General features: G+C 65.6%; 219 protein-coding genes, 2 tRNA genes, 1 other RNA gene, 1 pseudogene and 1 riboswitch. Of the genes and pseudogenes, 90 read left to right on the top strand and 133 right to left on the bottom strand.

Annotation, left to right across the window (positions count from 1 at the left end; all coding sequences use genetic code 11):
- Positions 1 to 331 precede the first annotated feature (331 nt).
- From KUW17_RS09855 to KUW17_RS09840, 4 genes are all read left to right on the top strand, one after another.
- Entirely contained in the window at positions 332 to 1,096 is a 765-nt protein-coding gene (locus KUW17_RS09855) for a hypothetical protein (RefSeq protein WP_222478497.1), read from the top strand.
- A gap of 27 nt (positions 1,097 to 1,123) precedes the next feature.
- Complete coding sequence (locus KUW17_RS09850) at positions 1,124 to 1,780, top strand: DNA-3-methyladenine glycosylase I (protein WP_222478495.1); 657 nt, start codon at positions 1,124 to 1,126, stop codon at positions 1,778 to 1,780.
- A gap of 13 nt (positions 1,781 to 1,793) precedes the next feature.
- Positions 1,794 to 2,474 carry a hypothetical protein gene (locus KUW17_RS09845; RefSeq protein ID WP_222478493.1) on the top strand — a complete coding sequence of 227 codons (681 nt, stop codon included), beginning with the start codon at positions 1,794 to 1,796 and terminating at the stop codon, positions 2,472 to 2,474.
- Positions 2,475 to 2,631: 157 nt separating this feature from the next.
- Positions 2,632 to 3,066: a DMT family transporter gene (locus KUW17_RS09840; RefSeq protein WP_222478492.1), complete on the top strand. Its 435-nt coding sequence runs from the start codon at positions 2,632 to 2,634 to the stop codon at positions 3,064 to 3,066.
- Positions 3,067 to 3,081: 15 nt separating this feature from the next.
- Here KUW17_RS09840 and KUW17_RS09835 read toward each other — a convergent pair whose 3' ends face one another.
- Positions 3,082 to 3,423: a zinc ribbon domain-containing protein YjdM gene (locus tag KUW17_RS09835; RefSeq protein ID WP_222478490.1), complete on the bottom strand. Its 342-nt coding sequence runs from the start codon at positions 3,421 to 3,423 to the stop codon at positions 3,082 to 3,084.
- Positions 3,424 to 3,527: 104 nt separating this feature from the next.
- On the opposite strand from KUW17_RS09835, the gene KUW17_RS09830 reads away from it, so the two are divergent.
- On the top strand, positions 3,528 to 4,349 hold the full coding sequence (locus KUW17_RS09830) for a class I SAM-dependent methyltransferase (RefSeq protein ID WP_222478488.1): 822 nt from the start codon (positions 3,528 to 3,530) through the stop codon (positions 4,347 to 4,349).
- Positions 4,350 to 4,358: 9 nt separating this feature from the next.
- Here KUW17_RS09830 and KUW17_RS09825 read toward each other — a convergent pair whose 3' ends face one another.
- The 4 genes from KUW17_RS09825 to KUW17_RS09810 all read right to left on the bottom strand — a co-directional run bounded on the left by KUW17_RS09825 (position 4,359) and on the right by KUW17_RS09810 (position 7,692).
- Positions 4,359 to 4,685: a polymer-forming cytoskeletal protein gene (locus tag KUW17_RS09825; RefSeq protein WP_222478486.1), complete on the bottom strand. Its 327-nt coding sequence runs from the start codon at positions 4,683 to 4,685 to the stop codon at positions 4,359 to 4,361.
- Between the two features lie 139 nt (positions 4,686 to 4,824).
- Positions 4,825 to 5,469, bottom strand: coding sequence for a hypothetical protein (locus tag KUW17_RS09820; protein ID WP_222478484.1), 645 nt, complete (start codon positions 5,467 to 5,469; stop codon positions 4,825 to 4,827).
- A gap of 260 nt (positions 5,470 to 5,729) precedes the next feature.
- Complete coding sequence (locus tag KUW17_RS09815) at positions 5,730 to 6,413, bottom strand: ABC transporter ATP-binding protein (RefSeq protein WP_222478482.1); 684 nt, start codon at positions 6,411 to 6,413, stop codon at positions 5,730 to 5,732.
- Positions 6,406 to 7,692 carry a lipoprotein-releasing ABC transporter permease subunit gene (locus tag KUW17_RS09810; RefSeq protein WP_222478480.1) on the bottom strand — a complete coding sequence of 429 codons (1,287 nt, stop codon included), beginning with the start codon at positions 7,690 to 7,692 and terminating at the stop codon, positions 6,406 to 6,408. Before KUW17_RS09810 ends, KUW17_RS09815 begins: the two co-directional genes overlap by 8 nt.
- 291 nt (positions 7,693 to 7,983) lie before the next feature.
- On the opposite strand from KUW17_RS09810, the gene KUW17_RS09805 reads away from it, so the two are divergent.
- A complete protein-coding gene (locus tag KUW17_RS09805) occupies positions 7,984 to 8,472 on the top strand; it encodes an HPP family protein (RefSeq protein WP_222478478.1) in 489 nt (162 codons plus the stop codon).
- A 14-nt stretch (positions 8,473 to 8,486) separates the two neighbouring features.
- Here KUW17_RS09805 and KUW17_RS09800 read toward each other — a convergent pair whose 3' ends face one another.
- The 3 genes from KUW17_RS09800 to KUW17_RS09790 all read right to left on the bottom strand — a co-directional run bounded on the left by KUW17_RS09800 (position 8,487) and on the right by KUW17_RS09790 (position 11,850).
- Positions 8,487 to 9,110: a GDSL-type esterase/lipase family protein gene (locus KUW17_RS09800; RefSeq protein WP_222478476.1), complete on the bottom strand. Its 624-nt coding sequence runs from the start codon at positions 9,108 to 9,110 to the stop codon at positions 8,487 to 8,489.
- A 110-nt stretch (positions 9,111 to 9,220) separates the two neighbouring features.
- Positions 9,221 to 10,576, bottom strand: coding sequence for a proline--tRNA ligase (proS, locus tag KUW17_RS09795; RefSeq protein WP_222478474.1), 1,356 nt, complete (start codon positions 10,574 to 10,576; stop codon positions 9,221 to 9,223).
- A 230-nt stretch (positions 10,577 to 10,806) separates the two neighbouring features.
- Positions 10,807 to 11,850 (bottom strand): Ldh family oxidoreductase, encoded by a 1,044-nt coding sequence (locus KUW17_RS09790; protein WP_222478472.1) that lies wholly within the window; start codon positions 11,848 to 11,850, stop codon positions 10,807 to 10,809.
- Positions 11,851 to 12,068: 218 nt separating this feature from the next.
- Here KUW17_RS09790 and KUW17_RS09785 point away from each other — a divergent pair, with 218 nt between their 5' ends.
- From KUW17_RS09785 to KUW17_RS09765, 5 genes are all read left to right on the top strand, one after another.
- Positions 12,069 to 13,433 (top strand): FAD-dependent oxidoreductase, encoded by a 1,365-nt coding sequence (locus KUW17_RS09785; RefSeq protein WP_222478470.1) that lies wholly within the window; start codon positions 12,069 to 12,071, stop codon positions 13,431 to 13,433.
- Entirely contained in the window at positions 13,430 to 14,407 is a 978-nt protein-coding gene (locus KUW17_RS09780; RefSeq protein ID WP_222478468.1) for an isopenicillin N synthase family dioxygenase, read from the top strand. The genes KUW17_RS09785 and KUW17_RS09780 overlap by 4 nt, the downstream gene beginning before the upstream one ends.
- Positions 14,408 to 14,720: 313 nt before the next feature.
- Complete coding sequence (locus KUW17_RS09775; protein WP_222478466.1) at positions 14,721 to 15,809, top strand: AI-2E family transporter; 1,089 nt, start codon at positions 14,721 to 14,723, stop codon at positions 15,807 to 15,809.
- 4 nt (positions 15,810 to 15,813) lie between these two features.
- Positions 15,814 to 16,521 (top strand): HdaA/DnaA family protein, encoded by a 708-nt coding sequence (locus KUW17_RS09770; protein WP_222478464.1) that lies wholly within the window; start codon positions 15,814 to 15,816, stop codon positions 16,519 to 16,521.
- Between the two features lie 52 nt (positions 16,522 to 16,573).
- On the top strand, positions 16,574 to 18,166 hold the full coding sequence (locus KUW17_RS09765; protein WP_222478462.1) for a Ppx/GppA family phosphatase: 1,593 nt from the start codon (positions 16,574 to 16,576) through the stop codon (positions 18,164 to 18,166).
- Between the two features lie 43 nt (positions 18,167 to 18,209).
- Here KUW17_RS09765 and KUW17_RS09760 read toward each other — a convergent pair whose 3' ends face one another.
- Positions 18,210 to 18,590, bottom strand: a complete 381-nt coding sequence (locus tag KUW17_RS09760) for a hypothetical protein (protein WP_222478460.1) — start codon at positions 18,588 to 18,590, stop codon at positions 18,210 to 18,212.
- A gap of 145 nt (positions 18,591 to 18,735) precedes the next feature.
- Here KUW17_RS09760 and KUW17_RS09755 point away from each other — a divergent pair, with 145 nt between their 5' ends.
- Entirely contained in the window at positions 18,736 to 19,866 is a 1,131-nt protein-coding gene (locus KUW17_RS09755; protein WP_222478459.1) for an exo-alpha-sialidase, read from the top strand.
- A gap of 73 nt (positions 19,867 to 19,939) precedes the next feature.
- Here KUW17_RS09755 and KUW17_RS09750 read toward each other — a convergent pair whose 3' ends face one another.
- From KUW17_RS09750 to KUW17_RS09720, 7 genes are all read right to left on the bottom strand, one after another.
- A complete protein-coding gene (locus KUW17_RS09750; protein WP_222478457.1) occupies positions 19,940 to 20,935 on the bottom strand; it encodes an endonuclease/exonuclease/phosphatase family protein in 996 nt (331 codons plus the stop codon).
- On the bottom strand, positions 20,916 to 21,614 hold the full coding sequence (locus KUW17_RS09745) for a molecular chaperone DjiA (RefSeq protein WP_222478455.1): 699 nt from the start codon (positions 21,612 to 21,614) through the stop codon (positions 20,916 to 20,918). Before KUW17_RS09745 ends, KUW17_RS09750 begins: the two co-directional genes overlap by 20 nt.
- Before the next feature lie 9 nt (positions 21,615 to 21,623).
- Positions 21,624 to 22,145 (bottom strand): GNAT family N-acetyltransferase, encoded by a 522-nt coding sequence (locus KUW17_RS09740; RefSeq protein WP_222478453.1) that lies wholly within the window; start codon positions 22,143 to 22,145, stop codon positions 21,624 to 21,626.
- Positions 22,142 to 22,750, bottom strand: a complete 609-nt coding sequence (locus tag KUW17_RS09735; protein ID WP_222478451.1) for a VOC family protein — start codon at positions 22,748 to 22,750, stop codon at positions 22,142 to 22,144. Before KUW17_RS09735 ends, KUW17_RS09740 begins: the two co-directional genes overlap by 4 nt.
- 83 nt (positions 22,751 to 22,833) lie before the next feature.
- Complete coding sequence (locus KUW17_RS09730; protein ID WP_222478449.1) at positions 22,834 to 23,322, bottom strand: MAPEG family protein; 489 nt, start codon at positions 23,320 to 23,322, stop codon at positions 22,834 to 22,836.
- Between the two features lie 291 nt (positions 23,323 to 23,613).
- Positions 23,614 to 25,743: a methylmalonyl-CoA mutase gene (gene scpA, locus KUW17_RS09725; RefSeq protein WP_222478447.1), complete on the bottom strand. Its 2,130-nt coding sequence runs from the start codon at positions 25,741 to 25,743 to the stop codon at positions 23,614 to 23,616.
- Positions 25,709 to 26,641: a hypothetical protein gene (locus tag KUW17_RS09720; RefSeq protein WP_222478445.1), complete on the bottom strand. Its 933-nt coding sequence runs from the start codon at positions 26,639 to 26,641 to the stop codon at positions 25,709 to 25,711. Before KUW17_RS09720 ends, scpA begins: the two co-directional genes overlap by 35 nt.
- A 177-nt stretch (positions 26,642 to 26,818) precedes the next feature.
- Between KUW17_RS09720 and KUW17_RS09715 the strand changes: the two genes are divergently transcribed.
- Positions 26,819 to 27,253: a DUF4174 domain-containing protein gene (locus KUW17_RS09715; protein ID WP_222478443.1), complete on the top strand. Its 435-nt coding sequence runs from the start codon at positions 26,819 to 26,821 to the stop codon at positions 27,251 to 27,253.
- A gap of 19 nt (positions 27,254 to 27,272) precedes the next feature.
- On the opposite strand, the gene KUW17_RS09710 is transcribed toward KUW17_RS09715, so the two are convergent.
- The 11 genes from KUW17_RS09710 to KUW17_RS09665 all read right to left on the bottom strand — a co-directional run bounded on the left by KUW17_RS09710 (position 27,273) and on the right by KUW17_RS09665 (position 38,619).
- Positions 27,273 to 27,776, bottom strand: a complete 504-nt coding sequence (locus KUW17_RS09710; RefSeq protein WP_222478441.1) for a hypothetical protein — start codon at positions 27,774 to 27,776, stop codon at positions 27,273 to 27,275.
- Between the two features lie 147 nt (positions 27,777 to 27,923).
- On the bottom strand, positions 27,924 to 29,969 hold the full coding sequence (locus KUW17_RS09705; protein WP_222478439.1) for an acetyl/propionyl/methylcrotonyl-CoA carboxylase subunit alpha: 2,046 nt from the start codon (positions 29,967 to 29,969) through the stop codon (positions 27,924 to 27,926).
- Positions 29,970 to 30,097: 128 nt separating this feature from the next.
- Positions 30,098 to 30,301, bottom strand: coding sequence for a hypothetical protein (locus KUW17_RS09700; RefSeq protein WP_222478437.1), 204 nt, complete (start codon positions 30,299 to 30,301; stop codon positions 30,098 to 30,100).
- A gap of 472 nt (positions 30,302 to 30,773) precedes the next feature.
- Positions 30,774 to 31,118 (bottom strand): hypothetical protein, encoded by a 345-nt coding sequence (locus KUW17_RS09695; protein ID WP_222478435.1) that lies wholly within the window; start codon positions 31,116 to 31,118, stop codon positions 30,774 to 30,776.
- 69 nt (positions 31,119 to 31,187) lie between these two features.
- Positions 31,188 to 31,322 carry a hypothetical protein gene (locus tag KUW17_RS23335; protein ID WP_260015408.1) on the bottom strand — a complete coding sequence of 45 codons (135 nt, stop codon included), beginning with the start codon at positions 31,320 to 31,322 and terminating at the stop codon, positions 31,188 to 31,190.
- 214 nt (positions 31,323 to 31,536) lie between these two features.
- Positions 31,537 to 32,031, bottom strand: a complete 495-nt coding sequence (locus tag KUW17_RS09690) for a DUF6497 family protein (RefSeq protein WP_222478433.1) — start codon at positions 32,029 to 32,031, stop codon at positions 31,537 to 31,539.
- Complete coding sequence (locus tag KUW17_RS09685; protein ID WP_222478431.1) at positions 32,028 to 32,468, bottom strand: hypothetical protein; 441 nt, start codon at positions 32,466 to 32,468, stop codon at positions 32,028 to 32,030. Before KUW17_RS09685 ends, KUW17_RS09690 begins: the two co-directional genes overlap by 4 nt.
- Positions 32,469 to 32,547: 79 nt before the next feature.
- Complete coding sequence (locus KUW17_RS09680; RefSeq protein WP_222478429.1) at positions 32,548 to 34,080, bottom strand: acyl-CoA carboxylase subunit beta; 1,533 nt, start codon at positions 34,078 to 34,080, stop codon at positions 32,548 to 32,550.
- A gap of 169 nt (positions 34,081 to 34,249) precedes the next feature.
- Positions 34,250 to 35,464 carry a hypothetical protein gene (locus KUW17_RS09675; protein WP_222478427.1) on the bottom strand — a complete coding sequence of 405 codons (1,215 nt, stop codon included), beginning with the start codon at positions 35,462 to 35,464 and terminating at the stop codon, positions 34,250 to 34,252.
- A gap of 9 nt (positions 35,465 to 35,473) precedes the next feature.
- Positions 35,474 to 35,854 (bottom strand): hypothetical protein, encoded by a 381-nt coding sequence (locus tag KUW17_RS09670; RefSeq protein ID WP_222478425.1) that lies wholly within the window; start codon positions 35,852 to 35,854, stop codon positions 35,474 to 35,476.
- Complete coding sequence (locus KUW17_RS09665) at positions 35,851 to 38,619, bottom strand: hypothetical protein (RefSeq protein ID WP_222478423.1); 2,769 nt, start codon at positions 38,617 to 38,619, stop codon at positions 35,851 to 35,853. The genes KUW17_RS09670 and KUW17_RS09665 overlap by 4 nt, the downstream gene beginning before the upstream one ends.
- 176 nt (positions 38,620 to 38,795) lie before the next feature.
- Between KUW17_RS09665 and KUW17_RS09660 the strand changes: the two genes are divergently transcribed.
- The 3 genes from KUW17_RS09660 to KUW17_RS09650 all read left to right on the top strand — a co-directional run bounded on the left by KUW17_RS09660 (position 38,796) and on the right by KUW17_RS09650 (position 42,574).
- Entirely contained in the window at positions 38,796 to 40,007 is a 1,212-nt protein-coding gene (locus KUW17_RS09660) for a multidrug effflux MFS transporter (protein WP_222478421.1), read from the top strand.
- 75 nt (positions 40,008 to 40,082) lie between these two features.
- Complete coding sequence (locus KUW17_RS09655; protein ID WP_222478419.1) at positions 40,083 to 41,471, top strand: short-chain fatty acyl-CoA regulator family protein; 1,389 nt, start codon at positions 40,083 to 40,085, stop codon at positions 41,469 to 41,471.
- Between the two features lie 80 nt (positions 41,472 to 41,551).
- Complete coding sequence (locus KUW17_RS09650; RefSeq protein ID WP_222478417.1) at positions 41,552 to 42,574, top strand: hypothetical protein; 1,023 nt, start codon at positions 41,552 to 41,554, stop codon at positions 42,572 to 42,574.
- A gap of 25 nt (positions 42,575 to 42,599) precedes the next feature.
- On the opposite strand, the gene KUW17_RS09645 is transcribed toward KUW17_RS09650, so the two are convergent.
- Complete coding sequence (locus KUW17_RS09645) at positions 42,600 to 42,860, bottom strand: hypothetical protein (RefSeq protein WP_222478415.1); 261 nt, start codon at positions 42,858 to 42,860, stop codon at positions 42,600 to 42,602.
- 562 nt (positions 42,861 to 43,422) lie between these two features.
- Here KUW17_RS09645 and KUW17_RS09640 point away from each other — a divergent pair.
- Complete coding sequence (locus KUW17_RS09640; RefSeq protein ID WP_222478413.1) at positions 43,423 to 43,902, top strand: DUF1579 domain-containing protein; 480 nt, start codon at positions 43,423 to 43,425, stop codon at positions 43,900 to 43,902.
- Between the two features lie 98 nt (positions 43,903 to 44,000).
- Here KUW17_RS09640 and KUW17_RS09635 read toward each other — a convergent pair whose 3' ends face one another.
- From KUW17_RS09635 to KUW17_RS09615, 5 genes are all read right to left on the bottom strand, one after another.
- The gene (locus tag KUW17_RS09635) at positions 44,001 to 44,240 is read right to left on the bottom strand and encodes a YdcH family protein (RefSeq protein ID WP_222478411.1); all 240 of its coding nucleotides are present in this window, start codon (positions 44,238 to 44,240) and stop codon (positions 44,001 to 44,003) included.
- Between the two features lie 164 nt (positions 44,241 to 44,404).
- Positions 44,405 to 46,060, bottom strand: coding sequence for a choline dehydrogenase (gene betA, locus KUW17_RS09630; protein WP_222478409.1), 1,656 nt, complete (start codon positions 46,058 to 46,060; stop codon positions 44,405 to 44,407).
- 107 nt (positions 46,061 to 46,167) lie between these two features.
- Positions 46,168 to 47,625: a betaine-aldehyde dehydrogenase gene (gene betB / locus KUW17_RS09625; RefSeq protein ID WP_222478407.1), complete on the bottom strand. Its 1,458-nt coding sequence runs from the start codon at positions 47,623 to 47,625 to the stop codon at positions 46,168 to 46,170.
- A 57-nt stretch (positions 47,626 to 47,682) separates the two neighbouring features.
- On the bottom strand, positions 47,683 to 49,191 hold the full coding sequence (gene betC / locus KUW17_RS09620) for a choline-sulfatase (protein ID WP_222478405.1): 1,509 nt from the start codon (positions 49,189 to 49,191) through the stop codon (positions 47,683 to 47,685).
- A 124-nt stretch (positions 49,192 to 49,315) separates the two neighbouring features.
- Complete coding sequence (locus KUW17_RS09615) at positions 49,316 to 50,524, bottom strand: BCCT family transporter (RefSeq protein WP_222478403.1); 1,209 nt, start codon at positions 50,522 to 50,524, stop codon at positions 49,316 to 49,318.
- 159 nt (positions 50,525 to 50,683) lie between these two features.
- On the opposite strand from KUW17_RS09615, the gene betI reads away from it, so the two are divergent.
- The gene (gene betI, locus KUW17_RS09610; protein ID WP_222478400.1) at positions 50,684 to 51,259 is read left to right on the top strand and encodes a choline-responsive transcriptional repressor BetI; all 576 of its coding nucleotides are present in this window, start codon (positions 50,684 to 50,686) and stop codon (positions 51,257 to 51,259) included.
- 25 nt (positions 51,260 to 51,284) lie between these two features.
- Here betI and KUW17_RS09605 read toward each other — a convergent pair whose 3' ends face one another.
- From KUW17_RS09605 to KUW17_RS09590, 4 genes are all read right to left on the bottom strand, one after another.
- Positions 51,285 to 52,325, bottom strand: coding sequence for a DUF1036 domain-containing protein (locus tag KUW17_RS09605; RefSeq protein WP_222478398.1), 1,041 nt, complete (start codon positions 52,323 to 52,325; stop codon positions 51,285 to 51,287).
- A 66-nt stretch (positions 52,326 to 52,391) separates the two neighbouring features.
- A complete protein-coding gene (locus KUW17_RS09600; protein ID WP_261397124.1) occupies positions 52,392 to 53,312 on the bottom strand; it encodes a DMT family transporter in 921 nt (306 codons plus the stop codon).
- A 50-nt stretch (positions 53,313 to 53,362) separates the two neighbouring features.
- A complete protein-coding gene (locus KUW17_RS09595) occupies positions 53,363 to 54,307 on the bottom strand; it encodes a pirin family protein (protein ID WP_222478396.1) in 945 nt (314 codons plus the stop codon).
- Between the two features lie 84 nt (positions 54,308 to 54,391).
- Positions 54,392 to 54,994: a LysE/ArgO family amino acid transporter gene (locus KUW17_RS09590; protein ID WP_222478394.1), complete on the bottom strand. Its 603-nt coding sequence runs from the start codon at positions 54,992 to 54,994 to the stop codon at positions 54,392 to 54,394.
- Between the two features lie 90 nt (positions 54,995 to 55,084).
- On the opposite strand from KUW17_RS09590, the gene KUW17_RS09585 reads away from it, so the two are divergent.
- Together KUW17_RS09585 and KUW17_RS09580 are read left to right on the top strand one after the other, a co-directional pair.
- On the top strand, positions 55,085 to 55,969 hold the full coding sequence (locus KUW17_RS09585; RefSeq protein ID WP_222478392.1) for a LysR family transcriptional regulator ArgP: 885 nt from the start codon (positions 55,085 to 55,087) through the stop codon (positions 55,967 to 55,969).
- Positions 55,970 to 55,996: 27 nt separating this feature from the next.
- A complete protein-coding gene (locus KUW17_RS09580; protein WP_222478390.1) occupies positions 55,997 to 56,860 on the top strand; it encodes a hypothetical protein in 864 nt (287 codons plus the stop codon).
- Positions 56,861 to 56,884: 24 nt separating this feature from the next.
- On the opposite strand, the gene KUW17_RS09575 is transcribed toward KUW17_RS09580, so the two are convergent.
- Positions 56,885 to 57,358: a GNAT family N-acetyltransferase gene (locus KUW17_RS09575; RefSeq protein ID WP_222478388.1), complete on the bottom strand. Its 474-nt coding sequence runs from the start codon at positions 57,356 to 57,358 to the stop codon at positions 56,885 to 56,887.
- Between the two features lie 88 nt (positions 57,359 to 57,446).
- Positions 57,447 to 58,187: a YebC/PmpR family DNA-binding transcriptional regulator gene (locus KUW17_RS09570; RefSeq protein ID WP_222478386.1), complete on the bottom strand. Its 741-nt coding sequence runs from the start codon at positions 58,185 to 58,187 to the stop codon at positions 57,447 to 57,449.
- Between the two features lie 121 nt (positions 58,188 to 58,308).
- Here KUW17_RS09570 and KUW17_RS09565 point away from each other — a divergent pair, with 121 nt between their 5' ends.
- The gene (locus KUW17_RS09565; protein ID WP_222478384.1) at positions 58,309 to 60,084 is read left to right on the top strand and encodes an SLC13 family permease; all 1,776 of its coding nucleotides are present in this window, start codon (positions 58,309 to 58,311) and stop codon (positions 60,082 to 60,084) included.
- Positions 60,085 to 60,370: 286 nt separating this feature from the next.
- On the opposite strand, the gene KUW17_RS09560 is transcribed toward KUW17_RS09565, so the two are convergent.
- The 3 genes from KUW17_RS09560 to KUW17_RS09550 all read right to left on the bottom strand — a co-directional run bounded on the left by KUW17_RS09560 (position 60,371) and on the right by KUW17_RS09550 (position 63,744).
- Positions 60,371 to 62,149, bottom strand: a complete 1,779-nt coding sequence (locus KUW17_RS09560) for an SLC13 family permease (RefSeq protein ID WP_222478382.1) — start codon at positions 62,147 to 62,149, stop codon at positions 60,371 to 60,373.
- Between the two features lie 210 nt (positions 62,150 to 62,359).
- The gene (locus tag KUW17_RS09555; protein ID WP_222478380.1) at positions 62,360 to 63,172 is read right to left on the bottom strand and encodes a TIGR00282 family metallophosphoesterase; all 813 of its coding nucleotides are present in this window, start codon (positions 63,170 to 63,172) and stop codon (positions 62,360 to 62,362) included.
- A 74-nt stretch (positions 63,173 to 63,246) separates the two neighbouring features.
- Complete coding sequence (locus tag KUW17_RS09550; protein WP_222478378.1) at positions 63,247 to 63,744, bottom strand: lactoylglutathione lyase family protein; 498 nt, start codon at positions 63,742 to 63,744, stop codon at positions 63,247 to 63,249.
- A gap of 109 nt (positions 63,745 to 63,853) precedes the next feature.
- On the opposite strand from KUW17_RS09550, the gene KUW17_RS09545 reads away from it, so the two are divergent.
- On the top strand, positions 63,854 to 64,741 hold the full coding sequence (locus KUW17_RS09545) for a LysR family transcriptional regulator (RefSeq protein WP_222478376.1): 888 nt from the start codon (positions 63,854 to 63,856) through the stop codon (positions 64,739 to 64,741).
- On the opposite strand, the gene KUW17_RS09540 is transcribed toward KUW17_RS09545, so the two are convergent.
- Entirely contained in the window at positions 64,738 to 65,295 is a 558-nt protein-coding gene (locus tag KUW17_RS09540) for a 5-formyltetrahydrofolate cyclo-ligase (RefSeq protein ID WP_222478374.1), read from the bottom strand. The two genes, KUW17_RS09545 and KUW17_RS09540, sit on opposite strands and share 4 nt — an antisense overlap.
- A gap of 9 nt (positions 65,296 to 65,304) precedes the next feature.
- A complete protein-coding gene (gene mgtE, locus KUW17_RS09535; protein ID WP_222478372.1) occupies positions 65,305 to 66,693 on the bottom strand; it encodes a magnesium transporter in 1,389 nt (462 codons plus the stop codon).
- A gap of 143 nt (positions 66,694 to 66,836) precedes the next feature.
- On the opposite strand from mgtE, the gene guaD reads away from it, so the two are divergent.
- Positions 66,837 to 68,132 carry a guanine deaminase gene (guaD, locus tag KUW17_RS09530; protein ID WP_222478370.1) on the top strand — a complete coding sequence of 432 codons (1,296 nt, stop codon included), beginning with the start codon at positions 66,837 to 66,839 and terminating at the stop codon, positions 68,130 to 68,132.
- Between the two features lie 10 nt (positions 68,133 to 68,142).
- Here the strand turns inward: guaD and KUW17_RS09525 are convergent, their stop codons facing one another.
- The 4 genes from KUW17_RS09525 to KUW17_RS09510 all read right to left on the bottom strand — a co-directional run bounded on the left by KUW17_RS09525 (position 68,143) and on the right by KUW17_RS09510 (position 71,303).
- On the bottom strand, positions 68,143 to 68,583 hold the full coding sequence (locus tag KUW17_RS09525; protein WP_222478368.1) for a CAP domain-containing protein: 441 nt from the start codon (positions 68,581 to 68,583) through the stop codon (positions 68,143 to 68,145).
- A gap of 4 nt (positions 68,584 to 68,587) precedes the next feature.
- Positions 68,588 to 69,925, bottom strand: coding sequence for an 8-oxoguanine deaminase (locus KUW17_RS09520; RefSeq protein ID WP_222478366.1), 1,338 nt, complete (start codon positions 69,923 to 69,925; stop codon positions 68,588 to 68,590).
- Between the two features lie 117 nt (positions 69,926 to 70,042).
- The gene (gene hisN / locus KUW17_RS09515) at positions 70,043 to 70,834 is read right to left on the bottom strand and encodes a histidinol-phosphatase (protein ID WP_222478364.1); all 792 of its coding nucleotides are present in this window, start codon (positions 70,832 to 70,834) and stop codon (positions 70,043 to 70,045) included.
- Positions 70,835 to 70,931: 97 nt separating this feature from the next.
- On the bottom strand, positions 70,932 to 71,303 hold the full coding sequence (locus KUW17_RS09510) for a helix-turn-helix domain-containing protein (RefSeq protein ID WP_222478362.1): 372 nt from the start codon (positions 71,301 to 71,303) through the stop codon (positions 70,932 to 70,934).
- A 351-nt stretch (positions 71,304 to 71,654) separates the two neighbouring features.
- On the opposite strand from KUW17_RS09510, the gene KUW17_RS09505 reads away from it, so the two are divergent.
- Entirely contained in the window at positions 71,655 to 72,620 is a 966-nt protein-coding gene (locus KUW17_RS09505; RefSeq protein ID WP_222478360.1) for an NADPH:quinone oxidoreductase family protein, read from the top strand.
- A gap of 178 nt (positions 72,621 to 72,798) precedes the next feature.
- Here the strand turns inward: KUW17_RS09505 and KUW17_RS09500 are convergent, their stop codons facing one another.
- Positions 72,799 to 73,680, bottom strand: a complete 882-nt coding sequence (locus KUW17_RS09500) for a LysR family transcriptional regulator (RefSeq protein WP_222478358.1) — start codon at positions 73,678 to 73,680, stop codon at positions 72,799 to 72,801.
- Positions 73,681 to 73,805: 125 nt separating this feature from the next.
- On the opposite strand from KUW17_RS09500, the gene KUW17_RS09495 reads away from it, so the two are divergent.
- The 3 genes from KUW17_RS09495 to KUW17_RS09485 all read left to right on the top strand — a co-directional run bounded on the left by KUW17_RS09495 (position 73,806) and on the right by KUW17_RS09485 (position 75,563).
- Complete coding sequence (locus KUW17_RS09495; protein WP_222478356.1) at positions 73,806 to 74,027, top strand: DUF1127 domain-containing protein; 222 nt, start codon at positions 73,806 to 73,808, stop codon at positions 74,025 to 74,027.
- Positions 74,028 to 74,225: 198 nt separating this feature from the next.
- Positions 74,226 to 75,002 carry a Bax inhibitor-1 family protein gene (locus KUW17_RS09490; RefSeq protein ID WP_222478355.1) on the top strand — a complete coding sequence of 259 codons (777 nt, stop codon included), beginning with the start codon at positions 74,226 to 74,228 and terminating at the stop codon, positions 75,000 to 75,002.
- Between the two features lie 87 nt (positions 75,003 to 75,089).
- Positions 75,090 to 75,563: a GNAT family N-acetyltransferase gene (locus KUW17_RS09485; RefSeq protein ID WP_222478354.1), complete on the top strand. Its 474-nt coding sequence runs from the start codon at positions 75,090 to 75,092 to the stop codon at positions 75,561 to 75,563.
- 2 nt (positions 75,564 to 75,565) lie between these two features.
- Here KUW17_RS09485 and KUW17_RS09480 read toward each other — a convergent pair whose 3' ends face one another.
- Together KUW17_RS09480 and rpmG are read right to left on the bottom strand one after the other, a co-directional pair.
- Positions 75,566 to 75,970 carry a hypothetical protein gene (locus tag KUW17_RS09480; RefSeq protein WP_222478353.1) on the bottom strand — a complete coding sequence of 135 codons (405 nt, stop codon included), beginning with the start codon at positions 75,968 to 75,970 and terminating at the stop codon, positions 75,566 to 75,568.
- A 224-nt stretch (positions 75,971 to 76,194) separates the two neighbouring features.
- A complete protein-coding gene (gene rpmG / locus KUW17_RS09475) occupies positions 76,195 to 76,362 on the bottom strand; it encodes a 50S ribosomal protein L33 (RefSeq protein WP_008554190.1) in 168 nt (55 codons plus the stop codon).
- Between the two features lie 221 nt (positions 76,363 to 76,583).
- Here rpmG and KUW17_RS23510 point away from each other — a divergent pair.
- A pseudogene (locus tag KUW17_RS23510) lies at positions 76,584 to 78,092 on the top strand (adenylate/guanylate cyclase domain-containing protein); the annotation flags it as partial.
- Between the two features lie 95 nt (positions 78,093 to 78,187).
- Here the strand turns inward: KUW17_RS23510 and rnpB are convergent.
- The 5 genes from rnpB to gatC form a co-directional block, all read right to left on the bottom strand.
- Positions 78,188 to 78,599, bottom strand: an RNA gene (gene rnpB, locus KUW17_RS09460) — RNase P RNA component class A.
- A gap of 185 nt (positions 78,600 to 78,784) precedes the next feature.
- A complete protein-coding gene (locus tag KUW17_RS09455; protein ID WP_222478352.1) occupies positions 78,785 to 79,459 on the bottom strand; it encodes an N-acetylmuramoyl-L-alanine amidase in 675 nt (224 codons plus the stop codon).
- Complete coding sequence (locus KUW17_RS09450; protein ID WP_222478350.1) at positions 79,459 to 80,244, bottom strand: hypothetical protein; 786 nt, start codon at positions 80,242 to 80,244, stop codon at positions 79,459 to 79,461. The genes KUW17_RS09455 and KUW17_RS09450 overlap by 1 nt, the downstream gene beginning before the upstream one ends.
- A 40-nt stretch (positions 80,245 to 80,284) precedes the next feature.
- Complete coding sequence (gene gatA, locus KUW17_RS09445; RefSeq protein WP_222478348.1) at positions 80,285 to 81,772, bottom strand: Asp-tRNA(Asn)/Glu-tRNA(Gln) amidotransferase subunit GatA; 1,488 nt, start codon at positions 81,770 to 81,772, stop codon at positions 80,285 to 80,287.
- Positions 81,773 to 81,777: 5 nt separating this feature from the next.
- Positions 81,778 to 82,065 (bottom strand): Asp-tRNA(Asn)/Glu-tRNA(Gln) amidotransferase subunit GatC, encoded by a 288-nt coding sequence (gatC, locus tag KUW17_RS09440; RefSeq protein WP_222478346.1) that lies wholly within the window; start codon positions 82,063 to 82,065, stop codon positions 81,778 to 81,780.
- Between the two features lie 186 nt (positions 82,066 to 82,251).
- On the opposite strand from gatC, the gene KUW17_RS09435 reads away from it, so the two are divergent.
- Positions 82,252 to 82,944, top strand: a complete 693-nt coding sequence (locus KUW17_RS09435; protein WP_222478344.1) for a metal-dependent hydrolase — start codon at positions 82,252 to 82,254, stop codon at positions 82,942 to 82,944.
- Positions 82,945 to 83,049: 105 nt separating this feature from the next.
- Here the strand turns inward: KUW17_RS09435 and KUW17_RS09430 are convergent, their stop codons facing one another.
- The 4 genes from KUW17_RS09430 to KUW17_RS09415 all read right to left on the bottom strand — a co-directional run bounded on the left by KUW17_RS09430 (position 83,050) and on the right by KUW17_RS09415 (position 85,113).
- Positions 83,050 to 83,673: a DNA-3-methyladenine glycosylase I gene (locus KUW17_RS09430; protein WP_222478342.1), complete on the bottom strand. Its 624-nt coding sequence runs from the start codon at positions 83,671 to 83,673 to the stop codon at positions 83,050 to 83,052.
- Complete coding sequence (locus tag KUW17_RS09425; RefSeq protein WP_222478339.1) at positions 83,670 to 83,963, bottom strand: YciI family protein; 294 nt, start codon at positions 83,961 to 83,963, stop codon at positions 83,670 to 83,672. The genes KUW17_RS09430 and KUW17_RS09425 overlap by 4 nt, the downstream gene beginning before the upstream one ends.
- A 21-nt stretch (positions 83,964 to 83,984) precedes the next feature.
- Positions 83,985 to 84,566, bottom strand: coding sequence for a TetR/AcrR family transcriptional regulator (locus KUW17_RS09420; RefSeq protein WP_222478337.1), 582 nt, complete (start codon positions 84,564 to 84,566; stop codon positions 83,985 to 83,987).
- Positions 84,567 to 84,663: 97 nt separating this feature from the next.
- Positions 84,664 to 85,113 (bottom strand): nucleoside deaminase, encoded by a 450-nt coding sequence (locus tag KUW17_RS09415; protein WP_222478335.1) that lies wholly within the window; start codon positions 85,111 to 85,113, stop codon positions 84,664 to 84,666.
- Positions 85,114 to 85,311: 198 nt separating this feature from the next.
- Here KUW17_RS09415 and KUW17_RS09410 point away from each other — a divergent pair, with 198 nt between their 5' ends.
- The 6 genes from KUW17_RS09410 to KUW17_RS09385 all read left to right on the top strand — a co-directional run bounded on the left by KUW17_RS09410 (position 85,312) and on the right by KUW17_RS09385 (position 91,953).
- Positions 85,312 to 86,322, top strand: coding sequence for a pseudouridine synthase (locus KUW17_RS09410; RefSeq protein ID WP_222478333.1), 1,011 nt, complete (start codon positions 85,312 to 85,314; stop codon positions 86,320 to 86,322).
- Positions 86,323 to 86,496: 174 nt separating this feature from the next.
- Positions 86,497 to 87,390, top strand: coding sequence for a 5-bromo-4-chloroindolyl phosphate hydrolysis family protein (locus KUW17_RS09405; protein ID WP_222478331.1), 894 nt, complete (start codon positions 86,497 to 86,499; stop codon positions 87,388 to 87,390).
- Positions 87,391 to 87,408: 18 nt separating this feature from the next.
- Positions 87,409 to 88,599: a toxic anion resistance protein gene (locus KUW17_RS09400; protein WP_222478330.1), complete on the top strand. Its 1,191-nt coding sequence runs from the start codon at positions 87,409 to 87,411 to the stop codon at positions 88,597 to 88,599.
- 23 nt (positions 88,600 to 88,622) lie between these two features.
- A complete protein-coding gene (locus KUW17_RS09395; protein ID WP_409996774.1) occupies positions 88,623 to 89,546 on the top strand; it encodes a DUF2927 domain-containing protein in 924 nt (307 codons plus the stop codon).
- A gap of 26 nt (positions 89,547 to 89,572) precedes the next feature.
- Positions 89,573 to 90,754: an SPFH domain-containing protein gene (locus KUW17_RS09390; RefSeq protein ID WP_222478328.1), complete on the top strand. Its 1,182-nt coding sequence runs from the start codon at positions 89,573 to 89,575 to the stop codon at positions 90,752 to 90,754.
- Between the two features lie 77 nt (positions 90,755 to 90,831).
- Entirely contained in the window at positions 90,832 to 91,953 is a 1,122-nt protein-coding gene (locus KUW17_RS09385; RefSeq protein WP_222478711.1) for a TFIIB-type zinc finger domain-containing protein, read from the top strand.
- Positions 91,954 to 92,051: 98 nt separating this feature from the next.
- Here KUW17_RS09385 and KUW17_RS09380 read toward each other — a convergent pair whose 3' ends face one another.
- Entirely contained in the window at positions 92,052 to 92,471 is a 420-nt protein-coding gene (locus KUW17_RS09380; protein ID WP_222478326.1) for an Hsp20/alpha crystallin family protein, read from the bottom strand.
- A gap of 197 nt (positions 92,472 to 92,668) precedes the next feature.
- On the opposite strand from KUW17_RS09380, the gene dtd reads away from it, so the two are divergent.
- From dtd to KUW17_RS09335, 9 genes are all read left to right on the top strand, one after another.
- Positions 92,669 to 93,115 (top strand): D-aminoacyl-tRNA deacylase, encoded by a 447-nt coding sequence (dtd, locus tag KUW17_RS09375; protein ID WP_222478324.1) that lies wholly within the window; start codon positions 92,669 to 92,671, stop codon positions 93,113 to 93,115.
- A gap of 427 nt (positions 93,116 to 93,542) precedes the next feature.
- Positions 93,543 to 95,126 (top strand): ABC transporter substrate-binding protein, encoded by a 1,584-nt coding sequence (locus tag KUW17_RS09370; protein WP_222478322.1) that lies wholly within the window; start codon positions 93,543 to 93,545, stop codon positions 95,124 to 95,126.
- 1 nt (position 95,127) lies between these two features.
- The gene (locus tag KUW17_RS09365) at positions 95,128 to 96,084 is read left to right on the top strand and encodes an ABC transporter permease (protein ID WP_222478320.1); all 957 of its coding nucleotides are present in this window, start codon (positions 95,128 to 95,130) and stop codon (positions 96,082 to 96,084) included.
- Positions 96,081 to 96,896, top strand: coding sequence for an ABC transporter permease (locus KUW17_RS09360; RefSeq protein WP_019295750.1), 816 nt, complete (start codon positions 96,081 to 96,083; stop codon positions 96,894 to 96,896). Before KUW17_RS09365 ends, KUW17_RS09360 begins: the two co-directional genes overlap by 4 nt.
- Complete coding sequence (locus KUW17_RS09355) at positions 96,893 to 98,530, top strand: ABC transporter ATP-binding protein (protein ID WP_222478317.1); 1,638 nt, start codon at positions 96,893 to 96,895, stop codon at positions 98,528 to 98,530. The genes KUW17_RS09360 and KUW17_RS09355 overlap by 4 nt, the downstream gene beginning before the upstream one ends.
- A gap of 215 nt (positions 98,531 to 98,745) precedes the next feature.
- Positions 98,746 to 99,387 (top strand): DUF1326 domain-containing protein, encoded by a 642-nt coding sequence (locus KUW17_RS09350; protein ID WP_222478315.1) that lies wholly within the window; start codon positions 98,746 to 98,748, stop codon positions 99,385 to 99,387.
- Positions 99,388 to 99,393: 6 nt separating this feature from the next.
- The gene (locus tag KUW17_RS09345; protein WP_222478313.1) at positions 99,394 to 100,218 is read left to right on the top strand and encodes a DUF2182 domain-containing protein; all 825 of its coding nucleotides are present in this window, start codon (positions 99,394 to 99,396) and stop codon (positions 100,216 to 100,218) included.
- Positions 100,219 to 100,362: 144 nt separating this feature from the next.
- Positions 100,363 to 101,199 (top strand): alkaline phosphatase family protein, encoded by an 837-nt coding sequence (locus tag KUW17_RS09340; RefSeq protein ID WP_222478311.1) that lies wholly within the window; start codon positions 100,363 to 100,365, stop codon positions 101,197 to 101,199.
- A gap of 66 nt (positions 101,200 to 101,265) precedes the next feature.
- Entirely contained in the window at positions 101,266 to 101,823 is a 558-nt protein-coding gene (locus tag KUW17_RS09335; RefSeq protein WP_222478309.1) for a DUF4453 domain-containing protein, read from the top strand.
- Positions 101,824 to 101,832: 9 nt separating this feature from the next.
- Here KUW17_RS09335 and KUW17_RS09330 read toward each other — a convergent pair whose 3' ends face one another.
- The 4 genes from KUW17_RS09330 to KUW17_RS09315 form a co-directional block, all read right to left on the bottom strand.
- Entirely contained in the window at positions 101,833 to 102,759 is a 927-nt protein-coding gene (locus tag KUW17_RS09330; protein WP_222478307.1) for an alpha/beta hydrolase, read from the bottom strand.
- A gap of 119 nt (positions 102,760 to 102,878) precedes the next feature.
- On the bottom strand, positions 102,879 to 104,768 hold the full coding sequence (locus tag KUW17_RS09325; protein ID WP_222478305.1) for an acyl-CoA synthetase: 1,890 nt from the start codon (positions 104,766 to 104,768) through the stop codon (positions 102,879 to 102,881).
- A 232-nt stretch (positions 104,769 to 105,000) separates the two neighbouring features.
- Positions 105,001 to 106,800: an ABC transporter transmembrane domain-containing protein gene (locus KUW17_RS09320; RefSeq protein WP_222478303.1), complete on the bottom strand. Its 1,800-nt coding sequence runs from the start codon at positions 106,798 to 106,800 to the stop codon at positions 105,001 to 105,003.
- Between the two features lie 165 nt (positions 106,801 to 106,965).
- Positions 106,966 to 107,039, bottom strand: a tRNA-Gly gene (locus KUW17_RS09315).
- A gap of 174 nt (positions 107,040 to 107,213) precedes the next feature.
- Here KUW17_RS09315 and KUW17_RS09310 point away from each other — a divergent pair.
- Both KUW17_RS09310 and KUW17_RS09305 read left to right on the top strand, forming a co-directional pair.
- Positions 107,214 to 107,927, top strand: a complete 714-nt coding sequence (locus KUW17_RS09310; RefSeq protein ID WP_222478301.1) for a CbiX/SirB N-terminal domain-containing protein — start codon at positions 107,214 to 107,216, stop codon at positions 107,925 to 107,927.
- 105 nt (positions 107,928 to 108,032) lie between these two features.
- A tRNA-Cys gene (locus tag KUW17_RS09305) sits at positions 108,033 to 108,106 on the top strand.
- A gap of 141 nt (positions 108,107 to 108,247) precedes the next feature.
- On the opposite strand, the gene KUW17_RS09300 is transcribed toward KUW17_RS09305, so the two are convergent.
- The 10 genes from KUW17_RS09300 to KUW17_RS23505 all read right to left on the bottom strand — a co-directional run bounded on the left by KUW17_RS09300 (position 108,248) and on the right by KUW17_RS23505 (position 121,380).
- Positions 108,248 to 109,861 (bottom strand): AMP-binding protein, encoded by a 1,614-nt coding sequence (locus tag KUW17_RS09300; protein WP_222478299.1) that lies wholly within the window; start codon positions 109,859 to 109,861, stop codon positions 108,248 to 108,250.
- A 1-nt stretch (position 109,862) separates the two neighbouring features.
- On the bottom strand, positions 109,863 to 111,023 hold the full coding sequence (locus KUW17_RS09295) for an acyl-CoA dehydrogenase family protein (RefSeq protein ID WP_222478297.1): 1,161 nt from the start codon (positions 111,021 to 111,023) through the stop codon (positions 109,863 to 109,865).
- Between the two features lie 91 nt (positions 111,024 to 111,114).
- On the bottom strand, positions 111,115 to 111,918 hold the full coding sequence (locus KUW17_RS09290) for an enoyl-CoA hydratase family protein (protein ID WP_222478295.1): 804 nt from the start codon (positions 111,916 to 111,918) through the stop codon (positions 111,115 to 111,117).
- A complete protein-coding gene (locus KUW17_RS09285; protein ID WP_222478293.1) occupies positions 111,918 to 112,370 on the bottom strand; it encodes a MarR family winged helix-turn-helix transcriptional regulator in 453 nt (150 codons plus the stop codon). Before KUW17_RS09285 ends, KUW17_RS09290 begins: the two co-directional genes overlap by 1 nt.
- A complete protein-coding gene (locus tag KUW17_RS09280) occupies positions 112,367 to 113,122 on the bottom strand; it encodes an SDR family NAD(P)-dependent oxidoreductase (protein WP_222478290.1) in 756 nt (251 codons plus the stop codon). The genes KUW17_RS09285 and KUW17_RS09280 overlap by 4 nt, the downstream gene beginning before the upstream one ends.
- Positions 113,119 to 115,413, bottom strand: coding sequence for a bifunctional salicylyl-CoA 5-hydroxylase/oxidoreductase (locus KUW17_RS09275; protein ID WP_222478288.1), 2,295 nt, complete (start codon positions 115,411 to 115,413; stop codon positions 113,119 to 113,121). Before KUW17_RS09275 ends, KUW17_RS09280 begins: the two co-directional genes overlap by 4 nt.
- Before the next feature lie 166 nt (positions 115,414 to 115,579).
- Positions 115,580 to 117,820 carry a phosphoenolpyruvate--protein phosphotransferase gene (ptsP, locus tag KUW17_RS09270; RefSeq protein WP_222478286.1) on the bottom strand — a complete coding sequence of 747 codons (2,241 nt, stop codon included), beginning with the start codon at positions 117,818 to 117,820 and terminating at the stop codon, positions 115,580 to 115,582.
- 271 nt (positions 117,821 to 118,091) lie between these two features.
- The gene (locus KUW17_RS09265) at positions 118,092 to 119,330 is read right to left on the bottom strand and encodes an aspartate kinase (protein ID WP_222478284.1); all 1,239 of its coding nucleotides are present in this window, start codon (positions 119,328 to 119,330) and stop codon (positions 118,092 to 118,094) included.
- A 209-nt stretch (positions 119,331 to 119,539) separates the two neighbouring features.
- A complete protein-coding gene (locus KUW17_RS09260) occupies positions 119,540 to 120,988 on the bottom strand; it encodes a TrkH family potassium uptake protein (protein WP_222478282.1) in 1,449 nt (482 codons plus the stop codon).
- Positions 120,989 to 121,035: 47 nt separating this feature from the next.
- Positions 121,036 to 121,380 (bottom strand): hypothetical protein, encoded by a 345-nt coding sequence (locus tag KUW17_RS23505; RefSeq protein WP_409996771.1) that lies wholly within the window; start codon positions 121,378 to 121,380, stop codon positions 121,036 to 121,038.
- Here KUW17_RS23505 and KUW17_RS23500 point away from each other — a divergent pair.
- A complete protein-coding gene (locus KUW17_RS23500) occupies positions 121,361 to 122,059 on the top strand; it encodes a pentapeptide repeat-containing protein (protein ID WP_409996770.1) in 699 nt (232 codons plus the stop codon). The two genes, KUW17_RS23505 and KUW17_RS23500, sit on opposite strands and share 20 nt — an antisense overlap.
- 360 nt (positions 122,060 to 122,419) lie before the next feature.
- Here the strand turns inward: KUW17_RS23500 and folE2 are convergent, their stop codons facing one another.
- Positions 122,420 to 123,523, bottom strand: a complete 1,104-nt coding sequence (folE2, locus tag KUW17_RS09250; RefSeq protein ID WP_222478277.1) for a GTP cyclohydrolase FolE2 — start codon at positions 123,521 to 123,523, stop codon at positions 122,420 to 122,422.
- A 110-nt stretch (positions 123,524 to 123,633) separates the two neighbouring features.
- Positions 123,634 to 124,488, bottom strand: coding sequence for a LysR substrate-binding domain-containing protein (locus tag KUW17_RS09245; RefSeq protein WP_222478275.1), 855 nt, complete (start codon positions 124,486 to 124,488; stop codon positions 123,634 to 123,636).
- A gap of 103 nt (positions 124,489 to 124,591) precedes the next feature.
- On the opposite strand from KUW17_RS09245, the gene KUW17_RS09240 reads away from it, so the two are divergent.
- Positions 124,592 to 125,380, top strand: a complete 789-nt coding sequence (locus KUW17_RS09240; protein ID WP_222478273.1) for a 2OG-Fe(II) oxygenase — start codon at positions 124,592 to 124,594, stop codon at positions 125,378 to 125,380.
- 118 nt (positions 125,381 to 125,498) lie between these two features.
- Here KUW17_RS09240 and metZ read toward each other — a convergent pair whose 3' ends face one another.
- Positions 125,499 to 126,689 (bottom strand): O-succinylhomoserine sulfhydrylase, encoded by a 1,191-nt coding sequence (metZ, locus tag KUW17_RS09235; protein ID WP_222478271.1) that lies wholly within the window; start codon positions 126,687 to 126,689, stop codon positions 125,499 to 125,501.
- A gap of 61 nt (positions 126,690 to 126,750) precedes the next feature.
- A riboswitch (SAM riboswitch) is annotated at positions 126,751 to 126,829 on the bottom strand.
- A gap of 135 nt (positions 126,830 to 126,964) precedes the next feature.
- Here metZ and KUW17_RS09230 point away from each other — a divergent pair.
- Positions 126,965 to 127,648: a glutathione S-transferase N-terminal domain-containing protein gene (locus tag KUW17_RS09230; RefSeq protein WP_222478269.1), complete on the top strand. Its 684-nt coding sequence runs from the start codon at positions 126,965 to 126,967 to the stop codon at positions 127,646 to 127,648.
- Between the two features lie 158 nt (positions 127,649 to 127,806).
- Here KUW17_RS09230 and KUW17_RS09225 read toward each other — a convergent pair whose 3' ends face one another.
- The 4 genes from KUW17_RS09225 to KUW17_RS09210 all read right to left on the bottom strand — a co-directional run bounded on the left by KUW17_RS09225 (position 127,807) and on the right by KUW17_RS09210 (position 131,402).
- Positions 127,807 to 128,418 carry an inner membrane-spanning protein YciB gene (locus KUW17_RS09225; RefSeq protein WP_222478267.1) on the bottom strand — a complete coding sequence of 204 codons (612 nt, stop codon included), beginning with the start codon at positions 128,416 to 128,418 and terminating at the stop codon, positions 127,807 to 127,809.
- Between the two features lie 30 nt (positions 128,419 to 128,448).
- The gene (locus KUW17_RS09220; protein ID WP_222478265.1) at positions 128,449 to 129,351 is read right to left on the bottom strand and encodes a DMT family transporter; all 903 of its coding nucleotides are present in this window, start codon (positions 129,349 to 129,351) and stop codon (positions 128,449 to 128,451) included.
- A gap of 123 nt (positions 129,352 to 129,474) precedes the next feature.
- Positions 129,475 to 130,683: a signal recognition particle-docking protein FtsY gene (gene ftsY, locus KUW17_RS09215; RefSeq protein ID WP_222478263.1), complete on the bottom strand. Its 1,209-nt coding sequence runs from the start codon at positions 130,681 to 130,683 to the stop codon at positions 129,475 to 129,477.
- Positions 130,684 to 130,760: 77 nt separating this feature from the next.
- Complete coding sequence (locus KUW17_RS09210; RefSeq protein ID WP_222478261.1) at positions 130,761 to 131,402, bottom strand: lysoplasmalogenase; 642 nt, start codon at positions 131,400 to 131,402, stop codon at positions 130,761 to 130,763.
- A gap of 132 nt (positions 131,403 to 131,534) precedes the next feature.
- On the opposite strand from KUW17_RS09210, the gene KUW17_RS09205 reads away from it, so the two are divergent.
- The gene (locus KUW17_RS09205; RefSeq protein WP_222478259.1) at positions 131,535 to 131,930 is read left to right on the top strand and encodes a hypothetical protein; all 396 of its coding nucleotides are present in this window, start codon (positions 131,535 to 131,537) and stop codon (positions 131,928 to 131,930) included.
- Positions 131,931 to 131,949: 19 nt separating this feature from the next.
- On the opposite strand, the gene xseA is transcribed toward KUW17_RS09205, so the two are convergent.
- Positions 131,950 to 133,458 carry an exodeoxyribonuclease VII large subunit gene (xseA, locus tag KUW17_RS09200; RefSeq protein WP_222478257.1) on the bottom strand — a complete coding sequence of 503 codons (1,509 nt, stop codon included), beginning with the start codon at positions 133,456 to 133,458 and terminating at the stop codon, positions 131,950 to 131,952.
- A 136-nt stretch (positions 133,459 to 133,594) separates the two neighbouring features.
- Between xseA and purD the strand changes: the two genes are divergently transcribed.
- Complete coding sequence (gene purD, locus KUW17_RS09195) at positions 133,595 to 134,860, top strand: phosphoribosylamine--glycine ligase (protein WP_222478255.1); 1,266 nt, start codon at positions 133,595 to 133,597, stop codon at positions 134,858 to 134,860.
- A gap of 122 nt (positions 134,861 to 134,982) precedes the next feature.
- Here purD and KUW17_RS09190 read toward each other — a convergent pair whose 3' ends face one another.
- Together KUW17_RS09190 and KUW17_RS09185 are read right to left on the bottom strand one after the other, a co-directional pair.
- Complete coding sequence (locus KUW17_RS09190; RefSeq protein ID WP_226429204.1) at positions 134,983 to 135,828, bottom strand: FG-GAP repeat domain-containing protein; 846 nt, start codon at positions 135,826 to 135,828, stop codon at positions 134,983 to 134,985.
- Positions 135,829 to 135,860: 32 nt separating this feature from the next.
- Complete coding sequence (locus KUW17_RS09185) at positions 135,861 to 136,184, bottom strand: 2Fe-2S iron-sulfur cluster-binding protein (RefSeq protein ID WP_058285880.1); 324 nt, start codon at positions 136,182 to 136,184, stop codon at positions 135,861 to 135,863.
- Positions 136,185 to 136,349: 165 nt separating this feature from the next.
- Between KUW17_RS09185 and KUW17_RS09180 the strand changes: the two genes are divergently transcribed.
- From KUW17_RS09180 to KUW17_RS09170, 3 genes are all read left to right on the top strand, one after another.
- On the top strand, positions 136,350 to 136,784 hold the full coding sequence (locus KUW17_RS09180) for an OB-fold nucleic acid binding domain-containing protein (protein WP_222478251.1): 435 nt from the start codon (positions 136,350 to 136,352) through the stop codon (positions 136,782 to 136,784).
- Positions 136,785 to 136,856: 72 nt separating this feature from the next.
- Positions 136,857 to 137,387, top strand: a complete 531-nt coding sequence (locus KUW17_RS09175) for a peptidoglycan-binding domain-containing protein (protein ID WP_222478249.1) — start codon at positions 136,857 to 136,859, stop codon at positions 137,385 to 137,387.
- Between the two features lie 89 nt (positions 137,388 to 137,476).
- A complete protein-coding gene (locus tag KUW17_RS09170) occupies positions 137,477 to 138,145 on the top strand; it encodes a Crp/Fnr family transcriptional regulator (protein ID WP_222478247.1) in 669 nt (222 codons plus the stop codon).
- A 303-nt stretch (positions 138,146 to 138,448) separates the two neighbouring features.
- Here KUW17_RS09170 and KUW17_RS09165 read toward each other — a convergent pair whose 3' ends face one another.
- The 6 genes from KUW17_RS09165 to rpiA form a co-directional block, all read right to left on the bottom strand.
- Entirely contained in the window at positions 138,449 to 139,936 is a 1,488-nt protein-coding gene (locus tag KUW17_RS09165) for a Do family serine endopeptidase (RefSeq protein ID WP_222478246.1), read from the bottom strand.
- A 243-nt stretch (positions 139,937 to 140,179) separates the two neighbouring features.
- Positions 140,180 to 140,374 (bottom strand): DUF2065 family protein, encoded by a 195-nt coding sequence (locus tag KUW17_RS09160; protein ID WP_222478244.1) that lies wholly within the window; start codon positions 140,372 to 140,374, stop codon positions 140,180 to 140,182.
- Complete coding sequence (gene hflC, locus KUW17_RS09155) at positions 140,374 to 141,255, bottom strand: protease modulator HflC (RefSeq protein ID WP_222478242.1); 882 nt, start codon at positions 141,253 to 141,255, stop codon at positions 140,374 to 140,376. Before hflC ends, KUW17_RS09160 begins: the two co-directional genes overlap by 1 nt.
- On the bottom strand, positions 141,255 to 142,394 hold the full coding sequence (hflK, locus tag KUW17_RS09150) for an FtsH protease activity modulator HflK (RefSeq protein WP_222478240.1): 1,140 nt from the start codon (positions 142,392 to 142,394) through the stop codon (positions 141,255 to 141,257). Before hflK ends, hflC begins: the two co-directional genes overlap by 1 nt.
- 81 nt (positions 142,395 to 142,475) lie before the next feature.
- Positions 142,476 to 143,831 (bottom strand): glutathione-disulfide reductase, encoded by a 1,356-nt coding sequence (gene gor, locus KUW17_RS09145; protein WP_222478238.1) that lies wholly within the window; start codon positions 143,829 to 143,831, stop codon positions 142,476 to 142,478.
- 219 nt (positions 143,832 to 144,050) lie between these two features.
- Positions 144,051 to 144,839 (bottom strand): ribose-5-phosphate isomerase RpiA, encoded by a 789-nt coding sequence (gene rpiA / locus KUW17_RS09140; protein WP_222478236.1) that lies wholly within the window; start codon positions 144,837 to 144,839, stop codon positions 144,051 to 144,053.
- A gap of 143 nt (positions 144,840 to 144,982) precedes the next feature.
- Here rpiA and KUW17_RS09135 point away from each other — a divergent pair, with 143 nt between their 5' ends.
- On the top strand, positions 144,983 to 145,759 hold the full coding sequence (locus KUW17_RS09135) for a methyltransferase domain-containing protein (protein WP_222478234.1): 777 nt from the start codon (positions 144,983 to 144,985) through the stop codon (positions 145,757 to 145,759).
- 163 nt (positions 145,760 to 145,922) lie between these two features.
- On the opposite strand, the gene KUW17_RS09130 is transcribed toward KUW17_RS09135, so the two are convergent.
- Positions 145,923 to 147,293 (bottom strand): metal-dependent hydrolase family protein, encoded by a 1,371-nt coding sequence (locus KUW17_RS09130; RefSeq protein WP_222478232.1) that lies wholly within the window; start codon positions 147,291 to 147,293, stop codon positions 145,923 to 145,925.
- A 287-nt stretch (positions 147,294 to 147,580) separates the two neighbouring features.
- Between KUW17_RS09130 and KUW17_RS09125 the strand changes: the two genes are divergently transcribed.
- The 3 genes from KUW17_RS09125 to KUW17_RS09115 all read left to right on the top strand — a co-directional run bounded on the left by KUW17_RS09125 (position 147,581) and on the right by KUW17_RS09115 (position 150,776).
- Positions 147,581 to 148,288: a glutathione S-transferase family protein gene (locus KUW17_RS09125; protein ID WP_222478230.1), complete on the top strand. Its 708-nt coding sequence runs from the start codon at positions 147,581 to 147,583 to the stop codon at positions 148,286 to 148,288.
- On the top strand, positions 148,288 to 149,661 hold the full coding sequence (locus KUW17_RS09120) for an L-serine ammonia-lyase (RefSeq protein ID WP_222478228.1): 1,374 nt from the start codon (positions 148,288 to 148,290) through the stop codon (positions 149,659 to 149,661). The genes KUW17_RS09125 and KUW17_RS09120 overlap by 1 nt, the downstream gene beginning before the upstream one ends.
- Positions 149,662 to 149,861: 200 nt before the next feature.
- Positions 149,862 to 150,776: a DMT family transporter gene (locus KUW17_RS09115; RefSeq protein ID WP_222478226.1), complete on the top strand. Its 915-nt coding sequence runs from the start codon at positions 149,862 to 149,864 to the stop codon at positions 150,774 to 150,776.
- A 27-nt stretch (positions 150,777 to 150,803) separates the two neighbouring features.
- Here KUW17_RS09115 and KUW17_RS09110 read toward each other — a convergent pair whose 3' ends face one another.
- Positions 150,804 to 151,469, bottom strand: a complete 666-nt coding sequence (locus KUW17_RS09110; protein ID WP_222478224.1) for a thiamine diphosphokinase — start codon at positions 151,467 to 151,469, stop codon at positions 150,804 to 150,806.
- 140 nt (positions 151,470 to 151,609) lie between these two features.
- Between KUW17_RS09110 and KUW17_RS09105 the strand changes: the two genes are divergently transcribed.
- The gene (locus KUW17_RS09105; RefSeq protein WP_222478222.1) at positions 151,610 to 153,901 is read left to right on the top strand and encodes a chemotaxis protein CheA; all 2,292 of its coding nucleotides are present in this window, start codon (positions 151,610 to 151,612) and stop codon (positions 153,899 to 153,901) included.
- Between the two features lie 169 nt (positions 153,902 to 154,070).
- Here KUW17_RS09105 and KUW17_RS09100 read toward each other — a convergent pair whose 3' ends face one another.
- The 5 genes from KUW17_RS09100 to nthA all read right to left on the bottom strand — a co-directional run bounded on the left by KUW17_RS09100 (position 154,071) and on the right by nthA (position 157,783).
- Positions 154,071 to 154,307, bottom strand: coding sequence for a DUF2842 domain-containing protein (locus KUW17_RS09100; RefSeq protein ID WP_222478220.1), 237 nt, complete (start codon positions 154,305 to 154,307; stop codon positions 154,071 to 154,073).
- Positions 154,307 to 155,620 carry an adenylosuccinate synthase gene (locus KUW17_RS09095; protein WP_222478218.1) on the bottom strand — a complete coding sequence of 438 codons (1,314 nt, stop codon included), beginning with the start codon at positions 155,618 to 155,620 and terminating at the stop codon, positions 154,307 to 154,309. The genes KUW17_RS09100 and KUW17_RS09095 overlap by 1 nt, the downstream gene beginning before the upstream one ends.
- 533 nt (positions 155,621 to 156,153) lie before the next feature.
- Entirely contained in the window at positions 156,154 to 156,486 is a 333-nt protein-coding gene (locus KUW17_RS09090; protein ID WP_222478215.1) for a nitrile hydratase accessory protein, read from the bottom strand.
- Entirely contained in the window at positions 156,483 to 157,160 is a 678-nt protein-coding gene (gene nthB, locus KUW17_RS09085) for a nitrile hydratase subunit beta (RefSeq protein WP_222478213.1), read from the bottom strand. The genes KUW17_RS09090 and nthB overlap by 4 nt, the downstream gene beginning before the upstream one ends.
- On the bottom strand, positions 157,157 to 157,783 hold the full coding sequence (gene nthA / locus KUW17_RS09080; RefSeq protein ID WP_222478211.1) for a nitrile hydratase subunit alpha: 627 nt from the start codon (positions 157,781 to 157,783) through the stop codon (positions 157,157 to 157,159). The genes nthB and nthA overlap by 4 nt, the downstream gene beginning before the upstream one ends.
- A 376-nt stretch (positions 157,784 to 158,159) precedes the next feature.
- Between nthA and secG the strand changes: the two genes are divergently transcribed.
- The 3 genes from secG (at position 158,160) to KUW17_RS09065 (ending at position 160,801) form a co-directional block, all read left to right on the top strand.
- Positions 158,160 to 158,528 carry a preprotein translocase subunit SecG gene (secG, locus tag KUW17_RS09075; RefSeq protein WP_222478209.1) on the top strand — a complete coding sequence of 123 codons (369 nt, stop codon included), beginning with the start codon at positions 158,160 to 158,162 and terminating at the stop codon, positions 158,526 to 158,528.
- Between the two features lie 172 nt (positions 158,529 to 158,700).
- Positions 158,701 to 160,344: a CTP synthase gene (locus KUW17_RS09070; RefSeq protein WP_222478207.1), complete on the top strand. Its 1,644-nt coding sequence runs from the start codon at positions 158,701 to 158,703 to the stop codon at positions 160,342 to 160,344.
- A gap of 22 nt (positions 160,345 to 160,366) precedes the next feature.
- Positions 160,367 to 160,801, top strand: coding sequence for a hypothetical protein (locus KUW17_RS09065; protein ID WP_222478204.1), 435 nt, complete (start codon positions 160,367 to 160,369; stop codon positions 160,799 to 160,801).
- Positions 160,802 to 160,977: 176 nt separating this feature from the next.
- Here the strand turns inward: KUW17_RS09065 and KUW17_RS09060 are convergent, their stop codons facing one another.
- Positions 160,978 to 161,358 carry a DUF983 domain-containing protein gene (locus KUW17_RS09060; protein ID WP_222478202.1) on the bottom strand — a complete coding sequence of 127 codons (381 nt, stop codon included), beginning with the start codon at positions 161,356 to 161,358 and terminating at the stop codon, positions 160,978 to 160,980.
- Positions 161,359 to 161,504: 146 nt separating this feature from the next.
- Here KUW17_RS09060 and KUW17_RS09055 point away from each other — a divergent pair, with 146 nt between their 5' ends.
- The 3 genes from KUW17_RS09055 to KUW17_RS09045 all read left to right on the top strand — a co-directional run bounded on the left by KUW17_RS09055 (position 161,505) and on the right by KUW17_RS09045 (position 164,234).
- A complete protein-coding gene (locus tag KUW17_RS09055; protein ID WP_222478200.1) occupies positions 161,505 to 162,875 on the top strand; it encodes a PLP-dependent aminotransferase family protein in 1,371 nt (456 codons plus the stop codon).
- A 43-nt stretch (positions 162,876 to 162,918) separates the two neighbouring features.
- Positions 162,919 to 163,251: a DnaJ family domain-containing protein gene (locus KUW17_RS09050; protein WP_222478198.1), complete on the top strand. Its 333-nt coding sequence runs from the start codon at positions 162,919 to 162,921 to the stop codon at positions 163,249 to 163,251.
- 80 nt (positions 163,252 to 163,331) lie between these two features.
- A complete protein-coding gene (locus KUW17_RS09045) occupies positions 163,332 to 164,234 on the top strand; it encodes a fructose bisphosphate aldolase (protein WP_222478196.1) in 903 nt (300 codons plus the stop codon).
- An 80-nt stretch (positions 164,235 to 164,314) separates the two neighbouring features.
- On the opposite strand, the gene KUW17_RS09040 is transcribed toward KUW17_RS09045, so the two are convergent.
- From KUW17_RS09040 to KUW17_RS09025, 4 genes are all read right to left on the bottom strand, one after another.
- On the bottom strand, positions 164,315 to 164,590 hold the full coding sequence (locus KUW17_RS09040) for a hypothetical protein (protein ID WP_226429226.1): 276 nt from the start codon (positions 164,588 to 164,590) through the stop codon (positions 164,315 to 164,317).
- Entirely contained in the window at positions 164,587 to 164,784 is a 198-nt protein-coding gene (locus KUW17_RS09035) for a hypothetical protein (protein WP_222478194.1), read from the bottom strand. Before KUW17_RS09035 ends, KUW17_RS09040 begins: the two co-directional genes overlap by 4 nt.
- 503 nt (positions 164,785 to 165,287) lie before the next feature.
- On the bottom strand, positions 165,288 to 166,073 hold the full coding sequence (locus KUW17_RS09030; RefSeq protein WP_222478192.1) for a crotonase/enoyl-CoA hydratase family protein: 786 nt from the start codon (positions 166,071 to 166,073) through the stop codon (positions 165,288 to 165,290).
- 77 nt (positions 166,074 to 166,150) lie between these two features.
- A complete protein-coding gene (locus KUW17_RS09025) occupies positions 166,151 to 167,215 on the bottom strand; it encodes an SMP-30/gluconolactonase/LRE family protein (RefSeq protein WP_222478190.1) in 1,065 nt (354 codons plus the stop codon).
- A gap of 94 nt (positions 167,216 to 167,309) precedes the next feature.
- Between KUW17_RS09025 and KUW17_RS09020 the strand changes: the two genes are divergently transcribed.
- Both KUW17_RS09020 and KUW17_RS09015 read left to right on the top strand, forming a co-directional pair.
- Entirely contained in the window at positions 167,310 to 168,419 is a 1,110-nt protein-coding gene (locus tag KUW17_RS09020) for a pyridoxal phosphate-dependent aminotransferase (protein ID WP_222478188.1), read from the top strand.
- 91 nt (positions 168,420 to 168,510) lie between these two features.
- Positions 168,511 to 168,705 carry a histidinol phosphate aminotransferase gene (locus KUW17_RS09015; protein ID WP_222478186.1) on the top strand — a complete coding sequence of 65 codons (195 nt, stop codon included), beginning with the start codon at positions 168,511 to 168,513 and terminating at the stop codon, positions 168,703 to 168,705.
- Between the two features lie 31 nt (positions 168,706 to 168,736).
- On the opposite strand, the gene KUW17_RS09010 is transcribed toward KUW17_RS09015, so the two are convergent.
- Positions 168,737 to 169,945, bottom strand: coding sequence for a pyridoxal-phosphate-dependent aminotransferase family protein (locus KUW17_RS09010; RefSeq protein ID WP_222478184.1), 1,209 nt, complete (start codon positions 169,943 to 169,945; stop codon positions 168,737 to 168,739).
- A gap of 168 nt (positions 169,946 to 170,113) precedes the next feature.
- Positions 170,114 to 170,794, bottom strand: a complete 681-nt coding sequence (locus KUW17_RS09005; protein WP_222478182.1) for a TIGR04283 family arsenosugar biosynthesis glycosyltransferase — start codon at positions 170,792 to 170,794, stop codon at positions 170,114 to 170,116.
- Positions 170,795 to 170,907: 113 nt separating this feature from the next.
- Here KUW17_RS09005 and KUW17_RS09000 point away from each other — a divergent pair, with 113 nt between their 5' ends.
- The 3 genes from KUW17_RS09000 to KUW17_RS08990 all read left to right on the top strand — a co-directional run bounded on the left by KUW17_RS09000 (position 170,908) and on the right by KUW17_RS08990 (position 173,048).
- Entirely contained in the window at positions 170,908 to 171,642 is a 735-nt protein-coding gene (locus tag KUW17_RS09000) for a YgfZ/GcvT domain-containing protein (RefSeq protein WP_222478180.1), read from the top strand.
- The gene (locus tag KUW17_RS08995) at positions 171,639 to 172,442 is read left to right on the top strand and encodes a fructosamine kinase family protein (RefSeq protein WP_222478178.1); all 804 of its coding nucleotides are present in this window, start codon (positions 171,639 to 171,641) and stop codon (positions 172,440 to 172,442) included. Before KUW17_RS09000 ends, KUW17_RS08995 begins: the two co-directional genes overlap by 4 nt.
- 69 nt (positions 172,443 to 172,511) lie before the next feature.
- Positions 172,512 to 173,048 (top strand): hypothetical protein, encoded by a 537-nt coding sequence (locus tag KUW17_RS08990; RefSeq protein WP_261397120.1) that lies wholly within the window; start codon positions 172,512 to 172,514, stop codon positions 173,046 to 173,048.
- A gap of 138 nt (positions 173,049 to 173,186) precedes the next feature.
- On the opposite strand, the gene efp is transcribed toward KUW17_RS08990, so the two are convergent.
- The gene (gene efp / locus KUW17_RS08985; RefSeq protein WP_174146538.1) at positions 173,187 to 173,750 is read right to left on the bottom strand and encodes an elongation factor P; all 564 of its coding nucleotides are present in this window, start codon (positions 173,748 to 173,750) and stop codon (positions 173,187 to 173,189) included.
- A gap of 219 nt (positions 173,751 to 173,969) precedes the next feature.
- Between efp and KUW17_RS08980 the strand changes: the two genes are divergently transcribed.
- Together KUW17_RS08980 and KUW17_RS08975 are read left to right on the top strand one after the other, a co-directional pair.
- Positions 173,970 to 174,287 (top strand): DUF6280 family protein, encoded by a 318-nt coding sequence (locus KUW17_RS08980; protein WP_008556013.1) that lies wholly within the window; start codon positions 173,970 to 173,972, stop codon positions 174,285 to 174,287.
- A gap of 192 nt (positions 174,288 to 174,479) precedes the next feature.
- Positions 174,480 to 175,934 (top strand): cobyric acid synthase, encoded by a 1,455-nt coding sequence (locus KUW17_RS08975; RefSeq protein WP_222478174.1) that lies wholly within the window; start codon positions 174,480 to 174,482, stop codon positions 175,932 to 175,934.
- 236 nt (positions 175,935 to 176,170) lie between these two features.
- Here KUW17_RS08975 and KUW17_RS08970 read toward each other — a convergent pair whose 3' ends face one another.
- The 5 genes from KUW17_RS08970 to KUW17_RS08950 form a co-directional block, all read right to left on the bottom strand.
- Positions 176,171 to 177,370, bottom strand: a complete 1,200-nt coding sequence (locus KUW17_RS08970) for a hypothetical protein (protein WP_222478172.1) — start codon at positions 177,368 to 177,370, stop codon at positions 176,171 to 176,173.
- Between the two features lie 75 nt (positions 177,371 to 177,445).
- On the bottom strand, positions 177,446 to 178,852 hold the full coding sequence (locus KUW17_RS08965) for a TolC family outer membrane protein (protein ID WP_222478170.1): 1,407 nt from the start codon (positions 178,850 to 178,852) through the stop codon (positions 177,446 to 177,448).
- 128 nt (positions 178,853 to 178,980) lie between these two features.
- Positions 178,981 to 179,634, bottom strand: coding sequence for a protein-L-isoaspartate O-methyltransferase family protein (locus KUW17_RS08960; RefSeq protein WP_222478167.1), 654 nt, complete (start codon positions 179,632 to 179,634; stop codon positions 178,981 to 178,983).
- Positions 179,635 to 179,853: 219 nt separating this feature from the next.
- A complete protein-coding gene (locus KUW17_RS08955; protein WP_222478165.1) occupies positions 179,854 to 180,168 on the bottom strand; it encodes a TraR/DksA family transcriptional regulator in 315 nt (104 codons plus the stop codon).
- Positions 180,169 to 180,323: 155 nt separating this feature from the next.
- A complete protein-coding gene (locus tag KUW17_RS08950; RefSeq protein WP_222478163.1) occupies positions 180,324 to 180,656 on the bottom strand; it encodes a TraR/DksA family transcriptional regulator in 333 nt (110 codons plus the stop codon).
- Between the two features lie 186 nt (positions 180,657 to 180,842).
- On the opposite strand from KUW17_RS08950, the gene KUW17_RS08945 reads away from it, so the two are divergent.
- Complete coding sequence (locus KUW17_RS08945; protein WP_222478161.1) at positions 180,843 to 180,980, top strand: entericidin A/B family lipoprotein; 138 nt, start codon at positions 180,843 to 180,845, stop codon at positions 180,978 to 180,980.
- Between the two features lie 81 nt (positions 180,981 to 181,061).
- Here the strand turns inward: KUW17_RS08945 and KUW17_RS08940 are convergent, their stop codons facing one another.
- The 4 genes from KUW17_RS08940 to lepA all read right to left on the bottom strand — a co-directional run bounded on the left by KUW17_RS08940 (position 181,062) and on the right by lepA (position 184,887).
- Positions 181,062 to 181,301, bottom strand: a complete 240-nt coding sequence (locus tag KUW17_RS08940) for a hypothetical protein (protein ID WP_222478159.1) — start codon at positions 181,299 to 181,301, stop codon at positions 181,062 to 181,064.
- A 110-nt stretch (positions 181,302 to 181,411) separates the two neighbouring features.
- Positions 181,412 to 181,729 carry a hypothetical protein gene (locus tag KUW17_RS08935; protein WP_222478157.1) on the bottom strand — a complete coding sequence of 106 codons (318 nt, stop codon included), beginning with the start codon at positions 181,727 to 181,729 and terminating at the stop codon, positions 181,412 to 181,414.
- A 199-nt stretch (positions 181,730 to 181,928) separates the two neighbouring features.
- On the bottom strand, positions 181,929 to 182,741 hold the full coding sequence (locus KUW17_RS08930; RefSeq protein ID WP_222478155.1) for a DUF3800 domain-containing protein: 813 nt from the start codon (positions 182,739 to 182,741) through the stop codon (positions 181,929 to 181,931).
- 346 nt (positions 182,742 to 183,087) lie between these two features.
- Positions 183,088 to 184,887, bottom strand: a complete 1,800-nt coding sequence (gene lepA / locus KUW17_RS08925) for a translation elongation factor 4 (RefSeq protein WP_222478153.1) — start codon at positions 184,885 to 184,887, stop codon at positions 183,088 to 183,090.
- Here lepA and KUW17_RS08920 point away from each other — a divergent pair.
- A complete protein-coding gene (locus KUW17_RS08920; RefSeq protein ID WP_222478151.1) occupies positions 184,834 to 186,216 on the top strand; it encodes a hypothetical protein in 1,383 nt (460 codons plus the stop codon). The genes lepA and KUW17_RS08920 overlap by 54 nt on opposite strands.
- A 155-nt stretch (positions 186,217 to 186,371) precedes the next feature.
- Here the strand turns inward: KUW17_RS08920 and KUW17_RS08915 are convergent, their stop codons facing one another.
- Positions 186,372 to 187,127 (bottom strand): hypothetical protein, encoded by a 756-nt coding sequence (locus KUW17_RS08915; RefSeq protein ID WP_222478148.1) that lies wholly within the window; start codon positions 187,125 to 187,127, stop codon positions 186,372 to 186,374.
- A gap of 211 nt (positions 187,128 to 187,338) precedes the next feature.
- Between KUW17_RS08915 and KUW17_RS08910 the strand changes: the two genes are divergently transcribed.
- From KUW17_RS08910 to KUW17_RS08900, 3 genes are all read left to right on the top strand, one after another.
- A complete protein-coding gene (locus KUW17_RS08910) occupies positions 187,339 to 187,521 on the top strand; it encodes a hypothetical protein (RefSeq protein WP_222478146.1) in 183 nt (60 codons plus the stop codon).
- 149 nt (positions 187,522 to 187,670) lie between these two features.
- Positions 187,671 to 187,982 (top strand): hypothetical protein, encoded by a 312-nt coding sequence (locus KUW17_RS08905; protein ID WP_222478145.1) that lies wholly within the window; start codon positions 187,671 to 187,673, stop codon positions 187,980 to 187,982.
- A 168-nt stretch (positions 187,983 to 188,150) separates the two neighbouring features.
- The gene (locus KUW17_RS08900) at positions 188,151 to 189,116 is read left to right on the top strand and encodes a LysR family transcriptional regulator (RefSeq protein ID WP_222478143.1); all 966 of its coding nucleotides are present in this window, start codon (positions 188,151 to 188,153) and stop codon (positions 189,114 to 189,116) included.
- Positions 189,117 to 189,131: 15 nt separating this feature from the next.
- On the opposite strand, the gene KUW17_RS08895 is transcribed toward KUW17_RS08900, so the two are convergent.
- Positions 189,132 to 189,569: a low molecular weight protein-tyrosine-phosphatase gene (locus KUW17_RS08895; RefSeq protein WP_222478141.1), complete on the bottom strand. Its 438-nt coding sequence runs from the start codon at positions 189,567 to 189,569 to the stop codon at positions 189,132 to 189,134.
- A gap of 50 nt (positions 189,570 to 189,619) precedes the next feature.
- On the opposite strand from KUW17_RS08895, the gene KUW17_RS08890 reads away from it, so the two are divergent.
- The gene (locus KUW17_RS08890; RefSeq protein WP_222478139.1) at positions 189,620 to 190,321 is read left to right on the top strand and encodes an NAD-dependent deacylase; all 702 of its coding nucleotides are present in this window, start codon (positions 189,620 to 189,622) and stop codon (positions 190,319 to 190,321) included.
- A gap of 95 nt (positions 190,322 to 190,416) precedes the next feature.
- Here KUW17_RS08890 and KUW17_RS08885 read toward each other — a convergent pair whose 3' ends face one another.
- The 5 genes from KUW17_RS08885 to meaB form a co-directional block, all read right to left on the bottom strand.
- Positions 190,417 to 190,905, bottom strand: coding sequence for a copper chaperone PCu(A)C (locus KUW17_RS08885; RefSeq protein ID WP_222478137.1), 489 nt, complete (start codon positions 190,903 to 190,905; stop codon positions 190,417 to 190,419).
- 56 nt (positions 190,906 to 190,961) lie between these two features.
- A complete protein-coding gene (locus KUW17_RS08880) occupies positions 190,962 to 191,309 on the bottom strand; it encodes a DUF2946 family protein (protein WP_261397118.1) in 348 nt (115 codons plus the stop codon).
- A 141-nt stretch (positions 191,310 to 191,450) separates the two neighbouring features.
- The gene (gene rpmB / locus KUW17_RS08875) at positions 191,451 to 191,741 is read right to left on the bottom strand and encodes a 50S ribosomal protein L28 (RefSeq protein WP_019296104.1); all 291 of its coding nucleotides are present in this window, start codon (positions 191,739 to 191,741) and stop codon (positions 191,451 to 191,453) included.
- A gap of 150 nt (positions 191,742 to 191,891) precedes the next feature.
- Positions 191,892 to 192,695, bottom strand: coding sequence for an alpha/beta hydrolase (locus KUW17_RS08870; RefSeq protein WP_222478132.1), 804 nt, complete (start codon positions 192,693 to 192,695; stop codon positions 191,892 to 191,894).
- Positions 192,696 to 192,704: 9 nt separating this feature from the next.
- Positions 192,705 to 193,682 carry a methylmalonyl Co-A mutase-associated GTPase MeaB gene (meaB, locus tag KUW17_RS08865; protein WP_222478130.1) on the bottom strand — a complete coding sequence of 326 codons (978 nt, stop codon included), beginning with the start codon at positions 193,680 to 193,682 and terminating at the stop codon, positions 192,705 to 192,707.
- A 331-nt stretch (positions 193,683 to 194,013) separates the two neighbouring features.
- Here meaB and hrpB point away from each other — a divergent pair, with 331 nt between their 5' ends.
- The 3 genes from hrpB (at position 194,014) to KUW17_RS08850 (ending at position 198,657) form a co-directional block, all read left to right on the top strand.
- Positions 194,014 to 196,461, top strand: coding sequence for an ATP-dependent helicase HrpB (gene hrpB, locus KUW17_RS08860; protein ID WP_222478128.1), 2,448 nt, complete (start codon positions 194,014 to 194,016; stop codon positions 196,459 to 196,461).
- Between the two features lie 165 nt (positions 196,462 to 196,626).
- Complete coding sequence (locus KUW17_RS08855; protein ID WP_222478127.1) at positions 196,627 to 197,085, top strand: NUDIX hydrolase; 459 nt, start codon at positions 196,627 to 196,629, stop codon at positions 197,083 to 197,085.
- A gap of 90 nt (positions 197,086 to 197,175) precedes the next feature.
- Positions 197,176 to 198,657: an inorganic phosphate transporter gene (locus KUW17_RS08850; protein ID WP_222478125.1), complete on the top strand. Its 1,482-nt coding sequence runs from the start codon at positions 197,176 to 197,178 to the stop codon at positions 198,655 to 198,657.
- 74 nt (positions 198,658 to 198,731) lie between these two features.
- On the opposite strand, the gene KUW17_RS08845 is transcribed toward KUW17_RS08850, so the two are convergent.
- The 4 genes from KUW17_RS08845 to KUW17_RS08830 form a co-directional block, all read right to left on the bottom strand.
- Positions 198,732 to 199,451, bottom strand: coding sequence for an SDR family NAD(P)-dependent oxidoreductase (locus KUW17_RS08845; protein ID WP_222478123.1), 720 nt, complete (start codon positions 199,449 to 199,451; stop codon positions 198,732 to 198,734).
- 111 nt (positions 199,452 to 199,562) lie between these two features.
- Positions 199,563 to 200,138 (bottom strand): isochorismatase family protein, encoded by a 576-nt coding sequence (locus tag KUW17_RS08840; RefSeq protein WP_222478121.1) that lies wholly within the window; start codon positions 200,136 to 200,138, stop codon positions 199,563 to 199,565.
- A gap of 215 nt (positions 200,139 to 200,353) precedes the next feature.
- Positions 200,354 to 201,280, bottom strand: a complete 927-nt coding sequence (gene argF / locus KUW17_RS08835; RefSeq protein WP_222478119.1) for an ornithine carbamoyltransferase — start codon at positions 201,278 to 201,280, stop codon at positions 200,354 to 200,356.
- A gap of 79 nt (positions 201,281 to 201,359) precedes the next feature.
- Positions 201,360 to 202,535 carry an aspartate aminotransferase family protein gene (locus KUW17_RS08830; RefSeq protein ID WP_222478116.1) on the bottom strand — a complete coding sequence of 392 codons (1,176 nt, stop codon included), beginning with the start codon at positions 202,533 to 202,535 and terminating at the stop codon, positions 201,360 to 201,362.
- A gap of 429 nt (positions 202,536 to 202,964) precedes the next feature.
- On the opposite strand from KUW17_RS08830, the gene KUW17_RS08825 reads away from it, so the two are divergent.
- The gene (locus KUW17_RS08825) at positions 202,965 to 203,876 is read left to right on the top strand and encodes a DMT family transporter (RefSeq protein ID WP_222478114.1); all 912 of its coding nucleotides are present in this window, start codon (positions 202,965 to 202,967) and stop codon (positions 203,874 to 203,876) included.
- A gap of 130 nt (positions 203,877 to 204,006) precedes the next feature.
- Entirely contained in the window at positions 204,007 to 205,245 is a 1,239-nt protein-coding gene (locus KUW17_RS08820; RefSeq protein ID WP_222478112.1) for an MFS transporter, read from the top strand.
- A gap of 18 nt (positions 205,246 to 205,263) precedes the next feature.
- Here the strand turns inward: KUW17_RS08820 and KUW17_RS08815 are convergent, their stop codons facing one another.
- Positions 205,264 to 206,076: an ABC transporter permease gene (locus KUW17_RS08815; RefSeq protein ID WP_222478110.1), complete on the bottom strand. Its 813-nt coding sequence runs from the start codon at positions 206,074 to 206,076 to the stop codon at positions 205,264 to 205,266.
- Between the two features lie 161 nt (positions 206,077 to 206,237).
- Here KUW17_RS08815 and KUW17_RS08810 point away from each other — a divergent pair, with 161 nt between their 5' ends.
- The gene (locus KUW17_RS08810; RefSeq protein ID WP_222478107.1) at positions 206,238 to 206,831 is read left to right on the top strand and encodes a GcrA family cell cycle regulator; all 594 of its coding nucleotides are present in this window, start codon (positions 206,238 to 206,240) and stop codon (positions 206,829 to 206,831) included.
- Positions 206,832 to 206,995: 164 nt separating this feature from the next.
- Complete coding sequence (locus KUW17_RS08805) at positions 206,996 to 207,391, top strand: cupin domain-containing protein (protein WP_222478105.1); 396 nt, start codon at positions 206,996 to 206,998, stop codon at positions 207,389 to 207,391.
- 86 nt (positions 207,392 to 207,477) lie between these two features.
- Here KUW17_RS08805 and KUW17_RS08800 read toward each other — a convergent pair whose 3' ends face one another.
- Positions 207,478 to 207,996 carry a YHS domain-containing (seleno)protein gene (locus KUW17_RS08800; protein WP_222478103.1) on the bottom strand — a complete coding sequence of 173 codons (519 nt, stop codon included), beginning with the start codon at positions 207,994 to 207,996 and terminating at the stop codon, positions 207,478 to 207,480.
- Between the two features lie 272 nt (positions 207,997 to 208,268).
- On the opposite strand from KUW17_RS08800, the gene yghU reads away from it, so the two are divergent.
- Positions 208,269 to 209,144, top strand: a complete 876-nt coding sequence (gene yghU, locus KUW17_RS08795) for a glutathione-dependent disulfide-bond oxidoreductase (RefSeq protein WP_222478101.1) — start codon at positions 208,269 to 208,271, stop codon at positions 209,142 to 209,144.
- A 65-nt stretch (positions 209,145 to 209,209) separates the two neighbouring features.
- Here yghU and KUW17_RS08790 read toward each other — a convergent pair whose 3' ends face one another.
- From KUW17_RS08790 to KUW17_RS08780, 3 genes are all read right to left on the bottom strand, one after another.
- The gene (locus tag KUW17_RS08790; RefSeq protein WP_222478099.1) at positions 209,210 to 209,623 is read right to left on the bottom strand and encodes an ester cyclase; all 414 of its coding nucleotides are present in this window, start codon (positions 209,621 to 209,623) and stop codon (positions 209,210 to 209,212) included.
- 93 nt (positions 209,624 to 209,716) lie between these two features.
- Positions 209,717 to 210,508 (bottom strand): SseB family protein, encoded by a 792-nt coding sequence (locus KUW17_RS08785; protein ID WP_222478097.1) that lies wholly within the window; start codon positions 210,506 to 210,508, stop codon positions 209,717 to 209,719.
- The gene (locus KUW17_RS08780; RefSeq protein ID WP_222478095.1) at positions 210,505 to 211,122 is read right to left on the bottom strand and encodes a uracil-DNA glycosylase family protein; all 618 of its coding nucleotides are present in this window, start codon (positions 211,120 to 211,122) and stop codon (positions 210,505 to 210,507) included. Before KUW17_RS08780 ends, KUW17_RS08785 begins: the two co-directional genes overlap by 4 nt.
- 239 nt (positions 211,123 to 211,361) lie before the next feature.
- Here KUW17_RS08780 and KUW17_RS08775 point away from each other — a divergent pair, with 239 nt between their 5' ends.
- The 4 genes from KUW17_RS08775 to KUW17_RS08760 are packed head-to-tail and all read left to right on the top strand — an operon-like array spanning position 211,362 to position 216,030.
- Positions 211,362 to 212,021: an ABC transporter ATP-binding protein gene (locus KUW17_RS08775; RefSeq protein WP_222478093.1), complete on the top strand. Its 660-nt coding sequence runs from the start codon at positions 211,362 to 211,364 to the stop codon at positions 212,019 to 212,021.
- Positions 211,999 to 213,663, top strand: a complete 1,665-nt coding sequence (locus KUW17_RS08770) for a capsule biosynthesis protein (RefSeq protein WP_222478091.1) — start codon at positions 211,999 to 212,001, stop codon at positions 213,661 to 213,663. The genes KUW17_RS08775 and KUW17_RS08770 overlap by 23 nt, the downstream gene beginning before the upstream one ends.
- A gap of 15 nt (positions 213,664 to 213,678) precedes the next feature.
- Positions 213,679 to 214,512 carry a 3-deoxy-8-phosphooctulonate synthase gene (kdsA, locus tag KUW17_RS08765; protein WP_222478089.1) on the top strand — a complete coding sequence of 278 codons (834 nt, stop codon included), beginning with the start codon at positions 213,679 to 213,681 and terminating at the stop codon, positions 214,510 to 214,512.
- A 21-nt stretch (positions 214,513 to 214,533) separates the two neighbouring features.
- Positions 214,534 to 216,030 carry a phosphomannomutase/phosphoglucomutase gene (locus KUW17_RS08760; protein WP_222478087.1) on the top strand — a complete coding sequence of 499 codons (1,497 nt, stop codon included), beginning with the start codon at positions 214,534 to 214,536 and terminating at the stop codon, positions 216,028 to 216,030.
- Positions 216,031 to 216,243: 213 nt separating this feature from the next.
- On the opposite strand, the gene KUW17_RS08755 is transcribed toward KUW17_RS08760, so the two are convergent.
- Both KUW17_RS08755 and KUW17_RS23325 read right to left on the bottom strand, forming a co-directional pair.
- Positions 216,244 to 218,208 carry an AsmA family protein gene (locus KUW17_RS08755; RefSeq protein WP_222478085.1) on the bottom strand — a complete coding sequence of 655 codons (1,965 nt, stop codon included), beginning with the start codon at positions 218,206 to 218,208 and terminating at the stop codon, positions 216,244 to 216,246.
- A 239-nt stretch (positions 218,209 to 218,447) separates the two neighbouring features.
- On the bottom strand, positions 218,448 to 219,887 hold the full coding sequence (locus tag KUW17_RS23325; RefSeq protein ID WP_261397117.1) for a pentapeptide repeat-containing protein: 1,440 nt from the start codon (positions 219,885 to 219,887) through the stop codon (positions 218,448 to 218,450).
- Positions 219,888 to 220,005: the final 118 nt, after the last annotated feature.

The raw sequence follows: 220,005 nt of genomic DNA, 5'->3' as shown, positions 1-220,005 counted from the left end.
AGATACGGGAACCCCCAAGACCACCTCTTCATCGGGTGCAGGGGTTCTCCGCACAACGGAAGCTTTCGAGCGGACATGGGGGCTTGCGATCCCCTGCCCGGCCCTCCGCCTCTGGCCCAACCGGGCCCTTGGCGGCGCCGCCACCTCTACCCCGGCCAGCACGACACGGCCACAATACATAACGGCCCACCCGGCCCATCACAGCCACCGGACGGAGACAGCCTCCCGCCCGGCCATTCCCGCGCGCCGGTGACAGCTTCGTGAGGGCTGTTGCCTGAAACCCCTGTCCCTTCCTATGGTTAGGCCATCACCCCCAGCCAGGAGACCGGGCATGGCCTTCATCGCGGACAACCAGCTGCCCCTGCTCCTGATGTTCTTCTTTGCAGGGCTGATCGGCACCGCCTTCCTGTTCCGCAAACCGGCGGGCCACCGCGCCTGGAAACTGGCGGACCTCGTCTGGGTGGTCCTCGGCGGCTTCGGCGCGCTGGTCGCTGTCATCTCCGGCATCTACGCCGCCGACTCCTCCAAGCTCGAACGCCAGATCGACATCGCCTATGCCGCCACCGCGGCCTTCGACCGCGACGCCGCCCGCTTCCGCCTGCGCTTCTGCGACCCGGCCTATGACGCCGACATCGCGGTCCTTTGCGAAAAGGTCGAATTCCTCTCCGCCTCCACCGCGGGCAACGCCGAACTGCCGCTGTTCATCGCGGTGACGGATGAGGTCGCGCCGCTGCAAGGCCTCAGCTTCCTATTCGACGGCGGCCGCGCCGGGATGGACGAGATGAAAGACATGGAGGCCCAGGCCAGCGCCTTCGACCCGGAGGCGTTTCTTGTGTTCACCGCGCTTGACGCCCCGACGCAGGCCGCCGTCGACACCATGCGCCGCAAGGTGCCCGCCATCGCCGGCGATTTCCTGATCATCGCCCGCGCCTATGACGACCTCATCGCCCATGTGTCCAAGCTCAAGGAGGAATGGGAGTACCTGCAGGACAACGCCCATATCCTGGTCTTGCAGATCATCGCCCTCTGCCTCGTCAGCTTCGCCGCTCCCTTCCGCCTCGGCAAATCCATTGTCGAGCTGCGCGCGCGCCGCTAACCTGAGGAGACGCCAACAGGACCCGCCATGCGCAGCTTCGACGAGATCTATGCCATTTCCGCAGACCGCCACGGCGGGCCGGAGGCGCTGGAGGAAAACCTCACCAGACCCGACCCGAAGGTGACCGAGCTGCCCGAGGACCGCTGGCTCGCCACCATGACCAAATGCATCTTCCAGGCGGGCTTCAACTGGAAAGTGATCGAGGCGAAATGGCAGGGTTTCGAGGAAGTCTTTCACGGCTTCGCCCCCGGCCCATGCGCCTTCATGCCGGAGGACGAATTCGACCGCATCCTCAGCGACACCCGCGTGGTCCGGAACGGGGCCAAGCTCGCCACCGTGCGCGCCAACGCCGCCTTCCTGATGGAGCTGCGCGACCAGGGCGGTGCGGGCAAGGTGCTGGGCGGCTGGCCCTCCACCGATTACATCGGGCTCTTGGAGATGCTCAAGAAACGCGGCAGCCGCCTCGGCGGCATGACCGGCCAATACGCCATGCGCTTTGCCGGCCGCGACAGTTTCATCCTGTCACAAGACGTCACCGCGCGCCTGATCGCCGAAGGGGTGATCGACAAACCCGCCACTTCAAAATCCGCGCTGAAAGCGGTGCAAGGCGCCTTCAACACCTGGATGGAGCAATCAGGCCGCTCGCTCACCGAAATCAGCCGCGTGCTGGCGATGAGCTGCTGAGGCGGGGCCGCGCATGATCCGCTGCCTGCTCCTCGCCCTGCTGTTTCTCGCCGCCTGCGGCCGCCCGCTGACGGAAACGGAGCGCGCCTATCTCTCCACCCTGCACGGAACCAGCCTCAATGCGGACAAGGTGCGCATCGTGAACGGCGCCCCCCTGGGGCCCGTCACCTTCCGCCGCAGCCCGCGCCCGCGCGTCACCTGCCGCGAGCGCATCCTGCCGCCGGTCACGGATGAGATCGTCACCTCCAAACCCGCCGCGGTGGCGCTGTTCAACCGGATCCTCTTTACCCGCGACTGGTATCTGGACAATTACCTGCCGGAATACCCGGACCGGCTGCACCTGGTGGAGGCGATGCTGCTGGCGCATGAGGCCACCCACGTCTGGCAATGGCAGAACCGCAAGCGCACCGGCTATTCGCCGCTGCGGGCGGCGGCGGAGCACGGCCCGGACCGCGACCCCTACCTGTTCGACCTGGAGGGCGAGCCGGACTTCGGCACCTACGGCTTTGAACAGCAGGGCGCCATCATCGAGGAATACGTCTGCTGCCGCGCGCTCGCCCCGCAGGCCGCGCGCACCAAGCGCCTGCACCGCATGCTGGCAGCCGCCATGCCGGTCCGCCCGCTGCCGCAATCGAGGGAAAGGGCCGTCTACCTGCCCTGGAAGGACGCGGAACTGAACGGCATCTGCGACTGACCCGCCGCCGTTTCCCGGTACGGAAAACGGGCATGGAAAACCGGTTTTTCATGGCCGGTATCCGCGCCGGATTCCGGTCCTGCGCCGCAACGTACCCCTTGTCTTGCCGCAGATTTTCCGGCCACAACTCTCCCAAGCAAATTTCAGGAGTCGCACCATGACCCAATATGCCCTCATCATGCTGGCCGCGGGCCTTGGCATTCCGGTGCTGGCCGCGCTGAACGCCGCGCTCGGCAAGCTGATCGGCTCCCCCGCCTCTGCCGCCGTGGTGCTGTTCCTGATCGCGCTGGTGGCCACCATCCTCTATGCTCTGATCGCCGGTCCCCAGGCCCTGGCCAAGATCCCCTCCGCGCCCAAGCACCTGTTCCTGGCGGGCGTCCTGGTGGCCTTCTACGTCTTGTCGATCACCTATGTGGCGCCGCATTTCGGCGTCGGCAACGCGGTGTTCTTCGTGCTGATAGGCCAGCTGATCTCAGCCGCCGCCATCGACCACTTCGGGTTGTTCGGCGCCCAGGTCAGCCCGCTGACCCTGACCCGCGCGGCCGGCATTTCGGTGATGGCGCTGGGGGTCTGGATCACCCAGATGGCCTGAGGAGCAGGCTGCGCCTTACCCGGAGACCTTCTTCACGAACTGCGACTTGAGGCCAATCGGGCCAACCCCCGGCACCTTGCAGTCGATGTCGTGATCGCCCTCCACCAGCCGGATGCCGCGGACCTTGGTGCCGACCTTGATGACCGAGGACGTGCCCTTCAGCTTCAGGTCCTTGATCACCGTCACCGTATCGCCGTCCTGCAGGACGTTGCCGACGCTGTCGCGCACTTCCTTGGCCTCGCCCCCGGCATCTCCCGCCGCCCATTCAAAAGCGCATTCGGGGCAGATCAGCAGGGCATCCACCTGATAGGTAAAGGCAGAGGAACATTCGGGGCACGGCGGCAATGTGTCAGTCATGCCCCGCCAATAGCCGGCATACCGCACCAAGGCCAGCGCCGGATGCTCCCGCTGCGCCCAGCCTGTGCTATACTCCCGGGCGGGGTCAGCGAAAGGCCAGCATCATGACGGGCGATATCCCCGAGCACTACAGCGGCGGCGGCAATCTGGCGGACCGGATTGCGCGGGACCTGCGCGCCAGGGGACTGGAGCCCTCGGACCTCACGCCCGCCGAGTTCGAACCCCTGGATGAATTCCACTTCCGCGGCCGCGCCGCAACGCTGGAGCTGGCCGCGCAAATGCGGCTGACCCCGCAGTCCAATGTGCTCGACATCGGCTCCGGCCTCGGCGGCGTGGCGCGGACCATTGCGGACACTGCGGGCTGCCATGTCACCGGCATCGACCTGACGGCGGAATTGTGCGCGGCTGCAGCGGAAATCTCGCGCTGGCTGGGCCTCGCGGACAAAACCGAATTCCAGCAGGGAGACGCCACCAGTTTGCCCTTTGCCGACGATGCCTTTGATGCCGCCATCACCGTGCATGTGGCCATGAATATCCCCGCCAAACACCGGATGTATTCTGAAGCGCGCCGGGTGCTGCGGCCCGGCGCGCTGTTTGCGGTCTATGACATCCTGCAGGGTGAAGGCGGCGAAATGATCTTTCCGGCGCCCTGGGCGGCGGAGCCATCGATCAGCCATCTCGCCACGCCGCAAGAGATGGAAACCCTGCTGCGCGAGGCTGGTTTCAAACTGCTGGACAGCATCGACTCCACCGCCGAAAGCCTGCGCTGGCTGGAGGAGCGCACCGCCGGCACAGGCCCGCCGCCGCCGGTGCCCATCACCACCCGCCTGCTGTTCGGAGAGGGCTACAAGCAGATGGTGCAAAACCAGCTGCGCGCCCTGCGCGAGCGCCGGATGCTGACCTGGAGCTTCCTCTGCGAGGCCTGAGGCCCGCGCCTACGCCCCGTTCGGCTTGCCGCTGACCTTGATATTGCCCTGCAGCTGGGCGCCGTTCTCCGTCGACATGGTCTGCGCCGACACATCCGCCTGCACCTGCGAGCTGGCCGCCAGCCGCAGGTCCTCGCACTGGATCTTGCCGCTGTAGGCGCCTTCCACCGTGACCGATTTCGCGCTCAGCGCGCCGTCCACGGTGCCGCCTTCCAGCACTGTCACCGCCTGCGCCGACACGTCGCCAATGACCCGGCCGCGGACCTCGACGCTGCCCTTGCTGGAGGTGATATTGCCTTCAACCGTCACATCTTTCTCGATTACCGAATTCACCACGTCTCAGCCCTTTCTGCGCATCCCCGGACAGCCTAACCCGCCCAGGCCAATTTGAATAGCTGATAGCAAACAGCCGCCCAAGGGCCAAAGCCGCGCCTGATCCGCCGGCAAGGTTCCGCCGCCCGGCTGCGCTTGCCGCCTACTCCACCTGCGGAAAAGGTGCCGGCAGCGGGGCGGCGCTGTATTGGAACAGCGAGCCCCAGAAACCGCCGGGGCTGGGCTGCCAGGGTGCCGTGTTCATGTCCAGCGGCGCGCAGGCAGAGGACCGCGTGGCCGGGTTCACCTTGGCGCGCTCGCAGCGCTCCGGCGTGGTGTGGCAGGCCGTCAGGTATTGCTGCGGCCCCTTCTGGCCGCTGTCCTCCTGGTAGCAGTAGCGGACCGCCTCCTCCTGCAGCTGGGCGCGGGCCTGTTCCACCAGCTGCTGGTTTCCGGCCACCGTCTTGCTCGCTGCCTCCAGCGCTGCCGCCGCGTCCTGCTGCACCAGTTCCGCATCGCGCTGCAGCTCCCCGGTCCCGCCCTCCGCCGCCTGCAGCGCTTGGGTCAGCCGGGCGTTCACCTTCTGCGCTTCCGCCAGCGCGGTCTGCAGCTCTGCCACGGTGGCATCGTATTCCACCAGCTTGGACTTCCACTTGAAGCCGGCAAAGCTGCCCTCCTCGAACCCGGCGCTGACCAGAATGGCGTTCAGTTTCTGCGGAAACAGCAGGAACACCGCAAACAGCGCAATCACCGACATGTCGCGCAACAGGACCACCAGATCCTTCAGGACCGAAACCGTCTTCTGCATCTGAACCCGCCGTCACTGGAACCACACAGGGGTTAGAGTGGACCGGGAGGTTCGCACAGGTCAAATGACCGGGTTTCCGCATGCCCGGAACAAGGCGCGCAGCGCCGCCGGGCAGAGCCCGTCCGCCCCCTCGGGCGGGCTCTTTGGCCACGGTACGGATCTATCAGAACTTCTACGGAACAGGCGGGATAAACTGCCATACAACCCAGTCAGCGCCGCCCACCCGCGGACGGGCCCTGCCCGGCCCTTTCAAAAGCCGCCTAAACCGGCACCAGCAGCCCGTTCTCCAGCTTCACCTGCCGGTCCATCCGCGCCGCCAGATCCAGGTTGTGGGTGGCAATCAGCGCCGACAACCCCGTGCCGCGCACCAGCTCCATCAGCGCTGCAAACACCTGGTCGGAGGTTGCGGGGTCGAGGTTCCCGGTCGGCTCATCCGCCAGCAGCACCCGCGGGGCATTGGCCAGCGCCCGGCAGAAAGCGACCCGCTGCTGCTCGCCGCCCGACAGCGCCGCCGGGCGGTGATCGGCGCGGCCCGCAAGGCCCACGGTGCCCAACAGCTGCGCCGCCCGCGCTACCGCCGCCTTTTGCCCCGCACCATTGGCCAGCTGCGGCAGCACGATGTTCTCCAGCGCGGTGAATTCCGGCAGCAGGTGGTGGAACTGGTAGACAAACCCAACCTCCTGACGGCGCACCCGGGTGCGGCGGCGGTCGCCCTTTCGGGTCACGTCCTCGCCCGCCACCCGCACTTCGCCTGCGTCCGGCGTATCCAGCAGCCCCGCGATATGCAGCAAGGTCGACTTGCCCGCGCCCGAGGGTGCCACCAGCGCCACCACTTCGCCTGCCCGCAGGCACAGATCCGCACCGCGCAGCACATCCACCTGCCCCGGCGTGCCGGTCAGGTAGGATTTGGTGATCCCCTTCAGCTCCAGCGTGATCTCACTCATAGCGCAGCGCCTCCACCGGGTTGAGGCGCGCCGCGCGGCGGGCCGGGAAAATGGTCACGAAGAACGACAGGCCCAAAGACAACGCGGTGGCCGAGACCACATCCGCCAGCCGCAGCTCGGCGGGCAGCGCATAGATGCCGCGGATCGACGGGTCCCAGACGCCGCCGCCCATAACGTAGTTCACGAAGGAGAAGATCGGGTCGATATAAAGCGCAAACAGGCAGCCCAGCACCACGCCGCAGATGGTGCCGATCACGCCGGTGAAGGCGCCGCAGATGAAGAACACCCGCATCACCGAGCCTTCGCTGAGGCCGATGGTGCGCAGGATGCCGATGTCGCGGCCCTTGTTCTTGACCAGCATAATGAGGCCGGAGACGATGTTCATCGCCGCGATCAAGACAAGGATCGACAGGATGATGAACATCACGTTGTCCTCGACCTCCAAGGCCCGCAGGAACCCGCCTGAGGCATCGCGCCAGGTCCAGACGCCCGCAACGCCACCCGCCGCGGTCAGGATCGGCAGCGCAATTTCCTCCACGTTTTCAGGGTCTTCCACCATCACCTCAATCTCATCCGCGACACCCTCGCGGTTGAAGAAGCTCTGGGCTTCGGCAAAGGGCAGATAGACCCGGGTACGGTCGATGTCATAGCGGCCCGCAGTGAAGACATAGACCACCTCATAGGCATTCACCCGCGGGCTGGTGCCAAAGGCGGTTTTCACACCGTTGGGAGAGATCAGCTTGATCTTGTCGCCGACGCTCACCCCCAGCTCCCGCGCCACGCCGGAGCCGATGGCGATCCCCTCCCCGAACCGCGCCAGGTCGCCCACGGCGTCCTCGCTCTGCGCGACGCCTGGGATGCCCTGAATGTCCTCGGCAGAGATCCCGAACACCTCAACGCCCGCATTGCGCTGGCGCAGGTTTGCCATCACCTGTCCCTTGACCAGCGGCGCGGCGCGGGTGACGCCCGGCACCGCGGCAACGGTCTCTGCCAGCGCCTCGTAGTCCTTGAGGCTGCGGTCCAGCACCCCGGCCTCATTCACCTCGCCATAGGAATAGACGGTGACATGGGCATTGGCGCCCAGAATGGTGCCGACAAATTCGGAGCGGAATCCGGAGCGCACTGCCAGCGTGGCAATCAGCGCAAACACCGCCAGAGTGATACCGATGAGGCTGATCCAGGTCATCACGCTGACCCCGCCCTCGGCCTTGCGGGCGCGTAAGTAGCGCCAGGCGATGATCCATTCGAAACGGGAAAACGGCGGTGGTGTCGTGGCCATATGGGGTCCTGCCCGGAAATTTTGCCTGCAAACTGTGCTGCCTAACGCCCGGGGTCAAGGTGCGGTTGCATATCTGCCCGATAATCCGCCTGCCGGGGCCGGAACCGGCTGCCGCACCGAACTCAAATCTTTTCGTCAAAAGATTTGCCAGGAGTTTTCTGAAAACTCTTGAGCGAGGCCCCGCCCGGCGTCACCGCAATGTGATCTGCCGCATATACCCGTTGCCTTGCATCTGCCCGCCGGCAAGGCTTTATCAGGCCGGTTCCGGCTTCAAACTCGGGTAAGGACGACATGGACAGGTATTTCAAACGCGCGCTGCCGCATCCTTCGCTGCGCACGGTGATCACCGCAGGCCTCGGCGCATTTCTGGCAATTGCGGCGCTGTCGCTGCTCACCACCCACGCCAATCTCCTGCTGCTGATGGCCCCCTTCGGCGCCAGCTGCGTGCTGTTGTTCTCGGTGCCCGCCAGCCCGCTGTCGCAGCCCGCGCATGTGGTCGGCGGCCATGTTCTGGCCACCGCCGTGGCATTGGCCCTGAACGCGCTGCTGCCGGACACCTGGTGGGCGCTGGCACTGGCGGTGGGCCTGTCGATTGCCCTGATGGCGGCGCTGCGGCTGACCCACCCGCCCGCAGGCGCCGATCCGCTGGTGGTCTTTGCCACCGATCCCGGCATCTCCTTCCTGCTGTTCCCGGTGCTGACCGGCGCCGTCGCGCTGGTGGCGATTGCCGCGCTGTTCCACCGTGTCTCCGGCCATGAATACCCGCTGAAACACGGCTGAGCGCGGCCGCGCAGTCAGAGCGCCAGCATCGCCGCCACCGGCGCCCGCAGCGCCGCGCCCAGGGCCCGCGAATCCGCACCCTCCAGGTGGTAGCCGTCGGCGTCGGAAGCCCGCGCCACTTGTGCTGCGTCAAAGAAGCCGCAGCCCAGCCGGTCCGCCAGCGGCTCGATCACTTCCGCCAGCGCCTCGGACTGCGCCACCATCTGGGGCGTGATATCGGGATCCTCGCACAGGCTCATGGGCGGCGGCGAGACCAGCAGCACCTGCGGCTCCGCCGCCTCCGGCAGCCGCCAGGGGTGGTGGCGGATAATCTCCACCAGCCGCTCCAGCCCGTCGCGGATCAGATAGCTGGGGTGGCCCTCGTAAATGTCATTGGTGCCCAGCATGATCACGGCCAGGTCCAGCGGCGCGTGGCTGTGCAGCAGCATGGGCAGCACCGCATCGCCGCGCATCTCGACACAGGCAGAGCGGCGCGCGTGCACCGTGGTGCGGCCGCGCAGGCCTTCGGCAAAAACAACGGCCTGCGCCAAGCCTGCGCCAAGCGCCACCGGCCAGCGGTCGCCATAGGGGTGCCGCCCGCTGGTGTGCGGGTCGCTGCCCCAGGTCAGGCTGTCGCCAAAAGCCAGAATCTGTTTCATGCCGTATCCTCCCGTTTCCGGCACCCTGCGGCGGACGGGGGATGCGGGCAAGAAAAAAGGGAGCCGCCCGGCCCCCTTTCCATGTTTTTCAAACCGTTGCGCGGCGAAGCTCAGAAGCCGCGCCCGGTCGGGTGCGCCTTGTAGACCTCGACCACCTTCTTCACCGCCTCTTCCGGGGACAGCTCCTCGCTCTCGCCGGTGCGGCGGGAGGTCAGTTCCACCACGCCGTTCTTCAGGCCGCGCGGGCCGACGGTGATGCGCCAGGGCAGACCGATCAGGTCCATGGTGGCGAACTTGCCGCCCGCGCGCTCGTTGCGGTCATCATAAAGCGGGTCCAGACCGGCGGCAGTCAGCGCCGCATAGAGCTGGTTGCAGGCGGCGTCCGCCTCGTCGTCGCCCTGCTTGAGGTTGACGATGCCGCAGTGGAACGGGGTCACGCCCTCGGGCCAGATGATGCCCTTGTCGTCATGGCTGGCCTCGATGATCGCACCCAGCAGGCGGCTGACGCCGATCCCGTGGGAACCCATGTGGACCGGCACGTTCTTGCCGTCGGGGCCTTGCACTGTGGCGCCCATCGCGTCGGAATACTTGGTGCCGAAATAGAAGATCTGGCCGACCTCGATGCCGCGCGCCACCCGGCGGCGCTCCTCGGGGATCTGGTTGAACAGGGCCTCGTCGTGGGTCTCATCGGTGCGGGCGTATTTGGAGGTGAACTCCTCCAGCACCGCCTGGCACTGCTCGACGCTGTCATAGTCGATCTCGCGGTCGCCGAAGGTCAGGTCGGTGACGGCGCTGTCATAGAACACCTCGGACTCGCCGGTCTCGGCCAGCACCAGGAATTCATGGGTGTCGTCGCCGCCGATCGGGCCAGAGTCGGCGCGCATCGGGATCGCCTGAAGCCCCATGCGCTCATAGGTGCGCAGGTAGCTGACCAGGTGGCGGTTGTAGGCGTGCAGCGCGTCTTCCTTGGTCAGGTCGAAGTTGTAGCCGTCCTTCATGTAGAATTCGCGGCCGCGCATCACGCCGAAACGCGGGCGGATCTCGTCGCGGAACTTCCACTGGATCTGGTACATGGTCAGCGGCAGGTCCTTGTAGCTGCTGACATGGGCGCGGAAGATGTCGGTGATCAGTTCTTCGGCGGTGGGGGTGAACAGCATGTCGCGGCCGTGCCGGTCCTGCACCCGCAGCATCTCCTGGCCATAGGCCTCATACCGGCCCGACTCGCGCCACAGGTCGGCGGACTGCATGGTCGGCATCTGCATCGGGATATGGCCCGCGCGGATCTGCTCGTCATGCACGATGCTTTCGATCTTCTTCAGAACCTTGAAGCCAAGCGGCAGCCAGGAATAGATCCCGGCGGCGGATTGCTTGATCATCCCGGCGCGCAGCATCAGCCGGTGGCTGACGATCTGGGCTTCCGAGGGGTTCTCTTTCAGAACCGGCAGAAAATAGCGGGACAGGCGCATCTTGGCTCCATCGGTGATGTGGGTTCGAGTTCCCGCCCGGTTTAGTGGGTGACGGGGGTGCGGGCAAGGGGATGATCCAATTGCGGTGTCCTGGATGGCAACGGTGCCAGGCTGTGCCCCTTGGGACGTGGCGCGCAGCGGCACGGCCCGCGCCTGACCTTCCCCCCGGGAAGGCGCATTCGCACCTTCCCAAGGTCAGTCCCGGGCCTCGTGGTGCAGAAGGTGCGCCCCTAAACCTCCACCCCCACCCCCTCTGCCAGCATCCGGATCTCCGCCCAGGTCGCTTCCGGCAGCAGGATCGGCTTTTCCGCATTCTCCGCCCGCGCATCCGCCTCGCGCTCGCCGGGGATTTCGACCCGGTCGAACCCGGGGCCCGGCGGGCAGTTGCGGAATTCATCCAGAATGCCCTCGGCGATCTCCTGCAGGCGGCTGGGCTCCTGGTACAGGCTGCAGTCCATCGCCAGCATCAGCCAATTGCATTCGGTGGTGACCGGCCCCAGCATCGCCTCGGCGATCATCTCGGCGGCCACCGACAGCGCATAGCCCTTGGCGCCGCCCGCGGTCAGGATGGCGCCGCCCTCGAAATAGGCCTCCGGGTCGGTGCTGGGGTTGCCGTCGCGGTCGATCAGCACGCCTTCCGGCAGCTTGGCGCCAGCGATCCGCGCGCCGTAAACCCAGCCCGCAGCCGCCGCCGAGGTGGCGAAATCAACGATCACCGGCCCGCGTTTGCCGCCGGGAATGCCGATGGCATAGGGGTTGGTGGACATCAGCGCCTTGCGCCCGCCGTAAGGCGCCACCAGCCGCCAGGCCTCGCGCCCGCCGCCGCCGATGATGATCGCCAGGCAGCCCTGTTCGGCGGCATATTCGGCAAAGGCCCCCAGCCGCCCGGTATGGCCGGCCTCAGTGACAGCAATCGCCGCGATGCCGGTCTCCTGCGCCCGCGCGACCACATCGCGGATTGCAATCGACATCGCCGGAATGCCGATGCCGCCGTTGCCGGTGACGCTCCAGGCGCCGCGGGCGTTCTGCTGCAGCTCCGGGCGCACCTCGGCGGCCAGGTAGCCGCTGTCGTAATACCCGGCATAAGGCAGGATCCGCCACACACCGTGGGATTCCACCCCCGACAGATCCGAATCGACCAGATGCGCCGCCACCTCTGACGCGATATCCACGGGGCAGCCCTTGGCAATCAGGATGGCCTCGGCAATGCGGAAGGCCTCAAGCTGCGGCACCGCCGCCCGCGGCGTGTCCTTGCTGTACTTGCTGCGTGCCATGCCGAATCATCCTCTCTGGCCTGTCCTGCCAAGTCAGAGTACGCCGCGCCCCCGGCCCGCCGCACCTGTTTGCGGCATGGCCTCCGGTTTCCTCCCTCTTCCCCTTCTCAATGCCGCTTTTCAGCCATCGTGGCGCAAAAGAACTTGAACCGCCGTTCAAGATTCGAAACTGTTACCGGAAACACCGCTCTCACACAGGGACAAGGGAGACGAGAGACGTGGCCAAGACCATTACTGAGCCGGCACGGGAAATTCCGGTCATTCATGAAACCGAGGTGCTGGTCGTGGGTTCCGGCCCCGGCGGGCTGGCGGCGGCGCTGGCAGCAGCACGGGCTGGCGTGGAGGTCACGCTGATGGACCGCTTCGGCTGCTTTGGCGGCAATATAACCACCGTGGGGGTCGAGGGCTTTGCCTGGTACCGGCACGAAGAAACGGTGGAGGCCGGCGGCATCGGCTGGGAGTTCGAAGAACGCGCCAAGGCGATGGGCGCGGCGGTGCCCGAAAGCCAGTCGCTCAGCTATGAGCTGGACAGCGAGGGCTTCAAGCTGGTGGCCGACAAGCTGGTCGAGGAAGCCGGCATCCACCCGATGCTGCACCGGGTGTTCGTGGCGCCGATCCGCGAGGGCAGCCGGATCACCGGGGTGATTGTCGAGAGCAAGGCGGGCCGCGAGGCCATTCTGGCGAAACGGGTGGTCGACGCCACCGGCGACGCCGATATCGCTCACATGATGGGTGCGCCCACCCTCAAGACCCCGGTGGAGCAGATGCAGGCGGCCAGCGTGATGTTCCACATCGCGGGCGTCGACAAGCAGAAGTTCATGGACGGCGTGAAGGCCGATCCGCAGACCTATGCCAACTGGTCGACCGGCGAATGGCAGGTGGAGACCTCCGGCAAGGAGGACGACATGTTCTCCCCCTTTCTGGCCAAGCCGTTCCGCCAGGCCATTCGCGACGGGGTGATCCCGGCGCATCTGAACACCATCGGCGGCACCTGGGGCGCGGTGCATGACAGTGGCGAGATGACCTATATGAACCTGGTGCATCTGGCAGGCATCGACGGCACCGATCCCGACAGCATGACCCGGGGCGAGATCGAGGGGCGCAAACAGGCGATGCACGCGATTGAGGCCCTGCGCGCCTATACCCCGGGCTGCGAGGGGGCACGCCTGCGGAACTTCGGCATGACCATCGGCATCCGCGACACCCGCAAGATCGACGCTTTTCACAACATCACCGAGGAGGAAACCCGCAACCAGGGCCGCTTTGAGGACACCATCGGCATCTACCCGGAGTTCATCGACGGCTACGGGGTGCTGATCCTGCCCACCACCGGGCGCTACATGCAGATCCCCTACCGCTCAATGCTGCCCAAGGGGGTTCAGGGCCTCTTGGTCACCGGCCGCGCCATCGGCGGTGACAAGATCGCCCATGCCGCCACCCGCAACATGGCCTGCTGCGCCGTGGCGGGACAAGGCGCGGGTGTCGCCGCGGCGCTGTCGGTGAAATCGGGCTGCGAGTTCGACGCGGTAGATATCTCCGCCGTGCAGGCTGAGCTGAAGCGCCAGGGGGTGCGGATCCATTGACACAAGCCATCCCCACCATCGACATCACGCCGCTGCGGGAGGATGGCCACCCGCAGCGGCAGGAATCCGTCGCAGCCATTCTGGCGGCGGCTGAGGACATCGGCTTTCTGTCGATCACCGGCACCGGCGTTCAGCCAGGAACGGTGGAGAGGGTGCGCAGCGTTGTGCGGGCGATCTTTGCCGTGTCCGAGAAATCCAAGTGGGATCAGGCGATTACGCGGAAGAATTACCGCGGCTATATCCCGATGGGGTTCTTCACCCCGAACGACGGATCGGGAACGGCGGACAAATACGAGGGCTACAAGCTGCACCATGAGGTAGCGGCGGATGACCCCATCCGCGCCGCCTGCCCGCTTTACGGCCCCAACCGCTGGCCTGTTGAGGTGCCTGAGGCGCGCGAGGTGATCCTCGGCTACTGGGCAGAACTGGACGGCGTCTTTCACCTGCTCTTGGGTGCGCTGGCAGAGGGGCTGGGGCTGGATCCGGCCGCGATTCAGGCGCCGTTCGAGAAACCGCTCACCAACATGAGCCTGCTGCACTATCCGCCGCAGGCGCCGGAGGAGGACGGCTTTGGCATTCACCCGCACAAGGACACCGACGCGCTGACCATCATCGCGCCGGACCCGGTCGGGGGCCTGGAGGTGCAGACGCGGGACGGCGGCTGGATCACCCCGGACTGCCCGCCCGGCGGCTTTGTCGTCAATATCGGCGACATGCTTGAGCTGTGGTCCGGCGGGCGGCTGGTCTCCACCCCGCACCGGGTGGTGAACAAGACCGGGCAGGAGCGCTACTCCTTCCCCTATTTCGCAGTGCCGCGCCATGACGTGGTAGTGGCGCCGCTGCTGCCGCCGGTTGAATGCTTTGACCGGCCTTCGGTGCATTGCGGCCACTGGTCCGCGGAGATCTGGCGCACCAACTGGCCGGATGAAGACGCCGGCGCGGACACGCCGGAGCTGGGGACCCTTCATAACTAGGTTCCGCACGGCCGAAAGGCCGGGCAGCGCCTGCCCCTCCCCCACGGGGAGGGCGCTTTCAGCACCCGCCCCGAGGATCGGGCGCTGCCCTCGGTACTTCGCTTTCCCTTCGGTTTCTGATCTGAACCAAAAAACCAAAGCGCGCGCTTACGGGTTGGTGCAGTTCCTATCCCCCACTTGCCCCCGGCCTTTTCCGCCTTATCCCCGCCTTGCCCACAGGGGAATCGCGCGCGCCCCTTGCAAGCCACTGCCCCATCAGGGAAGACTGGCGCCAAGATCCTGATGCAAACGGACCAAGGGCGGCACGCGGACCATGGCGCTACCAGCAAAACAGCAGCTGAAATACTGGGGCCTCGCAGCCATTGTCTTTGCGGTGGTGATGTGGGCGCTTGGCAATGTGCTGATGCCCTTCGTGCTGGGCGCCGCCATCGCCTATCTGATCGACCCGGTGGCCGACCGGCTGGAAGCCTGGGGCATGAGCCGCACAGGCGCCACCGCCACCATCACCGTGGGGGCGCTCTTGATCTTCCTGCTGCTGCTTGTTGTGGTGGTACCGACACTGATTTCGCAGATGATCGACCTCGCCCAGGTGCTGCCGCAGCTGGTGCGCGATGCCCGCACCTTTGCGACCGAGCATTTCCCCTCTGTCTTCGAGGAAAACAGCCGCATTCACCAGGCGGTGACCTCCTTTATGCAGACGCTGCAGTCCCGCGCGATGGAGGTGCTGCAATCAGTGCTGGGCGGCGCGGCGTCTTTCCTGAACATCGTCATCCTGCTGGTCATCGTGCCGGTGGTGGCGGTCTACCTGCTGCTCGACTGGGACCGCATGGTCGCCCGCATTGATGAGCTGCTGCCGCGCGACCACCAGCCGGTGATCCGCCGCCTGGCCGGTGAAATCGACGCGGTGCTTGCTTCCTTCATCCGCGGCATGGGCACCGTCTGCCTGATCCTCGGCACCTATTACGCGGTGGCGCTGATGCTGGTAGGGCTGAACTTCGGCCTGGCGGTCGGCTTCATCGCAGGCCTCGTCACCTTCATTCCCTACCTCGGCGCCCTGATCGGCGGCGCGCTGGCCATCGGCCTGGCGCTGTTCCAGTTCTGGGGCGACTGGGTGTCGATCGGGCTGGTGGCGGTAATTTTTGCCATCGGCCAAGTGGCAGAGGGCAACGTCCTGACCCCCAAGCTGGTGGGCGGCTCGGTTGGCTTGCACCCGGTCTGGCTGCTGCTGGCGCTGTCGGTGTTCGGCGCGCTGTTCGGCTTTGTCGGCATGCTGGTCGCGGTGCCGGTTGCGGCGGCGCTTGGGGTGATCGCGCGCTTCGTCACCGAGCAGTACCTGGACAGCCGCCTATACCAGGGCCAGAGCCATCCCAGTGCTGAAAAGCGGGACGCGGGGGCGGAGTGATCCCATGGCACAGCAGCTGAGCTTTGATCTCCCGGCGAAACCGGCGCTGGGGCGGGAGGATTTCTTTGTCGCGCCCTCCAACGCGATGGCAGTGGCGCTCTTGGACCCGCAGTTCGCCTGGCCCAGCGGCAAGCTGGTGCTGACCGGCCCCAAGGGCGCGGGCAAGACCCATCTGGCGCATGTCTGGGCCAGCCAGACCGGCGCCCGGATCATCGCCGCGGCCAAACTGACGGAACAGGCCGTGCCGGAGCTGGCGCAGGGCCCGGTGGCGGTTGAGGACGTGCCGCAGATCGCCGGCGACAGCGCGCGGCAGAACGCCCTCTTTCACCTGCACAACCTGGTGCTGGCAAACGGCCATCCGCTCGTGATGACCGGCCAGGGCGCGCCGAACCTCTGGGCGCTGTCGCTGCCCGACCTGCAAAGCCGGGTGCAGGCCGCCACCCATGCGGAGCTGCAGCCGCCCGACGACCAGCTCTTGGCGGTGGTGCTGGCCAAGCTGTTCAACGACCGCCAGATCACCCCCAAGCCGGATGTGATTCCCTATCTGGTGGCGCATATGGACCGCTCCTTTGCCGCCGCGGCGCAGATGGTGCGGCGGCTGGACCGCCTGTCGCTGGCGGAAAAACGCAGCCTGACCCGGCCTCTGGCGGTGCGGGCGCTGTCGGAAGTGCGCGAAGAGGCTGCGGAAAATGACGCATCCGCAAGCGGTTGACCCATGCCCGCCCATGCCCCATCCTGACCGCGGATCGCAAGACGGAGCCCTCATGAACCTGTCCCAGGACCCCGCCGCCGCTGCCACCGCCGCCGCAACTGATTGGGGCCCCTTCGGGCGTCCGATCTTTGATGACCCCAAGGCCCGGGCGCTGTCGCGGGTGGGGGTGGTCGATGTCGGCTCCAACTCGGTCCGGCTGGTGGTGTTCGACGGCGCCGCCCGCAGCCCGGCCTATTTCTACAACGAAAAGATCATGTGCGCGCTTGGCGCGGGCCTGTCGGAATCGGGCCGCCTGAACCCCGAGGGCCGCGCCCGCGCGCTGTCGGCGCTGCGCCGGTTCCAGCATCTGGCCAAGGGCATGGGGCTGCCGCCCCTGTCCGCGGTGGCCACCGCGGCGGTGCGCGATGCCGAGGACGGGCCGGAGTTCTGCGAGGAAGTTCTGCGCGAAACCGGCCTCAGGATCCACGTCATCGACGGCCGCGAGGAGGCGCGGCTGTCGGCGCAGGGTGTGCTCTTGGGCTGGCCCGGCGCCTACGGGCTGGTCTGCGACATCGGCGGCTCTTCGATGGAACTGGCGGAGATCCAGGAAAATTCCGTCGGCCGCCGGGTGACCTCGCCGCTGGGGCCGCTGAAGCTGCGCGACATCAAGGGCGGGCGCAAGGGCCGCAAGGACTACATCCGCGCGGTGATGGAGCAGCTGAAATCCGAGATGGGCACCCAGCGCGACCGCCTGTTCCTGGTCGGGGGCAGCTGGCGGGCGATTGCCCGCATCGACATGCACCGGCGCGGCTATCCGCTGAAGGTGCTGCATGAATACCGGATGAGCGCCAGCGACGTGCGTGAAACCGCCCGCTACATCGAGAAACGCGATCTCGACAAGCTGCGCGACGCCTGCGGCATCTCCTCCAGCCGGATGTCGCTGGTGCCCTATGCGATCGACGTGCTGACCCGGCTTATCCATACCTTCAAGCCCAAGGACATCGCGGTCTCCAGCTACGGCATCCGCGAGGGCCTCCTGTACGAGCAGATGCCGCAGCGGCTGCGCGCCCGCGACCCGCTGGTCGAGGCCTCCCGCTTTGCCGAGATGAAGGACGCCCGGGTGCCGGGCTTCGGCAAGACGCTCTATGATTTCGTGAGCCCGATCTTCAGCGGCGCCAAGCACAGCAAGCGGCGGCTGGTCAAGGCCGCCTGCCTGCTGCACGACGTCAGCTGGCGGGCGCATCCCGACTACCGCGCCGAGGTCTGTTTCGACAACGCCACCCGCGCCAACCTGGGCGGGCTCAAGCATTCCGAACGGGTGTTCCTGGGCCTGGCGCTGTTGCACCGCTACAGCAACAAGCGGCGCGGCAGCTCCTTCGAATATCTCTATGACCTCTTGGACGAAAAGGGCCAGCACGAGGCCGAGGTTCTGGGCAAGGCGATGCGCTTCGGCGCGATGCTGATGGTCACCAGCAACGGCGAGATCGGCTCATTGCGCTGGCAGCCGCGCAAGCGGGTGCTACATGTGGACCTGCCCGACGCGGCCCGGCCGCTGTATGGCGAGGTCGCAGAATCCCGGCTGAATTCGCTGGCCAAGGCGCTGGATGCAGAGATTGACCTGCGCTTCGTCAAACCCGCGCCGGAGGCAGAAGCCGAGGCAGGCTGAGCAAGCCCGGCCGGCCCGGGCCGGCGGACACCGCCGGGCAGCGTCAGATTTCGGTGACGCCTTCCTCTTCGCCCTTGTCTTTCTCTTCGGGCGCGTTGTCCTTGGGCTTCTTGCGGATGATGATGTCGCCGTTGGGCAGCACCTCGGGCAGCTCATAGGCGCTCCAGTCCTTCACCTCGCGGGCGATTTCGGCCAGCGCCGGGCCCATCTCAGCCAGGAAGGCGGCCATCGAAGGGCCGATTTCCTCCATCATGCCCTGCAGGTCTTCGAGCGCCGGCGCCATTTCCTGGCGCAGGCCCTCCCAGAACAGCTCCGCCCCGCGCTCCATCAGCGAGGGGCCGCTGTCCTCCTCCCCCGCTTCCTGGGCAGAAAGCGGCGCGGACATCAGGGCAATGAGGGCGGCGGGCAGAAGGATCTGTTTCATGAGGGATAATATAGGGGCGGTTTGATTGGGGTAACAGGGGGGCTGCGAAACCTTGCCCAACCGGCGGCACCGCGGCAAGCAGGGCTGCCCCCGCAGATGCGACATCGCTGCAGGGTTGTGGTATCCTTGCCCCTGGAGGGCAAGTATGACCGCATCTGCACGCATTCTTCTCGGCACGACAAAAGGCGCCTTTGTCCTGACCCCGGACGGCAAGGGCTGGTCCGTATCCGGCCCCCACTGCGACGGCTGGTGCATCAATCATGTGATAGGCGACCCGGACAGCGGCACGCTTTGGGCCGGCGGCGGCGGCGATTGGCCTGGTGCAGGGGTCTGGCGCTGCGAGGATGGAGAGACCTGGGAGCTGTCGAAGCTGTCAAATGGCCAGATCGACGAATGGGCCGCCGCCGACCCGGAAACGGCAGCATTTTTCAATTGGGAGCCGGCCGAGGTTCCCTTCGACGATCTCAAGGCGGTGTGGTCGCTGCACCGCGCACATGGGGTTTTGTATGCGGGCACCAATCCGGCCGCATTGCTGTCCAGCAAAGACGGCGGCAGGACCTGGGAGAGGAATACCGCGCTCGACAACCATCCGTCCCGCGAAAGCTGGAACCCCGGCGCCGCCGGGCTGGTTCTTCACACCATGCTGAGCGATCCGGCAGACGCCGGCAAGTTCTGGCTCGGCATCTCAGCGGCGGGGGTTTTTGCAACGGAGGACGGCGGCAACAGCTGGGAGCGCCGCAACCGCCTGTCCAATGACACGGTCTGCACGGAACACCGCCACCCCGCGGCCCCGCGGGACGGTGAAACCGGCCACTGCGTCCACAATATGCAGCGCGGCCCCGGCGATCTGCTGTATCAGCAAAATCACCATGGCACCTACCGCAGCACCGATGGCGGGCGCACCTGGAGCGATATCACGGCCGGGCTGCCGTCGACCTTTGGCTTCCCGGTTGCAATGCACCCCCGCGACCCGGATGTGATCTGGGTGCTGCCGCTGAACGGCGACGCGGCCGGCCGGTTTCCGCCCGACGCCTCGGCCGCCGTCTGGAAGTCCACCGATGGCGGGGAAACCTGGGCGGCCAGGCGCGATGGGCTGCCGCAGGGCGCCTGTTTCTTCACCGTGCTGCGCCAGTCCATGGCCACGGACGCAGCGGCGGGCGTCTATTTCGGAACCAATTCGGGTTCGGTCTTTGCCAGTGCCGACGAAGGCGAAAGCTGGACCGAAATCGCCCGCCACCTGCCAACAATCCTGTCCGTGGAGACCCTGGCCCTTTGACACCGCTTGGGCCGTCTGAGCAGCAAGCAAAGGCGCGGTGTTCAGGGGCAAGCGCGGTGCACTGCCCTCCCGCTCACTCCACCTCGATATCCACCGTCACCGGAAAATGGTCCGAGGCATCCAGCAGCGCCTGACGCATGTCCTCGTCCGCGAAGCATTCGCCGTCCTCGAACGGGTGCCAGATGCGCCATGCGGGGCGCATCGCCATCAGGCTTTGCGAGATCATCACATAGTCCAACAGCGCCCGGATAAACCGCTTGTCCTCGGCGTTGTAGAACCGCGAGGTGCTGGGCGGAATGTCCGGGCGCGGCTGCTGCAGGCCTTGCGCGTGGGGGTCGTTCAGCAGATCCCCCATCACGATCTCGACCGAGGACTGGCCGAACAGGCGTTCGTACTGGTCAAGGCCGGGGCCGTCGTTGAGGTCGCCCAGAACCATCACGTGCTCGCCTGCGGCCGCATGCTCCGCCACCCGGCGGTGCAGCCAGATCGCCTGCGCCATCTGCTTGCGGCGGTTGGCAATGGCCATGGCGGTTATCTCTGCGGCGGTTCTGGCCCCGTGCGGTGCCTTGGATTTCAGATGCGCGCCGATCATCCGCAGCGCGGTGCCGCCTCTGGTGGTCACCGCCAGCTCCAGCGGCGGCTTGGAGAATTCCACCTGGTCCAGCTGCTCATCCACGTCGAGGTCGATCTCGAACACCCCGTCGAACCGCGGCGCGGCGGCGCTGGAGCGGGCATCGTGGCGGGCGTTCAGCACATCCGGGTCGTAAAGCAGCGCGATTTCCTGATGGGTGTCGTTGGGATAGCCGCTGACCGCCTCGCGGGCGCGCAGGCCGGCCTCTGCCGCAAAGGCCTCCAGCGCGCGGGTGGTGCGCTGGGTGCGGCCGGTGTTGGGCGCCTCGATCACCATCACCGCATCGGCGTCGATGCGGCGCAGCACATGGGCGATGGCGCGTCCCTGGGTATAGCGGTCAACGCCGTGCACGCCGGACGGCTTGCCGTCCAGCATCAGCCTGTCGTTCTTGTCGAACAGATAGGCGAACCATTCGATATTATAGGTTGCGAACCGCATTTCCGCCGCATCCGCTGATCTCGTCCCAGGCGCGGTTGATGTCGATCATCCGCTTCTCCGCCAGCCGCACCGCCTCCTCCGGCACCCCGCGGGCGATCATCGCATCCGGGTGGGTGTCGCGCACCAGCTTGCGCCAGTGCTTGCGGATCTCCTCCCGCGGCATGTCCGGGGAGACCCCCAGCACCGTATAGGGATCCTTGGGCGCATCCGGCACGAAGCGGGCGCGCAGGGCCTGGAACTGCTGCGGGGTCTGGCCGAAGATGCGGCTCACCTCCTCCAGGAACTCGTTTTCGCCGGGGTGGTAGAAACCATCCGCCATGGCGATGTGAAACAGCCCCTCCATCAGGTCGCACAGCGTGGTCGGGTCGTTGGCAAACATCCGCTGGATGCGGCGGGCGTATTCCTGGTAGCCCGCGACATCGGTGCGCGCCATGTTGAAGACACGGGCAGCGCCGGCCTCGTCATCCTGGGCGATCTGGAACACCTCGCGGAAGGCGGTGACCTCATCGCGGGTGACCTGGCCGTCGGCCTTGGCCATCTTGGCGCCAAGGGCAATCACCGCGATGGCAAAGGCCACGGTGCGTTCGGGCGGCGCGCGCAGGCGGTCGAAAACCTCCGTCAGGCTTTCGCCTGCGGCAAGCGCGGCCAGCGCGTCGGATATGCGGGTCCAGAGCGACATGGGATCAGCCTATCCGGGATTGCCGGCACTGTCAGGGGCGGGAATACCGGGCGTCAGGATTTTCTGCATGAAAACAGTGTCGAGCCAGAGGCCGTTCTTGCAACCAAGCTCCGGCATCCGGGCGGTTTCCACGTAGCCCAAGGCGGCGTGAAAGGCGATTGCCGCGGGATTGGCGCTGCTGACGCTGGCGATCAGCACGTGGATCTGCGCCTCTTTCGCCTTCTCCTCCAATGCCTGCATCAGGCGGCGGCCTGCGCCCTGCCCTTGCGCCGCGGGCAGCAGGTGGATGGTGTGTTCTGCCGTAAAGCGGTAGCCGGGGCCGGAGCGGAACGGGAAGAAATGCGCATGGCCGAGAATCTCCCCGTCCTGATCTGCCACCAGGTACCGGCCCTTGCTGGCGGCGATCTGCCGGCGCACGTCCTGCGGCGTCTTTTCAATGGTGTTGAAGGTGGCTAGCGTGTCGCGGATCACCCAGTTGGCGATGGCGCAGACGGCCTCAGAGTCGGCCTCGGTTGCCGGGCGGATGATCATCTGAGCACCCTCGCCCCGTGCGGCGTGCCGAATTCCGCCATCATCGCGGGCGCGCCCTGCTCCACCTGAATGCGCGGGTCGCTGATGATGCGGTTCAGCGCGGCTTGCAGGCCTGCGGCTTCAGGGTGGCTGAGGGTCAGGCGGGTCAGGCGGCAGCGTGATTGCGGCAGCTTGGCGGCTGGCGGCTCGGCCTGCCACTGCAGAGCCGCGGGGAACAGGTTGTCATAGGGCAGCAGCCCGTCCGCGGGCACCGTCATCAGCCAGCGGAGATCCCCCCGCTGCATGGCGACATGGCGCTGCGCATGGGGCGGCAGCAGAGGCATCTCTGCCGCCAGGTCCTCGCTGCGCAGGATCCAGTTGCTGAGCCGCGCCGGGCCGGTGAAGCGGTCGAGGTTGAACCAGCGCGGCTGCTCTTGCGGCTGGGCGTCCGGGTCGACGGCAATGGCTTCCAGATAGAGGCCACCCTCCAGCCCGATCAGCCGGTTGTGGGTGCCATAGCGGGCATGGGAACCACCGGGGCCGAGGGTGATGCCGAGCGCGTCTTCGGTGTGGGCAATTGCCTCTTCCAGCGTTGCGCCAGCCACCGCGAGGTGATCAAGTATCATTTCCACCCTCCCCTTTTGGCGCAGAGACTAGCCGGACAGCGGCGGGGCGCAAGGCGGGATTTCAGGCGCGTGCAGTTGTTCATCTAGGCCCAGGCTGCCAGCGCCCAGATCCCGGCAATCACCGTCGGGTAAAACGTCCCGGCAAAACCCAGCCCCCGCAAGGGCGGCGACAGGTGGTAGCCGCCCCAAAACAACAGCCGCATGAGCGCGAAGGAAAGGCCGAGGGCGATGGCCACGGCGCCGCCCAGGGTGACGGCGGCAAACGGCCAGATGGCCAGCGCCAGCACCAGCTGCTCCACCGTGTTGGTGAGCACCCGCTGATCGGTTTCTGCCGCGGAGCCGGGCGCAAAAGGCTCTCCGTCGATGATGGCATCATCGAAGAACCGCCGCTGGGCCAGACGGCCGATCATCAGCGCCAGCACCAGCCCCGGCGCGAGGAAGGCGCCGGGCAAGGCGATGGGCGCCGGGATATAGGGCAGGCCCAGCCATTGCGGCAGGCCGATGATCAGCACGCCCCAAAGGGCGCCGAGGGTCATGCCGGTCAATATCTGGGGGCGTTTGGATCGCAGCATGGCGCCACTCAACCACCGCGTCACCGGTTTGCCAAGCCGTGCCGCGGCGGCCCCGGCGGAAAGCTGCGGCTGGCGGCATCACATTATTGGAAAACAGGCGCTCCCGCCCGGCGCTGCCTGTGCCTGCGGCACATCCGTGCCGGTTGGGCGCGGTATCACGCCTCCGCGCGATGCAGGCAGCCCGCCCGATCGGGGCGGGCTGCCGGACCCAAAGCCGCCAAGGGGCGGCCCGGAGGGCGGGCACCTGCGGGTGCGGGAGAACCTCCCCTGCCCCGCAGAAGCTGTGCTTGCTTAAGTGCGGGCTTCGCGGATCAGGCGCAGGATGTCCTGGGCCGCTTCCGGGATGTTGGTGCCGGGGCCGAAGATCGCCTTGACGCCCTTGGAGTACAGGAACTCGTAGTCTTGCTGCGGGATCACCCCGCCGCAGATCACGATGATGTCGCCTGCGCCTTCGGCTTTCAGCGCCTCGACCAGCTGCGGCGCCAGCGTCTTGTGGCCCGCGGCCTGGCTGGAGATGCCGATCACGTGGACGTCGTTGTCGATGGCGTCCTGGGCGGCCTCCTCCGGGGTCTGGAACAGCGGGCCCACGTCGACGTCGAAACCGATGTCGGCAAAGGCGGTTGCGATCACCTTGGCGCCGCGGTCGTGGCCGTCCTGGCCCATTTTCACCACCAGCAAACGCGGGCGGCGGCCTTCTTCCTCGGCGAATTCCTCGATCGATTTCTGGATCGCGGCAAAGCCCTCGTCGCCCTCATAGGCGGCGCCGTAAACGCCGGCCAGGGTTTTCACCTCGGCGCGGTGGCGGCCGAATTCCTTTTCCATCGCCATGGAGATCTCTCCGACTGAGGCCCGCGCGCGGGCGGCTTCGACAGCTGCTTCCAGCAGGTTGCCGCTGCCGTCCTTGGCGCGGCGGGTCAGTTCATCGAGCGCCGCCTGGCAGGCGGCCTCGTCGCGGGTCTCGCGCATCTTCTGCAGGCGGGCGATCTGGGCGTCGCGCACCGCGTGGTTGTCGACGTCGAGGATGTCGATCGGGTCTTCCTTGTCCTTGCGGTACTTGTTGACGCCGACGACCACCTCTTCGCCGCGGTCGATCATCGCCTGGCGGCGGGCAGCCGATTCCTCGATGCGCAGCTTGGGCATGCCGCTCTCGACGGCTTTGGTCATGCCGCCCATTTCCTCGACCTCTTCCATCAGCGCCCAGGCCTTCTCCACCAGCTCAGCCGTCAGGCTTTCGATGTAGTAGGAGCCGGCCAGCGGGTCGACCACATTGGTGACGCCGGTTTCCTCCTGCAGCACCAGCTGGGTGTTGCGGGCAATGCGGGCGGAGAAGTCGGTGGGCAGCGCGATGGCCTCGTCCAGCGCGTTGGTGTGCAGCGACTGGGTGCCGCCAAGCACCGCCGACATCGCCTCATAGGCGGTGCGGATCACGTTGTTGTAGGGATCCTGCTCCTGCAGCGAAACGCCGGAAGTCTGGCAGTGGGTGCGCAGCATCTTGGAGCGTTCGGACTTGGCGCCGAATTCGGTCATCACCCGGTGCCACAGGGTTCGGGCGGCGCGCAGCTTGGCGATTTCCATGAAGAAGTTCATGCCGATCGCAAAGAAGAACGACAGCCGCCCTGCGAATTTGTCCACGTCCATGCCGGCGTCCAAAGCGGCACGCACGTATTCGCGGCCATCGGCGATGGTGTAGGCCAGCTCCTGCACCAGGTTCGCGCCGGCCTCCTGCATGTGGTAGCCGGAGATCGAGATGGAGTTGAACTTGGGCATCTCGTTCGAGGTGTACTCGATGATATCCGAGATGATCCGCATCGAGGGTTTCGGCGGATAGATATAGGTGTTGCGGACCATGAACTCCTTGAGGATGTCGTTCTGGATGGTGCCCGCAAGGACCGACCGGTCGTGGCCCTGCTCCTCGCCCGCGACGATGAAGGAGGCCAGCACCGGGATCACCGCGCCGTTCATGGTCATCGAGACCGAGACCTTGTCGAGCGGGATGCCGTCGAACAGGATCTTCATGTCTTCGACGCTGTCGATGGCAACGCCGGCCTTGCCGACATCGCCGACCACGCGCGGGTGGTCGCTGTCATAGCCGCGGTGGGTGGCGAGGTCGAAGGCGACCGAGACGCCCTGCTGGCCCGCGGCCAGGTTGCGGCGGTAGAAGGCGTTGGATTCCTCCGCCGTGGAGAAGCCCGCGTACTGGCGGATGGTCCAGGGGCGGCCTGCGTACATGGTGGCCTTCACCCCGCGGGTGAAGGGGCCGAAACCGGGCAGCGTGCCCATGTGGGGCAGATCCCGGGTGTCGTCTTCGGTGTAGAGCGGCTTGACCTCGATGCCTTCCAGCGTCTGCCAGTTGAGGTCGTCGACCGCCCGTCCGCGCAGCTCTTTCTCAGCCAGAGCCCGCCATTCGTCTTTGTTTGTCATCAGGTCTTCCTCTTGTCAGTCCGATATCGGGCGGGTTCGTGCCCGCCGCCTGTTTATCCGGGTCATGCACCAGCGTTGCGAGGCCGTCCGCCCCGGCAGCCAGCCACATGATGTCGTCGGCATACGCCTCGCGCAGGGAGGCTGTTTGCGCGTCGTCGAAGGGGCGCCAGCGGCCGCTGCCCTGCGGCAGGTCTGCCGCCACAGCGGACGGCACGCTGGCGCGCAGGTCCTGCAGGCAGAGCGAGGCATTGAGGCGCACCCGGGCATGGGTGCGCGGCGCCTCGATGCCGGTCACGGCGGCCAGCGCCGCCTCGGGCCGGGAGCCGAAGGTTTCGAACGGCAGCACGTGCAGGCGCACGCCGGGCATCGCGCAGGCGATGTCGGTGATCACGTCGCGCCAGCTGCGCGGCGCCTGCGCCAGCCGGTCCAGCCCACCCGCGGACGGCAGCTTGTGGCCGCGCGCCACCGCATAGGCCAGCGCCGAGGTCCAGTAGCTGTCGAGGCTGCGGATCGAGAGCGCCGCATCCGTGACCGCGCCGCCGAAGGCCTGGAACATCCGCGCCATCCGCTCTCCCGCGCCGCTGTAGAGATCGCCGATGCGCAGGTTGGCGCGGACCGAGCCGAGCATGTTCTCCTCGCTGACCAGCAGCTGCTGGACGCCCCGTTCGCGGCAGGATGCCATCTGGATCTGCAGCCGCCCCTGGGCGCGCTGCACCAGATCGCGGCCGTTGGCCGGCGCCGGGCCCGGCTGGATGCCGTGGAACAGCCCGCCGCGGGTGCGGTGCGGCCCCCAGAAGCCGATGCCCTGGCGGGCCAGCGGCTGCGCGTTCTGGCGCATGTATTCCTGAAACGAAGTGGTGGCGCAGCGGTGCGCGCCGGTGTGAAGGATCACTTTCATCGTGCTTCGGGACCTCTGCTGGAGGGCCGCAGGCCGCAGCCCGGTCAAGGGGAATGGCACGATCATGGCCGGTAACCCCTCATTATCCCGTTAACGATAATGTTTTTTCGCCAAGCTGCGGATTTCACAGTCGCATTTGCCGCCTGCGCACATATATTCAACACAACAGGAGAGATCATGAGAGCAATCCTAAGCGTTGTTTTGGCAGGTTTCCTGCCGCTGGCGGCTGTTGCGGCGGATGGCAGTGCCCCTGAACTGATACAGCCCGGGTATGATGTGGAGCTGGACGAATTCCAGTGGACCCACCGCCCGGTGGTGGTGTTTGCCGACAGCCCCGAGGACCCGCGGTTCCATGAGCAGATGGAGCGGCTGATGGAGGGCATTGAGGCGCTGAAGGAGCGCGATGTGGTGGTGCTGACCGATACCGATCCGGCCGCCAAATCAGCCCTGCGCAAGAAGCTGCGGCCGCGCGGTTTCATGCTGGTGCTGGTGGGCAAAGACGGCGGCGTCAAGCTGCGCAAGCCGCACCCCTGGACGGTGCGCGAGCTGTCCCGCACCATCGACAAGTTCCCGGAACGGCTGCGCGAAGTGGAAGAGCGGCGCGGCGGCTGAGCCCGCCCGGCAGGTCCGGTCAGCCGTTGCCGCGGACGTAGATCAGCGCCATCGCCTGTTTGTCCAACACCACCATCGCGCCTGTTTCCGGCACGAAGACCAGGCTGGAGGCGGGATTGCGGATCGCCTGGTAGTAGACGGATTTGACCAGATCGGTCATGCAGCTGACGCCCGCCAGCCCCGAATTCAGAACCCCCAGCCCCTGCGGCAGATCGCGGGACATGATGTCCTCTGTCACCGCATTGGGGGACTTGCCGGAGACCGCGAACATCACCGGCTGGCCGGCCTCCAGCATCTTCATGCCGGTGTTGAGCGAGCGGGCGCGGTCCACCAGGGACGTGATGCGCGGGTTTTCCGCGGTGTGGAACACCGCTGCGGTGCAGCTCATCGAGCTTTGGAAGAAGAACGTCTCCCCCAGTTCCACCCAGGCGGAAAGCTGGGCGCGCAGCGCCTCTTCCTTGTCCAGCGCGCAGGCGGACAAAAGTGCCAGAGCGGACAAGAGACAGGCGAGAAGACGGGTCATGCGGCACCTTGGGATCGTCAAACGGCACCAGTGTCGCAGAAAAAACTGAAGATTTGGTGCACGGCACCATGCGGTGCGGGGCAGGCACGGCTGCGGAGGCGGGAAAACCCGCCTGCCCGCGTGCATATGTGCCTGCCCCAAGCTGCATTATTCGAATTCCATGATCACTTCATCAACCGCCAGGCTGTCGCCGGCGCTTGCGTTGATCTTGGACACCACGCCCTTCTTCTCGGCGCGCAGGATGTTTTCCATCTTCATCGCCTCGACGGTGCAGAGCGCCTGGCCCTCCTGGACTTCCTGCCCCACTTCGACATCGACCTTCACAATGAGGCCGGGCATCGGGCAGAGCAGCATCTTGGACGTGTCGGGCGCGACCTTTTCCGGCATCAGCGCGGCCAGTTCGGCCTGGCGCGGGGTGCGCACCTTGACCTGCAGGTCGGCGCCGCGGGAGCGGATGCGGAAGCCCTGGGTCACCTTGCCGGTCTTCAGCACCAGGGTCTCGCTGTTCACGTTCACGGTGGCCAGCTGGTCGCCCGGGGTCCAGTCGGAGGTGACGCGGTAGCTGCCGCCGCCCTCGAAGTTGACGGTTGCGCCTTCGCGGTCGGCGTCGATCACCACGGCGAAGGACTGACCCTGCAAGGTGACAACCCAGTCGGTGCCGACCTTGCGCTCGTGGTTGTCCATCCGGCCCGACACGCGGGTGCGGCGGATTTCGGCAACCCGGTGCATCGCGGCGCAGGCGGCAGCGATCTTGCGCAGGTCGTCGCTGTGCAGCTCGACGCCTTCGAAGCCGTCCGGGTACTCCTCAGCGATGAAGGCAGTGGTCATGTCGCCGGAGATGAACTTCGGGTGGTCCATCACCGCCGACAGGAACGGCAGGTTGTGGCCGATGCCCTCCACCTCGAAGCTGTCGAGGGCGGTCCGCATGGCGTCGATCGCATCCTCGCGGGTCGGCGCCCAGGTGCACAGCTTGGCGATCATCGGGTCGTAGTACATCGAGATCTCGCCGCCCTCATAGACGCCGGTGTCGTTGCGCACCGCGGTCTCGCCTGCGGGGGCGTCGCCCTGCCATTTGCCGTTCACCAGCATCGGGCCTGCGGCGGTTTCCGCCGGCGGGCGGTAGCGCGACAGGCGGCCGATCGAGGGCAGGAAGCCGCGGTAGGGATCTTCGGCATAGAGGCGGTTCTCGATGGCCCAGCCGGTGAGCTTCACATCCTCCTGGCGCAGCGGCAACTCCGCCCCGTCGGCGACGCGGATCATCTGCTCCACCAGGTCGACGCCGGTGATCAGCTCGGTGACCGGGTGCTCCACCTGCAGGCGGGTGTTCATTTCCAGGAAATAGAAGTTTTTGTCGCCGTCGACGATGAATTCCACGGTGCCGGCAGAGGAGTAACCCACCGCCTTGGCCAGTGCGACGGCCTGCTCGCCCATCGCCTTGCGGGTCTCCTCGTCGAGGAACGGCGACGGCGCCTCTTCCACGACTTTCTGGTTGCGGCGCTGGATCGAGCATTCGCGCTCGCCCAGGTAGATGCCGTTGCCGTGCTTGTCGCAGAGCACCTGGATTTCGATGTGGCGTGGCTGGGTGACGAATTTCTCGATGAAGATCCGGTCGTCGCCGAAGGAATTCGCAGCCTCGTTCTTGGAGGACTGGAAGCCTTCGCGGGCTTCTTCATCGTTCCAGGCGATCCGCATGCCCTTGCCGCCGCCGCCGGCGGAGGCCTTGATCATCACCGGATACCCGATCTCATTTGAGATCTTCACCGCCTCGTCGGCATCTGCAATCAGGCCCATGTAGCCGGGCACGGTGGAGACGCCTGCCTCCTGGGCGATTTTCTTGGAGGTGATCTTGTCGCCCATCGCCTCGATCGCGCCTTTCGGGGGGCCGACGAAGGCAACGCCTTCGGCCTCCAGCGCCTCGGCGAATTTCGAATTCTCGGACAGGAAGCCGTAGCCCGGGTGCACCGCCTGCGCGCCGGTTTGGCGGATTGCCTCCATCACCTTGTCGATGACGATATAGGACTGGTTGGCGGGCGGCGGGCCGATGTGGACTGCTTCGTCAGCCATCTGCACATGCAGAGCCTGCTTGTCGGCGTCGGAGTAGATGGCAACGGTCTTGATACCCATTTTCCGCGCGGTTTTGATCACGCGGCAGGCGATCTCGCCCCGGTTGGCGATCAGGATCTTATCAAACATAGGCAGTCCCTTGTTCCTTGGTATTCCGGAATGCAAAACGCCGCACCCGGGGGAAACCCGGGCACGGCGTTTGCGCGATATGATGTGCGGCCCCTGCGGACCGGAGGGTCAGAGCTGCGGCCGGGGCCTCAGCACTTGCGGGGATTTTGCTGGCAGTAGACCAGGTTTGCGGCCACGCCGACGGCTGCGCCGGTGACCAGGTTGGCATCAAGCACCGCGGCGCCGAGAGCGCCTGCGCCTGCACCGTAAACGACGCGCTCGCCGGTGGTGTCGCCGCAAGCCGCCGCGAAGCCGCAGAGCGAGAGCGCCGCGATGAGAGTTTTTGCCCGCATGTCCAGTATCCTTCTTCCGGGGACGCTTTTGTCCGGGCCGGAATTGCAGGCTTGCAAGCCCCGCGCAACGCTGCATGGAAACCGGCTGCCGGTTCGGCGGACGCTTGCCGCATCAGGGGGGGCATACGGCAAGCTTCCGCCGGTGCCTGAAAGGGGTAAAAGACGGGCAGGCCGCGGATGGGGTCGCGAACCTGCCCGTTCAGGCGAAGGGGCCGGAACAGATGCTCGGCACAGCAGCGTGGCTGCGCTGCTTGACCCACGATGCACTCTGCGGATGCCCCTGTAAGCCCGTGAAATCCAACGCCGCGGATTTGGGCAGATTCCTGCTGAACCGGAATGGCCGTGTGCAAGTTCACGCCGAAATTGCGGGTGGCCGCCAGCCGGGCCGCACAGCGGCGCCCCGGACGCCGGGCAAGGCCGCGCGCACAGACCCGCGCCGCCTGGACCCTGATATGCGTCCGGGGCCGCGCCATCAGTCAAACGCTTCCGGGAAAGAGGCGCGGGCAACCGCCTCGTCAATGACCAGCAGCGCCTCGTAGCTTTCGGGATCAAACGGATCCTCGGCCGGGACCACCTCGCGGCCGAACAGCCAGCTGAGGCGGCCTGCATCCAGGTTGCCGCGCTCAAACGGCTGGTCGCCAAAATGCTCCCACAGGGACTGCATGAACATCTGGTCGACACGCTTGTCGACGTTCTTGCGGTCGCGGAAGCGCTCGCGCCGGATCAGCGGCGTCACCCCCTTGGGGTTGGGGCGGCGGATGGTGAATTGGAAATCAGTGCCGGGCATACGGCCCGGGAACCCGCGGTGTTTCAGCATTTGGGTGCCTCCGGTCCGGCACCCCACGGGGCGGCGGGGGCCGGCCGCAGGGCCGGACCCCTGAAGTGATTAGTTGTACTTGCCGGTGAATACCGGCTCTTCGGAGACCGGCTCGACAACGACGAATTCTTCTTCCTGCTGGGCGCAGGCGGTGACGGCGGCCAGCAGGCCGGCCAGGGCGAGAAGCTTGATGCTCTTGGACATTTCTGTCTCCTGATAAAATGTGTGAAACCTGCGGCGGCTGCGCCGTCCGCGTGCCTCAACCTCAATGCGAAGGCAGCCTTGTGACTGCCCGCGCCAAGGATAGCCGGGTTTGCCGCCAAGTCACATGCAAATCGCTGCAATCGGCGGCGCTGTGGCTGCAATGCCGCAAGAATCCGCCGGTCCCGCTCATGGTCCGCAAGATATTGTGGATGCATCAGAAAGCCTCCCACATGCAGGCCGCGCCCTCGGGGCGGTAAGCTTCGAAATACTGCGTCGCAGCGGGGTCCTGGGCGCCAAAGGGCACCATCCGGTCGGAGAGCGAGATCACCACCCGCGCAGGCGCCAGCCCGTGCTCGGCCAGATAAGGCAGCGCGATGGCGCCGCAGAGGTGGTCCATGTCGGGGGCCGCCGTCTCATAGCTGACAGTGCCGGTTCCGCGGGCGATCTGCGGCGCCAGGAAGCGGAACCGCGCCCAGGTTTCCCCAGGCTGGCCGGGGGCGTCGTCCAGGAGCACCTCTGCCAGCGTCACGGTCTGGCCCGAGGGCACCGCAATCGCATCCGCCGCTGCGGCGGCCAGGGCACAGAAGGCAAAGGGGATGGCGGCCAGATATCCGCAGCCCCGGCCCCTGGCGAACCAGGCTCCTCCGGCCGGAGCTGCAGGCGCTGCGCAAGTGGCGCGCGCTGTCTGATATCGGCTGGCGCGGATCATGACGCTGATTCGGCCTCCATGTCAATTTTTGCCGCGAATCTATGCGAATCCTTCGCATCTGCACGGGAATCGCGCAGCGTGCGCGCCTGCCCCCGCGCGGCATGGCGGACCCAGCGGGCACGGCAGGCGGGATTTTCCAGAACTTCAGTGATTTGCGCAGCAGCATTGGCGGGCACCCGGCCCGTCACCTGGCCGCCCGCGCGCACCCGCAGCCCCTGCGCCTGCCCGTGACCCAGGGCAGTGATTTCAACAACCGGGGAGAAGCCGCGCAGGGACTGTAGCCGCCGCCACATGTCCTGACGGATCTGATGCGCCAGCCGCAGGGGATCACCCGCGGGCAGCACCGTTTCCGCCGCCACGTCGAAACGTGCAGGCACGCGGCGCGACAGCGTCAGGCTGCTGTCCGTGCGGGTGATATGCCAACAGCTGCGGGTCAAGCTCCCGGTTTCCTCTTCATCAGGCTAAAAATATCCTCGGGGGTGCGGGGGCAGACAGCCCCCCCGGCAACCTCCGCCGTTACAGCGGAATGTTGTCGTGTTTTTTCCACGGGTTCTTCAGCTGCTTGCCACGCAGGGAGGCAAAGGCGCGGCTGACCCGTTTGCGGGTGGACTGGGGCATGATCACCTCGTCGATGAAGCCGCGTTCGGCCGCCACGAAGGGGTTGGCGAAACGGTCCTCGTAGTCCGCCGTGTGGGCCGCGATCTTGTCCGCATCGCCAAGGTCGGCGCGGTGGATGATCTCGGTGGCACCCTTGGCGCCCATCACCGCGATCTCAGCCGTCGGCCAGGCGTAGTTGAAGTCGCCGCGCAGGTGTTTGGAGGCCATCACGTCATAGGCGCCGCCATAGGCCTTGCGGGTGATCACGGTGACCTTCGGCACGGTGGCTTCGCCGTAGGCGAACAGCAGCTTGGCGCCGTGCTTGATGACACCGCCGTATTCCTGGGAGGTGCCCGGCAGGAAGCCCGGCACGTCGACGAAGGTCAGGATCGGGATTTCGAAACAGTCGCAGAAGCGCACGAAACGGGCGGCCTTGCGGCTGGAGTCGATGTCGAGGCAGCCCGCGAGCACCATCGGCTGGTTGGCGACGACGCCGACGGTCTGGCCCTCAAGCCGGATGAAGCCGGTGATGATGTTCTTGGCGAAATCTTCCTGGATCTCGTAGAAGTCGCCCTCGTCTGCAACCTTGGTGATCAGCTCCTTCATGTCGTAGGGGCTGTTGGGGTTTTCCGGGATCAGGGTGTCCAGGCTTTCCTCGATCCGGCCGGGCTGGTCGAAGAACGGGCGCACCGGCGGTTTTTCGCGGTTGTTCAAGGGCAGGAAGTCGACCAGGCGGCGGACCTCTGCCAGCGCCTCGACGTCGTTTTCAAAGGCGCCGTCGGCGACGGAGGATTTGCGGGTGTGGGTGGAGGCGCCGCCCAGTTCCTCAGCCGTCACCACCTCGTTAGTCACGGTTTTCACGACGTCGGGGCCGGTCACGAACATGTAGGACGTGTCCTTGACCATGAAGATGAAGTCGGTCATCGCGGGCGAATAGACCGCGCCGCCGGCGCACGGCCCCATGATGACGGAGATCTGCGGGATCACGCCGGAGGCCATGATGTTGCGCTGGAAAATCTCTGCGTAGCCGGCCAGCGCATCGACGCCTTCCTGGATACGGGCACCGCCCGAGTCGTTGATGCCGATCACCGGCGCGCCGTTCTGCACCGCCATATCCATGATCTTGCAGATCTTCTGGGCGTGGGTGGCCGAGACCGAGCCGCCCAGCACGGTGAAGTCCTGGGAGAACACATAGACCTGGCGGCCGTTGATGGTGCCCCAGCCTGTAACCACGCCGTCACCGGCCGGGCGGTTGTTTTCCATGCCGAAATCGGTGCAGCGGTGGGAGATGAACATGTCAAACTCTTCGAAGCTGCCCTCGTCCAGCAGCAGCTCGATCCGTTCGCGGGCTGTCAGCTTGCCGCGCCCATGCTGTGCGTCGATGCGGCGCTGGCCGCCGCCCAGCCGCGCGTCCTCGCGGCGGTCTTCCAGCTCGGAAAGGATGTCTTTCATGGCTCATGTCCCCTGTAGATTTCACCGGGACCATATATTGCGCGGGCGCTGAGCCAAAGGTAATTTTCGCAAATTTGCAAACCGTTTGCATATGAGGTTAGCAAAGTTGTAAATCAGCAAAATCCAGGCATGGCGTCCGGCCCCTTTTTGCGGGGCCGGAGAGGCCGGGTCAGGCAGCCTTGGCGATCTCGGCCATCTGCCGCAGGGCGCTGGTCAGCGGCGCCTTCACCGGGGCGGAGATGCCAAAGGGGTTGTCCTCCACCAGGGCGATCACCGGGTCGTCCTTGAGGAACTTCAGATACGCGGCAATTTGCGCCAGCAGCGCCTGGGCTGCTGCCTTGCGGGCCTCGCCGGTGGCGGATTTCATCTCAAACAGGGCCTTCATCAGCGCGGTCTGGTTGCCGTCGGTGGCTCCGGCCAGCCCGGCATCGGCGATTTGCGCCAGCACCGGGTGGTTCTGCGACCGCAGCGCCGCCTGCAATTCGGAGATGCCGCCGTCCACCTGCTCCTTGGCGGCCTGCCAGATTTCCATCACGTCCGCCTGCGGCGCCTCCGTCTCCGTCCCTGCCGGGGCGTCGAGCGCCTTGATCAGCGCCTTCAGGCCCTCTGCGGCCTGCGGCAGCGCGCCGGACTTGAGGCTGGCCGCAACGGCGCGGGCCTGCTCGGCCAGCGGCGCCGCCTGTTCCGGCGGCAGCGCCTTGATCCTTGCCGCCTGCGCCGCCAGCAGCTTGGAGAGCTTGGCCGCCTGCTCCGCATCGGCCGAGGCGGGTTTGGGCTGGCTTTGCAGCTTGGCCAGCGCCGCCTCCAGCCGGGCGATGCGCGCGGCGCAGCCGTCGTGGTCGCCCTGCCCCAGCAGCTTGGCGCTAGCCTTGATTTCCGGCGCCAGCTTGCCCGCAAGCTCCGGGTTGCCCAGCGCCTTCACCGCCTCCGCAGCGGCGGCGATGCGCTGTTTCAGAGCGGCGGCGGCGCCATCCTCTGCCTGCGCAGGCGCGCTGGTTTCAAGCTCTTCCGCGTCGTCATCCGGCAGGCTGTCCTCGTCGATGATGCTGCCGTCGGGGCCGACCAGCACCGGCTTGAACTTGACCATGCCTTCGGCCTTGAACCGCTTCTTCAGCTGCTTGACGATACCCTTCACCGGCTTCTCCGGCTGCAGAAAGACCTCGTTCTCCTCCACCCGCAGGGTGCCGAAACAGGTTTTCTTGATGCCAGGCATCTTCTTTAGATCGCCGCGCAGCACCTTGCCGGGCTTGCGCAGGTCGACCATCAGGCCGCAGTTTTCCGGCTTGCCTGCAAGCCCGAAGGCAAAGGGCAGTTCGTTGCCGGACGCCTTGGACTTCTTCAGCAGTTTCAGGACGGCGTCGGCGTCAAAAGCCTGGTCAGGCATGGCATCCTCCTAGCTGGCGCCGGTGGCGGCGGCCCATTCCTCTGCGCTCATCTCGGCAAACTCCAGATCGGCCTCCTCCCCCGGTTCGGAGAGCGGCTGATCCGGCCAGATCATCCCGTAGGCGCGGCGGAACAGCGCCGCCAGTTCCGCGTCGTCGAACGGGTACTGCTGGCCTGCAAACTGGCTGATGCGGCCGCCCGGGCTGGCGATCAGCGAATCCAGCGCCAGGCGCAGCCAGTCCAGGTTGCCCTCCTTGTGGGCGCGTTTGTGCATGGCGCGGATGTCGGCGTCGAATTGCGCCAGATCCGCCATCGGATCGGGCGCGTTGACCGCCCGGCCCATGGTCAGGAGCCGCGTGTAGCCTTCAATCAGTTCCTTGCGTATCTTCATGGGATCATATTGTCCGGATTGCCACTGGTGTAGGTCTTGGTTTCATTGTCCCAGCCGTCGGCGACCGGGTATTGCTGCATCATCACCCAGCGCCCCGGGATCTTGGCCGGGGCGCCGCCGTGCCGGGTTTTGTATTTCTCGACGTAGTCGGCGTTGTCCTGGGCTTTTTCCCCGGCATGGTGCGTGCCGGGGTTGGGATGGTCCGTCGTCTCATCCGGCAGCTTCTCCGGCTCCCAGATGAAGTTCACATAGGCGCGGGTCAGGCCCTCGACCTCTTCGAAGGTTTCATAGGTCTTGTCCGGGACCGGCTCCTCATCCATGCGGACGTGTTTCTTGTGGCCGATATAGGCCTTGTCGATCGGGCGGCCGTGCTCGACGGTGAAATCGGCGTTTTCTTCCGGCCAGGTCAGCGGATCTCCGGAGACGTCCATCTCCTTTTCGCCGATATCGATGCCCTTGGCCAGCGCCGCCTGCGCCGCCAGTTCGCGGCCCGCCAGCCAGTCCTGCGGGCTGTGGAACTTGGATGAGGCTCCGGTATAGGAGCGCTCATCATCGGAGTGCGCATTGGGCGGCTTGCCGGTCTTGAGCCGGATGATCAGGTCCTCGTCGCTGACACCGGGGCCGTGGCGGTCGAGCGAGTGGCCAGCGTTGCTGTCAACTCCGTCCACCATTTCATAAGCTTCCGCCGCCTCGGCGCTGAGCTTTTCCAGCTCCTTGCGGACCTGGTCAAAGGCGGATTTGGCCTTGGCAAAATCCGGTATCTTTGCCTCGGCCTCTGCCGCTGAAACCTTGACTTCAAAGGCGTCCAGCTCATCCTGGGACGCGCCGGCCCGTTTCAGCGCCTTGAGGATGCCCTGCACCTGATAGCGGGCCGTCGCCATCGGCTTGGCCTCTGCCAGCAGCTTCTGATGCGCGTCCAGCATCAGGAAGGCGTCGCCGTATTCCCTGTCGTTGTCCGCCCGGTCCGTGGCGGTCTTCAGCGAGGCATCCAGCGCGGCCTCGGCCTCCGGCAGCTTGAGGTATGCCTTGGTGCGGCTGTGTTCCTTTTCGACCCTGGCGAGCTTGGCGCGGTAGTCGGCCATCGCCAGCACCATGTCCAGGTAATCGGTACCGTCCAGCACTGCCTGCAGATCCGCCGCTGCCTTGGCCGGATCGCCGCCGCGCGCAGTAGCCTCCGCCGCCTTAATTGCCGCGTCCAGCGGGCCGGTCAGCCCATCCGCACCGCCGGGCAGCGCCGCCAGCAGGTCCTGTGCGGCCTGCCGGGTGTCCAGATAGGCGGGCATCGCGCGCAGCAGCGCCAGAGCGCCCGGCACCGCGGCCACCGCCTCCGGGTATTTCTGCGCAGTCAGGGCATCCGCGACCGGGTTCTGGAAACCGTAGGCCGCGGCGGCCGGATAGCGCTGCAGGATCAGCGCCATCTCGCGACGCTCGTCCACCACCTTCTCCAGCTTGAACAGCTGGTCGAGCTTGGCGTGGTACTGCGGCGCGCCGGCGTCCTTGTCGAAGTTGTCCGCATCCGCCAGCGCCTTGTGCCTGTCCCAGGTGTCTTTCAGGTCGCTCAGCTCCGGGTCTGCCAGCACCTTGCTCAGCGCTTCGTACTTCTTCGCCAATGCCTTGACGATCTGCTTGGACAGGCTCTTGCGCATCAGCGCCTTGTTGGCCTTTTCCCAGGCCTTGAGATCCGCCATCGCGCCTGAGGGGTTGTTGGCGCCCTTGAACTCCTGCTTGGTATCCGCCGCCGCCAGCGCATCGCGGAATCCCTTGTCGGCCCGCAGAGAGCCGTCGAAGCTGCGCATGTAGCGGGCCAGCGCACCGCGGTCCTTGGAGCTGTAATCCATCAGCTCCTGCACCAGCGCCTCGGCCTCGGTGAACTTCTGCTCCTTGTAGGCCTTCTTCTTGGCGTTCTTCAGATGGTTGCGGTAGCTGCCGGCATCCGGCACCGCGCTGGCGAGGATGAATTCGCAGCGGTCATGGGCGGTTGCCATGTATTCCGCCAGTTTGGCGTCAAAGCTGAGCGCCTTGGCAAGGTCGCCCCCGTCGCCGAGGTTGGCCTTCCAGCCCTCCAGCGCCGCCTTTGCCGCGCCGAAGTCCCCCGCCTTGGAATGGCCTGCGGCGGTTTTCATCCGGGCGCTGCGGTCGGCCTCGGCGGCGTCCTTGGCGCCGCCGTTCATCGCTGCAATCAGCGCCAGGGTGCCGCGGGTCCAGCTGTCGAAGAACCGGCCGTAGGTATTGGCGTCCTCCGCCTTGGCGGCGGCATCCTTGGCCGCAGCTTCCACCGCCTCGAAGTCGCTGGCGGAGACCGCCGCTGCCATCGCTTTCTGCGCCGCCTTGATCAGCCCCTCCAGATGGGTGAAGGCGCCCTGATCGAGGCTGTCGCGCACCGCCTTGAACCTGTCCTCTGCTGCGGCAAGGGCTGCCTGCGCCTTGGCCCGGGCGGCGGCGACGCCCAGCTGCGAGGCGATCCGGGTTTCCAGCTCTTTGATATCATTGTCGATCTTGTCAAAGGCCTCTGCCGCGCCGGCGCTGAGGATTTCCTTCTTCAGCGCCTTGCGCCCGCCTGCCAGGCTGCGCCGCGCGCCGGAGCTGAGCGCGGCGGGGATGGCGATCTTGCCAAGCGCCGCAAGCGCGGCCGCGCGCCGCTGCTCCGCGGCCTCATCGCCGCCGCCGGGCAGGTCCGGCATGGCCCAGGCCTTGACCGTATAGAAGCGTTCGGCCCATTGCCGGACGGCCGGGTTGTTGGCAAGCGGGTCTGGGGTATTGGCCATTTGTCACCTCATCCGGGCTTGGGGCGGCCTTGAAAACGCACAAAAATCTATTGCCTGACCAACCATAGGAGACGCCTTGTTTTTCACGCAAGGAACTTTTGACGCGGCGTCACCCCTGTGCGCCGCCGCACAGAGGACTGATGGACAACGCGGGCCGACTGCTCTAACCGGATGGTATGTCCACATATGATACCCGGGCCGCCGGCCAGCGGACGCCTCCGCGCATTTTCACCCTGATCCTGCTGGCAGGCCTGTCGGCGCTTGGCATGAACCTGCACCTGCCGTCGCTGGCGGGGATGGCAGAGTATTATGCGGTCGACTACCGGGTGATGCAGCTGTCGGTGGCGCTGTATCTGGCCGGCAATGCGGTGGTGCAGATTTTTGTCGGCCCGATTTCCGACCAGATGGGGCGGCGGCCGGTGATCCTGGGCAGCATCGTGCTGTTCCTGCTGGCCACATTGGGCTGCATCTATGCGCCGACAGCGGAGCTGTTCCTGATGTTCCGGGTGGCGCAGACAGCGGTGGCCGCGACCATGGTGCTGAGCCGCGCCGCGGTGCGCGACATGTATGACACCAACGAGGCCGCCAGCATGATCGGCTATGTCACCATGGGCATGGCGGTGGTGCCGATGATCGGCCCGGCAATCGGCGGCTTCCTGGACCAGTGGATGGGCTGGACCGCCAACTTCTGGCTGCTGTTCCTGGTTGGCGCGGCGACGCTGCTGATCACTTTCACCGATTTCGGCGAGACCGCGCACAAGAGCGGCAAGACGCTGGTGGCGCAGTTCCGCGAGTACCCGGAGCTGCTGCGCTCGCCCCGGTTCTGGGGCTACTCGCTGTCCTCCGGCCTCTCCTCAGGGGCGTTTTTTGCCTACCTGGGCGGCGCGCCCTTTGTCGGCACCGAGGTCTACGGCCTCAGCACCGCGGAGCTGGGCGTCTGGTTCTCGGCGCCTGCGGTGGGGTATTTCGCCGGCAATTTCGTGTCGGGGCGGTATTCCACCCGGCTGGGGGTCAACCGCATGGTGCTGTGGGGCTGCGTGATCAATGGCGGCGGCGTGCTGCTGTCGCTGCTGGTCGCGGTGGCAGGCGCAGACAGCGTGTTCACCTTCTTCGGCCTCATGTGCTTTGTCGGCCTGGGCAACGGCATGGCGATCCCCAATGCCACCGCCGGCGCGATTTCGGTGCGGCCGCATCTGGCGGGCACCGCCTCGGGCCTCAGCGGCGCGATCATGATCGGCGCGGGTGCCGCGCTCAGCGCCTTTGCGGGGATGCTGCTAGTGCCGGGGTCAACCGCGGTGCCGCTGTTGGCGATCATGTTCGGAACCGCCCTGTGCGGGCTGATTGCGATCCTGCTGGTGGTGCTGCGGGAGCGTCAGATCGGCGCATAATCCCGGCCACAGGCTTGCGGGTACGGGTTTGCAATTATACCATTCGCAGAAAATGGATTTGCAAAGGCGCGCCCCATGGCCACCCAGAAACTTTACGCCGGCGCCAAGCTGCGCGAGATGCGGCAGCGGCTGGACCTGACGCAGAAGGATTTCGCCGCCAAGCTGGGCGTCTCCCTGCCCTATCTGAACCAGATGGAGAACAACAACCGCCCGGTGTCGACCACGGTGGTGCTGGCGCTGGCGCAGGAGTTCGGCATGGATGTGACCGAGCTGAGCGCGGGCGACAGCGAGCGGCTGGTCAGCGACATGCGCGAGGCGATGGCGGATCCGGTGTTTGCCGATGATGCGCCGCCCCTGGCGGACCTGCGCCTCACGGCGTCAAACGCCCCGGCGCTGGCGCGGGCCTTTCTGGCGCTGCACCGGGCCTACCGGCAGACCCATGAACGCCTGGCTTCCTTGGATGAAGCGCTGGGACGGGAGGATGCCCGCATTCAGGCGTCGCCTTGGGAGGAAGTGCGCGATTTCTTCCATTACTGCGACAACTACATCGACGCGGTGGACCACGCGGCGGAGCGCTTTGCCGCCACCAGCGACATCCGCGCCGCCGCCATCGCCGAGCTGGAGCGCGGCGGCATCAAGGTGCGCCAGACCGAGATGGAGGGGTTGCGCCATTACGACGCCGAGGCGCAGGTGCTGCATCTGTCGAACCGCTCCGCACCGCAGACGCAGCTGTTCCAGATGCTGCTGCAGGTGGCGCTTTTGCGGCAGAACACCCTGCTGGAGGCGACGCTGGACTTTGCAAAGTTCCAGAGCGAGGAGGCCCGCGCCATCGCCAAGATCGGCCTCGCCAACTATTTTGCGGGCGCGGCGCTGATGCCCTACGGGCGGTTCCTGGAGGCGGCGCAGGCCTGCCGCCATGACCTGGAGCTGCTGGCGATCCGCTTTGGCGCCTCGATCGAGCAGATCGCACACCGGCTCTCGACCCTGCAGCGGCCCGGCGCCAAGGGGGTGCCGTTCTTTTTCGTGCGGGTGGATCAGGCGGGCACCATCACCAAGCGGCACTCGGCCACGCGGCTGCAGTTTGCCCGTTTTGGCGGCGCCTGCCCCCTGTGGAACGTGCACCGGGCGTTCGAGACCCCGGGCCGGTTCCTGCGCCAGCTGGCGGAGACGCCGGACGGGGTGCGCTATATCTCGCTGGCCCGCGATGTGTCGAAGCCGGGCGGTTCCTTCGGCGCGCCAGTGCGCCGCTATGCCATTGCGCTGGGGTGCGAGGTGCGCCATGCCGATGCGCTGGTCTATGCCGACGGGCTGGATGTGAACCAAGACAGCGCTTATGAGCCGATCGGCATTTCCTGCCGGATCTGCGAGAGGAAGGATTGCCACCAGCGCTCGGTGCCGCCGCTGGAGCGGCGGCTGACCATCAACACCGACCAGCGCGGCGTGTTGCCCTATGAGGTTAACTGATGCACTGCACGACTGATTGCAGGAACGAGGTCTGACCAATGCCGCCGCGCAGCAGGAAACGTTTGATTATCCACGCCGGGATGCACAAGACCGGCACCACCTCCATTCAAGCTGCGCTCGCCGCCGGACAGTCTGAAGGTGCCCATGCCATGCGGCTTGGCCGTCCGAACCATTCGGCACCTTGCAGAATGCTGTTTGACGATCAACCGGAGCAGTACATTGCCTTCAAACAGCAGGGGCTGAGCGCAGCTGACCTGGCGGAAAAACGCAAGAAACTGGAAATGCGGGTCAGGCGCCAGCTGCGCAACCGGCCGGAGGATACCTTCATTCTGTCTGCGGAGTGGTTTTCCATAGCAGGCGAAGCGGCACTGACACGGATGCGCGACCGGTTCAGCCCGCATTTCAAGGAAACCGCTGTCTATGCCTATGTGCGCCCGCCTGCAGACTACCTCCGGAGCTCTCTGCAGCAAGACATCAAGACAGGCGCAGCGAAATTCGCACCCCGGTGGCCTGAATACCGGAACCGCTTTGAGACAATTGACCGCGTCTTCGGACCGGAAAACGTCCGGCTGCGCGTCTATGCGCCCAGCGGTTTCATCGGGGGAGACGTCGTGCAGGATTTCACGGACTGGGCCGGCCTAGCGCCGGTCACGGGTGCCCATGAAACCCGAAACATCAGCATGACGGCAACGGCCCTGGCTCTCATTTCCTGCTACCGCCGGAACAGCGATATCCGGCTTGGCACGCCCGCCCTTGTCCGAAGAGACCGCAGGATCGTCAATGCGCTGATGGAGCTGCCCGGCCCGCGGTTTGAACTATGCCCGGATCTGGCCGCCGGCATCATCTCTGCAAACGCTGATGATCTCGCCTGGGTTGAAGCGCGGATCGGCCAGAAGCTGGATTCTCCGCCACAGCAGCCCGCAGGCGACACCTGCCGGATCGGCAGCGATGCGGATCTGAAACTTGCCGCAGCAGCCTTTGCTCCCGTGCTGGAAGGCGGAAAGCCCGAGCACCGGGCAGATGATCCCGAGCAAGCAGACATTGCTGCATGGAAGAAACTCTCGGAATTCATTGCGAGAATTCCGGAAACCGGCGGCAGCTAGGCCAGACGAAAAGCAGGCAGAAAGTTCAACCGCGCAGACGGTCCAGCAGGCGGGCCACGAGTGCGCGTTCAGCCTTGACCGCCGCTTCCGGCGGATGTTTGGGCTGCTCTGCCGGGGCAGGCTGCCACTGCCGCACCCGGACAGGCGCGGGTACTTCCGCCTCTGTTCGGACCGCGGTATCCGCCCTGACCACGTTCCGGATCGCCGCAAGCATTTCCGCGTCAGAGGTTTCGTCGGGCACGCCCTCGATCTCCTGCCAGCGCCCCGGCTGATAGATCTGTCCCATTTGGTTGCTCCTTCGCAAAACACTCCGCTGCGGCGGTGTAAAAGCCGGACTCCGGCTGCAGGCTACAAATAGCGCCCTTGGTCACAATTTTGACGAACTTGCCTTAAATTAACCAAATTCCCCTCACTTCCAGGGTGATTTACTGGACATTAAAACGGCCGCACAGCCTTTGTTGCCGCATCAGGATCAATCCAGCCGCGAGTCGCAGTGACGTCCCGGCACAGGCAGGACCATCCGCCCGGAAGCAAATAGGGGCGACCTTGGCGCCCCTCTCCTAAACGGGTTCCTGCCGGCCTCCTCCCCTTTGACAGCCCCCGCACCCCGTCCTTCAGCGCGGCCCGCTGTTTGCCCATACCGGTCACGACTTGGCCGCTGGAAGGCACGACGTTGATTTTGGCCACAGCGGGCGGGACGCACCATGGCGGTAACGAACTGGAAAAACTGCTAAATGCACCTCGCGAAGTGCCATGCGCCAGGCAGCGGGGTTTCTTCCTTGACTTGGCGGCCGCCCACGAACAAAACAAGAACATGTTAATTTGACACGCCGCAAAAGGATACCTTCATGGAAGAGAAAAACAGCATATCCCGGGATTTCGATTTTGAGTTCGGCCGCTGGAACGTGCGTCACCGCAGGCTGAAAGAGCGGCTGGCAGGCTGCGATGATTGGGAAGAGTTCGAAGGCACCTCGGAAACCCGGGCGGTTCTTGGCGGCAATGGAAACGTAGAAGACAACTTTCTCAATTTCCCCGACGGAGCGTACCGCGCCATTGCGCTGCGGTCTTTTGATCCTGCCAGCCAGGCCTGGGCAATATGGTGGCTGTCGGCAAACGCCCCGCACCAATTGGACGTCCCTGTGGTTGGCCGGTTCGAGGACGGCACCGGATCTTTCTTTGCAGAGGACACTCTGCGCGGTGAACCCGTAACTGTCAGGTTCCTCTGGCTGAACACCGGAACTGAGACGCCCCGTTGGGAGCAAGCGATGTCCCGGGACGGCGGCAAGACCTGGGAGACAAATTGGACCATGGATTTCACGCGCGCTTAACGTGCGCGAGCGCCCCGCTGCTTGGAATGCGCAATGGGGCTATGCAAAAAAAAGGGGCACCATCGGTGCCCCCTGCATTTTCCTTCGGCCTGAAAAATTCACGCCTTCGACAGGATCCCCCAGATCTCGTCTTTCAGCGCGGCGCGCTGTTTGCGCATTTCGGTTTCGGCCTGGGCGCTGACGGGTTCCACGTTGGTTTCTGCCCGGTGCACGGCGCGGTTCACCGCGTGGTATTCATCCGACAGTTTGGCGAAATGCGCGTCGGACTGTTTCAGCTGGCTCATCAGCGCCGCTTTTTCCGGGAATTCCTCGGCCAGTTCATGGGGAGTGTTGGACACCTGCTCGCTCCTTCTTCCTAGGGTCGGTTGCAGGTTATTGCCTGCCCTGGCCGGCGACTTTGACGCGGATCAAAAGATGCGGGAAAGGCGCTGGTTTCCAGGCAAAAAGTAAGCCGCCCGCACAAAGGGGAGGTGGCGGGCGGCTTGCTGGCAACGCAACAGGATCAGCGTTGCGCTTCGCGCCAGTTCGGGTTGAACCACGGCTCTGCGTTGGAGGACGGCAGGCGGCGGCCCAGGATGTGGTCGGAGGCCTTCTCGCCGGTCATGATCGAGGGGCCGTTGAGGTTGCCGTTGGTGATCCGCGGGAAGATCGAGCTGTCGGCAACGCGCAGGCCGTCAACGCCGATCACCCGGCATTCCGGATCGACAACGGCCATCGGATCCTCCGCCGCGCCCATCTTGCAGGTGCCGCAGGGGTGATAGGCGCTTTCCACATGCTCGCGCAGGAAGCCGTCGATTTCGTCGTCGGTCTGCAGGTGGTCGCCGGGCTGGATCTCATGCTTGAGGAACGGCTTCATCGCGTCCTGGGCAAAGATCTCCCGCGTCAGGCGCACGCATTTGCGGAAGTCGATCCAGTCCTGCTCGGTCGACATGTAGTTGAACAGGATGTTCGGCGCGTCTTTGGGATCTTTCGACGCCAGGGTGACCTCGCCGCGCGAAGGCGAGCGCATCGGGCCGACGTGGGCCTGGAAGCCGTGCCCCTCTGCCGCCGCCTGGCCGTCATAGCGGACCGCGATCGGCAGGAAATGGTACTGGATATCCGGGTAGTCGACGCCCTTGTCGGAACGGATGAAGGCGGCGCTTTCGAACTGGTTCGAGGCGCCCAGGCCGGTCTTGGTGAACATCCACTGGGCCCCGACCAGGCCCTTGCCCAGCAGGTTCCAGTATTTGAACAGGGTGATCGGCTGCTTGCAGGCGAACTGGAAGTAGAATTCCAGGTGGTCCTGCAGGTTCTGGCCGACGCCGGGGCGGTCGGCGACCACCTCGATGCCGTGCTCGGCCAGGTGCTTGGCCGGGCCGATGCCGGACAGCATCAGCATCTTGGGGGAGTTCAGCGAGGAGGCCGCCAGGATCACCTCTGCATTGGCGCGGATCACCTCGACCTTGCCGCCGCGTTCGATCTCGACGCCCACGGCGCGGCCGTCCTCGATCACCACCTTGCGGGCGAAGGCGCGGATCAGGTCGCAGTTTTCACGCTTGAGCGCAGGCTTCAGATAGGCGTTGGCGGCGGACCAGCGGCGACCCTTGTAGACCGTCATCTCCATCGGGCCGAAGCCTTCCTGCTGCTCGCCGTTGTAGTCGGAGGTGACCGGATAGCCCGCCTGCTCGCCTGCCTTGACGAAGGCGTCATGCAGCGGGTTGTCGCGGGGGCCGCGGGTCACGTGCAGCGGGCCGTCTTTGCCGCGCCAGTCCGGGTCGCCGCCGTGGCCGCGGTCGTTCCAGGTTTCCATGCGTTTGAAGTACGGGAGCACGTCGGCATAAGACCAGCCGGCGGCGCCCGACTCGGCCCAGTGGTTGTAGTCGCCCGCGTGGCCGCGCACATAGACCATGCCGTTGATCGAGGAGGAGCCGCCGATCACCTTGCCGCGCGGGCAGACCAGTTCGCGGCCGCCCAGGTGCGGCTCGGGCTGGGATTTGTAGCCCCAGTCGTAAAGCGGCATGTTCATCGGGTAGCTGAGCGCGCCCGGCATCTGGATAAACGGCCCGGCATCGGTGCCGCCGTGTTCGATCACCAGGACCTTCTTGCCGGCCTCGCTGAGCCGGTAGGCCATGGCACAGCCGGCAGAGCCGGCCCCGACAATCACATAATCCGCGTTCATTTCCATTCTCCATCCGGCAGCCGGAAGATCTGGACTGCTGCCGTTTTCTTCAGATTGGGCGGGCGCGCGGGGCGCCCTGCCCGGCCGTTGCTTTCAGGCAGCGCCGATCAGAACGCCGCTTCGACGTCGCCCATGCGGACGTAGACCGACTTCACCTGGCTGAAGTGCTTGATCGCCTCTTTCGAGTTCTCGCGGCCAACACCAGACGCCTTCACGCCGCCGAACGGCGCCTCGACCGGCGCGTCGTTGTAGGAGTTGATGAAGCAGCTGCCGGCCTCGAGCTGGCCGATCACCCGGTGGGCGCGGCTGAAGTCGTTGGTGAAAACGCCGGCGGACAGACCGAACTCGGTGTCATTGGCGCGGGCGATCACCTCTTCCTCGGTGTCGAAGTCGAGAACGGACATCACCGGGCCGAAGATCTCCTCGCGGGCGATGGTCATGTCGTCGGTCACATCGGCAAAGACGGTCGGCTCAACGAAGAAGCCCGGCATGTCGGCGCGGTTGCCGCCGCAGACCAGGCGGGCGCCTTCCTCTTTGCCCTTTTCGATGTAGCCCATCACGATGTTCATCTGGTTCTCGGTGACCATCGGGCCGAAGCTGGTGGCCTCATCCATCGGGTCGCCCAGGATGGCGTTGCCGGTACGCTCCGCCAGGCGGGCCAGGAATTTCTCCTTGATGCCCTTCTGCACGAACACGCGGGTGCCATTGGAGCAGACCTGGCCGGAGGAGTAGAAGTTGCCGTTGATGGCGCCGCCGACGGCGTTTTCCACATCGGCGTCGTCAAAGATGATCAGCGGCGACTTGCCGCCCAGCTCCATGGTGACGTGCTTCATGCCTGCCGCGGCGGCGGCATAGACCTTCTTGCCGGTCGGCACCGAGCCGGTGAGCGAGACCTTGTCGACGCGCGGATCGGTGACCAGCGCGCCGCCGACCTCGCCCATGCCCTGGATGACGTTGTAGATGCCGGCCGGGGCGCCCGCCTCGTGCAGGATCTCGGCCACCTTCAGGGCGCAGAGCGGGGTGGTCTCGGAGGGTTTGAACACCATCGAGTTGCCGCAGGCCAGCGCCGGTGCGCCTTTCCAGCAGGCGATCTGGGTCGGGTAGTTCCAGGCGCCGATGCCCACACACAGGCCCAGCGCCTCGCGCACGGTGTAGACCCAGTCCTCGCCCATCGGGATGTGCTCGCCGGTCAGGGAGCCTGCCAGGCCGCCGAAATATTCCAGCGCGTCGGCGCCGGAGGTGGCGTCGGCCACCAGGGTTTCCTGCAGCGGCTTGCCGGTGTCGTAGGTTTCCAGAACGCTGAGTTCATGGTTGCGCTCGCGCATGATATCGGCGGCGCGGCGCAGGATGCGGCCGCGCTCGGTGCCGGTCATTTTGGCCCAGGCCTTTTGCGCTTCCTTGGCGGTGGACAGCGCCTGTTCGACGATTGCCGGGGTGGCGGCGTAGACGGTGGCAATCTGCTCACCCGTCGCGGCATAGATCACAGGAATCGGCGTGCCGGACGTGTCTTCGACGTATTCGCCGTTGATGAAATGGCTGGCCTTGGGCTGTGCGGGATGTGTCATGTTGTGTGTCTCCAGCGGGGGTCTTCAGCAGGGGGAGATGCTGAAAGGTTGCTAAGGTTATTCGCCGCGGGGAAAGCGTTTGCTTTCCTCGAGGTTGTCGAGATTCATGTGGTTGCGCATGTAGCGCTCGGAGGCCTTTTGCAGCGGCTGGTAATCCCAGGGGTAGTAGCCGCCCTGGCGCAGCGCCTCATAGACGACCCAGCGGCGGGCCTGGCTGGCGCGCACATCTGCATCGAAGGCCTCCAGATCCCAGCGCGCCTCCGACTTGGCGCGCAAAGACTCCAGCGTGCCGGCATGGGCCGGGTCCTCTGCCAGGTTGTTGAGCTCGTGCGGGTCGGCCTCCAGGTCGAACAGCTGATCGGGGTCCAGCGCGCAGCGGTTGTACTTCCACTTGCCGTAGCGCATGGAGACCAGCGGCGCGTAAGACGCCTCTGCCGCGTATTCCATCAGCACCGGCGCGCTGCGTTCGGTTCCGGTGGCCAGCGGCACCAGGTTCTGGCCGTCGGTCCAGGGCTCGATCTCGCCCATGTCGACACCGGCCAGCGCCCCCAGCGTCGGGGTCACGTCGATGGTGGAAACCGGTGTGTCGATGCGGCCCGCAGGCAGGTCCGGGGCGGAGATCATCAGCGGCACCCGGGCCGAGCCCTCGTAGAAGTTCATCTTGAACCAAAGGCCGCGCTCGCCCAGCATGTCGCCGTGGTCGGAGACAAACAGGATGATCGCCTCCTGCCGGGTGGTCTCCAGCACGTTCAGGATCTCGCCGATCTTGTCATCCAGATAGGAAATATTGGCGAAATAGGCGCGGCGGGAACGTTTGATGTCTTCTTCGGTGATGTCGAAGCTGCGCCAGTCGTTGGCGTCAAAGATCCGCTGCGCGTGCGGGTCGTGGTCCTCGTAGGCCTTGGCCGGGACTTCGGGCAGCAGGTGCTCGCAGTCCTCGTAGAGGTCCCAGTACTTGCGGCGCGCCACATAGGGGTCGTGCGGATGGGTGAAGGAGACGGTGACGCACCAGGGGCGGTCGTCCAGCCCCCGCGACAGCTCATAAAGCTTGGCGGTGGCGTTGTAGGCGACCTCGTCGTCGTATTCCATCTGGTTAGAGGTCTCTGCCACCCCTGCCCCGGTGACACTCCCCATGTTGTGGTACCACCAGTCGATGCGTTCGCCCGGCTTGCGGTAATCCGGGGTCCAGCCGAAATCGGCCGGGTAGATGTCGGTGGTCAGCCGGTCCTCGAACCCGTGCAGCTGGTCGGGGCCGACAAAGTGCATCTTGCCCGAGAGGCAGGTGTAGTAGCCCGCGCGGCGCAGGTGGTGGGCATATGTCGGGATGTCGCTGCGGAATTCGGCGGCGTTGTCATAGACGCCGGTGCGCGAGGGCAGTTGGCCGGACATGAAGGAGGCGCGGCCCGGGGCGCAGAGCGGCGACGCGGTATAGGCGTTCTTGAAGCGGGTCGAGCGGTCCGCCAGCTTTTTCAGGTTCGGAGCATGCAGCCACTCGGCAGGGCCGTCCGGGAAAAGCGTCCCATTCAACTGGTCAACCATCAGGATCAGGATATTCGGGGCACTCATCGCGGACCTCCCAGTATAAGGCGATGCTTTGCAAAGGCGCCTGGCAGGCCCGAAAGCGCTGCCAGGCAGTTAAAGGCTGGTCCCCTCATTCGGGGAAACTTGGGGGCCAGCCGGGAGACCGCCCTTAGTGGGCTGTCTTGATCTTTTCGAAGTCGAGCGTGTTTTCCTCGGGCGAGGCGTCGATGCTCATGACTTCGCTGCGCTTGAAGGCCACGATGTAGGCTAGGCAGGCCACGTAGATGGCGATCACGATGGTGCCGATCCACTGGATCTGCAGCCACTGGCTCTGGAAGGCCAGGGTCAGGCCGAAGAGCACAACCGCGTTGCCGAGCACGTAGGGAATGGTGCCGAAACGCTTGGCCGTCAGGTTCAGGTTGTCGGTGTAGAGGCGGATCAGCGAGTCAAAGGAGTTGACCACGAAGATGATGCCCACCGCGACCATGGAGACGTTGATCAGCAGCGTCGTTTCGATGCTGTTCAGGTGGTAATAGTACAGGACCGAGAACCACACACCCAGCGGGATCGACGGGAAGATCAGCAGCGCTGCCAGAACCTGCCAGGTGCGCAGGCCGCCGACAAAGCGGGAAGTGAACTGGCCGATCATGATCGACCATGCGAACCACCAGAACAGGTAGAACTCATGGTAGTCGGTCAGCGGCAGGATGAACTTGTGGATGTTGGCGAAATAGCCGCCGATGTTGCCTGCAGTGTCGGCAAAGGCGCCCAGGCCCATGCCTGCATAGGCCCACATGCCCAGGATCAGCGCCAGGAACAGCACGGTGGAGCCGACCGACAGGATACGCACGTATTTGATGTCGGTGGAGGAGAAGGCGGCAAACAGGATCACCAGGAAGGTGATGACATAGAAGGCCGGGATCACCGTCTCGCCGTCACCCATGAAGGTGGCGTAATACGGCAGGTAGATCAGGAACAGCGCGCCGGTAAAGGCGCAGGTGCCGATGATCACGATGTTGTTGATCCACTTCACCAGCGGGATTTCAAAGAACTTCACCCGCGGCTCAACCACGCAGAAATAGAAGGTCGTCAGGAAGTAGAAGCCCCAGATCAGGAAGCCCCAGAAGCCGAACTCCAGCGCCAGCGGGTTGGTGAAGGCATAGGCCGGTTCCGCCGCGGTGTCCGCATAAAGCGGGAAGTCCCAGGCCAGCGGGAACATGATCAGGCCCACGTCCAGACCGGAGGTGAACAGGATTGCGATGAAGGTGAAAAGGTGAACGGGGGTCACGCCGACGTTGCGGACGTTCCACCACTTGATCACGCAGAACGCCACCAGCGCAAAGGCCAGCAGAATCCCGAACGAGATGATTGAAGTCATATGTCCCTCCCATTTCCGGGCGGTGTCCGCCCTAAGACATGGGAGGAGTACATACCACAGCAGGCTGATGCGCCAAACAGTTTTTTAAACGGTCATTCAAGATTCGGAATCGCGCGAACAACAGTTGAAACGCCGGCCCAATTGCCGCACAACTTATTCATGAGCAGGAAACGCATCCGGGACATCCGCAACGAAGAGCTGATCGAAGCCACCATCGTTGCCGTGCACAAGCGCGGCTACGGCGTTGTAACCATGGCGGAAATCGCGCGGGAGGCCGGCGCCTCGGCAGCCTCGATCAACTATTATTTCGGCTCCAAGGAAGGGCTGATGGAAGCCACCATGCTGCATCTTCTGGGCAAGCTGCGCGCCGCGATGAGCGACGGCTACGCCACCGCGCGCACCCCGCGCGAGCGGCTTTATGCCGTGATGGATGCGAATTTTGCCGACGATCTGTTCACCGTTCCCCAGTGCAGCATCTGGATGCAGTTCTGGGCCAATGCCCCCTATTCGCCGCGTCTCAGCCGCCTGCACCGAATCAACCGGGCCCGGGTGCGCAGCCATTTTCTGGCCGAGCTTCGGGCGCTTTTGCCTGCCGAGCGGGTGGAAACCGCCCGCCAGGCGCTGCAGTGCTATATGGACGGGGTCTGGCTGCAGGCGGCGCAGTCGGAAGAAGCGCTGGACCCGGAGGACGCCCGCGCCGCAGCGCACCGGGTGGTGGACCTGGTGATCCCCTGACTTTTGCCGGCCCGCAGCTGCCCAGCTACGGCACCCTGCGGTAATCCAGCCGGGTGCCGCGCGGCAGGTAGACCAGTGTCATCCGCTCAGCGCCGAGGGACTGGATCAGGTAGCACATGCTGGTGCCGCGCTGGCTGTCCCAGGCCATCAGGTAGTCGCCAGCGCCCTGAAGATCGCGGCAGCTTTCCTGGATCGTGATAAATTCCGGCGTCATCTCGACGCCGCCGTAGCGGACCCGGCGCACCGCGCCGGAGATGGAAAACCTGTCCTTCGGATTGCGTTCCGACAGCCATTCCCCCTGCATCTGCTGCAGCATCTTGTCGAACCGGTTCGGCACCCGCGGCGTGACGCTGTGCAGCTCCAGCTCCCCGAAGGAGCCGAAGCGGGTGATCATCTCCCCGTCGATGGCCAGCGGGGCGCCGCGCAGCAGTCCCAGCAGATAGGTGAAAACCGGATCGGAGATCTGCACCCTGCCCTCGGCGCCGATTTCCATGCCGTTGCCGACAAACTTGCAGGTAACCGTTTCTGTTTCCCCCTGCTGCGTGCAGCCCTGAAAGACCACATCCACCGCATAGTTCGAGCGGTCGGCATGCTGTGCCCCATCGGCCGAGGCGTAGTGGATTTCCTGCAGCGGTGCAGCCGCTGCGCCGCTGCTTTCTGGATGCGAACGGCTGCTGAGCTGAACCGTCCGCTCCCGTGCTCCGGTGAGCGCCTTGGCAAAGCCCTGCCGGGATTGGTTCGGAACCTCGCAAGCACCGTCGTCCGCGATCCGGAACCGGCCCGGGGCGGTGCAGAACCGGACGCTGTCGTCGCGGAAACGGTAGCCGGCGCCTTCGGCGCGGAAATAGAAAAACTTGCTGTGATAGCCCTCCGGCACCGGTTCCGCGCAGTCGCCCGGCAGCAACGGCTGCCACCCCTGCGCCACCCAGCGGCCGCCGGTGTGCAGCGTCACGGCCAGCTGATGCAGAGCTTCCGTATCATTGCAGATACGGGTCCCGGCCTGCGCCGCCGTCGTTTCAAGGAGCGCTGCCAGAAGCAGGACAGGCAGCCAAAGGCAATTCTTCATTCACGGTCCCCGCGAGATTCCATGAAGGCGGGAGTTTAACCCGGGCGTGTAACATCCATAAGACGATCAAACGCCAGCCGCATTACCGGAAGATGAAAGACTTCTCCTTTTTACCCTGGCTTCACGCCAGGAAATGAAGCTGACCGCCGCCAGAATCAGGCCGCCGCCGGAGATCACCCAGATATCGGCAGGCTCGCCAAAGGCCAGCGCCCCAAGAAGGGTGGCCCAGACCAGCTGCAGGAAGGTGACCGGCTGGGTGACCGCCACGGGCGCCGCGGCGAAGGCCAGGGTCATGGTGTAGTGGCCCGCGGTGGCAAAGCAGGCAACGCCGAACAGGATTGCGGTTTCTGCCAGCGTCGGCGTGACCCAGGCCGCCAGGGCAAAGGGGGCCAGGCCGATGGTGACAAAGATCGACAGCATCCCCACAACAACCGCCGGGCTGTTGCTGCCGACGGTGAACTTGGCAATCAGGTAGGAGGCGCCGAAGGACACCGCGGTGAACAGCATGGCGACATGGCCGGGCGAGACTTCGCGGAAGCCGGGGCGCAGGATGATCAGCGCGCCGATCAGGGCAACGGCAATGGCGGTGATGCGGCGGAAGGCCAGCTTCTCCCCGAGGAACAGCGCCGCGCCCAGGGTGACATAGACCGGCGACAGGTAGTTCATCGCCGTGACCTCGGCCAGCGGGATCTGGGTCATCGCGTAAAACCAGAGGATCACACCCGCCGTATGCACAACGCCGCGGCCTGCAAACAGCGCCCAGAGCCGCGGGGTGAGATGCGCCCTGCGCAGCGCGCCTGCCATCGGGATCAGGAACACCAGCCCCAGAAGATACCGCAAGAAGGCGCTCTCGGCGGGCGGGATGCGGGTACCAAGCGATTTGACCAGCGCCGTCACCGCCACGAAGCAAAGACCGGTCACCACCATCCAGAACACCCCCTTCAAGGGGTTCTGCGCATACTGGACGGGGGCGGCGGATTGGCTCATGGGCAGACAGAACACCCGTTCGGGCGGCGGCGCAAGACTTCACATGTGAATTATTTCCGCCGTTCGGGCAGCGGGATGAATTCCTGGTCATCGCCGGGCGGCAGCTGGAAGCGGCCATGCTGCCAGTCCCCCGCGGCCCAGGATGCCTTGGCGGCCTCGATCCGGTCGCGGGAGGAAGCGACGAAGTTCCACCAGATGTAGCGCGGCCCGTTCAGCGTTTCGCCGCCCAGCGCCATCAGCCGGGCGCCCTCGGCACCCGCGGTCACGGTGATCTCATCGCCGGGGCGGAACACCATCATGCGGCCCGCTTCAAAGGTCTCACCCGCGATCTCCACCGAGCCTTGCGTGACATAAAGCCCGCGGTCCTCGTGGTCGGAAGGCAGCGGCAGCTTGGCGCCCGGGTGCAGCACCACATCGGCATAAAAGGTTTCGGAATAAAGGGTTGCGGGGGCTTTCTCACCCCAGGCGCTGCCAAGGATCAGGCGCACGGTCTTGCCCTCGCCCTCCAGCACCGGCAGCGCCTCCTTGCCGTGGTGCTCAAAGGCGGCTGGCACGTCCTCGTGGCTGTCCGGCAGCGCGATCCAGGTCTGGATGCCGAACAGGCTGCTTTTGCCCTGGCGGGTTGCGGCAGAGGTGCGCTCGGAGTGGGTGACGCCCTGGCCGGCCACCATCCAGTTCACCTCGCCCGGGTAGATCATCTGGTGGGTTCCGAGGGAGTCCCGGTGCTCGAACTCGCCCTGATAGAGGTAGGTGACCGTGCCGAGGCCGATATGGGGATGCGGACGCACGTCGATGCCCTGGCCGGTCAGGAATTCGGCAGGCCCGGCCTGATCGAAGAAGATGAACGGCCCGACCATCTGGCGGCGCGGCGCGGGCAGCGCGCGGCGGACCTCAAAGCCGCCGATGTCGCGGGCGCGCGGAATGATCACCGTCTCGATGGCGTCGAGGCTGCCCGCATCGGGGCATTGCGGTTCCAGTGCCGGATTCCAGCTCATCCTTCCCTCCTGTCTGCTGTCATGGGGGAAAGGTAGGGCATTTCTGCGCAGGCGTTAGCCCTGCCCCCGCACAGGCGCTGTTCGTCACATCAGGAGGAGCTTGGCGGCAATCGCCCACATGGTGAGTCCGACAAGGGCGTCGAGCACCTGCCAGGCGCGCGGGCGGGCAAAGACCGGGGCCAGCAGGCTGGCGCCATAGCCAAGCGAGAAGAAGAAGGTGAAGCTGGCAATCGCGGCCCCGGCGGCAAAGACCAGCGGCTGCGGGTACTGGGCGGAGATCGACCCCAAGAGCACCACCGTGTCCAGATAGACATGCGGGTTCAGCCAGGTGAGCGCCAGCACCGTGGCCAGCACCGGCATCAGCGCCCTGCCTGCTCCCTCCTGCGCGGCTTCCAGCGTTTCACCGCCCTGCCAGGCAGCACGCAGGGCGCGGGCGCCGTACCAGACCAGGAAGGCCGCGCCGCCCCAGCGCATCATCTGCTCGAACCAGGGCAGCGCTACCGCCAGGGAGCCAAAGCCGAAAACGCCCGCGGTGATCAGCACCGCATCGGAGCCGGCGCAGGTGAGGCAGATCCAGAACACATGCTGGCGCCGCAGCCCCTGGCGCAGGACAAAGGCGTTCTGGGCGCCAATGGCCATGATCAGGCTGAGGCCAAGGGCAAATCCGGCAATCAGGCTGGGGGGCATGTGTGTCTCCTCGTGTGCGTCTGAGGTTTGACTACCGCCCGCCCCCGCATTAATCCAGTTAAAGAGTTTTAGGTCAGATTAGAGTTGCTAATGCAGATGGATCCCAGCCAGCTGGCAGCGTTGAGCGCGGTGCTGCGTCTCGGCACGTTCGAGGCGGCGGCGCATGCGCTGGCGGTGACCCCCTCGGCCGTTTCGCAGCGGATCAAGGCGCTTGAGGACCGGACCGGCACTGCGCTTGTGCTGCGCGGGTCGCCCTGCACCGGAACTGCGGCCGGCCTCAGGATTGCCAAACACGCTGAAGATATTGGCCTGCTGGAGGCGCAGCTGGCGCGGGAACTGGCGCTGGAGGCGGATCACGGCCCGGTGCGGCTGCGGATTGCGGTCAATGCCGACAGCCTGGCGAGCTGGTTCATCGATGCGATGGCCGCCGTGGACGGCGTGCTGTTCGACCTGCTGGTCGATGACCAGGACCACAGCGCCGAGTGGCTGAAGCGCGGCGAGGTTTCGGCTGCAGTCACCGCCAGCTCCAAGCCGGTGACCGGGTTTGACGCCCACCCGCTGGGCACGCTGGACTATGCGGCAACCGCCAGCCCGGATTTCATGGCGCGCTGGTTTCCTGACGGGGTGACGCCCAAGGCCGCCGCCCGCGCGCCCTGCCTGATCTTCAACGCCAAGGACAACCTGCAGCGGCTGTGGCTGGAGCGCAATGTGGCCTCCGGGCTGGCGCCGCCTGCGCATTACCTGCCCTCGACCCAGGCGTTCATTGATGCCGCCGCTGCGGGACTGGGCTGGGGCATGAATCCCTTGGCGATGGTGGAGGCGGACATCCGAACGGGCCGCCTGGTGCCGCTGATCCCGGACACAACGCTGCCGGTGCCGCTCACCTGGCAGGTGGCGCGGGTGATGGCCCCGGCCCTTGCCGAGGTGACCCGCGCCGTGCAGAAATCGGCAAGACAGTATCTGACGCAGCCCTGACCCGCCCCGCCAGAAAGGCCCGCACCGATGTCTGACTGCACTCCGCCGCCTGCCCCGCTGTCCCTGCCCCGCAGCCTGGCGCTGCAGGTGGTGCTGCCGCGGGCGGCTGTGCTGCTGGGATGGCTGGCGCTCAACCACTGGATCCGGCTGCCGGTGCCGCTGGCCTTTGTTCTGATGGCTGCGGACGGGCTGTTCCTGTTGTGGCAGGCGCGGGCCTTTCTGCGCAGCGCGGACGCCCATGTGCAGAGCACCGGCGCGATGGCGCCGGTCTGGGGCGGCTACCTGCTGCTGCTGTTTGCGGGCTTTGCCGCGCTGACGCAGTGGTGGGATGCGCTGCTGATTGCCCGGGCGGTGGAGGAGCCCGCCTATGCCGAACAGCGGCGGAAGGAGCGCGAGGCACTTTACCGCCTGTTTGTGTCCGCGGATGGCCGGGCGCTGATCTTTGACGGCGAAATCACCTTTGGCCTGACCAAGCGGATGCGGAAGCTGGCAGAGGAGAACCCCGGCGTGGATCAGGTTGCGCTGGCCGGACCCGGCGGGCTGATCGCCGAGGCGCGCGGCGCCGCGCGGCTGATCCGGCAGAACGGCTGGGACACCCGCGCCGCCGGTTTGTGCGCCTCGGCCTGCACGCTGATGTTTGCCGCCGGCGCGGAACGCAGCCTTGGGCCGGACGGGCAGCTGGGCTTTCACAGCTATGCGCTGCAGTTCGAGAGCGGCCTGCCGCAAATCGACCTGCAGCGGGAACAGGAAAAAGACCGCGCCTTCCTGCTGCAACAAGGCGTCAGTGCCGAATTTACCGACAGGATATTTTCAGTGCCAAGCGCGGAGCTGTGGCTGCCGGGCAGCGGCGAATTGCACGCTGCCGGGCTGATCGGGCCGGAGCCGCGCTGAACGCCGGCGCTGCGACGAAGCAGGTCAGCCGGCCAGCGTCTTTGTCATCCGGTAGTTATGCAGCACAACCCCGCGGCGTTCGATTTCGCGCCGGGTCTCGATGGTGAAGCCTTGGCGTAGGAAGAACCGCCGGGCGGCCTCGCTGGCCTCCACATAAAGCGACCTGAGGCCGAGGCTGCGGGCTTCGGCCTCAAGCCGTTCATAAAGCGCGGCACCCGTGCCGGTGCCCGCAACCTGCGGGTGGCAGTAGAAACAGTCGATATGGCCGTCCATCTCAAGCTCAATGAAGGCCTGCGGCTGGTTGCCGGCGTCCGCGGCAACAAAGACATGGCGGCCGTCGGCGGCGCGGCTGGACCAGACCTCTGCCGGGGCGGGTTCCGGGCTCCAGGCCTTGAGCTGTTCGGGGCTGTAGTCCCGGGCGCCGATACCATGAACCGCGGCATGGAATATCTGCGCCAGCGCTGCGGCATCGTCGGGGCGGAACTCTCTGATCTGCATCGGCGGCCCTTGTTTGGAAATTTCCGAGAGTTTGAAAGCAAAAGGCCCGCCGGGCTGGCGGGCCTTGAAAATCGCGTCAAGCGGCAGATCAGAGCTGCGCCATGACCTCGTCGCTGGCCTCGAAGTTGGTGGTGACGCGCTGCACGTCGTCGTCGTCTTCCAGCGCATCGACCAGCTTCATCAGCTTCTGCATGCCTTCCAGGTCCAGCTCGGTGGTGGTGCTGGGTTTCCAGACCAGTTTGGTCGACTCGGATTCGCCCAGTTCGGCCTCCAGCGCATTCGACACATCGTTTAGGTCGGTATCGGCGCAATAAATGATGTGGCCGTCCTCGGAGCTTTCGACATCCTCGGCGCCGGCTTCGATCGCTGCCATCATCACGGTGTCGGCATCGCCCACGGAGGCCGGATAGGTCACCTCGCCCTTGCGGTCGAACATGAATCCGACCGAACCGGTTTCACCCAGGTTGCCGCCGTTCTTGGAGAAGGTGGAGCGCACGTTGGAGGCGGTGCGGTTCTTGTTGTCGGTCATCGCCTCGACGATCACCGCGACACCGTTGGGACCATAGCCCTCGTAGCGGATTTCGTCATAGTTTTCGGCGTCGCCGCCGATGGCCTTCTTGATCGCGCGTTCGATCACGTCCTTGGGGACGGACTGCGACTTGGCCTCTTTGACGGCCAGGCGCAGGCGCGGGTTTTTGTCGGGATCGGGGTCGCCCATCTTGGCGGCCACGGTGATCTCCTTGGCCAGCTTGGAAAACAGTTTCGACCGCGCCGCGTCCTGACGGCCCTTGCGGTGCTGAATGTTAGCCCATTTTGAATGGCCTGCCATGGTGCATCCTTGCTGCTGTAACTTTGAATTGGCGCCCATATAGCCCCGCAAGGCGGGGGCTTTCAAGCGCCCTGCCCCGCTTTGCCCTTGTTCCGCGGGGTTTCAGGGATAAGCTGGCGCCATGACATATGATCAAGCCGTTTTGTTTGGGTTATTTGCTGCCGTCTTTGGCCTGCTGCTGTGGGGCCGTTTCCGCTATGACCTGGTGGCCTTTGCTGCGCTGATGGCGGGCGTGGTGCTGGGGGTTGTGCCCGCGGGCGATGCCTTTGCCGGGTTCGGCCACCCGGCAACGCTGGTGGTGGCGCTGGTGCTGGTTGTCTCGGCCGGGCTGGTGCGGTCCGGCGCGGTGTTCCTGATCACCCGGACGCTGGTGGACAGCACCCGGGGCCTGGGCGGCCACATCGCGCTGATGGGCGGCGTTGGCGCGGTGCTGTCGGCCTTCATGAACAATGTGGCGGCGCTGGCATTGCTGATGCCGGTGGACATTCAGACCGCACGCAAGGCCGGCCGGGCGCCGGGCCTCAGCCTGATGCCCCTGTCCTTTGCCACCATCCTGGGCGGCATGGCGACGCTTATCGGCACGCCCCCCAACATCATCATTGCTGCAATCCGCGGCGAAACTCTGGGTGAACCCTTCCGGATGTTCGATTTTGCGCCGGTTGGCGGGGTTGCAGCGCTGGCGGGGCTCACCTTTGTGGCGCTCATTGGCTGGCGGCTGATCCCGGCGCGCGAGAATGCGGCCGGCGCGTCCGAGGCGCAGCTGGCGCCCTATATCGCCGAGCTGACGGTGGGCGAAGGGTCCGAGCTGGCCGGCAGGCGCCTGGGGGAACTGGATGAAGAGGCCGAGAAGGCCGATGTGGCGATCCTGGGCCTGATCCGGGACGGCAAGCGGCGCTATGGCAGGGCTGTTGCCGCGCTGCTGCGCGAGGGCGACACGCTGGTGATCGAGGCGGAGCCCGAAGCGCTGGACGAGTTCCGCAGCGCGCTGAAGCTGGAGTTTGCCGATGCCGCCCGGTCCGAGAAGCTGACGGCAGCGGGCGAAGGGCTGGAACTGACGGAGCTGGTGGTTCCCGAGACCGCCCGCATCCGGGGCCGGACCGCGCAATCCATCGGCCTTGCCTGGCGCCAGAGCGCGGTGCTGCTGGGCATTTCCCGCCAGGGCACGCGGATCACCCGCCACATCCGCCAGACCGAGGTTCAGGCGGGCGACATCCTGCTGCTGCTGTCCCCGCGCGGGCGCAGCGCCGATGTGGCGGACTGGCTGGGCTGCCTGCCGCTGGCCGCGCGCGGGCTGGCCGTGACGGCAAATGACAAGACTTGGGCCGCCATCGGCCTGTTTGCCGCTGCAGTTCTGGCGGCGTCGCTGGGGCTGATCTACCTGCCGGTGGCGCTGGGGCTGGTGGCCATCGGCTATGTGCTCTTGAAGATCCTGCCGGTGGCAGAAATCTATGACCATGTGGAATGGCCGGTGGTGGTTCTTCTGGGGTCGATGATCCCGCTGGGGGCGGCGCTGGACAGCTCCGGCGGCACGGCCTTGATCGCCAACGCGCTGACCGGCCTGACTGCAGGGCTGCCCGCCTGGGCGGTGCTGACGGTGCTGATGGTGGTCACCATGACTCTGTCGGATGTGCTGAACAACACCGCCACGGCAATTGTTGCTGCCCCTGTCGGCATTCAGATGGCAGAGACGCTGGGGGTTTCGCCCGATCCGTTCCTGATGGCGGTGGCGGTTGCCGCTTCAGCCGCGTTCCTGACCCCGATCGGGCACAAGAACAACACCCTGGTGCTGGGGCCCGGCGGCTACCATTTCGGGGATTACTGGCGGATGGGGCTGCCGCTGGAGGCGCTGATCATCGCGGTGTCGATCCCGGCAATCCTGGTATTCTGGCCCTTGTAACTGGCGCCGCCAAAACCGCGCGGCGGCAGCGGGAGGCTGCCTGCCTATTGCGCCTGCTGTTCCTCAACCGGGAGCGCGCGCGCGGCGCCGCTGGTCTGCACTTGCGACACAAGCGCAATCGCTGTCGAGCCGGCAAGGACAACACACAAAAACACTTTCCTGAAACTCATGGCCTTTGACCTTATGAAGAACCTGCTGCTCTACATATGGGCAAGACTTTAACAGTTTCATGTAACCGGGATCACAGAAGGCAGCTTTTCGCCGCCTTTTCCTGGCCCGGGCGGGCTCAGAGCGGCCAAATGAAGGGGATGATCGCCGATGCGACCATGCCGACGGTCAGGTTCAGCGGAATGCCGACGCGCAGGAAGTCGGTGAATTTATAGCCGCCGGGGCCGTAAACCAGCGTGTTGGTCTGATAGCCGATCGGGGTGGCAAAGGAGGCCGAGGCCGCCACCATCACCGCCACCACCAGAGGACGCGGATCGACGCCCATCGCCTGGGCCAGGCCGATGGCAATGGGTGTCACCACCACCGCCACCGCGTTATTGGACACCAGTTCCGTCAGCACCGAGGTCAGCAGGTAGACCGCCCAGACCAGCAGGAACGGCGGCAGCATCGACAGGGCCGGCGCAATGGCGTTGACGATCAAGGCCACCGCGCCGGAGCTTTCCAGCGCCGCGCCAATGGCCAGCATCGAGAAGATCAGGGCCAGCAGGCGCCCGTCGACAAAGGAGAACGCCTCATCCGCGTCGATGCAGCGGGTGACAAAGACCAGCGACACCATCAGCACCGACAGCATCAGGATCGGCGCCACGCCGAAGGCGGCCAGCAGAACGATGCCCAGAAGCGCGGCAACCGCGATCGGCGCGTGGCTGCGGCGGTAGGCGCGCTGGGTCGGCTGCGAGACGTCGGCCAGGTCCATGTCGGCGGCCAGCCGCTGGATGTCGGCGGGCGCGCCCTCCAGCAGCAGGGTATCGCCGATGCGCACCACCAGATCATCCAGCTGAACGCCGATGTTCTGGTTCCGCCGGTGCACCGCCAGGGTATAGACGCCGTAGCGGCGGCGCAGGCGCATGGCGCCAAGGCTGCGCCCCACCATCCGGCAGCCGGGGGTGATCAGCACTTCGACGGTCTGGGTTTCCACCGCCGACACCTGGTCCACCCGCTTCAGCTCCTTGTTGGTTTGCAGGCTCAGCAGCTCTGTCATCCGGGTCCGCAGCACCACGCGGTCGCCGACCTGCAGTTCCACCCCCTCGAGGTTGCGGCGCAGCGAGGCATCGCCGCGGATTACGTCGATCAGCCGCACGCCGGGACGCTTGAACAGCTGCACCCCGGTCACTTCGCGGCCAATGAGGTTGCTTTCCGGCGGGATCACCGCCTCGGTAAAGAATTTCATCTTTGACCGGTCGCTCAGCATTTCGGCCATGCTGTCGCGGGCGGGCAGAAGCCGCGGTGCGATGAAGCGCAGGTAGACCATGCCGTAGGCGACCAGGATCAGGCCCAGCGGCGTGACCTCGAAAATGGTGAAGGGCTTCAAACCTTGCGCCCGGGCGACACCGTCCACCAAGAGGTTGGTCGAGGTGCCGATCAGAGTCAGGGTGCCGCCCAGGATCGCCGCATAGCTGAGCGGAATCAGCATCTTGGAAGCGGAGACTTTCATGGTGCGGGCGATCTGGATGAAGACCGGGATCATCACCACCACCACCGGCGTATTGGAGACCACGGCAGAGGCGGTGACGACAAAAGCCATCAGCAGGGCCACCGCCAGCTTGGGGTTCACCTCGGCCTGTTTCTTGGCGATCTGGGTAAAGGCGTCCAGCGCACCGGTGCGCACCAGCGCCCCCATGATGATGAACATCGCCGCAATGGTCCACGGCGCCGGGTTGGCCAGCACCGGCAGCGCCTCGCCATAGGGCAGCACGCCGGTGGCAAGCATCGCTGCCACGCCGGTCAGCGCCACCACCTCGGTCGGATAGGTTTCCCGCAGGAACGCCACGAACATGGCCAGGACAATTGCAAGCGCCAGAAACGCGCTGCCGGTGTCACCAAATTGGAAGTACTGCATAAACCGTGACTTTGCCCATGTTGTTCAAGGCGGGGTCAGCACGCAAGGCACTCCGCCATCGCGCAGTTTCCCCGAAACCACATGGCTGAGCAAGGACTTCCGGAACCGCAGCCGGTCTGAGACGCGGAAAGGGCGTTTTGCCCGGAGAACCGGGGGTTCACCGGACAATCCTCCTGCCCGGCCGCCGCCCGCAAGGACGGCAGGCCCGGTTCAGACGCCGGCTTCCTGCAGCAGCCCGCCATTGCGCACCATGCGAATCTGCTTGGCCGCCCCGGTGCGGTCATCGGTTTCGACAAAGACACCCGACAGGGTCGCCTCGCCGTTTGCCGGGGTGAACCGGGTCTTGGGCATCCCGGTCAGGAACCGGCGCATCGGTTCGGCCTTATCCATGCCGATCACCGAATTGTAGTCGCCGCACATGCCGGCGTCGGTCAGATAGCCGGTGCCCTCAGAAAGGATCTGCGCATCCGCCGTCGGCACATGGGTATGGGTGCCCACCACCAGCGAAGCGCGGCCGTTGCAGAAATGGCCCATCGCCATCTTCTCGGAGGTGGCTTCGCAGTGCATATCGACGATGACCGCCTGCGCCAGCCCGCCGCGCGGGTGCGACTTCAGCACCGCCTCCACCGCGCCAAAGGGGTCGTCGAAGGCGCGTTTCATGAACACCTGCCCGAGCGCCTGCACCACCAGCACCTTGCGCCCGCCCGGCGCATTGAACAGCCGGAAACCGCGGCCCGGCGCGCCCTTGGCAAAGTTCAGAGGCCGGATGATGCGCTGTTCCTTCTCGATGAACTGCAGCATGTCCTTCTGATCGAAGGCATGATCGCCCAGCGTCAGGCAGTCGACGCCCGCATCCAGCAGCAGCTTGGCGTGCTCCCCGCTCAGCCCCATGCCGTTGGAGGCGTTTTCGCCGTTCACCACCACAAAATCGAGCCGCCACTCCTGCCGCAGACGCGGCAGGGTTTCGGTGATGGCGCGGCGCCCGGCGCGGCCCATCACATCGCCAAGGAAAAGAATACGCATGCCCGGCTGGTAGGCAACGCGGCGCCAAAGAGCAAGGCCCCGCAGTGCGTTTTCGCGGCAGTGTGGCGCCGGGCTCAGCTGTAGGCGCCCGCCGAATACGTCAGCTCGTAACCGTGCGAATAGATCTCGAACACGTTGCCGAACGGGTCTTCGACATAGACCATGCGATAGGGTTTCTCGCCTGGGAAATATTCCCGCACCGGCATCCGCTGCTTGCCTCCGGCCGCGACAATTTTCTGAGCCAGGCCCTCGACGTCGGGGTCCTGCACACAGAAATGGAAAACGCCGTGGCGGCGGTAGTCCAGATTGTCGGACGGGGCGTAATTTCCATCGAATTCGAACAGTTCGATGCCGACCCGGTCGGCGGTGGACAGGTGGGCGATGCGCAGCCGCGACCAGCCGGCACCAAACACATCCGTGCACATACGGCCGATGTCACTGTCGTCTTCGACCACTTCGGTTGGATCCATGATGACGTAGAAACCCATGACTTCTGAATAGAATTTCACTGCGGCTTCCAGATCCGGAACCGACAGGCCAATGTGGGAAAAACTGCGCGGAGCGGTCAGCATCATAGTCTCCTTGAAGGGTGTTTTGCTTGTTGCCACCCGGAGATAAGGTTGCAGGAGAAGAAAGAAAAATTATCATTCATTATGCGATCCATAATGAAATGGCCCACCGATGCTGAATGCCACCTGGCTGGAAACCTTTACTGTGCTGAGCGGGCTGGGCAGTTTCACGCGCACCGCAGCGCGGCTGAACATGACCCAGCCCGGGGTCACCCAGCACGTCAAAAAGCTGGAGCAGCAGGTGGGCAGGCCGCTGCTGGTCCGCCACGGCAAAAGCTTCAGCCTGACGGATGCAGGCGTTGCGCTGGCCGCCCTCGGCCGCAGGCGCCAGGCTGAAGAAGAAGCGCTGCGCCAGGACCTGGGGCAGGATAATCCCGGCCGCGGCCATGTGCGCATCGCCTGCCCCGGCGGGCTGGCGGTTCTGATCTACGCCGAGGTGGAGGCGCATCTGGCGCGCTGGCCGGAACTGACGCTGTCGCTGCAGGCGGCACCGCAAGCGTCCATCGAAGCGCAGCTGCTGTCCGGGGAGCTGGATCTGGGCATCCTGCACCGCAAGCTGGACGCGCCGCGGCTGATGGCGGAGCGGCTGGGGCGCGACCCGCTGAACCTGATCCTGCCGTCAGATGCGGCGGACAGGCCGGATTTTGAAACGCTGCAGAAACTTGGGCTGGTAGACCACCCTGACGCCGCCGCCCTGGCAGACCGGCTGCTGGCGGCAAACTATCCTGACTATCGCGGCTCCGCCGGGTTGCGCAGGCGCGCCTTCCTCAACCAGATCGGCCAAATCCTGAGCCCGGTGTCTGCCGGAGCCGGCTACACCATCCTGCCGCAAAGCGCTGTTCTGGCGCAGCAGGGCCAGGGGAGCTTCCGCACCGCGGCGCTGAAGGCGCCGCTGGAGGATGACCTGTGGCTGGTCCGGCAGCGGCAGGACGCGCCTCCGGCGCGCCTCGCCTTCTTCGAAGCCGCAATCCGCAGTACCTGCGCCCGGCTGGCGGATTAGAACTGCAGAATGCGGCTTTCGGTGACGACCATGTCGAGCGGCTGGTCGGTGGGTTCCAGTGGCAGGCCCTCTGCCTCCTGCGCGTCGAAGGCAAAGCCGATCGCCAAAGTGCCCCGCTTGCCGCGCAACAGTTCCAGCGTGCGGTCGTAGAAACCGCCGCCATAGCCGAGCCGCCCGCCCTTGGTGTCGAAGGCGACCAGCGGCACCACCAGGATTTCCGGCTCAAAGAAGTCATCCACCTCAGGCACCATGGCGCCGAAAGGGCCTTCGCGCAGCGCGCCTTCGGGCTGCCAGCGGCTGAATTTCAAGGGCTGCCCCGCAGCCATGATCACCGGCACGCCGACGGGGCCGTGCGCCGCGGCCTCGGCCATCGCGGGCAGCGGGTCGATTTCGGTGCGGATCGGCATGTAGCCCGACAGCGGCACGCCGCGGTAGCCGGCCAGCACCTCCGACAGGTGGCCTGCGGCACCGGGGATGTTGCGGGCATGCGCCTCCTTGCGGCGGGCAAAGGCGGCCTTGCGGGCGGCGGCTTTGATTTCGGTCAGATCCGTCATGGCGGTCTCCTAGAGCAATAGAACGGCCGCAAGGCCCAGGAAGGCGAAAAAGCCCACCACATCGGTCACAGTGGTCACAAAGGCGCCGGAGGCCAGTGCCGGGTCAATTCCGGTTTTCTCCAATAGAACCGGGATCACCGTGCCCGCCAGTCCCGCCACGACCAGATTGACCACCATAGCGACGGCAATCACCACGCCCAGCATCGGCGAGCCGAACCACGCCAACCCCACCAGCCCCATGACGATGGCAAAGATCACCCCGTTGACCAGCCCCACCAGAACTTCGCGGCGGATCACCCGCCAGACGTTGGAGCCGGTGAGGTCCCGGGTGGCGATGGCCCGCACCGCAACCGTCAGCGACTGAGTGCCCGCGTTGCCGCCCATGGAGGCGACAATCGGCATCAGCACCGCCAGCGCCACGAACTTGGCGATGGTGTCCTCGAACTGGGCAATCACCAGCGAGGCCAGCACCGCCGTCACCAGGTTCACCGCCAGCCAGGGGAAGCGGCGCTTGGTGGTCTCGATCACCCGGTCGGCAAGCGAGCTTTCCTCGCCTACACCGGCGAGGCGGAGAATGTCCTCCTCGTGCTCCTCGTCCAGCACGATCATCGCGTCGTCGATGGTGATGACGCCGACCAGCCGCCCCTCGTCATCAACCACCGGGGCCGAAATCAGGTGGTACTGGTTGAAGGCATAGGCCACGTCTTCCTCGTCCTGATCGGCGGGAATGACCTGGAACGTGTCCTCGACCAGGCTGGTCAGCGGCACATGGCGCTTGGCGCCCATGATCCGGCCCAGGGTGACGTTGCCGATCGGATGCAGGCGCGGGTCGACCAGCACCACATGGTAGAACTGGTCCGGCAGATCGTCGGAGTTGCGCATGAAATCAATGGCCTGCCCGACGTTCCAGTGCTCGGGCGCCATCACCACCTCGCGCTGCATCAGGCGGCCGGCGGAGTTTTCCGGGTAGCTGAGCGACTGTTCGACCGCAACCCGGTCGGCGTCTTCCAGCGCGTCCAGGATGGCTTCCTGCTGCGGCACCTCCAGGTCTTCCAGAAGGTCGACGACGTCGTCGCTCTCCAGTTCCCGCACCGCGTCGGCCAGAACCATCGGGTTCAGGATCGAGATCACCTCTTCACGGATGCTCTCGTCCAGTTCCGACAGGATCTCGCCGTCGAACTCCCGGTCATAAAGCCGGATCAGGCTGGTCCGGTCATCGGAATCGATCTGTTCCAGAAGGTCGGCGATGTCGGCCGCGTGCAGGTCTTCCAGCAGCTCCGTCAGGGTCTGCTGGTCGCCCTGCTCCACTGCCTCCAGAACCTGCGCGACCAGCTTGCGGTCGAGGTCGTAGGCGTCTTCCTGAGGCTGGTCGCCGGTGATGTTGTCGCCGCTGCTCATCTGATGCCCCCCGGATTTTCTTGGTCTTTGCGTGCAAAATAGATGACGCCGCCACCGGAAAACAATGCCAATGCCGCAATTTACCCGCGCCCTTTCGGCGGGTATCCTGCGCCGAGCAATTTTGCAAGGAAAGGGTTGGACGCATGGGCACCGGTTACATCCTGAACGGGCAGGTTCTTGCCTTTTCCGCCTCTCCCTTTGCCTCGGAGCGACCGGAAGACGCGGCCCGGCTGCAGGAGGCGGTTGCGGTGCAGGACGGGCGGATTGCCGGCGCCGGCACGCTGGCGGAAATGCAGGCGCTGCTGCCGGAGGCGGAGACCGTGGACCACTCCGGCAAGCTGATCCTGGCGGGGTTTGTCGATGCCCATGTGCATTACCCGCAGACCGCCATCATTGCCAGCTGGGGCAAACGGCTGATCGACTGGCTGAACAGCTACACCTTCCCGGAGGAAATGCGGTTCGGCGACCGCGGGTATGCCGATGAAATCGCAAACCGCTACCTGGACCTGACCGCGGCCCATGGCACCACCACGGTCTGCAGCTATTGCACCATCCACCCCGAAAGCGCGGATGCGTTCTTTGCCGCGGCGCAGGCGCGCGGGCAGCGGGTGGCGGCGGGCAAGACCTGCATGGACCGCAACGCGCCCGACGGGCTGCGCGACACCCCGCAGTCGGCCTATGACGACAGCGAGGCGCTGATTGCGCGCTGGCACGGGGTGGACCGGCTGGAATATGCGATCACACCACGGTTCTCCCCTACCTCGACACCCGAACAGCTGGAGGCAATGGGCGCGCTTTGGGCCAAGCACCCGGAATGCCTGATGCAGACGCATCTGAGCGAGCAGACGGATGAGATCGAGTGGGTGAAATCGCTGTTCCCGCAGGCCCGCGATTACCTGGACACCTATGAAGAATTCGGTCTTTTAGGGGCCAAGGGGCTTTACGGCCACGCCATCCACCTGGAGGAGCGCGAGCGGCACCGGCTGCGGGAATTCGGCGCGGCGCTGATCCATTGCCCGACGTCGAATACCTTCATCGGCTCCGGCCTGTTCGATATGGCCGGGCTGATGGCCGAAGGCCAGCGCATCGGCCTTGCCACCGACACCGGCGGCGGCTCCAGCTTTTCGATGCTGCGCACGATGGCGGCGGCTTATGAAATCGGCCAGCTGCGCGGCACCCCGCTGCACGCGGCGCAGCTGTTGTGGCTGGCGACCCAGGGCTCTGCCACGGCGCTGCGGATGGAAGGGAAGATCGGGAACATCGCGGCAGGCATGGACGCGGATCTGGTGGTGCTGAACCTGGCCTCCACCCCGGCCATCACCCAGAGGTCCGAGCGGGCCGGAGATGTGTGGGAAGCGGTGTTCCCAACCATCATGATGGGCGATGACCGCGCCATTGCCGAGGTCTGGATCGGCGGCAAGCCGGTCAAGCGCAGCTAGCAGCGCCGGATCAGCAGCCCGGCCGGGCCAGCACCATCACCCAGATATTGCCCGCGCCGCGGGCGACGGCGAATTCGGTCACCTCGCGGCTGAGCATGTTTCTGCGGTGGCCGCGGGAGGCTTGCCAGCTGGCCATCGCCTCGGCCAGCCCGGGCTGGCCCTTGGCAATGTTCTCGGCAGCCGCGCACCAGCCATAGCCAGCACGCTTCAGGCGGGTGCCAAGACTGCTGCCGCCGCTGCCGGTGTGGGAAAAGAACCCTTTGCGCGCCATGTCCCCGGCATGGGCCTGCGCGGCCTGTTCCAGCCCGGCGGAATAAGCCAGCGGCGGCAGGCCGGAGCCTGCACGCAAGCCATTGACGCCGGCCACGGCGGCGGAGCGGTCCACATCTTCCGCCTGGGCCTCGACGGCCCACAGGAGGAGGAAGGCCGCGGCAAGCCGCCGTTTCTTCATGGCGTCACCCCTGCATCAGCTTGTGCGCCAGGCCGCGATGGCGCTCCAGCAGCCGCGGCAGGTCCAAAGTCGCCAGCTCGCCGCCGCGGATGATCTGCCTGCCTTCGACAAACAGGTGTTTGACCTGGGTCGGGCCGGCCAGCAGCAGCGCGGCAGCATCCCAGCTGCCGCTGGAGGCGATGCCGCTTGTGTCCCAGACTGCGATATCGGCGCGCTTGCCCGGCTCCAGCCGCCCGCAGTCGGGGCGGCCCAGCACATCGGCGCCGCCGCGGGTGGCGATCTCCAGCGCTTCATAGGCGCTCATCGCGTCAGCCCCGTTTGCCACCCGCTGCAACAGCATGGCTTGACGCGCCTCAGAGCTGAGGCTGGCCATGTCGTTGCTGGCGGATCCATCGACGCCCAGCCCCACCGGCACGCCTGCATCGCGCATTGCGCGCACCGGTGCAATGCCGCTGCCAAGGCGGCAGTTCGAACACGGGCAATGGGCAACCCCGGTGCGAGTTCTGGCAAAGAGATCAATCTCTTGCCCGTCGAGTTTAACGCAGTGCGCATGCCAGACATCATCGCCGGTCCAGCCTAGTTCCTCGGCGTATTGGCCGGGGCGGCAGCCAAAATTTGCCTCAGAATAAGCGATGTCCTCGTCGTTCTCGGCCAGGTGAGTGTGCAGCATCACCCCCTTGTCGCGGGCCAGCAGCGCAGCATCGCGCATCAGCTCGCGGCTGACGGAGAACGGCGAGCACGGTGCCAGGCCTACACGGCACATGGAGCCTTCTTCAGGGTCGTGGAAAGCGTCCACCACCCGGATCATGTCATCGAGGATTGCGCTCTCATCCTCGACCAGGCTGTCCGGCGGCAGGCCGCCGTCGCTTTCGCCGATGCTCATGGCGCCGCGGGTCGGATGAAAGCGCAGGCCGATATCGCGGGCGGCGTGGATGGTGTCCTCCAGCCGGGCGCCGTTGGGATAAAGGTACAGGTGGTCGGAGCTGAGCGTGCAGCCTGACAGCGCCAGTTCGGCAAGGCCCAGCTGGGCGGAAACAATCATCTCATCCGGGGTGAATCGGGCCCAGATGGGGTAAAGCCGCTGCAGCCATCCGAACAGCAGCGCATCCTGCGCGCCAGGAACCGCGCGGGTCAGGTTCTGGTACAGATGGTGATGGGTGTTGACCAGCCCGGGGGTGACCACGCAACCGCGGCCGGAGATCACGTCGCCGCTGGTCTGCAGCCCCTGCCCCACTGCGGCAATCACGCCGCCGCGGATCAGCACATCTGCGCCGTGCAGCACACGGCGGGAATCGTCCATCGTCAGGACGGTATCGGCGTTTTGAATCAGGATCTCTGTCATATCCACACACTCCTAGAGACAGCCCGCTTCATGGGAATGTGTGATCGGCCGATGGAAAACGGGCGAAGAACCGGCCTGCGGCAAAGCTATAGGCCAAGGCTGCCGGTTTCAACCCGTCTATGGCTGGCGCAGCAGCTCCAGCGCTGCCGCGTGGATCTCTGCATTGGCCGCCGCCAGGGCGCGGCCGCCGTTGTGGGCCGGGTTGCCCTGCCAGTCGGTGACGATGCCGCCTGCCGCCTGGATCACCGCAATCGGCGCCTGGATGTCATAGGCGTTGAGGCCCGCCTCGATCACCAGATCCGCCTGCCCGGCCGCAACCAGGGCATAGGCGTAGCAGTCCATGCCGTAACGGGTCAGCTTGGCCCGGGCGGAAACCCGTTCGAAGCCCGCGCGTTCTTCGGCGGTCCCGACCTCGGGAAAGGTGGTGAACAGGATGGCGTCGGCCAGCGCCGCGGTGCCAAGCGTTTGCAGGGGCCTTTCACCCAGCGGACCGGTCATCGTGGCGGTCTCCGGCCCGCCGCAGAAGCGCTCGCCGGTATAGGGCTGGTCGATCACGCCAAGGAAAGGGCCGTTTTCATCCGCCAGCGCAATCAGCACCCCCCAGGTCGGCGTGCCGCTGATGAAGCCGCGGGTGCCGTCGATCGGGTCCAGCACCCAGGTGCGGCCGGAGCTGCCGGCCTCAGCGCCGAACTCCTCGCCCAGGATACCGTCCTGCGGGCGCAGCTCGGCCAGCACCGCCCGCATCGCCTGCTCGGCGGCGCGGTCGGCCACGGTCACCGGGTCGAACCCGCCGGCCAGCTTGTTTTCGGTGTTCAGCGAGGACGTGCGGAAATGCGGAAGGATGGCGGCGCGGGCTGCGTCTGCCATCCTGTGTGCTACGTCGAGATCGGAAAGAGCGGCCTGTGTCATACCCGAACGGGTGCCACCAGGCCGCCTTCATTGCAAGCGCAAACCCGCCTTTCGCGGTCTTTTGCGCCGCAAAGCCGTGTCCGCGGCCGCCTTGTCTTCAGGCGACGTCGCTCAGCACCCGGGCCAGTTCGAACAGGCGGCGGCGCTGGTTTTCCGGAATTGCATAGTAGGAGCGCACCAGATCCAGTGCTTCCTTGTCGCCCATCAGGTCCTCCGGCACGGAGGCTTTCTCGGCGGGGGACTTGCCCTCTTCCTGCAGGCCCTCGAAGAAGAAGCTTACAGGCACTTCCAGCGCGTCGGAAATATCCCACAGGCGGGAGGCGCTGACCCGGTTGGCACCGGTTTCATACTTCTGGATCTGCTGGAATTTGATGCCGACCTGCTCAGCGAGCTGCTGCTGCGTCATGCCAATCAGCCACCGGCGATGGCGGATCCGCTTTCCCACGTGCACGTCTACGGGATGAGCCATGCGATTCTCCTAAATCTGTACATCCGGCTGCAACCCGGACCGCTGTTCCAATAACATGTTGCGGCGATTTCCACTGCTTGCCGGAAACACGTTTCCCCATCAGAGCGATCTGACCTCAACCTCTGAGCAAAAGTGTACAACCCTTGCGGTTGATTGCAAGACTGCCGTCGCGCGTTACGAGGGGTTGAAAGTCAAGCGCATGATTTCATGTATCATTTTTCTAAACGTTTTATTGCCAAGCAGCTGGGGATCGCGTACCTCCCCAGAAATAGCGAGATGCGCGGCGCGGCGGCAGGCCGACAGTGTGGCCGTGCGAATCATGCCGATTCCCGTAACAGGTGAGGAGAGGACATGCAGGCTTTCCAGGTTTCAGCTTTCGGCCAGCCGGCCGCTTTGACGCAAACGGAGTGCCCGCTCCCCGGTCCCGGGCAGGCAGCTGTCGCCCTGCGGGCCTGCGGACTGAATTTCGCCGACCTCCTGATGATGAAGGGCAGCTACCAGGACACGCCGGAGCCGCCCTTTACCCTGGGGCTGGAAGCGGCCGGGGTGGTCACTGCGCTTGGCGCGGGCACCGAGGGTTTTGCCATCGGCGACCGGGTGGCGGTGTTCGGCGGCTCCGGCGGGCTGGCAGAGGCGGGGGTGTTTGATGCCGCGCGGCTGATCCGGATCCCGAATGCGATGAGTTTCGAACATGCCGCGGCCATTCAGATCGCCTATGGCACCAGCCATATGGCGCTGGATCACTGCGCCCGGCTGCAGCCTGGGGAGACCCTGCTGGTGACCGGCGCCGCGGGCGGCGTCGGGCTGACCGCGGTGGAGATCGGCAAGCTGATGGGCGCGACGGTGATCGCCCAGGCCCGCGGCCAGGAGAAGCTCGATGTCGCCGCTGCCGCGGGCGCCAATCACCTGATCGACGCCGGCGAGGACCTGCGCAGCGCGGTCAAGGCGCTTGGCGGGGCGGATGTGGTCTATGACGCCATTGGCGGCGATGTGTGGAAGGCGGCCTTCCGCTCTGCCAATCCCGGCGCGCGGCTGCTGCCGGTCGGTTTTGCCGGCGGCGAAGTGCCGCAGATCCCGGCCAACCATCTGCTGGTGAAGAACCTGACGGTGATCGGCTTCTACCTGGGCGGCTACATGAAGTTCCGCCCCGAGGCGGTGCGCCGCTCCTTTGAGACGCTGTTTGCCTGGCACGGCGCGGGCCGCATCAAGCCCCACATCAGCCACACCCTGCCGCTGGAGCAGGCGGGCGACGGCCTGGAGCTGCTGCGCAGCCGCAAATCGACCGGCAAGGTGGTGATCACCATGGGCGGCAGCTGACAGGCCGAACGGCCGCAGTTCGGGCTCCCGCCCGCAGACAGAGCATTTCTGCGAAATGCACCGCAGCGGTTGGGCCAGGCTCAGCGGGCGCGGCGCTGAGCCTGGCCCAAGGCCGCCAAGGATGCGCTGGCCACGCCAGGGCAGCCTGCGGGCGCGGGAGTTCCGGCCTGCAGGCTTGTCAGCTGGCCGCCCGCAGCGGCGTGGCCCACAGCCCCTGGAACCCCTGCCGGATGAACTCCGCCAGTTCCTCGACATAGGGCGCGTGCACGCGCTCCGCGCCGTAAAGATTGATGTGCTGCATCGGCAGTTCCGGCAGTCCGCTACTTTGGGTGATCAGCTCCTGATAAGACGGCTGGGTGCCCTCCAGCAGCACGCCAACAGCCAGGTCGGCGCTGACGGTTGCCTCGACCGTGCGGTCGGAATCGCTGTCCAGCGCCATTTCCCATTCAATGCCGGCCTCATCCAGCGCCGCCGTGGCCACCGGGCGGAAGCTGCAGTTGCGGCAGAAGCCGAGCCGCAGCGGGCGCTGCCGCCAGACCGCGCCGTCGGGCGCGCCAACCCAGCGCAGCGGCATGCTGTGAATGGTCTCGCCGCCCTCGCCCGCGCCGGTTTCGGTGGTCAGGATCAGGTCGAAGGCGCCGCGCGCGAACTCGGCCTTGAGGTCGCGGGTGTTGGAGGTGCAGAGGTTCACATTGACCCGCGGATAGCTGAGGCTGAACCGCTTCAGCACCTGCGGGATCACCGGATGCACCACGTCATGCGGCACCCCAAGGAGCACCTCGCCCTCAAAGGCCTGGTCGGTCAGCCGGCTGATCACCTCGTCATTCAGCGCCACCATCTTGCGGGCATAGCCCAGCATCTGTTCACCCTCGGCGGTCAGCGCGATGGTGCGGCCCGACCGGTCCAGCAGTTCCAGCCCCAAAAGCTCCTCCAGCCGCTTCATCTGCATCGAGACCGCCGACTGGGTCAGATGCAGGAAACCGGCGGCGCGGGTCACCCCGCCGTATTCCGCCACCGCGACAAAGGAGCGGAGCGTGGTGATATCGAGATTTCTTACCATCACAGAACCTGATTCATTGGATCAAAAACATTCGTTTTAAAAATATGCCACAGCATCCCATATTCATCAACACAATTGATCGCCCCAAAGGGAAGCATCACAAACATAACTGAAGGACCAAGCCCATGACCCTCGCAACCTCATCCTGCACCGCCCCCTGCCGCGCCGCCAAGCCGCAGCTTTCAATAACGTCCCGCCTGCGCCTTCACATGGCGGCATGGCGCCAGCGCCGCCAGCTGGCGCGGCTCGATGCGCGCGCGCTGGAGGACATCGGCGTGACCCGGGCGCAGGCGGACGCGGAGGCCCGCGGCGGGTTCTGGAAAGCGCCGGATCACTGGCACGGCTGAGCCGGTTCCGGCCAGTCAGGCGCCGGCCTGACGGACGGGCCGCCGCAGCGCGGCCCGTTTGGTTGTTTTTTCATGTATTTCTTTGTCCGAAATACTTGAACCGAACTCCGCTTCACCCGATATTTGGCTGGAAAGCTGCCGCCTGCGGTCCTGTTCGCGTGCCGGCAGCGAGGGAGTAGATTACGGAGACCATTCAATATGGCACAATTCGATACCATCCGCTCTGCCGCAGGCGCCCGCGCCGCGCAGATTGATGAGGGCCTCCGCGCCCATATGAACAAAGTCTATGCCACCATGTCGGCAGGCACGTTCATCACCTTCCTGGCCGCCTGGGCGATTGCCGGGCTGGCGGTCACCTCGGACCCGGCCAATGCCGTGGCCCAGCTGAGCGCTGACAAATACCTGACCAACATCGGCTACGCGCTTTACGCCTCGCCGCTGAAGTGGGTGATCATGTTCGCGCCGCTGGCCTTCATCTTCGGCATCGGCGCCGCCGCCAACCGCATGTCCGCGGCCGGCGTGCAGCTGCTGTTCTATGTCTTCGCCACCGTGATGGGCCTGTCGATCAGCTCGATCTTCCTGGTCTTCACCGGCGAAAGCATCGTGCAGGTGTTCCTGATCACCTCCATCGCCTTTGCGGGCCTGTCGCTGGTGGGCTACACCACCAAGAAGGACCTCAGCGGCATGGGCTCCTTCCTGATCATGGGCCTGATCGGCCTGATCGTGGCGTCGATCGTCAACATCTTCCTGGCGTCCTCCGCCATGGCGTTTGCGATCTCGGTGATCGGCGTGCTGATCTTTGCAGGCCTCACCGCCTATGACACCCAGCGGATCAAGAACGACTACCTGCAGATGGCCCACGCGGGCGACCAGGAGTGGCTGGCGAAATCCGCGATCATGGGCGCGCTGAGCCTCTACCTGGACTTCATCAACATGTTCATGATGCTGCTCCAGCTGCTTGGCAACCGCGAATAACCGCAGGCCACATTCCAACACAGCGAGGGGCGGATCTCAGCGATCCGCCCCTTTTCATTTTCAACAACGATAACAAGGGACACACCCATGAAAATCATTGAGATCCCGGCGGCAGAGGCAGGCCGCCTGCTGCCGCTGCTGCAGGACCTGCACGCGCTGCACGCCCAGCATCAGCCGGAGCGCCACATCCCGGCGCCCGGCAGCGGCGATCTGGCTGCCTGGCTGCAACGCTGGCTGCAGGAGGAGAACGTGTTTGCGCTGGCCGCAGAGAGCCCGCAGGGGGCGCTGCTGGGCTACCTGATCTATGAGCTACAGGACCGCCCCGCCCTGCCCGTCCGCGCCGCCGAAAAACGCGCCATGCTGCACCATATCTCGGTCACCGAAGCCTGGCGCCGGATGGGCGTCGGCAAGGCGCTGGTGGAGGCGATGAAGACGCGGGCGCTGGCAGAGGGCGCCACGGTGATTGCGGCCACCTATGCGCCGTTCAACAGCGCCTCGGCGGCGCTGATGCAGGGCATGGGGATGGAACCGGTGCTGACCGTGGCAGAGTGGCGCGCCTGAGGTCAGGCGCCGGAGCAATCAAGGCCGGCGGAAATGGCAATCGCCCCCTGCCGGCCCGGCACCTTGCGGAGGCTTCCATCCACGCGGCAGCCCGAGACGCTCTGCAGCAGGCTGCGCAGCTCCACCTCCGCGATCTCCGGCAGGACGGGCACCGCGCTGGTTTCCGGGACGCTCAGCACCGCGACACCGGCGCTGCCTGCGCGCACCAGGCTCAGCGCCAGCCTGCGCCCGTTCAGGCGCACAAACCTGTCCGATACCGCCTGCTGCGCTGCCCCGTGCTGACGGGGGGCTGCTGCCGCAACGGGTAAAGGCGCGGCACTGACGGCCGGGGGCAGCCGCACCGCGGCCTTCTCCTCAAAGAAACTGGACACCGGCGCCCCGGCCGCTGACAGCACCGCCGCTAACATGATTACCCTCACAACACATCCACCCGCTTGCTTGTTCACCCACAAGCCACAGGCTAGGCCGGAAATGGGGCAACAAGGTGCCGGAGCACCCGGCAATCCGCGCGGCATTTTCCGACAATTGCAGACAGCGGGCCGATGCGGATGCACGGCGCAGATGAAGGCGCAAAAGAAAACGGGCCGCGCATCGCGCGACCCGTTTCCGGAAATCGGTCCGTAAGGAAGGCTTACTTGATTTTGCCTTCTTTGTACTCGACGTGCTTGCGCACGACCGGGTCATACTTACGCACGACCATTTTCTCGGTCATGGTGCGTGCGTTTTTCTTGGTCACATAGAAGTGGCCGGTGCCCGCGCTCGAGTTCAGGCGGATCTTGATGGTGGTCGGCTTCGCCATGGTGCTTCTCCTGCGTCCGAAAAGGCAGGGGCCTCTCGGTAAATTCCTATCTGAAGCCCGGCTTTTACCCGCCCTGCGCCCCAAGTCAACAGCCAAATCGCCCGGAAACCGCCCCGGAGGGCCAATTCTGCCCGCCCGCCCCGCGCAACAGGGGCTTTCAGCGGCTTTCCCGCCGATTGGGGCGGTGAAACATCGCTTTCCGCCGTGATTGCCCCATTTCAATGGCTGAAGATCCGCGCCACAGACCGAAAGCCCTGCCGATGCCCGAACCCGGGGATTCCAGCCACTTAGCCCAGCAGCCGAATCTTCTGGTGCGCGCAGTGGCCGGTCTGGCGGTTTCGCTGCGGCACAAGCTGCTGGCCGCCTTTCTGACCGGAACCGGCCTGGTGATTGTGCTTGCGCTGCTGGGGCTGCAGACGCTGCTGCAGGCCAATGAGCGGACCCGGCAGCTGATCCGCGATCAGCAGCAGATCGCAGCCTATAACCGCATCTATCAAAGCGCAGGCGACGCCTTGGTGTTTGCCATGGCCAGCACGTCCAAGACCCCGGGCCGCATGGGGCTGCCCTTGGCCCAGGCGCTGAATGAAGCCAATGACCTGACCGTCATCGTTGCCCGCCACGCGCGGCAGGTGGAGCTTCAGAACCTGCCCAGGGATCAGCGGCTGCCGGCACTGCAGCGGACCGCGCAGCGACTGCCGCCTGCCGCAACGGCCCTTGCGCAGGCCCGGCGGACCGGCGGCACGGCGCGTGTTGCCGAACTGGTGGAAAAGCAGTTCACCCCGATCGCCCTGAGTCTGCAGCGCGATGCCTATACAATCGCCAAGGACATCGAACGGCGGATGAACCTGCGCGCGCAGGAGACCGCCCAGGCCTACGCGCGTGCCCGCGCTCTGGTCATCGGGGCCAGCGTGGCCGCGGTCCTGCTGTCGCTGCTGGCGGGTTATGCGATCTCCTCCTCCGTGCTCTGGCCGGTGGAGCAGATCGGCCGCACGCTGAGCGCAGTCGCCTCCGGCAATTTCACTGCCAGGGCCGCTGTTCCCAACCGGGATGAATTCGGCGGGCTGGCCAGGAACGCGAACAGCATGAGCCGGGAGCTGGGCGCGCTGTACGAGGAGGTCAATGCGCAGAAGGAGGAGCTGAGGACCTGGAACAGCCAGCTGGAGCGCAAGGTGGCGCATCAGGTCGCCGAGCTGGAGCGAACCAACCGGCTGCGCCGTTTCCTGCCGGAGCCGGTGGCGGCGATGATCGTGAACGCGGGTGACGGCAACGCCCTGCTGAACAGCCAGCGCCGCACCGTGACGGTTCTGTTTGCAGACCTGCGGGGCTTCACCGCCTTTGCCAGTGCGGTTGCCCCGGAACAGGTGATTGCGGCGCTCAACGCCTTTCACCAGACCGCCGGGCCGCTGATTGATCAGGCGGGCGGCACGCTGGAGCGGTTTCTGGGCGACGGGCTCCTGGTTCTGTTCAACGCGCCGCTGCCCTGCGAGGATCCGGCCGGGCAGGCGCTGGCGCTGGCGCAGCAGATGCAGGCGGCCTTTCCCGAGGCCCTGAGACCTTTTCAAACCGGCGGCAGCCGGATCGGCCTAGGGATCGGGATTGCCACCGGCGAGGCGACGCTGGGCCAGATCGGTTTCGAAGGGCGGCTGGACTATGCGGCAATCGGCGCGGCGCCGAACCTGGCGGCCCGGCTCTGCGAGCAGGCGCAAAGCGGGCAGATCCTGCTGTGCGAGGCCACCGCCAAGGCCATTGGCGCCGGTCTGCAGAAAGCCGGCAGTTTCGAGTTGAAGGGCATACCCGGAGCAGCCGCTGCCTATGAACCGGAAAAACGCGCAGAAGGCCTGTAAGCCGGATCCTGTCCCCCCTGCCCCGTAAGGCAGGGATCGATGGCCATTCATCTAGGCGGCGCATTGCTGCGCCGCTCAAGCTGCCAACCCGGTCCCTCTCGGCTGAAGCGAACCTAGCGGCGGTTTTCCGGCGAACCGGAACCTGCCCGCGCGGGGACCCTATTTGGCATTGCTCCCGGTGGGGCTTGCCGTGCCGCCCCTGTTGCCAGGGGCGCGGTGGGCTCTTACCCCACCGTTTCACCCTTACCAGCCCGGGGGCTGGCGGTCTGTTTTCTGTGGCGCTTTCCGTCGGGTTTCCCCGCCCGGGCGTTACCCGGCACCGCTGCTTCATGGAGTCCGGACTTTCCTCCCGCACGGGGCTCCCCCCGCGCCGGCGGCCATCCAGCCTTCTGCGCGAGGGGAGGCGTAGGAACAACGGCGCCCGCCGTCAAGCGGATAGTGCGGCGGCAGGGGCTTTGCCCCTTTTGGCGAAGGGCCAATTCACCCCAGGATATTTCCAGCCAGATGAATAATGGATCCGCTCTTCATCTGGCCCCCAATATCCCGGAGCGCGAGGCAGAGCCTCGCATAAGCCCCCCTTAGCGGACCAGCGGATGCAAAGGCAGAAAGTCTTCTGCCGAGAGCGGGCCGCGCGCCCAGGGCCGGAACCGCAGCCGCACAGCCGCCAGAAGCGTTCGATCATCAGCAGGTGCCGTGAAACCGGCCGCGGCGGCGGCTTGGCGGAAGTCCTCAAATTTCATGCTCTGCGGCTGCGGCGCCCCGAAGCCTCCCGCGGCCAGCCCAAGCCGGGCCAGGCGCGCCCAGTCGAAACGCGGGCCGGGGTCGCATTTGCGTCCCGGCGCCATGCAGGAATGGCCGATCACCCCCGCAGGCGGGATGTCCCGGCGCTGCATGATGCCGCGCATCAGCGCTTCCAGCGCCGCCATCTGCGGTTCGCTGAACGGATGGGTGCCGTGGTTGTCGAGCTCAATGCCGATGGAGCGGGAGTTGATGTCCGCCTGCCCGGCCCATTCGCCGGCGCCTGCGTGCCAGGCGCGGCTGTCTTCCGCCACCATCTGCCACAGGCCGCCGTCCGCACCGATCAGGTAGTGGGCGGAAACCTCGGCCGCCGGATCGCAAAGCCGGTCCAGCGCGGCCGCGGCACTGTCCATCGCGGTGTAGTGCAAAACGATCAGGGACGGCGTCAGGCCATCCCTGCGGGGCCCGAAATTCGGGCTGGGGTGCCAAACGGCGCCTGGCTGATCAGCCGTCATCAGTTCTGGACGGCCAGCCGGTAAGGCGCCGGATCCCAGCCGCAGGCAAAGCCGTCGCCATCCGGGTCCAGCACCTTGCGGTCGCGCTCGGGGCCGCCGCTTTCGAGGAAGGCGACCTGGGCCTGGTCGGGCGAGGCGAACTCCGCGCAGTTGCGGGCGCTGCGGGCCTTCAGGTTGATGCCTGCGCGGGTGTAGATCCGCACGCCCTTGGGGTTGGAGGTGCTGAGCGCGTATTTCACGATGTTCGGCCCGCTATCGCCAGCGCGTTCCGGCACCGCGGTGGGCTGCACCTGCTGGTACTGCGACCGCTGCCGCTCCAGCCGCGCAGCGTCGCTTTCGATCGACTGGCGTGCCGACACTGCCTGGAAATCGTTCTCGTCCGAGATGCCCGCGTTGCCTGCCAACTGCGGCGCCGGGTTGGACGGGCTGGCGTCCAGCGGCGCCGTGCCGGTCCCTGTGCCGGAATTGGCGCGGGAGGCTGCCAGGGCCGCTTCGGTCTGGCGGGCGATGTCCGCGTCGCCGGCGGACGCCGCGGCGCTGCTGAACGTGCCGGCAGCGGTTGTGGTGCCGGCGCTGCGCGGCGCGGCAGCGGTCTGATAGGTTTCCGTGGACACCCGCGCGGGCGGCACCAGCGGATCGCCATTGATGGTGGTGCCAGCGGCGGGCGGCGGCGCAAACGGGTCGCCGTCGATGCCAACGCCTGCGGCGCTGTCGGGAACCTGAGGAGAACAGGCAGCCATAACCAGAAGGCTGCCTGCGGCGGCGTAAGATGCGAATGCGCGCATGGGGTACCTGTCAGATCTGCTCAATTGCTTGCGCAGAGGTTTACCACCATTGCTGCGGCTTGGCTACAAAGCCGGCCGCATTCTCAAGCGCATAGGCAGTGTTCAGCAGATCGCCCTCTTCCCAGGGCTTGCCAATCAGCTGCAGGCCCAGCGGCAGGCCCTGGCTGTCCAGCCCGGCAGGCACCGCAACACCCGGCAGGCCCGCCAGGTTAACGGTGACGGTGAACACGTCATTGAGGTACATCTGCACCGGATCCGCCTCGGTCATCTCGCCCAGGCCAAAGGCCGCGGACGGGGTGGCCGGGGTCAGGATCGCATCGACACCGGCGGCAAAGGCGTCCTCAAAGTCCTTCTTGATCAGGGTGCGGACGCGGCGGGCGCGGTTGTAATAGGCGTCGTAGAAACCTGCCGACAGCACGTAGGTGCCGACCATAACACGGCGCTGCACCTCGTGGCCGAAGCCCTCGGCGCGGGTCTTCTCGTACATCTCGGTGATGCCGTCGCCGGCTTCCAGCGTGGCGCGGCGGCCGTAGCGGACGCCATCATAGCGCGCCAGGTTCGAGGAGGCCTCAGCCGGGGCAATCACGTAATAGGCGGGCAGCGCATATTTGGTGTGGGGCAGCGAGATATCGACGATCTCGGCACCGGCTGCCTTCAGCATCTCGGCGCCGTCGGACCACAGCTTCTCGATCTCACCGGGCATGCCGTCCATGCGGTATTCCTTGGGGATACCGATCTTCTTGCCGCGGATGTCGCCGGTCAGCATCGCCTCGAAATCCGGCACCGCCAGTTCGGCAGAGGTCGAATCCTTGGGGTCATGGCCGCACATGGCTTCCAGCATGATCGCCGCGTCGCGCACCGATTTGGTCATCGGGCCGGCCTGGTCCAGCGAAGAGGCGAATGCAACGATGCCCCAGCGCGAGCAGCGGCCGTAGGTCGGCTTGATGCCGACCGTGCCGGTGAAGGCCGCAGGCTGGCGGATCGAGCCGCCGGTGTCGGTGCCGGTGGCCGCCAGGCAGAGGTCGGCCGCCACGGCAGAGGCGGAGCCGCCGGAGGAGCCGCCCGGGGTCAGCTGGGCGTCGTCATTGCCGCGGCGCCAGGGGCTGACGGCATTGCCGTAGACGGAGGTTTCGTTGGAGGAGCCCATGGCGAACTCGTCCATGTTCAGCTTGCCCAGCATGACGGAGCCCGCGTCTGCCAGCTTCTGGCTGACGGTGGATTCATACTCCGGCTTGAAGCCTTCGAGGATCTTCGAGGCCGCCTGCGAGGGCACGCCCTTGGTGCAGAACAGGTCCTTGATGCCGATCGGCAGGCCGCACATGGAGGGCGCATCGCCCGCCTTGATGCGGTCGTCCGCAGCCTTGGCGCGTTCCATCGCAATCTCGGGCGTCTTGTGCACGAAGGCGTTCAGAGCATCAGCCGCGTCGATCGCCTTGAGGCAGGCTTCGGTCAGCTCAACGGAAGTGGTGTCGCCCTTGCGCAGCGCGTCGCGGGCCTCTGCCAGGCCCAGTTTGTTCAGATCGCTCATGTCTCTTACTCCACGACTTTGGGCACTGCGAAGAAGCCTTCGCGGGCGTCCGGCGCATTGGCCAGCACCTTGTCCTGCTGGTTGCCGTCGGTGACTTCATCCGCGCGGCGCTTGAGGCGCTGCGGGGTGACGGAGGTCATCGGCTCGACGCCCTCGACGTCCACCTCGTTCAGTTGCTCGATGAAGCCCAGGATGTTGTTGAACTCGTCTGCCAGCGCCGGCAGCGCGTCGTCCTCGACCTTGATCCGGGCCAGTTTGGCCACCTTGGCGGCGGTGCTTTGGTCAATCGACATGGAAACCCTCATCTGGTGTTGGATAGGCATTTACCGCCGTGCCGCCTGCGCTGCAAGCCGGCATGGGGCGTTCGCTGCGTTGCGCCGGCTTAACCGGGCAGGCGCGGCAAATTATCCGCAGGCTTCAATTCCATTTCGCATCAGGCCTGTTAGGCTTCCGCCAAGGACAACGGGAGGAGAAATGCGATGAAGATCATTTGGCTGGGCCACGGCTCATTCCGTATCGAAACAAGCGGCCAGGTGCTGCTGGTGGACCCCTGGCTGAGCGGCAACCCGGTACTGCCGGAAGACAGCCATGAGGCCGCGATTGCAGGCGCCACCCATATCCTTCTGACCCATGTGCATTTCGACCATGTGGTTGACGTGCTGCCGCTTGCCAAGCGGCTGGAGGTGCCGGTGGTGGGGCAATACGACCTGATGGGCCTTTGGGGCGAGACCGAAGGCGTGCAGACCACCGGCTTCAACAAGGGCGGCACGGTGGACCTGGGCGGGGTCAAGGTTGCGATGGTGCCGGCCTCGCACAGCTCCACCTTCAACACCCAGGACGGCCTGCGCACCGGCGGTTCGGAAGTGGGTTATATGCTGATGGCGGAGGGCAAGACGGTTTATCTGTCCGGCGACACCGCGATCATGGCCGACATGGAGTGGATGGGCGATTACTACAAACCGGACGTTGGCATCCTGTCGGCGGGCGGCCATTTCACCATGGACATGAAACAGGCGGCCTACGCGGCCAAGCGGTACTTCAACTTCAAGACGGTGATTCCCTGCCACTACAAGAGCTTCCCGGTCCTGGAGCAGGACGCCAAGGATCTGATCGAAGGGCTGCCCGGCGTCGATGTCATCGAGCCGGAAGTGATGAAGGCGATCGAAATCTGACCTGTCCGGGCGTGCGGAAAACCTCCCGCCCGTCGCCGGATCTGCAGGGCAGACCCGCTCCCGTTGGGCGTGGCGCCGGGCCTGACGGCCCGGCGCAGACAGGTTTCAGGCTGCCGGTTTCGGCTGCGGCACGGTGAACGCCGCACGGGCCGCAGCCGCCTTGTCCCGGCAGATGCAGCCGCGGGCGTGGTCGTTGATCAGCCCCATCGCCTGCATAAACGCAAAAACCGTGGTCGGGCCGACGAATTTCCAGCCGCGTTTCTTGAGCGCCTTGGACAGCGCCACGGATTCGGGGCTGGTGGAGGCGGTCTGCGGCTCCGGCAGGTCTTCCGGGTTCGGCTCATAGCTCCAGAAAAACGCGGCGAGGGACCCCGCCTCCGCCACCAGCTCCTGCGCGCGGGCGGCGTTGTTGATCACCGCCTCGATCTTGCCGCGGTGGCGGATGATGCCCTTATCCAGCAGCAGCCGCTCCACGTCCCTCGCGCCGAACTTCGCCATCTCGTTGAAATCGAAGCCGGCAAAAGCGGCGCGGAAGTTTTCGCGCTTGTCCAGAATGGTACGCCAGCTGAGGCCGGACTGGAAGCTTTCGAGGCAGACCTTCTCGAACAGGCGGATATCGTCGCCCACCGGGTAGCCCCATTCCTCGTCGTGGTAGCGCAGGAAATCCGGGGCCGCGGCGCTCCAGGCGCAGCGGGGATGGCCATCGGCGGTGGTGACGGTGCGGCTCATTCCCCGCCCCGCAGGAAATCAAGCCGGGGGTCCATCATGGTAGGCGCAACGCCGATGATTTCCGGTTCCACCACGCCGCCGGTCACAAAGGGATCCTGCGCGACACGGGCAAACAGGTCCTCCTCACTTTCACCCACGGCAAGGATCGCACCGCCTTCGCCATCGGTCATTGACCCGGCGGCAAGGAACACCCCGTCCTCGAACCCCTGCTGGAGCCAGGCCTTGTGGCCCTCCAGAAATTCGGCCAGGCGGTCTTTCTGCGCGGCAAATGTCAGCAGTATGAAATACATTCTTGTCTCCTGTGATGCGTATTAGAGGGGGTGAACCGGCGGCAGCTGATCCCTGAGCCAGTCCTGCATCAGCGCCACTTCTCGGTTGATGAAATCCTTGTCGCCAAATGCCTGCGCCAGCGCCGCTGTCCCCTGGCTGCGGGCCAGAAGGTGCATGGCCAAGGCATCCGAGTCCGTGCCGCAGCCCAGCTCTTCGAACTGGCGGCAGAGCCATGTCCGGAACAGGGTGAAAACTGCATTGGCCTGATCCTGCGCCGCATGGTTCAGCTTGCCAAGCTCCGCAACCAGCGTGCCGACCGGACAGCCGTAGAGGGTGATCTTGGCCTGGTTGGCGATCAGGATGCGAATGAAGCAGAAGATCCGCTGCTCCGGGCCGGCGCCTTCCGCCTGCCAGGTGTTCAGCATGGCGCGGGTCGCAGCCAAGCGGCGCGCGATCACTGCTTCAAGAATCTCGTCCTTGGTCTTGAAATGATAGTAGAAATTGCCGCGCGAGATGCCGACCGCCGCGGCGATATCCGCAAACGACGTGGCCTCGAACCCGCGCTCATAGAACAGCTGGTCCGCGGCCTCAGCGATCCGGTCTTTGGTTGCTGGCTGTGGCATCTCCACCCCTAGGACGTTTGACCTAAAAGAAATTTAGGACATTTGACCTACAGATACAACCGGCCAGCGAAGCGACGGCACGTCACATGCTCCATGATCAGCGTTTGCCGGCAAAGAACTCCTTGAGCAGCGCGCTGGCCTCGCCTTCGGCAATCCCGTCATAGACCTCAGGCGCGTGATGTGCCTGCGGATGGGAGAACACACAGGCGCCATGCGCCACGCCGCCGGACTTGGGATCAGCGGCGCCGTAGTACACCCGGCGGATGCGGACGGCAGCGATTGCAGCGGCGCACATGGCGCAGGGCTCCAGCGTCACATAGAGGTCGTAGCCGGTGAGCCGCTCGTTGCCCAAGGCGGCACAGGCCGCACGGATGGTCAGAATCTCGGCGTGGGCGGTGGGATCGTTCAGCTCGCGGGTGCGGTTGCCTGCCAGCGCTGCCACCTGCCCGTCCGGCGCGATCAGCGCGGCGCCCACAGGCACTTCGCCGCGCTCTGCCGCTGCCCGCGCCTCAGCCAGCGCCTTATCCATGTGCGATTTGAATGCCATACGCTCCGCTCAGCTTGAATGCAGCAAGGCTATACACTTAGAAAAGTTTCGGCCCGGCGGCAACACCGGGCAGCGCCCGTCCGCCCCCATGGGCGGGCGCTTCGCTTGCCGCCCGCGGCCGGGCTCTGCCCTCACCACACTTTGCCCGCCCGCGATTGCCCGCTTTCGCAAGACGGCGGAATGCTCTATGGCACGGGCATGAGCAAAACACCCGCATCCCCCAGGGGCAAACCGGCCCCGAAATCCCAGCCCCGCAAAGCGCCTTCCAAACCCGAAGGCGCCGCGCCTGAGGGCGACCGCATCGCCAAGGTCCTGTCGCGCGCCGGCGTTGCCTCGCGCCGTGAAGCCGAGCGCATGATTGCCGAGGGCCGTGTGTCGGTGAACGGCAAGAAGATTGACAGCCCGGCGCTGAACGTGACCGCGGCAGACCGGATCAGTGTCGACGGCCAGCCGCTGCCGGAGGCCGAGGCGCCGCGGATGTGGCTGTATTACAAGCCCACCGGCCTAGTGACGTCGAACAGCGACGAAAAGGGCCGCAAGACCATCTTCGACGAGCTGCCGGAGGACATGCCGCGGGTGATGACGGTGGGACGGCTCGACCTTAACTCCGAAGGGCTCTTGCTGCTGACCAATGACGGCGGCATCAAGCGCAAGCTGGAGCTGCCCGCCACCGGCTGGCTGCGCCGCTACCGGGTGCGGATCAACGGCCGCCCCAAGGACGAGGATTTTGCCCCGTTGCGCAAGGGCCTGGTGATCGAGGGGGAGAAGTTCCAGCCGATGACCGTGACGCTGGACCGCCAGCAGGGCGCCAACGCCTGGCTGACCGTCGGCCTGCGCGAGGGCAAGAACCGCGAGATCCGCCGCGCGATGGAGGATATCGGCTATAGCGTGAACCGGCTCTTGCGGGTGTCTTACGGCCCGTTCCAGCTGGGCGATCTGAAACCGGGCGAAGTCGAGGAGCTGCGCCCGCGCGTGGTGCGCGACCAGCTCGGGCTGGAGCCGGAAGAGGAAAAGCCGGCAGGCCGCCCTACCCGCTCCCGCGGCGGCAAACCCGCTGGCAGGCCGGCGGGCAAACCGGGCGGCAAACCGGCGGCAAAGGCGCCAGGAAAACCCGGCAAACCGGGCGGCCGGACCGCGGCACCGCAGCAGGACCGCCCCGCCCCGCGCGGCGCCGGCAAGCGCCCGATCGGCAAGAATCCCCGGCGCTGAGCCGTTTCCCGCAGACTTCCCCCTAGCAACACCGCCAGCTATCCCCTAGATTTCCAATCAGTTAATCTTCGCTGGCGGTCTTGGGGGGCCTTCGCGTGCAGAAACTTGCCTATGCTGCCCTGTTGATCCTGATGTTCGGCCTCAGCACCGGCTGGATCGTGGGGGGCTGAGCTGATGGCGCAGCGATACGGCGGCAAGTACAGCCCTGACGGCAAACCCGCAGCGCAGGACACGCCCCCGCAGCAGTCTTACCGCAACGCCCAGGTGGACCCGGTCGGGGTGCGCGCCAACGTGTTGTTCGTGCCGCCTGCGATCTTGACCCTCCTGTCCTTGAACGACGGCGCCGCGGGGCTGGCGCTGGGGCTGATCGGGGCCGGCCTGTGGACCGGCGGCGCCTTGCTGCTGCGCGAGGGGCTGAAAGCCGAAGCCGCCTATGCCGCCCGCAAGGTGGCGCGCAAACCCGCCCTGCCCCGCAAGATCCTGGCGGCGCTGCTGACGGGCGGCGGCGCGGCGCTGGCGGCGTGGAAGGCCGAACCGGGCATCCTGATTGCCGCCGTTTACGGCGCCGCGGCAGCGGGCCTGCACGTCACCGCCTTTGGCATCGACCCGCTGCGGGACAAAGGCGTGGAAGGGGTCGACGATTTCCAGCAGTCCCGGGTGGCCCGCGCGGTGGATGAGGCGGAACAAAGCCTTGCCGCGATGAAGGACGCCGCCCTGCGCGCCCGTGACCGCAAGGTCGAAGCGCGGGTGGAGCAGTTTCAGTCCGTTGCCCGCGAGCTGTTCCGCACGGTGGAGGAAGACCCGCGCGACCTGACCGCCGCCCGCAAGTACCTGACCGTCTATTTGCAGGGCGCCCGCGATGCGACGGTTAAATTCGCCGATATCTACGCCCGCAGCCAGGACGCCCAGGCTCGCGCCGATTACCTGGCGCTGCTGGACGACCTGGAACAGAATTTTGCCGCGCGCACCCGCAAGATGCTGGTGGAGGACCGCGCCGACCTGACCATTGAAATTGAAGTGCTGCGCGACCGATTGCAGCGTGAAGGGGTCCATCTGGACCGCAACTGATTAGCGAGGAAGCCGTTCATGTCCGAATCCATCCAACAGAAAGCCGCCGAGGCCGAAGCCCTGGTCACTGAAGTCACCGCCATCGAACTGCCTGAACCCGTGGCAGATGTGCAGCCGCTGGAGCAGGCCGATGAACCGACCAGCGAGGCAATCCGGCAGCGGATGGAACAGATCGACATGGGCGACACCAATTCGATCATCCATTTCGGCTCTGCCGCGCAGGAAGAGCTGCAGACGATCAGCCAGGCCATGCTCGCCGACGTGCGCAACAAGGATGTGGGGCCCGCGGGCGACAGCCTGCGCAACATCGTGGCCACGATCCGCGGTTTTTCGGTCTCCGAATTGGACGTGCGCCGCAAGGCGACCTTCTGGGAGCGGCTTCTGGGCAAGGCGACACCGTTTGTGAAATTCACCGCGCGCTATGAAACCGTGCAGGGGCAGATCGACAGGATCACCGACGACCTCCTGGGTCACGAGCACACGCTCCTGAAGGACATCAAGTCGCTCGACCTTCTCTATGAAAAGACACTGCAATTCTACGATGAGCTGGCGCTCTATATCGCGGCGGGCGAAGCCAAGCTGGCAGAGCTGGACAGCACCGCGATCCCGGCCAAGGAGGCCGAAGTGCAGGCCGCGCCGGAAGGCGACCAGGTGATGAAGGCGCAGGAACTGCGCGACCTGCGCGCCGCCCGCGATGATCTGGAGCGGCGGGTGCATGACCTGAAGCTGACCCGCCAGGTCACCATGCAGTCGCTGCCCTCGATCCGGCTGGTGCAGGAAAACGACAAGTCGCTGGTGACCAAGATCAACTCCACCCTGGTGAACACCGTGCCGCTGTGGGAGACCCAGCTGGCGCAGGCCCTGACCATCCAGCGTTCGGCCCAGGCCGCCGCGGCGGTGCGCGATGCCAATGACCTGACCAATGAGCTGCTGACCTCCAACGCCGCCAACCTGCGCCAGTCGAACGAGATGATCCGTCAGGAGATGGAGCGCGGGGTGTTCGACATCGAAGCGGTGAAACAGGCCAACGCGGACCTGATCGGCACCATTCAGGACAGCCTGCGGATCGCCGACGAGGGCAAGGCCAAACGCGCCGCCGCCGAGGCTGAGCTGCAGAAGATGGAGGCAGAGCTGCGCGACACGCTGGCCGCCGCCAAGGCGCGCCGCGACGGCGTTGGCGACACTGCCGGCACCGCGGTTCCGAACTGAGAAAGGCGGCTTGGGTGCAGGCAATTCAGACCATTTGGAAAAGCGCAGCGGCCCTTGCCGGGCTGGCGGCGCTCTCGGCCTGCCTGCCCTTTGACCAAGCGGAGTCGCTGGTGCCCAGGGCCCGCCCGGCGGCGCCGCAGCCCGCGGTCTACAAACCCTCCGCCGACAGCGCCCAGCTGGCCTATTACTACAACGCCCTGCAGCGCGACCTTCTGACCCGCGGCCTGCTGCGCACCGATGGCGGCGGACCGGACACGCCTTATGATGCCGAGGATCTGGCCAGGAGCTTTGAACAGCTGGCGTTTTACGACGAATACGGCGGCTCGGGAATCTCCGGCGGATTGGGCCGCTGGGCCGGCCCGGTCCGGATCGCGGCGGAATTCGGCCCCTCGGTGCCTGCCGACCGGCGCAGGACCGACCGCGACACGGTCACCGAATACGCCGCGCGTCTGGCGCGGATCACCGGCCATTCCATCAGCACCGTCAGCGGCAGGGCCAATTTCCACGTTATCTTTGCCAGCCTCGATGACAGCGCCTTTGTCGCCGAGCGGGTGCGCGAGCTGCTGCCCTCGATCAGCGCGCGGGACCTGTCGCTGCTGGCCGCTCCGCCGCGCAGCTTTTACTGCCTGGTGGTGGCAGGCGGGCCGCAAAGCGATCCGCTGTCCTATACCCGCGGGGTGGCGCTGATCCGGGCCGAACACCCCGACCTGGTGCGCAAGAGCTGCGTGCATGAGGAAGTGGCGCAAGGCCTGGGCCTCAGGAACGACAGCCCGCGGGCGCGGCCTTCGATTTTCAATGACGATGACGAATTTGCGCTGCTGACCAGCTTTGACGAAAAACTGCTGCAGATGCTGTATGATCCACGACTGAAAACGGGGATGAGCCTGGAAGAGGCGCGCCCCATCATCCGCATTCTCGCCCGCGAGGCGATGGGCCAGGAACTGTAGGCCGCCAAAGGAAGAGGACCTGAAACATGGGTATTTTCGATTTTCTCAAAGGCGAATTCATTGATGTCATTCACTGGGTGGACGACACCCGCGACACCATGGTCTGGCGGTTCGAGCGCGAGGGCCATGAGATCAAATACGGCGCCAAGCTGACGGTGCGCGAGGGCCAGGCGGCGGTGTTCGTGCACGAGGGCCAGCTGGCCGATGTGTTCACCCCCGGTCTCTACATGCTGGAGACCAACAACATGCCGGTCATGACGACGCTGCAGCACTGGGACCACGGCTTCCAGTCGCCGTTCAAGTCGGAGATCTATTTCGTCGACACCACCCGGTTCAGCGACCTGAAGTGGGGCACCAAGAACCCGATCATCTGCCGCGACCCGGAGTTCGGGCCCGTTCGCCTGCGCGCCTATGGCACCTATGCAATCAAGGTGGCCGACCCGGCGCGGTTCCTGTCGGAGATTGTCGGCACCGACGGCGAGTTCACCATGGACGAGATCTCCTACCAGATCCGCAACATCATCGTGCAGGAGTTCAGCCGCGTCATTGCAGGCTGCGGCATCCCTGTTCTGGACATGGCCGCCAACACCGCCGATCTGGGCAAGCTGGTGGCGGCAGAGATTTCCGGCACCCTGGCGGACTACGGCCTGATGATGCCGGAACTTTACATCGAGAACATCTCGCTGCCCGCCGCGGTGGAGGAGGCCATGGACAAGCGCACCCAGATGGGCGTTCTGGGCGACCTGGGGCGGTACACCCAGTTCTCCGCCGCCGAAGCGATGACCGCAGCCGCGCAAACCCCGAACAGCGGCATGGGCGCAGGCCTCGGGATGGGCATGGGAATGGCGATGGCGCAGCAGATGGGCCAGGCGCTGCAGGGAGGCGCGGCCTCTCAGGCAGCGGGTCAGCCGTCCGGCCCCTGGGGCGCACGGCGCGAACCCGCTGCACCGCAAAGGTCAGCACCCGCGGCACCGCCCCCGCCGCCGGTGGAGCACGTCTGGCACATCGCCGTAGACGGGCAGACTTCCGGTCCGTTCTCCAAGGCGCGGATGGGGCGGATGGCGCAGGACGGCACGCTGACGCGCGAAACCCACGTCTGGACCCCCGGACAGGACGGCTGGAAACGCGCGGGCGAGGTGATGGAGCTGGCACAGCTGTTCACCGTCCTGCCACCGCCGCCTCCGCCGCCGGCGCCGCCTGCCGGGTAATACCGCCGCAGGGCAGCCGGCAGCTGCCCCCGCCCTTCCCTGACTGACTCTGCCCGACAGGTTGCTTCCCCGTGACGATGCCCCCGCCGCCGCCCGTTGAAACTGTGCCCGCCGCTGCCGAGGAAACCCACCGCTTTCCCTGCGAGCAATGCGGCGCGGATTACACCTATGACCCGGCTTCAGGCACGCTGACCTGCGGCCATTGCGGCCACACCGAAAGCATCCGCAGCGGGCCGTGGAAAGGCAGCGCCCTGCAGGAGCTGGATTTCCGAGCGGCAGCGGCCGAGCAATTGCCCGAAGCGGAAATCGAGGTCACCCGCGTCTCCACCTGCCCCAACTGCGCCGCGCAGGTGGAATTCGACCCCGACACCCACGCCAGGGAATGCCCGTTCTGCGCCACGCCGGTGGTGACCGGCACCGGCGAAAACCGGCATATCAAACCCAAGGGCGTGCTGCCCTTTGCGGTGGAGGAACGCGCGGCGCACAAGGCGATGACAGACTGGCTGGGCCAGTTGTGGTTTGCGCCCAGCGGCCTCAGGGAATATGCCCGCAAAGGGCGGCGGATGCAGGGCATCTACGTGCCCTACTGGACCTATGACGCCCAGACCCGCAGCAGCTACAGCGGCCAGCGCGGCACCGTCTATTATGTCACCGAAACCTTCCAGCAGGAGGGCAAGACCCAAACCCGAAGGGTCGCCAAGGTGCGCTGGACGCCGGTTTCGGGCCGGGTGCAGCGGTTCTTTGACGATGTGCTGGTGCTGGCGTCCAAAAGCCTGCCCAAGACATACACCGAGGCGCTGGAGCCCTGGGATCTGGCGCAGCTGGAACCCTATCAGCCGCAGTATCTGGCAGGGTTCCGGGCCGAGGCCTACACGGTGGATCTCCAAGAAGGTTTCACCGAGGCCGGGCAGAAGATGGACCGGGTGATCGAGCGCGACGTGCGCTTTGACATCGGCGGCGACCGTCAGCGCATTGCCCATATCGACACCAAGGTGTCTGAGGTGACGTTCAAGCACATTCTGCTGCCGGTCTGGCTCGCCGCCTACAAATACCGCGGCAAGACCTACCGCTTTGTAGTCAACGGCCAGTCCGGCCGGGTGCAGGGCGAGCGGCCTTATTCGGCCTGGAAAATTGCCTTTGCCGTGCTGCTGGCACTGCTGGTCGGTGCCGGGATCGCGCTGCTCGCCAGCCAGCAGTAGCGCCCGTGAAATGCGGAAGGGGGCGCAGCCGCCCCCCTCCTGAACCGGCCGGTTCCTTTCCCCGGATTCTGAGCCGGAACCCTTAGCCGGCCTCCCTGTCAGCCTTTGCTGATTTCAATCCTGCGGGCGGTTTCCGGCTGCTCCTGCGCCTTCTTCGGCACCGCAATGTGCAGCACGCCGTCCTCCATCCGGGCCGAGGCCGCCTGCCCGTCCGCGTCCTCCGGCAACCGGAAGGACCGGCGGAACGCGCCATACTGGCGCTCGCTGAAATACCAGGTGTCGCCCTTCTTCTCTGACTGGGTCTTCTTTTCGCCGCGGATCGTCAGCACGCCGTTGTCCACGGTCAGCTCCACGTCCTCCAGCGGAACACCCGGAAGCTCCATGGCAATGTCATAGGCCTCCTTGCCCGACGACGCCTCGGTTGCCGGGGTGAGCCAGTCGGCCAGCCGGGCGCCAAAGCTGCGGAAAGGATCATAAATCGACGGCCAGAAGCCGCCATGTTCGGTTTTTTCCACCATTGTTCAGCCTCCTTTCTTGTTGCGTCCGATTGTACCGCCGGCACGGCAGCCCTGCCTTGATCCCGCGCAATCGCACCGCGTGCGCAGGAAGATTTCATCCGATGCACTCGCCCGCGCGCGGCAAAGGGGCTAGAGCTGTGCGGGACCTGCCCCGCGAAAGGGCAGGCAGCCAGGACAGTTCTCAGAAGGAAGCAGACATGCGGGCACTCATTCAACGGGTCAGCGAGGCCTCGGTCACGGTTGACGGCGAGGTCATCGGCGGCATCGGCCCCGGGCTGCTGGTGCTGGTCTGCGCCATGGCGGGTGACAGCGAAGCGCAGGCAGACCAGCTGGCCGCCAAGATTTCCAAGATGCGGATCTTCAAGGACGAGGGCGGCAAGATGAACCGCTCTGTACTGGATACCGGCGGCAGCGTGCTGGTGGTCAGCCAGTTCACCTTGGCGGCCGACACCCGCCGCGGCAACCGGCCCGGCTTTTCCACCGCTGCCGCCCCGGCCGAGGGCGAGCGGCTGTACGAGTATTTTGCCGACCATCTGGCGGCGCTGGGTTTGAAAACTGCAAAGGGACGGTTTGGCGCCGACATGAAAGTCCGGCTGCTGAACGACGGCCCGGTGACCATCTGGATGGACACCGAACAAGCCTGACAGCCGCGTATTCAGCGGCAATCAAACACGCCGCGGGTGACGCGGGCGGCAGTGCCCGGCCCGCGGCGCCCGGCGGGCCTGCCTGCGGCACGAAGGGCGTTTTTTGACAGAAAAGCATCGATTCTGTTCCGTGGCGGGTCGGCCTGCCTGACGTGCCAGGCAGATTGATAAAAAATCCGCAATTCCCCCGCATCATTATTTCCTGTCGCTTTCCGGAAGTTTTTTTGTTTTCCGCAAGGCGAAAACCGCAAAAGCGGCACCTGGCCTGAAAAAGGCGACATCCGCAGTTTGAGCCGCGCGCGCCCGTGCAGGGGGCTTCCCCGGCGTTGCGCTAATAACGCTTGCGAGTTAGCGGTAAATACGCAAATCTTAAATCGCCAATCAAAAAAACAGGTGCCTCAGCACCGCAACCAATCGGGAGAACTCAATGAACCGACATATGCAGTATCTGGCCGCCCAGGCCGCGGCAGGAAAACTTTCGCGCCGGGACTTCCTGGGCAAGGCCGCCGCACTGGGCTTTACCGCAGTGTCCGCCAACCTGCTGCTGTCCACCGCCGCCAAGGCGGCCGGCCCGCAAAAGGGCGGCACCATCCGCCTCGGCCTGCAGGGCGGCTCCACCACCGACAGCCTGGACCCGGCGCTGGTCACCAACACCGTTGGCCTGATGGTCACCCGCCTGTGGGGTGAAACCCTGGTCGAGCTGGCCGACGACGGCGGCATCGAGGGCAAGCTGGCGGAAAGCTATGAAGCCTCGGCCGACGCCAAGACCTGGACCTTCAAGCTGCGCTCCGGCGTGACCTATTCGAACGGCCAGAACGTCACCGCTGACGACGTGGTCAAGACCATGGAGCGCCACAGCGGCGAGGACACCAAGTCCGGCGCCCTGGGCATCATGCGCGGCATCAAGGACGTGCGCGCGGACGGCGACAGCGTTGTCTTCGAGCTGGACAGCCCGAACGCCGACCTGCCCTACCTGCTCGCCGACTACCACCTGATCATCCAGCCGAACGGCGGCAATGACGATCCGGCGGCGCCCATCGGCACCGGCCCCTACATCATCAAGTCCGCCGACATGGGCGTGCGCTTCGTGGCCGAGAAGAACCCGAACTACTGGGGCGATCTGGGCAACGCGGACACCGTGGAAATCATCGTCATCAACGACGACACCGCCCGCGTCGCAGCACTGCAGTCCGGCCAGGTGGACGTGATCGACCGGGTGCCGCCGCGCACCGCGAAACTGGTGGACCGCGCGCCGAACATCACCGTGCATTCGACCTCCGCGGCCGGCCACTATGTGTTCATCATGCACTGCAACACCGCTCCGTTCGACAACAACGACGTGCGGATGGCGCTGAAGTACGGCATCAACCGCCAGGAAATGGTCGACAAGATCCTGAACGGCTACGGCACCGTCGGCAACGACACCCCGATCAACGCCTCCTACCCGATGTACACCGAGCTGGAGCAGCGCCAGTTCGATCCGGACAAGGCGATGCACCACCTGAAGAAATCGGGCCACGACGGCACCATCCTGCTGCGCACCTCGGACAACTCCTTCCCCGGCGCGCCCGATGCCTCCGCCCTGTTCCAGCAGTCGCTGAACAGCGCCGGCATCAAACTGGACGTCAAGCGCGAGCCGAACGACGGCTACTGGTCGGAAGTCTGGAACGCCAAGCCGTTCTGCACCAGCTACTGGGGCGGCCGTCCGACCCAGGACCAGATGTTCACCACCGCTTACCTGTCGACCGCGGACTGGAACGACACCCGTTTCAACAACGAGCAGTTCGACCAGATTCTGGTTGCCGCCCGCGGCGAGCTGGACGTTGCCAAGCGGACCCAGATGTACGCCGACATGTCGACCATCCTGCGGGACGAAGGCGGCCTGATCTGCCCGATGTTCAACGACTTCGTCGAAGCGACCACCGACAAGGTCGACGGCTTTGTCGAAGGCATCCCGGGCCAGGTTCTGATGAACGGCTATGCGGCCAGCAAGCTGTGGGTCAAAGCCTAATATGTCTCCGATCGTAAAACTCCTGGCTCAGCGCATTGCGCTGAGCCTCCTTCTTTTGTTGCTCATCTCAATCGTGATCTTCGCCGGCACCATCGTTCTGCCGGGCGACGTTGCGCAATCGATCCTGGGGCAGTCGGCAACGCCGGAGGCACTGGCCAACCTGCGGGCTGAGCTGGGTGTGAACGATCCTCCCGTACAACGCTATTTTGCCTGGCTCTTCGGCGCCATGCAGGGCGACCTTGGCACCGCGCTGACCAGCGGCCAGGACATTGCCCAGGCTCTCAGCAGCCGTTTCTGGAACACCCTGTTCCTCGCCTTCTGGGCTGCCGTGGTTGCGGTCCCGCTGGCAATCTTCCTGGGCCTGCTGGCCGTCCGCTTCAAGGACCGCTGGCCCGACAAGATGATTTCGGCCGTCACCCTGGCCTCGATCTCGATCCCCGAGTTCCTGATCGGCTACGTGCTGATGTATTTCATCGCGGTGAAGCTGCGCTGGTTCCCCTCGGTTGCCATGGTCAACGACAACATGGGCCTGTTTGAGAAGCTGAACGCCATCGCGCTGCCGATTGCCGTGCTGACGCTGGTTGTTCTGGCGCACATGATGCGGATGACCCGCGCCGCGATCCTCAACGTGATGCAGTCGGCCTATATCGAAACCGCTGAGCTCAAGGGCCTCAACGCCTTTCAGGTGATCTACCGCCATGCGTTCCCCAACGCGATCGCGCCGATCGTCAACGTGGTGATGCTGAACCTCGCCTATCTGGTGGTCGGCGTCGTGGTGATCGAGGTGGTCTTTGTCTACCCCGGCATGGGCCAGTATCTGGTCGACCACGTGTCCAAGCGTGACGTGCCTGTGGTGCAGGCCTGCGGCCTGATCTTTGCCGCCGTCTATATCGGCCTCAACATGATCGCCGATATCGTCGCCATCCTGAGCAACCCGCGCCTGAGGCATCCGAAATGAAGAATATCCCCATTTCCGCACTCATCGGGCTGTTCTTCACGGCCCTCTACTTCCTCGGCGCGATCTTTGCGCCGCTGCTGGCCCCCTATGGCGTCGGCGAAGTGGTCGGCGATGTGTGGGAGCCCTCCAGCGCAGACTATCTGCTGGGCACCGACAACATCGGCCGCGACCTTCTCAGCCGGATGATCTATGGCGGCCGCACCACCATCTTCATCGCGACGGCTGCAACCGTGCTGTCCTTCACCCTTGGCTCCGTCCTCGGCTTCTTTGCCGCGGTGATGGGCGGCTGGATCGACCAGGCGCTGTCGCGTTTCGTCGACCTGGTGATGTCGATCCCGACGCTGATCTTCGCCCTGGTGGTGCTGTCCGTTGCGCCGGTCACCATTCCGATGCTGATCCTGGTGATGGGCCTTCTGGACGCCACCCGCGTCTACCGTCTGGCCCGTGCCGTTGCGGTTGACATCGAGGTGATGGACTACGTCGAGGCGGCCCGCCTGCGCGGCGAAAAAACCGCCTGGATCATCTTCCGCGAGATCCTGCCCAACGCACTGTCGCCGCTGATCGCAGAGATGGGCCTGCGCTTCATCTTTGCGGTTCTGTTTGTCTCCACCCTGTCCTTCCTGGGCCTGGGCGTGCAGCCGCCTGAGGCTGACTGGGGCGGCATCGTGAAGGAGAACAAGGAAGGCATCGTCTACGGCATTCCTGCGGCCCTGATCCCGGCCTTTGCCATCGCCACTCTGGCGATCTCGGTCAACCTGGTGGCTGACTGGGTGCTGAACCGGACCACATCGCTGAAAGGAGGCCGCGGATGAGCGATACCCTGTTGAAAGTCCGCGACCTGAAAATCGGCGCGACCATCTACCCGCCGGGCGAACGCCCCCGCGACATTGAGATCGTGCACGGGGTCAGCTTTGACCTCGCGCCCGGCAAGGTCCTGGGCCTGATCGGTGAATCCGGCGCCGGCAAGTCCACCATCGGCCTGGCGTCCATGGCCTATGGCCGCGGCGGCGTGAAGATCACCGGCGGCGAGGTCTGGGTCAACGGCCGCGACATCCTCAAGGGCAGCCACAAGGACATCCGCAAACTGCGCGGTGCCGAGGTGACCTATGTGTCGCAATCGGCTGCAGCCTCCTTCAACCCGGCCAAGAAGATCATGGACCAGGTGGTCGAGGCCGCGGTGGAGCAGAAGAAGTTCTCCCGCAAGGAAGCCGAGGCCCGCGCCCGGGTGCTGTTTGCCAAGCTGGGCCTGCCGGATCCGGACAATATCGGCGAACGCTACCCGCACCAGGTGTCGGGCGGCCAGCTGCAGCGCTGCATGACCGCGCTGGCGCTGTGCCCCGAGCCGGATCTGGTGGTGTTCGACGAGCCGACAACCGCGCTCGACGTAACCACCCAGATCGACGTGCTGATGGCGATCAAGGAGGCGATCCGGGACACCGGCGTTGCCGCGCTCTACATCACCCACGACCTGGCGGTGGTGGCGCAGGTGAGCGACGACATCATGGTTCTGCGGATGGGCAACACGGTCGAATACGGCCATGTCGACCAGATCATCAACAACCCGCAGGAGGAGTACACCAAGGCGCTGGTCTCGGTCCGCTCCATCGAGCATGAGGAAAAGGCCCCCACCGAGGAGCCGGTGCTGAGCGTGCGCAACATCACCGCGCGCTACAAGGGCACCCAGTTCGACGTGCTGCACAATGTGAACGTCGACCTGTACCCCGGCCAGACGCTGGCGGTGGTGGGCGAATCCGGCTCCGGCAAGTCCACCCTCGCCCGGGTGATCACCGGCCTGTTGCCGCCGCGCGAGGGCGAGATCGAGTTTGCCGGCCGCAAACTCTCCCCGGACCTCAAGGGCCGCAGCCGCGAGGACCTGCGCGAGCTGCAGATGATCTACCAGATGGCAGACGTGGCGATGAACCCGCGCCAGACCGTAGGCACCATCATCGGCCGCCCGCTGGAGTTCTACTTCGGCATGCGCGGTGCGGAGAAGAAAAAGCGGATCATCGAACTCTTGGACGAGATCGAGCTGGGCGAGAAGTTCATCGACCGCTACCCGGCGGAGCTGTCGGGCGGCCAGAAGCAGCGCGTCTGCATCGCCCGCTCGCTGGCGGCCAAGCCCAAGATGATCATCTGCGACGAGGTCACCTCGGCGCTCGACCCGCTGGTGGCGGACGGCATCCTGAAGCTGCTCTTGGATCTGCAGAAGATCGAGGATGTGGCCTATCTGTTCATCACCCACGATCTGGCGACCGTGCGCGCCATCTCCGACAACATCGCGGTGATGTATCAGGGCAAGGTGCAGCGCTACGGCGGCAAGTCCAAAGTGCTGAGCCCGCCGTTTGACGATTACACCGACCTGCTGCTCAGCTCCGTGCCGGAGATGAAGCTCGGCTGGCTGGAAGAGGTGATCGCCCATCGCAAGATGGAAAGCGCCGGCAACTGATTCCACCATTGGATGCAAAGCCCCCGCTGTCCGGCAGCGGGGGCTTTTTCTTTTTAAATATACACGATTTTGTGATAATTTAACCGAACCGGGGAGAATGCAGCGGGACCTGCTGCAAACAATAGAAAATCACTGAGCGTAGCTGTTTTTCGTACGGGCCCAACCGGAGTTTGCCGGGCAGTGTTGCTTGCACTGGCAAAACAGGAGGGATCGTCATGAAAGACTGGGCCATTCACGGCTTTGAAATCGCCAATTGCAACTGCGTTCCAGGCTGCCCCTGCCAATTCTCTCAGCTGCCCAATGACGGCACCTGCGAAGCGATGCTGACCTTCCGCATCGACAAAGGCCACTACGGGGAGACGGTGCTGGACGGTCTGCTGGCAGCAGCAATCTACAAATGGCCGGGCCCGATCCACGAAGGCAACGGCGAGATGCAGATCATCATCGACGAGCGCGCCACAGCGGAGCAAAAGTCTGCGCTTGAGGCGATTATGACCGGCCAGGATACCGAAGAATTTGCAACCATGTTCTTCGTCTTCAACGCCATGTGCACCACCAAGCACGAAACACTCAGCGCACCGGTATCGCTGAGTTTTGACGCAGAAACCGGAATTGGCCATGGCAAGGCAGGCAGCATTGGGGAAACCAAGGTCGAACCGATTGCGCACATCGTGTCCGGAGCGCCGCATTCGGTTCAGATCAAGCTGCCGAACGGCTTTGAATACTCCGAGGCCTCCGTATGCCGGGGCACGACCCAGACCCCCGGCTCTGCCATCAGCCTGAACAAGAACAGCGGAACCCACGCCCATGTCGCCGAGTTGCATCTGACCGGCAAAGGCGTCGAGCGGGCGGCCTGATCCGCCATGGCCCGGGCGCAGCACATAACCGGTACAGCCGAGCGCCTGGCCCGCAACGATCAGAAGGTGGTGCTGGGGGCCGTGGCCTTTGTCGTGCTTCTCAGCGGGCTTTACACCGTTCTGGGCGTCGGCATGGACATGACCGCGGTTGAGATGACCCGCATGGCCCGCCCGATCGGGGAGCCGATGGCGATGGGCGCTGGAGCGCCCTGGACCCTGGGCTACGCGGTTCTGATCTTCCTGATGTGGTGGGTGATGATGATCGCCATGATGACCCCCAGCGCGGCCCCGGTGCTGCTGCTGTTCACCGCCATCAAGAAGGCCGGTTCCGCACCCGGCAAGGCGCCGCTCCTCAGCATGCTGTTCCTGAGCGGCTACCTGCTCGCCTGGGCCTTCTTTTCTGCAATTGCCACCGCCCTGCAGTGGTGGCTGGAAACCACGGGCCTGTCAAACGGCCCAATGATGTCGCTTAGCAGCCGCGCCCTCGGCGGTGCGGTCCTGCTGGCGGCGGGCGCCTATCAGTTTACCCCCTACAAGCACGCCTGCCTGACTCACTGCCGTTTGCCGGTACAATTTCTGACCGCGCATAAACGCACAGGCCTGGACGGTGCTATACTGATAGGCGCCCACCATGGAACCTACTGCCTTGGCTGCTGCTGGGCCTTGATGCTCCTGCTGTTTGCCGGCGGGATCATGAACCTCTACTGGATTGCCGGGCTGGCGCTGTTTGTGCTGGCCGAGAAGACCTTTCCCCATCCAAGGCTGTTTGCCTCTGCCGCCGGCACACTGCTCCTTGCGGCTGGCAGCTATGTGCTCATCACCGCGTTTTGATGCCGCGGCCGTTCACCGGCAAAACTGCAACGCCGCCCCGAAAATGCCGGTTTCCTGCCGATCCGCCGTTTTTTGAATGGCAATTCAAGATTCAGCCGCAAAGATACCCTCCCGAAGCCCCCGCAAGGCAAAAGGATTCGGCAAATGGACAACAAACTCCTGCTCATCATTCTGGACGGCGTGCCCTGGCGCAATTTCCGCCGCCTGTTCGGCAACCTCGAAGGCTGGGTGGACAGCGGCGATGCCCGCGTCTGGAAGCTGCGGGCGGTGCTGCCGTCGACTTCGGCCAGCTGCTATGCCTCGATCCACACCGGCGTGGCCCCGGCCATTCACGGCTGCACCGGCAATGCCAATGTGTTCCGGCTGAAGGAAAAGGACGTGTTCAGCCAGGTGCGCGAAGCGGGCGGCGTGACCGGTGCCGTGGCGCACAGCTACTGGTCGTCCTTCTTCAACCGCCACCCCTTCGACTACGTGCGCGACATCGAATATGACGAGCCGGAAAGCAAGACCATCAACCACGGCCGCTTTCACACCATGACCGGCTACGGCAAGGACAACCAGATGACCCCGTCGGATGTCGACCTGTTCGGCACCCTGACCAACCTCTGCCTGCGCTTCGGCCTCGACTACGGCATGCTGCACACCTGCACGCTGGACAGCATGGGCCACCGCTATTTCCACGACTGCCAGGAGATGGACCACGCCTGTTTCGTGATGGATGAGATGCTGGCCCCCTTCATCACCCGCTGGCGCGACCTAGGCTATGAGGTGATCGTCACCGCCGACCACGGCCAAGACGAGCGCGGCCACCACGGCGGCCGCAGCCCGCTGCAGCAGGAAACCGCGCTCTACTATTTCGGCGAGGCCGACGGCCCCGACCATGACACGGTGATCGACCAGCGCCAGCTGGCGCCCACCATCCTCAACCGGCTGGGCGCGCCGGTTGCCGGGACCATGAAGGCAGAGCCGTTCCTGAAGTGACCGGATACGGCGGCTGTGTGCTAGGATGGCCCTCAGCCGCCGTTTTCAGATGTCAGGAAATTTGCCATGAAATCCCTTGCTGCCCTGCTTTCGCTGCTCGCCGCCCCGTCGCTGGCCAGCGACGCCTGCCACGACCTGTGGTTCACCCGGAACGCGGTGATTGACCGCGCCGGATACTGTTTCGGCTCGCCTCTGGGGCAGGCGGTGTTCAACAACGGGGACTGCATCGGCAAATCGGTTTCCCTGCCGCCGCAGGCAGAGCGCCTGGTCGCAGAGGTCAAGCAGATGGAAGGCCGCTTTGGCTGCCGGGTCAACAACAAGCAGACTTATCTGGATCTCGATGATCTGTTCCTGCGCTACCAGCTTTGGGACCTGCCGGTCCGGGATGAGTTCGAAAGCGCCTGCCTGGGCTGGCTTGGCCCGGTGATGGGGCTGCGGGCGGGGCACAGGCCGGATGCGCCCCTGGTCGGGCAGATCAGCCCCGGGGACTATGTGAATTATTCCCACATTCCGGTGGGCAGCTGGACCTATGTCACCACGTCCGGCCCGGACTGGCAGGTCACCAGCGGCGGCTGGCTGGACACGTCGCTGTTTCAGGAGCAGTGCCAGGATTACGCCGGCTAGGCCGGACGGCTAGTCGTCGTAGGACCAAATCCCCTGCCCCAGCGCCTCGATGGCAACCGAGATCCGCTCGAAACTGTCCCGCGCCCGGCCAACGGTGTGGCGCGCGCGCAGATAACCGTGGATCAGGCCGGGCTCGTTAATCCAGCAGGCCTTGCCGCCGTCCGCCAGGATGCGGTCGCGGTATTCGCGCGAGTCATCGCGGACCGGATCGCAATCCGCCGTTACCAGCACAGTCGGTGGAAGATTGGTGAAATCACTGTCCGACAGCGGCGCAAACAGCGGATCGCCCATTGGCGGCGGCCCGTCGGTGCGGATGTCCATATAATAGCGCACGTCAGCGCTGGTCAGCATCGGCGCCTGCGCGTGCTCGATATAAGACCCCTGGGTCATGTCGCCGCCAAAGGCTCCGTAGATCAGAACCTGCCCCAAAATGGACTCGCTGCGGCCGCGCGCATGATGCGCCACAGCGGCGCACAGATTGGCACCGGCGCTGTCGCCCATCAGGACAATGCCCTTGCCGTAACCGGCCTCCACCCAGCCCAGCACCACCCAGACATCCTCGAAGGCGGCGGGGTGCTTGTGCTCTGGCGCCAGCCGGTAATCCACCGACACCACACGATAGCCGGTCTGGGCGCAGATTTCGGCGCAGACATCGTCATGGCTGTCCAGGCCGCCGACGACAAAGCCGCCGCCGTGGCAGAAGAGCACCGTGCGGGTCGGGTCGCCTGCGGTATAGACCCGCACCGGCACACCGTTGGCCGACAGCTCCTGGACCGAAACCACATCCGGCCGCGGCACCCGGAACTCGCGCGCCATGGCATCATAGATGCGGCGCTGCTCTTCGATGCTCATGTCAACGGCGTCATCGGGATAAAGCTCCCCGGTCTTCTGGATGAAGTCCCAGGTCTCCTCGTCGATCAGCCGTTCGTAGTCCATCTGCGAGCCTCCCTGCACGCCGCTGTCCCCGTGAGCCTAGGCACAGTTTTGCGCAAATGGAATGCCTGAAAGAAAAAGCGCCCCGAAGGGCGCTCCTTATCCCACACTGTCTGGCAGGATCACGCTGCCGCGGCAGGCTCCCAGGGCCGGGTGAAATTGTTCAGCACGCCATCGATGTCAGCCTCCGGGCTGCCATTGGCGGCGACCTGCGCCACCAGCCCGCGCTTCTTGTCGTCGACCACGCTGACAACACGTGCCGCCACCCCGGCCTGTTCCAAGGCCCCGTTGTAGACGCGGGTGATCGCAAGCTTGCGCAGATCGGGCTTGAACACCTTGCCCACCGCGGTTTTCGGCAGCTCCTCCAGCACCGTCAGGTGCTTGGGAATCGCCGCCCGCTCATGCACATGCACCTTGCAGTACTCCAGCAGTTCCGCCTCGCTGACGGCGGCACCGTCGACCAGTTCCACAAAAGCGCAGGGCAGCTCGCCGGAATGCGCGTCCGGCTGGCCGATGGCGCCGGCAAAGGCCACCGCATCATGGCCCAGAAGGGCCTCCTCGATCTCCGCCGGATCAATGTTGTGGCCGCCGCGGATGATCAGGTCCTTGGCGCGGCCGGTGATCCACAAATAGCCGTCCTCGTCGATCCGTCCCAGATCGCCGGTGCGCAAGTATTTCTCCTGGTAGTAGAGGTCCAGGTTCTTGTCGGCCTCGGTGTAGGTATTGCCGGCATAAACGCCGGGGTTCGACACGCAGATCTCGCCCACCTCGTCGCGCGCGCATTCCAGCGGGCCGCCATTGGTCTGCTTGACGATCCGCACGTCCGTATAGGGGAACGGGATGCCAACGGATCCCACCTTCTTCTCGCCGCCCGGAGGGTTGCAGCTGACCAGGCAGGTGGCCTCGGTCAGGCCGTAGCCCTCGACGATGGTGACGCCGGAGGCGCTCTCGAACCGCTTGAACAGCTCCATCGGCATCGGGGCCGAGCCGGAAAAGGCGGTTTTCACGGTTGAGATATCCGCATCCACCGGCCGTTGCATCAGCGCCGACACGGCGGTTGGAACAGTGATGATGAAGGTGATCTTCCAGCGTTCGATCAGCTTCCAGAAGTTGTCGAACACGCCCTCGCCGCGATAGCCCTGCGGCGTCGGGAACACCACATGCGCACCCGAGGCCACCGCCGCCATCATGATCACATGCACCGCAAAGACATGGAACAGCGGCAGCGGGCAGATGATGTTGTCCTCTTCGGTGAACAGCAGGGTGCTGCCCAGCCAGCCGTTGTAGACCAGCCCGGAGTATTTGTGCTGCGCCACCTTGGGCATGCCGGTGGTGCCGCCGGTGTGGAAATAGCACGCCACCCGGTCGCCCGCGCTGTCGGCAAAGCTCAGCGTCTTGGGCTGCTTTGCCATTTCCTTGGAAAAACTCAGGTAATCCGCATGGCTGGGCCGGGTGTCCATCTTCGGCCGCACCAGCGGCACGATCCAGGATTTCGGCGGCGTCAGATAGCGGTTCAGGTCCACCTCCAGCACCGTGTTGACGCCCGGCGCATGGCGCACCGCTTCCGCCACCTTCTGCGCCACATCCGTCTTTGGGAATGGCCGCAGGGTCACCACCACCTTGGCCTTGGTCTCCCGCAGGATCGAAGCGATCTGCTCCGGCTCCAACAGCGGGTTGATCGGGTTCACGATCCCCGCCACTGCGCCGCCCATCATGGTCACCAGAGTCTCGGTGCAGTTGGGCAGCACATAGGCGACCACGTCCTTCTCGCCGATCCCCAGGGCGCGGAACATGTTTGCCGCCTGGCTCACCTGATCCTTCAGCATGCTCCAGGTCAGCGTCTCCGCCTTGTCCCGGGCGCCAGAGAATATCTGATAGCTGGCGGCATTGCTGTTTGGGTATTTGTCCGCAGTGCGCGACAGCATCCCGTACAATGTGGCCGGAAGATCCCGTGCCTCATACGGCATTTCATTCTGCAGCGCATCGCGGTCCGCGATTCCGGAAAAACCCATAAATCTCCTCCCCGTTCCTCCGGTGCACGGCCGCTGCACGGCCGCTGCACGGAGTGTGTCTCCGTTTTTTGCCCAGACTATTGCAAACGCGCGTTTGCGCAAGCGCCGCGGCAGGGTCACGCCAAGGCAGCTTGGCCCGTGACGTCGCGCCAATTCGCAGCAACGGGCGGTTTTCAACGAAAAACGCCCCGGAACCGGTCCGGGGCGCCTGTCCTGCCACGCTGTCTGGCGCCTATTCCGCCGCCAGCCCTTCGGTGAACTGCAGCTTGGCCAGCCGCGCATACAGCCCGCCCTGCCCCACCAGCTCATCATGGGTGCCGGTGGCGACGATCCGGCCCTGGTCCATCACCACGATGCGGTCGGCCTTCTTCACCGTTGCCAGCCGGTGCGCCACGATCAGCGTGGTGCGGCCCTGGCTCAGCTCATCCACCGCCGCCTGAACCAGGCGTTCGCTTTCCGCATCCAGCGCCGAGGTCGCCTCGTCCAGCAGCAGCACCGGCGCGTCGCGCAGGATGGCGCGGGCGATGGCGATCCGCTGCTTCTGCCCGCCCGACAGCATCACCCCCCGTTCGCCGACAAAGCTGTCATAGCCTTCCGGCAGCTTGGAGATGAAGTCATGCGCTGCAGCAGCCGCGGCGGCGGCCTCCACTTCGGCATCGGTGGCCTCGGGGCGGCCGAACCGGATGTTCTCGCGCGCCGAGGCGGCAAAGATCACCGGGTCCTGCGGCACCAGCGCGATATGGCGGCGGAACTCATCCCGCTGCAGCTGCGTCAGCGCCACGCCGTCCAGATTCACCGCGCCCTGGTTGGGGTCGTAGAACCGCTGCAGCATCTGGATGATGGTGGTCTTGCCAGCGCCGGAAGGGCCGACAAAGGCGACCGTCTCGCCCGGACTCACCGTCAGCGACACCTCCTCCAGCGCCGAAACATCCGGGCGCGAAGGGTAGCGGAAGGAAACATTGTCAAAGGTGATCTCCCCCTTGACCGGCGCGGGCAGCACCTGCGCCGCAACCGGGTCCAGCACGGTATCTTCGGCGTTCAACAGCTCCACCAGCCGTTCGGTTGCCCCGGCTGCGCGCTGCAGCTCGCTCCAGATTTCCGACAGCGCCGCAACCGAGCCGGCCACCAGCACTGAGTAGATTACGAACTGGATCAGCGTGCCTTCGGTCATCAGCCCGGCGCGCACATCGTTTGCGCCCATCCACAACACGCCAACGATGCCGGAGAACACCAGGAAGATCACGATCACGGTCAGAAAGGCCCGGGTCTGAATACGGCGGCGCGAAACGTCATAGGCCGTTTCCGTCATCTCGCCGAATTTCCGGCGGCTGGCACTCTCGTGGGTGAAGGCCTGCACCGTCTGCACCGCCCCCAGCGCCTCGCCCGCATTGCCGGAGGACGCCGCGATCCAGTCCTGGTTCTCCTTGCTGATGGCGCGCAGGCGCCGGCCCAGCACCAGGATCGGCACGATCACCGCCGGCACGATCAGCAGCACCATCATTGTCAGCTTCGCCGAGGTCAGCAGCATCAGCACCATGCCGCCCAGGAAGATCAGCAGGTTGCGCAGCGCAATCGACACCGACGAGCCGAGCACCGACTGGATCAGCGTGGTGTCGGTGGTGATCCGGCTCAGCACCTCGCCGGTCATGATGCGCTCATAAAACTCCGGGCTCATGCCGATCACCCGGTCGAACACCGCCTTGCGGATATCGGCCACCACCCGTTCGCCCAGCCGCGTCACCAGCGCATAGCGGACACCGGTGCCCACCGCCAGCAGCGCCGCAATCACGAGGGCTGCGCTGAAATAGAGGTTCAGCAGTTCGGAATCGGAAACCCGGAAATTGTCCACCACCCGGCGCACCGCCAGCGGCAGGGTCAGCGAAAGCGCCGCCGTCAGCACCAGAGCACAGGTCGCAGCCAGCATCAGCAGGCGGTAGGGCCGCATGAACGGCCACAGGGCCGACAGCACACCGATTTTCCGGGACTTCTCCCGCTCTTGCTCCGCATTCGGGGCCGCTTGTCTCCGCGCCATTCCGGATCCTTCTGCATTTTGGTCTGGCGGGGCAGCCCCCCGCGCCTTCGCCAAGGTTCATGGCCCCGCAGGCCCCGCGCGTCAAGCGCTGAGCAGCTTCAAAAAGCACCTGAAAACAGCTGCGCACTGCGTCAGAGGGTATCAATCCGGCGGCTTGGGAAGGTCTGGAGCGGGTAGCGGGAATCGAACCCGCACCTTAAGCTTGGAAGGCTCTTATGATACCATTTCACCATACCCGCTCAGGACATTTGCTGATTTAGGTGAACCGCCGGGGAAGGTCAACCACCTTGTTTTCGTTTGCCTTTGCAGCGGCGGAAATTTCACTGCGCCCCTTGCGAAAGGCCAGGCAAGTGCCCCAAATAACAGAACAATCCACCTGACCTGCCAGCCGCCCAGCATTCCGGGAGACCGCCTTGCCCCAAAGCCCGCGAACCGCCGTCATCACCGCGCATGGCCAGCCCTCCGCCCCCGGCCCGGCAGAGGCGGAACTGGCCGCCACGGCGGCAGCCGTTGCCGCGCATCTTCCCGGCTGGGACGTCCGCTCCGCCACTCTGGCGGCGCCCGGCCGGCTGGAAGAGGTGATGGAAGACGATGCCGTGGTCTATCCGTTTTTCATGTCGCGCGGCTATTTCACCAGCAAGGCCCTGCCTGCCCGCCTGCAGGGCAAGACCTGCCGGATGGCCGCGCCGTTCGGCCTTGACGCCGGCCTGCCGGACCTGGCGGCCCGCGCTGTGCGCCAGGCATCCGGCGCCAAGGGCTGGCCCCTGCAGGAGACCCATCTGCTGCTGGCCGCCCACGGCTCTGCCCGCGGTCTGCGGGCCGCAGAAGCGGCAGAGGCTTTTGCCGCCGGCCTCAGCCCGCTGCTGCCGGGCTGCAGCCTGACGCTGGGCTATGTCGAGCAGGACCCCCGGATTGCCGCGGCCGCCAGCCCCCTGCCCGCGCAGTCCCTTTGCCTGCCCTTCTTTGCCCAGGCCGGCGACCATGTGAAACAGGACCTTCCCGAAGCGCTGGAGGCGGCTGATTTTGGCGGCAGCGTGCTGCCTGTGGCCGGCGCCCTGCCGGGCGTCCCGGCGCTGATCGCCAAAGCCATCCAAGCCGCAAGCCTTGACGGGCGCGCCGCCGGCTGAGAATCTGACACGGCGGAAGGAAAAGCAAATTTTGGCACTGGCGGAGGCAATTGGCCTCTTGCACCGGCGCCGGGCATGTGATTAATCACGGCTTACACCACGGATGGCGAGTTGGCGGAGTGGTGACGCAGCGGATTGCAAATCCGTGTACACCGGTTCGATTCCGGTACTCGCCTCCACCTCCTCCTGCAGGTAAATTGTGTCTTTTCAGGCCCTTACTTCTGCCGCACCGGCGCCAGCGGCAGGCCCCTTCACCCGACACCCGCTGTCTGGCGGCCGTGCAGCCGCCAGCGGGTTCCTGTTTCCGTCAGCCGGAAAGATTACCCTTTCAGCTTGAAGCGCTGGATCTTGCCGGTCTCGGTTTTCGGCAGTGCCCCGGTGAACACTACCGAGCGCGGGTACTTGTAGGGCGCGATGGTTGCCTTCACATGATCCTGCAGCAGCTTGACCAGCGCCTCTGACGGAGCCTGCCCTTCGGCCAGCACCACATGCGCCTGCACGATCTCGCCGCGCGCCTCATCCGGAACCCCGATCACCGCGCATTCCGCCACAGCCTCATGCGCCAGCAGCGCCGCCTCCACCTCGGGGCCTGCAATGTTGTAGCCGGAGGAGACGATCATGTCGTCGTTGCGGGCTGCAAAATGCAGGTAACCATCCGTATCCCGGATGAAGCTGTCGCCGGTGATGTTCCAGCCGTCCTGCACGTATTCCCCCTGCCGCTCATCGGCCAAATAACGGCAGCCGGTCGGACCTTTGACTGCCAGCCGCCCGGCCGCGCCGCGGGGCGCTTCGTTGCCATCACCGTCCAGCACCTTAACCTGGTAGCCGGTCACCGGTTTGCCGGTGCAGGCGGGCCGGTGATCGCTGAACCGGTTGGTGATGAAGATATGCAAAAGCTCCGTCGCGCCGATCCCGTCCAGCATCGGCTTGCCGGTCTTGTCCATCCACTCCTGATAGACCGGCGCGGGCAGGGTCTCCCCCGCCGAGACCGCCGCCCGGAGCGAGGACAGATCCGCCCCCTCCTCCATCGCCCGCAGCATCACCCGGTAGGCAGTGGGGGCCGTGAAGCAGACGGTGGCCTTGTATTTCTCAATGATCTCGATGAGGTTCGGCGGAGAGGCGTTTTCCAAGAGCGTCGCCGCGGCGCCAAAGCGCAGCGGGAAGATCGCCAGCCCGCCCAGACCGAAGGTAAAGGCCAGCGGCGGTGAGCCGACAAACACGTCCTCCGGCTGCACATCCAGCACTTCGCGCGCATAGCCGTCGGCGATGATCAGCAAATCGCGGTGGAAGTGCATCGTCGCCTTGGGCGATCCGGTGGTGCCGGAGGTGAACCCCAGCAAGGCCACATCGTCGCGGCCCGTCTTCACGGCTTCGTAGGCTACAGGTTTCTCCAGCGCCAGCCGGTCCAGTTCCGCATCATGGTTGGAGGTGCCGTCAAAGCCGACAACCGTTTTCAGGAACTTCGATTCCTTGGCGCAGGCGACCAGTTCATCCTTCAGCCTTGTGTCGCACAACGCATGGGAGATCTCCGCCTTGTCGACGATCTTGGCCAGCTCGCCCTTGCGCAACAGCGGCATGGTGTTGACCACCACCGCGCCCGCTTTGGTCGCCGCCAGCCAGCAGGCCACCATCGCCGGGTTGTTGGCAGAGCGGATCAGCACCCGGTTGCCGGGCTTCACGCCCAGGTCCTCGCTCAGCACATGCGCCAGCCGGTTGGTCCAGTCCGCCAGCTCCTTGTAAGTGCGGTAGCGGCCGTTGCCGATCAGCGCGGTATGGTCGCCGAAGCCCTTCTCCACCATCGCATCGGTCAGTTCGACCGCCGCGTTCAGGTACTCCGGGTACTGAAACCCTTCCAGCAGGAACTCCGGCCATTGGTCCGTCGGCGGCAGGTTGTCCCGGGCGAACGTGTCCGTATGCGCGGTTGGTCCCAGCATCTCAATTCCCTCCCTGAAAGGCGCCGAGCGCCTGGCGCGCGATCACCACCCGCTGCACGTCCGAAGCGCCCTCGTAAATGCGCAAGGCCCGGATATCGCGGTAGAGCTCCTCCACCTTCTGGCCCCGGCGCACGCCGTCGCCGCCATGCAGCTGCACCGCTTTGTCGATGACTTGCTGCGCCTGGTCGGTGGAAAACAGCTTGGCCATCGCCGCCTCGCGGGTGACGCGCGCCGCACCTGAATCCTTGGCCCAGGCGGCGCGGTAAACCAGCAATGCCGATGCATCCACATCCAGCGCCATATCGGCGATATGCCCCTGCACCATCTGCAGATCGAACAGCGGCGCCCCTTGCACCTGCCGCGCAGTCACCCGCGCCAGCGACTCGTCCAGCGCCCGGCGGGCAAAGCCCAGGGCGGCGGCAGCCACGGTGGAGCGGAACACATCCAGCACCGACATCGCAATCTTGAAGCCCGCGCCCGGCTGCCCCAGCAGCGCCGATTTCGGGATCCGGCAATCGCTGAACCGCAGCGTTGCCAGCGGATGCGGCGCGATGGTTTCCAGCCGTTCCACGACCTCGAACCCCGGCAGGCCTGCGGGCACAACAAAGGCGCTCAGCCCCTTGGCGCCCGGTGCCTCGCCGGTGCGGGCAAACAGCGTGTAGACATCAGCAATGCCGCCGTTGGAGATCCACGTCTTTTCACCGTTCAGAATATAGGTGCCGCCGTCCAGTGTCGCGGTCATGGTGGAGTTCGCCACATCCGACCCTGACTGCGGTTCGGTCAGGGCAAAGGCTGAAACCGCCTTGCCCGCGCGCGTGAGCGGCAGCCACTCCGCCTGCTGCTCCGCCGTGCCGAACAGCGAGATCGCCCCGGTGCCCAGCCCCTGCATGGCAAAGGCAAAATCCGCCAGCCCGTCATGGCGCGCCAGCGTCTCGCGGATCAGGCACAGGCTGCGCACATCCAGCTGCTCGCCCGCCATCGCGCCGGAATGCTGCGTCCAGCCGCCCTCGCCCAGTGCTGTGACCAACACCCGGCAGGCGGCATCGGTGTCGGAATGATCGATGCCCGCCAGCTGCGCCGCGGCCCAGGCTTCCAGTTCTTCGGCCAGCTTCCGGTGCCGGTCCTCGAAAAACGGCCAGTTCAGAAACGTCCTGTCCGCCATCGCGCGGCCCTCCCAGTTTCATCTTTCCCAAAATACTCCCGCCGGAGGCTCCCGCGCCCTCCTCCGGCGCGGGCTCCAGCGGTGTCACACCTCAGTCGCCTTCGAACAGCGGCTTTTCCTTGTTCACAAAGGCATGGTAGGCGCGTTCGAAATCCGCCGTCTGCATGCAGATCGCCTGCGCCTGCGCCTCGGCCTCGATCGCCTGCTCGATCGACATCGACCATTCCTGCGCCAGCATGGTCTTGGTCATCATGTGGCCGAAGTTCGGACCCGAAGCGATCCGCGCGGCCCAGCTCTGCGCCTCCGCTTCCAGCTCGTCCGCCGCAACCAGCTTGTTGTGAAAGCCCCAGGCGTGGCCCTCTTCGGCGCTCATCGAACGGCCCGTGTACAAGAGCTCCGCCGCCCGGCCCTGGCCGATGATCCGCGGCAGGATCGCGCAGGCGCCCATGTCGCAGCCCGCCAGCCCGACCCGGGTGAACAGAAACGCGGTCTTGGCCTCCGGCGTGGCAATCCGGATGTCGGAGGCCATGGCGATGATCGCGCCTGCGCCGACGCAGATGCCGTCAATCGCCGCAATCACCGGCTTGCCGCAATTCACCATCGCCTTGACCAGATCGCCGGTCATCCGGGTGAAGGCCAGCAGCTCCTTCATGCTCATCTTCGTCAGCGGCCCGATGATGTCATGCACATCGCCGCCGGAGCAGAAATTGCCGCCGTTGGAGGCAAAGACCACCGCCTTGACCCTGTCATCATAGTGCAGGTCGCGGAACCAGTCGCGCAGCTCCGCATAGCTGTCGAAAGTCAGCGGATTCTTCCGCTCCGGCCGGTCCAAGGAAACGGTCGCAATGCCATCCTCGATCCGGCACAGGAAATGGGTCGCACCTCTCCTCACCATTATACCTTGCCTCCCTCTTCCAGCCGCCGCGCCACCGCTTCCAGGCTCTCGGCAATTCCTTGCGCCTCATCCGCTGTCAGCCCGTCAAAGGCCGCATTGATCCAGCCCTCATGCGCCTCTGCCTGGCGGGAAAATTCGGTTTTGCCCGCCTGCGTCAGCCGCACCAGATTGGCGCGGCGGTCGCCCTCGACCTTCTCGCGCTGCACATGGCCGTCCTCGACCAGCCGCTCGACGATGCCGGTCACATTGCCGTTGGAGACTTTCAGAACCCCCGACAACTCGCTCATCTTCAAGCCTTTTTCATGCTGCATCAGCGCCGCCATCACGTCAAACCGCGGCAGCGTGGTTGCAAACTCCCGCCGCAGGTTCTCGCGCACTTCGCTCTCCACCGCCTTGGTGGCCTTCAGCACCTTCAGCCACAGTCGCAGCCGGTCTTTTGATGTCGTGCTCAAATTTCCCCTCCCGAAATGGGCAATGCGCTGCCGTTGACGGAGCCTGCCCCTTCGCCGGCCAGCCACAGCGCTGCGTCCGCCACTTCGCCCGGCTGGATGAAGCGGTCCTGCGGGTTGCCGCGGCGCAACGACTTTGCCGCCTGCTCCGCCGTCATGCCGGTCTTGGCCACGATGTTGTCCAATGATCTTTGCAGGAGCGGCGTTTCGATGAAACCCGGGCAGATCGCATTCACCGTCACCCCGGTCTTCGCCAGCTCCACCGCCAGCGCCCGCGTCAGCCCCACGACACCGTGCTTGGCCGCGCAGTAGCCCGACACATAGGGGTAGCCCTTCAGCCCGGCGGTCGAGGCAATGGCGATCAGCCGTCCCCAGCCCTGCTCCTTCATCCCCGGCAGACACGCCTGCCACAGGTTGAATACACCGGTCAGGTTGACAGACAGCGCCGCCTCGAAATCGCCCGTGGTCATCCGCTCGAAGGGTTTGGAAGGCGCTGCGCCGGCATTGGCCAGCGCGATGCCCACGGGCCCGTTCGCCTCTACCGCCTCATCCAGCGCCCGGTCCAGTGCGTCCCGGTCCGTCACGTCGCACGCCGCCGCAAAGGCGCCGATGCCGCCGGCAACCTCTTGCAGGGGTTCCAGGCGGCGGCCCAGGATGGTGACCTTGGCGCCCGCCGCGGCAAACCGTGCGGCCAGTTCGGCCCCAACGCCGGAGCCGCCGCCGGAAATTACCGCATGCCTGCCCGCAACGCTCATGCCCGGATCACCTCCGCCTCGCGGTCCGCCAGGCGCCAGGCCTGATCGCGGCCCGCATGATACGGCAGCGGCCAGTCGCCGTGCCGGTCGCCAATCCGTGCGGCCTCATGCAGGGTCCAATAGGGATCGGCCAGATGCGGCCGGGCCACGCAAACCAGATCGGCCCGCCCCGCCATCAGGATAGAATTGGCATGATCCGCCTCATAGATATTGCCCACCGCCATGGTGGCAATCCCGGCCTCGTTGCGGATGCGGTCGGAAAACGGCGTCTGGAACATCCGGCCATAGACCGGCTGCGCGTCCGTCGAGGTCTGCCCGGCGGAGACATCAATGATATCCGCACCGGCAGCGGTAAAGGCCTTGGCGATCTCCACCGCTTCCTCCGGCGTGACGCCTGCGTCGCCGACCCAGTCATTGGCAGAGATCCGCACCGACATCGGTTTGCCTTCCGGCCAGACCGCGCGCATCGCCTGGAACACCTCCAGCGGATAGCGCAGACGGTTCTCCAAGGAACCGCCGTACTCGTCGGTGCGGATGTTCGATTTCGGCGAGATGAAGGACGAAATCAGATAGCCGTGCGCCGCATGAAGTTCGATCATGTCAAACCCGGCGCGCTCTGCCATCTGCGCAGCGGCCACGAATTCCGCCTTGATTGTGTCCATTTCCGCCCGCGTGATCTCGCGCGGGGCCGGGTTGTTATCCGACCACGGGATGGGTGAGGCCGAAACCGTCTCCCAATTCCCCTCCGGCAGCGGCGCGTCCATCTCCTCCCAGCCCAGCTGGGTTGAGCCCTTGCGCCCCGAATGGCCGATCTGGCAGCAGATCTTGGCGCTGGTTTCCGCGTGCACAAAATCCGTCAGCCGCGTCCACGCCGCCTCATGCTCCGGCGCATACAGGCCCGGGCAGCCCAGCGAGATCCGGCCCTCAGCTGATACGCAGGTCATCTCGGTATAGACCAGCCCGGCCCCGCCCTTGGCGCGTTCGCCGTAATGGATCAGGTGCCAGTCGGTCGGGCAGCCTTCCACCGCCTTGTATTGCGCCATGGGGGAGACCACGATGCGGTTCTTCAGCTCCATCCCGCGCAACTTGTACGGGGCGAACATCGGCGGCCGCACCGGCGCATCGGCAGGCGCACCCGCCTTGTCCTGAAACCACTTCTCGGCGCTTTGCAGCCACTCCGCATCGCGCAGGCGCAGGTTTTCGTGGCTGATCCGCTGCGAGCGGGTCAGCAGCGAGTAATTGAACTGCACCGGGTCCATATCCAGGTAGCGCTCGACCTCCTCGAACCACTCCAGCGAGTTGCGCGCCGCCGATTGCAGCCGCAGCACATCCAGCCGCCGTTCCTCTTGGTACCGCTCAAACGCGCGCTCCAGCGTCGGCTCGGTGCTGACCAGCTCTGCCAGCGCGATCGCACTGTCAAAGGCCAGCCGCGACCCCGACCCGATCGAGAAATGCGCAGTGGCAGAGGCATCGCCCAGCAGCACGACGTTCTCGTGATGCCACTTCTCGCACAGCACCCGCGGGAAATTGATCCACACCGCCGCCCCGCGCAGATGCGCCGCGTTCGACATCAGCGCGTGGCCATCCAGATGATCGGCAAAGATCTCTTCGCAGGTGCGGATGATCTCCTCCTTGCTCATGCCTTCAAAGCCCCAGGCCTCCCAGGTCTCGGCAGAGCATTCGACGATCACCGTCGCGGTGTCGGCATCAAACTGGTAGGCGTGAATCCACATCCAGCCGTGCTTGGTTTTCTCGAAGATGAAGGTGAAGGCATCGTCGAATTTCTGATGCGTCCCCAGCCAGATGAACTTGCAGGGGCGCACGTCGATTTCCGGTTTAAAATGCTCCGCGAACTCATTGCGGACATTGGAATTCAGCCCGTCGCAGCCCACTACCAGGTCATAGTCTTTCTGATACTCAGAGGCAGGCTTGGCAACGGTTTCAAACTGCAGGTCCACCCCCAGCTCCCGCGCCCGGTCCTGCAGCAACAGCAGCATCTGCTTGCGCCCGATCCCGGCGAACCCGTGCCCGCCCGACACCGTGCGGGTGCCATTGTGCACCACCGCGATGTCATCCCAATAGGCAAAGCACTCGCGGATCGCCTCCGCGCTCTTGGGATCGTTGGCGCTCAGGTTCTCCAGCGCGTCATCCGACAGCACCACACCCCAGCCAAAGGTGTCGTCAGGCTTGTTGCGCTCGACCACCGTGACCTCGGCCTCCGGCTGCCGCAGCTTCATCGAGATGGCAAAGTAAAGGCCGGCAGGCCCTCCTCCCAGACAGACGACTTTCATGATCATCCCTTCCCGCTCAGCGCACGTCTCTGGGGATCAGGATAAGCAGAGGCAGAAAAACTTCAAGCCTAAAGTTTTAAGCTTGAAGTATTTGGTCGCAGAAATCTCTCTGCGCCCCGTGAGGCGCAGGCCCTTTCACGCAATCCCCTTTGCGGGCCGGTGCGGGTCACAAACCCCGCAGGTACTCCATGACGGCCGGGCGCACAGCCTGGTCACCCCGGTGGCGGGCGTCGGAGATGATCTTGCGCAGCTCGCCCAGATCCACCCGCAGCAGCAGCGACTTGACCGGGCCGATAGAGGCCGGGCGCATCGACAGCGTGCGGATGCCCATCGCCGCCAGGCAGACGGCCTCGACCGGGCGGCCCGCATCCTCGCCGCAGAAGCTCAGGGGCGTGCCGGAGATCGCGCAGCGCTCCACGATCCGCTCGATGAAGCTCAGGAAGCTGACGTTCAGCGTATCATAACGCCGCCGCACCCGCTCATTCTCGCGGTCGGCCGCAAAGAAGAACTGCTTGAGGTCATTGCCGCCGATCGAGATGAAGGCCACCTCGTCAAAGAATTTCTGCGGCGCATAAGCCAGCGAGGGCGTCTCCAGCATCGCGCCGATTTTCAGGTCGGCCGGCAGCACATGGCCCAGGATGCGCTCGCGCTCTATGGTCTTCTCCACCTCTGCCCGCGCGGCGCGGTATTCCTCGAACTGGGCGACAAAGGGGAACATGATCGTCAGCGGCCGCCCCTCGGCAGAGCGCAGCAGCGCCTGCAGCTGCATCCGCATCACGCCCGGCTTGTCCAGCCCCACCCGGATCGCCCGCCAGCCCAGCGCCGGATTCGGCTCATCGGTGGGCTTCATGTAGGGCAGCACCTTGTCGGAGCCGATATCCAGCGTGCGGAACACCACCGGCTTGCCGTGGGCGGCATCCAGCACCCGCTTGTAAAGGGCCACCAGCTCCGACCGTTTCGGCATCTGGTTGCGGACCAAAAACTGCAGCTCTGTGCGGAACAGCCCCACTCCCTCGGCGCCGGAGCCGTCCAGCGACGGCAGATCCGCCATCAGGCCCGCATTCATCACCATGTTGATGCGCTGCCCGTCGGTGGTGACAGCGGGCTTGTCGCGGATCGAGGCATAGCGCTCCTGCGCCTTGGTGTGCATCGCGATCTTGTCGCGGAAGGCGCCGACAACGGTGTCGTCCGGGCGCAGGTGCACCACCCCCTGGTCACCATCCACCATGATGTGGTCGCCGTTCAGCGCCTCGGTGGTGACCCGTTTGGCATTGACCACCAGCGGGATCGCCAGCGCCCGCGCCACAATGGCGGCGTGAGAGCCGACAGAGCCCTCTTCCAGCACGATCCCGCGCAAGGAGCGGCCGTATTCCAGCAGGTCGCCGGGGCCGATGTTGCGGGCGATCAGGATCGGGTTTTCCGGCAGCTCCGCCCCGGTATCAGCCCCCTGCCCGGTCAGGATCCGCAGCAGCCGGTTCGACAGGTCGTCCAGATCGCTCAGCCGTTCGCGCAAATAGGCATCCTGCACCTGGCTCATGCGGGCACGGGCCTGGGACTGTTCCTTCTCCACCGCCGCCTCGGCGCTCAGGCCGCGGGCGATGTCCTCTTCCATCCGCCGCATCCAGCCCTTGGAGTTGGCAAACATCCGGTAGGCCTCAAGAACCTGCAATTGCTCCTTGTCGCCGTTGCGGGATACTTCCAGCATCTTGTCGACGCCGACCCGCAGCTCCTCCACCGCATCATTCAGCCGCTCCAGCTCGCGCTGGGGGTCATCGGCAATCGGATTGGTCACGATCACCCGCGGCTCATGCAGCCAGACATGGCCCTCCGCCGCGCCCTCCTGGGCCGAGGTGCCGTGAATCAGGACCGCCTGCTGGTGCAGGGGCGACAGCGCCGCGCCCTCGCCGACAAAGGCGCCCAGCTCGGTCATCTCAGCGATCACCATCGCCACCACTTCCAGCGCATAAACCGCGTCGGCGGAGAACTCGCGCGCATCCTTGGACTGCACCACCAGCACGCCCAGCATCTCACCCAGCCGCTGCACCGGCACCCCGAGGAAGGAGGAAAACCGCTCCTCCCCGGTTTCCGGCATGTAGCGGAAGCCCTTGGCGTGCGGCGCGTCCGGTGTGTTGATCACCTTGCCGAACTTGGCCACCCGGCCGACCAGGCCCTCGCCGATGCGCATCCGGGTCTGGTGCACCGATTCGGTGTTCAGGCCCTGCGTCGCGCACAGCTCCAGGGTCTCGTCATCGCGGAACAGATAGACCGAGCACACCTCGGTCCCCATGCTGTCGGCGATCAGATGGGTGATCTTGTCGAGCCGCGCCTGGCCGGCAACATCACCCGCCATCGCCTCGCGCAAGCGAACCAGAAGCTTCCTGCTTTCGGATTCCGTCGTATCGGCCATTCTCACCCTCTCCCGAGGTTTCTTCCCTCTGCACCGCCGCCCCGAATGATCCCTGGGAACGGACACCGCCCAGAGTAGTGCGCCAGTGCTCTCTCCTCCACCCACTTGTCCCACCCCGGCGGGAAAAGTCCAAGAGTTTTTGCGCTGTTGCCTGCATTCGCAGCGGCACGCCAAAAGGCTGGGCAGAATACCGCTTGCGGCGAGGCATACATGACAAGGGCGCCCGAACGGCGCCCTTGCGAATTACATAAAATTGTTTCGAAATCGGCGCTTAGCCGGCTTTTTCAAGCTCGAATGCATCATGCAGCGCCTGCACGGCCAGTTCCATGTACTTGCGGTCGATCAGCACCGAGATCTTGATTTCGGAGGTGGTGATCACCTTGATGTTGATGCCCTCATCAGACAGCACCTTGAACATCTTGGCCGCCACACCGGACTGCGAACGCATGCCGATGCCGACCACCGAGACCTTGGCCACGTCCTTGTCGGCCAGCAGCTCGGCATAGTTCAGCTCGCCCTTCTCCTTGATCGCCAGCAGCGCTTTTTCGGCGCGCGCCACCTGGTCGGTCGGGCAGGAGAAGGTCATGTCGGTGCGGCCGTCTTCGGAGACGTCCTGCACGATCATGTCGACGTTCACGCCCGCATCGCTGAGCGTGGTGAAGATCGTCGCCGCGATGCCGGGACGGTCGGCCACCGACTGCACGGTCAGCTTGGCCTCGTCGCGGGAGTAGGCAACGCCGTTTACAACATTGGATTCCATGATTTCCTCCTCGTCGCAGACCAGGGTTCCGGCCTCGTCGGACTGTTCCTCAAAGCTCGACAGAACGCGCAGCTTCACATTGTAGCGCATCGCCAGTTCAACCGAGCGGGTTTGCAGCACCTTGGCCCCCAGCGAGGCCAGCTCCAGCATTTCTTCAAACGCAATCTTTTCCAGCTTGCGCGCCTTGCCGCAGATCCGCGGGTCGGTGGTATAGACGCCGTCCACATCGGTGTAGATATCGCAGCGCTCCGCCTCAAACGCCGCGGCAAAGGCCACCGCGGTGGTGTCAGAGCCGCCGCGGCCCAGGGTGGTGATGCGGCCTTCCGGGCTGATGCCCTGGAAACCGGCGACAACCGCCACCTTCATGCCCTCGTCGAACTTGGCGCGGATGTTCTCCGGCGGGATCTCCTCGATCCGGGCCTGGCTGTGCGCCGAATTGGTCTTGAGCGGCACCTGCCAGCCCTGCCAGCTGCGCGCCGGGACATCCATCTCCTGCAGCGTCAGCGCCATCAGGCCCGCGGTCACGTTCTCGCCCGAGGATACGACGGCATCATATTCGCGCGCGTCATAAAGCGGCGAGGTCTCGTCGACCCAGCCCACCAGCTCGTTGGTCTTGCCGGACATGGCAGAGACGATGACGATCACGTCATAGCCCTTGGCCACCTCAACGCCGACGCGTTTCGCGGCGCGGCGGATGCGGTCCAGATTGGCGACAGAGGTGCCGCCGAATTTCATCACAAGTACGGGCATAAGGAACTTGTCTCCCTGCGCTTGCGGGTTTCGGTCCCGTGCCTCATATGCGAGCGGCCCCCCAAGGGCAAGAGCGCGCAGGCCCGGCGGGCAACGAAGCTGCGGTCCCGGCGGAATTTTCAGCGCGGCAAAGCGCCACAAGGCTCCGCCTGCGCAACTTCTGCCAACAGCAGGCCCGCCGCATCAGGCCCGGCAACAGGTCCGCCGCGTCAAGAGCGCCAGAACCGCACCGTCAGAATGGCGTAGACCGCCATCAGCTCCAGCCGCCCGATCAGCATCGCCGCGCTCAGGATCCACTTCGCCGGATCGTTGAGGGTCGAGAAATTGCCCGCAGGCCCGATGGTCGGCCCCAGGCCTGGGCCGATATTGGCCACCGCCGTGGCGGCCCCGGACACCGCGGTCACGAAATCCAGCCCGGTCAGCGCCAGCATCCAGGCGACAATGCCCAGCGTCACCACGAAGAACATGAAGAAGGAGATCACCGAGCTCAGCACATCGGCATCCACCGGGCGGCCCTCATAGCGCGTCAGGAACACGCCATGCGGCGAGCGGATGCGCTGGATCTGCACCTTGATCGAGGCAAACAGCAGCTGATAGCGGAAAATCTTCACCGAACAGGCAGTGGAGCCCGCGCAGCCGCCGATCAGCCCGGCAAAGAAGAAGATCATCACCAGGAAGCTGCCCCATTGCATGTAATCCGCGCTGGCATAGCCGGTGCCGGACATGATCGAGGTGATGTTGAACAGGGCCGAACGCAGCGCCTCTTCGCCGCCATGCGGGCGCGTGTAATAGAGAATCCCCGCCGCCAGCGCGACCAGCAGCCCCAGCGTCATCATGAAGCCGCGGATCTGGCTGTCCCGCAGCATGGGCGTGCCGTGGCCGTTGATCAGCTGCACGTAGCGGACGAACGGCAGCGCCGCCAGGATCATGAAGATGGACGCGGCGTACTCCACCGGCCCGGCAAAGGCGCCGAAGGAGGCATCGTAATTGGCAAATCCGCCGGTTGCGATGGTGGTCATCGAATGCACCAGCGCATCGAACGGTGCCATGCCCATCACCATGTAGACCAGCATGCAGGCGGCGGTCAGCGACACGTAGATCAAGGAGATCTGCTTGGCGATCGCCTGCGCCCGCGGCAGGATTTTCCCAAAGGTGTCAAAGCTTTCGGATTTGAAGATCTGCATCCCGCCGACCCGCAGCTCGGGCAGGAACACCATCGCCACCACAATGATGCCGATGCCGCCCAGCCACTGCAGGATGCCGCGCCACAGCAGCAGCCCGCGCGGCAGGCTGTCGAGCCCGGAAATCACGGTGGAGCCGGTGGTGGTCAGCCCCGACATCGCCTCGAAAAAGGCATCGACAAACCGCAGCTCGGTTGCCCCCAGCATCAGCGGCACCGCACCGAACAGCGGCAGCGCCAGCCAGACCGTCGTGGTCAGAAGGAAGGTCTGGCGGATGCTCAGCCCCTCCTTCACCCCATTGGCGCAGCTCAAGGACATCAACCCGCCCACCAGGATGGTGAAGATGGCGCTTTCCAGGAACACATGCCATTCGCCCCGGCCGTCATACAGATCGACCAGAAGCGGGAACACCATCATGGCTCCCAGAATGACGACCAGCAGGCCGATGACATACCCAACCGGGCGGAGATCCAACATGCGGCGCAGCGTTGGCCCCCCGCGCGGTGAGTGTCAAGTGCGCGGCGTTATTCGCCGCTGCCGCTGGTGCCTGCAGCGTTGCGCCGCGGCATCTGCGGCGGCGAGGACGGCTGCCGCGGGCGCTTGGACGATGCGGCCTGCGCCTCCTGCTCCCTGCGCGCGGCGGCGGCATCGGGGGCCGGGGCCTTGGCCGCGTCCTGCTTGGCCGCGGGCGCCGGTGCGGAGCCTCCGGACGCCTGCGCATAGGCGCTGCGGCGGGCGGAGGCACCGCTGAACTCTGCAGGCTTGGCCTCCGCCTTCTCCCCGGCTGTTGTTCCGTTCGGTGCTGCCGGCTTGGCAGCGGACGCAGGCTGAGCCGCTTTTGCGGGCTCCTTGGCGGCGGCCGGCTTCACGGTTTCCGGTTTGGCTGCCGCGGGCTTCGCGGCTTCCGCCTTGGCTGCCGCCGGCTTCGCGGCTTCCGGCTTGGCTGCCGCTGGCTTCACGGCTTCCGGCTTGGCTGCCGCCGGCTTCGCGGCTTCCGGCTTGGCGGCCGCTGGCTTCACGGCTTCCGGCTTGGCTGCCGCCGGCTTCACGGCTTCCGCCTTGGCTGCCGCCGGCTTCGCGGCTTCCGGCTTGGCGGCCGCCGGCTTCACGGCTTCCGCCTTGGCTGCCGCGGGCTTCGCAGCTTCCGCCTTTGCTGCCGCCGGCTTCACGGCTTCCGGCTTGGCTTTCACAGCCTCAGCAGCCGGCTGCGCCGGGCGTTTCTGCGCAGGCGCCTTGCGGGCCCCGGCCTTCCGGGCAGCGGTTTTGCGGCCAGCCGGTTTGCGGGCGGCGGGCTTGCGCGGCGCCAGGGTCTTGTTTGCGGCCTTGGCAGCGGCTGGCGCCTCTGCCGGGGTTTCGGCGGCGGTGTCCGCGTCCGGCGCCGCCTCCGGCGCGGCAGCGGCATCCCCCGCCACTGCCGGAACACCGGCCTGCCACAGGCGCCGCTGCGCTTCCATCATCGAATGCGCCAGCCGCATCTGCTCCAGCGGCGCCTGCATCGCAGCCTCTGCCGCCTGCCGCCACAGCTTCATCTGCAGCCCGGCCGCATAGCCCGCCCATTCATGCGTTCTGACCGTCAGGCCGGGAATCTTGTGAAAGCTCGTCATTTGTTACTCCTAAAGTCCTGCACTGCACTTGCCCCGGGACTGCGCTGCGGCATCCGGGCAAAGAAAAAAGGGAGCGGGCGCCGGGTGAGTCCCAGGCCTGATGCAGCGGAAAACGGGCCGTCAATTGCAGACACCTGCGCGCAAGCTCCCCTCGCCCCCGGCAGGACGGCCGGGGGGATTCGTTATGACGCTAGCATGACTTTCTGCGGAGCGGCGTAAAAAATGCGGCAATGCAGAAATTGCCGCGGGGCCGGGCTGTTGACCCGGCGGAAACCCGCCTGAAATTCAGGCAGGCCCGCGCCCCTTACCCCTGATGGATCAGGGTCGAAAACAGTTTCGGATCCAGGCTCATCGCCTTGAACAGCGGCCCCTGGGTCAGCACGCTGACCGCATCGTGGCTGTGCAGGCTTTCCTGGTGGCTGGCCACCACCCGGAAATCGCCGATCCTTGCATCGCCCTGCAGCGCCTCGCAGAACAGCCGCGCCGCATCCTCGACAAAGATCGGATTGGCAGCATTGAGCTCGGCAAAGGCCTGTTCGTCCTCGCGCTTGACCATCACCTGGGTCTCGGTCGGCACCGCCTTGCGGCACAGTTCGATCAGGTCCTCGAACCACAGGCACTCGCTGCCGGGCACCGACTGCACCGAAATCCGCGCCACCGAGCGCTGCGAATGCGGCGTCGCCAGCTGGCCGCGCGCCTGGCGGGCGTGCTCCGACAGCTCCAGCGAGCACGGGCAGGTCGAGGAATAGACATAGTCCAGGTGCATGATCTTCTCGCGCACCCCGTCATGGTCCACCAGCTCCAGCGCAAAGTCGTAATACTGGTAACCGCTGAGGCCGGAGCGCAGGCTTTCAACCCTTGCGGGGAAGGAGAACCGCATCTGGATGCGCGCATCCGGGCTGTCCAGATCGCTCAGGTAGTCATCCAGTGCGTTGGCCATCACTTCAAAGCTGAAGGTGCGCTCCGCGTGCTTGTAGAAGGTGCGCATGATCCGGGACATGTTGATGCCCTTCTTGCCCGCGTCCAGGGACACGGTGCCGGTGACGCTGGTTTCCAGCGTCAGGTCGCCGTCGTCGCGGGTGTGGAAGCGGATCGGCAGCCGGAAGTTGGAGATCCCCACATGCTGGATCTGCTCCTGCGCGCCGCGGATCAGGCTGGTCGGCCCGTTCTGCAGGTCAGGCAGGGTGGCACGGTAGGCCTCGTCCGACTTGAAATCCTCGGGATACTGCCGCGACAGCTCCGGATAGTTGCCAACCTCGCGGCCGGGCAGCAGCCGCGCCACCGCCGGGTCCAGTTCGGCAATCTCGGTCTCGGTCACGGTGCCGGCCCAGGCCCGCAGCACATCCAGCGCGGCGGCAGCTGCCTCGCGGTCCGGCGCCTCAGCAGCGTCGCGGTTGTGAATGTTCATCGGCGTTTCCCCCAGTGATACAGCCCATATAGGAGCCGGCAGGCCACCCTCATATACTGTTACGCGGCAATTTTCAAAACGGATCCGCCATTTGCGGCAGAACCGGCGCCTTAACGGACCCCAAGCACCTCTGCAAGCGTCCGCAGGCGCCGCGAGCGCGCCTTGTAGTGGGGGGTGACCAGCACATAGGGGCGCTGCATCTCCAGCGCCGGGCCGTCCAGCCGGTGCAGCCTGCCCGCCCGGATTTCGCCGCTCACCACCTGCTCCGGCAGTAGGGCGATGCCCAGCCCCGCCTGCACCAGCGACACCACCGAGGGCACCGACTGCCCGATGGCCGCCGCCGCCAGGCCGGGGCGCGCCATTCCATGCTGCGCAAAATACTGCCGCCAGCCTGGCACAGAGGCGATGGTCTCACCCCAGGCAACCTCCACAAGCGGCGCGATGCCCAGCTTCGCCTGCGGATCCGCGCCGACAGGCACCAGCCGGTCGCTGAACAGCTCCCGGGTGCGGTGCTCGGGATGCTCGCCGCCATAGGTTAGCCGCGCATCAATGCCCTCCGCCTCCAGGTCGATCCTGTCATCCTCGATCCTGAGCCGCACCGTCACATCCGGCCGCAGCGCCGCAAAACCCTTCAGCCGCTCCGGCAGCCACAGCTGCGCCAGCGCCGGCGTGGCAGAGATCACCAGCGGGCGCCGGGCGCCGCCTTCGGTCAGCGCCTCGGTGTAGCTGGCGATCTCCGCCAGCGATACCGCCGCCTTCTGGTAATAGTCCCGCCCGGCATCGGTCAGCCGCACCCGGTTGGCCCGGCGGGTGAACAGCTTCAGCCCCAGCCAGTCCTCCAGGTTTTTCACCTGCATCGACACCGCCGCGGAACTGACCCCCAGTTCCGCCCCGGCAGCCGAAAAGCTCCCGGTCCGGGCAGCGCATTCAAAGGCGCGCAGCGCATTGAGCGGCGGCAGTTTCATGCCCGCACAGTGCAAGTTTTTCTTATGCTCGCCAAGATATTTTATAGTGGTCAGATCCCCGCCCGGCGCGCAGGATTTCTGCAAAGAACCAAGGGAAAGACAAATGCGCGATATTCTCGATCTCGACCGTTACCCGCTCGACCGCCCCGGCACCCCGGAATGGCAGGCGCTGGTGGACCGCTGCCGCGCCGAACTAGCCGCCGACGGCATGTTCAGCCTGGAAGGTCTGATGAAGCCGGAGGTGGCCCAGGGCGCCGCCGATGCGCTGAAGGGCAAGTTCGAAGCCGAAAGTTTCCACCACAAGCGCGCCCACAACATCTACTTCAAGGACAGTGTCGAGGGGCTGGCGCCGGACCACCCGGCGCTGCAAAAGGTCGAGACCTCGAACTTCACCCTCTGCGCCGACCAGTTCCCGGATTCGCCTGTTCTGCGGCTCTATGACTGGCCGCCCTTCGCCGAGTTCCTCGCTGCCACCATGGACAAGCCCGCGCTCTACACAATGGACGACCCGCTGGCGCGGCTGAACATCATGTCCTACGGCGCCGAGCAGGCGCTGAACTGGCATTTCGACCGTTCTGAATTCACCACCACCATGCTGCTGCAGGCGCCCGAGGCAGGCGGCGAGTTCATCTACAGCCCCGAACTGCGCAGCGATGATGATCCGAATTACCAAGGTGTCGAGCGGCTGCTGCGGGGTGAAGACCCGAACATGCGCTCGATCACCCTGGCCCCCGGCACTCTCAATATCTTCCGCGGCAAGAATTCGCCGCACCGGGTCGGCACCGTCAAAGGGGACAAGACGCGGGTGATCGCCGTCTTCACCTTCTACGAACGCCCCGGAGTCCGCTTTACCGATGCGGAGAACATCGGCTTCTACGGCCGTGCCTCCTGACCCGGCATCTGTCCCAAAAAGAGAGGGGGCTGTCTGCCCCCTCTTGAGCCTGCGGCTCAATTCACCCCAGAGGATATTTTCAGCCAGATGAATAAAGGATCTTCCGGCTGAGGCGGCGTTACGCCTGCGAGGCTTCCAGAGCCGCCTTGAGGTCGGCGATCAGGTCGTCTGCATCCTCCAGCCCCACCGAGAAACGCACCAGGCCGGGGGTGATGCCCAGCTCCGCCTTCAGCTCATCGGTAAGGCGCTGGTGGGTAGTGGTCGCCGGGTGGGTGGCGATGGATTTCGCGTCGCCGAGGTTGTTGGAGATCACCGGGATGGTCATCGCGTTCAGGAACTTGAACGCGGCCGCCTTGCCGCCCTTCAGGTCCAGCGACAGCACGGTGCCGCCCTTGCCGCCCAGCTGGGTCTGCACCAGCGCGTTCTGCGCGTGGTCTTTCAGCCCCGGGTAAATGGTGCGCTCCAGCGCCGGATGGCCGTTCAGCGCTTCCGCGATTTTCAGCGCGGTCTCGGCCTGGGCATTCACACGCAGCGACAGGGTTTCCAGACCCTTCAGCATCACCCAGGCATTGAACGGGCTCAGCGAGCCGCCGGTGTGCTTCATGTAGGGTTCCAGCGTGCCGCGAATGTAGTCCTTGGTGCCCAGCACCACCCCGCCCAGCGCCCGGCCCTGGCCGTCGATATGCTTGGTGGCGGAATAGATCACCACATCGGCGCCCTGTTCGATCGCTTTGGAGAACACCGGGGTCGAGAACACGTTGTCCACCACCACCGTGGCGCCAACCGAATGGGCGATCCCGGCAACCGCGGCAATGTCGATCACCTCCAGCGTCGGGTTCGACATGCTCTCAAAGAACACCGCCCTGGTGTCCGGGCGCACGGCCGCCTTCCAGGCCTCCAGATCGGTGCCGTCGATGAACGTGACCTCAACCCCGAAGCGGCCCAGAACATCCGCCAGGATATAGTTGCAGGAGCCGAACAGCGCCTTGGCGGACACGATGTGGTCGCCGGCCTTCACCAGCGAGGTCAGCGCGCCGTTCACAGCCGCCATGCCGGAGGCGGTGGCAAAGGCATCCTCGGCCCCTTCCAGCGCCGCGATGCGCTTTTCGAACATGTCGACGGTCGGGTTGCCGTAGCGGGCATAGATGAACTCGTCCGGGCCGGTTTCGATAAACCGTGCCTCGGCCTGCTCGGCGCTGTCGTAGACGAACCCTTGCGTCAGGAAGATCGCCTCGCTCACCTCGTTGTACTGGCTGCGGCGGGTGCCGCCATGCACCAGCTTGGTGCGGCTGTTCCAGTTGTCGCTCATCTCTTCTGTCTCCTCGCGCCCATCGCGCACAAAAAACCCCCATTCGGCCAAGCGAAAGGGGGTCCTTCACGTCCTGACCTCTTTAGCGGGATTGTTTAACGTGGCCCGCAATCCGGTAACAAATCGCCACGATATGATGCAGGGGCTTTACGCATCTTGCGGGATTCGGTCAAGCGGCAGCATTTCCAGCGGTCACAGGGATGTGAGCGCCGCCGCCCCTTGCCCGCCCCCGCGCCCCGTGCTCCTGTGGCCGGGCACATTGACGGAGGCACGCGATGCAGGACCCCATCCGGCTGTTCTACTGGCCAACCCCCAACGGCTGGAAAATCTCCATCGCGCTGGAGGAGATGGGCCTGCCTTACGAGGTCACGCTGATCGACATCGGCAAAGGCGATCAGTTCGCGCCGGAGTTCCTGAAGATCTCCCCCAACAACCGGATGCCCGCGATCATCGACCCGGACGGCCCCGGCGGCGCGCCGGTCTCGCTGTTCGAAAGCGGCGCCATCCTGCAATACCTCGCCCGCAAGACCGGGCAGTTTTACGGCACGGACGAACGCGCCCGCCTGACTGTGGTTCAATGGCTGATGTGGCAGATGGGCGGTGTCGGTCCGATGGCGGGCCAGGCGCATCACTTCCTGAAATACGCCCCCGAGGATCTGCCCTATGCCAAGGACCGCTACCGCAGCGAGGTCGCCCGCCTCTACGGGGTGCTGGACCGGCAGCTGGCGGAGAATGAGTATGTGGCGGGAGCAGACTATACGATTGCCGACATGGCGGTCTGGCCCTGGGCCTCGCTCTGGGAGGGCCAGCAGCAGACACTCGAGGACAAGCCGCATCTTGCCCGCTGGCTGGAGCTGATGTGGTCCCGCCCCGGCGTGGTGGCAGGCCGGGCGCTGCATGCGGACCTGCGCGCCGACCGGTCCGACACCAAGGCGCAGCAAGTATTATTCGGCAAATAGTCACACAAAAACAAGGTTACGCCTGGCCGGTAGGCCGGGCTGCGCCTGCCAGCCCGTCAAACCGGAGGTTTGCCCTCCGCAAAACGGACAGGCGCATTCGCGCCCGCCCAGGCAGCCACAGCCCTAACTGCGAAATCTCTAATGTTACTGCTTGCCCCCTACTCCGCCGGGCCGGCCTCTTCCTCGTCGCCGTATTTCTGGAACAGCTGCCCCTGGAACATGAAGAAGGCAAACATCGCCACCGGCAGGCCGAAGGTCTTGAAATAGACCCAGGTCTCGGTGCTCTGGCTGCGCCAGATCAGCTCATTTGCCACCGCCAGGCCAAAGAAGAACGCGCACAGCCGCCGGGTCAGGATCATCCAGCCCTCCTGCTTCAGCGGCATCAGCTCCTCCATCACCACCTTCAGCCAGCTCTGGCCGCGCATGAGGCCGATGCCCAGCAACCCGCCGAACAGCAGATACAGCATCGTCGGCTTCATCTTGATGAAACGGTCGTCGTTGAACCACACCGACATGCCGCCGAACAGCACCACCAGGATGAGCGTGGCAAACTGCATCCGCGACAGATGGCCGGTCAGCTTCCACAACGCCAGTGTGGACGCCACCATCAGCGGGATGAACGCCGCGGTGATGACGATGAAGCCCTTGTATTCGCTGCCGCCGATCAGAAACACCTCATCCTTCAGCTTCAGATAGCCGATGAAGAACAGGACAATCGGGCCCAGTTCCAGCACCATCTTCAGGGTCGGGTTGATCTTCTTTGCGGCCATGGGGCCTCCTGTCAGTTCTGCACGCGGGCTTTAGCCGCCCATTTCCACTATCACGGCGCCCAAGGCGATCAAAGCCATCAGCGCAATCCGCCGCGGACCCACGGTTTCCTTCAGCACCAGCCAGCCGATGAGGGCGGCAAACACGGTGGAGGTCTCCCGCAGCACCGCCGCCTCCCCCACCTTGTCCAGCCGCGTCGCCAGCATGATGGCGCCAAAGGACGCAAAGGCGACCAGCCCGCCAAAGAAGCCCTTGACCATCAGCGGCCCCGGTTCGGGCGGCGCGGGCATTGTCCGCCAGCGGGCAAAGGCAATCACCGGAAACACCAGCCCGTCGATCATGAAAAACCAAGCGAGGAAGGTGAACGGATCCGCCGTCGCCCGGATGCCATAGGCGTCATATGTGGTGTAGGCCGCCACAAACAACCCGGTCACCACCGCCAGAAACAGCGCAATCCCAAGCGTGTCCCGGTTCACCGTCAGGTAACGGTAGTTGTACCCCGCCAGGCCGAAGATCCCCGCCAGCAGCACAGCCACCCCCAGCCACTGCACCGGGGTGAACACCTCGCCGAACAGAAAGAAAGAGCCGATCACCGTGAACAGCGGCCCGGTGCCGCGCACCACCGGGTAAACCACCGTGTAGCTGCCCTTGGTATAGGCCAGCGCCTGGAACAGCTTGTAGAAGACGTGGATCACCCAGGCGACGAAGAAGATCAGCCACATATGCGGCTCCGGCCAGGGCACCACGAACAGCGCAAACGGCGCCGCCATCACGCAGTAGGAAAAGTCGATCGCCCCGCGCGACAGCCAGGGATCATGCCGCCCCTTCTGCAGCGCACCGAACACCGCATGCAGAAAGGCCGCCCAGATGGCCAGAAACAGCGCTGCCTGATGACCGGCCTCGGTGCCTTCCAGGGAGATCAGCCAATCGCTCAAATCAAATGCCTTTGCGCGGGATGGGAGCGCCGGGGGCCGCCTGCCCCGCGGCCATTGGGCTTGAACCAATGGCACCTACAATGGCTGCCCCCCGGGGATATTTCTAGCCAGATGAAGGACGGATCAGGATTTCTCCAGACCGGTCAGGGCTGCCGCAAATTCTTCCGGGTCAAAGGGCGCCAGATCGTCAATCTGCTCGCCCACACCGATGGCGTGGATCGGCAGGCCGAACTTGTCCGCCAGCGCCACCAGCACACCGCCCTTGGCGGTGCCGTCGAGCTTGGTCATCACCAGCCCGGAAACATCCGCCAGCTGCTGGAAGGTGCCGACCTGGCTCAGCGCGTTCTGGCCGGTGGTGGCGTCCAGCACCAAGAGGGTATTGTGCGGCGCGGTCTCGTCCTTCTTGCGGATGACGCGGACGATCTTGGCCAGCTCCTCCATCAGGTCGGCGCGGTTCTGCAGCCGTCCCGCGGTGTCGATCATCAGAAGGTCAGCGCCCTCTTCCTGGGCCTTGGTCATGGCGTCAAACGCCAGCGAGGCCGGGTCGGAGCCCTCGGGCGCGGTCAGCACCGGCACCCCGGCCCGGTCGCCCCAGACCTGCAGCTGTTCGACGGCGGCGGCGCGGAAGGTGTCGCCCGCGGCAATCACCACCTTCTTGCCAGCGCCCTTGAACTGGCTGGCCAGCTTGCCGATGGTGGTGGTCTTGCCGGAGCCGTTCACGCCCACAACCAGCACCACCTGCGGGCGCTTTGCATAGATCGGCAAGGGCTTCGCCACCGGTTCCATGATGCGCGCGACTTCCTGCGCCAGCAGTTCCTTGATCTCGCGGCTGGAAACCTTCTTGCCCATCCGCCCCTCGGCCAGGTTGGCGGTCACCCGCAGCGCGGTGTCCACCCCCATGTCGGCGGCGATCAGCAGCTCTTCCAGCTGCTCCAGCATGTCGTCATCCAGCGCCCGGCGCGGCTCCGCTGCCGCGGTGCGGCCCATCAGGCGGCCCAGGAGGCCCGGCGATTTCTTCTCAGGCTCCGGTGCAGGCTGCGGTGCCGGTGCGGGCTTGGGTGCGGCCACCGGCTGCGGCGCCGGCGCGGGCTCCGGTTCGGGTGCAGGCTCCGGCTCGGCAACGGGTTCGGCCCGCGGAACCGGCGCCGGCGCAGGCTGCTCCGGCGTCACCGCCGGGGACGCAGCCAGTGCCTCGACATGGGCCTCTACCTGGGCCTCCACGGCCTCCGCCGCGTTGCTGTCCGCGCCTTCCTCGACAATCGCATCGAGCCCCTGCTCGAGCTTGGAGGAGGATTTGAACAGCCGCTCCTTGAGCTTTGAGAAAAACGCCATCTTGGTCTCCGCAAAAGGGTCTGCACCCCACCTAATGCGGATTGGGCCGGAGTGCAAAGCGCTAGGCGCCGCAGAAATCAGGAAAATGCCGCCAGAAACCCGGCTTGTGCCCCCCAATAGAGCGGCCAGACCGCATAAGGCGTGATCCGGCGCAGCGCGTGATCCTCCGGCAGCACAAAAGTTTCCGCCGCCAGCACCATGTCCGACAGCATGAAGGCGCAGGCTGCGGCAAAGACCCACGAGCCAAACGGCAGCGTCAGCGCCGCCGCCCCCATACCAAGAATGATCGGGATATAGGCCAGAACCGGCCCTTTCAGCACCCCGGCGCGCGGCGCCAGGATCTTCGCCATCCCCAGCCCCAACACCAGTAACAGCGCCGCAATGGCAACTCCCGGCATCTGCAGCAGCCGCGCCGGATCGCTGTCCCCGCGCGTCAGGAACAGCACCGCATAGGCCAGATGCCCGGCGGCAAAGGCGCCAACGCCTGCCATGAACGCCCTCTCGCCGTCGCGCGACAGGAACAGATCGCCCAGCGCGCACAGGCCCAGCGCCAGGGCCAGCAACCAGGGTGCGCCCAGCAGCAGCGCTGCCAGCGCCAGCAAGGCCACAGATGCCGTTTTCAGCACGCTGCGCAGCAGGCCCGGCGGCTGCGCAGCCATCAGCAGATAGATCAGCGCACAAGCCCCGGCCCCAGCCCAAAGCATCAGTTCCGCCGTCATCGCCTGCCTCCCCTGTTCTCTTCCCGCACTCTGTCCCCGCAGGCCGCGCGTGGTCAAAGGTGACCCAGCGGGAGCCTGGGCAGAAACACGCAACGCTTGGTCCCGGACCCGGTCCTGAGGCACAATGGCGCCATGCGCACATTGATGATTCTCCTGCTGGCAGCCCTGCCCGCCCCGCTGGCGGCAGGTGAGCCGCTGAGCGCTGGCGAGTTTGACCGCTACACCCAGGGCCGCACGCTGTTCTACGGCTTCGGCGGCGCCATGTACGGGGTCGAACGCTACCTGCCCAACCGCCGCGTGATCTGGTCCTTCCTCGATGGCAAATGCCAGGAAGGCAGCTGGTACGAGGAGGCAGGCCGGATCTGCTTCATCTACGATAACCGCGACGATCCGCAGTGCTGGACCTTTGAGCTGACACCGCGCGGGCTGACGGCGCGGTTTGAGGACGACCCGGCCTCGACGGAGCTCTACGAGGCCGAGGATATCGGCGAGGAAATGCTGTGCTACGGCCCCGAGGTCGGCGCCTGAGGCCGCAGCAGATGCCCCGCTAGAACAGCGAGCCCTGGCCGCCGCCCTCTGCGGGAGGTTTCGGCGCTTCCTTCTTCGGCGCCTGTGCCGCCCCGCCCTCCAGATCCAGCGTGCCATCTGCAAATTCGATCTGCAGGGCGTCTGCCTTGGCGGCGGCGGCCCTGGTGGTCAGGATCTCATCTCCAGACCGCACCACCGCATAGCCGCGCTCCAGGGTCGCCTTGTAGCTCAGGATCTCCAGCTGCCGCCCGGTGGCGGTCAGGGCCTGGCGCTGGCGGTCGATGCGCGCGGCCTGCGCCGCATCCAGCCGCTGCGCCAGCCGCCCCAGCGCATCCTTCTGCACCGCCATTTCCCGCTGGATCGGCCGCAGGCTGAGGCGCGAGGACAGGTTCTGCAGCCGGTTGCGCCGCCCCTCAACCAACTGGCGCAGGGTGGCCGGGCGCAAGGACGCCGCGGTCTCGCTCAGATGCACCCGCCGCCGCTGCACGCCGCTGATCAGCGCACCAGGCAGCCGGTCGGAAATCCGGTCCAGCCGCTGGCGCGGGGTTTCCAAGAGCGTATCGGGCTTGGGCAGCGCCCGGGCCAGATCGTTCAGCCGCTGGCGCCGCAATTGCACCGCCTGCCCGGCAGCACGGGTCAGCCGCGCGCCCTGGTTTTCACTCCACGCCATCAGTTCCAGCCGCACCGGCACCGCCAGCTCCGCCGCCGCGGTCGGGGTTGGCGCCCGGCGGTCGGAGACAAAGTCGATGAGCGTGGTATCCGTCTCATGGCCGACGGCAGAGATCAGCGGGATCTGCGAGGCGGCGGCGGCACGGGCCACGATCTCCTCGTTGAAGCCCCACAGATCCTCGATCGAGCCGCCGCCGCGGGCAACGATGATCAGATCGGGCCGCGGCAGCGCGCCGCCCGGCGTCAGGCGGTTGAAGCCTTCGATGGCGCGGGCCACCTCCGGCGCGCAGTTCTGCCCCTGCACCGCGACCGGCCAGACCAGCACCTTGCGCGGGAAGCGGTCGCGCAGCCGGTGCAGGATGTCCCGGATCACCGCACCGGAGGGCGAGGTCACCACCCCGATGATCTGCGGCAGATAGGGCAGCGCCTTCTTGCGCTCCGGCGCAAACAGGCCCTCCGCCTCCAGCTGCTTCTTGCGTTTCTCCAGCAGCGCCATCAGCGCGCCCTGGCCCGCAACCGCAACCTCATCCACGTTCATGTTGTACTTGGACTGGGCGCCAAAGGCGGTCAGGCGGCCGGTCACCACCACCTCCAGCCCTTCCTCCGGCACCACCGACAAGCCGCTGATCTGCCCCTTCCAGGTCGTGCAGGCCAGCACAGAGCGGTCATCCTTGATGTCGTAGTAGAGATGCCCGGAGCGCGCCTTGAACACCCGCCCCACCTCGCCCCTCACCCGGATCCTGCCGAATGTGCCCTCCAGCGTGCGTTTCACCTCGCCGGAAATCTCCGAAACGGTGAATTCGGGGGCGTTCTGCCCGGGCCGGTCAGCTGGGGCGGGGTCGTCAAACAGGTCGGACATCGGGGGCTGCTCTCCTGCGGCTTTAGGCCGGTCTTGTTTTGAAGTCGCGCGCAGCATAGAACGCGCCGCAAGCAAGGCAAGCCCCGGGAGGCCACCCGGGAAGCCACAGGGCTCAGGCAGATCGGAGAATGCGTCAATGAACATCCTTATCCTCGGCAGCGGCGGGCGTGAACATGCACTGGCCTGGGCAGTGATGCAGAACCCCAAATGCGACAAGCTGATCGTGGCGCCGGGCAATGCCGGCATCGCCCAGATCGCCGATTGCGCGTCGTTTGACATCGAGGACGGCGGCACAGTGGCCGCCTTTGCCGAGGAAAACGCCATCGACTTCGTGATCGTCGGCCCAGAGGCGCCGCTGGCCGCGGGCGTTGCCGACCGGCTGCGCGAGGCAGGATTGCTGGTGTTCGGCCCCTCCGAGGCAGCCGCCCGGCTGGAAGCCTCCAAAAGCTTCACCAAGGAAATCTGCGACGCAGCAAACGCCCCCACCGCAGGCTACGGCCATTTCACCGATGCCGAGGCCGCCAAGGCGCATGTGCGCGAGCACGGCACCCCGACCGTGGTCAAGGCCGACGGGCTGGCCGCAGGCAAGGGCGTGATCATCGCCATGACTGAAGACGAGGCGATGGCGGCCATCGACGATATGTTCGGCGGCGTTTTCGGCGGGGCCGGCGCCGAAGTGGTGATCGAGGAATTCATGGAAGGCGAAGAGGCCTCCCTGTTTGTGCTGGTCGACGGCGAGGACGTGCTGGCGATCGGCTCCGCTCAGGACCACAAGCGCGTCGGCGAAGGCGACACCGGCCTCAACACCGGCGGCATGGGCGCCTACTCCCCTGCGCCGGTCTTGTCGGCTGAGGTCGAGGCGAAAGCGATGGAAGAGATCGTGAAGCCCACCATGCGGGTGATGGCGGAACGCGGCATGCCGTATCAGGGCGTGCTCTATGCGGGCCTGATGATCAAGGACGGTTTGCCGCGGCTGGTGGAATACAACGTCCGTTTCGGCGACCCGGAATGCCAGGTGCTGATGATGCGCCTCGGCGCCCAGGCGCTGGACCTGATGCACGCCGCCGCCGAGGGCCGCCTTGCGGAGGCGCAGGTGAACTGGGCCGACGACCATGCGATCACCGTGGTGATGGCGGCAGAGGGTTATCCCGGGTCTTACGAGAAGTTCTCCGAGATCAAGGGGCTGGACGCGCTGCCCGAGGACAGCAGCAACATGGTGTTCCATGCGGGCACCCAGGAACAGGACGGCAAGGTGCTGGCCGTTGGCGGCCGGGTGCTGAACGTGACCGCCCGCGGCGAAACTCTGCAGGAGGCCCGCGACCGCGCCTATGCGATGGTGGATGGCGTCGACTGGCCGCAGGGCTTCTTCCGCCGCGACATCGGCTGGCGCGCGTTGAAGTAACCGCCCCCCCAGTCAGGCGGATGCTCCCGCCTGCGCCTGCCCATCCCCGGATGGGCCCCGCAGTTGGGCCGGGCGCCGCGCAATGCGCGGCGCGGGGCCGCAGCCTCACCGCAGCCTGAGGCTCAGCGGCAGGCCAGCGCCTCCGTCAGCCCGGTGCCGGGCTTGAAGGCGCCGATGTCCTTGGTGGCGATCTCTCCGTCCTGCAGCCGGGAGATGATGATCCGGTGCCAGTCGCCGCTGGCGGTCACCAGTTCCGGCCCCTCACCGCAGTCGCGGATGCCGGAGGTGATGAATTCCTCGCCGATGCGGTGATTGGTCAGCCCGGGCTTGCTGGCCACTTCGCGCAGCACCCCGTCCCGGAACCGCCAGATGCGCAGGGTCTTTGCCAGATGCGGCCGGTCGATATAGGCGATTTCCACGTGCCCGTCGCCATCCAGATCCGCGGCGCCGATGGGGGCAAGCCAGCGGTTCTTCCTTCCGATGTAGGGTGTTGTGGCAACAAGCTGGAGATCAGGAGCACCCCGGTCGGTATAGATCGCGAGCTGTGCGCCTTTCGCAGCATGGCTGCGGACAGTGATGATTTCAGCGCTTTGATCCCCGTCCAGATCCACGAGCCTGGGCGCGGTGTCCTCAAACACATGGCGGATGTCCAGCGATACCGATTTTGTGCCGCACGAATCTGCGCCCGCCGCGCTCGAGTAAACCGTCAGCCGGGTGTACTCGATGGCATCCCCAAGAACGCCATGCGCGTAGCGGCTGGTTTCGCCGCTGTACCACGCTGCAGAGACGTTCTGGCCCGGGCAGATCTCGAACTGGCTTCCCTTACAGCCGGATGCAACGGTGTATGAGCCATTGGATGCTCCGGAACCGCCGGGCGGCAAACGGCACGCCTCAGCCGCGCTCAGAACCCCCGCCCAAAGGCACACCGCCCACCAGGCGCGGCGGGCGGAACCGGGCCGGGCGCGCATCCGCAGACACCGCGCTGCCGACCCGTTGATCATCAGATCTGCTTTTCGGGCATATGCACCACCAGGCCGTCCAGATCGTCGGTCACCTTGATCTGGCAGGTCAGGCGCGAGCGGGCCGGATCGGGCTCATAAGCGAAATCCAGCATGTCCTCTTCCATGTCGTCCTTGGCGGGCAGCTTCTCGACCCAGTCCGGCGCGATGTAGACGTGGCAGGTGGAACAGGCGCAGGCACCGCCGCAATCGGCCTCGATGCCCGGAATGTTGTTGTCGCGCGCGCCTTCCATCACGGTCAGCCCGCTGGCCACATCCACAACATGTTCGGTGCCGTTGTGCTCGATGTAAGTGATCTTTGCCATTGTCAGCTCTCTTCCCTTTTCCGGTACTTGCGCGACTGTGTAGCCAAGCGCCTGCGCCGGTGCCAGCCCCAATTGCGACGCCGCCCTGCCGCTGCTGGACTTTCCCTGCAAATGTTCTATATTTGTTCGCACTCAAATATTCTCAACCACAGGGCCGTTTTCCTCATGCCAGCCGCCGCTCCGGCCTATACGCCCCCCCGCACAGCAGACCGGCACAAGCCGCAGCCCTGGCCGCACCCGCCCCACTGCCTGCCCGCCGCCCGGCTGCAGGAGCCGCCGGAAAACGCCCGCATCACCGTCGCCGGGCTGGTGATCCTGCGCCAGCGCCCCGGCACCGCCAAGGGGGTGATCTTCGTCACGCTCGAGGACGAGACCGGCATCGTCAACGTGATCGTCTGGCGCAAGATCTACGAGGCGTTCCGCCGCGCGGTGATCTCCGGGCGGATGCTGCGGGTCACCGGGCGGCTGCAGCGGGCGCATTCCGTCACCCATGTGATCGCCGAAGATGTGGAGGACATCTCGCCCATGCTCGACCTCTTGCTGGCAGATCAGGGGCGCCAGGACGATCCGGCCTTTGCGGACGGCCCCGAACTCGGCTAGGCTGCCGCCAAACAACGGCGTCCGGCCCCGGCAGGGGCATAGACAGCGGGCACCGGCAAGAGGCAACCGGGCATGACGCCACCCATTCTCCCGACCCGCCGGCGCCTTGCGCCGGCCCTGCTGCTGGCAGCCCTGGCGGCGCTGGCGGCCTGCGTCCAGCCGCAACCCGGCAGTGAAGTCACGCGCCAGGGCCGCTACGCCCCGCCCGGCGCAGCCCCCGATACCTGCTGGAGCAAGCACACCTCCCCCGCGGTGATCGAGACCGTCACCAGCCAGGTGCTGGCCGAACCGGCGCAGCTGGACGAGGGCGGCCAGGTGATCCGCCCCGCAACCTTCCGGACTGAGACCCGCCAGCAGATCGTGCAGCCGCGGCAGGAACAGTGGATCGAAATCCCCTGCCCCGCCCTGATGACCCCGGACTTCATCCGCACCGTGCAGCGGGCGCTGGCGGCGCGCGGGCTCTACCGCGGCCCGGTGAGCGGCCAGATGGACGCCGCCACCCGCGCCGCGGTGCGGCGCTACCAGGCGCCGCTGGGGCTGGACAGCGGCACCCTGACGTTGGCCTCCGCCCGCAGGCTGGGACTGATCGCGGTCGCCGGCTGAACCAGGTGGTTCAGCTGCCCGGTTCCCAGCCGCCAAACCCTCTGCTAAGGTCCGCGCACCGGGCCACAGACGCAAAAGAGACAAACACCATGCTGACCACCCGCCTGCCGGACACCGGCTTTCTCTCCGGTGCCTCCGGCCCGCTGCGCCGGATGCTGGAGAGCCAGGCCACCGAGGTGCGCCTGCGCCAGGGCGAGGTGCTGTTCGAGCAGGGCGATCCGGGCGACGCGCTCTATGCGATTGCCGAAGGCGCGCTGGAGTTTTCGGTGCTCTCCGCCTCCGGCCGCAAGCTGTCGCTCGACATGATGCGTCCCGGCGCGGTGTTCGGCGAGATCACCCTGTTCGATCCCGGCGAGCGCACCGCCACCGCCATCGCCGCCGAGCCCAGCCGGGTGCTTCGCCTGCGCAGCGGCGACGTGCTGGCGCAGATCCGCCAGCACCCCGACCTGGCTGCCGACCTGCTGCGGCTGGCGGGCCAGCGGATGCGCTGGATGAACACTCAGCTCAATGAGCAGGTGTTCCTGCCGATGCCGGTGCGGCTGGCGCGCAAGCTGCTGTATCTGGCGCCCGAGGGCAGCGACGGCCGCATTGCGCTGTCGCAGGCGGAGCTGGCGGAATTTGTCGGCGCCACCCGCGAGGCGGTGTCCAAGACCCTGGCCGCCTGGAAGCGCAGCGGGCTGGTCGGCATCAGCCGCGGCGGCGTGCAGATCCTCGACCGCGGCGAACTGGCCGTTCTGGCCGAACCGGATTCAATCTGACCCCGGCGGCGGAAAATTCCGCAACAAAATCCGCGCTCTGTAATCCCGGTCACAGAACCCGCTGCCGCCCTGCGCCATAAGTGCCCCATAGACGGCCATGAACGTTCCATCCCAATGGCTGCCTGTCCAACAAGAGCCATGTGCCCGCCAGCGCATGGCTCTTGCCCTTTTTCCGCCCATTGCCCGAAACCGCAGACGCAGCAGCCGCGCGCAAAAGTTTGCTGAAAAGTCTTGGGCCGCAGAACGCAAAAGGCCGGGCATTGCCCGGCCTTCCCCTTGATTTCAAGCAACTTCCGCCCCGGATCACTCCGACAGGTTCAGCGCCACAAAGCGCGGCTCGCCGCCGCGGCGCACCAAGAGCAGCAGCGACTTGCGCCCGGCATCCTTGGCCTCGCTGACGCGGGCCTCCAGATCGCTGATCGAAGCCACCTTCTGCTGGCCCGCCTCGGTGATCACGTCACCGGCGCGCAGGCCCTTCTCCCAGGCTTCCGAGGTCTCGTCGACGGACAGGATCGCCAGGCCGTCGGTGCCTTCCGCCACATTCAGCTCGGCGCGCAGCTGGTCGGTCAGCACGCCCACCGACAGGCCCAGAAGCTCTTTCTCGGTGCTGCCGGGAGCGTCGTCCGAACCGTCCTGCCGGGACGGCCCGCGCTCGGCATCCTCGCGGCGGCCCAGGGTGACCCGCAGGGTTTCGGTCTTGCCTTCACGGTAGACCACGACCCGCACGGTCTTGCCCACCTCGGCGTTGCCGACCTGGCGCACCAGGCCGCGGGTGTCCTTCACGTCGACCCCGTCAAAGCTGACGATCACGTCGCCCGCCAGCATGCCGGCCTCTTTGGCCGGGCCGTTCGGCACGTCGGTGACCAGCGCGCCGCGGGCCTTTTCCAGCCCCATCGCCTCGGCCAGGTCGGAATCCACGTCCTGGATCTTGACGCCCAGCCAGCCGCGGCGGGTCTCGCCGAATTCCTTCAGCTGCTCGACCACCTTGACCACCACGTTGGAGGCCATCGAAAAGCCGATGCCAATGGAGCCGCCGTTGGGCGACAGAATTGCGGTGTTCACGCCGACCACGTCGCCGTCCATGTTGAACAGCGGCCCGCCGGAGTTGCCCCGGTTGATCGCCGCATCGGTCTGGATATAGTCGTCATAAGAGCCCGAAAGCTCGCGGTTGCGCGCCGACACGATGCCCGCGGACAGCGAGAAGCCCTGCCCCAGCGGGTTGCCCATCGCCACCACCCAGTCGCCGACGCGGGCGGTGTCGCTATCGCCGAACTTGACGTATTTCAGCGCCGCCGGCGCCTCCACCTTCAACAGCGCGATATCGGTGTTGGGATCGGTGCCGATCACCTTGGCCGGCAGCAGTTCCTTGGGCTGGCCTTCGCCCGGGAAGAACTCGATCTCGATCTCGTCGGCGCCATCAATCACGTGGTTGTTGGTGACGATATAGCCGTCCTCGGAAATCACGAAGCCCGAGCCCAGCGCCGACGACCGGCGCGGACGGGTGCCATTGCCGTTGCGGTCCTGGAACTCGCGGAAGAAATCCTCGAACGGCGAGCCTTCCGGCACGATGCCCTGCGGGCCGGTGCGCCCCTCGACAACGGTGCTGGTGGTGATGTTGACGACCGCCGGGCTGACCCTGTCGGCCAGCGGCGCCAGGCTCTCGGGCCGCGCCATCGCGGTCACCGCCTGCATCAGCAGCACCGCCGTGGCCAGCACCGCAAGCCAGACCCAGCGCACCATCGCGCCGCTGCCGCCTGCCCGGCTGGAAATTGCAATTGCCTGTGGCTGCACGGATCTACTCCTTGTCATTTTCAATTCTTCTCCCCTGTCCATGCGGGCGCAAACGCCCCGGGTGCCGGACAGAGTCTTACGGACCCAATGTAGGAACTCTCCCCCGTCCCGCAACAAATGTTGCACGGAATAAAGCCGCTGTGATCCGGTTTTCGCCCCCGCTTTGCGGGCCTGCGCCCGGCTGGCGCCATCCTAGCAGGGAATGCGTGAAGTTTCGCTGAATTTCTGCGCCGGGCGCGAGCCTCAGAACCCGAGGCGGAATGCCAGCCAGACCAGAATGAGGCCCAGCGCCAGCGCCGCCAGCCCGGCATTGCGGCGCTGCTCCTCGCTCAGCACCCGCAGCATCTCCAGCAGGCGCTCCACAAGCGAAGGGGCCAGTGCGTACACCAGCCCCTCTGCAATCAATACCAGCCCGAGGGCCAACAGGACAAAGCCCATTACTGGCGCACCGACTGCCCGCCGGAGGACTTCAGGTAGTTGAAGAACTCGTTGTCCGGCGACAGCACCAGCGAGGAATTACCCGCCAAGAGCGAATTGGCATAGGCGTTCAGCGAGCGGTAGAACTCGAAGAACTCGGCGTCGCGGCCGTAGGCGGAGGCAAAGATCGCGTTGCGCTCGGCGTCCGCCTCACCGCGGATCACCTCGGCTTCGCGCTCGGCTTCCGACACCAGCTCGACCTCGGTCCGGTCGGCCTGGGCGCGGACGCGCTGCGCCGCCTCTTCACCGCGGGCGATCTCATCCGCCGCTTCCCGCTCGCGCTCGGCGCGCATCCGGGCAAAGGTGGCTTCCAGGTTGGCCTGCGGCAGGTCGGTGCGTTTCAGCCGCACGTCGATCACCTCAAGGCCCAGCTGGCGGGCCTGGGTGATGGCGCCGTTGCGGATCCGCAGCATCAGCGCAAAACGGTCCGAGGACAGGATGTCGTTGGAGCTCACGGAACCCAGCACCTCACGGGTCTGCGCCCGCATGATCTTGTCCAAACGCAGTTCCGCGGCACCAATGCCGCCGCCGCCGACGGCCTGACGGAAGGTATCCACATTGGCAATCCGGTAGCGCGCAAAGGCGTCCACGATCAGGCGGCGGTCATCCAGCGGGGTGACTTCCAGCGGGCCGACTTCCAGGCTCAGGATGCGGTCGTCATAGCGCACCACATTGTCGATAACCGGCAGCTTGAACGCCAGGCCCGGGGCTTCCTTGATGTCCACCACCCGGCCAAAGCGAAGAACCAGCGCCTTTTCACGCTCGTCCACGATGAAGATCGCCGACAGCACAGCAATCGCCGCGACCACCAGGACGGGCAGAAGAAGAGTAGATTTCCGCATCAGTTGCCCTCCTGCGATTTGCGCAGTTCATTGAGCGGCAGATAGGGCACGACGCCCTGGCCTTCGCCGCCTGCAGTGTCATCCAGGATGATCTTGTCGACCCGGCTCAGAACCTCTTCCATGGTTTCAAGGTACAGGCGCTTGCGGGTCACTTCCGGCGCTTTCTGGTATTCCGCCAGAACCGCGCTGAAGCGGCTCGCCTCACCCTGCGCCTCGTTCACAACCTGCGCACGGTAGGCCTCGGCCTCTTCCAGCGTCTGCGCCGCCTGGCCGCGGGCGCCCGCCAGCTTGCGGTTGGCATAGGCATCAGCCTGCTTCTCCAGCCGGTCGCGTTCCTGGCCTGCGGACTGCACTTCGCGGAAGGCGTCCTTCACCGGCTCCGGCGGGTCGGCGCCGTCAAAGTTCACCCGGACGATGTTCACGCCGCTGTCGTAGCTGTCCAGGGTGTCCTGGATCAGCTCTTCCAGACGGGCAGTGATGGCTCCGCGGTCGCGGTTCAGGATCGGCGCCAGCTCGGATTGGGCGATGATCTCGCGCATCGCCGATTCCGATACCGCGTTGATGGTCGAGCGCGGGTCGCGCAGGTTGAACAGGAACCGCGCCGGGTCGGAGATGTTCCACACCACTTGGAAATCCACGTCGATGATGTTCTCGTCGCCGGTCAGCATCAGCCCCGCGTCAGAGCCCCGGGCGCCGGAGCCGATGTTCTCGGTCTGCTCGACCCGGACCGGAATCACCTCATAGGTGACCAGCGGCCAAGGGGCAAAGTTCAGGCCCGGCAGGCCGGTGTCGGAATATTCGCCAAGGAACAGTTCCACCGACTGCTCTTCCGGCTTGACGGTATAAATGCTGGCAAAGCCCCACAGCACCACGCCGGCGATCGCCGCAAGCCCCAGGGTGCCCTTGGTGAACAGCGGCGCGCCGCCGCCCGGCCCGCCGCGCCCGCCGCGGCCGCCGCCGGAGCCGCCGCGCCCGCCCATCAGCACGCGCAGCTGCTCCTGGCCTTTTTTCACCAGCTCATCGATTTCGGGGATCTGGGGATCCTCGGGCTTGCGCCCGCCGCCGTTGTTGCCCCGGTTGCCGCCTCCGCCGCCGGAGGAGCCACCGCCCCCCCATGGGCCACCGCTATTGCCCGCCATTTGTCTCCTATCCGTTTGCTGCCGCCCTTCCCCTCTTCAGAAAGGGCAGCATGTGTGTTCTATTCTTGCCGGTTTGCCCGCTCAGGTCGAGCGCACCGGAGTTTTCAGTGTTACCAACTCTTCCGACATTGTCGGGTGCACCGCAACCGTGCGGTCGAAATCTTCTTTGGTTGCACCCATTTTTACGGCGATTCCGGCCAGCTGGATCATCTCGCCCGCACCGGGTGCGACGATATGGCAGCCCAGCACCTTGCGGGATGCCTTCGAAACGATCAGCTTCATCAGCACCCGCTGCGCCCGGCCCGCAAACGCCTGCTGCATCGGCTTGAAGGAGGTCGCATAGACCTCGATCGGCTCCCGCTCGCTTGCCTCTTCCTCGCTGAGACCGATGGTGCCCATCTCCGGCTGGGTGAAGATCGCGGTCGGGATCAGCTCATGGTCCGGGCTGGTCGGGTTGCCCTTGAACACGGTCTCGACAAAGGCCATCGCCTCGCGGATCGCCACCGGCGTCAGCGCCACCCGGTCGGTCACATCGCCGATCGCATAAACCGACGGCACCGAGGTCTGGCTGTATTCATCCACGATGATCTCGCCCTTGCGGCCGCGCTCCACCCCGATCTCCTCCAGCCCGAGGTTGTCGGCATTGGGGGTGCGGCCGGTGGCATACATCACCTTGTCGAACAGCCGCTCCTGGCCGTTGGTGGACTTCACCCAGATCTTATCGCCTTCCTTGCGCATCTCCAGCACGTTGGTGCCCAGATGCACGTCGATGCCCGCCTGGCACATTTCCTCGCTGATCAGCCCGCGCGCCTCGTCGTCGAATCCGCGCAGGATCTGCGCGCCGCGGTAGAACTGCGTGGTCTTGACGCCCAGCCCGTTCATGATGCCGGCAAATTCGCTGGCGATATAGCCGCCGCCGACGATCAGCAGCGTCTCCGGCAGCTTGTCCAGGTGGAACATCTCGTTCGAGGTGATCGCCAGCTCCGAGCCCGGGAACTCCGGCACCGCTGGCCAGCCGCCGGTGGCAATCAGGATATGCTTGGCGGTTTTGCGGGTGCCGTCGGCCAGCTCCACCGTATGGGCGTCAGCCAGCTTGGCGCGGCTGTCGAAGCTTTCGACCCCGTTGTTCTTCAGGATGTTGCGGTAGATGCCTTCCAGCCGGTCCAGCTCGCCGTGCAGCTTGCCCTTGAAGGCATCCCAGTCAAAGGCGCCGGGCTTGATGTCCCAGCCATAGGCGCGGGCGTCCTCGACCATGGCGGAATATTCGCTGGCGAACACCATCAGCTTTTTCGGCACGCAGCCGCGGATCACGCAGGTGCCGCCATAGCGGTCCTCTTCGGCCAGCGCCACCTTGGCGCCTTCCTGCGCCGCAACCCGCGCCGCCCGCACCCCGCCGGAGCCGCCGCCGATGACAAACAGATCGTAATCAAAGCTCATGAAGTTCCGCCCTTTGCATTTCTTGAGGTGGTGTATCCCATAACGGACCACCAAACGCCATATGCCCAAGTGGGCGTTCCCGCGCCGCATTCAACCTTTTGCATTGAATTTGCACAGGCTTGTGAGGCGAAAGGCCTCACCTGCAAGGCGCAGGGCAGCGCCCGGTCCTCAGCGCGGGTGCTGCAAGCGCCCGCCCCGCGGGGGTTGGCCGGGCGAAACTCAATCCATCAGATCGGTGAACAGATTGTCGTTCTCGACAAAATCCAGCTTGTCCTTCTCGACGGTGCCCTCGTTGATGTCGCGCACCTCGACCCGCCCGTCGCCGTATCCGATCACCACGGTGTCGCAGATGTCGATGAACAGCCCGTTCTCGATCACGCCCGGAATCTGGTTCAGCACCAGCGCCAGCTGGCGGGCATTGCCGATCCGCTTCAGATGCAGGTCGAGGATATAGTTCCCCTCGTCGCTCACAAACGGCACCTCGCCGTTCATCCGCAGGGTCGAGGTGCGGCCCATCACATCCATCGACACCAGCGTCTCCTCGATCAGCGCCTGGCTGCTCTGCCAGCCGAACGGCAGCACTTCCACCGGCAGCGGGAAGGCGCCCAGCGTCTCCACCATCTTGCTGGCGTCGGCAATCACCACCATCTGGTCCGAGGCCGTGGCGACGATCTTCTCCTGCAGATGCGCGCCGCCGCCGCCCTTGATCAGGTTCAGATCCGGGTCGAACTCGTCAGCGCCGTCGATGGTCATGTCCAGCCATTTGGCCTCATCCAGCGACACCACGTCGATGCCTACGTCCCGCGCCAGCGCCGCGGTGCGGCTGGAGGTCGGCACCGCGGTGATCCGCAGCCCTTCGCGGCTCACCATCTCGCCCAGGCAGCGCACCAGCCAGGCCGCGGTGGAGCCGGTGCCCAGGCCCACCCGCATCCCGTCCTCGACCATCTCCGCCGCCCGCTTGGCCGCGACGAACTTCGCCTTGTCGATGGGGGACAGCTCTCCGGTCATCACTGGTCTCCATGATTACGCTTCCTGCGCCGTTATAGGCGGTCAGCCGCCCCCGCGCGAGGGGGCATTTTCCGCACCCCGCCGCCGCCGGGCTGGAAACCGGGCCCATTTGCACTAGTCCTCATCCTCTTAGGAGGGACATGATGCTGCAATTCGACGAGGAAACCACCCGCGTGCTGGAGGATGCCTATCAGGGCGCCGACATCTCCCGCCGCCGGCGGGCCAATTTCGACGCCCTGCAGCCACAGCCGGGCGACCGCATTCTGGACCTTGGCTGCGGCAACGGTCTGCTGACACTGGAACTCGCCCGCACCGTCGGCCCCGCGGGCCATGTGACCGGGCTGGACGCCAGCCCCGACATGCTCGCCGCCGCCCGCCAGCGGCTGGAGGGGCGCGCAAACACCACCCTCACGGAAAGCGACGCCGCAAGCCTGCCGTTCGAGCCGGAAAGCTTTGACAAGGCGGTGTCGGTGCAAGTGTTCGAATACATCACCAGCCGCCGCCCGGTGCTGCGCGCCCTGCACCACGTGCTGCAGCCAAACGGCCGCCTGGTGATCGGCGACATCCACTGGGACACGCTGGCGTGGCACAGCGACAACGCCGCCCGGATGCAGCGATTCCTGGACATCTGGGACGCCCATATGGCTGAACGCGCCCTGCCCGCCCGGCTGCCGGAGGAGCTGCGCGGCTGCGGCTATGCGCCCGAAACCCTGCAACCGCTCACCATCTGCGACACCAGCCTGCGCCCAGACGGAATGGCGGCGATGATGATCCGCCTGATCCGCGCCTACGCGGTCGAGAGCGGCGCCACCGACGCAGACGACGCCGCCGCCTGGGCGCAAGAGCAGGGGGAACTGGCGCAGGAGGGACGGTTCTTCTTCTCCCTCACCCACTTCGTCTGCAGCGCCCGGCGGGTCTGAGCCGGTATCCGCCTTCTGAGCAACGGCCTGGAACGCGCCAAGCAAACCTGTCTCGAACCGGCCGCTCCCTGCGGCTCTTCCGAAAGCCTGCGGCGCGGATGTTGCCGACATTGGCGATTGCCTCTCTCGCAATCGCCCTACTCTGGAATGAATCCGGCCTTCCTCAGTCCAGAGAGAGTTTGTAGATCACACCATCCTTCATGATCAGGTCAAAGTTTTCGGCGGGATCACCAACCAGGTCGAGGTTTTCAAGCGGATTGCCATCGACCAAGATCAGATCGGCATAGGCACCAACCTCGACGACTCCGAGCGCCCCTTCCTGATACGGGTTGAGTTCACCGGACATCTTGAGCAATTCGGCATTGTCACAGGTCGCCATCTTCAGTGCTTCGAAAGGTGTGAACCATTTCTTCAGCTTGACAAGTTGCGCGCCCTGACGCGCGGCAAGGTTCTCATCAAACAATGCATCCGTGCCGAAGGCTATCTTCACTCCGAGCTCCTTTGCCGTTGGATACACGAAATCCGTGCCTTCGGTGACACGCGCATATTTTGCTCGGCTGTCGGCACTCGGCAGGGTCGGCGCATCCTCGTCGTCGAGGAAGGGTTGAATACTGAGCCAGACATCTTCGTCGGCCATCCGCTGGAGTGTCTCTCGCGTGACAAGGTGGCCGTGCTCGATGCTTTTTACACCAGCGTCCATCGCGTGATTGACCGACTCGTCCGAAATCGTGTGGGTCAAAACGTAGGTACCCCAACCCTCGGCGACAGTTACGGCGGCGCGGATTTCCTCGAGGGTGTACTGGACCGTGTGAATCGGATCGTAGGCCGAGGTGACCCCGCCACCGCCATGGACCTTCACTTGGGTTGCGCCCCCCATCAGGACTTCGCGCGCGCGCTTGAGTACTTCGGGAACCCCGTCGGCGACGTAGAACATTCCCGCACGTTCAAACGGGTGGAGGTGACCGTGTTCCGCGGGTACATCGTTTGTCGACCTGAAGTCGCCGTGCCCCGAGGTTTGCGTCAGTTGCGGTCCTGAAGGATAGACACGCGGTCCGACAATCAGGCCCTCGTCGGTCGCTCGAGCGATGTCAAACATCGGCCCGCCGGCATCGCGAATCGTGGTAAATCCACGATAGAGCACATCCCGCTGCGCCTTCGCGGCGATCAGGTTCCAATATCCTTCTCCGGAGCCCATGAGCCGCGCCACTGTTGCCGTCGCGATGACCCCATGCCAATGCGCATCGATCAGGCCGGGCATGAGCACTTGACCGTCAGCCTCGATAACCAGCGCATCCGCCGGCGCATCCAGATTGGGTTCGATTTGGGTAATGAGGTTCCCGGATATCAGTACATCCGCAGCCTCCAGTTCCGGCGTGCAGCCATCAAAAACCTTAGCACCACGGATCACGATGTTTTCGTGAACCTTTCCAAGAGCTTCACTCGGCCCATCATGTGAATGGACAGCGCCCGCCATTGCGAGGGCCACTGCCGTCGAGCAAATGAAAGTGCCAGATTTGCTAACCAAATTATTCATCGAAACCTTCCCAGTTGTTTTGAAAATGGCAAAAAATGACGCGGCTGAAATGCAAAAGGCTCCTTTACATCCCACTTTGAGTAGAACGGTTCCACCGCCACAACCGCGCGTCAAGCTCCATACGTCTTGAGTGACCTCTCACCAGCCTGCCGTTGCGCCGGATCTGAACGGCGTCTATCCGCCGCTTCGGGGCCGCTTGGCCAAACATATATCACAAAGGCGGGTTTCCTATTGGAAACGCCGGAAACGGACACATATTCCGCCGGTCCGAGTTATAATGTTGCGTCATGAAACCCGAATACCGCCTGCACTACGCCCCCGACAACGCCTCACTGGTCATCCGGCTGGTGCTGGAGGAGCTTGGCCAGCCCTATGAAACCCTGCTGGTCGACCGCCGCGCAGAGGCGCAGAACAGCCCCGAATACCGGGCGCTGAACCCGAACGGGCTGATCCCGGTGCTGGAAACCCCGGACGGGCCGGTTTTTGAAACCGCCGCCATCCTCTTGTGGCTGTCCGAACGCCACGGCGCGATGGCGCCGCAGCCCGGCAGCGCGGACCGCGCGGCGTTCCTGAAGTGGCTGTTCTTTGCCTCCAACACGCTGCACGCCGACCTGCGGATGCTGTTCTACCCGGACAAATACATCGGCGCGGCCAAGGCCGATCAGGTCCAGCTGCAAACCGTGCTGCGCCAGCGGCTGCACCGGCATCTGACCAACTTCGACCAGGCCGCCGCCGCCCGCCCCGGCTGGCTTGGCGCGCTGCAGCCGTCGGTGCTGGATTATTACCTCGCCTGCCAGATCCGCTGGATGGCGCTCTATCCCGCGCAGGCCGACAAGTCCTGGTTCACCCTGGCCCATTACCCCAGCCTGCAGCGGATCTGCGCCGGGCTGGAAGGCCGCCCCGCCGTTACTGTGGCGCGCGAGGCCGAGGGCCTCGGCGCCACCCCGTTCACATCCCCGGCCTACGCCAATCCCCCAGAAGGATCAGCCACCTAATGTTCCTCTCCGTTTTCGACATGTTCAAAGTGGGCATCGGCCCGTCGTCCTCCCACACCATGGGGCCGATGGTTGCTGCTGCGCGCTTCCTCGACATGATGCGCACCTCGCCGTTTGAATTCCACGGCCTGCGCGCCTCGCTGCACGGCTCTCTCGCCTTCACCGGCGTCGGCCACGCCACCGACCGCGCCACCATCCTCGGCCTCGGCGGCTTTGTCGCCCATGACTATGACGACGAGAAAGCCGAGGCCTTCCTGGCGGAGCTGGACAAGACCCACACCATGCACCCCGAGGGTCTGGGCGCGCTGCACTTCGATCCCAAGGCGGACATGATCTTTGACTACGATCACGCGCTGCCGGGCCACGCCAACGGCATGATCCTGATGGCCACCGACGCCCAGGGCGACGTGATCCTGAAACAGGTGTTCTACTCGATCGGCGGCGGCTTTGTCGTCACCGAGGAGGAACTCGCTGCAGGCAAGGCCACCGACGAAGGCGACCCGGTCCCCTTCCCGTTCAAGTCCGCGGCCGAAATGCTGGAGATGGCCAAGGCCAGCGGCAAGTCGATTGCCGAGATGAAGCGCGCCAACGAGATCTCCCGCGGCTGCTCCGAAAGCCTCGCCAAGGGCACCGCCCGCATCTGGCAGGTGATGAACGACTGCATCAACCGCGGGCTGGAGCGTGATGGCATCCTGCCCGGCGGATTGAAAGTGCGCCGCCGCGCCAAGGGCATCCATGATGCGCTGATGGCCGAGCGCGGCATGAACCTCACTGCGCCGCACACCATCAACGACTGGATGAGCGTCTACGCGATGGCGGTGAACGAGGAAAACGCGGCCGGCGGCCAGGTTGTGACCGCGCCGACCAACGGCGCCGCAGGCACCCTGCCGGCAGTGATCCGCTACTACCTCGACCATGTGCCGGGGGCGTCGGAAAGCCATGTCGAAGACTTCCTGCTGACCGCCGCCGCAATTGCCGGCCTGGTGAAATACAACGCCTCCATTTCCGGTGCTGAGGCCGGCTGCCAGGCCGAAGTCGGCTCCGCCTCTGCCATGTCCGCCGCAGGCCTCTGCGCCGTCATGGGCGGCACCCCCGAACAGGTGGAAAACGCCGCCGAAATCGCGCTGGAGCATCACCTCGGCATGACCTGCGATCCGGTCAAAGGGCTGGTGCAGGTGCCCTGCATCGAGCGCAACGGCCTCGCGGCGATCAAGGCGGTCTCCGCTGCGTCCCTCGCCCTGCGCGGCGACGGCCAGCACTTCGTGCCGCTGGACGCCTGCATCGAGACCATGCGCCAGACCGGCGCCGACATGCACGACAAATACAAGGAAACCTCGCTCGGCGGCCTCGCGGTGAACGTGCCGAACTGCTGAGCTTCAAGTCCAAAACTGCCCCCGCCGGGACAAACAAACAAAGGTTCGCGCCCGGCACCGAGGGTGGGCGTTTCGCGCCCGCCCTGGGGGGCGGGGACGGGCGCGAACCGGGCCGCAAGCGGCCCGGGATCTATTTTCGCAAACCGTCCCGCCTTCAACCGCACCTTGTAAGTTTCCTACACCCCGCCTAGCCTGCCGCCATGACACAGGACCGGCCCCTCCTCGGCATCGCCCTGATGCTGGGCTTCTGCATGGTGATCCCGCTGGGCGACGCCATTGCAAAACTGCTGACCAACCGGGTGCCGGTTGCCCAGATCGTTTTCATCCGCTTTGCCGCCCAGGCCGCGATCCTGCTGCCTCTGGCGCTGGCACTGCGGCTGCCGCTCAGCCTGTCGCGCCGGGTGGCGCCGCTGCTGTTCCTGCGCACGCTCTTGCAGATGGGCGGCATCGGCGCCATGTTCACCGCCTTCCGCTACCTGCCCTTGGCCGACGCGGTGGCAATTGCCTTCGTGATGCCCTTCCTGATGCTGCTGTTGGGCAAATACGTCCTGAAGGAACAGGTCGGCCTGCGCCGCCTCGGCGCCTGCATCGTCGGCTTCACCGGCACCCTGCTGGTCATCCAGCCCAGCTTTGCCGCTGTCGGCTGGAACGCGCTTTGGCCGCTGCTGGTGGCGGTGATCTTTGCCCTGTTCATGCTGATCACCCGCAAGATCGCCAAGGAAACCGACCCGGTCTCGGTTCAGGCCGTGGCGGGCGTCATGGGGACCGTGCTGCTGGCGCCGGTGTTCCTGATCGGCAATGCCGCCGGGATTACCGCCCTCTCCACTGCCCCGCCGCCGCAAGACACTTGGACCCTGCTGGCCGCGGCCGGCGCGCTTGGCACCCTGGCGCATCTGCTGATGACCTGGAGCCTGCGGTTCGCCCCCACCTCCACCCTGGCCTCGATGCAATACCTTGAAATCCCGGTGGCGGTGTTCTTCGGCTGGCTGATCTTCTCCGAACTGCCGAACACGCTGGCCGCTTTCGGCATACTGCTGACCATCAGCGCGGGCCTTTATGCGGTGATGCGCGAGCGCAGGGCCACGGAAACCGAAGAGCGCATCAACCCCGCCTGAAGCCCGGCCCGAAAACCAGCCTGCAGCTTAGCGGTCCAGCCGGACTGCCGCCAGCACAGCCGCCAGCAGCCGCCGCGGCACGATGGCCAGCAGCCCCGGCCCCTCCACCTCCAGCCGCACCGGACCCAGCGCCCGGTTCGAGGTGCCGATCCGCCCCATCGGCGACATCCGCAGGCCCTCGATGGGCCACTCCAGCCCTTGGGAGCGCCCCTGCACCTCCTGCATCGGAAACAGCGAAATCACTTCGCCTGCGCGGGCCGGCAGCCCCACCGCCCGGGTCAGGTGAAAGATCACCTCGGTTTCCCCCACCAGCACACACGGGGTTTCATGCCCCTGCACCAGCGTGGCAAAGGCCGCCAGCTGGTGATCCACCCGCGCGCCCAGGAACCCGACCGCCAGCACCGCCGGCGCCGCTATCCCGCGCAGCGCCTTGTCGAAATCGGTGCTGTCCTGCTCCGCCACCGGGTGCAGCGTCTCCGGCGAAAGCTGCGCCCGCACCGCATCGCTCAGCGAGTCGAAATCGCCGATCACCGCCCGCGGCACATGCCCCGCCGCCAGCGCCGCCGCGGCGCCGCCATCCGCCGCCACCAGCACCGGCGCCAGCGCCAGCGCCTCCGCCAGCGCGCCAGGGGCCAGCTCGCCGCCGCCCACCAGGGTGATTGGTTCCGAAGTGTCTACAATCTTAGTATTCATGCGGCGCATTCCTGCCTATTTTGGAAACAGGACACATTGTGAACACAAAATGATACGATCAATTGCACGGATTCGAGCAAAATTGGTCCTTCCAGCCTTTATGGTGAACGGCAGCAGATGTGACGAAGACGAGCGAGCTGATGGTACACAACAACAAAGTCTTGACCGTATCCTATGGAACCTTTTCCTGCACATTGGAAGGGTTCGAGGATTCCTTCGGCACGATGAAGGCCATCGCCGAGTATTTCCGCGACCTTGCCGCCGATGACCGCTATTTCGGCGCCGAGCCGCCGCAGCCGGACGCCGACATGCTGGCGCGCATCGCCCAGCGCGAGATTGCCCGCCAGGTCGAGGCCCGCACCAGCGAGGGCGGCATCCACCTGCGCGCTGCCACCCCGGCGCTTGGTGCCGCCGCTGCAGAAGCCCCCGCTCCGGCACCGGCAGCCCCGGCCCCGGCGCCTGCCGCGGAACCGGTTGCAGAGCAGCCCGCGCCCGCCCCGGCCCCGGTTGAGGAACCGGCCGCCGAAGCTGCCGTGAACGAAGCCGTCACTGAAGAAGCCGCTGCTGCTGACACCCTTGCCGCCGAAGTTTCCGAAGCCGCTGCTGAGGCCGTCGCAGAGGAAGCCAAGGCCGCTGCGGAAGAAATCGCGGAAGCGGAGGCAGAGGCCGCAGCGGAAGAAACCGCTGAAGCTGCAGCCGAAGCGGCAGAGGCTGCCGAAGCCGAAGCCGAAGCCGAAGCCGAAGCCGAAGCCGAAGCCGAAGCCGAAGAAGCCATCGCCGCCGTGCTGGGAACCGCAAGCGAAGAAGAGCCGGAACCCGCGGTTGAACTGATTGAGATCACCGAGGCAGAGGCGGAGGCACAGGCAGAAGACCTGCAAGCCGAAGCGCAACCGGACCAGCACGAGGCGGAAGAACTGCAGGACGAAGCGGAACAGGCCGAAGCCCCGGCCGCCGCGCCCGCCGATAGCATCGCCGCCAAGCTGCAGCGCATCCGCGCTGTGGTCGCGCAGACCCCCGCCGAGGACTTCAGCGAAGACGAGCACGCCGAAGACGTGCTGGAAGGCGCCGCCGAAGACATCGCCAGCGCGCTGCTGGAGGATGACGGCACCGGCGAGCCGGATTTCGACGACGAAGGCGACGACGCAATTGCCCAGGCGCTGGACCGTCTGGACCTGAGCGCCGAAGTCAGCGAGCCCGCCGCCGAAGCGCCCGCCGCGCAGGAGCCGTTCCCCGGCGACCCCGAGGAAGCCTTCGACGACAGCCTGTTCGAGAACCTGCGCAGCGCCACCGCTGAAGAGGCCGCCGGGGCAGAGGACGAGGACGCCGGCGCTGAAAACCTCCTGTCAGAGGACATTGCCGGGGCCGCAGCTGCAGAGCAAGACGCCGCCGAGGAAATCACCGCCGAGGAAGACGCCGCTGAGCAGGACACCGCGGCAGAGGACACCACAGAGGCCCCCGCCCCGGCACCGGCCCGCGTCCGCATCATCAAGGTCAAGCGCGCCCGCCTGGAAGAGGCGGTTGCAACTGGCGAGCTGCAGGAGGAGGGCGCCGGCGGCGACCGCCTGTCCGGCACCAGCCCCGAAGCGGCAGAGGACACCGCCGCTGCGCAGGACACCCTGTCCGACGAGGATGAAGCCGACCTGATGCGCGAACTGGCGATGGTCGAGGCAGAGTTCCTCGCCGCGTCGGAAGCGCCCGAAGAGCCCGCCGCCGATGCAGACCAAGCAACCGAGGACGCGGCCCAGCAGCAGCCCGCCGCGGCCGGCCTGGCAGACAGCGATGTCAGCCGCCTGATGGACGCAGCCGACGCCAAGCTCGAAGACCCGGAAACCGCCTCCTCCCGCGAGGCCTACAGCCAGCTGCGCGCCGCAGTTGCCGCCACCAAGGCCGACGGCCCGGCCGGCGCCGCAACGGGCGACGAGGCCCAGCCCTACCGCGAGGACCTGGCCAGCGTGGTGCGCCCGCGCCGGCCCGAGGCCCGCCAGGGCGCCGCCGAGCGCCCGGCCAGCCCCGCTGCGCGCCCGGCCCCGCTCAAGCTGGTGGCCGAACAGCGCATCGACGAGGGCGCCCCCGCCGCCGCTGCCCAGCCGGTGCGCCCGCGCCGGGTGTCGACTGCGCTTCTGGATGATGACACCGATGCCGGCGGCAGCGGCTTTGCCGCCTACGCCGAAGAGCGCGGCGCCGCCGAACTGCATGAGCTTCTGGAGGCCGCCGCGGCCTATATGAGCTTTGTCGAAGGCCGCGACCATTTCTCGCGCCCGCAGCTGATGAGCAAGGTGCGCAGCGCCGGCAGCAGCGAGTTCAACCGCGAGGACGGGCTGCGCTCCTTCGGCCAGCTGCTGCGCGACGGCAAGATCGAACGCTCCGGCAACGGCCAGTTCACCGCCTCCGGCGACATCGGCTTCAAGCCCGGCAAACGCGCCGCGGGCTGAGCAGCCTGAAAGAACAGCCGAAAAAGGCGGCCCTGCGAGGCCGCCTTTCTTGTTTTCAAACCGGATCCAGGTTCATCTGGCCGGAAATATCCCGGGGGGAATGGGCCGTCCGGCCAAGAGGGGCAGCGCCCCTCTTCAAGTCAAGCCCGCGGGGCAGCGCCCCCTCCCCTTATTCTTTCCCGGCGTCCGGGTCTTCCTTGCCGACGCCGCGGAACACGAACTTGAACGGCAGCACCCAGGCAATGCCCAAGGCCACATAGACCAGCAGCTCCAGCCACAGCGGCGGCCGGTCGAGCCAGTTCATCACCGTGACCGCAGCCACGATATAAACCGGCATCCCGACCAGCAGGATGATCAGGGCCCAGCGCCGCCGGGCCTTGTAGCTCAGGCCTTTCTTCTCCGCCATCAGTCGGCGAACGGGTCGGTCACCAGGATGGTGTCGTCCCGCTCCGGGCTGGTGGACAGCAGCGCGACGGGGCAGTCGATCAGCTCTTCCACCCGTTTCACGTATTTGATCGCGTTGGCGGGCAGATCGTTCCAGCTGCGCGCGCCCTCGGTCGACTCGCTCCAGCCCGGCATTTCCTCATAGACCGGCACGCAGCGGGCCTGCTGATCGGCAGCGGTCGGCAGGTAGTCCAGGCGCTCGCCGTCCAGCTCGTAGCCGATGCAGATCTTCAGGGTCTCGAACCCGTCCAGCACGTCGAGCTTTGTCAGCGAGATGCCGTTGATGCCGGAGGTGGCGCAGGTCTGGCGCACCAGGCAGGCGTCGAACCAGCCGCAGCGGCGCTGGCGGCCGGTGGTGGTGCCGAACTCATGGCCGCGGGTGCCCAGGCGCTCGCCGTCCGCATCCGGGGTGCCGTCTTCCTTCAGCAGCTCGGTCGGGAACGGACCTTCGCCGACGCGGGTGGTGTAGGCCTTGACGATGCCCAGCACGTAATCGATCGAGCCCGGGCCGATGCCGACGCCGGTGGCCGCCTGGCCCGCAATCACGTTGGAGGAGGTCACAAAAGGATAGGTGCCGAAATCGATGTCCAGCAGCGCGCCCTGGGCGCCTTCGAACAGGATCCGCTTTCCGGATTTGCGCTTCTCGTTCAGCACCTTCCAGACCGGCGCGGCAAACGGCAGGATCTGCGGCGCGATTTCCTTCAGCTGGGCGATCAGCGCGTCGCGGTCGACCGGGTCGACGCCCAGGCCCTTGCGCAGCGGGTCATGATGCTGCAGCGCACGGTCGACGCGGGCCACCAGGGTGGCTTCGTCGGCCAGGTCGGCAACGCGGATGGCGCGGCGGCCCACCTTGTCCTCATAGGCCGGGCCGATGCCGCGGCCGGTGGTGCCGATCTTGGTGCCCTTGGAGGCCGCTTCCTCGCGCGCCCGGTCCAGTTCGCCGTGCAGCGGCAGGATCAGCGGCGTGTTCTCAGCGATCATCAGGGTTTCCGGGGTGATCTCCACGCCCTGTTCCTGAACCGTCGCGATTTCCTTCATCAGATGCCAGGGGTCCAGCACCACGCCATTGCCGATGACGCTCAGCTTGCCGCCGCGCACCACGCCCGAGGGCAGCGCGTGCAGCTTGTAGACCTTGCCGTCAATGACCAGCGTGTGGCCGGCGTTGTGGCCGCCCTGGAAGCGGGCGATCACGTCTGCACGCTCGCTCAGCCAGTCCACGATCTTGCCTTTCCCTTCGTCGCCCCACTGGGCGCCGACTACGACGACATTGGCCATATCCGGTCCTTTACAGTCTGGTTCAAACCCACGCTCATATAGCGATGCTGCGCAGGCAGTGGAACCGCAAATTCGCCGCAGTCGGCGCTAATTCCTGAAGCGCTGCATCTTCCCGCCCGGAACAAGGCGCGCAGCGCCGCCGGGCGAGCGCCTGCCCGCCCTTAGCATCAGGCCATAGACGCGGCACGCAGCGGGGGTGTTGCGCACCCGGCGTACGCCCCCTTCACGCAATCCTCACTCCGCAATGCCATGCTCCCAAGTGATCGCGATCCCCTGCCATGGTTCCCGCGCGCGGGGCCATGATACGAGGCGCAGGCATCTGTGCGGCTGGCTGCGCAACACCCGGAGACCGGCCCTGATAAAAAGGGGGGCGTCCAGGATATCCTGTCCGAGCAGGCCCCCGGCGGGGTCTGTCCACCTCCACCCGGCGGCGCCGCCCCCTGAAACGGGACACAGCGCAACACGGAATTATCCAGATAGGAACAGCTTAACCGCCCGAGCCCCCTTGGCCCCGGCGGCCAAATGGGCGCGCGTTAGCCCTGCAGCCGCACAGGTTCCCCGTGCGGTGTGCTCAGATACGCCTCCTCCCAGCGGCTGCGCATCACCTCGGCCTCCGCGGGCGAGGCCGCCCCCTGCTCCGCCAGGAACATCTCCAGCGTTTCCAGCCAGGCGCGGAAGTAGTCCTCGCCGCCGTCCAGCTCGCGGCCCAATCCGTGGCGTTTCAACGTGGCCGAAAACCGCTCCACCCACTCGCCCCAGCTGAACCGCCCGGCCTCGTTCAGATGCACGGTCAGGGCAAAGACCTGTGCGTGCCAGGGTTCGGCAAAGACAGGCTCCGGCGCGGATATTTCGGCACACTCACTCATAACGGCTCCAGATAGCTCTGCCACAGGTCCAGCACCACCTCGTCGTCGGGATGCTCCGGATGCGCCCACAACTCGCGGGCAAAGAAACGCACCGCATACAGCGGCTCCGGCGCCTCGCCCAGACCATGGGCGCTGCTGTCGGGGAAGACATGGGTGCCATGCAGCCGCAGGATATAGCCATGCGCCCCGGCGGCATAAGCAGGCAACCGCGTGTGGCCGCCGTCTGCCAAAGCGTTGTCGGCAGGGATTCGCGTCCGCACCGCCTGACCGGGGGAAAACCGCGGCGCCGGCCCGCCTTCGCGATCCGCCGGGCCGCCCTTGGCCAGCGCGGCCGCCACATTCTCCGCCTTCAAGGCCCGCTCCGCCAGCGCATGCAGCCCGGCGGCGCCCTTGCCCGCCAGGTCCTCGCGGGTCAGCACGCCCTTTTCAACCAGCAGGTCCGCCAGCGCCGCGATCCACTTCTCGTAATAGGAAAAGCGCGTGTAGTCCTTGGGCGAAAGCTTCTCGCGGGCATGGCGGGAGGTGTCGATGTTCCACTGCCCCAGCGCGCCGCAGGCCAGCGTCACCGCCAGCGCCCTTGCGTGCCAGTCCTCGGCAAAGACCGGCGCGTCTTCCGCCTCAGGCTGCACCGGCCCGTCGCCGAATCGCCCGCCCATGTCATGCACCCGGGTCATGACGGCGCCTCCCCCGGCGCCTTCGCCAATCCAGTGCCGATCATGCTGTCGCGGGTGACCAGCGCCGCCAGGTCTTCCTCGCTCAGCCCCTCAGCACCTTCAGGCCGCATTGGCAGCACCAGATAGCGGACCTCGGCGGTCGAATCCCAGACCCGCACCGCGGTCTCCTCGGGCAGTGTCACCCCGAACTCCGCCAAGACCTTGCGCGGCTCGCGCACCGCGCGGGCGCGGTAGGCATCAGACTTGTACCAGCCCGGCGGAATACCCAAGAGAGGCCACGGGTAGCAGCTGCATAAGGTGCAGACGACCATGTTGTGCTGCAGGCCGGTGTTCTCCACCACCACCATATGCTCGCCCTGGCGCCCGTAGTATCCCAGCTCCGCCAGCACCGGATCGGCATCCGCCAGCAAGGCCGCCTTGAAATCCGGATCGCTCCAGGCGCGGGCCACCACCCTGGCGCCGTTCTGCGGGCCGATCCTGTTTTGATAGGTGTCGATGATCTCATCCAGCGCGGCCGGGTCGATCAGGCCCTTTTCGGTGAGAATCGTCTCCAGCGCCTTCACCCGCAGGGCAGGATCAGGCGGCAGGAGGGCGTGCGGGTGGTCGTGATGGTCATGGGGCATGATCCCATGCTGCGCCGCTGCAGGCGGCCCTGTCCAGTCATGTTTGATGATGCAAACAATCACGTTGCGTGACGTCCGGTTCAATCCGCACAAACAGGTTCGCGCCCGGCCCCGGGGGCGGGCGCAGTGATGCCTGGGCGGCCGTTCGCTTTTCACTCAGGCCTTACAATATGTTGCAACCTCACAATAATTCGCGCCCGCCCTGGGGGGCGGGGCCGGGCGCGAACCGGATCGCAGGGCGATCCGGTACTGCGGAGCACGGCGCGGGCGATTGCAATGGCAGGAAACTCACCCGAACCGGCAAACTCCGCCCTTGCCCCCCCGGGCAATCTTGCCTATTTACCGCCCGGTACTTAGCCAACCGCCGCAGGGACCCATGGAAAACGTTGTTCTGATCATCCATCTTCTTCTGGCTCTCGGCCTGATTGCCGTGGTTCTGCTGCAGCGCTCCGAAGGCGGCGGCCTGGGCATGGGCGGCGGCGGCGGCGGCGCGATCTCCGGCCGGGCGGCGGCAACCGCACTCAGCAAGCTGACCTGGCTGCTGGCCATCGCCTTCATCTGCACCTCGATCACCCTGACCATCCTGGCCGCGCAGAAATCCGCGGGCTCCTCTGTTGCCGACCGCATCGGCGTGCCGCAGAGCGATGCAGGCGAGGCACCCGAAGCCCCGGCGGCACCGCTGGGCAGCGACCTTCTGCCGCCCAGCGAGGGCGACAACGCTCCGCTGGTTCCCAGCGCAGACTGATCCACTACACCTTGAGAGGGTTTTAGGAACCGCAACAGCATCTTGCGGTTCCCTTGCGCATTTCGTGCGAATCCTTTATATATGAAGTCCCGTGATGCTGCGGTTTTTGGAATGATTCCGATCACCGCCGGGCAGCTGAAATCTGACTTCTCACGGGGGCAGCCGAACACATATGGCGCGTTTTATCTTCATCACTGGCGGTGTTGTTTCATCCCTGGGCAAAGGCCTGGCTTCGGCGGCGCTCGGCGCCCTCCTGCAGGCGCGGGGCTACTCGGTCCGGCTGCGCAAGCTGGACCCCTACCTGAACGTCGATCCGGGCACCATGAGCCCGTTTGAGCACGGCGAGGTCTTCGTCACCGACGACGGTGCCGAGACCGACCTCGACCTCGGCCACTACGAGCGCTTCACCGGCGTGCCTGCCCGCAAGACCGACTCGATCTCCTCGGGCCGCATCTACACCAACGTGCTGGAGAAGGAGCGCCGCGGCGACTACCTCGGCAAGACCATCCAGGTGATCCCGCACGTCACCAACGAAATCAAGGACTTCATCTCCATCGGCGAGGATGAGGTCGACTTCATGCTCTGCGAGATCGGCGGCACCGTCGGCGATATCGAGGGCCTGCCGTTCTTCGAGGCGATCCGCCAGTTCGCCCAGGACAAGCCGCGCGGTGAATGCATCTTCATGCACCTGACCCTGCTGCCCTATATCAAGGCCTCCGGCGAGCTGAAGACCAAACCGACCCAGCACTCGGTGAAGGAGCTGCGCTCCATCGGCCTCGCGCCCGACATCCTGGTCTGCCGCTCCGAAGGCCCGATCCCGGTGAAGGAACGCGAGAAGCTGGCGCTGTTCTGCAACGTGCGCGCCGACTCTGTGATTGCCGCGCAGGACCTGAAATCCATCTACGAGGCGCCGCTGGCCTATCACCGCGAGGGCCTCGACCAGGCGGTGCTGGATGCCTTCGGCATCGCCCCTGCCCCGAAACCCAACCTGGAGCGCTGGGAAGATGTGGCGGACCGCATCTACAACCCTGAGGGCGAAGTGCGGGTGGCCATCGTCGGCAAGTACACCCAGCTGGAAGACGCCTATAAATCCATCGCCGAGGCGCTGACCCACGGCGGCATGTCGAACCGGGTGAAGGTCAAGATCGAATGGGTCGACGCCGAGCTCTTCGACAAGGAAGACGCCGCCCCCTACCTGCAGGGCTACCACGCGATCCTGGTGCCCGGCGGCTTTGGCGAGCGCGGCACCGAGGGCAAGATCAAGGCAGCCCAGTACGCGCGCGAGAACAAGGTGCCCTACCTCGGCATCTGCCTCGGCATGCAGATGGCGGTCATCGAAGCGGCGCGCAACGTGGCGGGCATCTCCGAGGCGGGCTCCGAGGAGTTCGACCACGAAGCCGGCAAGAAACGCTTTGAGCCGGTGGTCTACCACCTGAAAGAGTGGGTGCAGGGCAACACGATGGTCGAGCGCAAGGTCGGCGACGACAAGGGCGGCACCATGCGCCTTGGCGCCTATGACGCGACCCTGGCTGAGGGCTCCAAGGTCGCCGAAGTCTATGGCAGCACCCATATCGAGGAGCGCCACCGCCACCGTTACGAGGTCGACACCAAGTATCAGGAGCAGCTGGAAAAATGCGGCCTCAGCTTCTCTGGCATGTCGCCGGACGGCCGCCTGCCGGAAATCGTGGAATGGAAAGACCACCCGTGGTTCATCGGCGTGCAGTTCCACCCGGAGCTGAAATCCAAACCCTTCGCGCCGCATCCGCTGTTCGACGATTTCGTCCGCGCAGCCAAGGACGCCTCGCGGCTGGTGTAAGAACCTGGCTTTGACAGCCGGGTTGAAATTGGAAAGGCGGGCCAATGGCCCGCCTTTTTCAATTTGCAGTTGCGGCTTCCAGACCGCGTCTCTAATACCTGAAATCCGCAATCCGGATTTTTTCTCCAGCTTTAAGGAATTTACATTGAAAAAGGCAGCACTTGGCTTGAGCGCCGTTCTTCTCACCGCGGCTTGTATGGACGTTGACCCGAAGTACTCGGATCTGAATGAAAGCGCCGCAAATGGCTTTCCCGAACTTGCACTGCAACTGGGGCGGGTGAACCCGCCGAAATGCGTGCTGCAGGCCAGCGAGTGGGAACCCGTGTTCATCAAGAACAACATTACAACCGGCCACCGCGTAACCAACGCGCTGAATGGCATGGTCCAGAACGGTCAGATCCTCTATTTCCAGGACAAACGGGTCATCGCAGTCACCGCTGCCTATTGCGGGAAGTAGGTCAATTGCCCGGAAACGGGGGTGGTACAGGCGGGTCCTCCCGCCCGTCGCCTGCTCACATCGCGTGAGCGGCTCCCGGTTGGGCCCGGCGCCGCCAAGGCGGCGCAGGGACAGAACGGAAAAAGGCGGGCCGCTGGCCCGCCTTTTGCATTTTGATTGACTGGTTTTTGCCCGGCTCAGAAGCCGTGCATCCGCTTGGCCCATTGATAGGCCACCACCAGCCCCTTCATCCGCGGCAGCATCACCAGCGAGGCCCCGACGGTGATCACCGACATGATGATCGCCAATGTCCAGGGGTCCGGGCGCAGCTGGGTGTAGACGATGTGCAGCGCAAAGCCGAGGATATGGCCGACCACCAGGATGGTCAGATAGGCCGGGCCGTCATCGGCGCGCTGGTGGTGCAGCTCCTGGCCGCATTCGGTGCAGCTGTCGTTCACCTTCAGGTAGCTGTGCAGCAGCTTGCCGCCGCCGCAGTTCGGGCAGCGCAGCCGCAGCCCCTTCAGCAAGGCGGGCTTCAGCTCCCGCTGTTCTGTCTGCAACACGTCCGCCTGGGTCATCGCGCGTCTCCTCCGGTTCCGCTGCCTGATAGCGTGATTCCCCGATTGAATGCAATCAATATGCAAACATTGATATTGCATTTATTGCCGCAGTCCGGCATTGAACCAATCATTCAGGAAACAAAGCGTCAAGCGGAGACCCGGCGATGACACAATGGACCCCTGCCCCTCTGGACGGCGCCCGGCCGCGCTACATCGAGCTGGCCGAGGCGATCGGCGCCGACATCGACGCAGGCGTGCTGGCGCCCGGCGACCGGCTGCCGCCGCAGCGGCGGGTGGCGCAGGAGCTGGGGGTGGATTTCTCCACCGTCTCGCGGGGCTATGCCGAGGCCGTGCGGCGCGGCTATATCGAGAGCTTCGTCGGCCGCGGCACCTTCGTGCGCAGCCGGGAGGCGCTGCCGGAACGGCCCGACCCGCGCCGGGCGCTGGAAGAAGACCCGATGATGAACATGCCGCCGGAACCGGATGATCCGGCGCTGCTGGCGCGGATGCAAAAGGGGCTGGAGCATGTCTCCGCCAATCTGCTGCCGCTGTTGCGCTACCAGTCGGTGACCGGCAGCCCGCAGGACCGGGCGCTGGCGGCAGAGTGGATGCAGGCCAACGGGCTGGGCTGCGCGCCGGAGCGGCTGGTGATCACGCCGGGGGCGCACGCCAGCCTCTATGCGATCCTGACGGTGCTGTGCGAGCCGGGCTCGACTGTCCTGTGCGAGGAGGTGACCTATCCCGGCCTGCGTTCCATCGCCGCCCGGCTGGGGGTACGGCTGATCGGGCTGGCCGGCGACAAGGACGGCATCCAGCCAGAGGCGCTGGAGAAGGCCATCACCGACCATTGGCCCGCGGCGCTCTACCTCAATCCGACGCTGCAGAACCCGACCACCAGGACCATACCGGCAAAGCGGCGGCAGGAGATTGCCGCGGTGCTGCAGAAACATGACCTGCCGCTGATCGAGGATGACGCCTATTGCTTTGTCGACAACGGCGCGCCTGCGGCGATCAGCAGCCTGATCCCCGATCTGGGCTGGCATATTGCGGGGCTTTCCAAATGCTTTGGCGCCGGGCTGCGGCTGGCCTATGCCACGGTGCCGAAACGCGCCCTGCTGGGGCAGTTCAGCCAGGCCCTGCGGTCGATGCATGTGATGGTGTCGCCCTTGAACCTGGCGCTTCTGGGGCGCTGGATCGAGGACGGCACCGCGGCGGACATCCAGCGCTTCATCCGCAAGGCCGCGGCTGAGCGGCAGGCGCTGGCGGCGGAGGTGCTGAAGGAGTGTTTCACCGAGAGCGATCCCCTGGCCTTCAACCTGTGGCTCAGCCTGCCGCGCGGCACCAGCCGGGCCGAGCTGATGGGCCGCATGGCCGGGCGCCAGATCGGCATCATGCCAAGCGATGCCTTCACCGTTTCCGGCCTGCCGCAGGAGGCGGTGCGGGTGTGCCTGGGCGGGCCGATTGGGCTGGAGGATCTGCGCGAGGACCTGCTGGCGCTGAACGATGCCGTCACCCGCAAGGACTGGCTGGGCTGAGCCCCGGCTGGTAAGATCGCGCCGCAATGCAATGAGGCCCCGCATGATCCGCGCTTTCCGCAACCTGATTGAACGGCAGCTGACCAAGGCGCAGGCCGAGGGCCGGCTGCAGGGGCTGGAGGGCGAAGGAAAGCCCCTGCCCGACCGCAGCAGCGAGGCGCATGTGGACGCTGGACTGGCGGCGGGAATGCGGATCATGGCGCAGGCCGGCGTGGTGCCGGAAGAGTTCGGACTGAAGGAGCAGCTCGCTGAGGCGCGCAAGGAATACGCCGGATTGACGGACCCTGAGCAGCGCAAGGCGGCGATGGCGCGGATCTCGGATCTGGAAATGCGCTACAACATGGCGCGGGATGCGCGGAAATCCTTCTTCCGTTAGCGCAACACCCCGTTGTTTCCTGCCGGATTCGCGCTATAGACAGCGCCAAGACAGACCATTCCAAAGAAGAGTGACGCATTATGGCCAAAGACGCTTCTGTACATCAGGAACAACTCGACCGCATCGCCTCCGGCAAGGGCTTCATTGCCGCGCTGGACCAGTCCGGCGGCTCGACCCCGAAGGCGCTGGCGCTTTATGGCGTGAACGAAGACGCTTATTCGAACGATGACGAGATGTTCGCCGAGATCCACAAGATGCGCACCCGCATCATCACCTCGCCGAGCTTTGGCAAGGAGCGCATCCTGGGCGCGATCCTGTTCGAGAAGACCATGGACGGCGAGATCGAAGGCAAGCCGACTGCGGACTTCCTGTGGGACAACTGCGGCGTGGTGCCGTTCCTGAAAGTGGACAAGGGCCTGGCCGATGAGGCCAACGGCGTGCAGATGATGAAGCCGATGCCGGAGCTGGACGCGCTGCTGGCGCGCGCCAACGGCAAGGGCATCTTCGGCACCAAAATGCGCTCGGTCATCAAGGACGCCAATGCAGAAGGCATCAAGGCGGTTGTCGCCCAGCAGTTCGAAGTGGGCCAGCAGATCGCCGCGGCCGGCCTGGTGCCGATCATCGAGCCGGAGGTCGACATCAACTCTGCCACCAAAGCCGAGGCCGAAGAGATCCTGAAGGCAGAGATCGCGGCGCAGCTGGACGCCCTGCCGGAAGGCACCAAGGTGGCGCTGAAGCTGACCATCCCGTCCAAGGCGGGCCTGTACGATGATCTGGCCGACCACGCCAATGTGGTGCGGGTTGTGGCGCTGTCCGGCGGCTACACCACCGATGACGCCTGCGCCCGCCTGGCGCAGAACGCCAAGATGATCGCCTCCTTCAGCCGCGCGCTGACCGAAGGGCTGAACGTGTCGATGTCCGATGAGGAATACGATGCGGCCCTGGGCGCCAACATCTCCAAGATCTACGACGCCTCGCTGTAAGGTTTCGCAGAGCTGAAATCGAGAAGGCCGCGCCTGCACCACGGGCGCGGCCTTTTCCGTTGGGCCCTAAGGCCCCGCCCCTAGTAGCCGGAGCGCCCGGCGCAGCAGACCGCCAGCACCAGCCCGGCACCGCTGAGGAAGGGCAGCCAGAAGAAGCGCAGCGCAGTCAGGGTGAACCAGCCGGGCTGGTCCTCCGGCGCCTGGCCGGCGCCGCCGAGCCAGGACCAGAACATCAATGCCGAGGCGGAAATCATCACCCCGCTGAACGCCAGCAGCCAGCGGGCAGAGCTGGGCATTGCCCCCTCACCCGCGCCCAGCCGTTCCGCCGTCCGGCTGGCGGCGAGCCACCCGCTCACGCCGCCTGGGTCAGCGACGGGCGCAGCCCGGTGTAGCTGACCTTGTTCTCGTTGGCGGCCAGGTAGCGCTGCGCCTCCTCGCGGTCCCCGAAGCTCAGCGCCTCGTCGTAGAAATAGGTAATCCGGTCCCCGGTCCGGGACAGCAGGCCGCCGCTTTCAAACAGGATAAACCACTTCTTCTGCACCAGTTGCATCAGCCTCACTCCTTTCTGAAGCCCGGCTGCGGCCCGTCTCCGCCGCCGCCGGTTCTATTGCAGTTCCCCAGGGTGCAAGCGGCCATCCAGTGGCCCGCGCGGCCGCCGGTCAGCAGATTTCCAGATGCTGGATTGGCCATTCTCGCGCCCTGCTGAGGGCAGAATTCGCCCCCAGATATTGCCAAAGAGTTAACGGTGATTGGCGCTGGTTTAACGCGGCATTTTCCCGCCAACGGGCGGCGGTTTCCCGCCTGCATGAGCGGATTTGCGTAGAATTTGGCGGAAGTCCGCCGTTGCAGAATCCAAAGAGGTTGCTGAAGCGTCAATGCCTGTTGCGGGTGCGGCCTCCCCGCCCGCCGCCGAAGCCGCCCGCCGGGCGGCGGGCATGAGTATTTGGGGAAAGATGACCCCCGTCAGAACACGGTTCCGATGCGCGGCGGACGCGGTTCAGGGGGCCGGACGGAGCCGCCGGGGCTGCCGTTCAGCAGCCCCGGGGCGGAATGTCAGGAGAACTTCGGCGGGCGCTTTTGCAGCTGCGCCGCCACCGCCTCGATCTGGTCCGGCTTGCCGATCAGCTCCAGCTGTTCGGCGCTCTCCCGCAGCAGCACATCCGATTGGGACGCCCCGCTTTCGGCATAGCTGATCAGCCGCTTGGCGGCGCGGACGGCGGAGGGGCTTTTGCCGGCGATCTCCTTGGCCAGCTCATTGGCGCGGCTGAGCGGGCTGCCGTCCAGTTCGCTGACCAGCCCCCAGTCGAGCGCCTGCTGGGCGCCGACCTTCTCGGCCGTGTAGGTGAGGCGGCGCAGCACATCGGTGCGCAGCAGCCGCGGCAGCAGCGCCATGCCGCCCATGTCGGGGATCAGCCCCCATTTCATCTCCATCACCGACAGCTGCGTCTCCGGATGGGCGATGCGGATATCGGCGCCCAGCGCGATCTGCAGGCCGCCGCCGAAACAGGCGCCGTGCAGCGCCGCGATCACCGGCACCGGCATCCGGCGCCAGATCATCGCCACCTCCTGAAAGGCATTGGCGTCATGGTGGGTGCGCTCCATCACCAGGGTGCCGAGGTCGCGCTGCGCAAAGCTGGCAAGCGCCGCCATGTCGAGGCCCGCGCAGAAGCTCTTGCCGGCGCCGGACAGCACTACCGCGCGGGCGTCCGAGGCCGCCACCTCCTGGCCTGCGGCGATGATCGCCCCGATCATTTCCTCGTCCAGCGCATTGTGCTTGTCCGGGCGGGCAAGCGTGACATAGGCGATGTGGTCCTTGTAGCCGGTGGTGACTCTGCTCATGGTTTCTTCCCCGCTGCTGGTCTGGCTTCAGCCTGCCCCGGAACCGGCGGACATGCCAGTCCAACGTGGGGGAAGGGTCAGGGCTGCAGCGGCATCCGGGCGAACCAGGGCGAGTCGAGGGTCATGACATAGAGCTGCCCGTCCACGGCCTTGCCGCCGGTGGTGACGCCAAGGCGCCCGTCCGGGTCCTGCAGCGTGCGCAGGATATTGCCCTGCCCGTCCAGCTGCACCAGCATGCCGCGGTGGATCGGCGCCGGGCGCACCATCGGCCCCAGCCGCCAGACCACTTTGCGCAGGAACGGGTACGGCATCAGCGCCTCTGATGGCACCCGCGGGCTGGCGAAGGCGAGCCAGTAAGTGCCGTCGCCCTGCGCCTCCAGATTGTCCGGGTAGCCGGGGAGGTTGCCGAGGAACAGCTCGCGCTGGCTTGCCTTGTCTCCCTTGAGCCAGAGCCGGTGAACGCGGGCGCGGCCGGTCTCGTTGATCAGCAGGAAATCCTCCTCCGGCGACAGCGCGATGCCATTGGTGTAGACGAAGCCGGTTGCGATCTTCCCGGCGCTGCCATCGGGGCGGATGCGGGCGACGTAGCCGCTGTCCGACTGCTCCCAGATCGTCAGGATCGAGGTCGGCTTGGTGCCGCCCATGGTTTCCGGGTCGAAGCGGTCGGAGGAGTTGGAGAAATAGACGGTGCCGTCGCGGGCCACGTCCAGCTGGTTGGCATAGACGATCGGGGCGCCATCGATACTGTCCGCCAGAACCTCCAGCGTGCCGGGGCCGGACCAGCGCAGGATGCCGCGGAAGCTGTCAGCGATATAAAGCGCGCCGTCCGGGCCTGCCTTGAGACCCAGCGGGCGGCCGCCGAGTTCATCCACCAGAACAGGTTCGTCCCCGTCGATCCGGTAGAGATTGCCGACGAGGCTGGTGGTGTAGACCGCGCCGTCCGGCGTTTGGGCAATGTCCTCCGGCCCCAGTTCGCCCGCTGGCAGATGGATCAGCTGGGCCGCGTCCAGCGCGTTGTTTTCGGCAAAAGGCCCGGTGAAGCCCGGGGCCGCGGGCGGGTCATAGGCGATGGGGTCCACCGGCACCGGCCAGAACAGGAGATAGCCGAGGGCGGCGGCCAGCAGGGCCAGGACAATGCGCATGAAAGAATCCCTTTGAAATCTGCGGGCAGACTGCGCGGCGGCGGACGGTGACGCAAGCCTTGCCCGCCGCCTGCGCTTGCGCTTATCTGCGGCCATGACTGGTCCCCGCTACACCCCGCTTGCGCAATCCCTGCCCGCCACCGTGCCGTTTGTCGGCCCCGAGACACAGGAGCGCGCGCGCGGCCATGCCTTTGCCGCGCGGCTGGGGGCGAATGAGAACATCTTCGGCCCCTCGCCCAAAGCGGTGGAGGCGATGGCGCAGGCCGCGGCGGAGATCTGGAAATACGGCGATGCCGAGAACTTTGATCTACGCCATGCCCTCGCGGCGCATCACGGGGTGAGCCCGGCGCATATCATCGTCGGCGAAGGCATTGACGGGCTGCTGGGCTATCTGGTGCGGCTGCTGGTGGGCGCGGGCGACGCGGTGGTGACCTCGCTGGGGGCTTATCCGACCTTCAACTACCATGTCGCGGGGTTCGGCGGGGTGATCCACACGGTGCCTTACAAGGACGACCGCGAGGATTATGAGGCGCTGTTTGCCAAGGCGGCGGAGGCGGATGCCAAGATCGTCTACCTTGCCAACCCGGACAACCCGATGGGCAGCTGGCACAAGGGCGCCGATATTGCCGCGGCGCTGGATCATTTGCCTGCGGGCTGCCTGCTCTTGCTGGACGAGGCCTATGTGGAATGCGCGCCGGAGGGCACCGCGGCACCCGTCAGCGCCGATGACGCCCGGGTGATCCGGATGCGGACCTTCTCCAAGGCCTATGCGATGGCGGGGGCGCGGGTGGGCTATGCCATCGGCCATCCTGATCTGATCGCCGCCTTCAACAAGGTGCGCAATCATTTCGGCATGAACCGGGCGGCGCAGGCCGGCGCGCTGGCGGCGCTGCAGGATCAGGACTGGCTGGCCCAGGTGCTGGCTCAGATTGATGCGGCACGGCTGCGGATTGCCGAAATTGCGGCAGAGAACGGGCTGGCCGCCCTGCCCTCGGCCACCAATTTCACCGCCATCGACTGCGGCCGGGACGGGGTCTTTGCCAAGATGGTGCTGGATGGGCTGGTGGATCAGGGGATCTTTGTGCGGATGCCCTTTGCCGAGCCGCAGAACCGCTGCATAAGGGTGAGCTGCGGCCCGGCGGCGGAGCTGGACGCCTTTGCCGCAGCGCTGCCCAAAGCGCTGGCTGCGGCGCGCGCCGGCTGAAACCTGCCGGCGGGCGCCGGATCGCGGCAGTTTTACCGGACATTCACCCCTGCCGGGCTACCCTTTGAAGGGTAACACCGGGAGAATTGTCATGCGTGACCCTGAACTGCCGGACGCCATGCCGGACTTCTTTACCGCCGCGATCATGTTTGCGGGCATCAACCTGATGTGGATCTTTTTCGTCATCTGGGTGATGTACGGGATGGTGCCGGTTCTGGTGGTGGCCGTGCTGGTCAATCACTTCATCAACCGGCTGGAAATCCGGCTGAAGTCGCAGAAGGCCTGACGCCCGCCCGCTGCCCGCCGCTGCCAGGCCGTCAGCGGCCCGACAGAACCCGCGCGGCCGCATCCGATGCCCCCTGCCCGTGCGGGATGCCCAGCGCGGTCAGCCCGGTCTCAATCCCCCCCAACAGGCCCATCACCATCTGCCCGTTCACATGCCCCATGTGGCCCAGCCGGAAGTAGCCGTGCCAGTCCGGGCTGCCCTGCGACGCCATGCCGAGGCCGATGCCCAGCGTCAGCCCCAGGTTTACCTCCAGCCAATCGCGCAGCCTTGTGCCGTCCGGCGCCCCGATGTGCAGCGCGGTCACGGCGTGGGAGCGCAGGGAGCGGTCCGCCACGTTCATCCGCAGCGGGCCGCCGGCGCCCCAGGCCTCGCAGGCGGCCCAGATGGCGCGGGCCAGATGGGCGTGGCGCGCCCACACGTTTTCGATGCCTTCGGCGTGGATCATGTCCAGCGCGGCGCGCAGGCCGTAAAGGTGGTGGGTGGGCGCGGTGCCGCCGAAATACTGGTAGAATTCCGCCGGATTGGCACGCGGCGCCCAGTCCCAGTAGCGGCTGATGCGCGGCAGCGCCGCCCGCGCGGCGGCGGCGCGCTCGTTGAAGAACACGAAACTGAGGCCCGGCGGCACCATCAGCCCCTTCTGGCTGGCGGTGACCATCACATCGACGCCCCAGCCGTCCATCTCGAACTTCTCGCAGCCCAAGGAGGCGATGCAATCGGCCATCAGGAGCGCCGGGTGGCCGGCCTCGTCCAGCAGGCGGCGCAGGCCCGCGATGTCGTTGCGGATCGAGCTGGAGGTGTCCACATGCACGCCCAGCACCGCCTTGATGCGGTGTGCGCGGTCTGCGGCCAGCGCCTCGGCGATACGGGCCATGTCCCAGGGCGCGCGGGTGCCGAAGTCGAGGATCTCGGTCTCGATGCCCAACCCTTCAGCCATTTCCGACCAGCCGATGGCAAAGCGGCCCGAGGCGGGCACCAGCACGCGGTCGCCGGGCTGCAGGGTGTTCTGCAGCGCCGCCTCCCAGGCGCCGTGGCCGTTGGCGATGTAGATCGCCGCGTGGTGGTCCGTGCGCGCCACCCGCCGCAGGTCCGGGATCAGGCCGGCGGTCATTTCCACCAGTTCGCCTGCATAGATGTTGGGCGACGGGCGGTGCATCGCCTGCAGCACCGGGTCCGGCACCACCGACGGGCCTGGAATGGCCAGATATTTCCGCCCTGCCGAAACGTTTACCGGTCCGCTCATGCCTGCGGTTCCTTGCTGCGCGGGCGGCGGCTTGGCGCCCCGCGGTTGATCCTTGGCGGCACAGTAGCCGCCCCGCGCGCCGGGTCAATTGCCGCAAACGCAGGGTCACGGCGAATTGCTTGCCCGCCTGCGCGCCTGCCTCCGGGCGGCCCGGGCGGGCAGCCCTGCCTATTTGCTGTAGGACCTTGCCAGCCGTTCCGGCTTCACCCCCAGAAAATACCGCAAGAGCGTCCACAGGTTGCGCGCCCCGCGCCGCAGCCAGCCCGCCCGCTGGTAGCGCGCCGCGCTGGTTAGCGCCGCGCAGGGCAGGACCGTCAGCCGGTGCAGCCGGCGCACCAGCGCCACGTCCTCCATCAGCGGCTGGTCCGGGTAGCCGCCCGCGGCCTCATACTCTGCCCGGCGGATCAGCAGCCCCTGGTCGCCGTAAGGCAGCCCGAACAGGCGCGCGCGCAGGTTGGCCCAGCCTGCGACCCAGGCCGGCATCAGCCCGCGCGCCCGGAACCGCAGCCGGAAATACGCGGGGGCGCCCTGCCCCTCCTGCAGATGCTGCGCCACCGCCGCGGCCCAGCCCGGCTCCAGACGGGTGTCGGCATGCAGCACCAGCAGCCAGTCGCCCTGCGCCGCCGCGCAGCCCCGGCGCAGCTGGCCGCCGCGGGACGGGGCGCCGCTGACCCATTCGGCACCGGCGGCCTGGGCTATGGCCCGCGTTGCATCACTGGAGCCGCCGTCGCTGATCACCAGCTCGCGGATAAGCCCCGCCGCCAGCCCCTCCATCAGATGCTCCAGCGCGGCGGGCAGCTCTTCGGCGGCGTTCAGGGCTGGGATCACGATGCTGACCGGCGCGGGCATGGGGGCTCCTTGAGGCGGATTTGCTGTTTTCTTCCGCCCTGCTTCCTATATCACTGGGCCAGGCAGTGAAACGCCCCCTTGGGATTTACCGGGTGGCACACGGGAGAGATGACATGAGTGACCGCCGCATTCTGCGCCTGAGCGGCAGCGACGCCAAGAGCTTCCTGCAGGGGCTTGTCACCAATAACGTGGACCGCTTGGGCGATGGGCTGGTCTATGCGGCGCTGCTGACGCCGCAGGGAAAGTACATCGCGGATTTCTTTCTGGCGGCGGACGGCGATGCGGTGCTGCTGGACGTGGAGGCCTCGCTGGCCGAAGGCCTGCTGAAACGGCTGAACATGTACCGGTTGCGCGCCGATGTGCAGGTGGAGATGACGGACCTGCAGGTGAAGCGCGGCACCGGCGATGCGCCGGAGGGCGCCCTGTCGGACCCGCGCCATGCCGACCTGGGCTGGCGGCTCTATGGGCCTGAGGGCGGCGATGACGACAGTGACTGGGATGCGATCCGGGTGGCGCATTGCATTCCCGAAACCGGCATCGAGCTGGGGCCGGAGAGCTATATCCTGGAGGCGGGCTTTGAAGCGCTGAAAGGCGTCGATTTCCGCAAGGGCTGCTATGTCGGCCAGGAGGTGACGGCGCGGATGAAGCACAAGACCGAGCTGCGCAAGGGGTTCCGGACTGTGCAGGTCGAGGGCGCGGCGCCGGCCGGGACCGAAATCACTGCCGGCGGCAAGCCGGTGGGCACGCTGTTCACCCAGTCCGGCGGCAAGGGCATTGCCTATCTGCGGTTCGACCGCGCCAAGGGCGAGATGCAGGCCGGGGACGCCCGCGTCACCTGGCAAGAGTGAGCAGACTGAGCGATACCGTTCTGCCCATGCTGGGCGCAGAAGTTTTGCGCGCCCGCCCGTTGCATGGCGGCGACCTGTCGGAAGTGCAACTGTTGGAGCTGTCAGATGGCCGCCACGTTGTGGCCAAGACCGGGCCTTTGGTGGCGGCGGAGGCGGCGATGCTGCGCGCGATCCGGGACGCGGGCGCGCCTGCGCCGGAGGTGCTGGGCGCCGCGGGCAATGTGCTGCTGATGGAAGCGCTGCAGGAGACCGGCGCCAGCACGGCGGGCTGGCAAATGCTGGGGCATGCCTTGCGGCAGCTTCATTCTGCCATAGGCCCGCATTACGGCTGGGCGGAGGATTATGCCTTTGGCCCGGTGGCGATCCCCAACGCGCCGCTGGAAAACTGGGCGGACTTCTGGGCCAGCCGCCGCTTGCTGGCAGACCCGGACGCCCTGCCCCGCGACCTGCGGCTGCGGGTTGAGGCGCTGTGCGCGCGGCTGCCGGAACTGCTGCCCGCCGCGCCGCCCGCGTCCCTGCTGCATGGCGATCTATGGAGCGGCAATGTGCTGTTCAGCGGTCCCCAGGCCTATCTGATCGACCCGGCCTGTTACTGGGGGCATGGCGAGGTGGATCTGGCGATGCTGCACCTGTTCGGCGCGCCGCCCGCGGCGTTTCACGACGCCTATGGCGCGCTGGAGCCGGGGCATGAGGGCCGCCTTCCCATCTATCAGCTGTGGCCGGCGCTGGTGCATCTGCGGCTGTTCGGCGCCAGCTACCGCAGCATGGTCGAGGCGCGGCTGGAGGCATTGGGCTTCTGAAAAGCCTCTGTTCACCTGATTGCGTTAAGGTCGCCGCAGGAATTGCTGAAAGGGTATTTGATGCGTCTGATGTTTGCAGCTTGCGCCGCCGCGCTGGCGGCCTCCCCGGTTTGGGCCGACTACTGGAATTACAAGGACTGGCATGTCGCCACCGAACCTCATGAGACCGAGCAGGACAGCTATCTGACCTGCCGCGCCTGGACCGGCGGCGACGGCGATCCGCTGCTGGCGCTGGAGGTGTTTTCCGGCGATGCCGGCCCGCCGGAGTTCTACCCCATGGCCAAAGTGCAGGAATATGCGCCGCGCCACTACCCGACGCTGATGCAGCAGGGCGGCACCGTGGATTTCATCTTTGACTTCGACCGCAGCTTCTCCCTCTCTGCCGGGATCAATTCCTGGATCAACGGGGAAGGCCTGGCGGAAGCCGAAAGCGCGCTGCGGTTCCAGGACCACTTGGTGATGCTGCAAGCGATGAAACAAGGCAGCTGGGTGGAGATCTGGGCCGGCAATGACATGTTCTACGAGGCCTCGCTCAGCGGGTTCACCGCGGCCTATGGCAAGATGATGGATGAATGCGGTTTCAGCCTGGCGCTGCCTGCCGGGTGAACCAGGTGGGCGCCAGCGCAAAAGCTTTCTGAAAGCTTTTGCCCAGACTTTTCAGAAAAGCCTTGGGCGGTGCGCAGAAACAGAAAAAGCCGCCCCCGAGGGAGGGCGGCTTTTCCGTTTTTCCGAAGGCGTCCCGGATCAGGCGCGCTCGGAATATTCCATGGTCTCGGTGTTCACCACGATCATCTCGTCCTGGCCGACGAAGGGCGGCACCATCACCTTGACGCCGTTGTCGAGGATCGCGGGCTTGAAGGAGTTCGCCGCGGTCTGGCCTTTGACGACCGGCTCGGTCTCGACGATCTTGCAGGTGACTTTCTGCGGCAGGGTCGCGTTCAGCGCCTCGGATTCGTAGAATTCCACCACGATGGTCATGCCGTCCTGCAGGAACGGGCGGCGGTCGCCCAAGAGGTCCGCGGGCAGTTCGATCTGCTCATAGGTTTCGGCATCCATGAACACCAGCATGCCGTCGCTCTCATAGAGGAACTGCTGGTCTTTCTGCTCCAGGCGCACGCGCTCCACCTTGTCGGCCGAGCGGAAACGCTCGTTCAGCTTGGAGCCGTTGCGCAGGTTGCGCATCTCGACCTGGGCAAAAGCGCCGCCCTTGCCGGGCTTTACGTGATCGACCTTCACCGCTGCCCAAAGGCCGCCATTATGTTCCAGCACGTTGCCGGGACGGATTTCGTTGCCGTTGATCTTGGGCATGGGAAAATGCCTTTCAGATGGTTGATGATAATTTGCAAGACCCTATATCTGGCGGGCTGATCGCTGGCAAGACAAGGATATGGTATGGAAGATCTGTGAATAAGATATGCGCAAATTGCATGAAAGCTATGCATCTGCGCTCTATCCGAATCGTCACACTTCCGTCATAAGCAGCGCTACGCCGAAAATTGCAATAGCAAGAACAACAAGGGATACGAGATGCGAGATTTCGTAGACGGCACCGCTTATAATAACGAGCAAGGCAACCGCGCCCGCAAACTGTTTGCAGCCGTTGTCCTGGCCGCACTGGATGATGCCATCGCCGACGACAAGAAATACGGCAATGGCCCGGAACAGATCGCCCGCTGGGCGCGCTCGCGCGATGGCCGCGAAGTGCTGTCCTGCGCCGGCATCGACCCGAACGAACGGGTTGTGGAAGGCCTGATGGACTTCGTGGGCCGCGGTGTGCGGACCTCGGTTGCACTGTCGCGTGAAGAAAGCGAACGCCGCAACGCTGCGCAGGCTGAAGCCGCCTAAGGCTTCCCTTGCGCATTGCTGAAAAGCGCGCCCTTAGGGGCGCGTTTTTCTTTTTGCACGCCGGGGTTTCCGCAGGGTCAGCCTGTCGCGCGGCAGCGGCCGCGGGACGCTTGTGGCACAGCACCCATGGACGGCACCGCCTAACCTGCTATGCAGGCCCCGGAACAACGGGGTGCAGGCAGGGAGCGGCTGATGGCACGCGCAATCATGATCCAGGGCACCGGCAGCAATGTCGGCAAGTCACTGCTGGTGGCAGGGCTGGCGCGCGCCTATGTGCGGCGCGGGCTGAAGGTGGCGCCGTTCAAGCCGCAGAACATGTCGAACAACGCCGCCGTAACGCCCGAGGGCGGCGAGATCGGCCGCGCCCAGGCGCTGCAGGCGCGGGCTGCCAAACGCCCGCCCCATACCGACATGAACCCGGTGCTGCTGAAGCCGGAAACCGACACCGGCGCCCAGGTGATCGTGCAGGGCAAGCGCCGCGGCACCCAAGGCGCGGGATCGTTCATGCGCGACAAATCGGGCCTGCTGGAGGCGGCGCTGGAGAGCTACCGGCGGCTGGCGGCGGATGCCGATCTGGTGCTGATCGAGGGTGCGGGCTCCCCTGCCGAGACCAACCTGCGCAAGAACGACATTGCCAACATGGGCTTTGCCTGCGCGGCACAGGTGCCGGTGGTGATTGCCGGCGACATCCACCGCGGCGGGGTGATTGCGCAGATCGTCGGCACCTATGCGGTGCTGGAGCCTCAGGACCTGGAGCGCGTCGTGGGCTTCCTGGTGAACCGCTTCCGCGGCGACCTGAGCCTGTTTGACGGCGGCCGGGACGATATTGCCGCGCGCACCGGCTGGCCCTCTCTGGGGGTGGTGCCGTGGTTCTGGGATGCCTGGAAGCTTCCCGCTGAAGACATGATGGACATCGCCTCGCACAAGGGCGGCGCCTGCAAGGTGGTTGTGCCGCAGCTGGAACGGATGGCGAATTTCGACGACCTCGACCCGCTGGCGGCGGAGCCGGAAGTGACGGTGGAGATTGTGCCGCCGGGCCATGCCCTGCCCGGCGATGCGGATCTGATCATTCTGCCCGGCAGCAAATCAACCATCGGCGACCTCAATTACCTGCGCGCGCAGGGCTGGGACATCGACATCCAGGCGCATTACCGCCGCGGCGGCCATGTGCTGGGCTTGTGCGGCGGTTATCAGATGCTGGGCAAGACCATCGACGACCCCGAGGGCGTCGACGGGCGGCCCGGCAAGGTGGACGGGCTGGGCCTCTTGGATGTGCACACGGTGATGGCAGGGGAAAAGCGGGTGACACTGACCGAGGCCGTAACCCGCGACGGCAACCTGCCCGTCAGCGGCTACGAGATCCACATGGGCCGCACCACCGGCGCCGACTGTGCCCGCGCCTGGCTGAGCATCAATGGCCGCCCGGAAGGCGCGGCCTCCGCCGACGGGCGCGTCAAAGGCTCCTACCTGCACGGGCTGTTTTCCGAGGACGCCTTCCGCGCCAGCGTGCTGGCAAGCCTCGGCCATGAAAGCCAGGCGGGATACGAGGACGGCGTTGAGGAGGTCCTGGACGCGCTGGCCGATCACCTGGAGCGCTACATGGACCTCGATCAGCTGCTGGAGCTGGCGCAGCCGGTGCTGTTCTGACCGCAGCCGCTGGGCTGGCCGCCGTCCCCTTTTCTCTGTCGCCTTCGCTGATGCCGGAAAATGGCGGGCAGGGTTCTGCGTCAAGGATCTGCCAGCTTGCTGGCGCGCAGCGTCCTTGATGCAGGTTCCGGCGCGCCATAGGCATCAAACAGCGAAGGCGATAGGGAAAGGGGACGGCTTTCCCCTTTTCTCTTGAGCCGGAAGCGGCAGCTTTTACCTGTCCCGGGTCTGCCCGTTCAAACCAGATCGTGCGCCGCCAGCGCGCGGTGGATTTCCCGGCGGACCAGCTTGCGGACATTGCGGGTGATGCGCTCGCCCAGCGGGCCCTGCAGCTCCTCGCGGACGATGCCGGCGACCAGATCGCGCAGGGCGTCTTCGTCGAGATAGCCCTCGCCGCTTTCGGCCAGGCTGTCCACCGCCGCGCCGGTCACGGCGGTTTCAACCACCGTTTCCGCATCCGGCATGCCTGTGGGCGCGGCAGCAGCGGGCTGCTGCTCCTCTGCCGGCGCGGAATCCGCGCGGCTGTCCGCGCCGCCGGCCATCCCCGGATCATTGACCGGAGCGTCGTCGCTGATGATCAGCGGCTCATCCCGCCATTCGATGGTGTCGGGGCCGGTGCCGGCAAAGGGCGCCTCCGTCTGGCTGTCCGGCTCCCATTGCTCCTGCGCGGCGGATTGCGCGGCAAAGCTGCGCGCCTCCAGTTCCGCGATCTTGCGGACAACCGAGGCGGCGCGGGCGCCTGCGGTGCTGGCGGCAAGGCTATCCTCCGCCAGCCGGACAGGCGCCGGATCCGCTTCCGCGGCGTATTCATCAAGATCGCCGTCTTCGCCGGCCGCGCCGGCCGCGGCAGCAAACAGGGTGGTTTCCGGATTGCCCCAGGGCGCACCGGACCCGGCCGGGCCTGTGCCGGCCTCCAGCGCCTGAGCGGCAGCTCCGGTCTGGCTGTCCTCCGGAGTGTTTTCCTGGCTGTTTTCCGAGGCGTTTTCCGGGGTGTCTTCCTGACCGGCCGGCTCGCCCGCATCCTCTTTGGAACCGCGGTCCGTCTTGTCCCATGCAAGATCCCGGCGGTGGCGGAAGGCCAGCGGCGGATCTTCCGCCAGCGGACCCGGCGGGTCCTCAGAACCCGCGCTGCTGCTCAGGCCTGCGCCGGAGGCCTCCGCGCCGCCGGCATCTGCTTGGGATTCGTCATCACCCGCCAGCGGCGGCTCCTCCGCCGGTTGCAGGACCGGATCTGCTGCGGCCTCTTCCGCCGCATCGCCGGCGCCGGCCGGGCCATTGCCGCCGGGCGCAGGCTCCTGCACCCGCAGGGCCGGCGTCAGCACCAGGCGCGCAGCCGGTTCCGGGGCCGCGGGCTGGCCGCGGCCGTCTTCGCTCACCAAGCGGCGGATCGAGGACAATACATCTTCAATCTCAGCATGGGTAACTGGGTCGGACATGTTATTTTACCACTCTTGCCTCTGAAGCAGAGTGTAGCGGCGTTGCCGCCACCGCACAACAGATAGGATGAATTGTCAGTTCCGCCCCAAGGCCTTGAGCACGCGGTCCAGATCCTTGCCGCGCTTGCTGTAGTGCGCAGGGGCGTCCTTGACCAGGTTGTAATAGAGCGTGGGATCATAGACCTCCACCGCCAGGCCAAGGTGTTCCGCGGTCAGAAGACCCTGCGCCTGCAGCAGCTGATAGGCCGCAATCGCCTGGTTGGCGCGGGCGTTCACCTGTTCGGTCTGGGCGTCGAGGTATTCCTGTTCCGCCTGCAGCACGTCCAGTGTGGTGCGGGCGCCCAGGGTGGCTTCCTCGCGGATACCGTCAAAGGCGACCTTGGAGGCGCGCACCCGCTCGCCGGAGGAGATCAGGCTGACCCGGGCGGTTTCAACGTTGAAATAGGCGGCGCTGACCGCCTGGCGCACCGACCGCTGAGTGCTGATCAGGGCGCCGCGCTCGGCATCCGCATTGGCAACCGCCCGGCGCCGGGTGGCCGCATTGCGGCCGCCCGCATACAGCTCCTGGGTCATCTGCACCCCGACGCTGGAGGAATAGGCGGAATCAAACCGCTCCTGGACGTCTTCGCTGAGCCCGGCGCTTGCCTGCAGGTTCACCGTAGGCCCCAGGCCGGCGGTTGCCGCGGCGACCTGGTAATCCCTGGCCTTGACGACGTGCTGCTGGGAAAGCAGGTCCGGCTGGTTCCGGACCGCAACCGCCTGGGCGCTGTCGAGCGACGCTGCCCTGCGCGGCAGGGGCGGCTGGCTGGTAATGGCGCCGGGCGCCCGCCCGACAACCTGCTCATAGGTCGCCTTGGCGGTCAGCAGGGTGCCCTCGGCATCGGTCAGGTTGGCACGGGCGGCTGCAACACGGCTCTCAGCCAGGGCCACGTCGGTGCGGGTGACCTCGCCGACTTCGAAACGGTCCTGGGCCGCCTTCTGCTCCTCCTGCAGCAGGCGCAGGTTGTTGCGCCGCAGCGAGACGTTCTCTTGCCCCTGCAGGACGCCGACATAGGCCTGCACAGCCTGCAGCAGCACGGTCTGCTCCACGCTCAGCAGCGCCTGGCGCGTCGCCAGCACGGTTTCCTGGGCGGCCAGCTTGCCCAGCCGCGATGCGCCGCCGTCAAACAGCAGCTGGGTCAGCCGCAGCTGAGTCGACAAGTTGTTCTGCGTCGCGTTCAGCGTCTGTTCGTTGTAGGTGCTGACCGCAGACACCGTCCATTCGATCAGCGGCCGCAGCTGCGACAGCGCAATCGCCACGTCCTCGTCCGCGGCCCGCAGCAGCGCCCGGTTCTGCTCCAGCAGGCCGCTGGTCTTATACGCGCCGATCATGGCGTCGGACAGGTTGTCCGCTGCAGCTTTGAGCGGCATCACCGCAGTGGCCGCCACGCCGCCGGCAAAAACAAAAGCCTTAAACACACTCGCCGGAAATTTCATTCGCATCGGTTGCCTTATCTTTTGCCGCGCCGCCAGCCGCGGTGGGTTCTGCTTCGAGCCGGGCATCCGCAGGTGCAGCGCCCGGCCTATTCTCTTGCTGTGCGGCGGCTGCCGCCGCGGCGCCCGGCGTCAGCTCAGAGCGCAAATTCCTGTGCCGCGGCAAAGCCCGGCAGCACCGGCGCGCCGGCGTTGAACTCGAACCGCCAGGAGATCCGGCCGCCGCTCTTGTAGCCCACCTTGACCTCGCCCAGGGCGCCATTCACCAGCAGCGCCGCGATGCGGCCGCCGTCTTTCAGCTGGTCCAGCAGCGCTGCCGGGATATCCTCGGCCCCGCCCTGGATCAGGATCACGTCATAGGCGCCATGCTCCGCCGCGCCGTCGGCCAGCAGGCCGGTGTGCACGATGGCGTTGTCGGCGCCGGTCTCGCTGAGCAGCTCCTGCGCGTCGGCGGCCATGCTCTCGTCTTCCTCGACGCCGATCACCATCTGCGCGATCCGGGCAGCCACCGCGGTGGAATAGCCCAGCCCGCAGGCCACATCGAGCACCAGCTCGTCGCTTTGCAGGTTCACCGCATCCAGCATCTTGGCCAGGGTGCGCGGCTCCATCAGGACCCGGCCGCCGCCCAGATCGACGTTCTGGTCGGCATAGGCTGCCTCGCGCTGCGCGTCCGGCACGAATTTCTCGCGCGGGATCGCAAGCATGGCCTCGATGATCGGGTATTTGGTGACATCCGACGGACGGATCTGGGTATCCACCATCATGCGGCGGCGCTCAGTGAAATCTGGCATCTGCTAAACTCATTTGTTCAGTCGGTCAGACCGGTTGTGGCACATCCCGCCGGGCACGGCAACGGGGCCTGTTGCGCGAAAATCCAAAGTAGTGCAGCGCTGCCGCGGCCGGCCTGCCGCTGCGGCCGCCCGCGCAAAAAGGCCAGCGGCCCGGGGGCAGCTGGCGCTGGCTTTCTGAATGGCCGGACCGCAGCAGGCTCGCCCTGCCCGCCCCTGGCGCTACAGCGCGCAGGTCCGGCAGAACGGCGACGCCGGGCGCTGGTCGAGCCAGTCGTCGCTCATGTCGTCGCCGCAGATCTGGCAATAGCCGTAGGAGCCCTCGCGCAGGCGGGCCAGGGCGGCGTCGATGCGGCGCAGCTCATCCAGGCTGGCCTTGGGCAGCACGGCGATCGCCCCCCCGCCGCCGCGGGCGGCAACCTGCTGGCGCACAGAGGCCATCTGCGCGGGGTCCGGAATGCAGGCGGCCTGCGACAGCAGCCCGGCAAGCTCCAGCCGGCGGACTTCAAGCGATTGCTTTCTGGCGGAAAAGTTCATTGCTCATGCCCTCCAGTTCACGTTTCGCGCACCTTTGCCGCAGGGTCAGTTGCATAGCATTGATCCAGGTCAAGATAGCCGGGAAATCCGTGAATTGCACGACCTTTTAAGTTGCAATTTCTGGCAAATACCCTTTTCCGCCGGGGGCCGCAGGCCTAACGCCCGCTCGCAGCCGCGCCCGCGCAGGTCTTGCACAGCGGCGCTGCGGGCAGCAGGTCCAGCCGGGCATCGGAGATCATCTCGCCGCAGCGGGCGCAGATGCCGTAGGTGCCCGCCCGGATCCGCGCCAGCGCCGCGTCGATCCGGCGCAGCTCGTCCAGCTCGGCGTTGCCGAGGCTTTCCAGCACCTCGTCGCCCTGCCGCTCGGAGGCGCGGTCCTCCCAATCCTTGGGCATCGGCGCGTCCAGCGTGTGCTCGACCTTGCTGAGATGCCCGGCCAGTTCGGCGCGGCGCGCCTCCAGTGCCTGTTTGCGGGTGGATAGGTCCATGGGATCTGCCTCCTGTTCCGTTTCGCCCGAAGCCTAGCCCGGCGCGGCGCGGGCGGCCTTGACCTCGCTCAACCGCGGGCCCGCTTGCCCTCTTGCCCTCTGGCCTGCAAATCCGCTGGTCTGGACTGGGGCGGCTTGCTAGACATCTGCAAACGGGTTTTGAGCAGAGATGAGGAGCCTTCACCGATGACGCGGATTTTGACCTGCGCGCTGCTGCTGCTGGGGCTGGCGGCATGTGAGACCGCCAAGGGCGCCGGGCGCGACATTTCCAAGGCCGGCAACGCGATCAGCGGCGTGGCGCAGGACGTGCAGAACAGCTTCTGAGCCGCCCTGCCCCGGACCGGCGGCAGACACAAGAAAACGCCCGGTTGTCCGCCGGGCGTTTTTTGTTTCGGGCGCGGTGCCTCAGATCCCCAGCATCGCCTTGGCCTCGGCCAACGTCGCAACCGAGCTGGCATGGTCGCCGCCGTCATGCAGCGCCTGGCCCTCGTCGCGCAGTTCCTGGACCGTTGCCAGGTCTTCCTCCGACAGTTCGGTGCCGGCGGCCAGCGCCGCGTCGATGGCGGCAATGTCGGCGGGGCATTGCCCGGCCAGAAGCGGCGACGCCAAGAGGGTGATCGCAGCGGCCAAAGTCAGGTGTTTCATGGTGTTATCCTCCCCAGGTGAACGGGGGTGAGGATAACACGGAACGGGTGCGTTTTCAGGCAGGAGTTGCGCAGCGGCCGCGGATGGGCGGAGAGTGGCGCATGGGTCTATCAGGTATCCGCCAGCCAGATCATCGCTTCCCCACCGGGTTCGGCGGCAATTTCTGCTAGCACCTGTTCATAGTATCGGAAGGACGCCACCAACTCCTGCGCGCTGCAATCGCTGAACTGAAACAGGAAGGAGGCGATGGCGAACGGGGCGTCCGGGCTTCCGGCCACTGGATAGCTGACAAGGTTTCCGCTGCCATCCAGCACCTCAATTCTGGCAATCGCTATTCTCTGCTCTCTTGCAAACGCCAGGAACCCGGCGATGTCCGAAAATGGCAGGGTGAACGGTGACGACCGGGAAACTACGGCGAAATCTGTCATATGGATTGGCCCCTTTTGAAGCCCTTGGTTCGATCAGCACGCGGAGGGCAGCGCCCGGCCCGGAGGGGTGGGAAGCGAAGGGCCCGCGTCGTGCTCAAAGCACGCCTCCGACATGACGGGGGGCGGGACGGGCGCTGCCCGGTCTGGTGACCGGGCGGGAATAACGGGCCGCATGCAATCAAAGATGTTTGTTTAGCAGTCACTTATCTTGGTACATAGAAAGGGCGAATTTCAGCGCATCGCCTTCCAAATTCATCTTGTATGGTCCCTGAATGTACTTCACTCCAAAGTTTGCAATCTTCTTGCCCTTTGGATCGTTCCAGAACTTTGGGCGAAGCTCTCTCATATAGCGAAATTCTGGATAACCAAAATTTGAGTGAAGCTTTGAAACGGATTGATACAAGCTGAACGCAGTCAAATCTGCCAGAGAAAGTAAGATTTCATCTTTCTTTGCCTGCGCCCTTATTCGATGTGGAGCTATCCTTGTCAGGTAGCGCGCCCGGTCGTCGTGCGGTGTATTCTGCATGCTACCGATAAGGTTCCTTAGCTTCTTGTAATCATGCTTCTTTTCTTCAAACACAATTTCCACCTGCTCCGGACCGATACCAGTCTGTGACATGAAGTGGCCCAATCGCTCTAACAAGTATGCTGCACATTTATTGTAGTAGGCCTCGGTATCCTTCAAGTCGGCTATTTGTTTCGTGTAACTCCCCAGCGTTTCCTTCTTGGAGACAAGCCCAAAAAGCAGAACACGCAAACTCTGAACCTTTCGACAAAAGTATGCAGTCTTTAAGTGAACGAGATCTGTGCTGTGAAGCTGCTTGACCCCGATTTCACTTTTAAACGTGGTCAAAGCTTGCCTAATTTCATCTTGGAACTTCACAGGTACAAGACAAGCTCCAAACACTAGAAATGGGTCGGAACCACGCACCCGCTCTTCAGTGCGAAACTTCTTTACGTCCTGATCTCCGCTCTCGTCAACGTAGAGCACATACTTGGTTGATGGCTTCATTTCACATTACAAACAGGCAATTGCGCACCGAACCCTACAAAAGCCCTTTCTGGAGTCCAGAGCGTTTTCACTTATTTGGTGTATCTATACAATTGGCCGCACCCACTGCTGTAGCCGGTCGGCACCTGCAACCACAGAACCGCGCCCGCCCGTGGGGGCGGATCGGGCGCTGCCCGGCCTCTCGGCCGGGCGGAACTTTAGATAAAGCAGAAACAGAAAACGGGGCCGAAGCCCCGTCTTGCAATCGTTTGAATAGGTCTTGTTACCGCCGCAGAACGCTGGGGTGCGGGCACGCAATTGGCTGCGCCAACCGCTTTCGCCCGCGCGCCCTCGAAAATGGACAGCCTCAGCTGTCCATTTTGAGGGCGGAAATGAACGCTTCCTGCGGGATGTCCACCTTGCCGAACTGGCGCATCTTCTTCTTGCCCGCTTTCTGCTTGTCCAAGAGCTTGCGCTTCCGGGTGGCGTCGCCGCCGTAGCATTTGGCGGTCACGTCCTTGCGCAGCGCAGAGAGGGTCTCGCGGGCGATCACCTTGCCGCCGATGGCGGCCTGGATCGGGATCTTGAACATGTGGCGCGGGATCAGCTCCTTGAGCTTTTCGCACATCGCCCGGCCGCGCATCTCGGCGCGGTCGCGGTGGACCATGGTGGAAAGCGCATCCACCGGCTCGTCATTCACCAGGATCGACATTTTCACCAGGTTGTCCTGGCGATAGCCGGTCATCTGGTAGTCGAAGGAGGCATAGCCCTTGGTCACCGATTTCAGGCGGTCGTAGAAGTCGAACACCACCTCATTGAGCGGCAGGTCATAGACCACCATGGCGCGGGAGCCGGCGTAGGACAGATCCATCTGGATGCCGCGGCGGTCCTGGCAGAGCTTCAGCACGTCGCCGAGGTATTCGTCCGGCACCAGGATGGTCGCCTTGATCCGCGGCTCCTCCATGTGGTCGACCTTGGAGAGGTCGGGCATGTCGGCGGGGTTGTGCAGCTCGATCATCTCCCCGTCCTTCATGTAGACGTGATAGATCACGCTCGGCGCGGTGGTGATCAGCTCGATGTTGTATTCGCGTTCGATCCGGTCGCGGATCACCTCCAGGTGCAGCAGGCCCAGGAAGCCGCAGCGGAAGCCGAAGCCGAGCGCGGCGGAGGTTTCCATTTCGAAGGAGAAGGACGCGTCGTTGAGCGCCAGCTTGTCGATGGCGTCGCGCAGGTCTTCAAATTCGGCCGAGTCGACCGGGAACAACCCGCAGAACACCACCGGCTGCGCCGGTTTGAAGCCCGGCAGGGCTTTTTCGGTGCCGTTGCGGTCGTTGGTGATGGTGTCGCCGACGCGGGTGTCGCGCACCTGCTTGATCGATGCGGTGAGGAAGCCGATTTCACCGGGCCCGAGCTCATCCACCACCTGCATGGCGGGGCGGAACACGCCGATGCGGTCGACGTGGTGCAGGGTGCCGTTCGACATGAACTTGACCCGCATGCCTTTCTTGAGGACGCCGTCCATGATGCGGACCAGAACGATCACGCCGAGGTAGCTGTCGTACCACGAGTCGACCAGCATCGCCTTCAGCGGCGCATCGCGGGTGCCCTCGGGCGCGGGCAGGTGCTGGACGATCGCCTCCAGCGTTTCGCGGATGCCCTGGCCGGTCTTGGCAGAGACCTGGATGGCGCCGGTGGCGTCGATGCCGATCACATCCTCGATCTGTTCCGCCACCCGGTCGCAGTCCGATGCGGGAAGGTCGATCTTGTTCAGCACGGGGACGATCTCATGATCCGCCTCGATCGCCTGGTAGACGTTGGCCAGCGTCTGCGCCTCCACCCCTTGCGTCGAGTCGACCACCAGCAGCGAGCCCTCGACCGCGCGCATGGAGCGGGAGACCTCATAGGCAAAGTCGACGTGGCCGGGGGTGTCGATCAGGTTCAACACGTAAGTCTCGCCGTTCTGCGCCTTGTAGTCGATGCGCACGGTGTTGGCCTTGATGGTGATCCCGCGCTCGCGCTCGATGTCCATGGCGTCGAGCAGCTGTTCCTTCATATCGCGGTCCTTCACCGTTCCGGTCTCCTGGATGAGCCGGTCAGCGAGGGTGGATTTGCCATGGTCGATATGGGCGACGATGGAGAAATTGCGGATGTGAGCGAGGTCAGTCATGCTGAGGCATATGATTTGGATTCGGGGTTTGGTCAAGCGGGCATGATTGATATTGAAACATCTCACTTACGCACATTGCCAAAGGAACGCGCCGAAGCAGGTTTTAGATGTGCAGTTGCGAGGGAGGTGCTTCGTCAACTTCCGTACCTCCCAGATGCCTTTGCTTCAGCTAAACTCGGCTGGCACTACTTCACACAAACCGACCTGATGCGACTGGTGCATCATATTGTTTGCGAGACCGAGCTCCAGACAGGTGAGCTGAATGGTCAGATAAACTCAGCATCGCAAAAATTTGGCAACCAAATGCTAACTAGTGACGAAGAGGGAATGCAGGACATAGTTCAGTTGTTACGCATTTTGTCACCTATCGCGAAGTTGTCGAGACCAATCCCGGAGACACTGTATGAACTATACTGGCGGAAACACTCATCGGCTTGGAGCGGCTCAGAAATTGAACGGCGAGGAGATCTTCGAGCAGACACCCGCCAGTTAGCGGGCCTTTCCTACGACCGACCACTTTTTGAATCTCTGCCGAACAAGTTTGTGGACGCGATGCTGTTCAACATGCAGGCGGACAAATGGCTCAACTCTTATTGGCATGAATGGTATCAGGGCTTTCTTGACGGTAAACCGCTCGATTGGGAACTGCAGCGCCGCGTTGCGCTGATCGAAGATGCGATCTGGAACGCTGGCCCCGAAGCCGTCGCCGCCGAAATCGAGCGCATCAGGGCTGAATTCAACGCGCCGCCATCAGGCAAGGAGAGGTTCCCCAAGCACGAACCTAGTTCCGTCAGCCACCTGTTCGAAAACCGGGTGATCGCTACGGCCAGCCTGCAAGGCCTTGCTGCGCAAGTCACCCAGAGTATTGAACGCTTTCATGCGGAAACCGGCGCCAATGCGCTCCCTGAGACACTGGAGCCTCTGTCGGCTTTGCCTGCCCTGCTGCTCGCAGTAAATTCAACACTTCAGGATGCCCCCAGCGACGGGGCCATTGCGAGTGAAACGGAAGACCAGCTTCAGGCCGAAATTGGCCGTCTGAACGCGAAAGTCGCTCAGCTTGAAAATGAACTTCAGAAAGCAAGCGCGGCTAAACCTTCGGTTTTCTCCGATGCCTTCAAAAAGCAACTGGGCACAAGCCTGGGCGACTGGAAACTGTACGCGGCTCTTTGCACTGGCCTGTGGTTCGTGAGCGGAGACGCAGAAGGCACGCAGCGCCGGCTTGAGAACATCTCCCACTATCGCGATATGATTTTTGGTGAAGTTTCTTCGCCTTCCGATGCCGCACCCGCACGCTCAACGGCAGCTGTAGAAAGCACATTAGAAATCTAAACGCCCGCCCGGCGCCGCCGCCGGGCAGCGCCCGTCCGCCCCCATGGGCGGGCACTGCCCTCGTTATTCAGTTTCCGCCCTCGCTTTTCAGGTTTGAAACAGCCCGCGCTCCGTTCGGGGAGGCGCCATGGCGCCTTCCCTTTGCAGGGCTGCGCTCACCCCTGCCCCGCCATCTCTGCCGACAGCCAGTCCAGCGCGCGGGCGAGATCGGCGGCGCTGCAGGGGGCCGGGCTGACGTCCAGGTCGGCGCCCGCGCGCATCAGGTTGCGCGACCAGGCGCGGGTGTTGGCAAACCGCAGCATCAGGGTGCTGCAGCCCAGCACCGGGTCCGCCGCCACCCGGTGCAGCCGGTCGGCGGGCAGGAAATAGGCGTCGCCCTGCCGGTAGGCCGCGGTGGTCTCCAGCCGCACCCGGGCCGGGCCGGCCGGAACCAGCGGCTGCTGCGCATCGCGGTAGTGGTATTCGCTATAGACCTCGGCATCCCCCGACAGCGCGTCCTCCCAGTATTCCGACACCAGCGCGCCGTTCAGTACCCGGGAGACCAGCGGCCAGCGGTGCGAATGCAGGTTCTCCTGCGCATGGACGCCGGGCAGCCAGATATGCAGCCGCAGCGAAAACCCCGGCCGCTCGGCCAGCCGGATCTTGTAAAACCCGTTCTTGTTGAACACCGAGCGGCGGGCCAGCGCCGCCAGCTCCGCCTCATCCGCGCGCAGGCCTGCCAGCCGGGCCGCCAGCCATCCGGCGGGCAGCGCCGCCAGCGCCTGCTTGGCGCCGTTCAGGATCTGCAGCGTGCGGCGGCCGGCCGCCAGGCCCTCCTGCAGGCGGTCCGCGAAATCTGCGAAACCGCCGTCAGCCTCTGCAAAACCGGGGCGCAGCTGCGCCGGGCGCGCCAGAGTATAAGCAACGTTCATAAAAGCATCCTCTTGCCTGTTGAAACAAAAGGAGTTTTGCAAAGGAGCGCGGGCAAAAAAACACCGGATGCAGAGGCCGTTTGCCGCTGTTGCAGCCGGGTGCGCGGACGCTGCGGATGTGCCTGCCGCCAAAATGCGCTATACTCTCCCAGTACCGCGAGACGCGCGCCCCGCTGACGGGAGATGACCACAGCAAAGGAGGACGACCCGCATGGATGCAATCAAAGCCGCTGAATACGCCCGCGCGCTCTACAGCGCGCATGGCGACAAGGCCGAGGCCGAAGCCGCGCAGAAGATGCGCGAATGCGAGGCAGCCGGCAAGGACAGTGAGGCTGCAGACTGGAAGGCCGTGCGCCAGGCAGTCCGCGCGATGCGCGGGCCGCACCAGACCTGAGCATCTGGCACCGCTGGAGGGCCGCGGGACGCGGCGCTCCGGCCCCCTCTGACCCTGTTCACCGCGATTGAAAACGGCGGCGGATTGCGCCATACTACGGCCAGTTCCGCGGGCATAAGACCCGCTTGCCAAGAACGGGGCACGAGCAGATGAAACACTTCCTGACAGCAGCGCTTTGCGCTGGATTTCTTGCAGCATTGGCCCCGGCCGGGGCCGAGGCCGGCGCCATTGAGCGCGCCTGCCGCCAGTCGGACCGCACCGCCGCAACGCCGTCGCTGTGCAACTGCATCCAGAGGGTTGCCAACCGCAGCCTGACGCGGTCGGAGCGCAAGACCGTGTCCAAGTGGTTCTCCGACCCGCACCAGGCGCAGGTGGTGCGCCAGTCCAGCAACCGCAGCGACGAGCGGCTGTGGCAGCGCTACAAGGCCTTCGGCGACCACGCGGCGCGCAGCTGCGGCTGAACCCGGGCCGGTCCGGCATGGGCCGTTAAGGGCGTCCTTTGGGGCGCCTTTTCATTTGATGCATCATTGCTGCGGCATTTTCGCAAGGGGGAAAGCCTGCGGCATTGCCACCCTTGACCGCACCGCTTCAAACCGCAAAGAACGGCCTAAGGTATTGGAGCAGTTCACATGTTGATCAAAGGTGTTACCCTGCGCGGGCTGGAAGTGTTTGAGGCTTTGGCCAAAACCGGGTCCGTGGCGCAGGCCGCCGAGATGACCGGGCTGAGCCAGCCGGCCGTCAGCCAGCAGATGCGCAACCTGGAAAAGGCGCTGGACAGCGAGCTGATCGACCACGGCCGCCGCCCGATGGTACTGACCGCTGCCGGGCGCAGCTTCCTGGCCCGCACCGAGGCGGTGCTGTCCGAATTGCGGCTGGCCCAGAGCGAGCTGACGGTAATGGACCTCACCCACCTGCAGGCGCTGTCGATCGGGCTGATCGACGATTTCGACAACGATCTGACGCCGCGGCTGGCGACCATCCTGGCCGACAGCCTGACCCAGTGCCGGTTCAAGATGATCACCGCCTCCAGCCACGACATCGTGCGTGCGCTGGAAGCCCGCGAGCTGCACATCGCCGTTGCCGCCACCACCGGTGAGCTGCGCGAAGGGCTGGTCGAATACCCGCTGGTGCGCGACCCCTTCATCCTGGTGGCGCCGCGCGGCACGGTGTCGGATGCGGCGCAGGCGGCAGACCAGCTGCAGGGCCTGCCGTTCCTGCGCTACGCCCGCGAGCAGCTGATCTCGCAGCAGGTCGAGGCGCTGCTCAGCCGCCAGAAGCTGGAGTTCGAGGACCGCTTCGAGGTCGGCTCGCATCTGGCGCTGATGGCGATGGTGGCGCGGCGGATCGGCTGGGCGATCACCACGCCGCTGGGCTACATGCGGGCGGGCCGCTTCCACGACCAGATCGACGCCTTCCCGCTGCCGTTTGGCGAGATGTCCCGCACGATCTCCCTGTTCACTGCCGCCGACTGGGCTGACCGGGTGCCGCGGGACGTGGCCGAGACCCTGCGCCGCCTGGTGCAGAGCCAGATGATCGACCCGGCAGTGCAGCAGCTGCCGTTCCTGGCGGGCGGCTTCCGGGTGATCGCGGAGTAGGGTCAGGACCCTAAGCTAGAGCACCGCCTTGAGCCCCCTTGCGGCACGCTCGATCAGCTCCAGGCAGCCGTCGAAGTCGCGGGTGTAATAGGGATCCGGCACATGGTCCGCGCCGGTTTCCGGCGCGTAGTCGGTGAACAGGCGCACCGGGGTGTCATTGCCCGCGGGGCGCAGGGCCTCGATGTTCTCCAGGTTGCTGGCATCCATCGCGATGATCAGATCGAAAACCTCGAAATCGCCGCGCCGGAACTGCCGGGCGCGCAGGTCGGAGATATCCAGCCCCCGCAGCCGCGCCGCCGCCTGCATCGGGCCGTAGGGCGGCTCCCCCACGTGATAGGAGGCAGTGCCGGCGCTGTCGGTCTCGGCTTCCGGGCAAAGCGCGCGGAACACCCCCTCGGCCGCCGGGGAGCGGCAGATGTTTCCTAGGCAGACGAACAGAATACGGGTAGGCATTGGCAGACGGCTCCTGTGATCCGGGGGTAGTGATAGGAGGTTCTGCGGCGATGGGAAAGAGCGGCCAGAAGATTGTCATCCTGACCGGCGCCGGGATTTCCGCCGAAAGCGGGCTCGGCACCTTCCGCGACGAGGGCGGCCTCTGGGCGCAGCACCGGATCGAGGATGTGGCAACGCCGGAGGCCTTCGCGCGCAATCCGGATCTGGTGCATGGCTTCTACAATGCCCGCCGCGCGCAAGCGGCCGCGGCGCAGCCCAACCCGGCGCATCAGGCGCTGGCCCGGCTGCAGGCGGAACACGCGGGCGAGGTGGTGATCGTCACCCAGAATGTGGACGCCCTGCATGAGGCTGGCGGCGCCGCGCAGGTGCTGCACATGCACGGCACGCTCGCGGGCGCGCTGTGTGCCGCCTGCGGCCACCGCTGGCCCGCGCCGATGCAGATGCAGACCAGCCAGCCCTGCCCCGCCTGCGCCGCGCCTGCAGTGCGGCCCGACGTGGTCTGGTTCGGCGAGTTCCCCTATTTCATGGAGGAGATCTATGCCCACCTGGCCGGGGCGGATCTGTTTGCCGCCATCGGCACCTCGGGCGAGGTTTATCCGGCAGCGGCCTTTGTCGATGAGGCGCATCTGGCTGGCGCCCATACGGTGGAATTGAACCTGGAGCCGTCGGCCACCGCCTCCCGCTTTGCTGAGCGCCGATTTGGCCCGGCCAGCGAAACCGTGCCCGCCTGGGTGGCGGAGCTGCTGGGCTGACCCTAGGCGGCAAAAAGCCCGCCACGGGGCGGGCTTTGGGCGCGAAGGAGGGCCGCAGCGCGGCGTGACGCCGCGCCCGCCCTGCCCCTTGCAGATCAGTTGGAATGGGTGGAGTGGTCCATCTGGCCGTGGCCTTCGGCCTTGCGCTCCAGATCGACCGGCACCTCGATCTCGACCTCGCCGGCCTTCTCGAACACCAGCGTGACCTTCACCACATCGCCGTGGTTCAGCGACTGGTTCAGACCCATGAACATGATGTGGTCGCCGCCGCGCTTCAGCATGTGGGTTCCGCCTGCGGGCACCGCAAAGCCTTCCTCCACATGCATCATCTTCATGACGCCGTCATCGCCTTCCTTGTGGGTGTGCAGCTGCACCTTGGCCGCCACGTCGGAGTGCACATCGATCAGCTGGTCGTCGGCTTCACCTTTGTTCATGATCTCCATGAAGGCGGCGCCGGCCTTGGCCGCGGGCGACGAGACGCGCGCGTATTGGTCATGCACCATGATCATGGCATCGCCTGCAAAGGCGGAGGTGGCAAAGGCAGCAGCAGCGGCGGCTGCAAAGACAACAGACTTCAGGGACATATCCTGTCTCCTCTTGGTAGATATTCAGTTTTCAAATGGGTGGTTGGGGTGGCCGTTCAGGCAGCTGCCGGCGGCGCGCGGGCAGAAGCCCGGAGCCTCAGCGCTGCGGAAACCCGCACGGTCTCTTGCACCGGGGCCACTGTCCTGCAGCTCTCCAAAGGCAGCACCAGCCCAACGGGCTGCGCCACCGCATCCAGCACATGCATCACGCAATCGGGGCAATGGTGCGGCGGCTTGGCCGGCTGGCCTTCGCTGCCCACATAGACGGTGACAGGGCCGGTGCCGGTGCAGATCACCATCTGCCCGGCGGCATCGCGCTCCCCCTGCCGCGCGGCGGCGCTATGCGCCGTCAGGGCAACGGCAAAGGCCAGAAACAGGCCGAGGTATAGGCGCAGAAAATGCATCATCACCGCAAGATATGCCCGCGCGGCGCGCAGCCTGCAAGGCGCAACCCTGCGGCAGATTGCACAAACGCAAACACCGCGCAGAGTTGCCTCTGCGCGGTGTCTGTTATCCGATCCGGTGAAGGGATCAGGCCAAGTCGATTAAGCCTGAGCGGCTTGTGCCTTGGCGATCTCTTTCTTCACTTTCAGCGCGTTTGCCGACAGTTCTTCGTCCTTGGCTTTGGCCAGGAACGCGTCCAGGCCGCCGCGGTGGTCTACAGAGCGCAGGGCAGCTGCGGAGATGCGCAGCTTGACGCCACGGCCCAGAACTTCGGACTGCAGGGTCACGTCGTTCAGGTTGGGCAGAAAGCGGCGCTTGGTTTTGTTGTTGGCGTGGCTGACATTGTTGCCAGTCATCGGGCCTTTTCCGGTCAGTTCGCAACGGCGCGACATATCTTCATCCTTCGTTTTTTGTAGGTCCGGAGCAGCTCCGGTCCAAATCACAAGGGGCGCGGCCATTGGCTGCGCCCGAAAACTGGTCCGCTGCTCTTACGCTCAACCGGCAACAGCGTCAAGTGATTCAACTCAGCTTTCTTGCCCGGCTTACTGCACGGTTTCCCGGCCCTCTGCAAGCCCTTGCAGCCGGGCGTCCGCCGCCGCCCCGAGCTGCGGCCTGCCGCGCTGCCGCGCCACCCGTGCCAGCTTCTGCCAGTAGGTCCGCGACAGCCTGCGGCGGCTCCGGTGCAGGTCCAGCACCCGCGCCGCATTCAGCGGCCCGTCGCGCAGCATCGACTGCAGGTCCCAGAAGCTGCCGCCCTCGCGGATCACCTGGCTGGCCGGATGGCCGCCGCAGGACAGGCGGCACAGCTGCAGGTCCGGGAACACCGCCTGGATGAACATCGCGTGGCTCAGATCCATCTTGCGGAACGGGTCGAACAGCACCACCCCCTGCACGCCGTGGCGGCCGTAGCGGATCAGGTCGCCCAGCGCTTCGTCAAACGCCTCCGCCTCCTTGCGGCGGCGGTCGTAGGGCACCACGCCCGGCGCGATGGTGTATTGCGGCGAGACCGCAATCAGGCGGCTGAGGCGCAGCGCCCTGGAGAACCGCAGCGCCCCGTAGCCGCCCATGGAGAACCCCATGGCAGAAACGTCCTGAAAGCCGTTGGCCAGTTCCTTGAGGCTGCGCGCCAGCGCCTTGGTCTCGCTGTTGATGTACCAGTCGTTGTTGCGGGGCTGGATGTGCAGATGGGCATAGCCATGCGCGGTCATGTTCCGGACCGGGCCGCGGTCCTCGAATTCCCCGGCCACGGCAACCCGCTGGCGGAAGGTCACGAACAGACTTTCGCCCTCCGCGTTGAACAGAGAGGCGCGCAGCTTTGCGCCGTCGAAGACCCGGGTTTCCTGCATCTGCGCGGCTCAGCCCTTCAGGTGGTCCCGCAGCATCTGCTGTGCCGCCGCCGCCGGGGTCAGCGCGCCCGCGGCGACCTGGCCCGACAGCTCTGCCATCGCCGCCTGGGCGCTGGCGGTGTGCAGCCGCGCCAGCAGCGCCTGGCGCACCTCCTGGTCGAACCAGTAGCAGGACTGGTCGGCGCGGCGGCGGTCCCAGTGGCCGTTTTCCTTGCGCCAGGCGGTCAGGGTCTGCATCTCCTCCCAGGCCTTGTCCAGCCCGTGCTCCTCCACCGCCGAAACCATCAGCGCCTTGGGAAAGCCCTCCGGGTCCTGCGGCCGCTTGCGCAAGAGCCGCAGCGCGCCGGCGTAATCGGCGCAGGTGCGGGTCGCCACCGGTTTCAAGGGTCCGTCCGCCTTGTTCACCAGGATGAGGTCGGCCATTTCCATGATGCCGCGCTTCACCCCCTGCAGCTCATCGCCGCCCGCGGGCGCCAGCAAGAGCAGGAACAGGTCCGACATTTCCGCCACTACGGTTTCCGACTGCCCCACCCCGACAGTTTCGATCAGCACCACGTCAAAGCCTGCTGCCTCGCACAGGGCGACAGCTTCGCGGGAGCGGCGGGCGACGCCGCCCAGGTGGCTCTGGCTGGGGGACGGGCGGATGAAAGCGTTGCGCTCGCGGCTAAGCCGCTCCATCCGGGTCTTGTCGCCCAGGATCGAGCCGCCGGAGCGGGCGGAGCTGGGATCGACCGCCAGCACCGCCACCCGCAGGCCGAGGCCCGTCAGCATCATGCCGAAGCTTTCGATGAAGGTGGATTTGCCGACGCCGGGCGTGCCCGACAGGCCGATGCGCAGCGACTGGCGCTTGTGCTTGGCCAGCTCCGACAACAGCTCGCCCGCCCTGGCGCGGTGATCCTCGCGGCCGCTTTCCACCAGGGTGATGGCACGGGCCAGCGCCCGGCGGTCGCCATCGAGGATCTTCTGTGTCAGCTGTTCGGTGTCCATGCGTGCTTTCCTGTCGTAATGGGCGGACCTTGGCGCAAGCCGTGCCGCAAAGTCCAGCCCCTGCCGTCTGCGGGGCAACCTACATCAGCAGGCGCCGCAGGAAAGGCGGCAAATCCGCCGCGCCTGATGCGGTTTGCGCAGCGAGTGTTCTGAATTGAAACGCCAACAAACTCACCAATCACCACTGTTTCGCCCGGCGGCACGCCGGGCAGCGCCCGTCCGCCCCCATGGGCGGGCGCTTCGCTTCCGCCCGCGGACAGGCACTTCCCTCTGCGCTCTATCAATAGACACACCGCTAGACCTCCCCCTCCGCTTTGGCGATAAGGCGGGAATGACCAGATTGCCGATCGAAGACGCCCTCCCCGAACTGCTGGACGCCCTGCGTGCCCGCGGCCGTGCCGTGCTGCAGGCGCCGCCTGGTGCGGGCAAGACCACACGGGTGCCGCTGGCGATGCTGGAGGCCGGCCTCACCCGGGGCCGCATCGTGATGCTGGAACCCCGCCGCCTCGCCGCCCGTGCAGCTGCGGAGCGGATGGCGGAAACACTGGGGGAGAAGCCCGGCCAGACCGTCGGCTACAGGGTGCGCGGCGATGCCAAGGTCTCCAAATCCACCCGCATCGAGGTGGTGACCGAGGGCATCCTGACCCGGATGCTGCAATCGGACCCGGACCTGCCCGGTGTCGGCGCGGTGATCTTTGACGAATTCCACGAACGCTCCCTGAACGCCGATCTGGGTCTTGGCTTATGCCTGGAGGTGGCGGGCGCGCTGCGCGATGACCTGATCCTGCTGGCGATGTCGGCAACCCTGGATGCGGAGCCGGTGGCGGCGCTGATGGACGCGCCGATGGTCACCTCCGAGGGGCGCAGCTATCCGGTGGAAACCCGCTGGCTGGAGCGCCCCCTGCCCGCGCAAGCGCGGCGCGGCGATGCGCTGGCGGACCTGGTGGTGCAGGCGGAGAAGGAGACGCGGGCAACCGGCGGCGGCATTCTGGTGTTCCTGCCCGGCGAGGGCGAGATCCGCCGCGCCGCCGGCGCGCTGGAAAAGCGCCTGCCCGGCCACTGCCATATCCGGCCGCTGTTCGGCGCCCTGCCCTTTGCCGAGCAGCGCGCGACGATCCAGCCCGAGGCGCAGGGCCGCAAGGTGGTGCTGGCGACCTCGATCGCCGAGACCTCGCTGACCATTCAGGACATCCGCGTGGTGGTGGACATGGGCCAGGCGCGCCGCGCGCGGTTCGATCCCGGCTCCGGCATGTCGCGGCTGGTGACAGAGAAAGTGACCCGCGCCGAGGCGACCCAGCGCCAGGGCCGCGCGGGCCGGGTGGCGGAGGGCATCTGCTACCGGCTGTGGACCAAAGGCGAGGAAGGCGCGCTGATGGCGTTTCCGCCGGCCGAGATCGAAAGCGCCGACCTCACCGCGCTGGCGCTGGAGCTGGCGCTGTGGGGCGCCGCGCCGGACGATCTGATGTTCCTGACCCAGCCGCCCGCTGGCGCGATGGCAGAGGCGCAGGCGCTGCTCGCAATGCTGGGGGCGCTGGACGTGCAAGGGCGGATCACCGAACATGGCAAGGCGCTGGCCGCCCTGCCCTTGCATCCGCGCCTTGGCCATATGCTGCTGCAGGCAGGCCCCGCGGCTGCGCCCTTGGCAGCGCTCTTGGGCGAACGCGACCCGCTGCGCGGGGCGCCTGCGGATCTGTCCTTGCGGCTGAAAGCCTTGAAAGATCCCAAGGGCTTTGAGCGCAATCACCCCTATCAGCTGAACCGCCCCGTCGTGGAGCGCATCAAGAGCGAGGCGCGGCGGCTGGAGAAACAGGCGGGCCGCCGCGATGCGGGACTGTCCGCTGCAACGATGGCCGCCCTCGCCTATCCCGACCGCATCGGCCAGCGCCGCAAGGGCGATAACCCGCGGTTCGTGCTGTCCGGCGGCAAGGGCGCCGTATTGGACGGCGGCGACACGCTGGCGGGGGCGCCGTTCATCGTGGCGCTGGATACCGACGGCAACCCGCGCGAGGCCAGGATCCGGATGGCGGCGCAAATCTCGCTGGCCGAAATCCGCGAGCTGTTTGCCGATCAGATTGCCTGGGCTGACACCTGCGAATGGTCGAAACGCGACCGCCGGGTGGCGGCGCGCCAGCAGGAGCGCTTTGGCGCCGTGGTGCTGGACGACCGGATCTGGAAGGAGGCACCGCCGGAGGCGGTGGCGCGGGCGATGCTGGACGGGGTGCGCGACCTGGGCCTTCGCCTGAGCGGCGCGCCGGCACGGCTGGCGGCACGGGTGGAGCTGGTCAGGGCGGAAGGCCACGACCTGCCGGACTTCTCCATCCCCGGCCTGATGGAAACCTTGGACGACTGGCTGCTGCCGATGCTGGACGGCGTGAAATCGGCCGAGGACTGGAAGCGCTTTGATCTTCTGCCCGCGCTCAAAGCGGCGCTCAGCTGGGAGCAGACCCAGCTGCTGGACCGCGAGGCGCCGGGCAGTTTCATCACCCCGCTGGGGCGCAAGATCCCGATCAGCTATGATGGCGAAATCCCGGAAATCTCGGTCCGCCTGCAAGAGATGTTCGGCGTCACCCGGCATCCGTCCGTCGGCGGCGTGCCGCTGAAGGTGTCGCTCTTGTCGCCCGCCCAGCGCCCGATCCAGATCACCCGCGACCTGCCGGGCTTCTGGGCCGGCTCTTATGCGGATGTCAGGAAGGACATGCGCGCCCAGTACCCCAAGCACCCCTGGCCCGAAGACCCGACGCAGGAAGACCCGACGCTGCGGGCGAAACGGCGCAAGTAACGCCGCGCAGCGCATCCGTGATGCGATGGGACGCGGGCGGGCGCGCGGCCCCTGCCCGCCCGGCAAACCCGCGCATCTCCTTGCAACCCCGGTCGAACAGGCGTAGATTCCCACAATTACGCACATAAACACGGGAACTTCCCCAACAACAAAGGCTGAGCACCCATGACAAGCCCCCTGACCCGCGCCTGGAACGAGATTATCAAACCGATGCTGCAGCGCCCTGCCCGCGTGCAGGTTGCCGCCCTGTGCTACCGCATTGGCGCGGACGGCAAGGAGGTGCTGATGATCACCAGCCGCGGCACCGGGCGCTGGATCCTGCCCAAGGGCTGGCCGGTCGAGGGCAAGGACGGCCCGGACTCGGCGCTGCAGGAAGCCTGGGAGGAAGCGGGCGTGAAATCGGCCCGCATCACCCCGCAGCCGATCGGCGAATACCATTTCACCAAGCGCCATGACAACGGCACCGAAGAGCCGGTCACCACACTGATTTTCGAGGCCGAAGTGGAGCAGCTGGAGGATGACTACCCGGAATCCGCCGAGCGCACCCGCCAGTGGATGAAGCCGGAGCAGGCCGCCGGCCTGGTGCACGAGCCGCAGCTGCAGGCCGTTCTGCGCCGATTGTAACAGTTATGTGACATTTTCATGTCGGAAGCTTGAACCGCGCCCCAAGCGGCGTTAGGCGCGTGCGCAGACCTCGGAATCAGGAATGCGACGATGAGCGATGCAGATCAGCGCACGCAATGGAACACGCTGGACAAGGATCTGAACCGGATCTCCCAGCTCGAACTGGCCGCGAGCTATGCCTCCCGCCCGCTGGTGGCGCCGGGCATTGCGCTGGCCTTCATTGTGCTGGCGGGCCTGGCGGCCGGCGTCTTCTTCGGCGGCTCCGCCATGAGCATGGTGGTGATCGCCGCCGCCGCCTTTGGCGCCTACATGGCGATCAACATCGGCGCCAATGACGTCGCCAACAACATGGGGCCGGCGGTGGGCGCAAACGCGCTGACCATGGGCGGCGCCATCGTGATTGCCGCGATCGCCGAAAGCGCAGGCGCGCTCCTGGCGGGCGGCGATGTGGTTTCGACCATCTCCAAGGGCATCATCGACCCCACCGCGGTTGCCAGCAGCAACGTGTTCATCTGGGCGATGATGGCGGCGCTGATCTCCTCTGCGCTGTGGGTAAACCTGGCAACCTGGGTCGGCGCGCCTGTCTCCACCACCCATTCGGTGGTCGGCGGCGTGCTGGGCGCCGGTGTGGCTGCCGCGGGCACCGCCGCGGTGAACTGGCCCACCATGGGCAAGATCGCCGCCAGCTGGGTGATCTCGCCGGTTCTGGGCGGCATCATCGCAGCCCTGTTCCTGGCCTTCATCAAGGCCAAGATTATCTATCAGGACGACAAGATCGCCGCCGCCCGCCGCTGGGTTCCGGTGCTGGTCGGCATTATGGCAGGCGCCTTTGCCTCCTACCTGGCCCTCAAGGGGCTGAAGAAGATCGTCAAGATCGACCTGCAGACCGCGCTGCTGATCGGCGCCGGCATCGGGGCGCTGTCCTATGTCGTCACCGCGCCGCTGATCAAGCGCCAGTCCGAGGGCATGGAGAACCGCAACAAGTCGCTGAAGGCGCTGTTCGGCCTGCCGCTGGTGATCTCCGCCGCGCTGCTGTCCTTTGCCCATGGCGCCAATGACGTCGCCAACGCGGTCGGCCCGCTGGCCGCCATCGTGCATGCCACCGAGTTCGGCGATTTTGCCTCCAAGGTGGCGATCCCGACCTGGGTGATGGTGATCGGCGCCTTCGGCATCTCCTTCGGCCTGTTCCTGTTCGGCCCCAAGCTGATCCGCATGGTCGGCAGCCAGATCACCAAGCTCAATCCGATGCGCGCCTACTGCGTGTCGCTGTCGGCAGCGATCACCGTGATCGTGGCCAGCTGGCTGGGCCTGCCGGTTTCCTCCACCCATATCGCGGTGGGCGCGGTGTTCGGCGTCGGCTTCTTCCGCGAGTGGCACATGGAGCGCCGCCTGAAGAATTCCGCCGCAGGCCGCCCGGCCGAAAAGCGCATCGCGCCGGAGGAACGCCGCCGCCGCAAGCTGGTGCGCCGCAGCCACTTCATGACCATCGTGGCCGCCTGGGTGATCACCGTGCCCGCCGCCGCGCTGCTGTCCGCGGTGATCTACCTGCTGCTCAACACCTTCGTCGGCTGAGCCGCACCGCAGAAAACTCAAAGCCCCCGCGCCTTCCGGCTGCGGGGGTTTTTCTTTGCCTTGCGTCCCGCCGCCTAGAACCGCTCCACCCAGGGCCGCAGCACCAGTTCGTCGCTCCAGGCGGAGCGGTGCTGGCCGATCAGATGCATGTACTCACTGGCGATGGCATCGGGGTCCAGCATGCTGTCTGGATTGCCCTCCGCCTCTGTCCGCTCCGGCCGCGACGCATTGCGGATGCCGCCGTCGATATTGACCCAGGCGACGTGGATGCCCTTTGGGTGCAGCTCCCGCGCCATCGACTGCGCCAGGCCGCGCTGTGCGAACTTGCCCATCGCAAAGGCCGCCGACTGGGCAAAGCCCTTCACACCCGCCGAGGCGCCGGTGAACAGAATGGTGCCAAGCCGCCCGTCCGCGGGCTGCTGTGTCAGCATTTGTTTAGCCGCCGCCTGGCCCAGCACAAAGGCGCCATAGGCGGTCACTTCCACTGCCTTGCGCACCGCTTCCGGGTCCAGCTCCGCAACGGGGCCGCGCAGCCGGGCCGAGGGGTTGTAGCAGGCCACCCGCAAATCGCCCGGCAGGCTGTCGATCAAGGCGGCGGTTCCGCCTGCGTCAGTGCCGTCGAGCACGTGCAGTCTGGCCCCGGTCTCCGCCGCCAGCGCCTCCAGCTTGGCCGTATTGCGCGCCGCCAGATGCACCGCGTAACCCGCCGCCGCCAGCCGCCGGGCAAAAGCCGCCGACAGGCCGGTGCCGGCCCCGACGATCAGCGCCTGCGGTTTGGATGATGTGTCCGCCATGGTCTTCCTCCCCCTGATTGACGCGGCAATGCTGGCGGCAAACATGCCCTGGCACAAGGGGCGCACAAAGTGTTGAGAAGCCGCCTCAGCCTTCGAGACGCCGGACGGCGCCTATGCGGAAGCAACGGCAGGCAGTCCCGCCAGCACATCCTTGGATTCCACCACCCTGCCGAACCCTGCGTGCAGGGCGGACAGCGTGACTTCCAGGACGGTTTCCGCGTCCAGCATGCCGCCCTTGCGCGCGGGCATGTCGAAGGCAATGAGCGCATCCTCCACCACCTGGATTTCAAACCCCAGGCTGGCGGCGGAGCGGGCAGTGGAGTTGACGCAGAACGCCGCAACCCCGCCAATGATCACCAGACGGCTGATCCCGGCGTCCCGCAGGTGGCGCTCCAGCCCGGTGCCATAGAACCCGGAAGAGCCGGTCTTCCAGAACACCGCCTCGCCCTCCTGCGGCACCGCGCAGGGCAAGGGCCGGCCGCTGGGCAGGTCGCGGCGGAACCTGCTCTCGGGCCGCGGGTCGTCATGCATCACATGCACCACCGGCAGCCCCGCCGCGCGGAAAGCTGCGGCCAGCTCCGCCGCTTTCTCCTGCGCATCCGGGTTGGCCTGCGGACGGCCGGAGGCCGCCACGTTGGCCATCTCCTGCTGCATGTCGACAATCAACAGGGCTGTGGCATGGTGCATGAAAATCTCCTCCCGCTCGAATACAGGCGCCAGACTGGCAGAGCGGCGCGGCCGGGGCCAGTGCAATCCCCTTTTTCCGTTGGGTTCCAAACCGGACGGGCTGCGCCAAACGCACTGCGCCGGGCCAAAGGCCCGGCGCCACGCCCAACTGGCAAGGGTCATTCCCCGGAATGATCCGCGGCGGGCGGGAGCGCCCCGCCGCGGGAAAGAACAGCTCAGCCGCCGAGGCACCAGCGCATGACGGCCTTCTGCGCGTGCAGGCGGTTTTCTGCCTCGTCAAAGATCACCGACTGCGGACCGTCCATCACCGCAGAGGTCACCTCCTCCTCGCGGTGGGCCGGCAGGCAGTGCATGAACAGCGCGTCGGGCTTCGCATGCGCCATCAGCGCATCGTTGACCTGGTAGGGGCGCAGCATGTTGTGGCGGCGCTCCTTGGAGGACTGGCTGTCGTGCATCGACACCCAGGTATCGGCGACCACCAGGTCGGCGCCTTCCACCGCTTTCGCCGCGTCCCGTTCAACCACGATCTTGGAACCGGCCTTGCGCGCCAGCCCCATGAACTCCTCCTCCGGGTCCAGCTGCGCCGGGCCGGTGAAGGTGAGGTCGAAGCCGAACTGCCCGGCGGCGTGGATGAAGGAGGCGCAGACGTTGTTGCCGTCGCCGGCCCAGACCACCTTCTTGCCCTTGATCGGGCCGCGGTGCTCCTCGTAGGTCAGCACGTCGGCCATGATCTGGCAGGGGTGGGTGCGGTCGGTCAGGCCGTTGATCACCGGCACGTCCGAGTATTCCGCCATCTCGGTCAGCACGGTCTCGTCAAAGGTGCGGATCATGATCATGTCGACATAGCGGCTGAGCACCCGGGCGGTGTCGGCGATGGTCTCGCCATGGCCCAGCTGCATGTCCTTGCCCGACAGCACCATGGTCTGGCCGCCCATCTGGCGCACGCCGACGTCAAAGGAGACCCGGGTCCGGGTCGAGGGTTTTTCGAAGATCAGCGCCACCATCCGGTCCTTCAGCGGCAGTTCATCATCCAGCGCTGCCTTGGGGCGGCCGAGGCGCGCCTGCTTGGTGGCTTTGGCCTGGTCGATGATTGCGCGCAGGTCTGCGGGGTCGGTTTTGTGGATGTCGAGGAAATGGTTCATGGTCGTATCGCTTTGTTCTGGCGAAGGCCGGGGGCTGCCTGCCCCCGGACCCCCGGAAGTATTTTTGCAAAGATGAAGTTCAGGCAGCTTCGACCTGAGCGGCGGTTTTTTCCAGGCGGCTGACGGCCTCGGCGATGTCCTCGTCCGTCAGGGTCAGCGGCGGCAGCAGGCGGATCACGTTGTCGGCAGCCGGGACGGTGATCAGCTCATTGTCATAGCCGGCCTTCACCACATCGGCGTTCACCGCCTTGCACTTGAGGCCCAGCATCAGGCCGGCGCCGCGCACCTCTTCAAAGACCTCCGGATGATCGGCCACCAGCCCTTCCAGCTTCTGGCGCAGCAGGCCCGCCTTGCGGTTCACCTCGGCCAAGAAGGCGTCATCGGCGATGTGGTCCATCACCGCGCAGCCCACGGCGCAGCCCAACGGGTTGCCGCCGTAGGTGGAGCCGTGGGTGCCTGCGGTCATGCCGCTGGCCGCATCCTCGGTGGCCAGCACCGCGCCCAGCGGGAAGCCGCCGCCGATGCCCTTGGCCACCATCATGATGTCCGGGGTGATACCCGCCCATTCATGGGCAAACAGCTTCCCGGTCCGTCCGACGCCGCATTGCACCTCATCCAGGATCAGCAACAGGCCGTTGTCGTCGCAGATCTGGCGCAGCGCCTTCAGCTCTGCATCCGGGACCGGACGGATGCCGCCCTCGCCCTGCACCGGTTCGATCAGGATCGCGGCGGTCTTCTCCGAGATCGCATTGGTCACTCCGTCCAGGTCGCCGAAGGTCAGATGCACGAAACCGGGCAGCAGCGGGCCGAAGCCCTTGACCATCTTCTCGGAGCCCGCGGCGGCGATGCCGGCAGACGAGCGGCCGTGGAAGGAGCCGTCGAAGGTGATGATCTCCACCCGCTCAGGCTGGCCCTTGTCATAGAAATACTTGCGCGCCATCTTCACTGCCAGCTCGCAGGCTTCGGTGCCCGAGTTGGTGAAGAACACGGTGTCGGCAAAGGTATGCTCCACCAGCTTGTCCGCCAGCGCCTGCTGCTGCGGGATCTGGTAGAGGTTGGACACATGCCACAGGTTCTGCGCCTGGGAGGTCAGCGCCTCCACCAGCGCCGGATGGGCATGGCCCAGCGCGTTCACCGCAATGCCGGAGCCCAGATCCAGAAAGCGTCGCCCGTCCGCCGCGGTCAGCCAGGCGCCTTCGCCTTTGACGAACTCAAGCGGTGCACGGTTGTAGGTCGGCAGAACGGACGGGATCATCGGGATCATCCTTTTCAAAGGTGGAAGCCAAAGCTGTGACGTAAGCTTGGCCTTGGGTCAACGGTGGATCATTGGATTTCGAATGGGGGATGTGCTGCACGGCAGGCACAGGGGATCAAAGGGCCGGTCACGCCAGGCGGCGTCGGCGTCGCGAGATGGTGGTATATGCGCGTTTGATCATAGGCGGGTTCCATAGTGGAGGTTTTAGCGAAAGAAAACCCCTTTTGTGCAGCCTGCCCCGCCAATGCGCCGCCCGGCCCTTTCACCTTTGGCGAAATACTCCGGGGTGATTTGGCCGCAGGCCAAGAGGGGCAGCGCCCCTCCTTCTCCAAGCCCGCGGGGCAGCGCCCCTGCCCTGGAGGTTAATTACGGCGGCTGCCGAAGCCTTTCCCCTTGCATCCCGCGGCGGCTTGCCGCACCGCTGGAGCCATGACGCGCAGCACCCCGCAGAACCCGGCCCTGGCCGCCGCCCTGATCCTGGCGGCAACCACATTCATTGCGGGCACCACGCTCATGGCCAAGGCGCTGGGAACCGAGAGCCTGGGCGCGCCGCTGCACCCGATGCAGATCAGCCACGGGCGCTTCCTGTTTGCCTTCATGGCGATTTCAACCGCCGTGCTGGTCCTGCGCCCTCGCTTCATCCGCCCGCATTGGGGCTATCACATCGGGCGCACCACCTTCGGCTGGGCCGGGGTCACGCTGATGTTTGCCTCGGTGGCCTATATTCCGCTGGCCGATGCCACCGCGATCACCTTCCTGAACCCGGTCTTCGGCATGCTGCTGGCTATTCCGCTCCTGGGTGAGCGCGTCGGCCCCTGGCGCTGGGGCGCGGCGCTGATTGCGATGATGGGGGCAATGATCCTGCTTAGGCCGACGCCCGCCAGCTTCCAGCCCGCAGCGCTGCTGGCCCTGGGCGCGGCGGCGGTGATGGGGCTGGAGCTGATTTTCATCAAGAAGCTCGCAGGCCGCGAAGGGCCGCTGCAGGTGCTGTGGTTCAACAACCTTTTGGGCATGATGATTGCCAGCTGCGCGGTGCTGCAGGTCTGGCAGATGCCCAGCCCGGCGCAATGGGCAGCCCTTGCGGCGCTGGGGCTTTTGATGGCCTGCGCACAGGCTTGTTTCATCAACGGCATGGCGCGGGCCGATGCCTCCTTTGTCGCCCCGTTCAGCTATGCCACGCTGGTGTTTGCGGCGCTTTACGATTTCCTCGGCTTTGGCGTGGTGCCGGATGCCATTTCCCTCCTCGGCGCCTGCATCATCCTGGCGGGCGCCGCCGTTCTGGCCTGGCGCGAAGGCCGGGTGCGGCCGCCCGCGGGCCGCGCGGCAACCGCGGGAAAATAGCCCCGGGCCGCCGCCGCTCACGAAAAGTTATTTTCCGACACTGGCCCAGCCGCGACGCTGAGGTCGAAAACCGGCAATTTCCGCCTGCCCGGCGCGCCACCCTGCACCTAAGCAGGACAGGAGCACGCAGATGCACGAGAGGCGGATTCCAGAATGGCTGCGCCACGCGCCGGTGCCCTCGGTCAGGGATTTCGGCATCCTGGCGGGGCTTGAGGCGGTGGTGCGCGGCACTTTGATCTCGGTGTTTCCGCTGATCATGTACCGGGCGCTGGGGGATGCCGGGCTGGTCTCGGCCTCCTATTTCGCGGTCGGGATCCTGTCGCTGCTGGCCGGGCTGATGGTGCCCGCGCTGGTCCGGCTGGTGCCGCGCCGCTGGGCCTACTCCCTGGGTGCGGCGATGTTCGTGGCCTCGGCAGCCCTGGCGGTCGAGGGCAGCCCGGCCTCGGTGCTGGCGGCGCTGGCGCTCAACACCGTGGCGGCGGTCACCACCTTCATCTGCTTCAACGCCTATGTGCTGGACTACATTTCCCGCGTCGAGCTGGGCAAATGCGAGACTTCGCGGATGTTCTATTCGGCCCTTGGCTGGACCGCCGGGCCGATGGCAGGCGTGCTGCTGCTGGAGGTCTGGGCGCCCGCACCCTTCCTGATCTCTGCCGCGGCGGCGCTCATGATGCTGGCGGCCTTCTGGTGGATGCGGATGGGCAACGGCAAGCAGATCGCCCGTGCCCGCGGCCCGGCCTCCAACCCGTTGAAATACCTGCCGCGCTTTCTGGAGCAGCCGCGGCTGATCACCGGCTTTCTGTTTGCGGTGATCCGCTCGGCCGGCTGGTGGATCTATGTGGTCTACCTGCCGATCTTTGCCATCGAAAAGGGGCTGGGACAGGAGCTGGGCGGCATCCTCTTGTCCGTGACCAACGCCTGCCTGTTCGGCGCGCCGCTGCTGCAGCGCTGGGTGCAGCGGCATTCGATCCGGCTGGCCGTGCGCACGGGGTTTCTGACCGTTGCGGCCTGTTTCGGTGCCGCGGCGGCGCTGCAGGGCTGGCCCGCGGTATCGGTGGCTCTGCTGATGGCGGGGTCCGCGGCGCTGATCCTCTTGGATATCTGCGGCGGGCTGCCCTTCCTGATGGCGGTGAAACCCTCCGAACGCACCGAGATGTCGGCGGTCTATTCCAGCTACCGGGATATCTCCGGCATTCTGACGCCGGGGGCTGCCTGGCTGGTGCTGATGGTGTCGCCGCTGGCCGGGATCTTTGCGGCAGGTGCCGCGGCCGCCGCCTATGCCGCGCTTCTGGCTGGCAAGCTGCATCCGCGGCTGGGGCGCACAAAGGCGGCCCCTCAGCCCGCGGAGGATCCGCTGCCCGCAGAGTAGCGGCGTCGGGGTTTCAGGTCAGGGTTTCAGCCGGTAGCCGGTTCGCAGCATCACCCAGGCCAGCAGGCAGACCGCAAAGGTGGCGCTGCTGCACACCATCAGCCCCAGCAAGGGCGGGCTGTCGGAGGTGCCGATCACCCCGAATCGCACCCCGTCGATCAGGTAGAACACCGGGTTCAGATGCGAGATCACTTTCAGAACCGGCGGCAGCGCCTCCACCGAATAGAAAGTGCCCGAGAGGAACGCCAGGGGCGTCACGATGAAATTGGTGATCGCCGCCATCTGGTCGAACTTTTCGGCGAACACTCCGGCGACGATGCCCAGGCCGCCCAGAAACGCCGCGCCCAGCACGATGAACACCAGCGCCGTCAGCGGGTGCGCGGGCACGATCTGCAAGACCGCCATCAGCCCCAGCCCGATGCCCAGCGCCACCAGCGTGCCGCGCGCCACCGCGCCTGCCAGGTAGCCCAGCAGGATCTCCAGCCCCGACAGGGGCGGCATCAGCGTGTCGACGATATTGCCCTGCACCTTGGCAATAACGATGGAGGATGAGGTGTTTGCAAAGGCATTCTGGATCACCGTCATCATCATGATACCCGGCGCCAGGAAGGTCAGGAACGGCACCCCCATCACGTCGCCGCGTTTCGGCCCGATGGCGATGTTGAAGATCATCAGGAACAGCGCCGCGGTCACCAGAGGCGCCAGCAGGGTCTGGGTCCAAACCGCCAGGAACCGCTGCACCTCGCGCCACGCCAGCGCCCTGAGTCCCATCCAGTTCACCCGCCCGAAGCGGCGCGCGCCCAATTCGACCTGATAGCCCTGATCTGCCATGCTGCCCCCTGCATTTCCTTGCCGGGACTGCATAACGGCTGGGCCAATAGGCGCAAGATGCCTTGTAACTCCGCCCGCAGTGATTAGAATAGGGCGATCACACGGAATATGATGGCGGCCGCAGAACCCCTGGGGCCGCTATTAGCTTGGAAAGGCAACAGATGTCCTGGACAGACGAGCGCGTCGAACTGCTCAAGAAAATGTGGGGCGAGGGCCAGTCGGCCAGCCAGATCGCCAAGGAACTGGGCGGCGTCACCCGCAACGCCGTGATCGGCAAGGTGCACCGCCTCGGCCTGTCCAACCGCAACAGCGGCGGCGCCAAGGCTGCCGAGCCCAAGGAAAAGCCCGCAGCAGCCCCCGCGGCCGCCGCGCCGAAACCCGCCGCCGCCAAGCCCAAGCCGCAGCCCAAAACCGAACCGGCGCGCCCGGCCGCGGCCCAGCCGTCCGCGGACGCCAAGCCCGCAACCCCGGCACGCCGCCAGATCATCCCGGCCGGCCAGCCGCTGCCGCCGCAGCCCTCGGCCAATGAAATCAGCCCCGAGGCGCTGGCCAAGGTCAATGAGATCGAGAAGAAGGCCAAGAAGCTGGGCCTGATGGAGCTGACCGAGCGCACCTGCAAATGGCCGGTCGGCGACCCCGCGACCGAGGACTTCTGGTTCTGCGGCCTGCCCGCCCAGCAGGGCAAGCCCTATTGCGAGGCGCATGTGGGCGTGGCGTTCCAGCCGATGTCCTCGCGCCGCGACCGCCGCCGCTGAGCCCAGCCCGGCAATTGAAGAATTGAAGGCGTCCGCAAGGGCGCCTTTTTTCTGTCCGGCGGCTGCCGGCCTCTCTGCCTCCCGGAAACATGCAAAAATGTGTATGATAGCGGAGTCCGCCGCTGCCCTGGCGGCGGCGGGCCTGACTCAGCGAGGAGGCCAACATGAAACGCACAGCATCCGCGGCCTGCGCCGCTCTTGGCGCAGCGATTGCCCTGTCTCTTGCTCCGGCATCAGCGGACACCGTATCGGAACCGGTTCTGAAGACTGAGCTGGAAGGCATGCCCGGAACCGAAGCCAATATCGTTGTCTTCGACGTGGACCCAGACTGGGAAACCGAGCACCATTACCATCCGGGGCACGTCTTCGTCTATGTGATCGAGGGCACGGTGAAGATTGATGTCGACGGGGAAGACCCTGTCGAATACAGCGCCGGCGAAGCGTTTTATGAAAGGCCGAACATCAGCATGATCGGCTCAAACGCCAGCACCACGGAGCGGGCCAAGATCGTTGTTTTCCAGGTCGGCGAGTCTGGCAAGCCGCTGATGATCAGCAACTGACAGGGCGGCACAGCCGGCCTTTCTGATGGAATACGCCGCCCCCGGCCCTCTGACGGACCGGGAGCGGCGCTGCGGATTTGCGGCCGTCAGTTGGTGACCGGGCCTTCGGAGGTGAATTTCGGGATCACGCTGTCGGAGGCTGCCTTGGGCTCGATCCCCGGCCAGTTGCCCTCGGCCAGGGTGATGTTGCCGGGAATGTCTTCCTCCCAGAAGCCGACCACCACGTCGGTGATGTTCAGATAGAGCTTGTCGTCGACGATGCGCCACAGGTTCGGGTTGGCCGGCACCTTGCCGCCCTTGGACACGCCATAGGCGCAGTGGCCGTCATACTGCGGCGCGTAATAGGCCGGGTTTTCCAGGAACGCGTCGCGGTTTTCAGCAGTGGAGAACGCCCAGGTGGCGCCGTTGTAGTCGGCGGTGAATGCGGTGCTGCCCCGGACCGGCGCGGTCTGCGGCGTGCCGACCGGGTTCATCTCAAGGCTGCGGTAGGCCACCACGTCATAGCCGGAAACCGCGTAACCGGTGCCGTCGACATACTGTTCGCCGGCAAAGGCCGGCAGGGCAAAGGACAGCGCCGCCGCAGCAGCAAATGCAATACGCTTCATGGGATCGTCCCTTTCATCGGTGATCGCTTCAAATGGGGCACCGGCTCGCGGCACCGGCCTCGGCACTGACATTACCGCCCCGGCGGCAAATGCGAAGGGGGGCTCACGGCTCTGTGTCCGGGGACGAGAGGATGTGAGCGGATTGTAAAATTTCCGCGCGCAGACCTTCCAGTCATTGGAATTTGCAAATAACCCCTTATCTCAGCCGGAGCCGATCGCCGCAGCGCGTGCGATTGCCCGTGAACAGGAAACAATCAGGACAAGGCCGACAGATGAGCGACACCCCCTACACCCCGCCGAAAGTCTGGAAATGGGAACAAGCCAACGGCGGCGAGTTCGCCTCGATCAACCGCCCCATCGCCGGTGCGACCCATGACAAGGACCTGCCCGCGGGCAAGCACCCCTTCCAGCTCTACTCTCTGGCGACCCCGAACGGGGTGAAAGTCACCGTGATGTTCGAGGAGCTGCTGGCAGCGGGCCACGCAGACGCCGAGTATGACGCCTGGCTGATCCAGATCGGTGACGGCGACCAGTTCGGCTCCGGCTTTGTCGAGGTGAACCCGAACTCCAAAATCCCGGCCCTTCTGGACCTCAGCGGCGCAGAGCCGGTGCGGGTGTTCGAGAGCGGCTCGATCCTGCTGCATCTGGCGGAGAAGTTCGGGGCCTTCCTGCCCAAGGAGGGCGCGGCCCGCACCGAGACCCTGAACTGGCTGTTCTGGCAGATGGGCAGCGCGCCCTACCTGGGCGGCGGTTTCGGCCACTTCTATGCCTATGCACCGGAGAAATTCCAGTATCCGATCGACCGTTTCACGATGGAAACCAAGCGCCAGCTGGATGTGCTGGACCGGCAGCTGGCGGAGCGCGAGTTCATCGCAGGCGACGAATACACCATCGCCGATATCGCCATCTGGCCCTGGTACGGCCAGCTGGTTCTGGGCCGCAACTACGGCGACGCGGCCGAGTTCCTGGATGCGGCCAGCTACAAGAACGTGGTCCGCTGGGCCAAGGCCATCGACGCCCGCCCGGCGGTGCAGCGCGGCCGCATGGTGAACCGCACCTCCGGCGATCCGGCGTTCCAGCTGCACGAGCGCCATGACGCCAGCGACTTCGACACCCGCACCCAGGACAAGCTGGAAGCGGCGGAGTAACCGCCCAGCCTGCAAGGCCCTGTTTCAAGAATTACCAGGCGCCCGCCGCGATGCGGGCGCTTTTTCTACATCCAGCCCACCTGCGTCAGGGCATGCACGTCGTTCCAGACCTTGGTCATGTGGCGGATCTTGCCGCCGTCGAAATCCAGCACATAGACATAGTCCGAGGCGACCTTCTTACCGGTCGGCGCACCGTTGCCCGCATCCACCGTGTGGGTGCCATGGAACACCGCAAACAGGATCGCGCGGTTGCCGTCCTCATCCACCGCGATGGATTTGAACTCGGCATGGGCGTCCGGCATCGGTGTCAGCAGCCCCTTGGCCCATTCGGTATAATCCGCAATCGTCTTGATCTCCGCCAGCGCATCCGCCTGGACGGAGAAGGTGGCGTCCGGCGTGCACCATTCCTGACACACGTCCCATCCCTTGCCCGCATCGCAGGCCTCGCAGAAATCATGGGCTGTCTGTTTGATGGACATCGTTCTCTCCCTCCGGGTTGTTTTCAGGGCCTGGCGCAGGGCCACGCACCTTCAGCAGCAAATAAGGCGAAAACCGATGAGGGCGAGGAAAGCCTATTTGAGCCGCGGCGGCTTGTCCGGGTCGCTGCCGGGCTTAACCGGCTTCAATTCCTGCGGCGCCTTGGGCTGCGGCAGGTCAAACCGCAGGCCGACACGGGCCAGGCTGGCCGCCACAGGGTCCTCCGCCTCGAAGAAACCGACGTCCATCGCCCCGGCCTCGATGCCGGAGAAGGTGAGCGCCTCGCTGGCGGCCTTGGCGAGCGAGGCCTGCGCGGCCTCCTTGGCGCCGACAAACCCCAACAGATGCCCCTGACCGCCGGCGGCATAGCGCACGCCGGCCAGATAGGCCGCCGCCGCCAGCCCGCCCGCGGTGGCAAGCTTGGCGTCCAGCGCCGTCAGCAGCGCCTCCGGCAGGCCCTTGGGCGCGGTGAACTCCGCCACCCCGGCCTCGACTTCCTCCGGCGCGCGGCCCAGGGTCTGGTGCAGCCAGCTGATGGCCTCCGGCGGGATCAGAAAGGCCGAAGGCGCCACCTCCAGGTTCAGCCCTAGCCCGATTCCCTGCCCGGCCAGCATCTGCGCAACCACCCGGCCCGACAGCGCCGCATAAGGAACAGGCTTGCCGGCAAACTGCGCCAGCCGCTCCTCGCGGTCGAACACCAGCACAAAGGCGCCGTCCGGCGTCTCGAACAGCTCCGGGGAGATCTGCTCCCCCGCGGCCTCTTCCGTCAGCATCAGGAACAGCTCGGCATCCGCCAGCCGTTCATAGAACCGCAGCCGGGCGGCATCGTTCTCGGGCGCAGCTTCCATCGCGGCATGGGCCAGATCCAGCGGGGTTTCATCTGTCATCGCATCAGCTCCTTCACCCGGGCCTGCAGAACCGGCAGCAGTTCCGCCTCGAACCAGGGGTTCTTCTTCAGCCATGCGGTATTACGCCAGGACGGGTGCGGCAAGGGGAAGACCTGCGGCGCATGATCCCGCCAGCCCTGCACCAGCGCCGTCACCGGCCCCTTCAGCCCAAGGTGATAGCGCTGCGCATGGGCGCCGATCAGGACCTTGAGCTGAACCTCCGGCAGATGGTCCATCACCTGATGGTGCCAGGTCCTGCCGCAGACGGCGGGCGGCGGCAGGTCGGCCTTCCGGTCGTTGTAGCCGGGAAAGCAGAACCCCATCGGCACCACCGCGACCCGGTCCTTGTCATAGAATTCCGCCTCCGAGAGCCCCAGCCAGGCCCGCAGCCGGTCGCCGGAGGGATCGGTGAAGGGGCGGCCGCTTTCATGCACCCGCGCGCCCGGCGCCTGGCCGGCGATCAGGATGCGGGCGGAGGGGCGGAACCACACCACCGGGCGCGGTTCATGCGCGGTGGCGGTGGCGGCAAAGCGCTCCGCACAGATCCGGCAGCCGCGAATCTGCGCCTTCAAGCGCCGGCTGGCGCCTATTGTTTCAGCCTTGGAAACAGCCATCTTGCGCCCTGCCCCCTGTCCGGCCCCGGAAAACCTGCGCGATCGGCCCGGATACGCGGCAGATTGGTTAACACCTGGTTGATGATTTATGTCACAATTCGACATAATAAGACCAAATTCCCGGCGTAGGCCATTAACACTCTTTTGATAAGACAGAGCCATAGGCGCGTTGAAGGCGTCTGGACATCGAGGCAAACAGAGCCCGCGACAGGGCCGCACGGGCAGTACCGGAACAGGCGATGCTTGAGTTTGAAAACGTCAGCAAGTCCTTTTGGACGGGGACCCAGCGCAAGGTGATCCTTGACCGGGTGTCGTTCCGTATCGAGCCCGGCAAGTCGCTGGGCGTGCTGGCGCCGAACGGCACCGGCAAGACCACCCTGATCAACATGATGGCCGGCCTCGAAAAACCGGATGAGGGCGAGATCCGCCGCAACTGCAAGGTCTCCTTCCCGCTGGGGTTCATGGGCGGCGTCATCAGCCGACTGTCGGCGATGGAGAACTGCCGCTACATCGCCAAGCTGTACGGGCTGGACCCGGATTATGTGGAGGCCTACTGCCGCTGGCTCTGCGGGCTCAAGGAGTATTTCGACCAGCCGGTCGGCACCTACTCCTCGGGCATGCGGGCGCGGTTCAGCTTTTCGCTGATGCTGGCGCTGGATTTCGACGTCTACCTGATCGACGAAGGCATGCCCTCCACCACCGACGTGGAGTTCAACCGCAAGGCCGGGGAAATCCTGCAGGAGCGGCTGCAGACCACCACCATCATCATCGTCTCGCACCAGGCCAAGACGCTGGAAAAATTTGCCCGTTCGGCTGCCGTCCTCCTGCAGGGGCAGCTGCACATGTTTGACACTCTGGAAGAAGCGAAACAGCTCTATGACTACGAAACCGAGAGCTAAGAAGTTCCGCATCCGCCGCAGCCCTGCCGCCGAAGGCGCAGAGAGCGAGGCGGCCCGGCCGCAGGCGGTGGACCCTGCGGATGGCGCCGGCCGCCAGGCGCAGCCCGCTCCCGCGGCCGCTGCCCCGGCGGAACCGGCGGCGGCAGAGGCCGGCCCTGCGCCGCTCAGCGGCATGGTCAGCTCGCCGCGCGAAACCAGCATGGAAACCGACATCGACGCGATCCGCCAGGAAGGGCTGACCGGCCGCCAGCTGCGCCTCGCCCGGCGGATGGCGCAAAAGCACAATCTGTCCGCCACTTCTGATTTCGAGGCGGTGCGGATGCTGCGCGAGCGCGGCATCGACCCGTTCCAGCGCACCAATATGCTGGAGCTGGTGGTGCCGCAGAACAAGGCGCAGCCATCCGGCGCCCCGCCCGCCCCCGGCACCGTGCAGCTGCCGCAGACCATTCCCGCGGCCAAGACCACGCTGCCCGCCGCAGAGCTGAGCCCGCTGGAGCGCCGCAACCGCGAAATCCAGGAAATCCAGCGCGACATCGCCCGCCGCCGCCGCCGCAAGCTGACGATGCTGGCCACCCGGCTGGCCTTCTTCGTGATGCTGCCGACCCTGGCCGCGGGCATCTATTTCTATGCCATCGCCACGCCGATGTATTCCTCCAAGTCCGAGTTCCTGGTGCTCAAGGCCGACAGCGCCGCCAGCGGCATGGGCGGGCTGCTGTCCGGCACCCAGTTCGCCACCAGCCAGGATTCGATTGCGGTGCAAAGCTACCTGATGTCCAAGGAGGCGATGCTGCGGCTGGACCGCGAGGCCGGTTTCAAGGCGCATTTCACCCAAGACTGGCTGGACCCGATCCAGCGGCTGGAAAGCGGCCCCACCAACGAGGAGGCCTATGCCACCTACAGCCGCAACGTGAAAATCGGCTACGACCCGACCGAAGGCGTGGTGCGGATGGAGGTCTCCGCCGCCGACCCGGAAGTCGCGGCCGAGTTCTCGCGCAAGCTGATTTCCTATGCGCAGCAGAAGGTGAATAACCTGTCGCAGCAGAAACGGGCCGACCAGATGTCCGAGGCCGAGGCGGCGCTGCACGATGCCGAGGCCCAGCGCCGCGCGGCGCAGGAACAGCTGGTTGTCCTGCAGCAGCAGGGCTCGGTTCTCGACCCCGAAGGCGTGGTGGCCTCGCTGCGCCAGCAGATCAGCACCTTTGAAATCCAGCTGGAGGAGAAACGGCTGGAGCTGGCCGCGCTCCTCGACAACACCCGCCCCAACCGCGCCAAAGTGTCCGGCGCGGAGGCGGATATCAAACGGCTGGAGGTGGTGATCGCCAACCTGAACAACCGGATGGTCGACGCCTCGGCCGGCGAAAACTCGCTGGCCAGCCTGCGGATCCAGATCCAGATGGCCCAGGCCGATCTCGCCACCCGCGACCTGATGCTGCAATCGGCCTTGCAGCAAGTGGAAACCACCCGCCTGGAGGCCAACCGCCAGGTCCGCTACCTGACAACCGCGGTGGAGCCGGTCGCCAGTGACGAACCCGCCTATCCGCGCAAGTTCGAGAATACCGTTTTGGCTTTCCTGATCTTTTCCGGTATCTACCTGATGTGTTCGCTCACCGCGTCCATCCTGCGGGAGCAGGTGTCATCGTAAAGCTATCGGAAGCTCATGAAAAACATCGATATCGCCGGCCTCACCATCGGCAATGACTGTCCGCTGACCATCATCGCGGGCCCCTGCCAGCTGGAAACCGCAGATCACGCCCGGATGATTGCCGGCGCGCTCAAGGAAGCCTGCGACCAGGCAGGCGCGCAGTTCGTGTTCAAGGCCTCCTACGACAAGGCCAACCGCACTTCGCTGTCCGGCAAGCGCGGGCTTGGCATCGACGAGGGCCTGAAGGTGCTGGACACCATCCGCAGCGAATTCGGCGTGCCGGTGCTGACCGATGTGCATACTGAGGAACAATGCGCGGTGGCGGCGGAGGCTGTCGACATCCTGCAGATCCCGGCCTTCCTGTGCCGCCAGACCGACATGCTGCTGGCCGCAGGGCGCACCGGCAAGGCAGTGAACATCAAGAAGGGCCAGTTCCTGGCGCCCTGGGACATGGCCAATGTGGTCGCCAAGGTGGAAAGCACCGGCAACACCAACATCCTGCTGACCGAGCGCGGCACCTCATTCGGCTACAACACCCTGGTCGCCGACATGCGCTCGCTGCCGCAGATGGCGCAGGGCGGCTACCCGGTGGTGATGGACGCCACCCATTCGGTGCAGCAGCCGGGCGGCAAGGGCGGCTCCACCGGCGGCCAGCGCGAGTTTGCGCCGCTGATGGCGCGCGCGGCGGTCTCGCTTGGCATTTCCGCGGTGTTCATCGAGACCCACCAGGACCCGGACAATGCGCCCTCCGACGGGCCCAACATGATCTATCTCGACCAGATGCCGCAGCTGATCGGCAGCCTGATGCGCTTTGATGCGCTGGCCAAGGCCGACCCTATCCGTATTTGACCCCTAAAGAGTATTTCAGACATGACCAAACCGCAGCCTGAGGTGACCCCGAACACCTGGAGCTTCCTGCGCGACGCGATGATCAAGCCGACGGGCTTCCGCGAATATGACGCGCGCTGGAAATACCCGGAGGAGATCAACCTGCCCGGCATGACCGCCCTGGGTCTCGGCCTCGGCACCCAGATGCGCAAGCGCGGCATCGACCCGGTGATCGCGGTCGGCAACGACTACCGCGACTATTCGCTGGCGATCAAGAACGCGCTGATCCTGGGCCTGATGCAGGCCGGCATCAAGGTAAAGGACATCGGCCCAGCGCTGTCGCCGATGGCCTATTTCGCCCAGTTCCACCTGGATGTGCCGGCCGTGGCCATGGTCACCGCCAGCCACAACCCCAACGGCTGGACCGGCGTCAAGATGGGCTTTGACCGCCCGCTGACCCACGGCCCCGACGAGATGAGCGAGCTGCGCGATATCGTGCTGAACGGCGAAGGCCAGCCTGCCCCCGGCGGCTCTTACGAGTTCGTGGAGGGCGTCAAGGAAGCCTATCTCGACGATCTGGTCGGCGATTTCAAAATGACCCGCCCGCTGAAGGTGGTCTGCGCCACCGGCAACGGCACCGCCTCTGCCTTTGCGCCGGAGCTGTTTAAGCGCATCGGCGTCGAGGTGGTCGAGAGCCACAATGAGCTCGACTACACCTTCCCGCATTACAACCCCAACCCCGAAGCCATGGAAATGCTGCACGACATGGCTGCCAGCGTGAAGGCTTCCGGCGCCGATCTGGCGCTGGGGTTTGACGGCGACGGCGACCGCTGCGGCGTGGTCGATGACGAGGGCGAGGAGATCTTTGCCGACAAGGTGGGCGTGATCATGGCCCGCGACCTGTCGAAGATCTATCCGAACTCCACTTTTGTCGCCGACGTGAAATCCACCGGTCTGTTTGCCTCTGACCCCGAGCTGCAGAAGAACGGCGTCACCGCGGATTACTGGAAGACCGGCCACAGCTACATGAAGCGGCGGGTCAAGGAGATCGGCGCCCTGGCCGGCTTCGAGAAGTCCGGCCACTACTTCCTGGCCGAGCCCGTGGGCCGCGGCTACGACTGCGGCATGCGGGTCGCGGTTGAGGTCTGCAAGATGCTGGACCGCAACCCGGACCAGTCGATGTCCGATCTCAGGAAGGCGCTGCCCAAGACCTGGTCCACCCCGACCATGTCGCCCTATTGCGCCGACACCGAGAAATACGCGGTGCTGGAACGGCTGGTGCAGAAACTGGTGGCCAAGCATCAGGCAGGCGACAGCTTTGCCGGCCGCGCCATCAAGGACGTCGTCACCGTGAACGGCGCCCGGGTGATCCTCGACAACGGCTCCTGGGGGCTGGTGCGGGCATCGTCCAACACCCCGAACCTGGTGGTGGTCTGCGAAAGCTCCGACAGCGAGGACGAGATGCGGGCAATCTTTGCGGATATCGACGCGGTGATCCGCACCGAGCCGCTGGTGGGCGATTACGACCAGACCATCTGATCCCCGCAAACAAGAGGGATTTCGCCTGCTTCGCAGGCGATCCGCGCCCGCCTCCGGCGGGCGCTTTTTCTTTGTCTGAGAAGCGGTCCAAGGCCAGGTCTGCCCTTGGATGCGCCACTTCGAGTGTAAAGCGCCTGCGACCGCGTCAAGGACGCGCCGGGCTGCGCCCGGAGGCCTCTCGGCCCTCCTTGACGCGGCCGCAGGCTTAAGGGCTCAGTCGCCGCCCAGCAGCTTCAGCAGCTGGTCGCGGGCCTCCTGTTCGATGCGCTGCTTCAGCGCGTCGTTCAGGTCCTGCTCCGGGGCGATCTCGGTGTTCAGCTCCTCGCTCAGCTTCTGGCGCACCCGGTCCTTGGCTTCCTGCTCGATCTCGTCGATCTTCGGCTGCAGCGCCTGGCCGAAGTCCGGCCGGATGTCCGGGTTGTCCCAGCTGCCCTTGATCCGCACCGGGATGGTCAGCACCTGATCGCGGCCCGCCCGCACCAGCTGCGGCGAGAACAGGTAGTCGATATCGCGCGCGCCAAGGCCGATCCGGCCCTTGCCTTCGGCCCGGAAGCCCTTGAGCAGCACCAGAAGGTCCTTGTTGCGGAGGTTGCCGTCCTTGATCGTATAGCTGGCGGTCAGCTGGTCGAACACGGTGCTACCGCCGTTGCCGCCGGAGCGCATCAGCTCTTCCAGGTCGAAGCCGGTGAAAAAGCCCTTGCCTGCCTCCAGCCAGCCCTTGCCGCTCAGCGAGCGCATGATCGCCTTGACGGATTTACCGGAGCCGAGGAACTCCAGCTCGCCCAGGGCTTCGCCGTTCAGCCGGCTGTAGCCCGCGGTTTCCCCCAGGGCGCGCTCCAGCCGGATGCCGGTAAAGGTCAGCTTGCCGCCCACCGACAGCCCGCTGCGGTTGTTGGCCACCACCTGCCCCTGCACCTGGCCGCCGAACATCGACGCGGGCAGAAACTTCAGCACCGCGCGGCTGCGCTCCATCGTCAGGTTCAGCTTGCTGGCCCCCAGGTTCACGCCGCCGGTGCTGAGGCTGTCGAAGCTCAGGTCAATCGCCGCATCCGCCAGCCCCAGCGCCGAGGCGTCGATCGGATCATCCGGCCAGCCGCTGCCCGCAGACCCGCTGCCGCCGCCGCCCGCGCCGGAACCGCTGCTCTGCCCGGCGGCGAAACCGGAGACATCCAGCGCCCCGCCCTGCAGCTGCGCGGTGATGCTGGGGCGCTCCTTGAACTCCACATCCGCAGCGCCGGTCAGCCTGTTTGCGCCCAGTTCCACAGCCAGGTCCCGCATCGAAAGCCGCCCGTCCGCGGTATAGGTCACATCGGCGGCGAACACCGCCTTCTGCGCCAGCGCATCGGGCAGGAACACCCCCAGCGCTACGCCGGTCTGCAGGGCATCCTGCGCCCCGAACGTCAGCCGCCCGCTGGCCTCGCCATTGATATCGGCGTGGCCGTCAAACCGCCCCTTGCCGCCCGGGGCCGTGACACTTGCCCCGACCGAGGAGACCTCGCCCGCCAGGAAGGCGGCAAAAGTGCCGATCTCGGCATCCACCGCCACCGGCTCCCCCGCCGGACGCAGGGTGGCCTTGACCGCCGCAGTGCCCGCCGGGTCCGGCCACAGCAGGCTGAGGTCGATGTTCTTCATCTCCACCGGCGCCGCCCCGTGCGCCGCATAGCGCAGCGAGGCCCCGGTCAGCTCCACCGCCTCGATCCTCAGCGGCAATGCGCTGCCGCTGCTGTCGCCATCGGATGTGCCGCCGCTGCCAGTGCCGCCGCTTGCGCTACCGCCTGTGCCGCCGCCTGCGCCGCCATCCATGACCCAGTTGCCAACGCCCTCGGCATTGGTGGCCAGGTTCAGATGCGGCAGGATGGCCGAGACTTCGGTGATCCGCACGTCGCCCTGCAGCAGCTCTGCCGCTGAAATGCCGATGGTCAGGCGTTCGGCCTGCAGCATCGGCTCCGGCCCGGCCCACTCGGCATTGGACAGCGTCACCGCATCCGCTTTGACGCCCAGCGTCGGCCAGAAGGTGAACCGCACCTTGCCGCCGAACGCCAGCGTGCGCCCGGTCTGCGCCTGCAGCTGATCCGCCGCCAGCCGCGCAATCTTCTCGCCCGGCAGCAGCAGCACCAGCGCCGCCAGCAGCACCACCGTCAGCACCAGCGCCGTCACAACCCGGAAAATCAGCTTCATCAGCCCACTCCTCTTGCCTTGCCCCCTGTTCCCGCGGGGTTTTGCGCAGCTTACCGCCTGTGCGCGGGGGCGCAATGCAAAGAGGGTTCAAAGCATGGTGTTGCTGCACTGCCGAGAGGTTCGCGCCCGTCCCGGGGCGGGTGCACGTCGCCCCCGCCGCCGCGCTGAAATCACGCCTCCGGCATGACGGAGCGGGCCGGCGCGAACCGGGCCGCGGGGCAGCCCGGCAAATACTCCCTTTACCGCAGCCGGAACCGCTGCCGCAGGCCCAGGCCGAGGAAGAACAAGAGCGGCAGGCTGGCGACGGTCTGGACGCCGGACAGAACCTTCAGATGCTGCGGCAATGCCTGCAGGAACTCAGCCCCGAAATAAGCCCTCCCGAACCCGAATACCGGAAACAGGTTCGAAAAGCTGAGTGCCATTGCCGTCCAGTCATCTGAGCCTAGCAGAGGCTTGGCGGTTTCGGCCACAAAGTGCTCCGCTATTACGAAAGTGCCAAACAGCCAAATCGCAAACAGCCACCAGAACGGGCGTGCGATGGAATAGCCGTATTCCGAGAACCAGCCGAACAGCAGATAGGGCAGCCGCTGCCAGATGGGGCCGATCCTGCCGGCAAAGTGCATCTCGCGGCGGAAGAAGAAGTGCTCGTCTTCGGGGAGGCCTTGTTTTGCGAGGACGTGGCGGATGGTGGCGCAAGACGCCTTGGCGACTTCGCAGTCACTTTGATCTATGGCTTCACTCTGCGTTAATGCAGGCCAACAATCAGCTTGTGCAGAAAAATACGACCTCTCGTGCAACATTGCACCAATCAATATCGGGTAGCCCCCTTGGAATTTCGCCCCACCAAATCGAACAGGTTTTTCAAACACACAATCTGAAAAATCTACCACTCCCATTTCGGAGAGGGGGAATTTTGATCCATCAAAGTAGCAATAATCACGAAATCTACTTCCAGAAAAACTAACGCCACCTTCAAAACAATTTTCTGAAAAATTTGCAACGCCTGAGAGTTGAGCTTTTTCAAAGCGAGCCATTTTTTTAAATGTTCCAACGTGAAACCAAACACCCCGCTCAAATTTCGCCTTATTGAAATAGGAATACCCCGTGACATCCAATGCAAAGTTGACATCTGATGCAAATATCGCCTCCGAAAAATACACACCCCCATTTACTTCCAAAGCCAAGTCCAAAGGTCGCTTGAACCACGATTTCAATAAATTAAACTGGCGTTCCACTTGAGTATCGACAGCAACCAGCGCCATCGGGAAAACGAAACTTTTACAGTACACCCCCTCCCCAAAAAAGGTTTCCTCCAAGGACAAATCTTCATACGGATCAGGCATCAGTAAATGGGAAGCAATGCCTTTCCCTAAAGGCAAGAATCTTTCATGGAAGCGCCTACGGATATCCGGCTCAAGTTCTCTCCAAGCGTCCAGCTCAGCAACATCGATTTCACAGGTTTTAGCGGCCTCGACCTTTTCTTGTGCAGTTAGAGCTTGACCGGCCCAAGCATTCCACGCACGGCGGTTCTTTTCATGCAGTTCGCGTTTCAGTGTTCTTGAAAGGCCCTCTGTCTGCTCCCCAAAAAGCGTCATCAGCACATACCAGGGGTTCTCGTTGGCAGGGGTTAGCTTGCGCTGCGGGGCGGCCGGAGCCAAACCATCTGTCTCGTTACGCATCAATCGCTCTCGTAATGCAAATCACCTTAGCCGCAGGCTACGGGCTTTTGCGCTCCACCTTCAACATCTAACAGAGGGCAGCGCCTGACTCTGGGTGGGCGCACAGGCGCCCTCCCGT

This window comes from Leisingera aquaemixtae (genome assembly GCF_019801145.1).
GTDB lineage: Bacteria > Pseudomonadota > Alphaproteobacteria > Rhodobacterales > Rhodobacteraceae > Leisingera > Leisingera aquaemixtae_A.
Note: the sequence above shows the minus strand (reverse complement) of the source record. Positions and strands in the feature narration are given on the sequence as shown.

Coding starts and splice junctions, on each gene's coding strand:
- KUW17_RS09090 (WP_222478215.1), bottom strand. CDS start 156,486: ATGAGTGAGTGTGCCGAAATATCCGCGCCGGAGCCTGTCTTTGCCGAA.
- rpmG (WP_008554190.1), bottom strand. CDS start 76,362: ATGGCGAAGCCGACCACCATCAAGATCCGCCTGAACTCGAGCGCGGGC.
- secG (WP_222478209.1), top strand. CDS start 158,160: ATGGAAAACGTTGTTCTGATCATCCATCTTCTTCTGGCTCTCGGCCTG.
- KUW17_RS09820 (WP_222478484.1), bottom strand. CDS start 5,469: ATGCAGAAGACGGTTTCGGTCCTGAAGGATCTGGTGGTCCTGTTGCGC.
- KUW17_RS09035 (WP_222478194.1), bottom strand. CDS start 164,784: ATGCAACTGGTGCAGAAGAAGTGGTTTATCCTGTTTGAAAGCGGCGGC.
- KUW17_RS09760 (WP_222478460.1), bottom strand. CDS start 18,590: ATGAAACAGATCCTTCTGCCCGCCGCCCTCATTGCCCTGATGTCCGCG.
- KUW17_RS09665 (WP_222478423.1), bottom strand. CDS start 38,619: ATGGCCAATACCCCAGACCCGCTTGCCAACAACCCGGCCGTCCGGCAA.
- KUW17_RS08815 (WP_222478110.1), bottom strand. CDS start 206,076: ATGGCAGATCAGGGCTATCAGGTCGAATTGGGCGCGCGCCGCTTCGGG.
- gatC (WP_222478346.1), bottom strand. CDS start 82,065: ATGTCGATTGACCAAAGCACCGCCGCCAAGGTGGCCAAACTGGCCCGG.
- KUW17_RS08955 (WP_222478165.1), bottom strand. CDS start 180,168: ATGAACTTTTCCGCCAGAAAGCAATCGCTTGAAGTCCGCCGGCTGGAG.
- KUW17_RS08800 (WP_222478103.1), bottom strand. CDS start 207,996: ATGAAGCGTATTGCATTTGCTGCTGCGGCGGCGCTGTCCTTTGCCCTG.
- KUW17_RS08930 (WP_222478155.1), bottom strand. CDS start 182,741: ATGAAGCCATCAACCAAGTATGTGCTCTACGTTGACGAGAGCGGAGAT.
- KUW17_RS09095 (WP_222478218.1), bottom strand. CDS start 155,620: ATGGCCAATGTCGTCGTAGTCGGCGCCCAGTGGGGCGACGAAGGGAAA.
- metZ (WP_222478271.1), bottom strand. CDS start 126,689: ATGAGCGACAACTGGAACAGCCGCACCAAGCTGGTGCATGGCGGCACC.
- ptsP (WP_222478286.1), bottom strand. CDS start 117,820: ATGGCCGATACGACGGAATCCGAAAGCAGGAAGCTTCTGGTTCGCTTG.
- KUW17_RS09110 (WP_222478224.1), bottom strand. CDS start 151,469: ATGAATACTAAGATTGTAGACACTTCGGAACCAATCACCCTGGTGGGC.
- KUW17_RS08970 (WP_222478172.1), bottom strand. CDS start 177,370: ATGTCCGACCCAGTTACCCATGCTGAGATTGAAGATGTATTGTCCTCG.
- KUW17_RS09495 (WP_222478356.1), top strand. CDS start 73,806: ATGACCCTCGCAACCTCATCCTGCACCGCCCCCTGCCGCGCCGCCAAG.
- betA (WP_222478409.1), bottom strand. CDS start 46,060: ATGAACGCGGATTATGTGATTGTCGGGGCCGGCTCTGCCGGCTGTGCC.
- KUW17_RS09455 (WP_222478352.1), bottom strand. CDS start 79,459: ATGACGGCTGATCAGCCAGGCGCCGTTTGGCACCCCAGCCCGAATTTC.
- KUW17_RS09790 (WP_222478472.1), bottom strand. CDS start 11,850: ATGGCACGCAGCAAGTACAGCAAGGACACGCCGCGGGCGGCGGTGCCG.
- KUW17_RS09845 (WP_222478493.1), top strand. CDS start 1,794: ATGATCCGCTGCCTGCTCCTCGCCCTGCTGTTTCTCGCCGCCTGCGGC.
- KUW17_RS09000 (WP_222478180.1), top strand. CDS start 170,908: ATGAGTGACCGCCGCATTCTGCGCCTGAGCGGCAGCGACGCCAAGAGC.
- KUW17_RS09815 (WP_222478482.1), bottom strand. CDS start 6,413: ATGAGTGAGATCACGCTGGAGCTGAAGGGGATCACCAAATCCTACCTG.
- KUW17_RS09380 (WP_222478326.1), bottom strand. CDS start 92,471: ATGGTGGAAAAAACCGAACATGGCGGCTTCTGGCCGTCGATTTATGAT.
- KUW17_RS09705 (WP_222478439.1), bottom strand. CDS start 29,969: ATGTTTGATAAGATCCTGATCGCCAACCGGGGCGAGATCGCCTGCCGC.
- KUW17_RS09240 (WP_222478273.1), top strand. CDS start 124,592: ATGCGCGATATTCTCGATCTCGACCGTTACCCGCTCGACCGCCCCGGC.
- KUW17_RS08910 (WP_222478146.1), top strand. CDS start 187,339: ATGGATGCAATCAAAGCCGCTGAATACGCCCGCGCGCTCTACAGCGCG.
- KUW17_RS09675 (WP_222478427.1), bottom strand. CDS start 35,464: ATGCCTGACCAGGCTTTTGACGCCGACGCCGTCCTGAAACTGCTGAAG.
- KUW17_RS08820 (WP_222478112.1), top strand. CDS start 204,007: ATGCACGAGAGGCGGATTCCAGAATGGCTGCGCCACGCGCCGGTGCCC.
- KUW17_RS09405 (WP_222478331.1), top strand. CDS start 86,497: ATGGCGCAGCGATACGGCGGCAAGTACAGCCCTGACGGCAAACCCGCA.
- KUW17_RS08755 (WP_222478085.1), bottom strand. CDS start 218,208: ATGAAGCTGATTTTCCGGGTTGTGACGGCGCTGGTGCTGACGGTGGTG.
- KUW17_RS09105 (WP_222478222.1), top strand. CDS start 151,610: ATGGTACACAACAACAAAGTCTTGACCGTATCCTATGGAACCTTTTCC.
- KUW17_RS09855 (WP_222478497.1), top strand. CDS start 332: ATGGCCTTCATCGCGGACAACCAGCTGCCCCTGCTCCTGATGTTCTTC.
- KUW17_RS09590 (WP_222478394.1), bottom strand. CDS start 54,994: ATGCCCCCCAGCCTGATTGCCGGATTTGCCCTTGGCCTCAGCCTGATC.
- purD (WP_222478255.1), top strand. CDS start 133,595: ATGAACATCCTTATCCTCGGCAGCGGCGGGCGTGAACATGCACTGGCC.
- KUW17_RS09810 (WP_222478480.1), bottom strand. CDS start 7,692: ATGGCCACGACACCACCGCCGTTTTCCCGTTTCGAATGGATCATCGCC.
- KUW17_RS09805 (WP_222478478.1), top strand. CDS start 7,984: ATGGACAGGTATTTCAAACGCGCGCTGCCGCATCCTTCGCTGCGCACG.
- KUW17_RS09170 (WP_222478247.1), top strand. CDS start 137,477: ATGCTGACCACCCGCCTGCCGGACACCGGCTTTCTCTCCGGTGCCTCC.
- KUW17_RS08825 (WP_222478114.1), top strand. CDS start 202,965: ATGACGCGCAGCACCCCGCAGAACCCGGCCCTGGCCGCCGCCCTGATC.
- KUW17_RS09030 (WP_222478192.1), bottom strand. CDS start 166,073: ATGAGCAGAGTCACCACCGGCTACAAGGACCACATCGCCTATGTCACG.
- KUW17_RS08900 (WP_222478143.1), top strand. CDS start 188,151: ATGTTGATCAAAGGTGTTACCCTGCGCGGGCTGGAAGTGTTTGAGGCT.
- KUW17_RS09595 (WP_222478396.1), bottom strand. CDS start 54,307: ATGAGCTGGAATCCGGCACTGGAACCGCAATGCCCCGATGCGGGCAGC.
- kdsA (WP_222478089.1), top strand. CDS start 213,679: ATGAAAAACATCGATATCGCCGGCCTCACCATCGGCAATGACTGTCCG.
- gatA (WP_222478348.1), bottom strand. CDS start 81,772: ATGAGCGATCTGAACAAACTGGGCCTGGCAGAGGCCCGCGACGCGCTG.
- KUW17_RS09425 (WP_222478339.1), bottom strand. CDS start 83,963: ATGTATTTCATACTGCTGACATTTGCCGCGCAGAAAGACCGCCTGGCC.
- betB (WP_222478407.1), bottom strand. CDS start 47,625: ATGACACATCCCGCACAGCCCAAGGCCAGCCATTTCATCAACGGCGAA.
- KUW17_RS09175 (WP_222478249.1), top strand. CDS start 136,857: ATGACGCCACCCATTCTCCCGACCCGCCGGCGCCTTGCGCCGGCCCTG.
- KUW17_RS09585 (WP_222478392.1), top strand. CDS start 55,085: ATGCAGATGGATCCCAGCCAGCTGGCAGCGTTGAGCGCGGTGCTGCGT.
- KUW17_RS09565 (WP_222478384.1), top strand. CDS start 58,309: ATGACATATGATCAAGCCGTTTTGTTTGGGTTATTTGCTGCCGTCTTT.
- KUW17_RS09740 (WP_222478453.1), bottom strand. CDS start 22,145: ATGATCATCCGCCCGGCAACCGAGGCCGACTCTGAGGCCGTCTGCGCC.
- KUW17_RS08980 (WP_008556013.1), top strand. CDS start 173,970: ATGCGAGATTTCGTAGACGGCACCGCTTATAATAACGAGCAAGGCAAC.
- KUW17_RS09840 (WP_222478492.1), top strand. CDS start 2,632: ATGACCCAATATGCCCTCATCATGCTGGCCGCGGGCCTTGGCATTCCG.
- KUW17_RS08770 (WP_222478091.1), top strand. CDS start 211,999: ATGACTACGAAACCGAGAGCTAAGAAGTTCCGCATCCGCCGCAGCCCT.
- efp (WP_174146538.1), bottom strand. CDS start 173,750: ATGCCCAAGATCAACGGCAACGAAATCCGTCCCGGCAACGTGCTGGAA.
- hflC (WP_222478242.1), bottom strand. CDS start 141,255: ATGCGGAAATCTACTCTTCTTCTGCCCGTCCTGGTGGTCGCGGCGATT.
- KUW17_RS09730 (WP_222478449.1), bottom strand. CDS start 23,322: ATGCTGCGATCCAAACGCCCCCAGATATTGACCGGCATGACCCTCGGC.
- KUW17_RS09025 (WP_222478190.1), bottom strand. CDS start 167,215: ATGCGCATTGTCCTGGCCCTGCTGGCCGCCGCCCTCGGCTATCTCCTG.
- KUW17_RS08965 (WP_222478170.1), bottom strand. CDS start 178,852: ATGCGAATGAAATTTCCGGCGAGTGTGTTTAAGGCTTTTGTTTTTGCC.
- KUW17_RS09615 (WP_222478403.1), bottom strand. CDS start 50,524: ATGACTTCAATCATCTCGTTCGGGATTCTGCTGGCCTTTGCGCTGGTG.
- KUW17_RS09355 (WP_222478317.1), top strand. CDS start 96,893: ATGAGCGATACCCTGTTGAAAGTCCGCGACCTGAAAATCGGCGCGACC.
- KUW17_RS09800 (WP_222478476.1), bottom strand. CDS start 9,110: ATGAAACAGATTCTGGCTTTTGGCGACAGCCTGACCTGGGGCAGCGAC.
- KUW17_RS09265 (WP_222478284.1), bottom strand. CDS start 119,330: ATGCCCGTACTTGTGATGAAATTCGGCGGCACCTCTGTCGCCAATCTG.
- KUW17_RS09100 (WP_222478220.1), bottom strand. CDS start 154,307: ATGGCGGAGAAGAAAGGCCTGAGCTACAAGGCCCGGCGGCGCTGGGCC.
- KUW17_RS09435 (WP_222478344.1), top strand. CDS start 82,252: ATGAAGATCATTTGGCTGGGCCACGGCTCATTCCGTATCGAAACAAGC.
- KUW17_RS09295 (WP_222478297.1), bottom strand. CDS start 111,023: ATGGCGGACAGGACGTTTCTGAACTGGCCGTTTTTCGAGGACCGGCAC.
- KUW17_RS09300 (WP_222478299.1), bottom strand. CDS start 109,861: ATGCTGGGACCAACCGCGCATACGGACACGTTCGCCCGGGACAACCTG.
- KUW17_RS08780 (WP_222478095.1), bottom strand. CDS start 211,122: ATGGCTGTTTCCAAGGCTGAAACAATAGGCGCCAGCCGGCGCTTGAAG.
- KUW17_RS08790 (WP_222478099.1), bottom strand. CDS start 209,623: ATGTCCATCAAACAGACAGCCCATGATTTCTGCGAGGCCTGCGATGCG.
- KUW17_RS08775 (WP_222478093.1), top strand. CDS start 211,362: ATGCTTGAGTTTGAAAACGTCAGCAAGTCCTTTTGGACGGGGACCCAG.
- KUW17_RS09330 (WP_222478307.1), bottom strand. CDS start 102,759: ATGGACTACGAACGGCTGATCGACGAGGAGACCTGGGACTTCATCCAG.
- hflK (WP_222478240.1), bottom strand. CDS start 142,394: ATGGCGGGCAATAGCGGTGGCCCATGGGGGGGCGGTGGCTCCTCCGGC.
- KUW17_RS09640 (WP_222478413.1), top strand. CDS start 43,423: ATGGAAGAGAAAAACAGCATATCCCGGGATTTCGATTTTGAGTTCGGC.
- KUW17_RS09275 (WP_222478288.1), bottom strand. CDS start 115,413: ATGAAAGTCGTCTGTCTGGGAGGAGGGCCTGCCGGCCTTTACTTTGCC.
- KUW17_RS09290 (WP_222478295.1), bottom strand. CDS start 111,918: ATGGTGAGGAGAGGTGCGACCCATTTCCTGTGCCGGATCGAGGATGGC.
- KUW17_RS09500 (WP_222478358.1), bottom strand. CDS start 73,680: ATGGTAAGAAATCTCGATATCACCACGCTCCGCTCCTTTGTCGCGGTG.
- KUW17_RS09390 (WP_222478328.1), top strand. CDS start 89,573: ATGGGTATTTTCGATTTTCTCAAAGGCGAATTCATTGATGTCATTCAC.
- KUW17_RS23335 (WP_260015408.1), bottom strand. CDS start 31,322: ATGTCCAAGAGCATCAAGCTTCTCGCCCTGGCCGGCCTGCTGGCCGCC.
- KUW17_RS09575 (WP_222478388.1), bottom strand. CDS start 57,358: ATGCAGATCAGAGAGTTCCGCCCCGACGATGCCGCAGCGCTGGCGCAG.
- KUW17_RS09190 (WP_226429204.1), bottom strand. CDS start 135,828: ATGCGCGCCCGGCCCGGTTCCGCCCGCCGCGCCTGGTGGGCGGTGTGC.
- KUW17_RS08830 (WP_222478116.1), bottom strand. CDS start 202,535: ATGATCCCGTCCGTTCTGCCGACCTACAACCGTGCACCGCTTGAGTTC.
- meaB (WP_222478130.1), bottom strand. CDS start 193,682: ATGGACACCGAACAGCTGACACAGAAGATCCTCGATGGCGACCGCCGG.
- nthB (WP_222478213.1), bottom strand. CDS start 157,160: ATGACCCGGGTGCATGACATGGGCGGGCGATTCGGCGACGGGCCGGTG.
- KUW17_RS08785 (WP_222478097.1), bottom strand. CDS start 210,508: ATGACAGATGAAACCCCGCTGGATCTGGCCCATGCCGCGATGGAAGCT.
- KUW17_RS08840 (WP_222478121.1), bottom strand. CDS start 200,138: ATGCACCATGCCACAGCCCTGTTGATTGTCGACATGCAGCAGGAGATG.
- KUW17_RS08760 (WP_222478087.1), top strand. CDS start 214,534: ATGACCAAACCGCAGCCTGAGGTGACCCCGAACACCTGGAGCTTCCTG.
- KUW17_RS08890 (WP_222478139.1), top strand. CDS start 189,620: ATGGGAAAGAGCGGCCAGAAGATTGTCATCCTGACCGGCGCCGGGATT.
- nthA (WP_222478211.1), bottom strand. CDS start 157,783: ATGCCCCATGACCATCACGACCACCCGCACGCCCTCCTGCCGCCTGAT.
- KUW17_RS08905 (WP_222478145.1), top strand. CDS start 187,671: ATGAAACACTTCCTGACAGCAGCGCTTTGCGCTGGATTTCTTGCAGCA.
- KUW17_RS09480 (WP_222478353.1), bottom strand. CDS start 75,970: ATGTTAGCGGCGGTGCTGTCAGCGGCCGGGGCGCCGGTGTCCAGTTTC.
- KUW17_RS09765 (WP_222478462.1), top strand. CDS start 16,574: ATGAACCTGTCCCAGGACCCCGCCGCCGCTGCCACCGCCGCCGCAACT.
- KUW17_RS09350 (WP_222478315.1), top strand. CDS start 98,746: ATGAAAGACTGGGCCATTCACGGCTTTGAAATCGCCAATTGCAACTGC.
- KUW17_RS09370 (WP_222478322.1), top strand. CDS start 93,543: ATGAACCGACATATGCAGTATCTGGCCGCCCAGGCCGCGGCAGGAAAA.
- KUW17_RS09230 (WP_222478269.1), top strand. CDS start 126,965: ATGCAGGACCCCATCCGGCTGTTCTACTGGCCAACCCCCAACGGCTGG.
- mgtE (WP_222478372.1), bottom strand. CDS start 66,693: ATGAGCAGCGGCGACAACATCACCGGCGACCAGCCTCAGGAAGACGCC.
- KUW17_RS09205 (WP_222478259.1), top strand. CDS start 131,535: ATGCGCACATTGATGATTCTCCTGCTGGCAGCCCTGCCCGCCCCGCTG.
- KUW17_RS09055 (WP_222478200.1), top strand. CDS start 161,505: ATGACACAATGGACCCCTGCCCCTCTGGACGGCGCCCGGCCGCGCTAC.
- proS (WP_222478474.1), bottom strand. CDS start 10,576: ATGCGCCTGTCCCGCTATTTTCTGCCGGTTCTGAAAGAGAACCCCTCG.
- KUW17_RS09120 (WP_222478228.1), top strand. CDS start 148,288: ATGTTCCTCTCCGTTTTCGACATGTTCAAAGTGGGCATCGGCCCGTCG.
- folE2 (WP_222478277.1), bottom strand. CDS start 123,523: ATGAACATTCACAACCGCGACGCTGCTGAGGCGCCGGACCGCGAGGCA.
- KUW17_RS23325 (WP_261397117.1), bottom strand. CDS start 219,887: ATGCGTAACGAGACAGATGGTTTGGCTCCGGCCGCCCCGCAGCGCAAG.
- KUW17_RS08850 (WP_222478125.1), top strand. CDS start 197,176: ATGAGCGATGCAGATCAGCGCACGCAATGGAACACGCTGGACAAGGAT.
- KUW17_RS09005 (WP_222478182.1), bottom strand. CDS start 170,794: ATGCCCGCGCCGGTCAGCATCGTGATCCCAGCCCTGAACGCCGCCGAA.
- KUW17_RS09410 (WP_222478333.1), top strand. CDS start 85,312: ATGAGCAAAACACCCGCATCCCCCAGGGGCAAACCGGCCCCGAAATCC.
- KUW17_RS09365 (WP_222478320.1), top strand. CDS start 95,128: ATGTCTCCGATCGTAAAACTCCTGGCTCAGCGCATTGCGCTGAGCCTC.
- KUW17_RS09225 (WP_222478267.1), bottom strand. CDS start 128,418: ATGGCCGCAAAGAAGATCAACCCGACCCTGAAGATGGTGCTGGAACTG.
- KUW17_RS09060 (WP_222478202.1), bottom strand. CDS start 161,358: ATGACCCAGGCGGACGTGTTGCAGACAGAACAGCGGGAGCTGAAGCCC.
- KUW17_RS09180 (WP_222478251.1), top strand. CDS start 136,350: ATGCCAGCCGCCGCTCCGGCCTATACGCCCCCCCGCACAGCAGACCGG.
- guaD (WP_222478370.1), top strand. CDS start 66,837: ATGGGCACCGGTTACATCCTGAACGGGCAGGTTCTTGCCTTTTCCGCC.
- KUW17_RS09650 (WP_222478417.1), top strand. CDS start 41,552: ATGCACAAGACCGGCACCACCTCCATTCAAGCTGCGCTCGCCGCCGGA.
- KUW17_RS09735 (WP_222478451.1), bottom strand. CDS start 22,750: ATGATACTTGATCACCTCGCGGTGGCTGGCGCAACGCTGGAAGAGGCA.
- KUW17_RS09485 (WP_222478354.1), top strand. CDS start 75,090: ATGAAAATCATTGAGATCCCGGCGGCAGAGGCAGGCCGCCTGCTGCCG.
- KUW17_RS09775 (WP_222478466.1), top strand. CDS start 14,721: ATGGCGCTACCAGCAAAACAGCAGCTGAAATACTGGGGCCTCGCAGCC.
- KUW17_RS09260 (WP_222478282.1), bottom strand. CDS start 120,988: ATGTTGGATCTCCGCCCGGTTGGGTATGTCATCGGCCTGCTGGTCGTC.
- KUW17_RS09345 (WP_222478313.1), top strand. CDS start 99,394: ATGGCCCGGGCGCAGCACATAACCGGTACAGCCGAGCGCCTGGCCCGC.
- KUW17_RS08950 (WP_222478163.1), bottom strand. CDS start 180,656: ATGGACCTATCCACCCGCAAACAGGCACTGGAGGCGCGCCGCGCCGAA.
- KUW17_RS09135 (WP_222478234.1), top strand. CDS start 144,983: ATGCTGCAATTCGACGAGGAAACCACCCGCGTGCTGGAGGATGCCTAT.
- KUW17_RS08935 (WP_222478157.1), bottom strand. CDS start 181,729: ATGACAGATTTCGCCGTAGTTTCCCGGTCGTCACCGTTCACCCTGCCA.
- KUW17_RS09400 (WP_222478330.1), top strand. CDS start 87,409: ATGTCCGAATCCATCCAACAGAAAGCCGCCGAGGCCGAAGCCCTGGTC.
- KUW17_RS09580 (WP_222478390.1), top strand. CDS start 55,997: ATGTCTGACTGCACTCCGCCGCCTGCCCCGCTGTCCCTGCCCCGCAGC.
- KUW17_RS09830 (WP_222478488.1), top strand. CDS start 3,528: ATGACGGGCGATATCCCCGAGCACTACAGCGGCGGCGGCAATCTGGCG.
- KUW17_RS09660 (WP_222478421.1), top strand. CDS start 38,796: ATGTCCACATATGATACCCGGGCCGCCGGCCAGCGGACGCCTCCGCGC.
- KUW17_RS09605 (WP_222478398.1), bottom strand. CDS start 52,325: ATGAAGAATTGCCTTTGGCTGCCTGTCCTGCTTCTGGCAGCGCTCCTT.
- hrpB (WP_222478128.1), top strand. CDS start 194,014: ATGACCAGATTGCCGATCGAAGACGCCCTCCCCGAACTGCTGGACGCC.
- KUW17_RS09700 (WP_222478437.1), bottom strand. CDS start 30,301: ATGCGGGCAAAAACTCTCATCGCGGCGCTCTCGCTCTGCGGCTTCGCG.
- KUW17_RS09420 (WP_222478337.1), bottom strand. CDS start 84,566: ATGCCACAGCCAGCAACCAAAGACCGGATCGCTGAGGCCGCGGACCAG.
- KUW17_RS08920 (WP_222478151.1), top strand. CDS start 184,834: ATGGTCGATATGGGCGACGATGGAGAAATTGCGGATGTGAGCGAGGTC.
- KUW17_RS09710 (WP_222478441.1), bottom strand. CDS start 27,776: ATGACCCGTCTTCTCGCCTGTCTCTTGTCCGCTCTGGCACTTTTGTCC.
- betC (WP_222478405.1), bottom strand. CDS start 49,191: ATGAGTGCCCCGAATATCCTGATCCTGATGGTTGACCAGTTGAATGGG.
- KUW17_RS09600 (WP_261397124.1), bottom strand. CDS start 53,312: ATGAGCCAATCCGCCGCCCCCGTCCAGTATGCGCAGAACCCCTTGAAG.
- KUW17_RS08960 (WP_222478167.1), bottom strand. CDS start 179,634: ATGCCAGATTTCACTGAGCGCCGCCGCATGATGGTGGATACCCAGATC.
- KUW17_RS09490 (WP_222478355.1), top strand. CDS start 74,226: ATGGCACAATTCGATACCATCCGCTCTGCCGCAGGCGCCCGCGCCGCG.
- KUW17_RS08870 (WP_222478132.1), bottom strand. CDS start 192,695: ATGCAGGAAACCCGGGTCTTCGACGGCGCAAAGCTGCGCGCCTCTCTG.
- rpmB (WP_019296104.1), bottom strand. CDS start 191,741: ATGTCGCGCCGTTGCGAACTGACCGGAAAAGGCCCGATGACTGGCAAC.
- dtd (WP_222478324.1), top strand. CDS start 92,669: ATGCGGGCACTCATTCAACGGGTCAGCGAGGCCTCGGTCACGGTTGAC.
- KUW17_RS08945 (WP_222478161.1), top strand. CDS start 180,843: ATGACGCGGATTTTGACCTGCGCGCTGCTGCTGCTGGGGCTGGCGGCA.
- KUW17_RS09540 (WP_222478374.1), bottom strand. CDS start 65,295: ATGACGGATCTGACCGAAATCAAAGCCGCCGCCCGCAAGGCCGCCTTT.
- KUW17_RS08885 (WP_222478137.1), bottom strand. CDS start 190,905: ATGTCCCTGAAGTCTGTTGTCTTTGCAGCCGCCGCTGCTGCTGCCTTT.
- KUW17_RS09670 (WP_222478425.1), bottom strand. CDS start 35,854: ATGAAGATACGCAAGGAACTGATTGAAGGCTACACGCGGCTCCTGACC.
- scpA (WP_222478447.1), bottom strand. CDS start 25,743: ATGACAAACAAAGACGAATGGCGGGCTCTGGCTGAGAAAGAGCTGCGC.
- KUW17_RS08895 (WP_222478141.1), bottom strand. CDS start 189,569: ATGCCTACCCGTATTCTGTTCGTCTGCCTAGGAAACATCTGCCGCTCC.
- KUW17_RS08915 (WP_222478148.1), bottom strand. CDS start 187,127: ATGAACGTTGCTTATACTCTGGCGCGCCCGGCGCAGCTGCGCCCCGGT.
- KUW17_RS09280 (WP_222478290.1), bottom strand. CDS start 113,122: ATGAGCGTTGCGGGCAGGCATGCGGTAATTTCCGGCGGCGGCTCCGGC.
- KUW17_RS09850 (WP_222478495.1), top strand. CDS start 1,124: ATGCGCAGCTTCGACGAGATCTATGCCATTTCCGCAGACCGCCACGGC.
- xseA (WP_222478257.1), bottom strand. CDS start 133,458: ATGTCCGACCTGTTTGACGACCCCGCCCCAGCTGACCGGCCCGGGCAG.
- KUW17_RS08845 (WP_222478123.1), bottom strand. CDS start 199,451: ATGGCGGACACATCATCCAAACCGCAGGCGCTGATCGTCGGGGCCGGC.
- betI (WP_222478400.1), top strand. CDS start 50,684: ATGAGCAGGAAACGCATCCGGGACATCCGCAACGAAGAGCTGATCGAA.
- KUW17_RS09655 (WP_222478419.1), top strand. CDS start 40,083: ATGGCCACCCAGAAACTTTACGCCGGCGCCAAGCTGCGCGAGATGCGG.
- KUW17_RS09770 (WP_222478464.1), top strand. CDS start 15,814: ATGGCACAGCAGCTGAGCTTTGATCTCCCGGCGAAACCGGCGCTGGGG.
- argF (WP_222478119.1), bottom strand. CDS start 201,280: ATGAACCATTTCCTCGACATCCACAAAACCGACCCCGCAGACCTGCGC.
- KUW17_RS08975 (WP_222478174.1), top strand. CDS start 174,480: ATGGCACGCGCAATCATGATCCAGGGCACCGGCAGCAATGTCGGCAAG.
- KUW17_RS08880 (WP_261397118.1), bottom strand. CDS start 191,309: ATGCATTTTCTGCGCCTATACCTCGGCCTGTTTCTGGCCTTTGCCGTT.
- KUW17_RS09715 (WP_222478443.1), top strand. CDS start 26,819: ATGAGAGCAATCCTAAGCGTTGTTTTGGCAGGTTTCCTGCCGCTGGCG.
- KUW17_RS09245 (WP_222478275.1), bottom strand. CDS start 124,488: ATGAAACTGCCGCCGCTCAATGCGCTGCGCGCCTTTGAATGCGCTGCC.
- KUW17_RS09430 (WP_222478342.1), bottom strand. CDS start 83,673: ATGAGCCGCACCGTCACCACCGCCGATGGCCATCCCCGCTGCGCCTGG.
- KUW17_RS09750 (WP_222478457.1), bottom strand. CDS start 20,935: ATGCGGTTCGCAACCTATAATATCGAATGGTTCGCCTATCTGTTCGAC.
- KUW17_RS09325 (WP_222478305.1), bottom strand. CDS start 104,768: ATGGGTTTTTCCGGAATCGCGGACCGCGATGCGCTGCAGAATGAAATG.
- KUW17_RS09505 (WP_222478360.1), top strand. CDS start 71,655: ATGCAGGCTTTCCAGGTTTCAGCTTTCGGCCAGCCGGCCGCTTTGACG.
- KUW17_RS09160 (WP_222478244.1), bottom strand. CDS start 140,374: ATGGGCTTTGTCCTGTTGGCCCTCGGGCTGGTATTGATTGCAGAGGGG.
- KUW17_RS09510 (WP_222478362.1), bottom strand. CDS start 71,303: ATGGCTCATCCCGTAGACGTGCACGTGGGAAAGCGGATCCGCCATCGC.
- KUW17_RS09570 (WP_222478386.1), bottom strand. CDS start 58,187: ATGGCAGGCCATTCAAAATGGGCTAACATTCAGCACCGCAAGGGCCGT.
- KUW17_RS09050 (WP_222478198.1), top strand. CDS start 162,919: ATGATCCGCGCTTTCCGCAACCTGATTGAACGGCAGCTGACCAAGGCG.
- KUW17_RS09130 (WP_222478232.1), bottom strand. CDS start 147,293: ATGAATAATTTGGTTAGCAAATCTGGCACTTTCATTTGCTCGACGGCA.
- KUW17_RS09340 (WP_222478311.1), top strand. CDS start 100,363: ATGGACAACAAACTCCTGCTCATCATTCTGGACGGCGTGCCCTGGCGC.
- gor (WP_222478238.1), bottom strand. CDS start 143,831: ATGAGCTTTGATTACGATCTGTTTGTCATCGGCGGCGGCTCCGGCGGG.
- KUW17_RS09015 (WP_222478186.1), top strand. CDS start 168,511: ATGCGTGACCCTGAACTGCCGGACGCCATGCCGGACTTCTTTACCGCC.
- KUW17_RS09720 (WP_222478445.1), bottom strand. CDS start 26,641: ATGAAAGTGATCCTTCACACCGGCGCGCACCGCTGCGCCACCACTTCG.
- rpiA (WP_222478236.1), bottom strand. CDS start 144,839: ATGACCGGAGAGCTGTCCCCCATCGACAAGGCGAAGTTCGTCGCGGCC.
- KUW17_RS08940 (WP_222478159.1), bottom strand. CDS start 181,301: ATGAAACACCTGACTTTGGCCGCTGCGATCACCCTCTTGGCGTCGCCG.
- KUW17_RS09645 (WP_222478415.1), bottom strand. CDS start 42,860: ATGGGACAGATCTATCAGCCGGGGCGCTGGCAGGAGATCGAGGGCGTG.
- KUW17_RS08810 (WP_222478107.1), top strand. CDS start 206,238: ATGTCCTGGACAGACGAGCGCGTCGAACTGCTCAAGAAAATGTGGGGC.
- KUW17_RS08855 (WP_222478127.1), top strand. CDS start 196,627: ATGACAAGCCCCCTGACCCGCGCCTGGAACGAGATTATCAAACCGATG.
- ftsY (WP_222478263.1), bottom strand. CDS start 130,683: ATGGCGTTTTTCTCAAAGCTCAAGGAGCGGCTGTTCAAATCCTCCTCC.
- KUW17_RS09745 (WP_222478455.1), bottom strand. CDS start 21,614: ATGTCGCTCTGGACCCGCATATCCGACGCGCTGGCCGCGCTTGCCGCA.
- KUW17_RS09020 (WP_222478188.1), top strand. CDS start 167,310: ATGACTGGTCCCCGCTACACCCCGCTTGCGCAATCCCTGCCCGCCACC.
- yghU (WP_222478101.1), top strand. CDS start 208,269: ATGAGCGACACCCCCTACACCCCGCCGAAAGTCTGGAAATGGGAACAA.
- KUW17_RS09320 (WP_222478303.1), bottom strand. CDS start 106,800: ATGGCGCGGAGACAAGCGGCCCCGAATGCGGAGCAAGAGCGGGAGAAG.
- KUW17_RS09550 (WP_222478378.1), bottom strand. CDS start 63,744: ATGCTGACCGCTCCGCGCAGTTTTTCCCACATTGGCCTGTCGGTTCCG.
- lepA (WP_222478153.1), bottom strand. CDS start 184,887: ATGACTGACCTCGCTCACATCCGCAATTTCTCCATCGTCGCCCATATC.
- KUW17_RS09010 (WP_222478184.1), bottom strand. CDS start 169,945: ATGAGCGGACCGGTAAACGTTTCGGCAGGGCGGAAATATCTGGCCATT.
- KUW17_RS09525 (WP_222478368.1), bottom strand. CDS start 68,583: ATGAAGAAACGGCGGCTTGCCGCGGCCTTCCTCCTCCTGTGGGCCGTC.
- KUW17_RS09755 (WP_222478459.1), top strand. CDS start 18,736: ATGACCGCATCTGCACGCATTCTTCTCGGCACGACAAAAGGCGCCTTT.
- KUW17_RS09450 (WP_222478350.1), bottom strand. CDS start 80,244: ATGCGCGCATTCGCATCTTACGCCGCCGCAGGCAGCCTTCTGGTTATG.
- KUW17_RS09210 (WP_222478261.1), bottom strand. CDS start 131,402: ATGACGGCGGAACTGATGCTTTGGGCTGGGGCCGGGGCTTGTGCGCTG.
- KUW17_RS09360 (WP_019295750.1), top strand. CDS start 96,081: ATGAAGAATATCCCCATTTCCGCACTCATCGGGCTGTTCTTCACGGCC.
- KUW17_RS09520 (WP_222478366.1), bottom strand. CDS start 69,925: ATGACAGAGATCCTGATTCAAAACGCCGATACCGTCCTGACGATGGAC.
- KUW17_RS09125 (WP_222478230.1), top strand. CDS start 147,581: ATGAAACCCGAATACCGCCTGCACTACGCCCCCGACAACGCCTCACTG.
- KUW17_RS09690 (WP_222478433.1), bottom strand. CDS start 32,031: ATGATCCGCGCCAGCCGATATCAGACAGCGCGCGCCACTTGCGCAGCG.
- KUW17_RS09045 (WP_222478196.1), top strand. CDS start 163,332: ATGGCCAAAGACGCTTCTGTACATCAGGAACAACTCGACCGCATCGCC.
- KUW17_RS09545 (WP_222478376.1), top strand. CDS start 63,854: ATGCTGAATGCCACCTGGCTGGAAACCTTTACTGTGCTGAGCGGGCTG.
- KUW17_RS09555 (WP_222478380.1), bottom strand. CDS start 63,172: ATGCGTATTCTTTTCCTTGGCGATGTGATGGGCCGCGCCGGGCGCCGC.
- KUW17_RS08805 (WP_222478105.1), top strand. CDS start 206,996: ATGAAACGCACAGCATCCGCGGCCTGCGCCGCTCTTGGCGCAGCGATT.
- KUW17_RS09185 (WP_058285880.1), bottom strand. CDS start 136,184: ATGGCAAAGATCACTTACATCGAGCACAACGGCACCGAACATGTTGTG.
- KUW17_RS08990 (WP_261397120.1), top strand. CDS start 172,512: ATGTTTGCAGCTTGCGCCGCCGCGCTGGCGGCCTCCCCGGTTTGGGCC.
- KUW17_RS09695 (WP_222478435.1), bottom strand. CDS start 31,118: ATGCTGAAACACCGCGGGTTCCCGGGCCGTATGCCCGGCACTGATTTC.
- KUW17_RS09680 (WP_222478429.1), bottom strand. CDS start 34,080: ATGAAAGACATCCTTTCCGAGCTGGAAGACCGCCGCGAGGACGCGCGG.
- KUW17_RS09115 (WP_222478226.1), top strand. CDS start 149,862: ATGACACAGGACCGGCCCCTCCTCGGCATCGCCCTGATGCTGGGCTTC.
- KUW17_RS09385 (WP_222478711.1), top strand. CDS start 90,832: ATGCCCCCGCCGCCGCCCGTTGAAACTGTGCCCGCCGCTGCCGAGGAA.
- KUW17_RS09335 (WP_222478309.1), top strand. CDS start 101,266: ATGAAATCCCTTGCTGCCCTGCTTTCGCTGCTCGCCGCCCCGTCGCTG.
- hisN (WP_222478364.1), bottom strand. CDS start 70,834: ATGACACAGGCCGCTCTTTCCGATCTCGACGTAGCACACAGGATGGCA.
- KUW17_RS09415 (WP_222478335.1), bottom strand. CDS start 85,113: ATGGCATTCAAATCGCACATGGATAAGGCGCTGGCTGAGGCGCGGGCA.
- KUW17_RS09560 (WP_222478382.1), bottom strand. CDS start 62,149: ATGCAGTACTTCCAATTTGGTGACACCGGCAGCGCGTTTCTGGCGCTT.
- KUW17_RS09835 (WP_222478490.1), bottom strand. CDS start 3,423: ATGACTGACACATTGCCGCCGTGCCCCGAATGTTCCTCTGCCTTTACC.
- KUW17_RS09070 (WP_222478207.1), top strand. CDS start 158,701: ATGGCGCGTTTTATCTTCATCACTGGCGGTGTTGTTTCATCCCTGGGC.